Raw genomic sequence first — 226,860 nt, 5'->3', positions numbered from 1 at the left:
GGGTCGCCGAGGCCGAGGAACGCGAGGCCCGCGGCGGAGAGCACGGCCCGGGACGCGGTGACCACGACCGAGACGACGATGACCGGTGTGACGGCCGGCACCACGTGGCGCACGATGATCCACAGCGGCGAGGAGGTCATCAGCCGGGCGGCGTCGACGTACGGCAGCCGCACCACGGTCAGCGCCTGCGAGCGCACCAGCCGGGTCACCTCCGGCCACGAGAACGCGGCGACGACGAGGATGATCGTGGTCGTGCTCGGCCCGACCAGCGCCGCGATGAGGATCATCAGCGGCAGCACCGGCAGCGACAGCGTCAGGTCGACGACGACGCTGATGAATCCGTCGAGCCGGCGGAAGTACGCGCCCGCGACCGCGACGACAGTGCCCACCACGATGGCGATGGCGGAGGCCGCGACGGCGACCAGGATGCTCTGCTGCGAGCCCCAGATCACCTCGCCGAACACATCCCTGCCGAGGCTGTCGGTGCCGAACCAGTGCGCACCGCTCGGCGGCGCGAGCACGGGGTCGCCGTAGCTCGGCGGGTACGGCGCGATGAGCGGGGCCGTGCACGCGACGACGGTGAGCAGGATGAGCACGGCGAGCGCCAGCATCCCGAGCGGCTCCCGCCGGAACGCGCGCCAGGTCTGGGCCGCGGCGCGCCCGTTCGAGAGCGCGACCGGCTCGACGCCGACGGCGGCTTCGGTGACGACTGCTGCCTGGGTCATGCCTTCTTCACTCTCGGGTCGAGGAAACCGTAGACGGTGTCGGTGAGCATGTTCGCGACCACGACGGTGATGGCGAGCATGAGGAACGCGCCCTGGAGGACGGGGAAGTCGAGCTGGGTGACGGCCTCGTAGATTCCGCGGCCGATGCCCGGGTAGGCGAACACGGTCTCGGTGAGCACCGCGCCGCCGACGAGGAAGCCGAGCTGCAGGCCGATCAGGGTCGTGGTGGGCAGCAGCGCGTTGCGGAGGGCGTGCTTCCACAGCACCCGGCGGTAGGGCAGGCCGTTGGCGCGGGCGAGGGTCGTGTAGTCCTCCCCCAGCGCATCGATGAGGGTCGAGCGCATCGTCAGCACGTACGAGCCGAGCTGCACGAGCATCAGCGAGACGGCGGGGAGGATGAGGTGGCTCGCGACCGAGCCGTACCAGGCGAGCCCGTAGGCGTCCTGGTCGTACGCTCCGCCGATGGGCAGCCAGTGCAGCATGAGCCCGAAGACGAACAGCAGCAGCACGCCGATGCTCGGCACGAAGATGGACTGGCCGGTCACCCCGACGATCTGCACGACCTTGTCGAGGAACCGGCCCCGGTGGGAGGCCGCCAGCACCCCGAGCGGGATGCCGACGGCCACCGTGAGCACCAGGGCGGTGCCGGTGAGCAGCAGGGTCCACGGGAGTCTCTGCATCAGCACGTCGAGCACAGGAATCGACTGCGTGAACGAGACCCCCAGGTTGCCCTGGACCAACTGCCACAGATAGATGCCGTACTGCACGATCAGCGGCTGATCGAGCCCGTACTGCTTGAGCAGGGCCGCCCTCGTGTCCTCGGTCATGTTCGGGCTGGCGACCGCCAGCGCGGGGTCTCCGGGGAGCAGGCGCAGGAGGAGGAACGTCACGGTCACGGCGAACCAGATCGTGAGCACTCCCCTCCCCAGCCGCGGGAGGAGGAACAGGAACCGGGACACGGGGGCGGCCTCGCTTTCGCTACTTGCCGGTCGGGTGCGCGCTGGCGACCGAGACCGGGTTGACGATGGACAGGAGCTCACTGGGCTTGGAGATGAACCCGGTCCACTTGGAGCTGGACGCGAAGTACAGGTTCTGCGTGTACATGATGTTGTCGTACACGTTGTCCCGCACGATCTTCGCGGCCTCCCGCATCAGCTTCACCTTCTCCTGCTTGTCGGTCGTCGCCGTGCCCTGAGCGATCAGGTCGTTCAGCTTCGGGTCGTCGACGTAGGAGTAGTTGATGGCGCCCTTCGGCAGGTAGGCGAGCGTCATGTTCGTCACCGGGTCGTCCATGATCGCGAAGTTGCCGGCGTAGATGTCGAAGTCGCCCTTGTTGGTCATGGCCAGGTAGGTGTTCCGCTCCGTGCCCTGCAGCTCGATCGGGATGCCGGCCTTCGCCGCGCTGTCCTTCACCAGCGTCGCCCACTGCGAGGTGACGCTGTCCTGCAGCGAGTAGATCAGCCGGAACTTGACCGGGAACATGCCGTCGGAGCCCGCGGTGTAGCCCGCCTTCTCCATCAGCGACCGCGCCTTGTCGGTGTCGAAGGAGTACTCCTTGATCGACTTGTCGTAGTAGTCCTTCAGCACGGGCATGAGCGGGCTGGAGCCGGTGGAGACCGCCTGCCCCTGCAGCACGACCTTCCGGATGGCGTCGTAGTCGACGGCCTGCGAGAGCGCCTGCCGCACCTCCAGCTTCGCCAGGTCCGGGTTGTTCATGTTGTAGGTCATGTGGGCGTAGCCGAGACCGACCGACTCGGTCACCGTGATGCCGCTCGTGCTCTTCAGCTTGGCGACCTGCGCGGGCGGGAGGGCGTTGGCGATCGCGTCCACCTCGCCGCTCTGAAGCGCCAGGATCTCGGTGTTGATGTCCGGGAAGACGCGGTACACGACCTTGGCCGAGAGCGGGGTGCCGCCCTTGACCAGCGGGTAGTCGTCCACCCGGTCCATCGTGTAGCTCTGACCGACCTGCACCTTGGTCAGCTTGTACGGACCGGCGCTCACCCAGCCGCCGTCCTTGCCGTCGTTCGGGAAGGTGGCGACCGAGTCGGCCTTCTCGAAGATGTGCTTCGGGACGATGTTGCCCCAGAAGCCGATCTCCTCGACGATCGAGGAGTCGGGCTTGGTGAGCGTGAACTCCACCCGGGTCTTGGAGACGGCCTTCGCCGTGTCCAGGTTGCCGAGCTGGCCGTAGAAGGTGCCGGAGGGCTTGTCCTTCTTGACCGCGTTCATGGTCCACGCGACGTCCTCGGCGGTGAGCGGCTCTCCGTCGCTCCACTTCATGTCGTCGCGGATCTCGTAGAACCCGGTGGTGTCGTTGACGTAGCCCCACTTGGTGGCGAGCTGCGGCTCCTTCGAGCCGTCGTTCGCGATCTCCAGCAGGTGCGGGTACATCAGGTTGGTGATCCAGTAGTCGCTGCGGCTGTTGCCGATCAGCGGGTTGTAGTTGACGACGTCGGTCGTCGTGGCGATGGTGAGCGTGGCCGAGCCGGCCGTCGCGGTGCTCGCCGCGGGCGGGGCGCTCGGAGCGCAGGCGCTCAGGGCCAGGGCCGCGACCGCCAGGGTGGCCGCCGCGACCGCGATCTTCCGTGGGCGCATCAGACCCACACCTCCTTCAGGACCCGAAGAGTGTTGCCACCCACGACGGCGCGGATCTCGTCGTCGGAGTAGTCGTGCTTCACCAGCCAGCCGATGATGTTGTAGAACTCCTCGGCCGGGTTCTCGAGACCGTCGACGTACTCGACCTTCTCGTAGTCGACGTGCCCGTGCGCCTGCCCGATGGAGAGGTTGGACGAGAACGCGTCGTGCAGTCCGACGTGGTCGCCGAACAGCGTGTCCGGGCCGAAGCTGACGTGCTCCAGGCCCACCAGGTCGACGCAGTACTGGAAGTGGTCCATGACCGACTCCAGCGAGTGCCGCGGGTGCTGCGGCGACAGCGTGGTGTGCGGGGCCGCCTCGATGCCGATGACGCCGCCGCGCTTCGCGCACTCGATGATCGTCTCGTCGGTCTTCATGCGGTTCGTCGGCCAGAGGCCGCGGGCGCCTGCGTGCGTGATGAACACCGGCATGGTGGAGGCCTTGATCGCGTCGACCGCTGTCCGGTCGCCCGAGTGCGAGACGTCGATGGCGATGCCGAGCTTGTTCATCCGCTCGATCGCCCGCTCGCCGAAGTAGGTGAGCCCGCCGTCGCCGCGCTCCTTGAGCCCGGAGCCGAGGTAGTTGGCCTCGGAGTACGCGATGCCCATCTGGCGCACGCCGAACCCGTACAGCACGTCGAGCCGGTCGACCTCGTTCTCGATCGGCGTCGCGGCCTCGAGCGCGAAGATGTGCGCGATGCGGCCGGTCTCGGCGGCGTACTCGATGTCCTTGATCGTCTCGCCCTTGATGACGAAGTCCTGGTGGGCGAGGTCGGCCATCCGGACGCCGAGGTCGAAGAGAACGTCCTGGTACTTCCAGCCGGCGTCGCTGGAGATGCAGCAGGTGCCGTCCATCCCGTTGTCGAACACGGCGGTGATGCCGGAGCGGGACAGCCCCTGGTAGCCGGTTGGTTCGCGGCCCTGCCGGATGTGGTCGCGGAGCTGGGTCATGTCCTCCGGGAAGACCTGCACGTGGTCGTGCAGCGAGATGACCGTCGACTCGGAGAGCAGCGTCGTCGTCCGCTCCTTCTGGGCGTCGCTGAGGTCGAGGCCGGCGTACTCGGGCACCCGGCCGATCTGCTTCGCGTAGCGGAACTCGCGGTAGTCCTTGCCGGGTTCCAGGTAGTCGTAGGCCGTGTAGCCGGTGTAGCGCGGTGCTGGGTCGAGCACGCTGTCTCCTTCGTCCTGGTGAGGGGTGGGGGTGCTGCGCAATCAGGCGCAACAGGAGCCAATCTCGCGGATATCCGGCGGCTGTGTCAACATTGATTAAGAAATTCGGCACGGATGTTTCCTGATTGAAACATTCCGGAAACGACTCACATGCGAGGATGTCGACGTGGACACAGTGAATGCGCACAGCACGGACGTGCTGCAGGTACGCAACCTCTCGGTCTCCTTCACGGGCGCGGGCCCCGACATCCCCGCCGTACGGGAGGTGGACCTCCGCGTGGGACGCGGCGAGTTCGTCGCGCTGCTCGGGGAGTCCGGCTCGGGCAAGTCGGTGACCGCCCGGGCGATCATGGGCCTCGGCGAGGAGGACACCCGCGTCACGGCCGACGTGCTCCGGCTCGGCGACATCGACCTGCTCGGCCTCGGCGAGGAGGCCCGCCGCCGCCTCCGCGGCGAGCGCATCGCCCTCGTGCTGCAGGACGCCCTCTCGGCTCTCAACCCCGTCATGTCGATCGGCGACCAGATCGGCGAGCTGTTCCGGGTGCACCGCGGCGCCTCCCGCAAGGAGGCGAAGGCCCGGGCGACCGAGCTGCTCGCGCTGGTCGGCATCCCGGCCCCGGAGCGCCGGGTCGACGACTACCCGCACCAGTTCTCCGGCGGGATGCGGCAGCGCATCCTGATCGCCATGGCCATCGCCCTGGAGCCGGAGCTGCTCATCGCCGACGAGCCGACGACCGCGCTCGACGTGACCGTGCAGGCGCAGATCCTCGACCTGCTGGGTTCGCTGCGCGACCGGCTCGGGATGGGCGTGCTGCTGATCACGCACGACCTCGGCGTCGTGATGGAGGTGGCCGACCGGGTGGCCGTCATGTACGCCGGGCGGATCGTCGAGTCCGGCGACGCGGACACCGTCTTCGCCCGGCCGGCGCACCCGTACACGGAAGCCCTGCTGCGGTCGGTGCCGCAGGCGGCGCAGCGCGGGTCCGACCTGCTCACCATCCCGGGTTCGCCGCCGAGTCCGGCCCGGGTGCCCTCCGGCTGCTCGTTCCACCCGCGCTGCCACCTGGCCGTCGAGGCCTGCCGCAGCGTCCGTCCCCCGCTCGAGGAGGTGGCCCCCGGTCGGCGGGCCGCCTGCATCCGATCCGAGGAGCTCATCGGTGAACTCGTCCCCTGAAACCCTGTCCGGGTCTGACACCCTGTCCGCCGAGGCTCCGGCCGCCGAGGTCGTCCTCAGTGCGCGCAACCTCGCGCGCCGGTTCTCGACCGGGTCCGCCCTGCGCTCGGCGAAGGTCTCGGCCGTCGACGGCATCTCGCTCGACCTGCACGCCGGGGAGATCCTCGGCATCGTCGGCGAGTCCGGCTGCGGCAAGTCGACCCTCGCGCGGATGCTCGTGGGACTCGAGCGCCCGGACGACGGCACCCTCTCCTACCGCGGCACCGACGTGAGCCGCGGACGCGCGCGCGACAGGAAGCGGTTGCGGGAGGGCGTGCAGATGATCTTCCAGGATCCGTACGCCTCCCTCGACCCGCGCATGACCGTGCTCGACATCGTCACCGAGCCGATCGCGGCCGCCCGGGCGATGAACCGTGCCGCCCGGCGCGCCCGCGCGGTCGAGCTGCTGGAGCTGGTCGGCCTCGGCGAGGACATGCTGACCCGGTTCCCGCACCAGTTCTCCGGCGGTCAGCGTCAGCGCATCGGCATCGCCCGGGCGCTCGCGCTCGACCCGGACGTGCTCGTCTGCGACGAGCCGGTGTCGGCCCTGGATGTTTCGGTGCAGGCGCAGGTCATCAACCTGCTCGGCGACATCCGCCGTCGGCTCGGGGTCTCGATCGTGTTCATCGCCCACGACCTGTCGGTGGTGCGCCACATCGCCGACCGGGTCGCCGTCATGTACCTGGGCAGGATCGCGGAGCTCGGCGACACGGACGTGCTGTACGAGAGCCCGTCGCACCCGTACACGCAGGCGCTGCTCTCGGCGACGCCGACCGCGACGCGCGAGGGCCGCGGACGGCTGGCGCAGCGGCGCATCCTCGCCGGGGAGCCGCCGTCGCCGGTCGACCCGCCGTCGGGCTGCCGGTTCAACCCGCGCTGCTGGATGGCGACGGAGGAGTGCCGTACGGTCGTCCCGCCGCTGCGTCCCTTCGACGCACCGGGCATCCCCCTGCGCGACGTGTCGTGCCACCACGCGGAGGAGGCCGTCGGCCTCCCGATCGGCTGATTGCGGCGTGGCCTCGATCGAAACGGAGGAGATTCGCCCCCCTAGCCATCGGATCTCCTCCGTTTCTTGTTCCGGCGGTGCCTCCGGCGCCGGATCTCCTCCGTTCTTCACTCGAACGAAAAGGGAGGAGGTTGCGCGGGCGGGTCGGCGGTCGGCGGACCGCCTCCGGCGCGTCGGTACGATGACCGCATGACGACCTCCTCGCCCGCTTGGGGCATCCTCGGCACGGGCGGCATCGCCGCCGCCATGACCCGCGACCTGCAGCTCGACGGCCACACCGTCGCCGCCGTCGGCTCCCGCACCTCCGAGTCCGCGGCGCGGTTCGCGGCCGAGCACGCCATCCCGCGCTCGCACGGCAGCTACGAAGAGCTGGTCGCCGACCCCGATGTCGACGTCGTCTACATCGCGACGCCGCACCCGCAGCATGCGCCGAACGCGCTGCTGGCGCTGGCAGCGGGCAAGCACGTGCTGGTCGAGAAGCCGTTCACGATGAACGAGCGGGAGGCGCAGCAGATCGCCGACGCCGCGAACGCCGCAGAGCTCGTCGCCCTGGAGGCGATGTGGACGCGGTGGCTGCCGCACATGGAGCGGCTGCAGGAGATCCTCAGCGACGGGAGCCTCGGCGAGGTGCGCTCGGTCGTCGCCCACCACAATCAGCGGACGAACCCGGACCCAGCGGCCCGCATGCTGAACCCTGCGCTCGGCGGCGGCGCCCTGCTCGACCTGGGGATCTATCCCGTCTCCTTCGCCTGGGACGTGCTCGGGGCGCCGGAGAAGGTGCTCGCCCTCTCGGCGCCCACCGACACCGGCGTGGACCGGCAGACGTCGATCCTGCTCGGCTACCCCTCCGGAGCCCAGGCCGCGCTGACCACGGAGCTCGACGCCGCCGGCGACAACAGCGCGACGATCGTCGGCACCGACGCCCGCGTCGAGCTCGACGCCACCTTCTACGCCCCGACGAGCTTCCGCGTCGTCGCACCGGACGGCCGCGTCATCGAGACGTACGAGTCGCGCATCGACGGGCGCGGGATGCAGTACCAGGCGCGCGCGATCGAGCGGCTCATCGCCGCGGGCGGCGGGGAGGACTCCCGCCTGCCGCTGTCGCAGTCGGTCGCCATCATGGGAACGCTCGACACCATCCGGGAGCGCATCGGCCTCACCTACTGACCTCCCGATTCGTGCCGAATGTGCGTATTCGCCGCGCTATAACGAGGATTCGGCACGAATCTCCGAGGCTGGCATGCGGGGCGCGCGCGGGGTTAGAGTCGCGGCGTGGGCATCCGCGTCGGCGCGGGGCCGGCCGGAAGGAGTGTCGAGGATGACCGATCTCACCGGGAGGCGCGCGCTGGTCACCGGCGGAGCGAGCGGCATCGGGCTCGCGTGCGCCGAGGCGTTCGCCGCCGCGGGAGCCCGCGTCACGATCGCCGACCTCGACGGCGAGGCCGCCCGCGCGGTGGCCGAGCGGATCGGCGGCGAGGCGTGGGAGGTCGACCTCTCGAAGACGCGCGAGCTCGCCGAGGCATCGGTCGAGACCGACATCCTGGTCAACAACGCGGGCATCCAGCACGTGCGGCCGATCCCCGAGTTCGAGCCGGAGACCTTCGCGCTGATGCTGCGGATCATGGTGGAGGCGCCGTTCCTGCTCATCCGCGCCGCGCTTCCCGGCATGTACGACCGCGGGTTCGGGCGCGTCGTCAACATCTCCAGCGTCCACGGGCTGCGGGCCTCCGAGTTCAAGTCCGCGTACGTGACCGCGAAGCACGCACTGGAGGGGCTGTCGAAGACGACCGCGCTGGAGGGCGGCCCGCACGGCGTCACCTCCAACTGCATCAACCCGGGCTACGTGCGCACGCCGCTGGTGGAGAAGCAGATCGCCGACCAGGCGCGGCTGCACGGCATCCCCGAGGACGAGGTGGTCGAGAAGGTGATGCTCACCGAGGCGGCGATCAAGCGCCTGGTGGAACCCACGGAGGTCGCGAGCCTCGCGCTGTGGCTGGCGGGCGGCGACTCCGGGATGGTCACCGGAGCGAGCTACACGATGGACGGCGGCTGGAGCGCCCGGTGACGGCGCCCGCGCGCGTCTCGGCGCCGGTCCCGGGCGGCGCCCTGGCGGCTGGAGTGTGGCATCCGGACGCCGTCGGGATGCCGCTGCTCGCCATCCACGGCATCACCGCGAACCACCTGGCCTGGCAGCTCGTCGCCGACGCGCTGCCGGATACTCGCGTGATCGCGCCCGACCTGCGCGGCCGCGGCCGCAGCGGCGACCTGCCCGGACCGTACACGCTGAACGACCACGCCGACGACCTGGCCCGGCTGCTGGACGCGGCGGGCGTCGAGCGCGCGGCCGTCGCCGGGCACTCGATGGGCGCGTTCGTGGCGGTGCGTCTCGCGGAGCGCCACCCCGACCGCACCGACCGGCTCGTGCTGATCGACGGCGGGCTCCCCCTCGCCTGGCCGGCCGGCATCCCGCGCGAGCAGGTCGCCGAGGCCGTGCTCGGTCCCGCGCTCGCGCGCCTGCGCCGCACGTTCGCGTCGCCCGCGGAGTACGAGGAGTTCTGGCGGCAGCATCCCGCGATCGGCCCGTGGTGGAACGACGCGTTCACGGCGTACGTCGCCTACGACCTCGTCGGCGAGGCGCCACGGCTGCGGTCGAGCGCGAGCGAGGACGCCGTGGCGGTCAACTCGCTGGAGCTCTACGGCGACGACGGCTACACGGAGGCGCTCGAAGCACTGCGGCTGCCGATCGAGTTCTTCCGGGCACCACGCGGCCTGCTCGACGGGCCGCCGCTGTACGCGCCGGAGGTCGTCGCCGAGTGGCGGACGCGGCTGCCCGCCACGGGCTTCCACGAGACCGACGACGTGAACCACTACACGATCCTGATGACCGAGCGCGGGGTGGAGCAAATCCTGCCCGCGCTTCGCACCCCCGCATCCGACCCGAAGGAGACACCAGCATGACCGGTACGCTGCTACCCGGCATCGACGCCCGCACCGTGCGCACTCCCCGCTACACCGCCAACGTCCTCGAACGGCCGGCCGACGGCGAGCCGACCCGGACCGTGCTGCTCGTGCACGGCAACGTGTCGTCATCGCTGTTCTGGCAGCCGCTGATGCTCTCGCTTCCGGCCGGCGTGCGGGCGCTCGCGGTCGACCTCCGCGGCTTCGGCCACAGCGAGACCCTCCCGGTGGATGCCACCCGCGGCGTGCGCGACTTCTCGGACGACGTCGCCGCGGTCGCCGACGAGCTCGGCCTCGGCCCCGTCCACATCGTCGGCTGGAGCCTCGGCGGCGGCGTGGTCATGCAACTGCTGCTCGACCGGCCCGATCTGGTCGCCTCGCTGACCCTGGTCTCCACCGTCTCCCCGTACGGCTTCGGCGGCACGGCGGCGGACGGTTCGCTGCTGAACCCCGACGCGTCCGGCACGGGCGGAGGGGGCGCGAACCCCGACTTCGTCGCCCGCCTCGCCGCGGGCGACACCGGCGAGGAGTCGCCGACCTCCCCGCGCGCGGTGTACCGCTCCTCGTACGTCGCCCCCGGCTTCGTCTCCGAGCACGAGGACCTCTGGGTGGAGTCGATGCTGTCCACCGCGACCGGCCCCGACAACTACCCCGGCGACGCGGGACCCTCCGAGCACTGGCCCGGATTCGCACCCGGCACCCGCGGCGTGCTCAACACCCTCGCGCCGACCCACTTCGACACCACCGGCATCGTCGACGCGCCCGCGAAGCCGCCCATCCTGTGGATCCACGGGGCGGTGGATGCGATCGTCGGCGACGCCTCCTTCTTCGACCTCAACCAGCTGGGCGCCGCCGGTGTCATCCCGGGCTGGCCGGGCGATGAGGTCGCGCCGCCGCAGCCGATGCTCGCGCAGACCCGCGCCGTGCTCGACCGCTACGCCGCGGCCGGCGGCACGACCCGCGAGGTCGTCTTCGACGACTGCGGCCACTCCCCGCACATCGAGAAGCCGGACGAGTTCCGCGCCGAGCTGCTCGGCTGGATCAGCTGAGGGACGCCGCGGTCGCTTCGACGTCCGCGACCCGCAGGTACAGGACGCGCTCGTTCCCGGGGAAGCGGACGAAGCCGAACCGCTCGTAGAACCGTGCGGCGCCGTCGTCCTTCGCGTGCACGACGATCGCACGCATCCCGATCGCCTGTCCCACCCGCGCCGACTGCAGGACGGCGTGCTGCAAGAGGGACGCTCCGAGTCCCCTTCCGGCGTAACGGTGGTCTACGGCGAGCCGGCCGAGGAGGACGACGGGAATCGGATCCGGCATGTTGCGCGAGAGCCGGCCCGGCGCCTCGCTGCGCGTGAGGGCGCCGGCGGCGAGGCAATAGAACCCCGCGACCCGATCGGACTCCGGGTCGACCGAGACGTAGGTGCGCGATGCCCCGTTCGCGTCGTTGTGCCTCGCCCATGCCCGGAGCCACCGGTCGAGATCGTCGGAGCCGCAGTCGAACTCGGAGACGATGTCACCGGCCTTCAACGGCCTGGGAGTGCAGACGTCAGTCACGGAAGACGGTGGGCCGACGGAACAGGTCGGCCAGTCCGGGCAGCACCTCTGCGGGCCGGTCGAGCTCGGCGCGGAACGCGTCGAAGAGCTCGGCATCCAGGGTCAGCTGGTGCTCGCGCCGGATCACCTCGTGCGCGTGCTCGGTCAGTGCGTGGGTGGAGAAGTCCGTGACCGACCGGCCTTCCAGGGCGGCAGCCTGCTCGATGAGCTCCTTCTGCTCACCGGTGACCCGGAGTTCGAGCCTCTTGTCCTTGACGGTCATACGTCACAGTGTACGGCAATCCGCCGTACACTCACGCGAGGGCGCCGGGAGAGACGCCGAGCATCCCCTCGACCGCGCGGGCGAGAGCGGGCGCGCGGTCGCCGCCCGCGCCCCAGCGGACCAGGGCCTGCGCATTGAGGCCGTCGATCATCCCGAGCAGCTGCCAGGCTGTCTGCGCCGGGTCCGCCACCGTGAATTCGCCGGCCGAGACGCCCTCCTCCACGATGCCGAGGATGAGCTCCTGCCAGGCGTCCATCTGCTCACGCACGGCTGCGGCGAGCGCCTCGTTGCGACGGCCGAGCGCCCAGGCCTCCACCCAGACCAACGTGACGTCGTCGCGGCTGCCGTCGAGCAGGGTGCCCACCAGCGCGGCCAGTTGCGCGGTCGCTCCCTCGGATGCGGCGAGCAGGGCGCGCACCTCCGCAAGCTCGGCGCCGACGACGGCCGTGAACGCGGAGGCGACCAGCTCATCCATCGCCGGGTGGTAGTGCGCCACGAGCGCGGAGGCCACGCCCGCCCGCGCCGCGACGCCGCGCAGCGTGACCGCGGCGAGGCCGTCGGCGAGCGCCACGTCGCGCGCGGCGGCCGACAGCTCTGCGCGGCGTTCGGCCGGAGGGCGGCGGGCGGCTCTTGACATGGTCCGCTCAGTATAGGTACGTTCGGCTCGTTATTGATCAATTGATCAACAACTCGCCGAACCGCGGAGGACACCGATGACCTGGCGCATGCCTGCAGAGACCGCACCGCACGAGCGGACGTGGATGGCGTTCCCCCGCGCCGGCATCACCCTCGGCGACGACGCGGCGTCGGCCGAGGAGGCGTACGCGTCCTGGACGGCCGTCGCCCACGCGATCGCCGAGTACGAGCCGGTCACGATGGTGGTCGACCCGAGCGAGCGCGAGCGCGCGGCACGCATGCTCGGCTCGCACGTGGAGCAGGTGGAGGCCCCGCTCGACGAGTTCTGGATGCGCGACTTCGGCCCCACCTTCGTGGTGGACGACGAGCGGCCGGGCGTGCTCGGCGCCGTCGACTGGACCTTCAACGGCTGGGGCGACCCCGAGTGGGCCGAGTGGCGGAAGTCGGCCGAGATCGCGCGCTTCGTCGCCGAGCGCACCGGTGCCGAGCCGATCAGCTCGCTGCTCGTGAACGAGGGCGGCGGCATCCACGTGGACGGCGAGGGGACGGTGCTGCTCACCGAGACCGTGCAGCTCGACCCGCGCCGCAACCGCTACGCCGACAAGGCCAGGGTGGAGGCGGAGCTCGCGCGCACAATCGGCGCGACGCATGCGATCTGGCTGCCGCGCGGCCTCACCCGCGACTACGACGACTTCGGCACCAACGGGCACGTCGACATCGTGGCGACCATCCCCTCCCCCGGCCGGCTGCTGCTGCACACCCAGCGGGACGCCGAGCACCCGGACTTCGCGGTGTCCCGCGAACTGCACGCACTGCTCTCCGCCACGACGGACGCCGCCGGCCGCCCCTGGGACATCGTCGAGCTTCCGGCCCCCGCGACGCTGCGCGACGAGGAGGGCTTCGTCGACTGGAGCTACGTCAACCACCTCGTCGTGAACGACGGGATCGTGGCGTGCGGCTTCGGCGAGGAGCGGGCCGACGCCGAGGCGACCGAGATCCTGGAGGCCGTGTATCCGGGCCGGACGGTGACGATGGTGGACTCGCGGCCGATCTTCGCGCGCGGGGGCGGCATCCACTGCATCACCCAGCAGCAGCCGGCGGTGGGCGCGTGAGCATCGACGTCGTCGAGACGCCGATCGCCGAGCTGCGGCGCGCGCTGGAGGCGGGCGAGACGACGAGCGTGGAGCTGGTCAGGGCGTACCTCGCACGCATCGACGCGTACGACACGGCAGGGCCGCGGCTGAACGCCGTGGTCGTGCGCAACCCCGATGCGCTGGCGGAGGCTCGCGCGTCGGATGAGCGCCGCGCACGCGGCGAGACGCTCGGGCCGCTCGACGGCATCCCGTACACCGCGAAAGACAGTTACCTCGCGCGCGGGCTGACGGCGGCGGCCGGCTCGCCCGCGTTCGAGCACCTCGTGGCGCAGCGCGACGCGTTCACCATCGAGCGGCTGCGCGCCGCCGGGGCCATCCTGCTCGGGCTGACGAACATGCCGCCGATGGCGAACGGCGGGATGCAGCGCGGCGTCTACGGCCGGGCGGAGTCGCCGTACAACGGGGAGTACCTCACGGCGGCGTTCGGCTCCGGCTCGTCCAACGGGTCGGGCACCGCGACGGCGGCGAGCTTCGCGGCGTTCGGGCTCGGGGAGGAGACGTGGTCCTCGGGCCGCGCGCCCGCGTCCAACAACGCGCTCTGCGCCTACACGCCGTCGCGCGGGGTCATCTCGGTGCGCGGCAACTGGCCGCTAGTGCCGACGATGGACGTCGTGGTGCCGCACACGCGCACGATGGCCGACCTGCTCGAGGTGCTCGAGGTGATCGTGGCCGACGACGAGGAGACGCGCGGCGACTTCTGGCGCGCCCAGCCGTGGATCCCGCTTCCTCGCGCGTCGGAGGTGCGGCCGGCGTCGTACCCGGCGCTCGCCGACGGCGCGTCGGTCGGGGGGCGGCGCGTCGGCGTCCCGCGGATGTACATCAACGCGGACCCGGAGGCGGGCACCTCCGAGCATCCCGGCATCGGCGGACCGACGGGTCAGCGGATCGAGACGCGCCCGTCGGTCATCGCGCTGTGGGACGCAGCGCGGCGCGACCTGGAGGCGGCGGGGGCCACCGTCGTCGAAGTCGATTTCCCCGCCGTGAGCAACTACGAGGGCGACCGGCCCGGCGCGCCGACGATCGCCACCCGGGGGCTGGTACGGCCGGAGTTCCTGCGCCGCGAGATCGTCGACCTGTCGGCCTGGGCGTGGGACGACTTCCTCGCCGCCAACGGCGATCCCGCGCTCAGCACCCTCGCCGACGTTGAGGGCGCGCGGATCTTCCCGCAGCCGGAAGGGGCGCTGCCCGACCGCTACGACGGGTTCGAGGACGACATCGCCGACTACCCCGCGTGGGTGCGCTCGCATCCGGGCACAACGCTGGAGGGCATCCCGGAGCTGGCGGACGGCCTGCGCGGCCTGGAGGAGACCCGCCGCGTCGACCTGGAGCAGTGGATGGACGCCCTCGGCCTCGACGCCGTCGTGTTCCCGGCCGTGGCCGATGTCGCGCCGGCCGACATGGACGTGAACCCGGCGTCGGCCGACCTCGGCTGGCGCAACGGCGTGTGGGTCGCGAACGGGAACCTCGTGCCGCGGCACCTCGGCATCCCGACCGTGACCGTGCCGATGGGCACCATGTCCGACACCGGGATGCCCGTCGGCCTCACCTTCGCCGGCCGCGCCCACGACGACAACGCGCTGCTCGCCCTCGCCGCCGCCTTCGAGCGCTTCGCGCCGCGTCGCACCGCGCCCCCGCGCACCCCGCCCCTCCCCTGACCTTCGTCTCCGTCCCAGCCATCAGCTCCTGAGTTCTTCGAGCGAATCGCCCGCCGAGACTCGAAAAACTCCGGAGCTGATGGCTGGGGCGGAGTCGGTCGCGAGGAGGAGGGGGATGGGTCGCGAGGGGGACGCGGCGCGGCGACGGCCGATGCGAGCGTGGACGGTATGCACGCATCCCGGTCGCGCCTCATCGGCGCCGCGCTGTCCCTCCTGCTCGCCGCGACTCTGGCGGGCTGCTCGACCGCGGAGTCCCGCGCGCTTGCCCAGCCGGCCGGCGCGCCGGGTCGCGTGCCCGCCACATCCGGCGACCACCGCGGCGCAGCCGCAGATGCCGGGCTGACCGACGACGACGGCTACATCCCCGAGGGCTCGTCCCTCCCGCTCGACAGCGACAAGCCCGCCGTCACCCGTCTCTCCCCCAACCTCCTCTCCGCGCTGCGTCACGCTCAGGCGGCGATGAAGCAGGACGGCGACGGCACCGACATCACGATCGCCGACGGCTGGCGGTCGGAGCGCTACCAGGAGCACCTCTTCGCCGAGGCCGTCCGCCAGTACGGCAGCGAGGACGAGGCCGAGAAGTGGGTGAAGCGGGGAGCCGACTCCGCCCATGTGCGGGGCGACGCGGTCGACATCGCCGACGCCGGCGCCATGGACTTCCTGAACCGCTTCGGCGACGAGTGGGGCCTCTGCCAGGTCTACGCCAACGAGGCGTGGCACTTCGAGCTGCGCACGACCCCGGGCGGCGGATGCCCGGCGCAGTCACCCGACGGCCGGGGCTAGCCTCCGCCGCTAAGCTGGATGCCGTGTCCAAGGTTCTGAGCAGTCTGCCCGTCGGTGAGCGAGTCGGCATCGCGTTCTCGGGGGGTCTCGACACCTCCTGCGCGGTCGCGTGGATGCGTGAGAAGGGTGCCATCCCCTGCACGTACACCGCCGACATCGGCCAGTACGACGAGCCCGACATCGACGCGGTCCCCGGCCGCGCGACCGAGTACGGCGCCGAGCTCGCTCGCCTGGTCGACGCGAAGCGCGCCCTGGTCGAGGAGGGGCTGATCGCGCTGCAGTGCGGCGCGTTCCACATCCGCTCGGCCGGCAAGACCTACTTCAACACCACCCCGCTCGGCCGCGCGGTCACCGGCGTGATGCTCGTGCGCGCGATGATGGACGACGGGGTCGAGATCTGGGGCGACGGCTCCACCTACAAGGGCAACGACATCGAGCGGTTCTACCGCTACGGCCTCATCGCCAACCCGCGCCTGCGCATCTACAAGCCGTGGCTCGACACCGCGTTCGTCGAGGAGCTGGGCGGCCGCACCGAGATGAGCGAGTGGCTCGTCGCCCGCGGCTTCCCCTACCGCGACCCGAGCGAGAAGGCGTACTCGACCGACGCCAACATCTGGGGCGCCACCCACGAGGCGAAGCGCCTGGAGGAGCTGGACGCCGGCCTCGACATCGTCGACCCGATCATGGGCGTCGCCGCCTGGCGCGACGACGTGCAGGTCGTCCCGGAGACGGTGTCGGTGCGCTTCGAGGCGGGCCGTCCGGTCGCGATCAACGGCGTCGAGTTCGACGACCCGGTGGCGCTGGTGCTGGAGGCCAATGCGATCGGCGGCCGCCACGGCCTCGGCGCGTCCGACCAGATCGAGAACCGCATCATCGAGGCGAAGAGCCGCGGCATCTACGAGGCCCCGGGCATGGCCCTGCTGCACATCGTCTACGAGCGGCTGCTGAACGCCATCCACAACGAGGACACGGTCGCCAACTACCACAACGAGGGTCGCCGCCTCGGCCGCCTGATGTACGAGGGCCGCTGGCTCGACCCGCAGTCGCTCATGCTGCGCGAGTCGCTGCAGCGCTGGGTCGGCTCGGCGATCACCGGCGAGGTCACGCTGCGCCTGCGCCGCGGCGACGACTACACGATCCTCGACACGACCGGTCCCGCCCTCAGCTACCACCCGGAGAAGCTGTCGATGGAGCGCGTGGGCAACTCCGCGTTCGGCCCGGCCGACCGCATCGGCCAGCTGACCATGCGCAACCTCGACATCGCCGACTCCCGCTCCCGCCTGGAGCAGTACGCCGCGGCCGGCCTCATCGGCGGCCCGACCGGCGAGCTGGTCGGCGAGCTGGAGGAGGGTCGCGCCCGCGCGATCCTGGAGGGCGTCGAGCCCGTCGACGAGGAGCTCTCGCGCGACATCGACCTCAGCTCCGAGGGCGCCGCCTTCGACTCCGGCACCGACTGACCCCGTCACGCCCCGACGGTCCGTACGATGGAGGGGTGGACAGGCGTGAGGCGGAGGCCGAGGAGCACCGGCCCGAGAACTGGCCGCTCGGCCGGCTGCTCGGGGCCGCATCCCGTGCCGTCGAGCGCGCCTGGGCGGAGGCGCTGGAACAGCGCGGGCTGACCCACGCCGGCCTGATCGTGCTGCACCTGCTGGAGCTCGGCTTCGACTCGCAGTCCGACCTCGCCCGCATGGCGCAGGTCGAGCCGCAGACGATGTCGCGCACGGTCGACCGGCTCGAGCGGGAGGGCCTGGTCACCCGGGCGCCCGATCCCGTGGACCGCCGCCGCCACGTGCTCGCGATCACCGAGGCCGGCCGCGCCGCGTTCGCGGCGGTGCGCGGGTTGGAGGACGAGGTGTTCCCCGAGGTCGACGACCCGTCCGCCCTGCGTGCGGCGCTGCTGCAGATCGTGTCCGCGCCGCGATGAGCGACCACCGCGTCGCCGTCCTGGTGCTGGAGGGCGCCAAGCCGCTCGATGTCGGCATCCCGGCGCAGGTGTTCTCGCACCGGCCGAGCATGCCGTACGAGGTGCGCGTCTGCGGCCCGTCGCCGGGGCTCGTCACGGGAGGCGACGGGCTCTCGTACCACGTCGCCGAGGGCCTGGAGGCGCTGGAGCACGCGGACACGGTGTTCGTGCCCGGATACCGCACGCCGGCGACCACGGAACCGCCCGCGGCCGTCGTCGACGCCCTGCTGGCCGCGCACGAACGCGGCGCCCGGCTCGCGGCGATCTCGACGGGGGCCTTCGCCCTCGCCGCGACCGGGCTGCTCGACGGTCGACGGGCGACGACGCACTGGCACTACACGCGGGCACTGGCGGAACGGCATCCGCTGGTGCGCGTGGACGAGAACGTGCTGTTCGTCGACGAGGGCGACATCCTCACCTCCGCCGGTGCCGCCTCCGGCATCGACCTCTGCCTGCACCTGGTGCGGCGCGACCACGGGGTCGGGCTGTCGAACCGCGTGGCCCGGCGGCTGGTGGCGGCGCCCTACCGCAGCGGCGGCCAGGCGCAGTACGTTCCGCGCAGCGTGCCGGAGCCGCTCGGCGACCTGTTCGCGGAGACGCGGGAGTGGGCGCTCGCCCACCTCGCGGAGCCGCTGAGCCTGGAGGTGCTCGCCAGGAACGCCAAGGTCTCGGCCCGCACCTTCTCCCGCCGGTTCGTCGAGGACACCGGGTACACGCCGATGCAGTGGGTGCTGCGCGCCCGGGTGGACCTCGCGAGGGAGCTGCTGGAGCGCTCCGACCTGGGCGTCGAGCAGATCGCGGCGCGGGTGGGGCTCGGCACGGGCGCGAACCTGCGCCTGCACTTCCAGCGCATCCTGGGCACCTCCCCGACGGAGTACCGGCACACCTTCTCCGCCTGATTCCGCCGCCTGGCGCGATGCTTGTGGAGGCTGGCGGGATGTGTGGCGGGATGCTTGCGCAAGGCGTCTTGCGCGCCACTGTCGCCCGGCGGGACACGCGCGCAGCATGGATGCGGTCCGAGAAAGGAAACCCATGACCCGCATCGCCATCAACGGATTCGGCCGCATCGGCCGGAACACCCTGCGCGCCCTCCTGGAGCGCGACTCCGCGCTGGAGGTCGTCGCGATCAACGATCTGACCGCGCCCGCCACGCTCGCCCACCTGCTGAAGTACGACAGCTCGCTCGGCCGCCTCGGCCGCACCGTCGAGGTCGACGGCGACACCCTGGTCGTCGACGGCACGCCCATCCGCGTGCTGGCCGAGCGCGATCCGGCCGACCTGCCCTGGGCGGAGCTCGGCGTGGATGTGGTGCTCGAGTCCACCGGCCGCTTCACCTCCGCGGAGGCCGCCCGCGCCCACCTGGCCGCCGGCGCGAAGCGCGTGCTGGTGAGCGCGCCCTCCGACGGCGCCGACGTCACCCTGGCGTACGGCGTGAACACCGAGGCCTTCGACGCCGAGAACCACGTCATCGTCTCCAACGCGTCGTGCACCACCAACGCACTGGCGCCGCTCGCGAAGGTGCTGGACGACCTCGCCGGGATCGAGCACGGCTTCATGACCACCGTGCACGCGTACACGCAGGAGCAGAACCTGCAGGACGGCCCGCACCGCGACCTGCGCCGCGCCCGCGCGGCCGGCGTCAACATCGTACCGACCACGACCGGCGCCGCGAAGGCGATCGGCCTGGTGCTGCCGCAGCTCGACGGCAAGCTCTCGGGCGACTCCATCCGGGTTCCCGTGCCCGTCGGCTCGATCGTGGAGCTGAACACGACCGTCACCCGCGACGTCACCCGCGACGAGGTGCTCGCCGCCTACCGCGCCGCCGCCGACGGGCCGCTGCGCGGCATCCTGGACTACGCCGACGACCCGCTGGTGTCGAGCGACATCACCGGGCAGCCGGCCTCGTCGATCTTCGACGCGGCGCTGACCCGAGTGGACGGCCGGCACGTCAAGGTCGTCGCCTGGTACGACAACGAGTGGGGCTTCTCCAACCGGGTCGTCGACACGCTGGAGCTGCTGGCGCGCTCCTGACGCACGTGAAGGTGCCGCGCATCAGCTGGTGCGGGGCACCTTCACGATCAGGCTCAACGGGTCCACCCACGTCCGCAGGGCCGACGCGCGGCCGAACAGGTCGCCGTCGAGGTCGACCTCCTGCGGCCGGTTCAGCCGCATCACGAACTCGCGGCCCTTCAGGTAGTTCATCGCGCGCACCTCGCGGTCAGCGCCCATGAGCCGGCGTCCGACGGTGGTGCGGCGGAGGATGCCGTTCTCCCAGAAGACCTTGACGGCGATCTGGACCCAGCCGATGAAGCCCTCCGGACGCAGCACGACGATGTCGAACTCGCCGTCGTCGACCGCCGCCTCCGGGAGCAGGAGGATGTTGGCCGGCAGCGACCCGCAGTTGCCGATCAGCACCGTGTGCGCCCGCACGGAGTGAACGCCCTTCTTGTCGAGCTCGTACCGGAGGCGAAGCTCGTTCTTGTCGCGCAGCACCGTCCCGATCGCCTTCACGTAGGCGAGCCAGCCGTGCCGGGCCTTCAGGTCGTCGTCGGTCGCGGCGATCATCTGCGCGTCGATGCCCACGCCCGCCATGACGAGGTACGAGTGCTTGCGGGTGCGGCCGTCGCCGTCGCGCAGCTCGACGACGCCGACGTCGATCGACCGGTCGTCGCCGCCGAAGGCGGAGTCGAGGGCGTTCTCCACGTCGTCGAGGGTGAGATTCAGATTGCGGGCGAGCAGGTTGCCCGTGCCGGAAGGGAGGAGCGCGAGCGGCACGCCCGTGCCCTGCAGCGCCTCGGCGACCGTGCGCACCGTCCCGTCGCCTCCCGCGGCGATCACGACGTCGGCGCCGCGGTCGAGCGCCTCGCGCGCCTGGCCGGCGCCGGGGTCGTCCTCCGTGGTCTCGATCCACATCGTCTCGCCCCAGCCGTGGCGCTGCTCGGCGGCGGCGAGCGCCTCACGGAGGGCCGGCTCATCCACCTTCACCGGGTTGACGATGATCGCGGCGGTCCTGGTCTGCTCGGGCACCCCCCGACAGTACCGGCGAAGAGGCGGGTCGGGAAGCGGTCAGCCCTTGCCTTTGCCGGGGCCTCCGCCGTGGCCCTTGCCCGGGCCGCCGCCCTTGTCCTTGCCCTTCCCCTTGTCGCCGCCGGCCGGCCCGCTCTGCTGCACCGGCTGATCCGACGTGTCCTCCTGCTGCGGCTGCTCCGTCGTCGTGTCGACCGGGGTCACCGTGGCGGGCGGCGCCTGCACCGTCGGCGTCGGGCGCGGCGTCGTCGGGACGCTCTGCGGCTCCTCGCTCGCCGGCGCCATCATGCTGCCGAGGGCCAGGGTCGCCGCCACCGCGAGGATGGAGCCCGCGACCACTCCCCCCGTGAGGATGCCGCGACGGCGACGCCGGGTGGCCGGCAGCAGTCGCGTCGCGCCGGTGCCGGTAGCGTCCGCCTCGCCGCCCGCGGCGAGCGCCGCTCCATCCGCGGCGGCAGTCCCCCGCGGGTGCACGACCGTCGGCGCGGTGTCGCCGAGCGGGACGGTGGCCGCCTCGGGCTCCCAGCCCTCCAGCTCGGGCGCGAGCTCGCGCGCCATGACCGCGACCTCCAGCGCGTTCGGCCGGAGCTCCGGGTCGCGCGCGGTCATCGCGCCGAGCAGTCCGCGCCAGTCCTCCGGCAGCGACGCCGGGATGCGCGGGTCGCGCGCCGCCCGCGCGGCCACGGCCTCCACCGGCGTCCCCGGATACTCCCGCACGCCCGTCAGCGCCTCCAGCACGACGAGCCCGAGCGAGTAGATGTCCGCCGACGGCCCCGGCTCACCGCCGTAGATCTGCTCCGGGCTGAGATAGCCTGCCGTGCCGATGACGGTGCCGATCGTGGTGATCCGCTCCGAGCCGACGAGGTGCGCGATGCCGAAGTCGGCGAGCTTCACGACCGGCCGGCCGCCCGGCACGCTGGGGTCGGCGAGCAGGATGTTGCCCGGCTTCAGATCCCGGTGCACCATCCCCGCCTCATGCACGACCACCAGCGCCTCCGCGATGCCGGCAAGCACCTCGACCGCATCCTCCGGGTGCAGCGGCCCGTCCTCCAGCCGCGTGCGCAGATCTTCCCCGTCGACGAGCTCCATCACCAGGAAGCTCGGGGTGCTGTCGCCGTCGGCGGCGAGGTGCGCGTCGTGCAGTCCGACGAGGTGCGGGTGGCTCAGCCGGGCGAGCATCGTCGCCTCGGTGCGCCGTCGGGCATCGTCCACGGCTGTTCCCTGAGCGAACAGCTTCACGGCGACGTCGCGCTCCAGGCGCCGGTCGAACGCGCGGAACACCGTCGCCATTCCGCCGCGGCCCAGCCGGTCCCGCAGTTCATAGCGGTCGAGAAGCACTCGTTCGTCCACCGGGCGAGCATACGCGCCGATCACGTCGCCGTGAATCCGCCGACAGTCGGGTCCACCCCCGTTGCGCCGACGGCCGGGGTGGGGATGACTGGGAGGAGTGAAGCACGAACCGGAGCAGCCGCGGCCCGACACGGGCGTTCTCGAGGCGCTGCAGGTCTACCGTGCCGCCGAGGCCGCCATGCGCCGCCGCACCGGGGCTGCCATGGGCATCGGGGAGAACGACCTGCTGGCCCTCCGCCTCATCCTCGACAACACTGCAGCAGGCCGGCCGACGTTTGCGAAGGACGTGAGCGCCTACCTCGGCGTGTCGAGTGCCTCCACCACCCTGCTGGTCGACCGCCTGGTGCGCGCCGGCTTCCTGGAGCGCCGGCCCAGCAGCACCGACAAGCGGTCGGTGGAGCTGGTCCCGACCGGCGCAGCGCTCGGGGACACGGGCCCCCTGCTGGCTGCGGCCCAGGAGCAGATCGACGCGGCGACCGCGGAGCTCAGCCCCGACGAGGCGGAGACGGTGACCCGCTTCCTCACGAAGATGCGCGAGACGGTCGATCGCATCGCCTCGGAGCGCACTGCTAGGCCGAAGCGGAGCTGAAGTCAAGGGGATTGCTAGGCAATTGAAGCAGTCGTTTGCTGGTTCCTGTCTAGGAAAGGACACTTCTCCATGAACATCCTGCTCATCATCATCGCCATCATCGCGATCATCCTGCTGCTCACCGGAGGCTTCGTGCAGTCGCTGAACTTCCTCCTGTGGGTGGGCATCATCCTGCTCGTCCTGGCCGTGATCGTCTGGCTGGTGCGACTGCTCACCGGGAGCCGACGGGTCTAGGCCCGGAGGGAGGCACGGATGAGTCTCGGCGCTGGCATCTTCCTGGTCGTCATCGGGGCGATCCTCGCGTTCGCCCTCAATCTCCAGGTCGGCTGGATCGACCTGCACCTGGTGGGCTACATCCTGATGGTCGCCGGAGTCATCGGCATCATCATCGGGATCGTGCTGCTCACCCGGCGTCGCTCCTCCGTCGCCACCACCCGCACGGCCGTCGATCCTGCGACGGGCGAGCGTGTGACGCGACGCTCGAGCGAGTCGGACGACATCGTCTGACACTCTCCCTCTCGAACGACGAAGGCCCCGTGCGCGAGCACGGGGCCTTCGTCGTTGCGGGCGTCACTCCATCGTGTCGAGGATGCCCACCAGATCCTCGAAGGTCGTCAGCGGGTTCAGCACCGCGAACCGTGTGTTCGGACGGCCGGCGTGCGAGCTCGGCGTGACGAACGCCCGTTGCTCCTCCAGCAGCCGGGCGGACCACACGGCATAGTCCTCCTTGCTCCAGCCCTCGCGCTCGAACACGACCACCGAGAGCTGCGGCCGGCGCACCAGACGGAAGCCCTCCCGCCCCTCGATCTCGTCGGCGATCCGCTCGGCCAGGCGGATGGACGCGGTGACCGCGTCCCGGTACGCGGCGGCGCCGTGGGAGGCGAGCGAGAACCAGAACGGCAGACCGCGCGCCCGCCGGGTGAGGTGCGCGGCGTAGTCGGACGGGCTCCACTCCACCGTCTCGGTGAGGGTGTCGAGGTACTCGGCGTGCTGGGTGTGGGCGCGCCGGCCGGCCTCCGGGTCGCGGTAGATCAGGGCGCAGGCGTCGAACGGTGCGAACAGCCACTTGTGCGGGTCGACGATCACGGAGTCCGCGTCCTCCACGCCGGCGAACCGGTGCCGGGCGAGGGGCGACAGCATCCCGGCGAGGCCGTAGGCGCCGTCGACGTGCAACCAGAAGGAGAACTCCGACTTCAGGGCCGCGATCGAGGCGATGTCGTCGACGATGCCGAAGTTGGTGGAGCCGCCGGTGGCGACGACCGCGAACACCGCGTCGCCGTACTCCTCCAACGCCGAGCGCACCGCGTCCCCGGTGAGCACGCCGGACTCGCCGGGGGAGACCGCGACGACGTCCACGTCCATCACCCGGGCCGCCGACGACACCGACGAGTGCGCCTCCGAGCTGCACACGATGACCCAGCGCCCGGCCGGGTTGCCCCGCTCGGTGCGGGCCGCGTCGCGTGCGGCGACGAGCGCGGACAGGTTGCCGAGCGTCCCGCCCTGCACGAACACGCCGCCCGAGGTGGGCGGGAGCCCGAACTCGGAGGCGAGCCAGGAGAGCACCTGATTCTCGGCGTAGACGGCGCCCGAACCCTCCAACCACGATCCGCCGTAGACGGCGCTGGCGGAGACGACCAGGTCGAACGCGGTCGCGGCCTTGGTCGGCGCGGTCGGGATGAACGAGAGGTAGCGGGGGTGATCGGTCGTGATGCACGCGGGCGCGAGCACGTGCTCGAACAGCGCGAGCGCACGCTCGGCGCCGATCCCCCGCTCGGAGACGGTCTGCCCGGCGAGGCGGCGCAGCTCGAACTCCGGCAGCGGCTTGTCGAGCGGTGTGTCCTCGCTCAGGATGCGGCGGCGCGAGTACTCGAGCACCAGGTCGACGAGTTCCCGGGTCTCCGGGGTGACGGCGTGCATGCGCTCGGCGGACACGGTGGACTTCTCGGTCATGGAACCTCCCCGACCATGCTCGCACACAGAAGTACGCATCCGTTTGCCTCTGAACGCACGCAATCAGCGGATTGTGGACCAGGGTGCAAGATCCGTGCGCGCAGCAGTATCTCCCGCGCCGCCCTGCTACGGTCGAGCGGTGAGCGACACCCCCGCAGCCGACATCCCCGTCGACGAGGCGCTCGTCGCGCGCCTGCTCGCCGAGCAGCATCCCGACCTCGCGGGGCCGCTGCGGCTGGTGTCGGACGGCTGGGACAACCGTCTCTTCCGTCTCGGCGACGCCCTCGCCGTGCGCATCCCGCGCCGTGAGGTGGCCGCTCACCTCATCGAGCACGAGCAGTGGATGCTGCCCGCGATCGCTGCGCGTGCGAGCGTGCCCGTGCCCGCTCCGGTGCGCGTCGGCGTCCCGTCGGAGACCTTCCCCTGGCCGTGGAGCGTCGTCGAGTGGATGGACGGCATCGACGGCGCCTCGGTCGGTGCGGCCGAGCGCTCCGGCCTGGCCGGGCCACTGGGCCGCTTCCTCGGTGAGCTCGCCGTCCCGGCGCCGGACGCGCCGCGCAACCCGGTGCGCGGCGTCCCACTCGCGGACAGGCAGGAGGCCGTGGGTCTGCGGCTGCGGTCCCTCTCCGGCCGGCTGCAGGTCGCCGGCCTCGAGCAGGCCTGGCGCGAGGCGCTCGACGCGCCGCGCTGGGAGGGCCCTCCGCTGCTCCTGCACGGCGACCTCCACCCCGGCAACCTGCTGCTCGACGCCGAGGGCGGCCTGCGCGCGGTGCTCGACTTCGGCGACGTCACGTCCGGCGACCCCGCCACCGACCTCGCGACGGCGTGGCTGACCTTCGACGGGGATGCACGGGAGCGGTTCCGCACGGCGCTTCCGACCCCGCCGGATGCGGCCACCTGGCTCCGAGCACGCGGGTGGGCCGTCGCGATGGCCTCCGCTCTCGCGACCGCGTCGGACGACAACCCGCGCATGGCCGGCCTCGCCCGCCACGCGCTGGACCAGCTCGGTACGACTGACGACTGACGGCCGGAGCGTCAGCCCGCGCTCTCGTCGTCGACCGTGAGACCGAGCATCCGCAGCTCCTCCTGCGATCTCCCCGCCAGCTTGCGACCGAGCAGCGGCCGTCGGTCCGGGTGCACCTTGAGCCCCTTGGGGCCCCGCGCGAGCGGCTCCTCCCACCCGCGGTAGAGCGCGAGGACGCGGAACACGAACCCCGCCAGGAACGCGACCGCCACGCTCAGCCAGTACGGCACGCCCACCGCGTCGAGCACGATCCAGATCAGGCCAGTGCCCACCGCGGTCGCGATGAACCACTCGCCGCGGACGAACTGCTTCGGCGTCACCCCGCTGGTGACATCGATCAGGAAGCGTCCGGCGGTCGGCGCGATGACCGCGATGGCGAGCGCGCCGAGAATCGGGTAGCCGGCCTCCACCGCCTTCTGCGCCCCGATGATCGCGTACCACGGCAGCGAGAACGACGTCATGAACTGGAACAGCCCCTCGCGGAACAGCTGGCCTCCCGCGTACGCCACGTAGTAGCCGACGACGCCCGCCACCAGGCAGAACGCGATGTAGGCGGGGTTCGTGAACGCCGACGGCGGCTGCTCCAGGATCACGTCGCGCGTGACCCCGCCCGCGATGCCGCCGATGACGGCCATCAGCACGATCCCGACGAACGTGTAGTCGCGGAAGTGATCGGGGCGCCGGGCCAGCAGCGCGCCGTTGAGCGCGTTGGTCGTCGCCGCGATCAGGTCGACGAAGGTGCCTCCGCCGAACACCGTCCAGGTGCCGAGAGTGAGCTCGGTCGGGTGCATGCCGTCCCCCTCGTCCGCGGCGGAGCAGAGCGCCGCAGGCACACGGTAGCGAAGGGGGTGCCGGTACCGAGAGACAGCGTCCCGGAGGCTACAGGCCGCGCTCGTGCGTCGAGCCGATCACCTGCTGGCCATCCTCGTCGATGGCGATCAGCCCGGTGGAGCTCGCGGCCGCGGCGGCCAGCTTCTCGATCCACTCGCGGTCGAGCGTCGGAGGACGCGACCCCGTGAAGCGGAAGCGGAGCGGGATGGAGGGGTCGACCCAGATGGTCGTCCGGCCGTCGCCGTTGTCCGCGGACTCGCGCCAGCTCAGCGCGAAGGACTCCTTGCGCCGGAGCTTGGACACGATGACGACCTCGAGGTGCGCCAGCACCCGGTCGTCGAAGTTGATGACGGTGCTGCTGTCGTAGACCAGGTATCCCATGGCGCCTCCTGCGCACACGGTACCCCTTGACGGCCGTTTCAGAGGTGCGGCGCGGGACCGGAGAGCCGGTCCCGCGCCGTCACGCGTCAGAGGGGGCGGATGTCGGACGCCTGCAGGCCCTTCGGCCCACGGGTCGTCTCGTACTCGACCTTCTGGTTCTCTTCCAGGTTGCGGAATCCGCCGTTCGACTGGATCTCGCTGTAGTGGGCGAAGACGTCGGCCGAGCCGTCATCCGGAGCGATGAAGCCGTACCCCTTCTCCGTGTTGAACCATTTGACGGTGCCTGTGGCCATCGTTTTCTTTCCTTCGTGTTTCCAAATAGAGGGGCCGTGTGACGGCCCCGGGTGACCGCGCGTGACGCGGACGTGTACAGCCGGATCGGGATGGGCGGTCCGCGTCGCTGGGGTGCGGCGGATGCTCGTCAGGAGAGAACGGCAGGTCAGGTTCCGGCCAGCCTACAGGAGATCGCTGCGAACGGCTCAGGCGAGCGGCGTGATCGCCCGCACCGCGAGCACGGCGACGGCGACGGACAGGGCGATCGAAAGGGCCGCGGCGGGGGCAGGGCGCACGCGTGCACGCCGCGCAAGGGCGACGACGGCCGCCCCGACCGCCGCGAGGATGAGCAGCACGACGATCACCGCGACGAGCACCAGCCCGCCGTCCCCGTCGTTCCAGGTCGGGTCGATGGAGCCGAGGCCGAGCCATGCGCGGACGTAGGCGGCCGTCATCCCGGCGATGAGGAGAGGAGGGGCGGCGAGCAGGCCGCCGGCGAGCGCGACGCCGAGGAGGGCGAGCGCCCTCGGGAGCATCGGAGCGGATGCGGGCGCGGGAACCGTCATCCTCCGATCCCAGCACGGAACACCGCCACGCGGATCAGCCGATCGGATGATGTCGCCGCTGGCCCAGCGGGTGGAATACGGGTTTACTGGTATTCTCTGAGAGTTTTCTTAGCGGCGTGTCCTCCTGGTGGACACCTTCTGCCGCACACACCGACGAGGGGGAATCGTGAGCGACCCGACTGTGCCCGAGAACGAGCGACCGGCGGAGGGCGGGACGCCCGCCGCAGAGCCGCAGGCGACGCCGGAGGCCGCATCCGCGGCGGCTGAGCCGACGCCTGCGCCCGCTAAGCCGGCGCCCGCTCCTACCGCGCCGGACGCCCAGCCTCAGCCTCAGCCTCAGGCCGCGCCGGAACAGCCGAACCCGTACGCTGCGGCGCAGCCCGGCCCGTACGGCCAGCCGGCGGCGGAGAAGAAGAAGCCGGTCGTCCCGCGCTGGGTGTGGTGGGTCATCGGCGGTGCGCTCGCCTTCGCGGCCGTCGTCATCGTGGCGATCGTGCTGCTCGTGAACCTGCTCGGCGGTTCCGGCGCCAAGTCGGTCGCGCAGGAGTACCTGAACGACATCGCCAAGGGCAACGCCTCCGCCGCGAACAAGCTGGCGCGGCTCGATGCCGGCGACGAGGACTTCCTCCTGACGGACAAGGTGCTCGGCCAGGCGAAGCGGATCACCGCCCCGACCGCCACCCGCGCCCTCAGCAGCCGCAACTCCGACCTGACCCAGGTGAGCGTCACCTACAAGCTGGCGGGCAAGTCGTACCGCGGAACGATCGAGCTCGACAAGGACGACAAGGGCTGGTACGTCAGCCGCGGCCTGACCTACCAGCTGCCGTACGTGTCCTCCACCATCCCGGGCTTCTCCGTGCCGGGGGCGGAGCACTCCATCACGTCCGCCGACTCGGACACGCAGGCGTACCCGGGCGTCTACACCATCGAGGCGCCGAACAAGTTCTACGAGCTCGACGGCTCGCCCGTGCTGACCGTCGCCGCCGACACCTACCAGCTGAAGAACCTGAAGCTGACCCCGTCGAAGGCGTACCTGGACGAGGTGCAGAAGCAGGTGGACGCCCACTACGCCGAGTGCGCCGCCAAGACGTCGTACTACGACGTCGAGGACTGCGGGATCGAGCTGAGCTACCCGAGCAACATCGCCGTGTCCTCGTCGACCGTCGCCGTGAAAGTGGACGAGTCGCCGAAGGTGGCCATCGACGACGCCGACTCCTACTACCAGTTCAAGATCGGCCCGGGGAAGTTCTCCGCGGTCATCACCGGCAAGGACTTCAGCGGTAACCCCGCCACGGAGAGCCTGACCGGCGCGGCCGGCTACATCAGCGCCGACATCAAGATCGACGGCGACAAGGTCGTGGTCACCTTCAACTGAGGCGGACCCGCCCTGCGGAAACGAAGAAGTCCCCGGCCGGATCGGCCGGGGACTTCCTCGTTCGGGGCGACTTACCAGTCGTTCCCCACGCGGATCAGCTTCTTGTTGACGAACTCGTCCGCGCCGAAGCGGCCGAGCTCACGGCCCGAGCCGGAGCGCTTAACGCCGCCGAACGGCAGCTCCGCCCCATCGGCGAGCACGACGTTCACGAAGACCATGCCGGCCTCGATCCTGTCGGCGACGCGCTGCGCCTGCTCCTTGTCGGTCGTGTAGAGGTACGAGCCGAGGCCGAACGGTGTGTCGTTGGCGATGCGCACCGCGTCGTCCTCGTCCTTCGCGCGGAACACCTGCGCTACGGGTCCGAAGAACTCCTCCTTCGACGCGGGGTTCTCCGGGCTGACGTCCGTGAGCACGGTCGTCTCGAAGAAGGCGCCGTTGCGGCCGCCGCCGCGGACGAGCGTCGCGCCGTTCTCGACCGCGCGCTTGACCTGCTCGTCGAGGTTCTCGGCCGCCTTCAGCGACGAGAGCGGGCCGAGGGCGGAGTCCTCGCTGGTCGGGTCGGAGGCCTCCACCTCGGCGAGCTTCTCGGTGAACTTCGAGAGGAAGGAGTCGTACAGGCCGTCGATCACCACGAACCGCTTGGCGGCGTTGCAGGACTGGCCGCTGTTGTCGAGGCGCGCGTCCACCGCGTTCTGCACCGCCGCATCCAGGTCGTCGGTGGAGAGCAGGATGAACGGGTCGGAGCCGCCCAGCTCGAGCACGACCTTCTTGAGGTTGCGGCCGGCGATCTCGGCGACCTTCGCACCGGCACGCTCGGAGCCGGTGAGCGAGACGCCCTGCACCCGCGGGTCGGCGATGACCGTCTCGATCTGCGGGTGGCTGGCGTAGATGTTGACGTAGGCGCCCTCCGGGAAGCCGGCGTCGAGGAAGATCTGCTGGATCGCGGCGGCCGACTCCGGGCACTGCTCGGCGTGCTTGAGCAGGATGGTGTTGCCGATGATGAGGTTCGGGCCTGCGAAGCGGGCCACCTGGTAATAGGGGAAGTTCCACGGCATGATCCCGAGCAGCACCCCGAGCGGCGAGCGGCGCACGACGGCGGAACCCTCGCCGTCGAGCAGTTGGATGGGCTCGTCCTTCAGGAACTCGTCCGCGTGGTCTGCGTAGTACTCGTAGATGGCTCCGGCGAAGTCGACCTCGCCGAGCGCCTGCTCGACCGGCTTGCCCATCTCGAGCACGATGATGTCGGCCAGCTCCTGGCGTCGCTCCACGTGCAGTTCGCCGACGCGGCGGACGAGCGCGGCCCGGTCCTGCACCGACGTGGATCGCGACCAGGTGCGGAACGCATCGTCGGCTGCGGCGATCGCGGCCTGCAGGTCGTCGTCGCTGATGGTGTCGAAGGTCTTGACCGTCTCGCCGGTGGCGGGGTTGGTCACGGCGTAGCTCATGTCGCTCCTCTTCTTCGCTGAAACGGGTCTGGCCCAGTGTCGAGAATACGAGGTCCGGCCCTGCCATGTCTCGACACGTCGTCTACGGGTTCCGGATGCGCTGGACACGGCGTACAGGCGTCAGGCGCATCCTGAGCCTCCCCTCAGAGCGGTTGCCTTAACGCACGCGCAGCGTTCAATGGGCGCTGACCGCGCGCCCCGGGCGGCGGACGAGGGAGATTCGAGAATGGCACAGACAGTCAGCGAGTTCGTGATCGGGCGGCTCCGCGAGTGGGGCGTGCGGCGCGTGTTCGGCTACCCGGGCGACGGCATCGGCGAGTTCGACGGGATGCTCGGCAAGGCGGAAGGCGCGGGCGAGGGCCTGGAGTACATCCGGCCGACGCACGAGGAGATCTGCGCGTTCATGGCGACCGCGCACGCCAAGTTCACGGGCGAGGTCGGTGTCTGCATCGCCACCTCCAGCCCCGGCGGGTTCCACCTGATGAACGGTCTCTACGACGCCAAGATGGACAACCAGCCGGTCGTCGCCATCGTCGGCCAGCAGGGACTCAACTCCTTCGGCACGTTCAACCAGCAGGAGAGCAACCTCGAGCAGGCGTTCTCGGACGTCGCCGAGTACGTCCAGACGATCGTGTCGCCCGAGCAGGCGCAGGCGGTCGTCGACACCGCGTTCCGCACGGCGATCACACGCAAGCAGCCCTGCGTCGTCATCCTGCCGCACGACGTGCAGGGTCTGAAGATGGCCGAGCCGGGCGCCGAGATGTGGGTGTCGCGGTCCAGCGCCGTCGCTCCGTCGACCGAGATCGCGCCGCCCGCCGCCCAGCTGCACGCGGCCGCCGAGGTCATCAACGCCGGCGAGCGCGTCACGTTCCTGGTCGGAGCCGGCGCGGACGGCGCAACGGAGGAGGTGCTGCAGGCCGCCCGGCTGGCCGGGGCCGGCATCGTGACCACCCTGCGCGGCAAGCAGGTCGTGCCGGGCGATGTCCCGTTCCACACGCAGCAGGTGGGCCTCCTCGGCTCGCGGGCCAGCTACGACCAGATGCAGGGGTGCGACACCCTGGTGCTCCTCGGCACCAACTACCCGTACGGGCAGTTCCTGCCCAAGACCGGCCAGGCGCGGGCCGTGCAGATCGATCTGCGCCCGGAGCAGCTGGGGCTGCGGTACCCGACCGAGGTGAGTATCTGGGCCGACGTGAAGACGGCGCTCGCGGGCCTGCTCCCCCTGCTCACGCAGAAGACGGACCTGTCGTGGCAGGAGAAGGTGGCGGGCGACATGCGGGACTGGGATGCCGAGCTGGCGGCGCAGGCCGACAACCACTTCGACGACGCAGTGAACCCGCGGAAGGTGTACGCAGAGCTCGACAAGCGCCTCCCGGCCGGGGCCATCGTCACCTGCGACGCCGGCACGACCGCCGACTGGTACGGCCAGTACATCCGGCTGCGCGACGGGATGCGCGGCGACCTCTCCGGTCGCCTCGCCAGCATGCTCGCAGCCATGCCCTACGCCGAGGCCGCGAAGTTCGCCTACCCCGACCGGACCGTCGTCTGCACGATCGGCGACGGGGCATTCCAGATGCTCGGGATGAACGAGCTGATCACGCTGAAGAAGTATCTGTCGCGCTTCGACGACCCGACCTTCGTCGTGCTCGTGCTGCACAACGACGACCTCAGCCAGGTGTCGTGGGAGATGCGCACCGAGGACGCCAACCCGGTCTGGCCGACCTCGCAGCAGGTCGAGTCGGTGGACTACGCCGGCTGGGCGCGGCTGCTCGGCTTCCAGGGAATCACGGTCACCTCGGACGACGAGGTCGAGGCCGCGTGGGACACCGCGTTCGCTCATCGCGGCGTCACCGTGATCGACGCGCACACCGGCAAGAACGTCCCGCCGCTGCCCCCGCACATCACCTACGAGTTCGCGAAGAACACCGGCCTCGCACTGCTGAAGGGCGACCCGGACGGCATCGGCGCGATCAAGGACTCCGCCACGTCGCTCATCACCGAGGGCGTCGAGAAGGTGAAGGACGCACTGCACATCGACCGCGACTGAGCCCGCAAGCGTTGCGCACCCGCAAGGGGTGTCGTTCACGGTAGAAAGGACCCGTGAGCGACGACGAATCGGTGGAGGCCGCCCTGCGCGCGGCGGACGTGCTGATGCGGGTGGCCGCGCGCTCGGTCATGGAGGTCGACCACATCGTCACCTCGCCGCAGCTGCGCATCCTGGTGCGCATCGCGACCCGCGGCCCGCAGAACCCGGGCGACATCGCCACCGAGCTCGGCGTGCACGCCTCGAACGCGACCCGGGCCGCCGAGAAGCTGGTGCGGGCCGGTCTGATCGAACGCCAGGCGAACCCGGACGACCGCCGCTACGTGCGCCTCACCCTCACCCCCGACGGCGAGCGCCTCGTCGAGCGCGTCATCGGCCACCGCCGAGACGCGATCGCCGCCGTCATCGCGGCCATGCCGCCGGAAGATCGCGACGCCGCCGCCCGCGCCTTCGACTCGTTCGCCCGCGCCGCCGGAGTCGAGCCGTCGGACGACGGGCGGTTCACGCTGGCGCTGCACGACGCGAAGAGCTCCTGAGTTCTTCGACCGAATCGCTGCGAAACGGTCGAAGAACTCAGGAGCTCTGAGCTTGGCGGGTCGGTTACTGCGCCAGGGTGAGGAGCAGGTCGTCGCCGGGGGCGGTGGGCACGAACTCCGCCTCGATCTCGGCGCGGCCGAGCAGCTCGTTCATGCGGCGCTGGCGGTGCTTCGGGATGAGGGTGACGACCGTGCCCTGCTTGCCGGCGCGGCCGGTGCGGCCGGAGCGGTGCAGGTAGGTCTTGTACTCGTCCGGAGCGTCGGCCTGGATGACCAGGTCGATGTCGTCGACGTGGATGCCGCGGGCGGCGACGTCGGTCGCCACCAGCACGTTCACCCGGCCGCTGGTGAGCTGCGCCAGGTTGCGCGTGCGGCGCGACTGGTTCAGGTCGCCGTGCAGGCTGACGGCGGGGATGCCGGCGTCCTCCAGCTGGTCGGCGAGCATCTCGGCGAAGGCGCGGGTGCGGGCGAAGACCAGGGTCTTGCCGTCGCGGTCGGCGAGCTGCTCGATGATCGCGCCCTTGTCGCGGTGCTCGATCACCAGCACGCGGTGGTCGATGGTCGAGGACGCCTGGTCCTCGCCCGCCACCTCGTGCACGGCCGGGTCGACGAGGAACTCGTCGACGAGCTGCGCGACACCGGAGTCGAGCGTGGCGGAGAAGAGCAGCTTCTGGCCGCCCTCCGCGGTGTGACGCAGGATGCGCTGCACCGGCTCCAGGAAGCCCAGGTCGCACATGTGGTCGGCCTCGTCGAGCACCGTGATGACGACCTCGCTGAGGTCGAGACGGCCCTGCTCCACGAGGTCCTCGATGCGGCCGGGGGTGCCGATCACGATGTCGACGCCGCGCTGCAGCGCGCCCACCTGGCGGCCCTGCGGGACACCGCCGTAGATCTGCGTGGTGAAGAGGCCGACGCTGCGCGCGATCGGCTGCACGGTGCGGTCGATCTGGAGCGCGAGCTCACGGGTCGGGGCGAGGATCAGCGCGCGCGGGGCACGGCCCAGCTGGCGCTTGCCGCCCGACTTGCCCGACTCCGCCCACAGCTGCATGAGCCGCTCGGCGAGCGGGGCGCCGAAGGCGATGGTCTTGCCGGAGCCGGTGCGGCCGCGGCCGAGCACGTCCTTGCCCGCGAGCACGTCGGGGGCGGTGGCGGCCTGGATCGGGAACGGCTTGTCGGCGCCGAGCTCGGCCAGCGCGCGGACGATGTTGCCGCCGAGGCCCAGGTCGGCGAAGGTCACGCCGTCGACGTCCTCGGCCTGGATGGCCTCCGCCTCGAGCCGCTCGAGCACGACGTCGTCGGTCGGCTGGAAGGCCGGCTTCTCGTCGCGCGACGGGTAGAAGGAGGAGTCACGGCGGGGACGGTCGGCGCGGTCGTCGAACGAACGGCGCGGACGGTCGGCACGGTCGTCGAACTGGCGACGCGGACGGTCGTCGTACTCGCGGCGCGGACGGTCGGCACGGTCGTCGAACTGGCGACGCGGACGGTCGTCGAACGAGCGACGCGGACGCTCGGCACGGTCGTCGAACTGACGACGCGGACGGTCGTCGTTGTCGCGACGCGGACGGTCGGCGCGGTCGTCGAACGAGCGACGCGGACGCTCGGCACGGTCGTCGAACCGGCGACGCGGTCGGTCGTCGTACTCGCGACGCGGACGCTCGGCACGGTCGCCGGCATCCCGGCGCGGACGCTCCGAGCGGTCCTCGAACCGGCGCTGCGGACGGTCGTCGTAGTCACGACGCGGACGCTCCGCGCGGTCGTCGAACTGGCGACGCGGACGGTCGTCGTACTCGCGACGCGGACGGTCGTCGCGGTCGCGGCGCGGCGCCCGCTCCTCCCACACACGCTCGGTGCGGCGCGCGTCCTTGCCGCGGGGCTCCCAGTTGGGTCGCTCGCCGCGGCCACGGCCGCCGGCACTGTCGTCGCGGGCGCCGTAGACGGCACGGCCGCGCGCGGCGCGGTCCTCCGCGTTCCAGCGCGCCTTCTTGGGCGCAGCCGTCTCCTCGGCGCGGTAGCCGCGGTGCTTCGGGCTCCGCTGGCCGCCCTTGGGGGCGCCGCCGCGGGAGGGCTGCGATCGTCGGTCTTTGTTGTATCCGGGCATGGATGTGCTTTCTGGGTTGGTCTTGAGTGCGCGGCGGCACGCCGAAACGCACCGAATGATTCCCGGGCGAACTGTGTCCGGGGCCGTTCACGATTGATGTGATCCACACCGCCGATCGGGTGCGGAACCGGCCCACTTGACTGACAAACCCATCCGCGCGGCAGGCGCGGTGTCAAGAGCCGACTGATCTACTGTACCGGATGGATGCTGGGAGCGGGCTGCCGGTCTCCCTCGGCCTCCGCCGTCCCCCGGGGTATACAGGGACGTATGAGCTCTGCATCCGCCGAACACGTGGACGCCGTCGTCGTCGGATCCGGCCCCAACGGGCTGTCCGCGGCGGTGACGCTCGCCCGCGCGGGCCTCTCCGTCCGCGTCTACGAGCGCAACGCGACCGTCGGCGGCGGGCTGCGGACCGAGGAGGTGACCCTCCCGGGTTTCCGGCACGACATCTGCTCCGCGGTCCACCCGCTGGCCTTCGCCTCCGGCTTCTTCCGCCGCTTCGGGCTGGCCCGGCGCGTCCCCTTCGTCGTACCGACGGCCTCCTACGGCACCCCCCTCGACGGCGGCAGGGTCGCCATGGCGTACCTGGACCTCGAGCGCACGGCAGAGGACCTCGGCGTGGACGGCCCTGCCTGGCGCGCCCTGCTCGGACCTCTGGTGGAGCACGCGGACGCCGTGGCGCAGTTCACCGGCTCGGCGCTGCTGCAGGTGCCGCGGCATCCACTCGTCGCCGCCCGCTTCGGGTTGACTGCGCTCGCCCAGGGCGGTCCGTGGTGGGGCCTCCCGTTCCGCACCGAGGCGCCCGGCGCCCTGCTCGCGGGCGTGTTGGCGCACACGACGCTGCCGCTCCCGAGCGTCGCGGGGGCAGCGGCCGGCCTCACGCTCGCCACGTACGCCCACGCGCGCGGCTGGCCCATCCCGGCCGGCGGAAGCCAGTCCATCGCGGACGCGATGGTCGCCGACATCGAGGCGCACGGCGGCCAGGTGGTGACAGGGACGCCGGTCGAGTCGCTGGCGGAGCTCCCGGAGTCGCGCGTCGTCGTCTTCGACACCCACGTGGCGGATGCGGCCCGCCTCGCCGGCGACCGCCTCGCGCCCGGCTACCTTCGCCGCGTCGGGCGGTTCCGCGACGGCAACGGCGTCTTCAAGGCCGACTTCGCGTTGGCCGGGCCCGTGCCGTGGACGAACCCCGAGCTGTTCGAGACCGCCACCGTTCACCTGGGCGGCAGCCGCCGCGACATCGCCGCCGCCGAGAACGCGGTCGCCGCCGGCCGCGAGAGCGACCCGCCCTACGTGCTGGTGTCGCAACCGTCCCTGTTCGACGGGACGCGTGCCCCCGCGGGCAAGCACGTGCTGTGGACGTACACGCACGTGCCGCGCGGTTCGGCCGAGGACCGCACCGAGGCGATCATCCGGCGCATCGAGCAGTTCGCGCCGGGCTTCCGCGACCTCATCCTGGGCACCTCCACGATGACGGCGGCGCAGATGGAGCAGCACAACCCGAACTACCACGGCGGCGACATCTCGGCCGGTTCGCCGGACTTCGGCCAGCTGGTCGCGCGTCCTGTGCTCTCCTCCGACCCGTGGCGGATGCCGGGCCACGGGCTGTACCTGGCCTCCGCGTCCGCCGCTCCCGGGCCGGGAGTGCACGGACTGGGCGGCTACTACGCGGCCCGCAGCGCGCTCCGGCACGCGTTCGGCGTCACGCGGATGCCCGACCTCTCCCCCGCACCGGACCAGGTCGCCGCGCCGCCCCCGCCGTTCCCCATCCCCGACTCCATCACGCCGCCGACCCTCCGGGAGCCCTGAATGTCCGTCAACGTCCGCCGCATGGCCTGCACCCCGGAGCAGGTCTTCTCCGCCCTCGCCGACCCGTGGGTGTATCCGACCTGGGTGGTGGGCGCGTCCCGGCTCCGCGCGGCCGACGACCGATACCCCTCGACCGGTTCGCGCCTGCACCATTCGGTCGGCGTCTGGCCGCTCGTGCTCAACGACGAGACCAGGGTCGATGTCTGGGAGCCGCCGCGGAAGATGGTGCTCGAGGCGAAGACGCGCCCGTTCGGCACCGAGCGGGTGATCATCGAGGTGCGGCCGCGGGGCAGCGGGTGCGTGGTCAGGATGGAGGAGTTCCCGAACTCCGGGCCGGTCGCGCTCATCCCGGAGGCGATCGCGGACGCGATCCTGCACATCCGCAACCGGGAGAGCCTGCGTCGCCTGGAGTGGGTGGCGCGGGGGCGCGCCGCCGTCTGACGACGCGCCCTCCGCGCTGCTGGCGCCGCGACGCTAGGCCGAGACCGCCTTGGCGTCCCTGCCGCGCGTCGACTCCACCGTGATCTTCCGCGGCTTCGCCCGCTCGGCGATCGGGATCATCACGCTCAGCACACCGTTGTCGTACGACGCGGTGATGCCCTCGGGATCGACGTCGTCGCCGATGGTGAACTGCCGCAGGTACGCGCCGTACGGCCGCTCCTGGGCGAGCCACCGGGCGCCGTCGCGGTCGGCGGCGCTGCGCACGGCGCGGATGGTCAGGAGGTGGCCGTCGACGTCGACGTCGACCGACGCCGGGTCGGCGCCGGGCAGGTCGGCGTTCAGGATGTAGCGGTCGCCCTCACGGAACAGGTCGACCGGCATGAGGCGCGGCTGGCGGCTCGTGTCGAAGACGCTCTGAGCGATCCGGTCCAACTGCGAGAAAGGATCGAACGACATGGCCATCGGATGTACCCCTTTCTTCGATTGAGCTGGTGAGGGGCTCTTTCGCCCCTCTTTTCGACCCAAGATTTTAGCACTCTCGATTGGAGAGTGCCAAGTGCTTTCCCTCTCTGTCAACCCGGTTCCCTCCCGGCTCGCCGAGGCCTACGGTGACCGGTGTCCATCGAGCAGAAGGGACCCACCGTGGCCGCAAGCCAGACCAAGACCGCGAGCAAGAGCACCGCGAAGAAGACCGCACCGAAGACCGCGGCCGTGCGCCGCACGAGCACCGTCGGCGTCGCGCCCACGCGGCGCGAGCACGCCGAGCACGGCTTCGTCGCCTCGGCCGAGCTCGCGCAGAACCTGCAGCGTGTGCACGTCGACCTGATCGAGCTCCACCTGCAGGGCAAGCAGGCGCACTGGAACGTCGTCGGCCGCAACTTCCGCGACCTGCACCTGCAGCTGGACGAGATCGTGGAGGCCGCCCGCGAGTTCAGCGACGACGTCGCCGAGCGCCTGCGCGCGCTGCACGCCACCCCCGACGGCCGCAGCGCGACCGTGGCCGAGCAGACGAGCCTCCCCGAGTTCCCGAACGGCGAGGTCGACACGACCGAGACGGTCGACCTGATCACCGAGCGGCTTGAGGCGGTCGTCCGGACCATGCGCGACGTGCACGACGACGTCGACGAGGAGGACCCGACCTCGGCCGACCTGCTGCACGCGATCATCGAGCGGCTCGAGCAGTTCGCCTGGATGGTCAGCGCAGAGAACCGCACGCCCAGCCGGGCCTGAGCCGGCGCGGGGGTGCGGCCGACGCCTTCCCGGTCGCACCCCCACGCTGCACGAAACGCCGCCGTCACACGCCGCGGCTACCATCGAGGCGTGCCGACCGTGATCCGCCCAGAGCCTCCTCGCCAGCCCGACCTCGAGGAGCTGCTGCGGCTGAGCGACGAGTTCGCGTTCTCGCTCTACCCCGCCGAGAGCTGCTATCTGCTGGATGTCGCGGAGCTGGAGAGGCCGGGCGTCACGGTGTTCGCGGCGCGGGTCGACGGCCGTGCGCTGGGGATCGCAGCGCTCGTTCTCGGTGCGTCGGGAGAGGCCGAGCTGAAGCGGATGTTCGTGCACGAGGACGCACGGGGCCAGGGCCTTGCCCGGCAGCTGCTCGGCGCGGTCGAGGAGGTCGCCACGGCCGCCGGGGTCGCCGAGCTGCGGCTCGAGACCGGCCCGTTGCAGCACGCGGCGATCGCGCTGTACGAGCGGGCGGGTTACGTCCGCATCCCCAACTTCGGCCCCTACGCGGGCGACCCGTACTCGGTCTGCTACGCGAAGCCGCTGCCGCAGGCCGCGCCCACGTCCTGAGCGGCGCGCCAGGCCGCGCGGGCCGGGTCAGCTGCCCCGGATGCGGCGGGAGAGCTCCGCGGCCGCCGCGCGGACCCGGTCGGCCAGGGCGTCCCATTCGTCGGGCGGCAGGTTCTCGCGCGGGAAGGTGACGGCGATGCCCGCGGCCGGCCAGCCGGCGTGGTCGCGCACCGACACCGCGACCGAGGCGAAGCCCGGGGTCACGTCGCCGTCCTCGGTCGCGTAGCCGCGCTCCCGCGCCTCCGCGACGAGGCGGCGCAGCTCCGGATACGAGTGCGGACCGGAGCCGGTGCGATCCTCGAAGGCGGCGGCATCCGGGTACAGCGCCCGCAGCTGCTCGGCGGGCAGCGTGGCCAGCAGCGCGCGTCCGCTCGCCGTCAGGTGGGCGGGCAGCCGCACGCCCACGTCCGTGACCAGGCGCGGCCGGCGGCGCGCCCGCTCCTCCACGATGTAGACGACGTCGCGCCCGTGCAGCACCGCGACGTGACCGGACTCGCCGATCGCGTCGACGAGGGCGGCCACGATCGGCCGCCCGAGCCGGCTCAGGGGCTGCTGCCGCGAGAACCCGCTGGAGAGTTCGTACGCGGCGACCCCCAGCCCGTAGCGGCGCGCCTCAGGGAAGTGCAGCACATAGCCGTGCTCGGACAGCACCGCGAGCAGATGGTAGACCGTGGACCGCGGCAGCCCGAGCGCGGACGCGATGGCGGCGGCGGGGACCGGCCCGCGCTGGGCACCGAGGAAGCCGAGGATGCGCAGCGTGTTCTCGGCCGCCGGGACCTTGCTCATCCCACCTCCGCTTCGTCTGGGATACCGGACACCGAGCAGCCTAGCCCCGGTCCGCCTCCGGTCGCCCGGCGCGATGATCGGTGCATGCTCCAGACCCAGACCATCACCGTGACCGTGGGCGCGGGCCCGCTGACCATCGACGAGGTCGTCGCCGTCGCGCGCCACGGCGCGCGCGTCGAGCTCGACCCCGCCGCGCTCGACGGCGTCGCCGCCTCCCGGGCGATCGTCGAGGCGCTGGCCGACGACGCCGAGCCGCACTACGGCATCTCCACCGGCTTCGGCGCTCTCGCCACCACGTTCATCCCCGGCGACCGCCGGGCGCAGCTGCAGGCGAGCCTCGTCCGTTCGCACGCGGCCGGCTCCGGGCCGGAGGTCGAGGAGGAGGTGGTCCGCGCGCTCATGCTGCTCCGGCTCTCCACCCTGATGACCGGCCGCACCGGCGCCCGGCCGCAGACCGTCGAGACGTACGCCGCGCTGCTCAACGCCGGGATCACGCCCGTCGTCCACGAGTACGGCTCGCTCGGCTGCTCGGGCGACCTCGCGCCGCTCGCCCACTGCGCCCTCGCGGCGATGGGCGAGGGCAGCGTCCGCGTCGGCGGCGAACTGCGCGACGCCGGCGACGCGCTGGCCGAGGCCGGCATACCGCCGGTCGTGCTCGCCGAGAAGGAGGGCCTCGCGCTCATCAACGGAACCGACGGGATGCTCGGCATGCTCGCCCTCGCCATCCACGACCTCCACGGGCTCCTCACCGACGCCGACATCGCTGCGGCGATGAGCGTCGAGGCGCTGCTCGGAACGGACGCGGTGTTCGCCGACGACCTGCAGCGGCTGCGCCCTCAGGCCGGGCAGGCCGTCTCGGCCGCGAACCTTCGGGCCATGCTCGCCGGCTCCCCGATCGTCGCGAGCCACAAGGGACCCGAGTGCACGCGCGTGCAGGACGCGTACTCGCTGCGCTGCTCCCCGCAGGTGCACGGCGCGGCGCGCGACACCCTCGCGCACGCCGAGCTGGTCGCCGGGCGCGAGCTCGCCTCCGCGGTCGACAACCCGGTCCTGACCCTCGACGGGCGGGTGGAGTCGAACGGCAACTTCCACGGCGCCCCGGTCGGGTACGTGCTCGACTTCCTCGCCATCGCGGTGGCGGATGTCGCGAGCATGTCCGAGCGGCGCACCGACCGCTTCCTCGACCCTGCGCGCAACCAGGGGCTCCCGCCGTTCCTGGCGCACGAGGTCGGCGTCGACTCCGGGCTGATGATCGCGCAGTACACGGCGGCCGGCATCGTCTCCGAGTTGAAGCGGCTGGCGGCGCCGGCGTCGGTGGACAGCATCCCGTCGTCGGCCATGCAGGAGGACCACGTGTCGATGGGCTGGGCAGCCGCCCGCAAGCTGCGCCGCGCGCTCGACGGACTCGCCCGCGTGATCGCGATCGAGGCGATGACCGCGGCCCGCGCCGCCGACCTGCGCGCCCCGCTCCGCCCCGGCCCGCGCACCGGAGCCGTCATCGCCGCCCTGCGCACCGTCGTGCCGGGCGCCGGGCCCGACCGCCACCTCTCCCCCGAGATCGAGGCCGCGCACGCCCTGGTCGCCTCCGGCGCCCTCCGCGCCGCCGCCGCCCTCCCCCTCTCCTGACTCCCCACCCCCAGACCCCAGCCATCAGCTCCTGACTTTTTCGACCAAGACGCCGGCGTGTCGGTCGAAGAACTCAGGAGCTGATGGCGACGAACGAAAGGAAACGCGAACGATGGATGGAGCACGACCGGTGCGCGCACCGCGCGGCACGGAGCTCAACGCGAAGAGCTGGCAGACCGAGGCCCCCCTGCGGATGCTGATGAACAACCTCGACCCCGAGGTCGCCGAGCGGCCCGACGACCTCGTCGTGTACGGCGGGACGGGACGCGCGGCCCGCAGCTGGGAGGCGTTCGACGCGATCGTCGCGACCCTCCGCGACCTCGAGGCCGACGAGACCCTGCTCGTGCAGTCGGGCAAGCCGGTCGGCGTGTTCCGCACGCACGAGTGGGCGCCCCGCGTGCTCATCGCCAACTCGAACCTCGTCGGCGACTGGGCGACGTGGCCCGAGTTCCGCCGCCTCGAGGCGCTCGGGCTCACCATGTACGGCCAGATGACCGCCGGCTCCTGGATCTACATCGGCTCGCAGGGCATCCTGCAGGGCACGTACGAGACGTTCGGCGCGGCGGCGCGCAAGAGGTTCGGCGGCTCCCTGGCCGGCACGCTCACCCTGACCGGCGGCTGCGGCGGCATGGGCGGAGCGCAGCCGCTCGCCGTGACCCTCAACGGCGGCGCCGTGCTGATCGCGGATGTGGACCGCTCCCGCCTGCAGCGCCGCGTCGAGCATGGCTACCTGGACGTGCTGGCCGACGACCTCGACGACGCCATCGCCCGCGCCCTCGCGGCCAAGGACGCGGGCCAGGCGCTCTCGGTCGGCGTCGTCGGCAATGCGGCGGAGGTCTTCCCCGAGCTGCTCCGCCGCGGCGTCCCGATCGACATCGTCACCGACCAGACCAGCGCGCACGACCCCCTCTCGTACCTGCCCATCGGCTACACCGTCGAGGAGTGGCGCGAGCGCGCGGCCGCCGATCCCGAGCGGTTCACCGAGGACGCGCGCCGGTCGATGGCCGCCCAGGTGGAGGCCATGGTCGGCTTCCAGGATGCCGGCGCCGAGGTCTTCGACTACGGCAACTCGATCCGCACCGAGGCCCGGCTGGGCGGCTACGAGCGGGCGTTCGACTTCCCCGGCTTCGTGCCCGCCTACATCCGCCCCCTCTTCGCGGAGGGCAAGGGACCGTTCCGCTGGGCGGCGCTCTCCGGCGACCCGGCCGACATCGCCGCGACCGACCGGGCCGTGCTGGAGCTGTTCCCGGAGGACGAGCACCTGCGCCGCTGGATCACCCAGGCGGGCGAGAAGGTGCACTTCGAGGGCCTTCCCGCACGCATCTGCTGGCTGGGCTACAAGGAGCGGCACCTGGCGGGGCTCCGCTTCAACGAGATGGTGGCCTCCGGCGAGCTGTCGGCACCCGTCGTGATCGGGCGGGACCACCTCGACTCCGGCTCGGTCGCGTCGCCGTACCGGGAGACCGAGTCCATGGCGGACGGCTCGGACGCGATCGCCGACTGGCCGCTGCTCAACGCGCTGCTCAACACCGCATCCGGCGCCACCTGGGTGTCGCTGCACCACGGCGGCGGCGTCGGGATCGGGCGCAGCATCCACGCGGGCCAGGTCGTGGTCGCCGACGGGACTCCGCTTGCCGCGGAGAAGATCGAGCGCGTGCTGGTCAACGACCCCGGCACGGGCGTGATGCGTCACGTCGACGCAGGCTACGACCGTGCGGTGGAGGTCGCGGAGGAGCGCGGGCTGCGCATCCCGATGCGCGAACAGGGGGCCGGCCGGCCATGAGCGCTCTCCTCGTCACCGGGATCGGCGAGCTGGTCACCTTCGATCCGGCGCATCCTGGCCCGGACGGCGTGCTGCACGATGCGGCGCTGCTCGCGGTCGACGGCCGCGTGGTGTGGACGGGACCGGCCGCCGCCGCGCCGAACGAGGACGCGGACGAGGTGCTCGACGTCGACGGCGCCGCCGTGATCCCTGGTTTCGTGGACGCGCACACGCACCTCGTCTTCGCCGGCGACCGGGCAGAGGAGTTCGAGGCCCGGATGGCGGGACGGCCGTATACGGCGGGCGGCATACGGTCGACGGTGGCGGCGACGCGGGCCGCGACCGACGAGGAACTTCGCCGCGGCCTCGCCCGGTTCGTGTCGGAGCTGCACGCCCAGGGGACCACGACGTTCGAGGTCAAGAGCGGCTACGGGCTCACTGTCCAGGACGAGGCGCGGCTGCTGCGGCTGGCTCGCGAGGTGACCGCCGAGACCACCTTCCTCGGCGCGCATGTGGTGCCGCCGGAGTTCGCGCACGACCCCGAGGCGTACGTCGACCTCGTCGTGGGTCCCATGCTGGACGAGTGCGCGCCGCACGCGCGCTGGATCGACGTGTTCTGCGAGACCGGGGCGTTCAGCGTCGAGCAGTCGCGCCGCATCCTGACCGCCGGAGCCGCTCGGGGGCTCGGAGTGCGCGTGCATGCCTCGCAGCTGGGACGGGGCGAGGGCGTGGCCCTGGCGGTCGAGCTGGATGCGGCGAGCGTCGACCACTGCACGTACCTGACCGACGACGACATCGAACGGCTGGCGGCCTCGAACACGGTGGCCGGCCTCCTCCCGGGCGTCGAGTTCTCCACCCGGCACCCGTACCCGTCGGGTCGGAGGCTGCTGGACGCGGGCGCGACGATCGCGCTCGCCAGCGACTGCAACCCCGGGTCGTCGTTCACGTCGTCGATGCCGTTCTGCATCGCCCTCGCCGTGCGCGAGCTGGGGCTCACTCCTGCGGAGGCGCTGCGCGCCGCGACGCTCGGGGGAGCGGCGGCGCTCCGGCGCGACGACGTCGGCCACCTGCGTCCGGGTGCGCGGGCCGACCTGGTCGTGCTCGACGCGCCCAGCCACCTCCACCTCGCCTACCGCCCCGGCGTCCCGCTCGTCGCGCGCACCCTCCGGTCCCCCGCCTGACCCCCTCCATCGAGTCCTCACAGACTGCACGCCGCGACGGCGTGTCGCGTGCAGTTTTTGCGGACTGGACGGTGGGTGCGGTCAGCGCTGGGCGAGGCCGGCGGCGGACTCGAGGACGAGGAGGGCGGCCAGGCGGACCGTGCGCTGGTCGGGGGTGTCGGCGGTGGCATCCACCTCGGCGATGTCGATCGAGCGCACCAGAGGGGACGCGGCGGCGAGGCGCGCGAAGCGGCGCAGCTCCCAGGCCGCCAGGCCGCCGGGCACGGACGCCGGGCAGCCGGGCGCGACGGAGCGGTCGCACACGTCGACGTCGAGGTCGACGTGCACAGGCCCTCCGCCCGCCCCGGCGATCTCCAGCGCCTCCGCCATCACGTCGTCGATCGGACGCGTGTGCAGCTCGTCGCGCGTCACGACCGTGATCCCGTGGTCGGCCGCGCGGCGCGCGTAGGCGGCCGAGTTGGCGAAGTCGGCGATCCCGATCTGCACCACCCTGCGCCCGTCGAGCCCGGCCTCCAGCAGCTCGCGCACCGGCGAGCCGTTCGACGTGCCGTCGCGAAGGTCGTGGTGAGCGTCGAGGGTGATCAGCCCGGCCTGCGGCAGCGTGTCGCCCGCCGCCCCGAGCGCGGCGGGCACGGTAAGGCTGTTGTCGCCGCCGATCGCGACGGTCAGGCGCGAGCCCGCGACCGCCGCGGCGACGGCGGCCCTTGCGCGCTCGCGTCCCTCCGGAGCGTCGGGAGCGTCGATGTCGCCGGCGTCGGCGAAGCGCAGTGCCTCGACGTCCAGCCCGGGCGCGAACGTCGCGTAGCGCCGCAGCGCCGCACGCACCGCGGCCGGTGTGGCGTGCGCGCCGGTCGGGGACAGCGAGGTCTCGTGCGTCGGGATGCCGAGGATGGTGAGGTCGGCGCCGTCCGGCCCGAGCGGCGGCCAGTCGCCGGCCCGATGCCACAGTGGATCGACGGACAGGCCCAGCTCGCTCATACCCGCGACCCTAGCCGGGCGGCGTCCCGCGGCGGACCGGCACGGGCCTGTCCGCCGTCTGGGATCCCGGACGTCAGACCTGAGACCCGCCCGCCGGCCGCGGGAACAGCGGCGGCTCGGGCGCGCGCCTGACGGTGCCGGCGGTGCCGACGGACTCCGGTTCGGCGGCAGCCCCGGGCGCCGGCGTCTCGCCCTGCGGGCCCTCGCCCTCGCCGTCGCCGTCGCCGTCGGGCCCTGGCCGGCCACCGGATCCGTCGCCCTCTCCGCCGGCCCGCGCCGCCTTCTTCGCGGCCTTCCGCTCCTTGCGTCCGATGACCAGGTTGTACAGCGTCGGCAGGACCACCAGCGTCAGCACGGTCGAGGAGATCAGACCGCCGATCACGACGATCGCGAGCGGCTGCGAGATGAAACCACCATGGCCGGTCAGTCCGATCGCCATCGGCGTCAGCGCGGCGATCGTCGCCAGCGCCGTCATCAGGATCGGCCGCAGACGGCGGGAGGCTCCGTGCGCCACCGCCTCCGACACCGTCAGCCCGCGGCGCCGGTACTGGTTGACGAGGTCGATGAGCACGATGGCGTTGGTGACGACGATGCCGACGAGCATCAGCAGACCGATCATCGAGGCGACGCCGAGCGGGATGCCGGAGGCGATCTGCAGCAGGATCGCGCCGGTCGCCGCGAACGGCACCGACACCAGCAGCAGGATCGGCTGCAGCAGCGACCGGAAGGTCGCAACCATCACGATGTAGACGATCAGGATGGCCGCGAGCAGCGCGAGCAGCAGCTGGCTGAACGCATCCGACTGGCTCGCCGTGACACCGCCGACCTTCGCGGTCGCCCCGCTGGGCAGCTCTGCCGCCTTCAGGCCCGCAGCGACGTCCGCGTTCGCCGTCGACAGGTTGTCGGTCGCCGGGGTCGCCGTCACGCTCGCCGTGCGCAGCCCGCGCTCGGTCGTCACCGTCGCCGGCCCCTTGACCTCCTGCACCGAGGCGAGGGTGTCGAGCGGCACCACGCCGCGGGCCGTCGGGATGGCGAGCTGCGACAGCCCGGCGACGGTCGTCGGCGGGTTCTCCGACTGGAGGTAGATCTTCAGCGTCGTGTTGTCGATCGCGACGGACCCTGCCTGCGTCGGCTGCATCGCCTGCGAGACGAGCGTGCCGACCGCGACCTCGCTCAGCCCCGCCTCCGCCGCCTTCTCGCGGTCGACCTCCACCGCGACGTAGGGCAGGGACGCACTGAGGTTGTCGGTGACCTGCTTGAGCGAGGACTTCTTCTGCAGCTGTGCGACGACCGCGTCGGTCGCCTTCTGCAGGTCCGCGTCGTTGCTCGCGCTCACATCCACCTGGATGTCCGTCGAGCCGCCGAACCCGGACGACGCCGAGAGGGTGATCTCGCCCTGGTCCTTGATGCCGGCCAGCTCGTCCTGGATGGTGTTCTGCAGCTTCTCCTGGTCGGCGTTCGGGTCCGTCGTGATGGAGAAGGTGGTGCCTCCTCCGCCGCCGGTGAACGCGTCCCGCAGCGACGAGCCGCTGGAGCCGATGGAGACCTGCACGGTCTTGACCCCGTCCGTGGCGAGCAGCTTCTTCTCGACGACCTTGGCCGCGTCGTCCTTCGACTGCAGGCTCGCGCCGGGGTCCAGCGTCTGCGTCACGGTGAGGGAGTTCTGGCCGCTGGAGCCGAGGAAGTTGGTCTTCACGAACGGCAGCGCGGCGAACGTGAGCACGAGCACGAAGACCGCGGCGAGGATGGTCACCCAGGAGTGCCGGAGCGTCCACCGGATGATCGGCAGATACCCCTTCTGCAGCCGCGACGGGTGCTCGAGCTCGTCGATGCCCGATGCCGTGGCCTCGTCGACCGAGAGCGCCGACGCGTCCGCCTGCTCGACGTCCTCGTGCTTGTGCGCCTTCGGCGCGCGAAGGAACCAGTAGGCCAGCACCGGCACGATCGTCAGCGCCACGAGCAGCGACGACAGCAGGGCGATCGTCACCGTCAGCGCGAACGGACGGAACAGCTCGCCGGTCACGTCGCCGACGAACGCGAGCGGCAGGAACACCGCGACGGTCGTGATCGTGGAGGCGGTGATGGCGCCCGCCACCTCGCGCACCGCGCGCACGATGGTGACGGCGCGGTCGGCGCCGGGCACGAGCTGCCGTTTGATGTTCTCGATGACGACGATCGAGTCGTCGACCACGCGTCCGATCGCGATGGTCAGCGCGCCGAGCGTGATGATGTTGAGCGTGTAGCCGGTCGCCCACATCACGATGAACGTGATGAGCACGCTGGTCGGGATGGAGATGGCCGTCACCAGGGTGGACCGGATCGACAGCAGGAACACCAGGATGACGATGACCGCGAAGAGGAGGCCGAGCAGACCCTCCTCGGCGAGCGAGTCGATCGACTGGGTGATGAACGGAGCCTGGTCGAACACAACCGTGATCTTGGCGTCGGACCCGAGCTTCTTCTCCAGGTCCGGGATGAGGCCGGTCACGGCGTGCGAGACGGCGACGGTGTTGGCCGAGGGGAGCTTGGTGACGGCGATCGTGAGCGCCGGCTTGCCGTCGACACGGGAGAGCGAGGTGATCGGATCGTCGGTCTCGGCGACGGTCGCGACCGCGCCGATGGTGGTCGGCGTCGCGGGGGCGGCGACGACGGTGCCGCCCCGCGTGCCGGACGCGCCGGCGGCCGAGCCGGCGCCGGTCGCGCCGGCGGCCGCGCCGCCTGCGGCCGCACCGCCTCCCGACGCCGCGCCGCTCGCCACCAGCGGCAGCGACGCGATGTCCTCCACAGACCCGAGCTGCTTGCCCGACTGGATGGACAGGGTCGAGCCGTTCTCCGTGATGTCGCCACCCGGGATGAGCACGCCGTTCTGCTGCAGCGCATCCTTGATCGCGGACGACGAGACGCCCGCCGCCGCCAGCTTGGCCGGATCCGGGGTGATGGTGATGCGGCGGCCCACCTCGCCGACGAGCTGCGCGTCGTTGACGCCCGTGAGGTCCTTGATGTCCGGCAGCGCCAGCTTGGTGATGTCGTCGCCGAGGGTGCGCTGATCCGTGCCGCCGGTGACGGCGAGCTGGATCACGGGCAGGTCGTCGATGCTGCCGGAGAGCACCTGCGGCTCGACCCCCGACGGAAGGGTCGACTTGATGCGGTTGATCGCCTGGTCGATCTTCTGCTCGGCGGTGGCCAGATCCGTCCCGTAGGTGAACTTCGCGGTGATGATCGACTGGTTCGTGCTGCTGACCGCCGACGTGCTGTCGAGGTCCGGGACGCCCTGGATCGCCGCCTCGACCGGCGTGCTCACGTCGTGGTTGACGACCTCCGGCGACGCGCCGGGGTAGCTGGAGAGCACGACCAGCTGCGGGAAGGAGATCGACGGCGCGAGCTCCTGCTTGAGGTTGGTGAGCGCGAGGCCGCCGAAGAACGCGGCGACGATCGTGATGAGCGCGATCAGGGCGCGGTTCTTCATGCTCAGGACGGCGAGGTTGTGCACGGGAATTCCCCTCGAGGGCGGGTTGCAGGGCGCGCGGCGACGGTGGCGCACGGAAAGTATGTCAGGGCGCGGTGGGCGGTTTCTTCATGCCCTGGTACGACTTCCCGCTACTCCCGCGGGAGTGCCCCAGCGTCAGACGACGCTCGGCAGGGCCCCGGCGTCGAAGTAGGGCGCCGGCTCGTTCGCCGCCACCGCCCACGCGCGTTCGAGGGCGGAGAAGGCGCGCTCGTACTCCTCCGGCGTGTAGGTGATCGGGATGCGGAGGAAGCGCTCGAAGGCGCCGTCGAGCCCGAACCGCGGCCCGGCCGCGATGAGCAGGCCGTGGCTCCGCGCGGCGAGCGCGAGCGCCGAGCTGACGGGGGCGCCGAGTCCGACCCAGGCGGTGAGCCCGCCGTGCTGGAGCGGGACGGACCACTCGGGGAATCTCTCGCTCACCAGCGTCCGCACGGTCTCGCGGCCGAGGCGCAGCTGCTCCCTGCGCTCCTCGACGATGGTCTCCAGCTGCGGCATGAGCTTGGCGACGACGAGCTGCTCGAGGATCGGGGTGCCGAGGTCGGTCGAGGGCTTCGCGCCGATCAGACGCTGGATGTGCGACCGCTCGGCCCGGATCCAGCCGATGCGGAGGCCGCCCCAGAGCGTCTTGCTGGCGGAGCCGATCATGATGATCTGCGCGCCGGCCGCATCCGTGTCGGCGTAGCAGGGCAGCGGAAGGTACTCGCCGGGACGGTCGATGTCGAGCTCGGCGCAGGTCTCGTCGGCGACGAGGATCGTGCCGTGAGCGGCGGCCGCGGCGAGCACCCGGCGGCGGGTGGCCGGCGACATGGTGGCGCCGGTCGGGTTGTGGAAGTCGGGGAGGATGTACGCCAGCGCGGGGTTGGCGCGGCGGAAGGTCTGCTCGATCGCGTCGGCATCCCAGCCGTCCGGCGCGTCGTCGCCGACCGGGTGCGGTCCCTCCTCCTGTGCCGTGACCGTCATCGGCACCAGCCGCGCGCCGGCGAGGCGCATGGCCTCGATGGCGTGCGGGTAGGTGGGCACCTCGATCGCGACCCGGTCGCCTCGGCCGAGGAACGTGCGGGCGATGAGCGCGATGGCCTGCTGGGCGCCGACGGTGACCAGGATCTGGTCGGCCGTCGTCGGCAGACCGCGCCGGGTGTAGCGGGCGGCGATCTCCTCGCGCAGGTGCGGCAGGCCGACCGGGTCGTAGCCGGGGTCGGGGAGGAAGCGCGGCAGCTCCTCCGCGGCGGCGCGGGCGGCGGCGGGGAGGGCCGAGGCCGCGGGCAGGGACGCTTTCGTGAAGTCGAGCATCCCCTCGCCGCCGACGGCAGGAAGCGGCAGGGTGCGGCCGGGGAGCCGGGTGACGCTGCCCGAACCGCGGACGCTGTCGATGAAGCCGCCCTCGCGCAGCTGACGGTAGGCGGCCGCGACGGTGGTGCGGCTGAGCTCCAGCCGGCCGGCGAGGTCCCGCTCGGCGGGCAGGCGGGTGCCGATCGGGACGCGGCCGTCGAGCACAAGCAGCCGGATGCGGTCGGCGAGCGCCTGATAACCGGCCGCCGAGGTCCGCCACGAGCCGAGAAGCTGTTCGAGCGAACGGGCGGTGAGCTGGGCATCCGACATGCAGGCCACTTTAGGCGAATTGGCATCTTGCCGCCAGTCCAATCGCTGCGATTGGATTGCAGCCATGACCACCCGACTCCTCCTCACCCGCCGCATCGTGCAGCTGCTGATCGGACTGTTCCTCTACGGGATCGCCATCTCGCTCATGGTCCGCGCCGGCATCGGGGTGTCGCCGTGGGACGTGCTCGCGCAGGGCCTGTCCCTCAAGACCGGCATCGAGTTCGGGTGGGTCACCAACCTGATCGGGCTCGTCGTGCTGGCGTTCTGGATCCCGCTGCGGCAGAAGCCGGGGCTCGGCACCATCCTGAACGTGCTGCTGGTCGGACCGAGCGCCCAGCTGGGGCTCGACCTGCTGCCGCAGCAGACGGAGTTGTGGGCGCAGGTGCTGTTCTTCGCCGCGGGCCTCGTGCTGCTCGCGGTCGCGACCGGCCTCTACATCGGCCCGCGCCTCGGGCCCGGCCCGCGCGACGGCCTGATGACGGGCCTGCACGCCCGCACCGGCCGGCCGATCTGGATGGTGCGCACCGCCATCGAGGTGACCGTGCTCATCGTCGGGTGGGCGCTCGGCGGGAACGTCGGCATCGGGACGCTCGCGTTCGCGCTGCTCGTCGGGCCGCTCTGCAGCATCACCCTCCCCTTCTTCGCGATCCGCCTTCCGCAGGACGCTGCAACGGCTGCGGCGGGACTGGAGAGCGAGCTCGAGGGAACGGCCGAGCAGTCGGCCGGCCTCGAGGGCGAGCAGGATGCCGTCCGTTTCGACGTGCGCGACGGCATCCTGCTCGAATCCGACCGCGCGGCGCACGACCGCTTCGCCCGTCCGGACTCCCCCTTCGTCCGCGCTCCGCAGCCCGACCGCGAGCCCCGGGCGCCGCGCGAGCCGTCCGCATCTCGTGCGTCCCGCCCGTCGCGCGTGATCGCCGCCCACTGGCTCGACGACCGCATCACCCGCCGCCCCCGCCACCCCTGACCGACGCCATCAGCTCCTGAGTTCTTCGACCTGCGCGCGGCGTGTTGCTCGAAAAAGTCAGGAGCTGATGGCTGGGGGCGGGTCAGGCGAGGTGCGCGGCGGCGTAGGCGTGGAGGGCGTCGCGCACGAAGGCGGCCCCGGAGGGGCCGCCGTAGTTCGCGGCGAAGCGCTCGTCGGCGACGTACATGTCGCCGAGCCCGGTCAGGTACGCCGCGAGCGGCGCGCCCGTGCCGTAGCCCGGGGTGCCCGGGATGTCGGCCAGCCAGTCGGCGTGACGCCGGGCGAGCGCCTGCGCCTCCTCCGAGTCGGGTGAGACGCCGGACGCGGCCGCCGCCTGCCAGTCCGCGGCGAGCCGCGCCTGGCGCGCCTGCCACTCGGCCCGCTCCTCCGGGGTCTTGCTGCGCCACCAGCGGTCCGACGCCGCGTAGGCGTCCTTCCCCCAGCGCTGCTCGACCTCCTCCTTGTACTGCGTGTGATCGAACCCGTCGAACATCTGCTCTGCCACGAGTTCCTCTCCTTCCTCCACGGCGTGGATCGTCGACTCGACCGACGCGATCTGCCGCGCCAGCCGCTCCCGCTCCGCACGCAGCCACTGGAGGTGGTCGCGCAGCGCGGGCACCGCATCCGTGCGGTCGTCGAGCACGCGGCCGACGGCGTCGAGGCCGAGACCGAGCTCGCGGAGCAGCAGGATGCGCTGCAGCCGCACGAGGGAGTCGCGGTCGTAGTACCGGTAGCCGTTGCCGCCGACGCGGCTCGGCTTCAGCAGCCCGATGGCGTCGTAGTGGCGCAGCGTACGGCTGGTGGTGCCGGCGATCCGTGCGATGTCCTGGATGGACCAGTCCATGTCCCCCTCCTCTCGTGCGGTGCGTCATCCACGCTAGGAGTTGACGTTACGTCAAGGTCAAGCGGTCCGGCTACAGTGACCTGGTGACCAGCATCCGCTCGACCACCCGCGTCGCCCCCGGCGTCCTCTTCGTCGAAGGCCCGCTCTCCAACTGGACCGTCTTCCACGGCGACGGCGCCGTCGAGCTGGTCGACTGCGGCTACCCCGCCGACCGGCCGCTGGTGGAGGAGTCGATCCGGATCGCGGGAGCGGACCCTGCCGGGCTGCGGCGCATCCTGATCACCCACGGCCACTCCGACCACCTCGGCGCGAGCGCATGGTTCGCCGCCGAACGCGGCGTCGTCGTGGCCGCCGCCCTGGACGAGTTGCCGAACGTGCGCCGCGACGTCACCGAGCAGGTGACCGTGCGCGACCTGCTGCCGTCGATCTTCGCCCGCGGCACGGTGCGCTGGGCGGTCGCCGCGGTCCGCGCCGGCGGCAAGGCCGACGTCGGGGTGCGGGACGCGGTGGCCCTCGACGGCGAGGAGGTGCGGCTGAACACCGGCCACACCCTCCGGATCGTGCCCGCCCCCGGCCATACGAGCGGAAGCGTGTGCTTCCTGGAGCCGGAGTCGCGCGCGCTGATCACCGGAGACGCGATCGTCAGCGGTCACCCGCTGCTGCGCGAGACCGGCGAGCTGCAGCAGCTGCCCGCGTTCTTCCAGTCGGATGCGGACGAGGCCGCCCGGAGCGCCCGCCGCCTGGTGCTGTGCGACGCCGACCTGGTCCTCCCCGGGCACGGCCCGCTGGTCGCCTTCCCCGCGAGCGCCCGGCCCTGACCGCAGCCCGCCCCTGCGTCAGGCCCGCAGGCGCGCGGGGTGCGCCCCGCCGCGTTCCGCCCGGTCGTCCGCGGCGGTGAGCTGGCGCTCGGCCGCGCGCCGCGAGCGGGCGAGCAGCCGGAGCGACCGGTAGGCGACCGTTCCGACCAGCAGCGTGATCGCGGCCGCACCGGCGACGGCCACGACCACCGACAGCACCGGGACGCCGGCGGACACCGCGACGAACAGCGTCGCGACCGCTGCGAAGGGGAACGTGAACGACCACGCGCCGAGGCTGAACGGCGTCCGCCGGTAGAGCGGGAGGAGCGCCGCCTGCACGAGCACGGACAGCACCGTGAGGCCGACGAGTCCGTCGACGACAGGGCCGTCGGCGCGCCCGGTCAGTGCGATCCAGGCGAGACCGGCGACCGCCGGCGGTGCGACGAGGATGGCCATGGTCGGCACGAGCGGGCCAGGGAGCGCGGCGAGCGCGCCGAAGCGCGCGACCAGGATGCCGAAGATGACGAACCAGAACAGCACCCCGACCGAGAACGCGGCCCAGCCGACCTCGGGCAGGCCCACCTCGGCGGCCGTGGTGCCGGCGATCAGCCCGGCCGCGACCGTGGGCAGCAGGTAGCCGCCGTGGACCGCTGCCGTCTCGGTGCCGCGCAGCCAGCGTGCGAGGATCCAGCCGGCGAACACCGTCGCGGTCGCGATCGAGAGGACCACGAGCACGGTGCCCGCGACCGGCAGGACACCGTGGAGCCGCGCCCCGAGCAGCATCCCGACCACGGGGACCAACGCGGCGATCGGGCCCTGCGCCGGGTGCCGGAGCTGCTCGGTGAGCGGGCGGTGCACGCGGATGCCGCGCACGACGTGTGCGGCGATCATGGCGAGCCACGCGGCGCCGGCGAGGAGCCAGAACGCGTCGGGCACGGCGTCGGGCAGGCCGAGGACGGCACTCGCGGCGGTCCACACCTCGGCCAGCCCGGCGAGGCCGAACGGGACGGCGAGGGTGTTGAGGGGGATGCGTTCGCGGGTCATGGCGATGATACTAACGCATTCGCGCCCACTTTATCCATTAGTTTGCTAGACTCGTCCCGTGGCCCACTTCACGCTCCTCGGCGAACCGCTCGCGATCGACCTCGTCAACACGCTCAAGACCGCGCACACGCCCGCCCTCGACCAGCTCGACGCAGACGACGCGACGGAGGAGTTCTGGGCGTTCCAGGCGGCGCGCTCACCCCGTCCACTCGCCGGGCTTGCGAAGGACGACACGATCGCGCTCCGCGCGCTCACCGCCGAGCTCCTGGCCTCCGCGCGGGAAGGGCGGGACGCGTCCGCTCCCCTGGTCGCGCGCGCGAACGCCGTGCTCGCCGCTGCGCCCGAGCACCCGAACCTGCAGCAGGGCGCCGACGGCCTCGAGGTGACCATCGCCTCCCCGGCCGACGGCACGGCCGAGGGCAGCCGGGCGGCCGTCATCCGGTCGCTTCTCGCCGTCCTCGACGCGCTCCGCGCCGGGCGGCTCCGCGAGTGCGCGGCCGAGGACTGCTCTCAGCTCTTCGTCGCCACCAACAGCAAGCGCCGCTGGTGCACGCCCGACGGCTGCGGCAACCGGGCACGCGTCGCACGGCACGCCGCCAAGGCGCGGGCCTCGCACTGACCCGCGGAGCCCGGACCTAGCGCTTCGCTCGCGCCGGCACCCGCTTCTGCTGCGCGCCGGACCCGGCGCCGGCCTCCTGCGGCTCGCGCGCGGGCTCCGGGATCGTCGCGGCGATGTCCTCCGCGGTCTGCGGCGGCTGATCGATCGTGATCGGCACCTCGTGGATGTGGATGCGCGCATGCGGTCGCGACGCCGGCACCAGCGGGCGCCGCGCCACGGGGCGCACCGGCTCGCCTCGGCGGTCCTGGCCGGGCAGCGGGCGGGACCGGCGGCCGTAGATCAACGACGAGGAGTCGAGCAGCCACGGCACGAGCGCGACGGTGACGCCGTGGCACAGCATGAGCTGCTTGCTGATCCGGCGGGCGCGGTGGTTGTGCAGCAGCGACTCCCACCAGTGGCCGACGATGTACTGCGGCAGGTAGACGGTCACGACCTCGGAGCCGTGCTGCTCGCGGCGGTGCTTGAGGTACTTCACCAGCGGGATGCCGAAGTCGCGGTACGGCGACTCGATGATCGTCAGCGGCACGTGGATGTTCTGCTCCACCCACTGGCGCTGCAGCTTCTGCGTCGCCTCCTCCTCGATGGAGACGTGGACGGCCTCGATCGAGTCGTGCCGCGCCGCGATGGCGTAGTCGAGCGCCTTGAGGGCCGGCTTCTGCATCTTGCCGACCAGCACGACGGCGTGGTCGCCGACGGCGCCGAAGGTGGTCACCGGGTCGACCTCGATCTCCTTCTCCACATCCCGGTAGTACCGGTTCACGCCGAGCATGAGGAACCAGAGGATCGGCATGAAGATGAAGACGAGGTACGCGCCGTGCGTGAACTTGGTGATCGTCACGACGATGAGCACGATGGCGGTCAGGCAGGCGCCGAACGCGTTGATGCACAGCGAGCGGACGATGCCGGTGCGCTCCCGGCCGGTCTGCCCGCCGGAGCGCAGCAGCGTGATCCAGTGCTTCACCATCCCGGACTGGCCGAGCGTGAACGAGACGAACACGCCGATGATGTACAGCTGGATGAGCTGGGTCAGGTTGGCCTGGTAGACGACCAGCAGCACCGTGGCCGCGAGGGCCAGGATGATCATGCCGTTCGAGTACACCAGGCGGTCGCCGCGCGTGTTGAGGGCCTTCGGCGCGTACGAGTCGCGGGCGAGCACCGAGCCGAGCAGCGGGAAGCCGTTGAACGCGGTGTTGGCCGCGAGCAGCAGGACGACGGCCGTCGCCGCCTGCACCAGGAAGAAGAAGAACGTGTTGTTGCCGAAGGTGGCCGCGGCGATCTGCGCGATGAGGCTCCGCTGCGGCGAGGTGGCGCACTGCGCCCAGCCCTGCAGATCGCACGGGTTCTCGGCGTAGTGGACGCCGCTGATGAGCGCGGTCGCGGTGAGGCCGGCGAACAGCGTGATCGCGATGCCGCCCATGAGGCCGAGCGTGACGCGGGCGTTGCGGATCTTGGGAGTGCGGAAGGCCGGGACACCGTTGGCGACCGCCTCCACACCGGTGAGGGCGGAGCAGCCGCTGGAGAACGCGCGCAGCAGCAGCAGCACGACCGCCGCCTGGGTGAGCGAGTCGGCGTGCACCTGGTACCCGGCGGACTCGGCGACAGGAGCGTTGCCGAGGGCCGTCCGCACCAGGGCGGTGACGATCATCAGGGCGATGCTGCCGATGAAGATGTAGGTCGGGAGGGCGAACGCCTTGGACGACTCCCGCACGCCGCGCAGGTTGACGGCCGCGATGAGGATGACGCAGAGGATGGCGAGCTCGACCCGCCAGGGCGCGAGGAACGGGAGCGCCGAGATGACGTTGTCGACACCCGACGCGACCGACACCGCCACGGTGAGGACGTAGTCCACCAGCAATGCGGAGGCGACGATCAGACCGGCCTTCTCGCCGAGGTTCTTGTGGGCGACCTCGTAGTCGCCGCCGCCGGAGGGGTACGCCTTGACCAGCTGGCGGTAGCTGAGCACGACGGTGACGAGGAGCACCACGACCGCCGCGGCGACCCACGGCGCGAAGGTCAGGAACGCGAGCCCACCGAGCAGCAGGATCATCAGGAGTTCCTGGGGCGCGTAGGCGACGCTCGACAGGGCGTCCGAGGCGAAGATGGGTAGGGCGAGGTGCTTCGGGAGCAGCTGTCCTTCGAGCTTTTCGCTCGGAAGCGGGTCGCCGATCAACCAGCGCTTCGGGGATCTCCCCTCATTTGTCACGAGGTGCGAGCATACTCGCTGGCAATGCACTGTCAAGCCGGCGCGTCGCGCCGCCCGATTCCCGGGGATCTGCAAACACTGAGGGCTGATCCGGCAGCGCGTCCTTCGCCGCGGATTCGCGCGGACGCGCCGCCAGAAGCGGCCTCACTGGGAGCGAGATGAGCATTCGCTGACTCTTCTCCGAAGCAGCGACGACGCCGTCAGCGCCGGCCGATGGCCTCGACGACGGCGCGCTGAACGCGGTCCAGCTCCGACTTCAGGAGCGGCACGACGGACTCGGGGAGCGTCCCGCGCGCGGCCTCCGAACGCAGGTCGGTGCGCAGCTGCTGACGGAACTCGTTGAGCGCCGCCTCCGCCTCGCGCACCGCCGCAGCGCCGGCCGCGCGGACGTCCCGGCCCGCCTCCCGCGCCTGCTGGCGCGGGTCGACCCGCGAGGCGTTGCGCTTGGCCTGCCGTGCGGCGGAGGCCAGCTCGGCGCGGAGGGTGCGCATGGCGTCATCGACGCCGGCCCGCACCTCGTCGGCGAGGCGGCGCACCGAATCGGTGACCTCCTCCTCGATCGCGTCGAGCTCGGGCCGGCGCGCCTCGAGCTCGGCCCGGCCGGCGTCCGTGATGGCGTACACGGTCTTGCGGCCCTCCGCGGTCTTGGTGACCAGGCCCTCCTCCTCCAGCTTCGCCAGCCGGGGGTAGATGGTGCCGGCGCTCGGGCTGTAGGTGCCGCCGAAGCGGTCGGTGAGCGCCTGGATCAGCTCGTAGCCGTGCCGGGGCGACTCCTCCAGCAGGCTCAGCAGGTAGAGGCGGAGGCTGCCGTGCGAGAACACGGGACTCACGCGGACGCCTCCTGCGAGCCTGCGCTCGTCGTGGCGGCGCTGCGCAGAACGGCGGCGTCGCCGGAGACCGAGTTCACGTTGATCTCGACCCAGGTGCCGTCGAGGGTTCCCGAGGTGCCGGTGTACCCCTTCCCCATGCCGCCGACGACCGTCATGTTGTCGAGCTGCACCTTGCCGGAGACGGTGTTCACGCGGTACCGGGCGCCGATGGCCTCCGGGATGCGGATGGTCGTGTCGCCGGACACCGTGTTGATCGCGATGTCGTCCGGGGTGCCGGTCACATCCAGCATCACGTCGGCGGAGACGCCGTCGGCCGAGAAGCGGCGGATGGCGCCGGTCGCGGTCACGTCTCCCGAGACCGTGTGCGCCGAGATGCGGCCGGTGTGGTCGCGCACCGAGAGCTCCCCGCTCACCGAATTGAGCTCGATGTCGCCGGTGAGGCCGTCGACGACGATGTCGCCGGAGACCGTGCTGAGGCGCGCATCCGTGGTGAGGCCCGAGACCAGGGCCGTGGCCGAGACGACGCCGAACTTCAGCTCCACGTCGCGCGGGACGAGCACGCTGACGTCGGCGCGGGCGCTCGACCGCATCGACTTGAAGACCTCGATGAAGTTGTCCCAGCGCAGCTGCGGGTGGTCGATCTCCAGCCGGTCGCCGTCGATCACGATCTTGAGGTCGCGCCCAGTGACCGAGTGGACCTCGATGCGCGCGCTCGGCTCGTCGTGCCCGACGATGTCGATCTGTCCCCCGATGAAGCCGACCTTGAGCGCGCGGACGACCTCGACGTCGATCGTGCGGCTCTCGCCGGGCTGGATCAGCCACTTCTCCTGTGCCATGTTCCTGCTCCTTGCTCTCCGGTCCGTGCCGGGACCGTCGGTGACTCGCGTTATATCGCGACTGTTGACGTAAATCACGATATATCGCGAGTTGCCGCGGCGCAACCCGTTTCGGCGGGAGAGCGCCGGATTCAGGGTGCGCTCAGGGGGAACCCCGAGCGATCAGCGGCGCAGCCAGGGCTGCAGCAGGCGGGTGACGAACGGCAGCAGCACGTAGGTCATGACCGGAGTGAGGCAGAGCGTCGTGAGAAGCACGGTTGCGAGCGGCCAGAGCGTGTGCCACCCGGGCACGAAGGTCGACGCCAGGTACGCGAAGGCCAGCGACAGCGGGAAGAAGCCGAGCCAGATCGTCACCGCCTGCTTCCAGCGCGGCGGCGCGGCCGGCACGCCGGGCTGCGGCTCGTCGAACCAGCCCTCGATGCCGGTGCGGCGCTCCACCCGGGACACCTCCACCAGCTCGCGCCCCTCGTACAGCCAGTCCGCGCGGTCGTCCGACACCTCCCAGGCCTCCAGGGTGTCCGCGTCGGCGAAGCGGTACAGCATGTGCCACTCGTCGGAGTCGGCGTGGGCGCGCACCCAGCCCGATCCGAGGAAGCCCTCGTACGTGTTGGCGAGGTTGACGCCCGACTGCACCCAGCGGGTCACCTCCGCCAGGCGGCTGCCGTCGACACGACGGGTGATGGACACGGTGACCGGGAGGCGACGCGCTCGTGACGCGTCCAGCAGAGGCTCTTGTGGAGACATGCCTCCATTGTCGCCGCGGCGCGTTACATGCGGATTTCGGGAGTGCGCGATCAGCGGGAGCCGATGAGCGGCGGTCCCTCGCGCACCACCAGGCGCGGCGTGATCAGCCGGTGGCGGGTGTCCGGCACGTCGCCAGGCGGCCGCACCCGCCCGCCCTGCTCGCCGGTCAGCAGCTCCAGCACACCGGCCGCGACCTCGTCGAGCGACTGCGCGACGCTGGAGAAGCCGAGGGACGCGGCCACCGGGGTGTCGTCGTAGCCGACGACCGGGAGCCGGCCGGCGGTCGCGGTGAGCGCGCCGAGGGCGAGCGAGTCGGAGGTGCAGACCAGGCCGTCGAGCGGACCCGCCGCAGCCTGCAGCCGCCGCACCGCGTCGGCGCCGAGGGTCACCGTGTCCTCCGACGCGACCTCGAGCGCCGCGAGCTCGTCGTCGGAGAGGCCGCTGCCCTCGCGCATGGCCTCCAGCCATCCGGTGCGGCGGTCGTCGCCGGTCCCGGACCCGCTGGGCCAGCCGAGGAAGCCGATACGGCTGCCCGCCGTCGACAGCAGATGGCGGGTGGCGTCGCGCAGGCCTGAGCGGCCGTCCACATCCACCCAAAGGTGCTCGGGGTCCGTCATGTCGTCGATGCCCCAGGGCCGGCCGAAGGTCACGAACGACCGGCCGTTCTCGATCAGCCACTCCGTGCGCGGGTCGCCGTGGAACGTGGAGGTGAGCACGAAGGCGTCGACGTCGGCCCCGTCGGAGAGACGGCGGAACTGCTCGATCTCGTCCTCCGGACCGGCCGCGGTGAACAGCAGCACTCGGAGGCCCTGCCGGTCGGCCTGCTCGGTCAGGGCGTGGAGGAAGCGGTCGAGGATGCTGCCGGAGATGCCGTCCTGGGTGATCGGGTCGAGCCGGATCCCGATCGTCGAGCTCCGCTGCGTGCGCAGCCGGCGCGCGGAGGCGTGGGGGCGGTAGCCGAGCGAGTGGATGGCGGCCTGGACGCGTTCCCGCGTCTCCGGGCGCACCAGCTCGGGAGCGTTGAGGACGTTGGAGACCGTCTGGCGCGAGACGCCCGCGACGTCGGCGACGTCGCTCACCGTGGGCTGGGCTCCCATCTCCGCTCCTTCCTCGCTCGCCGGATTCGACCCTACTGGTCTGCTTGACACCTCCGGAAGCGCATGGTTAGTGTGGCAAGCATCCCGGTTTGATCGTTCAAAGTCACCGTAGCAGGTGCCGATTTGATCGTTCAAACCTTCGGAGAGGAGCCACGAGAAGGCCGGACCAGAGGAGGTCGGATGCGCGCATCGCTGCGGAGCACCCCCGCCTCGACCCCGCGCGCCGCTCAGGTGCTCACAGCCGCACCGCCGGACGAGTTCTCCACATTCTCGCCGGCCCTTCACGCGTGCGCCCCACGCAGCGGGCACACTCACACCAAGGAGACACGAATGCGCAAGATCACACATCGCTGGCTCGCGGGCGGCGCCGTCGCCGCCGCGGCGGCCCTCACCCTGACCGCCTGCGGTTCCGGCTTCGGCGGCGGCAGCAGCGGCGGCGACACCGGCAAGCTGACCTCGTCCGACAAGGCCCTGACGGTCATGATCGGCTCCTCGGGCGACGCCGAGACGGCGGCGGTCAAGTCCGCGGTCTCCGACTGGTCCAAGAGCTCCGGCACCAAGGCGTCTGTCATCGCGGCGAGCAAGCTCAACGAGCAGCTCGCCCAGGGCTTCGCCGCCAAGAAGCCGGCCGACGTCTTCTACCTCTCGACCGACGCGCTCGCCGGCTACGCCTCCAACGGCTCGCTCCTCGCCTACGGCGACCAGCTGAGCAACAAGAGCGACTTCTACCCGAGCCTGGTCAAGTCGTTCACCTACGACGGCAAGTTCTACTGCGCGCCGAAGGACTTCTCCACGCTCCAGCTCGTCATCAACACCGACGCCTGGAAGGCCGCGGGGCTGACCGACGCCGACATCCCGACGACCTGGGATCAGCTCGAGTCCGTCTCCAAGAAGCTCACCACCGGCAGCCAGGTCGGCCTCGGCATCTCCGGTGAGTACGCCCGCATCGGCTCCTTCATGGTCCAGGCCGGCGGCAACCTGATGAACGACGACAGCACCAAGGCCACCGCCAACAGCGACGCCAACGTGCAGGCGCTCGACTTCGTCAAGAAGATGCTGAACGGCGGCGAGCTCAAGTACGCGAAGGACCTCGGCGCCGGCTGGGGCGGCGAGGCGTTCGGCAAGGGTCTCGCGGCCATGACCATCGAGGGCAACTGGATCACGGGTGCCCTCAAGTCCGACTTCCCGAACATCAAGTACAAGATCGCCGAGCTCCCCAAGGGCCCGGCCGGCCAGGGCACCCTCCAGTTCACCAACTGCTGGGGCATCGCGGCCGACAGCCCCAACCAGGCCGCCGCGCTCAAGCTCGTCGAGAAGCTGACGAGCAAGGACGACCAGCTCGCCTTCTCGAAGGCGTTCGGCCCGATGCCGTCGATCAAGTCGGCCGCCGACGAGTGGAAGTCGGACAACCCCGACCTGGTGCCGTTCCTGAACGCCGCCGACTACGCGAAGGGCGTTCCGACCGCCAAGGGTTCCGCCGACGTGGTGACCGACCTCAACAGCAAGCTCGAGTCGCTCGCGACGGGCGACCCGAAGAGCATCCTCGACACCACGCAGAAGAACCTCGAAGCGCTCCTCAAGTAAGCGGCGCAGCGGAAGAGTAAGGACCAGCCATGTCTGCAACCACGAGTCGGTCTCGTCGCACCGGAATCCGGCGCGGCGAGACCGCCTCGGGGTGGTTGTTCACCGCCCCGGTCATCCTGCTGCTCGGGGTGTTCCTCGTGATCCCGGTGCTGATGGCGCTGTGGGTGAGCTTCTCCGACTGGGGCGGCCGGGGCAGCCCCTTCTCCTCCGACGTCCACTTCGTCGGCTTCGACAACTACACCACGCTGCTCGCCGGCGGCGGACTCGCGGAGCAGGACTTCGGCATGTCGCTGAAGAACAACGCCTGGTACGTGGTGCTCGTCGTCCCCATCCAGACGGCCGTGTCGCTCGGCCTTGCGGTGCTCGTCAACCGTGCGGTGCTGCGCGGTCGCGGCTTCTTCCGCACGGCGTTCTACTTCCCGTCGGTGACGAGCTCCGTCGCCATCACCGTGCTGTGGCTGTTCCTGTTCAGCACGAGCGGCGCCGTCAACAAGGTGCTCTCGTGGGTGGGCATCAACGGTCCGAACTGGTTCAACGACCCGAGCGGCATCATCCACGACCTGCTCGCCGCCTTCGGCGTGACCCAGGGCCCGGCCGCGCTCACCCAGAACACCGCGCTCGGCGTCTCCTGGTGGGACTGGCTGGGCGGCCCGTCCGTCGCCATGACGGCCTACATCATCATGGCCGTCTTCACGACGAGCGGAACGTTCATGCTGCTGTTCCTCGCCGCCCTGCAGAACCTCGGCGGCGACGTGACCGAGGCCGCGATGATGGACGGCGCGAACGGCTGGCAGCGCTTCTGGCGCATCACCCTCCCGCAGCTGCGGCCGACCCTGTTCACCGTGCTGACACTCGGCCTGATCGGCTGCTGGCAGGTGTTCGACCAGATCTACACCGGAACGCAGGGAGCGCCGGGCAAGACGACCCTGACGCCCGCCTTCCTCAGCTACCAGACCTCCTTCATGAACCAGGAGTGGGGTCAGGGCGCGGCGATCGCGTTCATCCTCTTCGTCATCATCGTCGTGTTCACGCTCTTCCAGCGCTGGGTGCTGCGGGAGCGGCCGGTGTCCAAGCGACGCATGCGGCTCTACCAGCCGGCTCTCGCGGCCGGCACCGCCGCGGGCGGCGCGCCGAGCAGCGTCCCGGCCCAGAAGGACGACTCCGACAGCAAAGGAGCGCTTCGATGAGCTCGACCGCCGTGCAGCGCGAGCAGAACGTCTCCGCGTCCCCCCGCACCGCTCCACCGCGGCCGGCGAGACGGCGCCATCGCTCCCGAGGGGCGATCGCCGCGACCTCCGTCACCTACGCGATCCTCGTGGTGCTGGCGGTCGTCTACATCATGCCGTTCCTCATCCAGCTCGCCACCTCGTTCAAGACCGACGCCGAGGCCACCGCGAACCCGGTCGCCCTCATCCCCCAGACGTTCACGACGGCCGCGTACGAACGGCTCTTCCTCAACTCCGATTTCCCGGTGTGGTTCGCCAACTCGGCCATCGTCACGATCGTCGTCACCCTCGGCCGGGTGTTCTTCGACTCGCTCGCCGGCTACGCGCTGGCGCGACTGCGCTTCCGCGGCCGCGGCGTGGTGTTCGCCGCCCTCGTCGCCGTCATGTCGGTGCCGCTGGTCGTGCTGCTCATCCCGAAGTTCCTCGTCATCAACCAGCTGGGCATCTACGACTCGTACACGGGCATGATCGTGCCGCTGCTCACCGACGCGGCCGGGGTCTTCATCATGAAGGGCTTCTTCGAGTCGATCCCCGCCAGCGTGGAGGAGCAGGCCCGCATCGACGGGGCAGGCACCTTCCGCGTGTTCTGGTCGATCGTGCTGCCGATGGCGCGGCCCGCTCTCATCACCATCATCATCTTGTCCTTCCAAGGGTCGTGGAACGAGCTCGCGCACTTCATCGTGTCGACGCAGAACCCGGCACTGACCACGCTGACGAAGGGCGTCGCCGGCCTGGCGAGCGGGCAGCTGAGCCAGGGCAGCCAGTACCCGCTGAAGCTGGCGGCCGCGGCCATCATGACGATCCCGGTCGCGGTCCTCTTCTTCGTCTTCCAGCGACGGATCATGAACTCGAGCGACGGGGCGGTGAAGGAGTGACCGCCGCAGAGCCGACCATCCTCGCGACCTGCGGCGGCCTGAACGCGGGCACCTGGACCGACTCGGTCTACGGGCCCCTGCTCCACCACGCGATCACGCTGGCGCGGGTCGAGGGGCGCGCGCCGCGCGTCACCCACATCAACACCGCAGGGGGCGATCAGCGCCACATCGAGGGCGCCGAGCTCGAAGCGGCCCGCGCGGCGGGCGTCGAAGCGACGCACCTCCGGTTCTTCCCGCGCCGCAACATCGAGGACGTGCGCGAGCACCTGCTCCGGCAGGACGTCATCTGGGTGAGCGGCGGCAGCGTCGTGAACCTGCTCGCCGTCTGGCGCGCTCACGGTCTCGACGCACTGCTGGCCGAAGCCTGGCGCGCGGGCGTCGTGCTCGCGGGAGGCTCCGCCGGGGCGCTGTGCTGGCACGAGGGCGGCACCACGGCCTCGTTCGGCCCGGACATCTCCGCCGTCGCCGACGGCCTCGGCTTCGTGCCGGGGTCGCTCGCCGTCCACTACGACTCCGACCCGGCCAGGCGCCCGGCGCACCAGCGCGCGGTCGCCGAGGGCGTCCTTCCCGAGGGCTACGCACTCGACGAGGGCGTCGGCCTGGTCTATCGCGGCACGCGGCTCGACGACATCGTCGCCGAACGGCCCGGAGTCTCCGCGTGGCGGGTCGTCCGCGGCGACGGGGGCGTCAGCGAGACACGCCTCGAACCGCGCCTCCTCGACACCGGCGGGGAAGCGGCATGAGCAGAACGGAGACCCCACACACCTCGTCCCCGCCGACCGCCGCGCCGACCGCCCCGCCCAGCGGCGAGCCCGGCATCCGCACCACCGATCCGCACCTCCCCGGCGACGCTCCCGCGACGCCGGACCGACACGAAGGCACGACCTCCACGATGACCCAGCCCCTCCAGCCGCTCCTCCACGACAGCGTCGTCGTGCTGACCGCCCCCTCCCAGGCCTGGTCCGCGCCCGACGGGAGGATCGACGGGCACGGCATCCACGGCTTCTACCACTCCGACCTGCGCGTCCTCGACCGCGTGCTGCTGACGGTCGGCGACGAGGTGCCGGAGCACATCGCCACGGCCGGGCCGGATGCGGCGACGAGCGTCTTCACCAGCCTCGCCCGCGGGCTGGACGACGCGACGGCGGACCCCCGCGTCCGCGTCGAGCGCACCCGGAGCGTGCAGGCCGGCTCGCTGACCGAGCGGATCGTGCTGCGCAACGCCCTCCGCACGGCCGTCGCCACGACCGTGGAGGTGGTGCTCGGCGCCGACTTCAGCCCGATGCAGAGCATCAAGGCCGGCCTGTCCGGGAGCGAGCATCCCGTGACGGTGGAGGCCGGTGCGGGCGGTGCGACCGCCGTGCTGCGCAGCGGACGGGTGGAGGCCCGCATCGTCGCGGAGGGCGCGACCGCGACCGTCGACGGCGACCGCGTGTCACTGCGGTGGAACGTCGAGGCGCCCGCGAACGGATCGGCGGAGCTGGCCTGGCGCATCGACGTCGATGACCCGACGGCGGTCGTCTCGGGCGCCGAGCCGTCGGCCGAGTGGAGCGCGTTCCGGGCGACTACCGGCGACTCCCGGATGCAGTCCTGGCTCGGCCGTGCCGTCGCCGACCTCCAGGCGCTCCGGATGTCGACCGTCGAGCGTCCGGACGACACCTTCCTCGCCGCGGGCGCCCCGTGGTTCTTCACCCTGTTCGGCCGCGACTCGCTGTGGGCGGCGCGGATGCTGCTGCCACTCGGCCACGAGATCGCCGCCTCGACCCTGCGGGTGCTCGCGCACTACCAGGGCACGAAGACCGTCGCAGAGACGGCGGAGCAGCCCGGCAAGATCATGCACGAGCTGCGGCCTGCGGCGCTCACGATCCCCGGTGAGGGCGTCGAGCTTCCTCCGCTCTACTACGGCACGGTCGACGCCACCGCTCTGTGGGTGTGCCTGCTGCACGACGCCTGGAAGTGGGGCATGCCGCGCGACGAGGTCGAGCCGCTGCTCCCCCACCTGGAGGCGGCCCTGGCGTGGATGCGCGACGTCGGCGACAGTGACGGCGACGGCTTCCTGGAGTACATCGACACCACCGGCCACGGCCTCGCCAACCAGGGCTGGAAGGACTCCGGCGATTCCATCCAGTGGCGCGACGGCACCCTCGCGGACGGCCCGATCGCGCTGTGCGAGGTGCAGGGCTACGCCTACGAGGCCGCCGTCGGCGGCGCCGAGCTGCTCGACGCGTTCGGGCGCGAGGGCGCGAACGAGTGGCGGGCGTGGGCCGCAGACCTCAAGGCCCGCTTCGCCTCAGCCTTCTGGATCGACGACCCGGCGGGCGCCTACCCCGCGGTCGCACTCGACGCCGCGAAGCGCAAGGTCGACACCGTGACGAGCAACATCGGCCACCTCCTCGGCACCGGCATCCTCGACCCCGAGGAGTCCGCCCTGGTGGCCCGCCGCCTGGTCTCGCCCGAACTGTCGTCGGGCTACGGGCTCCGCACGATGTCGACGGACTCCGCCGGCTACTGGCCGCTCAGCTACCACGGCGGCAGCGTCTGGGCGCACGATACCGCCATCGCGATCTCGGGCCTTGCGGCCGAGGGCTTCCGCGCCGAGGCCGGGCAGCTGGCCGACGGCCTGCTCGCCGCCGCGCTGGGCTTCGGCTACCGGATGCCCGAGCTGCACTCCGGCGACAGCACGGCGCAGACCGTCTCGCCCATCCCCTACCCCGCGGCCTGCCGCCCGCAGGCCTGGTCGGCTGCGGCCGCCGTCGCCGTGCTCTCGGCCCGCCTCGGCCTCCGCGCCGACGCCCCGGCCGGGCGCCTGGAGGTGGACCCGGATCCGGACGCCGGCAGCATCCACGTGGAGGGCCTGCGATTCGGAGGCGTACCCCGCAGGGTGACCGTCTGACGCGTCCTCCGCGCCCCGGTCCACGCGGCGCGGCTACGCGGCGATGACGATCGGCGTCCCGAGTGCCAGAGCGTCGACGGCCGCGATCGCCTGCGCCCCGAGACGGACGCAGCCGTGGGAGACGGCACCCGAGGACACCGCCTCATAGTGGATGCCGATGAGCCCGCCGTCCGCACCGCCGTATGGCTCGTCCGCGGCCGTAGCGTGCAGGGAGGTGAGCTGGATGCGGTGGACGCTCTGGCCCTGCGCCGGATCCAGATACTGTGCCTCGAGATACCCCGTCACCCCGATCGGCGTGGGCGTGCCCGCCGCGCCGACCCCCACCGAGAAGGTCTGTTCCGGTCGCCCGGCGGCGTCCGTGATCGTCAGCGACTGAGCGGACACCGAGATCACGATGCGGTTCTTCACGGCTCCGCGTGGGGTCAGAGCACTGGTGGGAAGCCAGCCCGCGCTCTGCGCCGGTGCCGGGTGAGTCGCACTCGACTGCGAGGGAAGCACTTGCCTGCTGGGGACGAGAACCAGTGACCACGGCCCGTCGACCGCGACGCGCACAACGACCGACGGCTCGCCCAGGAAGTCGCGCGCCTCGAATCGGGCGACCGGTACAGCACGGTCGGACCCGAAGAGCGGGGCGTCCGCCTGCAACTGGAAGACCGACGACCAGGGGGCGCTCGACGGTTCGGCGATGAGTCCCGGAATCACCGCGCGATAGTCGGCGGCCGGGAGGCGCGACATCTGGTCCGCCGTCACAGCCGGCGGGGCGGGGGCGACCGGCGTGTGAGACGGAGTCGGAACGGCCGGAGGCCTGCTCGGCGCGCTCGCAAGCGGTCGGACGGGTACTGCCGTGGACGACGACGGGCCCGAGAGCGCGACGGCGAGCACGCCGGCTCCCCCGATCAGGACGAGCGATGCGACGACGGCGGCAACAGCGCGCGCCTTCACCGGACGCGTCCGGTCACCCGCTGACGACGGGGAGGGCCCGCGGCGTCGCCTGAACCGGAGCACCCGGGTCCGAGGCTGCCGGAGCGCCCGAGCCGGCGCCGCCAGACCCGCCGGTGCCGGAGGCTCCGATCGTCGGCCCCGTGATGGGGACCGTGGTGTTCCAGCGCGAGTTCGCGCCGACCGCGCTGATGACGACGCTGCCGGCGGCGGTGCTGCCGGTGCGCACGTACTGCCACGACACGGAGCCGTACTTGTCCGCGATGATGGAGCTCGGTGCAGGCAGATTCGCTCCGTTGTAGACGGCCGAGAAGGCGACGATCTCGCCGGGCGTGAAACCGCTGGCCTGCACGATGAGGCCGATGGACGGATCCATGAACTGGGCCGTCGTGAGACTCGGTGCGTTGGTCTCGATTCCGGGTGGGTTGCGGACATCGAGCGGGACCGCGTTCGAGGTGTCTCCCGCGTCGCTCGTGGCCGATAGGGTGAGCGTGTAGTCGACCCAGATCCCCGGAGCCTGCGTAGGCACCCAGCCGGTCAACGAGACGATTCCGGTCGCGCTGACCGGAGTGGTGGTGTCCGCGAGGTGGACCTTGCTGCCATCGCTGTCCCGTACCCAGTCCAGCGAGACCGTCGCCGTGGAGCTCGGAGCGAACCCGTCGCCGATCACATCCAGTCCGCCGGACCAGCCGTCCGCGTAGACGATCGGGACGGTCACTCCGATCGAGGCCGTGGCCGCCTGCGCCGGGGCGGCGACGAAGAGGCCCCCCGTGACCAGAGCTGCGACAGCTGTGACGATGGCCCACCGCGAGCGTGCGGAACCAACCATATTCTCCCCCTTCGAGCGCAGGCGCCCGAGCAGGGCGAAGCAACACTATGCGAGGAAGATAATTTGCGTCAAGGAACGATCGAACTGCGCCCGAGCGCGTCCCGTGTCAGAGTTGCGCCATGATCTGCCGGGCGATGATCCGCCCGGCGCGGTTGGCGCCGATCGTCGACGCCTGCGGGCCATACCCGGCGAGGAATATGCGGGAGTCCTGCCAGGACGCCCCGGAGGCAACGGTCAGGCCGCCGGCCTTCTCGCGCAGCTTGAGCGGCGCGAGGTGGCGCAGCTCGGGCCGGAACCCGGTCGCCCAGATGATCGCGTCTGCTTGCGTGAACGACCCGTCCGGCCAGCGGACGCCGTGCTCCTCGACGCGGGTGAACATCGGCCGCTCCACCAGGAGGCCCCGCTCGATGCCCGCAGCGATGCGGCGCGTGCGCGGCACGCCGGTGCCGCTGACGATCGACGGGAGGGCCTCCCCGGCACGTGCCGCGGCATCCTGCATCGCGACCGCGGCGACACCGCCCTCGATCGTCAGCTCCGACTCGTCACGGAAGTCCACCGGCCGTCTGGTGGCCCAGGTGAGGGACGCGGCGACGCCCTCGAGTTCCAGGAGGAAGCCGATCGCGCTCGTCCCGCCGCCGACCACGACGACCGACTGGCCCTCGAACTCCTGGGCGGAAACGTAGGTCGACGTGTGCACATGCCGCCCGGCGAATGTGTTGACGCCGGGGTAGTACGGGACGAACGGCGAACCCCAGGTTCCGGAGGCGTTCACCACCACCCGGGTGGCGGTCTCGCCCGCGCTGTGTTGGACGATCAGGTCCGCACCGCGGTCGAAGACGTGCTCCACCGTCACCGGACGCTGCACCTGCAGCCCGAAATGCTCCTCGTAGCGGCGGTAGTAGCCTGCGACGATGTCCCGTGCGGGCAGTGACCGGTCGGCCGTGTCGAAGCTGAGACCGAGCTCGGACATCCCCGGAAGATCGTTCACGTGGTGGGCGCTGCCCAGCTTGAGCGCATCCCACCGGTGCTGCCACGCCCCGCCGGTGATCGGACCGCGGTCGTAGACGATGAAATCGACGCCCGGAGTGAGCTCGAACCGGCGCAGGTAATACGCGACGGCGAGGCCCGCCTGGCCCGCACCGATCACCACCACCTGGGTCTCGGTCCTCGTCGTGGTCACGCGCTCATCCCATCACTCCTCGCTGTGCGCGAACTCGGGGGCGGTGGAAGTCAGCATGCTAAACTCCATGCTAGTTTTCACTGTTTCTATTCGATCCCCGGGAAGCCTTTCCTACCCGGGCTGGGACCAAAAGGGGGTCACGCATGGGGCGCGGCCGTCAAAAGGCAAAGCACACGAAGATCGCTCGTCAGTTGAAGTCGTTCAGTCCGAACGTGAACTACGACGCGCTCGAGCGTGAGCTGACCTCTCACTCCCATGATGAAGACGACCAGTACGCGAAGTGGGCCGACTACGAGCCGGAGGACGCGAACGAGTCCGACGACGAGTACGACTACGCGGACGAAGACGAGGAGACGGGCACGCCGAAGCGCGCCTAGCGCTCCGCCGCTCAGAGCCAGCCCTGCCGCGTCGCGATCGCGACGGCGTCCGAACGGTTGCGAGCGCCCGTCTTCCCGATCGCGCTCGACAGGTGGTTGCGCACCGTCCCCTCGCTGAGGTGGATCCGGCGCGCGATGTCGCCGATCGTCCCTCCCCCGCCCGCCTCCGCGAGCACCTCCGCCTCGCGAGCGGTCAGCGGCGAGGCGCCGGAGGCGAGCGACTCGGCGGCCAGCGCAGGGTCGACGACGCGTAAGCCCGAGGCCACCCGGCGGACGGCGTCCGCCAGTTGGCCGGACGGGGTGTCCTTCACCACGAAGCCGGACGCGCCCGCCTCCATCGCGCGCCGCAGGTAGCCCGGCCGCCCGAACGTCGTCACGATGAGCGACCGGCAGGCCGGCAGCGCCGAACGCAGCTGCGCGGCGGCCTGGATGCCGTCCGCGCCCGGCATCTCCACGTCGAGCAGCGCGACGTCGGCCCGGGAGGAGCGCGCGGCCTCCACGACCTCGTCGCCGCGGCCGACCTGCGCGACCACGTCGAAGTCCGGCTCCAGGTCGAGCAGCGCCGCCAGGGCGCCGCGGACCAGTGCCTGGTCGTCGGCCAGCAGCAGGCGGATGGATGCGGTCATGCGGTCCTCCGAACGGTCAGCAGCGTGCCGCCGCGCGGGCCCGGCTCGACCGCGATGCTCGCGCCCGCCTGAGCTGCCCGTGCCCGCAGGCCGGCGAGGCCGGAGCCCGGCGTCTGCGCGGGGGCGACCAACGACCCGACCGGCGCAGGCGTGCCCTGGAGTCCCGTCCCCCGCCCGTCGTCCTCGATGTCGAGCCGGTCCGGCCCGACGGTCACCCAGCAGTTCCGCGAGCCGGAGTGGCGGATGACGTTGGTCACGCCCTCGCGCAGCACCCAGCCGAACAGCTCGCGCAGGTCGGGATCGACCTCCTCGCCGTTGCGCGGGAGGTGCGCCTCGATGTCGGCCGCGGCGAGGCTCGCCTGCGCGGACGCCAGCTCGGTCGACAGGCTCATCTCGCGGTAGCCGGCCACGGCCGCACGCAGGTCGGCGAGCGCGGACCGGCTGAGCCGCTCGATGTCGGCGATCTCCTCGGTCGCGCGGGCCGGGTCCACGGGGACGAGCCGGCGCGCCAGCTCCGACTTCACGGTGACCACCGTGAGCGAGTGGCCGAGCACGTCGTGCATGTCGCGCGAGAACCGCGCCCGCTCCTCGACCACGGCGAGCCGCGCGATCTCGCCCTGGGCGTTCCTCAGCCGGCGCAGGGCGTCGATCTGGCGGGCGAACGCGCTCATCATCACGCCGATGGAGACCGTGACGAGCGCGACGAACCAGTAGTCCTCGACCGTGCCGCCGACCGTGAAGATGACGAGTTGCAGTGCGCCCAGTGCTCCGATGATCCCGAACGCCAGCGCCGTCCGCGCCACGACCATCCCGGCGACGCATGCGACGTAGACCCAGGTCCAGCACGCGACCGTGCCGAGCAGCGGGAACAGCGGCAGGGTGAGCGCGAAGTAGAGGGCGAGGCCGATCAGCCGCGTCCGCTCCCGCTCCCACCACAGCAGCGGCGGGAGGATCAGGAAGCCGACGTACACGACGACGAGCAGTCCGGTGGCGAGCAGCTTCTGTGTGAGCGGGAGGTCGGAGGTCCACAGCCCGACCAGCACCGACACCTGGTAGAGCAGGCCGATCGCCGCGCCGGGGTACCAGCGGTACGCCGAGGGATGGACGAGGCGGGCGAGCGGTCCGGCCGGCCGGACCTCCTGCACCTCGCTCGAGAACACGTTGCCCACCTTAGATCAGCCGGGACCGTCGGATCAGCCAGGGCGGTCGGATCAGCCGCGGGCCGCGTCGCGCCGGTACCGCCACACGATCAGGCCGCCGAGGGCGAGCGTCCACACCGCCAGCACGATCGCCGGGGTGATCGCGTCGCCGCTCTGCAGCGCGCCCAGTTGCCCGACCCGGTTGAGCCAGTACGACGGCACCGCCTTCGCCACATCCGCCACCCAGGCCGGGAAGAGCTGCAGCGGGACCCACAGTCCGCCCAGCACCGCCATGCCCATGAACACCGCCATGAACAGCGGCTGCGCGAACTCCGGCTTGGCCAGTTGGCCGACCAGGATGCCGAGCAGCGCGAACGGGATGACGCCGCACCAGATCCCGAGCCCGGCGAGCACCCAGCTGCCCATCGACAGGTCCGGATGGTACAGCGCGATCGAGACGGCGACGATGACCAGGATGCTGAACAGCGCGAGCGCGAGGGCTGCGACGAGCTTCGAAACCAGGTAGCCGGTGCCGCTCAGCGGGGTGATGCGCAGCTGACGGTTCCAGCCGATCGAGCGCTCGGTGACGATCTGGAACGCCTGCGACAGTGCGGCCATCATGCCGCCGTACGCGGCGACCTGGATGGTGGTGACGACGATCCACGGCAGGCGCGTGGCCGCATCCACCTGACCGGCCCCTCCGAACGTGCCGCCGAACGCGAGCAGCATGACGAGAGGGACGGCGAGGGTGAAGATCATGGACCGCATGTTCTTCAGCTGGCGGAGCGACTCGCGCCCCAGGTAGGCGATGCTCATGAGAGGGCTCCTTCGGTGTCGCGCTGCTCGGTGAGGGCGAGGAAGGCCTCGTCCATGGTGTGCGCGGTCAGTTCGATGTCGTGCAGGTCTGGATGGGCGGTCAGCAGCGCGCGCAGGGTCGCGTCGGAGTCGTCGCTGACCAGGGTGATCCGGTCGCCGTGCCGCTCCGCGCTGCGCACGCCGGGGAGCTCGAGCAGCGCTGCGCGGGCCGACGGCGTCGCCGGGGAGTCGGACGTGGCCCGGATGCGGCGGCCGGAGACGACCGCCTTCACCTCGGCCGGGGTGCCGTCGGCGACGATGCGCCCTCGGGCCATCATCACGATCCGGTCGGCGTACTCGTCGGCCTCGTCGAGGTAGTGCGTGGCGAAGACGACGGTACGGCCGGCGTCGGTGAACTCCCGCATCGACTGCCAGAACGTGCGCCGCGCCTCCACATCCATCGCGGCGGTCGGCTCGTCGAGGAAGAGCAGGTCGGGGTCGGAGACGACGGCGACCGCGAAGCGGGCGCGCTGCAGCTGGCCGCCGGAGAGCTTCGAGACCCGCTGGCGGGCGATCTCGGTGCAGCGGGCGCGCTCCAGGGCCTCGGCGACCGTGAGCGGATGCCGGTGCGCCGACGCGACCAGGGCGACCGACTCGGCCACGGTGAGGGACGGCAGCAGCGCGCCGCCCTGCAGCATCGCGCCGACGCGGCCCTCGCGGATCGCGGCGATCGGCGGGGCCCCGAAGAGTTCCGCGTCGCCGGAGGTGGGCCGTGCGAGGCCCAGGGCGAGGTCGATGGTGGTGGACTTGCCGGCGCCGTTGGGCCCGAGCAGGGCGACGACCTCGCCCGGGCGGATGGTCAGGTCGACGCCGTCGACGGCCGTGAGCGCGCCGAAGGTCTTGCGCAGGCCGGTGAGGCGGATGGCGGGTGTCGTGTTCACCTCTTCAGCGTGGCGGCGGGAGGATGCGCCTGCGCAGAGCGGTTGTCAGGATCCGGGGGTGACGTTTGTCACGGGCGCGGGCCGCGCAGCGCTGCCGCCCGCACGAGGCCGAGGATGCCGGCGATGCCGCCGCCCGTGAGCAGCACGCCGCCGAGGAGGAAGGCGAGATCCTGCCCGGCGTTCGTGAGCGTGCCCGTGCCGGTCGCGGTCGGGTCGCCGGCCGGCAGGGCGGAGGACGCGCTCGGGCCGTCTGCACCGCCGCCGACGCGGGAAGTTGCGGCCGAGGCCGCGGTCGGCCCGTTCGCGGGCACGGCGGGCAGCGTGACCGTCGCGGACGCCGTCGCGACGGCGGCGGACGAACGCTGGAGCAGCACGAAGAAGGTCGCCGCGGGCGAGCCGGCCGGTCGGACTCCCAACGGCACGCGCACGGTGGCCGAGGCCTGCCCGTCGGCGAGAGTCAGGGTGGTCGCGACGGCGGTGTAGTCCGCGCCCGCGCGGGCGGAGCCGTCGGCCGTCATCACGTCGACCGTGGCCGTGCCCTGGGCCACAGCCCGGGAGACGGTGACCAGGACGCTGCTGCTCCCGGTGACGACCGAGTCGGCGGCGACCGCGAGCGGCGAGCTCGGCGTCGCGGCTGTGGCGGTGAAGGCCGCGGTGCCGGACGATGCGAGCAGGGACGACCCCTGGGCCGGCTGGTAGGTCGCGGTCACGGTGTGCGCCCCTGCGGCGGCGACGGGGAGCTCGGCGCGTGCGACGCCGCTCGGCGACACGGGCGCAGTCAGCGGAGCGGCGCCGTCCAGCGAGAAGGCGACGGTCCCGGTGTCCGGGGCGGCGAGCAGCATGCGGGCGACCGTCGCGCAGACGGGCACCGTGCCGCCGGCGGAGACGCGGTCGGGAACGCTCAGCGTGACGGAGGTGGCCGCGGTGCAGGCGGGCGCGCCCGCGAAGGCGGCGACGCCGTCGCCGAGGCGCCAGGCGAGGTCGGGCTCGGCGGCGGCGTCCACGGTCAGCAGCCAGACGCCATGGTGCTCCCCCGGCCCGAACGAGGTCGGCTGGCCGCGGTCGGCGGCGCCGGAGGTGAGGTCGTTGCCGCCCGAGCCGGCCGGGATGGCGACGGGGGCGGAGGCGGTGGAGCGGTACCCGAGCACCACGGTGCGGGCGGTGACGGCGCCGAGTGGCGCATCCTGAACGCAGTCGACCAGCGGCACCAGGGTGCCGGCCGGCGGTGTCGCGGGCGTTGCGGCCGCGGGTGCGACGCCGAGCAGCGTCGCGATGCCCGCGAAGGTGAGCGCGCACGCCAGGCGGAGGCGGGCGTGCGGTCGGCTCACAGCGTCACTCTAGCGACGCCGGGCGCCCGCCGCCCCGCCCAGAAAGGGTGACGCGCCGAATCCGTGGGTCGCTGAGCGTCAGGCGGCGTACGCCCCCACGAGGCGGACGGCGCCGCCGTCGACGCCCTTCGCCCCCTGCTCGAAGCCCGTCAGGTCGCGTGCGGCGGTCGAGACGGTTCCCGCGCGCCAGGTCGGGATGCCGTCGGCGCTGATCGCGGCGGCCACGGCGTCCGCCGCCTCCGGGGAGACGACCGCGAACATCCCGATGCCGAGGTTCCAGGTGCCCTCGCTCGACTCCAGGCTCGTGCCGGCCAGGCCGCTCAGGATGCGGAAGACCGGGGTGGGCGACCACGTCGAGCGGTCCACTTCGACCCAGGAGCCGACCGGCAGGACGCGGGCGAGGTTCGCCGCGATGCCGCCGCCGGTCACGTGGCTGAGCGAGTGGACGGCGCCCGCGAGCGACGGCTCCTGCAGCACGCGCAGCAGGGGCGCGGTGTAGAGGCGGGTCGGCTCTAGCAGCGCCTCGCCGACGACGCCGCCGAAGTCGTCGGAGTGGTCGGTGAAGCCGATGCCGCGGGCGGCGAGGATGTGGCGCACCAGCGAGAAGCCGTTCGAGTGCAGGCCCGACGACGCGAGCGCGAGCACGACGTCCCCGTCCTTCACGCGGTCGGCGCCGAGCACTGCATCCGCCTCGACGGCGCCCACCGCGGCTCCCGCGACGTCGTAGTCGTCGGCCGCGAGGAGGCCGGGGTGCTCCGCCGTCTCGCCGCCGACCAGCGCCGTGCCGGTCTGCTGGCAGGCCCGCGCGATGCCCTCGACGATCGCTGCGATCCGCTCCGGGACGACCTTGCCGCAGGCGATGTAGTCGGTCATGAACAGCGGCCGGGCGCCCACCACGACGATGTCGTCGACGACCATGCCCACCAGGTCCTGGCCGATGGTGTCGTGCTTGTCGAGCGCCTGCGCGATGGCGACCTTGGTGCCGACGCCGTCGGTGGATGTGGCGAGCAGCGGGCGGCGGAAGTCGCGCAGGAAGGACACGTCGAACAGCCCGGCGAACCCGCCGACGCCGCCCAGGACCTCCGGGCCGTGCGTGCGGCCGACCGCGGCCTTCATCAGCTCGACGGCGCGGTCACCGGCCGCGGTGTCGACGCCGGCTGCGGCGTAGGAGGCGGAGGAGGAAGCGGTGGAGTCGGTCACGGCTCCATCGTATCGGGGGCGGCTACTCCTGGCGGCCGGGGTCGCCGTAGGAGAGCAGCGGCTCGAACTCGGCGTCCGGGCCCGGCTCGCAGCCGTCGGACGTGACGTCGGAGCCGTCGTCGGTGGGTGCCACGACCGGGCGCTCGAGCAGGTTCTTGCCGAGGTGGTGCGCGTCCGGCAGCTCGATCGGGTACTTGCCCGTGAAGCACGCTGTGCACAGGCGCTCGCGCGGCTGCTCGGTCGCGTCGATCATGCCGTCCTCGGAGAGGTAGCCGAGGCTGTCGGCGCCGATCGACTGGCGCACCTCCTCGACGCCCAGCCCGGTCGCGATCAGCTCGGCGCGGGAGGCGAAGTCGATGCCGTAGAAGCACGGCCAGGTGATGGGCGGGCTCGAGATGCGCACGTGCACCTCTGCGGCGCCGGCCTCCCGCAGCATGGACACCAGGGCGCGCTGCGTGTTGCCGCGGACGATCGAGTCGTCGACGACCACGAGGCGCTTGCCCTTGATGACCTCCTTCAGCGGGTTCAGCTTCAGCTTGATGCCGCGCTGGCGGATGGTCTGCGACGGCTGGATGAACGTACGGCCGACGTAGGAGTTCTTCACCAGGCCCTGCCCGAACGGGATGCCGGACGCCTGCGCGTACCCGATCGCCGCCGGCGTGCCCGACTCGGGGGTCGGGATGACGAGGTCGGCCTCGGCCTCGTGCTCGCGCGCCAGCTGGCGGCCCATCTCGACGCGGGCCTCGTACACGCCGCGTCCCGCGATGGTGGTGTCCGGACGGGCGAGGTAGACGTACTCGAAGACGCACCCGGCGCGCTTCTCGGTGGCGAAGCGCTGCGAGCGCAGGCCGTTCTCGTCGATGGCGATCAGCTCGCCGGGCTCGACCTCGCGCACGAAGCTCGCGCCGACGATGTCGAGCGCGGCCGTCTCGGATGCGACCACCCAGCCGCGCTCCAGGCGGCCGAGCACCAGCGGGCGGACGCCCTGCGGGTCGCGCGCGGCGTACAGGGTGTGCTCGTCCATGAAGACGAGGCAGAAGGCGCCGCGCAGCTTGGGCAGCACCTCCAGGGCGGTCGACTCGAGCGTGTGGTCGAGGTCGCCGGTGAGGAGCGCCGTGACGACCGCGGTGTCGGTCGTGTTGCCGCGGGAGAGCTCGCCGTCATGCTGCGGGTAGCGCTCGTGGACCAGCTGCATCAGCTCGGCGGTGTTGGTCAGGTTGCCGTTGTGGCCGAGGGCGACGGTGCCGCTGGCGGTCGAGCCGAGCGTCGGCTGCGCGTTCTGCCAGCTGGAGGCGCCGGTCGTCGAGTAGCGCGTGTGGCCGACGGCGATGTGGCCGGGCAGCGAGTTCAGCGCGTTCTCGTTGAAGACCTGCGAGACCAGGCCCATGTCCTTGTAGATGAGGATCTTGTCGCCGTCGCTCGTCGCGATGCCGGCCGACTCCTGCCCGCGGTGCTGCAGGGCGTAGAGGCCGAAGTAGCTGAGCTTCGCGACCTCCTCGCCCGGAGCCCAGACGCCGAAGACGCCGCAGGCGTCCTGCGGCCCCTTCTCGCCGGGAAGAAGATCGTGACTGAGAAGACCGTCGCCTCCGGCCACAGCGGACCCCTTTCAGGAATCGGGATGTTCAGCTCTGCGTGTCGCTCGGGGTGGTGCTGGTGCCGGGCTCCGGCTGCGAGCCGTCCTGCCGCGCGGGCGGCTCGGCGGTCTCGGGGATGCGCACGTCGATTCTATCCGCCTGCACGGTGCGCGCTCGACGGGCGGTGGCCCGGTCGACCAGCAGCGCGACCACGGAGCCGACCGCGACGCCGACGGCCACGCCGATCGCCAGCAGGAACCCGAAGACCGAACCGCGGTCGTACGTCGGGTTCTCCGGGAACGCGAACGTGAGGATGAGCGCCACGATCGCGAAGAGGACGGCCCCGGTGATCATGAAGCGGAAGTAGCGCGGAGAGCGCCGCACCCGCACCTCGGCGGGGGTGACCGTCTCCTCCGCGCGCGGGTCGTCCTCTTCTGCGCGCGGCGGTTCCGGAGTGTCGCTCATGCCTCTATTCTCCCAGACCGAACCTGAGTGGCAGACCGGCGGCGGGTCAGTAGCGCAGAGGCACCAGCCCGTCGAGCGACGCGCGCTGGCCCGACGCGTGGATGCTCCCGGAGGCGACCCCCTCGTCCCATGTCAGCGCACCCGACGCCAGGGCGAGGAACGTCGCGGCGTCGGTCTCGATGACGTTCGGCGGCGTCCCGCGCGTGTGCCGGGGACCGGGGATGCACTGCACGGCGCCGAACGGCGGCACGCGCACCTCGACGGTGTTGCCGGGGGCGCGCTCCGCCAGCAGCTGGAGGAGGTAGCGCACGGCGGTCGCGGTGGTGTTCCTGTCGGCTCCGCCCGCGACGGCGGCGCGCACGGCGGGCCCCCCGACCTCGTCCGCGATCTTCGCTCTCGCCATGTGGACCATCCTTCCACGCGCGAGTTCTCTACCATGGGGGTCGTGAAGATCCTCATCCTCGGTTCCGGTGCCCGTGAGCACGCCATCATCACCGCGCTGCTGGCCGAGGAGGAGCAGCACGACATCGTCGCGGCGCCCGGCAACGCCGGCATCGCGCAGGACGTGCGCGTGGAGGCGGGGCTCGACCCGCTCGACGGCCAGGCGGTCACCGAGTACGCGATCGAGAACGGCATCGAGCTTGTCGTGATCGGCCCGGAGGCCCCGCTGGTCGCCGGCGTCGCCGACCCGCTGCGCACGCGCGGCATCCCGGTCTTCGGTCCGGGCAAGGCGGCGGCGCAGCTGGAGGGCTCGAAGGCGTTCGCGAAGCGGATCATGGATGCCGCCGGCGTCCCCACGGGCCGTGCGGTGCGAGCGGAGACGCTGGCGGAGGCGGAGCGCGCGCTCGACGAGTTCGGCGCCCCGTACGTGGTCAAGGCCGACGGGCTGGCCGCCGGGAAGGGCGTGCTGGTCACCGAGGAGCGCGCCGCGGCGGTGGAGCACGCGACGCACTGGCTGCGGCACGGCGGCGTGCTGGTCGAGGAGTTCCTCGACGGCCAGGAGGTGTCGCTGTTCCTGGTCAGCGACGGGCACGACGTCCTCCCGCTCTCGCCCGCGCAAGACTACAAGCGGCTGCTCGACGGCGACGCCGGGCCCAACACCGGCGGGATGGGCGCCTACTCGCCGCTCCCCTGGCTGCCCGACACGTTCGTCGACGAGGTGATCGAGACCATCGCGCTGCCCACGGTCCGCACCCTGGCCAAGGAGCAGACGCCGTTCATCGGGCTGCTCTACTGCGGCCTCATCGTCACCGACCGCGGCATCCGCGTGATCGAGTTCAACGCGCGCTTCGGCGACCCGGAGACGCAGGTCGTCCTCCCGCGCCTGGTCACGCCGCTGTCGTCGCTGCTCTATGCGGCGGCGACCGGAGGGCTCGGCGGGATGCCGCGTCCGGAGTTCGCACTCGACACCGCGGTCACTGTGGTGCTGGCCAGCGAGGGCTACCCGGAGGCGCCGATCACCGGTCGGCCGATCACGGGCCTCGCCGAAGCGGCCGGCGTTCCGGAGGTCACGATCGCGCACGCCGCGACCGCGCGCGACGAGAGCGGCGCGCTCATCGCGACCGGCGGCCGCGTCCTGTCGGTCGTGGCCCGCGGCACCAGCTTCGCCGAGGCGCGTGCGCGCGCCTACGAGGCGCTGCACCACATCCACCTCGAGGGCGCGCACTACCGCACCGACATCGCCGCCCGCGTCTCCTGAGCCCTCTCCCGACGCCAACAGCTCCTGAGTTCTTCGAGCGAAACGCCGTGCGCGGCTCGAAGAACTCAGGAGCTGTTGGCGTGGAGGTCAGCCGAGGAGGCGGGTGAGGTACGGGTTGCGGAAGCGCCCGGCGGGGTCGAAGCGCTCGGCGAGCGCCGCGAAGTCGGCCAGGCGAGGGTAGAGGGTCGGGACCACACGGTCGCGGTCGACGAAGAGCTTGCCCCAGTGCGGCCGCGCGCCGAGCGGGAGGAGCTCGGCCTCCAGCTGCGGGAGCACCGCCTCCACGCCCTCCTGGTCGCGCACCCAGGTGAAGTGGAGGCCGACCACGTCGGTCTCGTACGCGCTCGACAGCCACAGCTCGTCCGCGGCCACGGTCCGGATCTCGGAGATCTGCAGCAGCGGCGCAACGACCGGCGCCAGCCGGCGCACCGCCTCGATCGCCTCCACCGCCCGCGGCCGCGGCACGAGGTACTCGGACTGGATCTCCTCGCCGTTCGACGGGGTGAACGCGAACCGGAAGTGCGCCAGACGCTCGCTCCACGGTCCGACGACACCCAGCTGCTCCGTGGTGTTGCGCACGTCCATGGTCGGGATCATGTGGCGCGGCTCGGTCAGGGCCGGCGCGCCGAAGAAGTCGTCGCCGATGAGGAGCTCGACGCCGTCGAGCTCCTTCAGCCAGGCGAGGGAGACGGCGGGCTCGTCCCAGGTCGTGAAAAGGCTCACGCTGTACGCGGCGGACGTGACCTCGTCGAAGCGGCCGAGGACGGCCTCCCACGGCACACCGCCGAACAACCGCTGCCGTGCGTCGTAGGTGGGCCGGATGTCGAGGGTCACCTCGGTCACGACGCCGAGCGCGCCGAGGCCGACCACCGCGCCGTCGAAGCCCTCGTCGCCGCGGCGCAGGTCGACCAGCTCGCCCGTACCGTCCAGGATGCGGAGGCCGGAGACCGCGGTCGCCAGGTTGCCGTTGCGGTCGCCCGACCCGTGCGTTGCCGTGGCGATCGCTCCGGCGACCGAGATGTGCGGGAGGGAGGCGAGGTTGTGCAGGGCCCAGCCGGCCTCCTGCAGCCCCTGGGCGAGGTCGCCGTAACGGACGCCGCCGCCGACGGTCACCGTGCGCGCGGTCTCGTCAATGCGGATCCCACCGGGCAGGTCGGCCGTGCTGACGAGCAGCCCCGGCGTGTCCGCCAGGTCGTTGAACGAGTGCCGGCTGCCGAGCGCGCGCACCGCGGGGGCGCCGAGGACGAGATCGCGCAGCTCCTCCACCGACCGCGGCCTTGCGAGGGACGCCGCCCGGTACTCGTAGTTGCCCGCCCAGTTCTTCTCCGCCATCGGTCCTCCTCGATCCGCCCGGGAAACGGCGATCCGCCTCCTGTCGACTCGTCCCAGTCTAGGGAGGAGGCGGGTGCGGCACGGGCTGTCCGGAGCGGCCGAAAGAGTGCGTAGCCAGGCCGACCGGGCCCGCAGTATGGTGCCCGTGAACAGCGGGGTGGGCCGCGGGAAAGGGGCTGAGATGGCCGAATTCGAGTACGGTCCGGCGGAGTTCATGGTCGCGCAGTTCGACACGGACAGACCGTCGGCAGGGGTCGTCGATGCGATCCTCGAACTGGTCGACAGCGGCACGGTCCGCCTGCTCGACCTGGTCTTCATCGAGCGGCACGCCGACGGCGGTGTCGACATCATCGAGCTGGATGAGATGGACGGCGACATCGGGCTGACCGACATCACCCTCGACGCGAGCGGCATCGCCGGCGACGAGGATGTGCAGGAGATCGCCGAACTGCTCCAGCCGGGCTCGACGGGCGCGATCCTCGTGATCGAGCACCTGTGGGCGAAGGAGCTGGCGAGCCGCTTCTTCGAGTCGGGCGGAGTCGTGCTGCACAGCGAGCGCATCCCGGCGCCCGTGCTGAACGCGGTCGCCGCGGAGGCGTACGACGAGCTCGAGACTGACGAGCTCGAGACCACGGAGAGCTGAGGAGGAGACCATGCCGTTGAGACGGATCGGACGCCCGGGATTGATCGGGATGGCGGCGCGCACAGCGGTCGTCGCGGGAACGGCCTCGGCCGTGGCCGGTGGTGTGCAGCACCACCAGCAGCAGAAGTACCAGGCGCAGGCCGACCAGCAGGCCGCCGAGCAGCAGCAGGCGTACGAGCAGCAGCAGGCCGCTTACCAGCAGCAGCAGTACGAGCAGCAACAGCAGCAGGCGCAGATGCAGCAGATGGCCCAGGAGGCCGCGGCGCAGCAGCTCGCCGCGCAGCAGCAGGCCGCGCCGGCGGCAGGCGGCGGCGACGACATGATGGCCCAGCTGCAGCAGCTCGCCACCCTGCACACGCAGGGCGTGCTCACCGACGACGAGTTCGCCGCCGCCAAGGCGAAGCTGCTCGGCTGACGCATGCGGCGCCCGCGCGCCCGACGGGCCCCTGCCCGGCGGGCGCCGCTCTGCGCCCCGGCCGCGCCCGGTCGCACCGTACGATGGTCGGGTGAGCGAACTTCCGGGATGGGTCCACGTCTACTCGGGCAAGGTGCGCGACCTGTATGTGCCCGAGGGCGCGACAGGCCTCGCCGACACCGACAGCGTCCTGGTCGTCGCCAGCGACCGGGTGAGCGCGTTCGACCACGTGCTGGAGCCGGGCATCCCGGGCAAGGGCGAGCTGCTGACCACGCTGAGCCTGTGGTGGTTCGACCAGCTCGACGACATCCCGAACCACCTCGTCCCCGACCACGTGCTGGACGGCGAGCGGGTCGTCGAGCGCATCCCTGCCGAGGTCGCGGGCCGCTCGATGCTGGTGAAGCCGCTCGACATGTTCCCCATCGAGTGCGTCGTGCGTGGGTACCTGACCGGCAGCGGCTGGGCGGAGTACCGGGCATCGCAGAGCGTGTGCGGCATCCCGCTGCCCGCCGGCCTGCAGAACGGCGACCGCCTCCCCGAGCCGATCTACACGCCCGCGTGGAAGGCCCCGCTCGGCGAGCACGACGAGAACATCAGCTTCGAGCGCACGGTCGAGCTGGTCGGGCCGGACATCGCCGAGGAGCTGCGCCGCCTCTCGCTGCACGTCTACGAGCGCGGCGCCGCCATCGCCGAGCAGCGCGGCGTCATCATCGCGGACACGAAGTTCGAGTTCGGCGCCGACCGCACCACGGGCGAGATCACCCTCGCCGACGAGGTGCTGACCAGCGACTCCAGCCGGTACTGGGACGCCGCCGCCTACGCCGCGGGCACCACTCCCGAGGAGCGCATGGCGAGCTTCGACAAGCAGATCGTCCGCGACTGGCTCGCCGCGAACTGGGACAAGACCGGCACCCCGCCGCAGCTGCCCGCGGAGGTCGTGGAGCGGACCGCCGCCCGCTACCGCGAACTCCTGGAGCGCCTGACCGGGGACTGATCCGGGCGCGAGCCGGGCGCGGCCGTCCGCATGCCGCACAGCGCATACCGGGCGGTATAGCGTCACGTCATGGCCGCCGAATCCGACACCGCGCCCGTCCCTATTCCCGCCACCGCCGCGATCGCCGACGCCGCCGTGCGACTCGGGATCGCCGTGCAGACCGCTCCCGTGAGCCTGGTCGCGCTGCTCCCGGGCCGCCCGTTCGCCGGACCCGCCGCCCCGGTCACGCACCTCGGCAGCGTGGACGTGCTGCTGGAGACGATCGACGACGCCCCGCCCGGCGCGGTGCTCGTCGTCGATAACGGCGGCCGCGACGACGAGGCGTGCGTCGGCGACCTCATGCTGCTGGAGGCGCGCGAGGCCGGGATGGCCGGCGCCGTCATCTGGGGCCGGCACCGCGACACGGCACAGCTGCGCGAGATCGGGCTGCCCGTGTTCAGCCGCGGGGCGCACCCGTTCGGCCCGCGACGGGTGCCGCCGGCCGGCACGGCGATGCGGTCCGCCTTCCTCGACGGGGTGACCGTGACCGCGGAGCACTGGGTGGTCGGGGACGACGACGGAGTGCTCGTGCTGGCCGCGGGCGACCGCGAGCAGCTGTTCGCGGAGGCCCTGCGCATCCAGACGGTGGAGGGTGCGCAGGCCGAGCGCATGCGCGGGGGTTCGTCCCTGCGCGACCAGCTCGACTTCGCCCGCTACCGCAGCCGTCAGGCCGAGGACCCGTCGCTCACTCTGCGCCGCTACCTCGCCGAGACCGGCGGCGCGATCGAGACGTGAAATAGTCCCGGTCGGGCGGATGTTCTCATCCATATGTCCGAACTCCTGCCCGCCGACTCCGCCATGGGCGCCGTCACCCTCCGCGTCGCCGACCTCGACGCCATGACCCGCTACTACCGCGACGCCGTCACGCTCAGCGTGCTCGCGGCGGAAGGCGACCGGGTCATCCTGGGCCGCGGCGCGACGCCGGCGGTGATCCTGGTGCACGCGCCGGAGCTGCGGCACGCGTCGCCCGGCGAGGCGGGGCTCTTCCACACCGCGATCCTGTTCGACACGCAGGAGGCGCTGGCGGCCGCGGTGTACTCGGTCGCCAGGCGGGCACCCGGCACCTTCACCGGAAGCGCCGACCACCTGGTGAGCACCGCGTTCTACTTCACCGACCCGGAGGGAAACGGCGTCGAGCTGTACTGGGACCGCGACCGCAGCCAGTGGAGCTGGACGCACGGCCAGGTCGAGATGGCGACGCTCTACCTCGACCCCAACGGCTTCCTCGAGGAGCACCTCACCGAGCGTGCTCTCGCCCTGGCCGAGCAGGACGGCGCCACCCCGTTCGGCGACGCCGGCGTCGGCCACGTGCACCTCTCGGTGGGCGACGTCGAGTCGGCCCGCGCCTTCTACGTCGACCGGCTCGGCTTCGAGACGACGGCCGCGCTCGGCGGCAGCGCCCTGTTCGTGAGCGCGGGCGGCTACCACCACCACATGGCGATGAACACGTGGAACAGCCGCGGCGCGGGGCGCAGGCAGCTGGCGCTCGGGCTCGGCGAGGTGGAGATCCGGGTGCCGTCTTCGGACGACGTCGGCGAGCTGAGCGAGCGGATGAGGCACTACGGCATCGCCGCGCGGGACGACGGGAGTTCGGTCACGTTCGACGATCCGTGGGCGAACGCGGTCCGGGTCGTCTCGGAAACGGGAGTATCAGCGGCCTGAGACGCGAAGGCCTGAGAAGGGAAGGAGGTCGCAGCCGGTTCGGCTGCGACCTCCTTCTCTCGTGAGCGGTCAGTCCGCGACGGGGGCGGCGTGGACGCCGTGCGGCGGCTCCTCGCCCGGGGCCGCGTCGGTCGCGGGCGCGACGTCGGCGGCGTGCGAGCCGTGCGCGACGGCGTCCACCGGCACCGGGGCGGCGTGCGCGCCGTGCGTCGGCTCGGCTGCGCCGGCTGCGGCATCCGCCGGCGCACCGGCACCGGCGGGCTTCGCCCACGCCGGCGGCTTCGGCCGCTCCCACCACACCACGACGAGGGCGCCGAGGAAGGCGACCGCGGCGGGCAGCAGCAGCGCCTCCGACATCGCCTGGGTGAAGCCGGCGTGCAGGATCTGCGGCAGCTCGGTTCCCGCCGCGGCCTCGCTGGCGTTGGCCGCGCCGCCCGGCACCTTCGGCAGATCGACGGCGAGGCGGCCCGAGATGAGCGCCGCGATGGAGGCGCTGCCCAGCACCGCGCCGATCTGGCGAGTGGTGTTGAACACGCCGGAGCCGGCTCCCGCCTGGCTGATCGGCAGGTTGCGGGTCGCGGTGGTGGAGATCGGTCCCCACACGCCCGACATCGCGATGCCGAGGAGCGCGCTCGGGATGAGCAGCAGGAAGATGTTCACATCCGGCGACAGCATCCGGGAGTAGAGGAACAGCGCGAAGGCGAACAGCACCAGCGCCGGGGTGGCGATGTTGCGCGGGTTCACCCGGTCGATCAGGCGGCCGACGAACGGCGCGAGCACGCCGGAGAGGACCGCCGTGGGGGCGAGCATCAGCGCGGACTCGGTCGGGGTCAGGCCGCGCACGGTCTGGAAGTAGAACACCAGCGGCAGCGCCATGCACGTGACGGCGAAGCCGACCGTGGTGATCGCGCCGTTCGACAGCGAGAAGTTGCGGTCGCGGAACAGCGGCAGCGGGAGCAGCGGCTCCTTCTTGTTGAACGCCTGCCAGACGACGAAGGCGGCGAGTACGACGATGCCGGCGATGATGAGCCCCCACACCGAGATCGGGCCCCAGATGGTGCCCCAGTCGTAGGTGCTGCCCTCCTGGATGCCGAACACCAGCAGGAACATGCCGACGGCCGAGAGGACCACACCGAGGACGTCGAAGCTGTGCGTGTGCGTCGGCAGTTTCGGCACCAGGCGCATCGCCAGGATGAACGCCACGATGCCGACGGGGACGTTGATGAAGAAGATCCACTCCCATCCCAGGCTGTCGACGAGCACGCCGCCGAGCAGCGGGCCGACCAGCGTGGCGACACCGGCGACGGCGCCCCAAAGGCCCATGGCCGCGCCGCGGCGCTCCGGCGGGAAGATGCGGGTGATGACGGCCATCGTCTGCGGCGTCATCAGCGCGGCGCCGAGACCCTGCACGACGCGGGCGGCGATCAGGATGCCGATGTGGCCGGCGAAACCGCACCAGGCGGAGGCCGCTGTGAAGATGACGAGGCCGATCAGGTAGAGGTTCTTCGGGCCGAACCGGTCGCCGAGCCTCCCGGTGATGAGCAGCGGGACGGCGTAGGCGAGCAGGTAGGCGCTCGTGACCCAGATGACGGAGTTGTAGTCGGTGCCGAGGTTCAGGCCTTTCATGATCGAGGGGTTCGCGACCGACACGATGGTCGTGTCGATCAGGATCATGAAGAACCCGATGACCAGGGCCCAGAGGGCCGGCCAGGGCTTCAGTTGACGTTCCATGGTTCTTCTCTCAGTGCTCGTCCTCGGACCAGGACACTACGCCCGATTCGAGGTCTGCGATCAGGGATTCCAGCACATCCGCGTCCGCCGTGGCGAGCGCCCGCTGGTAGCGGACGTCGATCCAGTACTTGGCGGGGACGCCGCGCTGGGTGAGGTGCTCGACGGCGTCATCCAGGACCGCCGTGTCGGCCCGGATGAGTGAGACCCGCTTGCGCAGCAGGGCGACGACGGTCTCCAGCGGGAGGTTGTGCGACTCGCCGAGGCCGAGCGGGAACTCGGGGTACTCGTTGACGGGAGTGCCGATGATCTCGGTGATCCGCTCACCGAGGGACCGCGTGCCCTCGTCCGTGATCTCGTAGGTGGTGCGCTCGGGGCGGTTGCCCTCGCGCTCTGTGCCGGTCGCCCGGACGAGGCCGTGGGCCTCCAGCCGATCGACCGTGTGATAGAGCGAGCCGGGGCGCACCTTGACCAGCCGGTCCTCCGAACGCTGCATGAGCGTCTGGTACATCTCGTACGGATGCGACGGACGCTCGGCCAGCAGCGCGAGCGCGGCGACGGCGAGGGGGGTGAGGGTGCGTGGTTCGGCCATCTCGACTTCCAGTTCGATTATTCCAAGAGGAATATACGGCACGGAACAGTGAACGGTCAAGGGCGGTAGCGTGACATCCAACCGACAGGAAGGAACGCCGATGCTGCTCTCACTCCCCGGGGACCGCGCGCCGCGCGTTGCGGACGACGCCTGGGTTGCGCCGAACGCGACCGTCGTCGGCGACGTCACGCTCGCACCGGGCGCGAGCGTCTGGTACGGCGCGGTCGTGCGGGCCGACAACGCGCCCATCGCCATCGGGCGCGACTCCAACCTCCAGGACAACGTGTCCGCCCACGTCGATCCGGCGTTCCCGCTGACGGTCGGCGAGCGGGTGTCGGTCGGTCACAACGCGGTGCTGCACGGCTGCACGATCGAGGACGACGTGCTCATCGGGATGAGCGCGACGATCCTCAACGGAGCCCGCATCGGCACGGGTTCACTGGTGGCCGCCGGCGCCGTTGTGACGCAGGGGGCCGACATCCCGCCGCGCTCGCTCGTCGCCGGGGTTCCGGCGAAGGTGCGCCGCGAGCTCACCGACGACGAGCTGCGCGGCATCGCCGAGAACGCCGCCGTCTACCTCGACAAGGTGACCCAGCACCGCCAGGCCACCCCCCTGGGCTGAGCTGCGGCTCGTCGAGTTGCACGTCGTGGTCGCTATTCGACGGGGATAGCCGCCACGACGTGCAACTCGTCGCCGGGTCAGGGGCGCGGCGGGCTCAGGATTCGAGCATCGCCCGGTTGAGGGATAGCAGCTGGTCGGTGAACATCCGCGCGCCGCCCTGGGCCGGGTGCCGGATCGCCGGCGCCTCGATGCCGGCCTCGGCGAGCGCGCCCTGCGCCTTGCGGCCGACGGCGACGACGGCCTCAATGCCGAGCGCCTCGATGAGCTCCAGAGCGACAGGGCCGCCCGCGCGCACCTCGGAGGAGCGCGGCGTGCGGTTCGTCTGCGGCTTCCCTGCCACGAAGGGGTGGTGCGGGTAGACCGGCCACGACAGCGGGAGCGGGCCCTGCCACTGCGCCATGGTCTGCCAGAAGACCCGGCTCGACGCCTCCCACGGCGCCTGCGGGTCCGCAGGCAGCTCGAGCCCCGGGAGCACCCCGGCCTCCACCTCGCGCACGGACGTGAACGGCACGCCGGTGACCGTCATCCCGCGCCAGCCGGGAGCCTCGCCGAGAAGCAAGACGGGCGCGTGCGGCAACTCCAGATAGCGCCGGAGGTTGCGCTCCCGCAGCCGCCCGAGCTCGTCGTCGCCGTACAGCAGCTCGGCGTCCGCGGGCTCCGGCACGGCCCGGATGAGGTCGAAGAAGCGGTCGAACACCACCCCAGGCTACGGCCGCACCGCCACCCGCGGGTGCGTCGTCGCGGCGAGCGCCCGATCCACCTCGGCCAGTGGGAAGGTCTCCCCCACCTGCTCGGCGAACGGGTAGCGCTGCCACGTCTCGGCGAGGAAGCGCACCGCCTGCTCAAGGTGACGCGGCGCGTAGTTGTGGACGCCGCGGATCGTGAGCAGGCGCCGCACGAGCTGCTCCGGCACGATCCCGAGCTCCGGACCGGGACACACCGACCCGACGAGCACGAGCACCCCGCCGACGTCGACCGCACCGAGCAGGGAGCGGACGGCGGACGGGTTGCCGGAGAGCTCCAGCGCGATCGTCGGCGCCGGCGCCCGGCCTCCCGCTTTCGCCAGCACGGAGGCGAGACCGGAGGGCGAGCCGGCGGCGGCGCGCGGGTCGGCCACGCCGACCGCGCCGAAGGCGAGCGCCGCCTCCCTGCGCTCGGGCAGCGGCTCGCTCACGACGACGCGGGCGCCGGCCTCCGTCGCCATCGCGGTGGCGGTGAGGCCGAGCATCCCGGCGCCGGCGACGAGCACGAGCGCGCCTTCCAGGGGGACGATGGCGGAGGCGGCCTCGAGGGCGGCGGCGACGGTCGCCGTCGAGCAGGAGGCCGGGGCGAGCACCTCGGCCGGCATGTCATCCGGGACGCGCACGAGCGGCGTCCCGTCGAGGATGTGGGTGTGCGTCGCGAACCCGCCGGACAGCTCCCAGCCGCGCCGCATCCGCTCGTGGCCGTACTTCTGCAGTCCGACGCACTTCTGCGGCAGGCCGCGCCGGCAGCGGGCGCAGCGTCCGCACGGCACGGCGACCGACCAGACGACGCGCTCGCCCAGCGAGACGCGGTGCCCGTCGGTCGTCTTCGCGCCGCCGCGGCCGAGGGCGACGACGCGGCCGACCTGCTCGTGGCCGAGCACCAGCGGGGCCTGCGCCTGCCGGTGGCCCAGCACGGTGTGCACGTCGGAGCCGCACACCGTCGCGAGCTCCACCTCCACCAGCACGTCCCCCGGCGCCAGGCGCACGCCGGGCACGGCGACCGCCTCATGGGCGTGCCCATCCCCCGGCCACACCATGGCCGTGGCGGACGGATACACGCTGACCCCCATCCCCAGGCGCGCCGGCGGCTCCACGACGCGCGGGGTCACCGCCTTGACCGTCACCGGGAGCCGAGCCCGGCGAGGTCGTGGTAGCCGAGGAGCTCGGGGAGGTCGGCGACGCTGGGCAGCACGGCGTCCGCGCCCGCGTCGAGCAGTGTGCGCTCGTCGTGCGCACCGGTGAGCACGCCGACGACGAGCCCGGCGCCCGCGGCGATGCCCGACGCGATGTCGGCCGGGGTGTCGCCGACGACGACCATCCCCTCGACGCTGGAGGCGCGGGTGCGCAGCAGGGCCGTCAGGGGCAGGTCGGGGAACGGGCGGGCGCGGCCGCCGTCGTCCGCGCTCAGCGTCACGTCGGCGAGGTCGCGCCAGCCCACGGCGTCGAGCACCGCGTCCTGGGCGGCCTGCGAGAGGCCGGTCACGAGGGCGACCTTGACGCCGGTGGCGCGGAGGAGACGGATGACGTCCTCGGCGCCCGGGACCGCGGCGAGCCCGCCGACGGCGGCGAGGTCGGCGTACGCGGACGAGAACACGGCGGCGGCGTGCTGCGCCTGGTCGTCGTCGCCCGTCAGAGTGCGGAACACCGCGAGAGGTGACCGCACGACGGCCTGACGCGCGAAGTCCAGGGCGTCCTGCCGGTCGGGCGCGGCCGGGGCGATGCCGGCGGCGTCGGCCGCGCGCTCGAAGGCCCGCTCCACCAGCCCGTCGTCCAGAAGGGTCGTTCCCGCGAGGGAGAGCACGACGAGCTCGAGGTCGGCGAGGTCGTCGTCCCGCCCGTCGTCGCCGCGGTCCTCCGCCCGCACGGCGGCGTCGTCGTCGAGGCCGTCGTCGAAGGCGTCCCAGTCCTCGTCGTCGGCGACGCCGGTCCCGAAGCCGGTCTTCTCGACGGTCAGGTCGTCGAACTCGCTGGTGATGCGGCCGTCAGGGGTCATGGTGGTGCCTTTCGTGCGGTGCGGCTAGCGGGCGCGGGCGGCAGAGCCCGCGGAGGTGAGGGAGCCGAGCGCGCCGGCGAACAGCTCGTCGACGACGCGGTCGGCGAGGCCGAGCCCGGTGGTCATGCCGATGCCGGCCGTCACCGAGACCACGCGGACGGCAGGGGCGGGCGAGGCGACGAGGAACTCGTCGGGCGCCGACGCGTACACGCCCTGCCAGCGCTCCCGGACGCGCAGCTCGGCGGTGCCGAACAGCTCACGCGCCTGCTCCAGCAGCAGCTCGAAAGCCCCCTCGAGCTGGAACGGCGATACGTCCTCGCTGCGGTGCTGCGTGCCCCCGGCGATCAGGGCGCCGTCGGCCCGCTGCGCGTACAGGTGATCTCCGTCGAGCGCGGCCAGCGCCGGCTGCTCGGCGGCGAGCCGGTCGCGCAGGGCGGAGGCGCTCGGCGTGCGGGCGAAGCCGGGGGAGCGGAGGAGCGACCAGCCGGTGAGCACGGGCGAGTCGAGCGGGCGGTCGAGGTCGGCCTCCAGCAGCAGCATGTCGACCGCGCAGCGCTGGATGCCGTGATCGTCGGCGAGGCCCGGGAACAGCTGGTCGAGGTCGTGATCGACGGCGACGACCACGGCGTCTCCAGCGAGCCGGCCGCGGGTGGTGTGGACGCGTCCCGTCTCCACGCCGACCGCCGCGGTCTGCCAGAAGAAGTCCACGCCGTGCGCATCGAGCCAGCGGGCGATCGCCGCGGCAGCCTCGCGCGGGTCCACCTGGAGGTCGGCGGGGAGGAAGGCGCCGCCGAGCGCGACGCCGTCGGCGACCGGCACCCGGTCGCGCACCTCGGCAGGCGTCAGGATGCGGGCGTCCTGCCCGCCGCGCCGCTCCCGGAACTCCTCGAGCACGGCCAGCTCGTCCTCCGCCCGGGCGACGACCACGGTGCCGGACTCCCGCAGCCAGAAGCCGGCCTCCGGCGCGAGCGTCAGCCACAGCTCGCGCGCGAGTTCCGCATACGCGCGGGCCTCGCCCTCCTGCCCGGTCACGCAGAGGTGCCCGGAATTTCGGACCGACGCCCCGGTGATCCCGGATGCGCGGTCCACCACGGCGACGGTCAGCCCACGGCGGAGGGCGGCCACGGCGTGCCCGAGACCGACGATGCCCGCGCCGACCACGACGAGGTCGTAGTGCCTGCCCATCCCGAGCCCCTCTCTCCGCTCCCTGCGACGCCGCAGCCGGCGCGCGCCTTCCGCGTCCACGCGGCCAGGGGCTGCCCGGGCGCACCGCCCGACCGGGGTCGACGGGCTCCGACGAGCACGCTACGCATCGCGCCCAACCCCCTGGTTACGCGCGGGTGAACGTTCGTCCAGCGACGGGTGTTGCACTTTTCGGGCGGTCGGCGCAGGATTGCAGCATGGTTGATGGCGACAACACCCGCGAGTTCGACCCCGACATCGTCACGGACTTCCGCGAGCGCATGTCGTACGGCTCCTATCTGGACCTCGGGACGCTGCTCAGCGCCCAGCGACCGGTGAGCCGTCCGCCGCATCACGACGAGCTGCTGTTCATCATCCAGCACCAGACCACCGAGCTCTGGCTGAAGCTCGTGCTGCACGAGCTGGAGTCGGCCCGCGACCTGCTGCGCGCGGACGACCTCTCGCCCGCCCTCAAACGCATCGCCCGCGTGAAGCACATCCAGCGCACCCTGACCGAGCAGTGGTCGGTGCTGGCGACGCTGACGCCCACCGAGTACGCGGAGTTCCGTGGGTTCCTCGGCAACTCGTCGGGCTTCCAGTCGTACCAGTACCGCGCGGTCGAGTTCGTGCTCGGCAACAAGAACCGCCGCATGCTGAGCGTCTTCGAGAGCGACCCCGCCGCTCACGCCCTGCTGGCCGAGCTGCTGGAGGCGCCCAGCATCTACGACGAGTTCCTGCGGTACCTCGCCCGCGCCGGCTTCGCGGTGCCGCCTGCGCTGCTGGAGCGGGACGTCACCCAGGCGCACGTCTTCGCCCCGGAGCTCGTCCCCGTCTTCCGCGAGATCTACGAGCACGCCGCGGACCACTGGCGCGAGTACGAGGCCTGCGAGGAGTTCGTCGACCTGGAGGACAACTTCCAGCTCTGGCGCTTCCGCCACCTGAAGACCGTTCAGCGCACGATCGGCATGAAGACCGGCACCGGCGGATCGACCGGGGCCGGCTTCCTGCAGAAAGCACTCGAGTTGACGTTCTTCCCCGAGCTGTACGCCGTGCGCACCGAGATCGGGACGCCCGCATGAGCGCGCCGGAGCCCGGCGCCGACACCTACGTCACGGTCGACGCCGTCTGGACCGGCCACCGCTTCCTCGGCGAGACCACCTTCCGCTGCGACGGCGAGCGCCTGCATCCGCTCGGCGACGACGACCCGGTCCCCGCGCGGGCGAACACGGACGGCCGCCACCTGCGCATCGACGGCACGCTGTTCCCGCGCCTGACCGACCACCACGTCCATCTCGGCCTGACCGACCAGCACGCGGTCTTCGCGGGCGGCGTCACGCACGCGATCGACCTCGGCTGGGTGCCGGCTGTGGCCGCGGGCTGGCTGACGGACGACCTCACCCGGCCCTCCGTCGCGATCGTCGGCTCGCTCCTCACCTGCAGGGGCGGCTACCCGGTCAACGCCGGGTGGGGGCCGCCGGGCTCCTCGACGGAGGTCGGCGGGGAGCGGGAGGCGCGGCTGGCGGTGCGGGCGAATGTCATGCTGGGAGCCTCCCGCATCAAGGTCACCCTCAACACCGAGGACGGTGAAACTGTGGATGACCGCGTCCTCCTCGGAATTGTGAGGGAGTCGCACGCCCAGGGCGTCCCGGTGACCGTTCACGTGCAGGGCGAGGGTCAGACCGCGCGCGCGATCGCGGCCGGCGCCGATCAGCTCGCGCACACACCGTTCACCGAGCGCGTCGACGACGACCTGATCGCCGAGTGCGTGCGCCGCGGCGTCACCTGGGTGAGCACGCTCGACATCCACGGCTGGGGCGAGCCGACCGAGCAGCACGGCATCGCCTCCGACAACCTCGGCCGGTTCGCGCGCGCGGGCGGCCATGTGCTCTACGGCACCGACCTCGGCAACGGCCCGCTCGCCGTCGGCGTCAACGCCCGGGAGCTGCGCGGGATGCTCGACGCCGGCGTTCCGGAGCACGCGCTGCTCCGCTCCATCGCCGGGCTGCGGCGCCCCGACGACGGCACTCCGCCGACCATCGGGGCCCGCCTGGCGCACATCCCGTCCGCGCCGCCGTCCGACCCGGACGCCCTGCCCGAGTGGCTGGCGACCGCCCGCGGCCTGACGGTCGCAGTTCTCGTCGCCGAGGCAGCACGTCCATGACCCGTCCGACCACCACCACCGGAGCACGAGCATGACCGACTTCGACCCCGCCCCGCCCGCCTCCCTCTCCCCCGACCCGCTCACCGCAGCGCGGGCGCTCGACGCGGCGGACCCGCTCGCCGCCTACCGCCGCCGCTTCGCCGGGATCGACGACGGCAGCAGCTCGGTCGTCGCCTACTTCGACGGCAACTCGCTCGGGCGCCCGACCCGCGCGAGCATCGAGCGCATCCACGACTTCCTGCTGAACGGCTGGGGCGGCCGCCTCATCCGCGGCTGGGACGAGGAGTGGATGGAGCTGCCCTTCACGATCGGCGACGACCTCGGCCGCGTCGCGCTCGGCGCGGCAGCCGGGCAGACGTTCGTCGGCGATTCGACGACCGTCCTGCTCTACAAGCTGGCGCGCGCGGCGGTCGACAGCCTCCCGGAGCGCAGCGAGATCGTGCTCGACACCGACAACTTCCCGACCGACCGCTACCTGCTCGACGGCATCGCGCGCGAGCGCGGACTGCGCCTGGTCTGGATCGAGGCGGACACCGAGGCCGGGGTCACCCCCGAGCAGGTCACCGCCGCGGTCGGCCCGCAGACTGCCCTGGTGGTGCTGAGCCACGTCGCCTACCGGTCCGGGTTCCTCGCCGATCTCGCAACGATCACCCGCATCGTCCACGACGCCGGCGCGCTCGTGCTGTGGGACCTCTGCCACTCCGCGGGCTCTGTGCCGGTCGAGCTGGACGCGGCCGAGGTCGACCTCGCCGTCGGCTGCACCTACAAGTACCTGAACGGCGGCCCCGGTTCGCCGGCGTTCGGCTATGTGAACGCGCGGCTGATCCCGCAGCTGACCCAGCCGATCCAGGGCTGGATGGGCGTGCGCGACGTCTTCCTGATGGGCCCGGAGTACCTCCCGGCCGACGGCGTCCGGCGCTTCCTCAGCGGCACGCCGCCGGTGGTCGGGATGCTCGCCATGCGCGACACCGTCGACATGATCGGCGAGGCGGGCATCGACGCGGTGCGCGCGAAGTCGGTCGCGCTGACCGAGTTCGCCGTCGCGCTGGCCGACGAGTGGCTGACGCCGCTCGGGGTGACGCTCGCCAGTCCACGCGACCCGGAGCGGCGTGGCGGCCACATCACCCTGAGCCACCCGGCCATGCGCCAGGTGACGGAGCTGCTCTGGCAGCAGGACGTCATCCCGGACTACCGCGACCCCGACGGTCTGCGTGTCGGCCTGTCGCCGCTCAGCACGAGCTTCGAGGAGGTCTGCGCCGGGATGGCGGCCGTGCGCGACACCCTGGGCGAGCTCCTCACGCATGACTGACGGTTCGGCCCGCGACGACCTGGAGGCGAGCAGCGGCAGCGCCGCGGCGCTCCTGCGGACCGTCGTCGGCAGCGTCCTGCGGCCCATCGGCGGGTGGATGAGCGCGGCCGGGGCGGTGCGGCTGATGGATGCGCTCGGCGTGCCCGCGCCGACCGCCCGCTCCGGCCTCGCCCGGCTGTGCTCGCGCGGGGTGCTCCGCCGCGAGCCGCGCGACGCCGTCGCCGGCTACGCGCTCGACCCTGCCGCCCTCCCGATGCTGGAGCGCGGGGACGCGCGCATCTTCGGCGAGCGCGTGGAGGCGTCCGCGTGGTGCCTGCTGTCGCTGTCGTTCCCGGAGCAGGGCCGCGGTGCTCGCGACCGGCTGCGTCGGAGGCTGGCCTCGCTGGGCTGCGGCACGGTGGCCGACGGGCTCTGGATCGCCCCCTCCGCGTTGGAGGAGGAGCTCGCGTCGGCGGTCGCCGGCCTCGGAGGCGCCACGCCTGCCGCAGGGGCCCCCGCCGTCGCTCTCTTCGCCGGCGCGCTCCCGCACGGCGACCTCGCCGCCGGGCTCGCCCGCTGGTACGACCTCGCCGCGATCCGGGCCGCGCACGACGGCTTCCTCGCCCGGTTCGGCCCGGCGGCGGCGACGCCGCCCGACGACGACGCCGACGCGTTCGCCCTCTGGATCCGCGTGCTCGACGAGTGGCGCGTCATCCCGTATCGCGACCCGGGCCTCCCCTCCGCCGCCCTCCCCGCCGACTGGCCCGGTGCCGCCTCCTCCGCCCTGTTCGGGAGGCTGAGAGCAGCGCTCGAGGAGCGCGCCGTCGCCCACGCGGCCGCGGTCGCCGCTCCGGAACCCGCGACCCTCTCCGCACGGTAGAATCGTGGGGAAACCCCACCCTTGTGGCCCGAGTGAGCGGAGTGTCCCCGTGCCCACCATCGTTGTTGAAGTGATGCCGAAGGCCGAGCTGCTCGACCCGCAGGGCAAGGCCGTCGCGGGCGCGCTCGCCCGCACCGGTCGTGGCCGGGTCACCGGCGTCCGCGTCGGCAAGCGCTTCGAGCTGAGCGTCGACGGTCCGATCGACGACGAGGTGCGCGCGACGGTGGAGGAGATCGCGGGCGAGATCCTGTCCAACTCCGTGATCGAAGACGTGGTGGGCATCCACTACCCCGCCGAGGTGGACGCCTGATGCGCATCGGCGTCATCACCTTCCCCGGTTCGCTCGACGACCGCGACGCGCTCCGCGCCGTGCGGCTCGCCGGCGCGGAGCCGGTCGCGCTCTGGCACGGCGAGCACGACCTGAAGGGCGTCGACGCCCTGGTGCTTCCGGGCGGCTTCTCCTACGGCGACTACCTGCGCTGCGGCGCCATCGCCTCCCTCTCGCCGATCATGACCGAGGTCGTGGACGCGGCGGGCAAGGGCATGCCGGTGCTCGGCATCTGCAACGGCTTCCAGATGCTCGCCGAGGCGCACCTCGTCGCCGGCGGCCTGATCCGCAACGACCACGGCAACTTCATCCGCCGCGACCAGCACCTGACCGTCGAGAACGCCGCCACCCCGTGGACGACCGGCTTCGAGCAGGGCCAGGAGATCGTCATCCCGCTGAAGAACGGCGAGGGCGGCTTCATCGCGTCGGCGGAGGAGCTGAACCGGCTCGAGGGCGAGGGGATGGTCGTCTTCCGCTACAAGGACGTCAACCCGAACGGCTCCCTCAACGACATCGCGGGCGTCCGCAACGAGCGCGGCAACGTGGTCGGCCTCATGCCGCACCCCGAGCACGCAGTCGAGCCCGGCTTCGGCCCCGACACCCACGAGGCGATGCGCTCCGGCACCGACGGCCTCACCTTCTTCACCTCCGTCATCCGCTCCGCCCTCGTCGAGGCCTGACGGCCCCAGCCAACAGCTCCTGAGTTCTTCGAGTCACGCCCGGCGTGTCGGTCGAAGAACTCAGGAGCTGTTGGCGTTGGGGCGGGGTCAGGCGCGGGACGGGACGGGGAGGCGCAGGCCGTGGCCGAGGGGGAAGAGCGCGTCGGCGGAGCCGCCCGGCTGGTCGGGAGCGTGCGCCTCGACGGCGGCCATCGAGGACGGGAGCTCGAGCGGCAGGCGTCCACGCGGCGGGATGCGGCCGGTGAGCGCGTCGAGCACGGCCGCGTCGCCCGCGCCGTAGACGCCGGCGAGCGCGACGACGCCCGGCATGTCCACGAACGGGGTCAGGATGGCGCCCCGGTCGAGGTTCACCACCAGGACCACCGGCGCCTGGGCGGCGATCGAGCGGATGCGCTCCACCTCGGCGGGCGGGAACTCCAGCGACCCCTGGTGGAACCACGCCTCCAGGAAGAGGTCGTCGCGGTGCTCCCACGGCGCGTTCACCCGCACCAGGGCGACATCCGCCTCGGCGGGTGAGCCGACGACCGTGCCGTAATCTGCGGCGATCTCGGGGTTCGCGCCGTCGACGTAGAGCCGCACGCCCTCGGCGATCGGCAGCGCCCCCTCGGCAACCTGCAGCAGCGTGAGCGACTCGGCTTGCGCGCGGCGCCCGGCCTCCTGGAAGTCGGCGCGCCCGACGATACGGGCCGCCTCCTCCTCGTCGACATAGGGGTCGTCGAACAGCCCGAGCCGGAACTTCACCGCGAGCAGCCGGCGCGCGGACTCGTCGATGCGCTCCTCCGAGACCCGGCCGGAGCGCACCAGCCCGAGCAGCAGGTCGACGCACTCCTCGCCGCCGAACTGGTCGGCGCCTGCCTGCAGGATGCGCAGCATGCGCTCCTCCGGGTCCAGCTCCTCCACGCCCCAGGCGCGCGCGGGGAGCACCTGGTCGCCGACGTGGTTGTCGTTCACCAGCTCCCAGTCGGTGACGACGACGCCGTCGTAGCCGAGCCTCTCCCGCAGCAGCCCGGTCACGATCTGCTTGTTGTAGCCGAAGCCGACCTCCTCGATCGGCTCGCCATCGAGCTCCAGCGCGACCGGCATCCCGTAGTACGGCATGATCGCGCTCGTGCCCTTGGCGATGGCGACGCGGAACGGCTCCAGGTGGTCTTCGAAGCGGCCCGCGGTGTAGGTCTGCTCGCGGCCGTAGGGGAAGTGCGCGTCCTCGCCGTCCTTCTGCGGGCCGCCGCCGGGGAAGTGCTTCGTCGTGCAGGCCACCGACTGCGGGCCGAGCTCCGGGCCGCCCTGCAGCCCGTCGAGGTACGCGCCGGCGAGCCGGGTGACGAGCTCCGGGTCGGCGCCGAGGGTTCCGGGCAGCCGGGCCCAGCGCGGCTCGGTCGCGAGGTCGACGGTGGGATGAAGCGCCGCGCGGATGCCGATGGCGCAGTACTCCTGGCGAACGATGTCCGCGAACCGGCGCGCGCCCTCCTCGTCGCCGATCGCGCCGAGGCCGAGCGGCTCGGGCCACTGCGACAGGTGCCCGGCGGAGAACGAGACGCCCGAGTTGTCGACGAACGCGTGGCGCGGGTCGGTGGAGACGGTGACCGGGATGCCGTGCGGCGTCTGCTCCGCCAGCTTCTGCAGCGCGTTGCTCCAGCGCGCAGAGAGCCGCGCATCCGGCAGCTGGTGGACGTTGAAGTGGTTCATCCGCTTGCCGACCACAACCGTGGAGGTGGGCGACTTGGAGATGTTGCCCGCGGTCTCGATGAGCGCGCCGTCCTGGCCCGCCTCGATCACGGTCTGGAACATCAGCCCGACCTTCTCCTCCAGGCTGAGCCGGGCGAGCAGATCGGCGACGCGGTCCTCGACCGGGAGGCGCGGATCCTCGTACGGATCCATCCGGCCGTTGCCGTTGAGGTCGCGGTAGAGCACTCCGTCGTCGGACGTGCGGTAGTCGGGGGTCACGCGTGGGTCTCCGTTCGGTGGGTGGTCGGTGCTGCGCCCGCTCCCGCGGGCAGGGTCAGGATGCGGTGGCCGCGCGGGCCGAGCACGGTCGGGCCGTCGCCGAGCGGCACGCCGTCGAACTCCGGCGCGACGGTCACGTCGTAGGGCGCGACGTTGACGGCGACGAGCGCCGCCTCGGTGTCGGCGGCGATCGGGACCGCGACGACCCCGGGCCGGTCGGCGTTCAGCTCGAGCCGGGGACGCGCGCCGGCGAGCGCCAGCAGGTCGCGCCAGAACCCCACGTGGACCGGGTAGTCGGCTCCGAGCAGCACGGCCACTCCGCCCCCGTCGAGCGAGACGCGGACCGCCGCCGGCAGGCCGCCGCCGCGCTCGCGGAGCAGCTCCTCACCCGCCCCGGCGAACAGCTGGGCTCCGCCGACGCGCACCTCGCGGGCGCCGTGCGCTGCGAGGGCGCCGACGGCACGGACGGTCGGGTGGTACTCCCCTGCGGCGTCGACCCGCTCGTCGGCGCGGCCGGCGTCGCGGACGCCCAGTGTGTCGGCGAGGACAGTGCACGGGCTGCCGTCGGCGTCGTGCTGCGGGAGGTCGCCGACGAGCAGCAGGCGCCCTCCCGTCTGGACGTGCCGGGCGAGGAACTCCTGCACCCCGCGCCCGAGCTCCGCCCCCGTGGCGAGCACGACGAGCTCGCGGTCGCGGCCCTCCCGCTCGTCGCGGGGCGCGGCCGCGCTCCAGGCGGGATCCGACCCTGCGGCCGCTTGAAGGTCGAGCGCGCCGAAGCTCCAGCCGCCGAGCACGAGCGCCCGGGCGAGCGTATGCCGGTCGCCGAAGCCGCGGTGCCGCTCGCGGTCGCGCACCTGCTCGGCGCGGCGACGGGCGGCGGGATGCGTGTACTCGGTCAGGTAGTGGTCGGCGACGAAGCCGAGCACGAGGTCGTCGGTCAGCTGCACGCCCTCGGCGAAGAGCCGTTCGTGGGCGAGCACGGCGGCGGTCGCCTCGGCGACTCCCGCGAGCGCGGGCGACGGCTCGCCTTCCGGCCCGATCGGCGCGGCGAACCCGTGCCGCTCCCCGGTGAAGCCGATGCGGTCGTCGCCGTCGCCGACCGGCCGCTCCAGCAGCGGGTTGATGCCGCCCGCGAACAGGTAGTAGTTGATCGCCCTGGTGCCCTGCGCGACGTCGAGCAGCGTCTTCAGCACCGTCGCGTCGGGGGAGGTGAGCGAGGCGAGGTCCTCGCCGTAGTCGCCGTCGCCCGCGTCGAACTCCAGCGCCGTGAGCGGCTGGTCGGGGCCGTGCACCGCGGAGGTGAAGGCGTTGCCGAGGTACAGGTCGGCGACGTTCTGGACGGTCAGCTCGCCCAGGTACATGTCCGTTCCGCCGGTCACGCCCTCCCTGCCGCGGTAGGCGGGCGCGAGCTGGCTGACGCCGATCGGGTAGGTGAGCCCGCGTCCCGCGCCCGTGCCGTGGATGTTGACCAGCAGCGGAGCGGTGACGCCGCGATCGCGCGCCCACCCCTCGAGGGTCTGGAGGTAGCGCGCGAACCGGTCGCGGGTGAACCGGGCGAGCTCGTGGTGGAGAGCGAGCTCGCCGTCGGTGCCGGCGGCGCCGCCGCGCGGGTCGACCTCCAGGCCCGACCACTCGGCGAACTCCCGCCGCGCCTGCTCGGTGAGGGTCGGCGTGTTCGAGACCCAGTCGAGCATGCCGACCTCGTTGTCCAGCTGCACCGCGATGACCGGGCCGCCGTACTCGCGCTGGCGGGAGACGAGCACGGGCAGCACGGCGTCGTACCAGCGCTCGGCCTCCGCCAGGAACGCGGGGGCGAGGTAGTCGACGGTGCGTGTGGTGGCGGGAGCGCCGTCCCAGCCCGTCGGGTGGATCTCGGGGTGCTCGCGCCGCAGCCGGTGCGGCAGCCCCTCGTTCTTGAGCTCCGCCATCTGGAACGGCCCCGGCCGGGCGATGAACCACAGCCCGTGCTCGGCGCACAGGTCGATGAAGGCGCCGAGGTCGCGCTCCGCACGCGTGTCGCCTGAGACATCCAGCGTTCCGTCGGGAAGCTCGTGCCAGATCCACGGGATGTAGCTCGCGACGGTGTTCAGACCGGCGTCGACGGCGGCCCGGATGCGGTCCTCCCAATCGCGCCGGGCCAGCCGGAAGTAGTGGATCTCGCCGGCGAGCACCACGCGCGGCTCGCCGTCGACCAGGATGCGGGAACGCTCCAGTCGGGTGGGGATGGGCATCGTCGGCCTTCCTCATCGGTGGGGGTTGTGATCGTGCGATCGGTGGCTTATGGTCGCTGTAACCGATTACTGCAACCGGTTACTGGCGAGACTACCAAAACGCCCGCAGAGGACAACCCCTCACCGCGTGCGCCGGTCTCCCGGCACACCGGCACCGACGAAGGAGTGGATGTGGGCAGCGGAAAGCGCGAAGGCGAGCGTCTCAACGTGCGCCAGATCGCGGAGCTGGCAGGCGTCTCGACCGCCACCGTCTCCCGCGTCTACCGCGGCATCGGGCAGGTCTCGCCCGAGATGCGCGAGCGCGTCTCCCGGGCGATCGCCGAGCACGGCTACCGTCCCAGCCACTTCGGGACGGCCCTCGCCAACCGCAGGAACGGCGCCCTCGGCATCGTCTTCCCCGGGCTCAGCGGCCCGTACTTCGGCGAACTGATCGAGGGCTTCGACCGCGCGGCCATCACCGCGGGCGTGAGCGTCAACATCCTCGGCACCCACGCCCTCCGCGACACCGCCGCCGACCTGACGGCGATGACAGAGCGCGTGGACGGCCTGGCCGTGCACGCGGGCGTGGTCGACGAGGAGACGATCCGCCGGCTGGCGGAGCTCGTGCCCGTCGTCATCATCGGGGGCGACCCCGACGGCTCCGGCATCCCGGAGGGCGCCCTGCAGGTGCGCAGCGACCACGAGCACATGCGCGACCTGGTCGACCACCTCATCCGCGACCACGGCCGCACGCGCCTGGTGTTCCTCGGGCGCCCGAGCGACTCGCCGGACATCCAGTCGCGCTTCGACCACTACGCCGAGGCGATGCGGGCGGCCGGCCTCGAACCGCCCGCGCCCGTGCACGCCTGGCTCACCCAGCCGGACGGCGTGCTCGCCGCCCCGCGCATCCTGCAGCAGTTCCGCGCGGGCGAGATCGACGGCGTCGTGTGCGCCAACGACGAGCTCGCGCTCGGCCTGATGTTCGCGCTGCTCGGCGAGGGCGTCGCGATCGGCAGCGAGCTCGCGATCACCGGCGTGGACGACGTGCCGATGGCCGGACTCGTCACGCCGGGGCTCACCACCCTCGCCAGGCCTCTCCGCGACCTTTCCGGCACGGCCGCCCGGCTGCTGCTCGACCTCATCGCCGGGCGGCCCGCCGAGAGCGAGGTCGTCCCCTCCCACGTCGTCCGCCGGAGCAGCTGCGGCTGCCCCTCGTAGCGGACGCGCATCCCACCGAATCCCCCACCTCAACACCGCACCACCAATCCCCCGACACAAGGAGGTGTCCACCATGGACCGACGACGCCCTCAAGCGAAGACCCGCAGGAGGCTCAGCGCGGTCGTGGCCGCAGCGGCGGTCGCCGCGCTGGCCATGACCGGTTGCTCCGGAACAGGCGAATCGAGCGCGGCAGGCGGCGACGGCCGCATCCCGATGCTCAACTTCGGCGGCTTCGGCGGAGGCTCCAACCCGAAGGAGAACTACAACCCCTACCTCGCCACCGCGCTGAGCGTCGGGAACTACCTCTACGAGCCGCTGATGATGCTCAACGAGTACTCCTGCAAGTACGAGCCGTGGCTCGCCACGAAGATGGACTGGAAGGACCCGTCGACGCTCGTCTACACGCTGCGCGACGGCGTGAAGTTCTCCGACGGCAAGCCGTTCACCGCCGACGACGTCGTCTTCACGTTCGACATGATCAAGAAGTACCCGGCGCTCGACACCCGCGGTGCGTGGGCGTCGCTGAAGTCGGTGGAGAAGACCGGCAGCGACAGCGTCACCTTCCACTTCGACGGGCCGGGCGCCAGCAGCCTGGTCGCGGTCAACAGCGTCCTGATCGTCCCCCAGCACCTGTGGTCGAAGGTCAAGGACCCGACGACGTACACGAACACGAAGCCGGTGGGCACCGGTCCGATGATGACCAGCACGTTCAGCCCGACCAAGCTCGTGCTGACGCGGAACCCCGGCTACTGGCAGGCCGACAAGATCAAGGTCGACAAGATCCAGTTCAACAACTCCGACCAGGGCCAGGTCGAGCAGCTGAAGCTCGCCCGCGGCGACTACGACTCCAACGCGATGTACATCCCCGACATCGACAAGTCGTACGTCGCGAAGGACCCGAAGCACAACAAGTACTGGTTCCCGGCCGGATCGCCGATCAGCCTGTACATGAACCTCGACAAGAAGCCGTTCGACGACCAGTCGTTCCGCGACGCGATCGCGAAGGCGATGGACAAGGACTCCATCGTCGAGGACGCCCAGCAGGGCTACGTGGAGAAGGCCAGCCAGACCAGCCTCGTGCTGCCGAACGCGAAGGACTGGCTGCCCTCCTCCATCCCGGATGACGGCTACATCTCCTACGACGTGAAGGCCGCGAAGGCCGAGCTCGACAAGGCCGGCTACAAGCTCGGCTCCGACGGGAAGCGCCTGGACAAGGAGGGCAAGCCGATGAGCTTCTCCATCCAGATCCCCGGAGGCTGGAACGACTGGATCCAGGCCGCGAAGATCGTGCAGAAGGACTTCTCGGCACTCGGCATCACCGTCGACATGCAGAACCCGACCTACGAGGTGCAGAACCAGAACCGCCTCACCGGCCAGTACGACCTCACCTTCGGCGTGCGCGGCGGCAGCTGCGACATGTACCGCAACTTCCTGGAGCCGCTGGCCAGCAGCGAGACCGCGCCGATCGGCGAGGCCGCGAAGACCAACGAGGTGCGCTGGCGCGACGACACCACCGACCAGCTGATCGACCAGCTGCGGCAGGAGCCCGACCCGGCGGCGCAGAAGAAGACCGTCGGCGAGCTCGCGACCATCATGTACGAGAAGAAGCCCTACATCCCGCTCTGGTACGGCGCCAGCTGGTTCGAGTACTCGACCAAGCGGGCGGTCGGCTGGCCGAGCGCGAGCGATCCGTACGCGAAGCCGAGCAACATGCCGATCATCCTCACCCACCTGACGCCGGCGAAGTAGGAGCCCGCCATGCGTTACTTCCTCCGGAGAGCGGGGTTCTTCGTCGCGACGCTGTGGGCGGCGGTCACCCTCAACTTCCTGATCCCCCGGCTGCAGCCGGGAGATCCGGCGGAGGCCATCGTGCGCAAGCTGGTCGGCCGGAACGCGTCCGTCGATCCGGCGCAGCTGCAGTCGGTGCGTCTCATGCTCGGGGTGAGCGACAAGAACCTCTTCCAGCAGTACCTCGACTACCTTGGCGCGATCGTCCGGGGCGACTTCGGGGTCTCGTTCACGTACTTCCCCTACAAGGTGACGGACGTGATCGCGCAGGCCATGCCGTGGACGATCGTGCTGGTGGGCGTGACGACCATCGTGTCGTTCGTGGTCGGCACTCTGCTCGGGTCGTGGGCGGCGTACCGCCGCGGCTCGCGCGTCGACTCCGTGCTGACCCTCGGCTCGACGTTCCTCGGAACGCTGCCGTTCTTCTGGATCGCCCTGATGCTGATCTTCCTGTTCTGCTTCACCTGGCAGGTGTTCCCGGAGTCCGGCGGCTACGGCGACACGACGCCGGGCTGGAACTGGCCGTTCATCGGCGACGCGATCTCCCACGCCGCACTCCCGATGATCGCGCTGCTCATCACCGGCCCGCTGGGCTGGATCCTGGCGATGCGCAACAACATGGTGCAGACGCTCGGCGAGGACTACTCGCGCCTGGCGAAGGCCAAGGGCCTCGGCGAGCGCACCATCGCGCTCACCTACGGGGCCAGGATCGCCATCCTGCCGTCGGTCACCGGCTTCGCGCTGGCGCTCGGCGGGCTGCTGGGCGGCACCATCCTGGTCGAGACGATCTTCAACTACCCCGGCCTCGGCCGGCTGCTCTTCGAGGCGGTCGGCAACAGCGACTACCCGCTGCTGCAGGCCATCTTCCTGCTGACGACCGTCGGCGTCCTGGTCGCGAACCTCGCGGCGGACGTGCTGTACGGCGTCCTGGACCCCCGAGTGCGAAAGGCGGCCACGGCATGAGCTCGGCGACCTCGATCCAGAACGAGCCGCTGGGCGTCGAGACCTCCGCAGTCCCGGCCCAGCGTTCCAACAACGCCGGCCGCGGCCCGCGCTGGTACGTCCTCCTGTGGCGCGACCCCAAGTGCCGCGTCGGGCTGGTGCTGCTCGCCGTGTTCGTGCTCGCGGCCATCCTTGCGCCGTGGATCGCGCCGTACGACCCGCGGGCGGCCGTCGGCGGCCCCAGCGAGGGCCCGAGCGGCGCGCACTGGCTCGGCACGACCGACAGCGGGGAGGACGTCTTCAGTCAGCTGATCTGGGGCGCCCGCACCTCGCTGCTCGTGGGCCTCGTCGCCGGTCTCATCTCCACCGCGATCGGCCTCATCATCGGCCTGGTCGCCGGGTACAGCCAGGGCATCGTGGATGAGATCCTCTCGTTCCTGACGAACCTCGCGCTGGTGGTCCCCGTGCTCCCATTGATCGTGACCCTGGCGTCGTATTCGCCGGTGCGCGGCATCGGGATGATCATCTTCGTCATCAGCATCACCGGCTGGGCGTACGGCGCGCGCATCAAGCGCTCGCAGGTCATCTCGCTCCGCACCCGCGACTACATCTCGGCGGCCAGGCTCGCCGGCGACAGCACTCCGCGCATCATCCTGCGCGAGATCATGCCCAACATGACCTCGCTCATCGTGGTCGGCTTCATGGGCGCGGCGCTCGGCGCGATCGGCGGGGAGGCGGGACTGTCGTTCCTCGGCCTCGGCGACCCGCAGACGGTCAGCTGGGGCGCGATGCTCAACCAGGCCAACATCGGCGGCGCGCTGCTCACCGGGCAGTTCGCCTGGCTGGTGGCCCCCGGCCTCGCGCTGGCGCTGCTCATCACCAGCTTCACCCTGATCAACTTCGGCATCGACACGCTGAGCAACCCCCAGCTGAGGGAGGGATGACCGTGGCACTCCTCGAGGTCACCGACCTGTCCGTCGTCTACCGTCCGCGCGACCACGCGCCGCACCACGCGGTCAAGGACGTCTCGTTCGCCATCGACGACGGCGAGTTCGTCGGGCTGGTCGGCGAGTCCGGTTCCGGCAAATCGACACTCGGCAACGCCGTGCTGCAGCTGCTGAGCCGCCCCGCGCACCAGGAGGGTGGGAGCGTCGTCTTCGACGGCCGCCGCCTCGACGGGCTGAACGACGACCAGCTGCGCGGCATCCGCTGGGTGTCGCTGTCGACGGTCTTCCAGTCGTCGATGAACTCGCTCAACCCGGTGCTGACCGTCGCGGCGCAGTTCAAGGACACCTTCACCGCGCACAAGCTCCCCGCCTCCCGCGACCGCGCCGCCGAGCTGCTGCGCATGGTCGACCTCGACCCGGAGGTGCTCGACAGCTACCCGCACGAGCTCTCCGGCGGGATGAAGCAGCGCGTCGCCCTCGCCCTGGCGCTCGCCCTCGGGCCGAAGCTGGTGGTGCTCGACGAGCCGACCACCGGGCTCGACGTGCTGGTGCAGCGTCGCATCCTGGACCGCCTGCGCGAGCTGCAGGCGCAGCTCGGGTTCGCGGTGCTGTTCATCAGCCACGACATGGGAACGGTGCTCGAGCTGAGCGACCGCGTGATGGTCATGCTCGACGGCGAGCTGGTCGAGCAGGGGACGCCGGCGGAGCTGCTGGCCGGCGCCCGGCACCCGTACACCGAGATGCTGCTGGATGCGTACCGTGTCAGCTCGGGCGGTGTCGCGAAGGCGCGGGCCGAGACGACCGAGGCGCCCATCCTGAGCATGGAATCGGTCGGCAAGACCTACCGGGTCGGCCGCGGCCGCACCAAGCGCAGCGTCACAGCGCTGCAGGACGTGTCGCTCACCCTGAGGCAGCGCACGGTCTCCGCGCTGGTCGGCCAGTCGGGCTCGGGCAAGTCGACGATCGCGCGACTGCTGCTCGGGATGGAGCGGCCCGACACCGGCTCGATCACTCTGACCGCGCCCGGGGCCTCACCGGTGTCGGTCGACTCGCTGCGCGGCGCCCGGCTGCGCGCCTACCGGGCGACGACGCAGCTGGTGTTCCAGGACCCGTTCTCCTCCCTCAACCCCGCCAGCACGGTCGCCTACACGCTGTCGCGGCCGCTGCGGAACTACGGCGGCGTCGCGCGCGGCGAGGTGAGGGAGCGGACGCTCGCCCTGCTCGAACAGGTCGGGCTCACGCCGGCCGAGCGCTTCATCGACAAGCTGCCGCACCAGCTCTCCGGCGGCCAGCGGCAGCGCGTGGTCATCGCGCGGGCCCTCGCCGCGGACCCGGTGGTGCTGATCGCCGACGAGCCTGTGTCGATGCTGGACGTGTCCATCCGCGCCGAGATCCTCGAACTGCTGAAGCGCCTGGTCGCCGACCGCGGCATCGCCATGCTCTACATCACCCACGACCTGCTCTCGGCCCGCGCGCTGGCCGACGACGTCACGGTGCTGGAGGGCGGCCGCGTGATGGAACAGGGCCCGGCCTCGCAGGTGATCGACAACGCCACCCACCCCTACACGCAGGAGCTCCTCGCAGCGATCCCCGACCCGTTCTCGCGCGTCCCCTGACGCCCTCCGCTGACCCCGCTCGCCGAGTTGCGCGTTGTGGCGGCTATTCGCCCGGAATAGCCGCCACAACGCGCAGTTCGGCATTTGGGAACCGCTGGGCCGGCCCGGGACACTACAGAGTGTGAGGGGAATCCAACTCGACGAGCCGGCAGTGCTCGAACGCGTGCGCGATGGTGACGCGGACGCGTTCGGCGCACTGTTCGATCTGCACCACGACCGCGTGTTCCGGCAGGCGATGCGGCTGACCGCGTCGCTGCACGACGCCGAGGACATCGTCGCCGTCGTCTTCCTGGAGGCCTGGCGGCGACGGGATGCGATGCGCATCGTCGACGGGTCGGTGGTCGCCTGGCTGCTGGTCACGACGAACTTCGTGTTCCGCAACTACGTGCGGGCGTCGCGGCGCTACCGGGAGGGGCTGCAGCAGCTGCCACCACCGGAGCATGCGCCGGACCACGCGGATTTCGTGGACGACCGCATCGACCGGGACACACGCCGCACCTCGCTGCGCGCCGCGCTCGCGCAGCTGCCCAAGCGCGACCAGGACATCCTCACCCTCTGCGTGCTGGAGGAGCTCAGCACCACCGAGGCCGCCGCCGCGCTCGGTGTCGCCCCCGGAACCGTGAAATCGCGCCTCTCCCGCGCCAAGGCACGCCTGACAGAACTCATGAACGGAGGGGAGCGATGAACGAGCCCACCTTCGACCCGCGCCGCAAAGCGGCGATCCGCGACCTCGTGGTCGCCAACGCCGACGCGCACCCCGGACGCGCCGGCGGACGCAAGCGCACCGCGCTCATCGCCACGCTCGTGGTGCTGGCGCTGTCGATCTCGGGAGGAACGGTCGCCTACGCCTTGGGCACCGGCCTGCTCGACCTGACTCCGGCCGCCGCGCCGACGGCGACGCCGACACCGACCCTCACCCCGACGCCGACGCCCGCACCGACACTCACACCGTCGGCGACGACCCCGCCGACGCAGGACCCCTCCGATCCGTCGACCTGGATCATCGGCTTCGACGGCATCGGGCCGGTCGGCGTAGGTGTCGACATCTCGACAGTGCCAGCACTTGTCCCCGGTTGGAGCGATCAGACCTACGATGTGTGTCGCGATCATCAGCGCGACCTCGTCGCTCCCGATGGGCTGGCTCTATCGGCGTTCAGGGGGGCGGACTCGACGCTCACCGATCAGCTCTACCTCGGGTACAACTTCACCGCCAACGGTGACCGCGAGCTTGCCACGCCAAGGACCGCAGAGGGCATCGGCGTGGGGTCCACTCCCGACGAGCTCCTGGCGGCGTACCCGGGCATCGAGAAGACCGGCGAGTACGGCGATGTCGTGAGCTACTACGGCATCGGCAATGGCAGCGGCACCTGGATCGTCTTCGCGGTTCTCGAGGGGAAGGTGGGAGGTATCCAGGTCGGGCCGTCGAAGACCATCCCCTCGGAGTTCTGCCCCGCGTGACCCCACCGGCACGCCCGGTAGACTGGAGCCCATCCCCCGCCTGCCCCGCCCAGCCAGGAGTGCCCGCGTGACCGACACCACCACCACGCACGTCGTCGACACCGTCGCGAACGCGATCGAGACCCCGGAGCGGGAGCAGCCGTTCGCGGCGCTCGGGCTCAAGGAGGACGAGTACGCCCGCATCCGCGAGATCCTCGGCCGCCGCCCCACCAGCGGCGAGCTGGCGATGTACTCGGTGATGTGGTCGGAGCACTGCTCCTACAAGTCGTCGAAGATCTACCTGCGCCAGTTCGGCCAGAAGGTCAGCCCGGCGATGAAGAAGAACCTCATGGTCGGCATGGGCGAGAACGCCGGCGTGGTCGACGTCGGCGAGGGCTGGGCGGTCACCTTCAAGGTGGAGTCGCACAACCACCCCTCGTACATCGAGCCGTTCCAGGGCGCCGCCACCGGCGTCGGCGGCATCGTGCGCGACATCATCTCGATGGGCGCGCGTCCCGTCGCGGTGATGGACCAGCTGCGCTTCGGCGCCATCGACAACCCGGACACCGCTCGCGTCGTGCACGGCGTCGTCTCCGGCATCTCGTTCTACGGCAACTGCCTGGGCCTTCCGAACATCGGCGGCGAGACCTACTTCGACCCGGTGTACCAGGGCAACCCGCTGGTCAACGCGCTCTCGGTCGGCGTGCTCCGCCACGAGGACCTGCACCTGGCCAACGCGTCCGGCGAGGGCAACAAGGTCGTGCTGTTCGGCGCGCGCACCGGCGGCGACGGGATCGGCGGGGCCAGCATCCTCGCGTCCGACACGTTCTCCGCGGGCGGCCCGACCAAGCGCCCGGCCGTGCAGGTGGGCGACCCGTTCGCCGAGAAGGTGCTCATCGAGTGCTGCCTCGAGCTGTTCCGCGACAAGCTGGTCGAGGGCATCCAGGACCTGGGCGCCGCCGGCATCTCGTGCGCGACCAGCGAGCTGGCGTCCAACGGCGACGGCGGGATGTTCATCGAGCTCGACAAGGTGCTGCTGCGCGACCCGAGCCTCACGGCGGAGGAGATCCTCATGTCGGAGAGCCAGGAGCGCATGATGGCGGTCGTCAAGCCCGAGCTGCTCGACGCCTTCCTCGCCGTGACCGCCAAGTGGGACGTCGAGACGAGCGTGCTCGGCGAGGTCACCGAGACCGGGCGTCTCGTCATCAACTGGAAGGGCGAGGAGATCGTCAACGTCGACCCCCGCACGGTCGCGGTCGACGGCCCGGTGTACGAGCGGCCCGTGGCCTACCCGACGTGGATCGACGCCCTCCAGGACGACTCGGCCTCCGTGTTCGCCCGGCCCACGACCGGCGACCAGCTGCGCGAGCAGACGCTCGCCCTCCTGGGCAGCGCCAACCTGGCCGACAAGGGCTGGGTCACCGACCAGTACGACTACTTCGTCGGCGGCAACACGGCGCTCGCCTTCCCCGACGACGCGGGCATGATCCGGGTCGACGAGGAATCCGGCCTCGGCTTCGCCATCGCGACGGACGCCAACGGCCGCTACTGCCAGCTCGACCCGAAGCAGGGCGCACAGCTCGCCCTCGCCGAGGCGTACCGCAACGTCGCCGCCTCCGGCGCCGTCCCGGTCGCGGTCACCGACTGCCTCAACTTCGGCAGCCCGGAGAACCCCGAGGTCATGTGGCAGTTCTCGCAGGCGGTCGAGGGCCTCTCCGACGCCTGCCTGGAGCTCGAGATCCCGGTCACCGGCGGCAACGTGTCGTTCTACAACCAGACCGGCGACACCCCCATCTTCCCGACGCCCGTCGTCGGCGTGCTCGGCGTGATCGACGACGTCGCGCGCCGCATCCCGAGCGGCTGGCAGGACGAGGGCGAGAACATCTACCTCCTCGGCATCACCCGCGAGGAGCTGGACGGCTCGGCGTGGGCGGGCACCATCCACGGCCACCTGGGCGGTCACCCGCCGGCGGTCGACCTCGCCGCCGAGCGCTCGCTCGCCGAGGCGCTGCACGCGGCCGCGCAGGAGGGGCTCATCTCGTCGGCGCACGACCTCGCCGACGGCGGCCTCGCGCAGGCCCTGGCCGAGAGCGTCATGCGGTTCGGCGTCGGCGCCCGCGTCTGGCTGACCGAGATCGAGGAGCGGGACGGTGTGGACGCGGCGACCGCGCTCTTCTCCGAGTCGACCGCCCGCGTGATCGTGAGCGTGCCGCGCGAGGACGACGTGAAGTTCCGCGGTCTGTGCGAGGGACGCGGCATCCCGGTTCTCCGCATCGGCGTGACGGACGCCGAGGTCGGCGCCCAGCCGGTGCTCGAGGTGCAGGACCTCTTCACGATCGGCGTCGAGGAGCTGCGCGGCGTGCACCGCTCCACCCTCCCCGAGCACTTCGGCCCGACGGTCGCCTGACCACCCGTCAGCTCCTGAGTTCTTCGACCGCGCACCGGCGTGCCGGGTCGAAGAACTCAGGAGCGGACGGCGCGATACGGTGAGGGCATGACACGGGCGCGCCGGACGGCGGGGATCATCGGAGGAGTGGTCGCCGCTGCGGGCGTCGCGGCCGGGATCGCGCGGGCCACGCCGTGGCCGTCGGCGCTCGTGATCCGCAGCGTGTTCGAGAAGGGCGCCGCCGAGACGGTCGCCGAGATGGAGCCGTTCGTCCCGACCAGCGGCGTGACCGCGCAGACCGGGCTGCGGTACGCGCCCGGCTCGCCCGACACGACGTTCGACCTGTTCCGGCCGGAGGGCGAGAAGGGGCCGCTGCCGGCCGTCGTGTGGATCCACGGCGGCGCGTGGATCTCGGGCGCCAGCAAGGACGTCGACCCGTACCTGCGCATCCTCGCCTCGCACGGCTACGCGACGGTCGGGCTCGACTACACGCTCGGGCCGGAGGCGTCGTACCCGACCGCGGTCGAGCAGCTGAACACGGCCCTCGCCTACCTCGACGCCCACGCGGACGAGCTCGGGATCGACCGGGAGCGCATCGTCCTCGCCGGCGACTCGGCCGGGTCGCAGCTCGCCAGCCAGCTGGCCGTGCTGACGACGAGCCCGGAGTACGCGCACCTGCTCGGCATCCGGCCGTCGCTGCGGCGCGAGCAGTTGTCCGCCATCCTGCTCAACTGCGGCGTGTACGACCTGGGGGCGCTGTCGACGCTGAACGGCATCCTCGCCTGGGGCTTCAAGACGGCGCTCTGGTCGTACAGCGGCGACAAGGACTGGTCGCAGACCTACGTCGGCTCCACGATGTCCACCCTCCGGCACGTCACCGGCGACTTCCCGCCCACCTACATCTCCGGCGGCAACGGCGACGGCCTCACCTGGTCGCAGTCGGTGCCGATGGCGACGACGCTGCGCGGCAAGGGGGTGGAGGTGACGGAGCTGTTCTGGCCGGCCAACCACGAACCGCAGCTGCCGCACGAGTACCAGTTCCACCTGAAGTTCGCCGAGGCGCACGAGGCGCTGGACGCGACCCTCGCGTTCCTGAAGCGGCACGCCTAACGCGCGGCGGCCTCCCGCGCGGCGAGCTCGGCCTGCCGGCGGGTGAACAGGCGCACGCGCTGCTGGGTCAGCAGGATGCCGGCCAGCACGATCGCCGCGCCGACGGGCTCGTTCCAGGTGAGGTGCTCGCCGAGCACGAGGATGCCCAGCGCCACGCCCACCACCGGCGTGACGTACGTGACGCCCGACGTGGCGGTCGGGCCCCACGCGCGCAGCACGTTCATGTTCCAGATGTAGACGACGCCCGTGCCGAGCGCGCCGAGCGCCAGCAGCGACAGCAGCACCGGCCAGCTGAACGAGATCGGATGCCACGCGACCACCGGCGTGAGCAGCACCATGATGACGGCGGCGAGCCCGATGTTCAGGAAGGCGCTCGCGGTCGCGGACACCTCGCGCGGGCTGATGAACCGGCGGATGTAGCCGAAGCTGAACCCGTAGCACGTCACCGCGCCGAGGCACGCGAGCTGGCCCCAGAGGCTGCCGGCGAGCGCATCCACCGCCCACGGGCCGACCACGACGATGACGCCGACGACCCCGACCAGCACGCCGAGCACCTGGTCTCGGTTGAGCTTCTCGACCCGGAACGCGGCAGTGGCCAGGATCGCGGTGGTGATCGGCGTCACGGCGTTGTAGATGCTCGCGAGGCTGGAGGAGACGTACTGCTCCGCCCAGGCGAACAGCAGGAACGGGATGACGCAGTAGGTGACCGCGACGACGGTGAAGTGCAGCCAGACGATCGGCTCGCGCGGAAGCCGCACCCGCGTCACGAGCGCGATCACGCCGAGCGTCGCCGCCCCGAAGACCAGCCGCGCCCACGCCACCTGGCCGAACGAGACGCCCTCGAGCGCCACCTTCATGAACAGGAAGCTGGCGCCCCAGATGAGCCCCATGGCGGCGAACTGCACGGCGATCTTCACGTTTCGACGCTAGCGGGAGCCACCGACGGGGCGCGTGCGGAAATCGGACACGAATGGATGAGATCCGGCCACCGCGGATTTGGTAGCGTTCCCGGAGGGCTACACGGACTGCGCCGACAACCTCTACGTTGACCCCATGAGTGAACGAACCATCGAGTTTGGAGTGGACATCTCCACCACTCCGTTGGAGAGGCTCGCGCGTGCAAAAGAACGCGCCAGGGAGACGCTCGAGATCGCCCAGAGGTGGAACCGTGGCGATCACGTCTCTCCTGCATGGACGCAGCTAGACCCACAGACGTTCGTTCTATATCTAGATATTGACGAACCTGCGCCCGTGCGGCAGCTTTCCCTCACGATGAGTGAGGCCCTCCATCACGCTCGCGGAGCCCTTTCTAGTTTCGCGTGGGAGCTTTCGTCACTATCGGGCGCTGGACTCTCGAGGCGAAACAAGGTCTCTTTTCCGGCTGCCCTGTCGGTTGACTCTTGGGACAAGGTCGCGCCCGCCTTGTCTGCAATCCCACCCGAATTGGTTGCTCGAATCCGCCAAGTCCAGCCGTTCCAGTATGTCGAGCAGCCAGCCGCAGATGCCCTCGCGGTGCTGGCACGCCTGAACAACCTCGATAAGCATGCCGACCTGGTATCTGCCGCACCAATCCACACGGGCTCGGACTATCAGGTCGCACTGAGGCGAGCTGGCGCAGGCGACTTTGGTATCGAATTCGAGCAGCACGAACTCGATCTCGAATCCGGAGGCACTTATGTCACAGCTCGCACCGCTATCCCGATGGCTATTCAGGACCCTCTCAGCGGAGCCGAGGTGCGCTGGGACTGGGGTGTGACCGGGCACGCGCCAGATGGGGCCTACACCCCCCTCGGCCAGGTTGAAGCAGCGATCCACTCCCTAGAGGACGTAATGCAGCACGTCTGCACTGGAACGACAAGAGGCCTTGAGTCGTACCCGCTCTAGGCATGGATGAGATCCGGCCACCGCGGATTTGGTAGCGTTCCCGGAGGGGGGAACATGGTTCGAACGATCAGGCGTGCCCGCAGCGCGGCCGCCGCAGGGATGCTCGTCGCGCTCGTCGTCGCGCTGTCGGGGTGCGCGCTCTTCGACGGAGGGGCGCAGGCGAAGCCCGTCGCGCGGCACACGACCGCGAAGCCCAAGCCCACGCACTCCGCGCCGGTGACGCCGACGCCCAGCGCGACACCGACGCCGACGACTCCGCCGGGTCCGCCGCCGACGCTCGCGCCCGTCCCGTCGGGCACCGCCGTCGCCGAGGCGAGCGTGGCGTCGCCGAAGGGCAGCATCCACTTCCACTACCGGATCGTGTCGAACGGCGACAACACCTACTCGATCCAGTACTCCGGCTTCACGTCGACCGTCCCGATCCCCGTCTCGGTCACGCTGATCGACGTCCCGCCGCAGGTCGGAGACGGCCTCACCTGGCACGGCGTCGCCGACCACAGCCTCGGCGGTCCCACGACCGGCACGGCCGCCGCCTCGACTGCCGAGCTCGGCTACGTCGGCAACCCGTCGTACCTCGGCACGCTCGTCACCTACTCCTCCGCCGCGTCCGCCGACGGAGTCCCGGTGGAGCTGGGCCCGGACAAGGTGCTCGCGGTGAACACCGTGCGCTGGTCGATCCCGGAGCGCGCGACCAACGTCCACCCGGTCGACGGCGGTGCGCGCGCGGGAGCGACGGGGCGCGTGCCGGACACGACCGCGTCCGGTGCTCCGGCGCGGTACGTCGTCGCGGCCGGGGACACGTTCGACGGCGTCGCGCAGCGGTTCGGCATCACCTCGCAGGATCTTCTGTGGCTGAACCCCAGCGGTCGCGCCTACGACGGCGCCCTCAACCTGCTCCAGGACCAGTCGCTGAATCTCGACCCGCAGGCCCTCTGACCTGCTCCTCCATCTGCGACTGCGGTCGTTCGGAACAACTGCGGGCCGGCGCGCAGCCGCAATCGTTCCGGACGACCGCAGTCGCGGGCCGCCCTACCCGATACGGGAAGGCAGGACCAGGATGGGAATACATCGGCCCGCCTCGCGTTATATGCGTTTGCATAGAAACGGCGAGAACAATCAGAGGAGCCAGACATGCAGTACGGAATCTTTTCCGTCAGCGACATCACCCGGGACCCGGTCTCCGGTGAGACGCCGAGCGAGGCGGAGCGCATCGACGCGATCGTGAAGATCGCGAAGCACGCGGAGGAGGTCGGACTCGACGTCTTCGCGATCGGCGAGCACCACAACCCGCCCTTCTTCTCGTCGTCCCCCACGACCCTGCTCGCGCACATCGCGGCGCTCACCGAGAAGCTCACGGTGACCACCTCGACCACGCTGATCACCACGAACGACCCGGTGCGCATCGCCGAGGAGTACGCGATGCTGCAGCACCTGTCGAAGGGCCGCATGGACCTGATGATCGGCCGCGGCAACACGGGACCTGTGTACCCGTGGTTCGGCCAGGACATCCGCCAGAGCCTGCCGCTCGCCCTCGAGAACTACAACCTGCTGCATCGGCTGTGGCACGAGGACGTGGTGGACTGGGAGGGACGCTTCCGCACCCCGCTGCAGGGCTTCACCTCCACCCCGCGACCGCTCGACGACGTTCCCCCGTTCGTCTGGCACGGCAGCATCCGCACCCCGGAGATCGCCGAGCAGGCCGCGTTCTACGGCAACGGCTTCTTCGCCAACAACATCTTCTGGCCGAAGGAGCACTACCAGCGGCTGATCGCCTTCTACCGCGAGCGCTTCGAGCACTACGGCCACGGCACCGCCAAGCAGGCGATCGTCGGCCTCGGCGGCCAGGCGTTCATCGCGAAGAACTCGCAGGACGCGAAGGACCAGTTCCGCCCGTACTTCAACGAGGCCCCCGTCTACGGCAACGGCCCGACGATGGAGGAGTTCACGGACGCGACCCCGCTGACCGTCGGCAGCCCGCAGGAGGTCATCGACAAGACGCTGACCTTCCGCGAGTGGGCGGGCGACTACCAGCGCCAGCTGTTCCTGATGGATCACGCCGGCCTGCCGCTGAAGACGGTGCTCGAGCAGCTCGACCTGCTCGGCGAGCACGTCATCCCCGTGCTGCGCAAGGAGACCGAGGCCCGCAAGGACCCGGAGACCCCGGACGCGCCCACCCACGAGTCGCTCGTGAAGGCAAAGTACGGCGACAGCGCACCGCGCCAGCCGCGACCGAACGCCAACCGCGGCGACAACGTCACCGGCGCGTCCCCCTACCAGGACACCGAGGAGCAGTTCCAGGCCAGCTACCCGGCGCTCTGACGCCGGCAGCCTGGGACTCGAGAGAAGGTAAGACCATGACCACATCCGACCCGCGCCCGTTCCGCGTCGTCGTCGTCAACGCGGGCGTCAGCGACCCGTCGTCGACGAAGATGCTCGCCGACCGCCTCGCCCTGCGCGTGGAGGCCGCGGCCCAGCGCGACGGCCGCACGGTCCAGACGCTCAACCTGGACCTGCGGGAGCTGCTGCCGGAGCTCGGCGCGGCCCTCGCGTCCGGGCACCTCGGCCCGAAGTTCACCAAGGCGGTCGAGGCGCTGAAGGAGGCCGACGGCATCATCGCGACGGCCCCGGTCTACAAGGCCGGCCCGAGCGGGCTGTTCACCTCGTTCTTCCAGGTGCTCGACAACGACCTGCTGATCGCGAAGCCCGTCGTGCTCGGCGCCACCGCCGGCACGGCCCGCCACGCGCTGGTGGTCGACGGGGAGATGCGGTCGCTGTTCGCCTTCCTCCGCACCATGACCGCGCCGACCTCGGTCTTCGCGTCCACCGAGGATTGGCAGGACAAGTCCCTCGGCAAGCGCATCGACCGGGCCGCGCGTGAGCTGGTCGTGCTCATGGAGTCGGAGGTCGAGGCGAAGATCACCGACACCTCGTGGGACAGCTACCAGCACGAGTTCGGCTCCGCCGGCGGCGACGAGCTGGGCATCGACCTCGGCTCCGACCTGATGCGGCTGGCCGCGGGCGGGAGTCTCCCCACCCAGCGGCGGTAGCGGGCAGCCTTCCGCCCGCGAACAGGCCCCGGCGTCGCCGGGGCCTGTTGCCGTCTACGGCGTCGGCCCGCACGGTAGGGTGCAGGGTAGAACAGGAGGTCTCGGGTGGACGTTCTCACCGTGCTGCACTGGATCGGCGTGATCGTGTGCCTGATCCTCGCGCTCTCCGGCCTCATCCCGGTGATCGCGGCGGCGGCGACGTTCGTGGTCATCCCCTTCCACGCCTGGATCAACCACTACAAGAAGGCCGCGCCCTACCTCCCCCGGGTCGCCATCATCGTGCCGGCCTGGAACGAGGGCGCCGTGATCGGCGCCTCCATCGACCGGCTGATGAAGCTGGACTACCCGCGCGAGGCGCTGCGCATCTACGTCGTCGACGACGCCAGCACCGACGACACCCCGGTCGTCGTGCGCGACCGCGCCGAGCAGTATCCGGGCAACGTGTTCCTGCTGCGCCGCGAGCAGGGCGGCCAGGGCAAGGCGCACACCCTCAACCACGGCATCGCCCGGGTGCTGGAGGACGATTGGATGGAGGCGCTCCTGATCATGGACGCCGACGTCATCTACCTGCCGGACTCGCTCCGCCGCATGACCCGGCACCTGGCCGACCCCGACGTCGGCGCCGTGTCCGCCTACATCCGCGAGGGCAGCACCGAGCGCAACTACCTCACCAAGTTCGTCGGTGTGGAGTACGTGCTCTCGCAGCCTGCCGCGCGCCGTGCGCAGAACGTGCTGGGCGCGCAGGCATGCCTCGCCGGCGGAGCGCAGCTGCACACCCGCGAGAACCTGATCGCGATCGGCGGGCGCATCGACACGTCGTCGCTCGCGGAGGACACGATCACCACTTTCGAGACGCAGCTGCTCGGCAAGAAGGTCGTCTTCGAGCCGCACGCCCACGTGCTCGCGGAGGAGCCGAACCGCGTCGACGCCCTGTGGAAGCAGCGGCTGCGCTGGGCACGCGGCAACGTCACCGTCACCGCCCGCTACGCGAAGGTGTGGTTCCGGCCGTCGCGCAAGCACCACCTGGGCGGCATCAGCTTCGGGATCGTGTGGTTCAGCCTGTGGCTGCTCCCACTCATCATGATCCTGTCGTCGGTGGGACTGGCCGGGCTGCTGTTCCTGCAGGACGAGCTCGCCACCAATGTCTTCCGGGTGCTGTGGATCTCGGCGGCGCTGGCGTACTTGTTCGTGCTGATCCTGGGCTCGCAGACCGACGGGGCGACGACGAAGCACACCATCGGTCACGTGCTGCTGTTCCCCGGGATCATCAACATGCTGGTCATGGTGACGGCGCTGTTCCCGCCGGTGATGCTCGTCTGGCTGCCCGGCCTCTTCGGGGTCACCCTCGACGGTCCCGCCCTGTTCGCGATCACGCTCGCGATCTACATCTGGATCCCGTTCTCGATGGTGGTCGCGTGGCTCGCCCGCAAGGCGGAGAAGACGCGCGCCGGCCGCTGGCTCGCGCCCGCGCTCATCTACCTCGCCGGCTACGGCTCGCTGCTGTGCGCGATCACGTTCGACTCCTACCTCAAGGAGCTGGCCGGCACCGAGGCCAAGTGGGACAAGACCGAGAAGGTCGGGCGCGTCGCCACGAGCTGAGCGGTCGAAGCCGAGCCGGTCATACCTGGGGACGACCTCCCGAGGATGACGGTCCGGCGCGAGGATGAGCCTCCCGCCCGATGCCGCCCGATGCACCCGGCCGCCAGGCTGGAGGCATGACCTCAGCACCCGCCACAGCGCCCGCCCTCTCCGCGGCCGCGCTCACCAAGTCCTACGGCAGCTCCGTCGCGCTCGCCGGCGTCGACTTCCGCATCGCCCCCGGGGAGTCGGTGGCGATCATGGGAGCCTCCGGCTCCGGCAAGACCACCCTGCTTCACTGCCTGGCCGGCATCGTCGCACCCGACAGCGGCTCGGTCGTGCTCGCGACCCCGCACGGCCCCGTGGAGGTCACCGGCCTCGACGAGCGCGGACGCTCCCGGCTGCGCCGCGAGGCGTTCGGCTTCGTGTTCCAGCAGGGGCTGCTGCTGCCCGAGCTGACGGCGCTCGAGAACGTCGCCCTCCCGCTCATGCTGAACGGCGTCGACCGCAGGGCCGCCGAGCAGACTGCGGCCATGTGGCTCGCGGCCCTCGGCCTCGCCGGCTTCGAGGCACGGCGCATCGGGCAGCTCTCCGGCGGCCAGGCGCAGCGCGTGGCGATCGCCCGGGCGCAGACCACGGGCGCCGCGGTAGTGTTCGCCGACGAGCCGACCGGCGCGCTCGACTCGCAGACCTCGGCGGAGGTGATGGACGCGCTCATCCGCTCCACCACCGACCGCGGCCGCTCGCTGGTGGTGGTCACCCACGACGAGACCGTCGCCTCCCGCTGCTCCCGCGTGCTGCGCCTCGCGGACGGGCGGATCGTCGACGAGGTGGTGTCGCGATGACCACGCTCCGCCTGGCCTGGCTGTTCGCACGGCGCAGCGCCTCCGCCCGCTCCACCGTCGCGCTTCCGGTCGTCGCGTTCGCCGTCGTGACCGCGCTGCTGCTCATCGTCGCAGGCGGCGCGCAGGCGTTCTTCAGCTGGACCGACGACATGGCGGGGCTGTACCAGGTGCTCGCCGTCATCGCGCTCTCGCTGCTGATCGTCCCGCTCGTGGCCCTCGGCGGCTCGGCTGCACGACTCTCCGCCCGCCGCCGCGACGACCGGCTGGCCAGCCTGCGCCTGCTCGGGGCGACGCCCGGAATGGTGACCGCGCTCACCGTGATCGAGTCGACCGTGCTCGCGGTCGTGGGCGCGCTGGCCGGAGCGTTCGTCGCGCTGGTCGCGTCCCCGCTGGTGGCGCTGATCCCGTTCCGCGGCGAACCGCTCGGCTTCTCGGTGCTGCTCGCTCCCGCCTGGGTCGCGCTCGCGGTGGTCGGCGTCGGCGTGCTGGCCGCGGTGAGCGCGGTCGTCGGACTCCGCGGCGTCATCCTGTCGCCGCTCGGCGTGCGCACCCGGCAGCAGGCGCCGAGGGTGCACTGGGTGCGCGTGGTCGTCACGGTCGCGGTCGTCGCGCTCGTCGCCGGCGCCATGTCGACGCTGTCGGCGGTGCCCGGCATCGGCGTCCTCGTGACCGTGCTCGCCGTCGGCTTCGGCGGGACGGTCGCGGTGCTCAACCTGATCGGCCCGTGGGTGCTGAGGCTGGTCGCCTCGGGGCAGGCGCGCCGCGCCAGGACCGCGCGGCGCCTGCTCGCCGCGCGCAGCATCCTGGAGTCCCCCAAGGCCGCGTGGCGGCAGGTCTCCGGCGTGGCGATGACCAGCTTCGTCGCGGTCGTGGCGGGGGTCGGCGTCGCGGTGCTGGATGCGGCGGGCGACGGCGCGGACGCGCAGTCCCGGATGCTCGTCGCCGACATCCGCACCGGCGTGCTGATCACGATCGTCGCCTCCTTCCTGATGGTGGCGTGCTCGGCCGGAGTGAACCAGGCCGCCGCGATCCTCGACCGCCGCGACCTCTACGTGAGCCTCGACCGCATCGGGATGCCCGTCGCCGAAATGAACGCGGCCCGCGGCCGCGCGGTGCTCTCGCCGCTGCGCATCACCTCGGTCGGCTCCGCCGTGACGGCTGCGGTCGTGCTGTTCCCGCTCACCGGCCTCAGCCTCCTGACCTCGCCGCTGACCCTGGCGACCGTCGCCGGGTGCCTCGCGGCCGGCATCCTGCTGGTCTGGGCTGCCCTCCGCGCGACGCGGCCGGTGCTGACCCGGGTGCTCGCGGAGCCGTCGCCCAGCCTGTGACGGTGCGGGCATGCTCCGCCCGGTAGGGTCGGAGCATGCCCGACATCAGCGACACGGAGGCCGCACTCCAACAGCTCCACAGCATCCGCCAGAGCATCGACAACATCGACGCGGCGGTCATCCACATGCTCGCCGAACGGTTCAAGTTCACGCAGCAGGTGGGGGCGCTGAAGGCGGAGCACGGGCTCCCGCCGGCCGACCCCGAGCGTGAGCGCGAGCAGATCCAGCGACTGCGGGGCCTGGCCGAGGAGAGCCACCTCGACCCGGCGTTCGCGGAGAAGTTCCTCAACTTCATCATCGCCGAGGTCATCCACCACCACGAGCGCATCGCCGGCGAGAACGGCCGCTGACGGTGGGCTGGAACCCGGCCGAGCTGCCGGACGCCCACGGCCGCACCGTGGCGATCACGGGCGCGAACGCGGGCGTCGGCTACTTCACCGCCGAGCAGCTGGCCCGCGCGGGCGCACGGGTGGTGCTCGCCTGCCGCGACCCGGAGCGGGCCGAGTCGGCCGTCGCGGCGATCCGCCGCCGGGTGCCCGGGGCGCGCGTGCAGGCGATGCCGCTGGATGTGGCCGACCGGCGCTCGGTCGACGCGGCGGCGGAGTCGCTGCTGGCCCTCGACCGGCTGGACGCGCTCGTGCTCAACGCGGGCATCGTCCACCCGCCGCGGACGCGCCGGACCGACGCGTACGGCAATGAGCTCGTGCTCTCGACCAACGTGCTCGGGCACTTCCGGCTGACCGCCCGCGTCCTCCCCGCGCTGGAGCGCACAGGGGATGCACGGATCGTCGTCCTGGGCTCGCTGGCATCCCGGATGGGACGGCTGCGCCTCGACGACCTGCAGCTGGAGCAGTCGTACACCGGCTGGCGCGCCTACTCGGGGTCGAAGATCGCGGCACAGGCGTTCGGCTTCGAGCTGGACCGGCGGCTGCGGGCCTCCGGGTCCTCGGTTCGCAGCATCGTCGTGCATCCCGGGTACTCGACCTCCGGGCGCACGCCCGGCATCCGCGGGGTCAACCAGCCCAGCCGGCTGAAGCGCTTCGCGGACAACCTGCAGGCGGCGTGGACGCAGGGCAAGGACGCGGGAGCCCACATCCCGGTGCGGGCCGTGCTCGACCCGGACGTGTCCGGCGGCGACTACCTCGGCCCTGCGCTGCTGACGAAGGGCGCGCCCGTGCACGCCGCCGCGACCCGCGCCTCCCGCTCCCCACGCCTCGGCGCCCGCCTCTGGCCGCTGCTCGAGTCCGCCGCCGCCGAGCCCTTCCCCCTCCCCTGAAACCCCCCACCATCGAGTACACGAAGACTGCACGCTTTTCGGCGCAAAACGTGAAGTCTTCGTGTACTCGACGGTGCGCGGAGGGTCAGGCGTCGACGACGATGGTGAGGAGGCGGTGGTCCGGCGGGACCTGCGCGCGGAGGGCGGCGCTGGCGGCCGCATAGTCGGCGCCCTCGGCCTCGACCTCGCGCACGGCGGACTCCCGGATGACACCGGTCGCGATCACGCGCCCGCCGCGCGGCATCGCGTTGTGCACCTGCAGCAGGTCGAACCCTTCCGGCACCTGCTCCTCGATCAGGGCGCGCGCCGCCTGCGCGTCGTCGGCCTCCGCCGTCAGCTCCCGTGTACCGCTGCTCTGGATGAGACCACGCACCTTCATGCCCTCAACGCTAGCTGACATGCGACCGGCGCCGCCGATACGGTGAAGGGATGGACTACCTCACCGCACCCCTCGACGAGACCTCCCGGGCGGCCCTCGCCGCGACCGGACTCCGGTACGCCGTGCTCGACAACGACGACGCCGCCGCGCTGGAGGGCTGGATCCGCGCCGACTTCCGCGGCTTCCACGGCAAGCGCCCCTCAGCGGAGGTGCTGGAGGAGGCCCGCGGCAGCTTCGCGGGCCGGCGCAACACGGGCGTCTACGACGACGAGGGCGCAACCTCCGACCCGGTCGGCACCGTCAACACCTGGCCGGCACCGCTCACCGTGCCGGGCGGCGCGCGCGTCGACTCCTGGGCCATCAGCTCCGTGACGGTCGCGCCGACCCACCGCCGCCGCGGCATCGCGACCGCACTGCTCGGCGGCGAGCTGCGCACCGCGCACGCGCTGGGGCTGCCGCTCGCCATCCTCACCGTCTCCGAGTCGGTCATCTACGGTCGCTGGGGCTTCGGCCCGGCGACCTGGGCCACCGCGTGGAGCGTCGATACCAAGCGCGTGGGCTGGGCCGGCGGCGAGACCCCCGGGCGTCTGTCGTTCGCCGAGCCCGCCGAGTACGAGGAGACCGGTGCGCGCGTCCTCGACCGGGTCATGGCGTCCCGTGCGGGCGAGATCGGCCTCGAGCCGTACCTCGCGAAGCGCCTGATCGGCCCGATGAAGGGCGACCCGGACGCCGACAAGCTGCGCCTGGTGCGCTACGACTCGGCCGAGGGCGAGCCGGAGGGCTTCGTCACCTACGTCCTCAAGGACGACCCGGAGGACGACTTCACCCGCCACACCGTCGTCGTGAACCACCTCGCCGCGGCGACCCCTGAGGCGCTCCGCACCCTGTGGCGGTTCCTCATCGAGCTCGACCTCGTCGCCGAGGTGAAGGTGTGGACGCGCGGCGTCGACGAGCCGTACCAGTCGCTCGTGAACGACATCCGCGGTGCCCGGGTGACCGAACTGCAGGACCACCTGTGGGTGCGCATCCTCGACGTCCCGGCCGCCCTGCAGGCGCGAACCTACGAGCGGGACGGCTCGCTCGTGATCGACGTCGCCGACGACCTGGGGCTGGCCGGCGACCGATTCCGCCTGACCGTCCGCGACGGACGCGCCGAGGTGCAGGCGACCGAGGACACGGCGGACGTGTCACTGCCCGTCGCCGCGCTCGGCAGCGCCTACCTCGGCCACGACGTGGTGCGCGGGCTCTCGCTCGCCGGCCGCATCCAGGGCGACGCGGAGGCGCTCGACCGGCTGTTCCGCACGACCGTGCCCCCGCGCCTCAGCACCTGGTTCTAGCGGCGGTCACCGCCCGGGCAACCGACCCGGCCGAGTGGCGACAAGATGTCGCCACTCGGCCGGGATAGCCGCAACCACTCGCACCTCGCCGAGGGCGACCGCCGGGCGCGGGTCAGTCGATCAGGTCGTGGCGCACCACGATCTGGTCGCGGGCGGGGCCCACGCCGATCGCGGAGATGCGGGCGCCGGAGAGGCGCTCCAGGGCGAGGACGTAGTCCTGCGCGTTCTTCGGCAGGTCCTCGAAGCTGCGGGCGCCCGAGATGTCCTCGGTCCACCCGGGGAACTCCTCGTAGATCGGCTTCGCGTGGTGGAAGTCGCTCTGCGAGGCGGGCACCTCGTCGTGGCGCACGCCGTCGACGTCGTAGGCGACGGCCACCGGGATGCGCTCGATGCCGGTCAGGGTGTCGAGCTTGGTGAGCACGAAGTCGGTGACGCCGTTGATGCGTGCGGTGTAGCGCGCGACGGGGGCGTCGTACCAGCCGGTGCGGCGGGGGCGGCCGGTCGTCGTGCCGAACTCGAAGCCGCGCTCGCGGAGGAACTCGCCCCACTCGTCGAACAGCTCGGTCGGGAAGGGGCCCGCGCCGACGCGCGTGGTGTACGCCTTCACGATGCCGATCACGCGGTCGATGCGGTTCGGGCCGATGCCCGAGCCGGTCGCGGCGCCGCCGGCGGTGGAGTTGGACGACGTCACGAACGGGTAGGTGCCGTGGTCCACATCCAGCATCGTCGCCTGGCCGCCCTCGAACAGGACGTACTTGCCCTCCTCGAGCGCCTGGTTGAGCAGCAGGGAGCTGTCGACGACCATCGGGCGCAGGCGCTCAGCGTAGGCGAGCAGCTGGTCCACGACCTCGTCGACGCCGATCGCGCGGCGGTTGTAGACCTTCACCAGCAGGTGGTTCTTCTGGTCGAGGGCGCCCTCCACCTTCTGGCGGAGGATGTTCTCGTCGAACAGGTCCTGGATGCGGATGCCGACCCGGTTGATCTTGTCGGCGTAGGTCGGGCCGATGCCGCGGCCGGTGGTGCCGATCTGGCGCTTGCCGAGGAAGCGCTCTGTGACCTTGTCGATCGTGCGGTGGTACGAGGTGATGACGTGCGCGTTGGAGCTGACCTTGAGGCGCGTGACGTCGACGCCGCGGGCGATCAGCGCGTCGAGCTCCTCGAAGAGCACCTCGATGTCGACGACGACGCCGTTCGCGATGACCGGGGTGACGCCTTCGGTCAGGATGCCGGAGGGCAACAGGTGCAGGGCGTACTTCTCATCGCCGACGACGACGGTGTGGCCCGCGTTGTTGCCGCCGTTGAACTTGACGACGTAGTCGATGCGGCTGCCGAGGACGTCGGTCGCCTTGCCTTTGCCTTCGTCGCCCCACTGGGCGCCGATGATCACGATCGCGGGCACGTTTGAGTCCTCTCGATGGGTGGAACGCGTCGGCGCCACGCGGACGACCGTCGCACTCGATCCTATCGCGAGCCACGAAGTTGCACACAAGTGTGCACGAATGGCGTACACTGGACGCATGCCCACCGAATCCACCCGCGCGCCGCGCCGCGACGCCGCGGCGAACCGCGAGGCCCTCCTCGGCGCCGCGGCGGCCTCGCTCAACGAGGACATCGACGCGTCGCTCGAGAGCATCGCGGCCCGCGCCGGCCTCAGCCGGCGTGCCGTCTACGGCCACTTCGCCACGCGCGACGAGCTGCTGGTCGAGGTGTTCACCCGCGGCGCCCGCCGGCTGGCGGCCCTGCTCGACCCGGTGTCGCATCCCGACCCCCTGGTCGAGATCGCGCTGTTCGGCGCGACCCTCTGGGCCGAGGTCGAGCACGTGCGCGTCAGCGCGGCGCTGGCCGTCCGCGGTCCGCACCGCGACCTGGTCGGCACCGCCCTCGACCCGGCGCGCGAGCGGCTGCGCGAGACCGTGCGCCGCGGCATGGAGTCCGGGCGCATCCGCACCGACCTCGACCGCGAGACTGTCACCCGGCTGATCGAGAACGCCGCCGTCTCCGTGCTCGACGAGGCCACCCGCGCGCGGTTGACGCCGGAGGCGGGCCACCGGCTCGTCATGCTCGCCGGCCTCGGAGCCGCGGGGCTCGGCTGGCGGGAGGCGGGCGAGCTGATCGCCTCCACCCCCGAGCTGGCGTTCGGCGCCGCGACCGGCGCGTCCACGGGAGGCGACGCCCGATGAAGATCGTCCTCGACCACGTCGGCAAGGGGGCTGCGCTCCCGGAGACCTCGGCGGCCTTCGAGACCGGTCGCGCCACCCTCGCCCGCGCCGAGACGGAGCAGCGCCCGACCGTGCTCGGGCTCATCGCCTCCGGGAGGATGCGGCCGGACACCGGCAGCGTCACCATCGACGGCGCCACCGACTACTCGGCGATGCGCCGCCGGATCGCCCTCATCGACGCGCCCGACGTGTCCGAGCCCGCGGCGGACGTCACGGTCTCGGGCATCGTCGCGGAGGAGCTGATGTTCGCGGGCCGGCCGTCGCATCCCGTCGCCGTCGGCCGCACCCTGCGCGAGCTGGGCGCGTCGGAGTGGTCGCGCGCGGCGATCGGCACGGTTCCGCCGACGGTCCGCATCCGCCTGCTCGCCGAGCTGGCCCTTCTGCGGAAGGGCGTCGACGCGCTCGTGATCGTGTCGCCCGACCGCCACGGCGGCGACCCGGTCGAGTGGTGGCGCTTCGCCCGCGAGCTCGCGGGCCGCGACAAGGCGGTGCTCGTCGTCGCCGGCGACGCCTCCGCCGCGGCCATCGCCGCGGCCTCCCTCGTCTCCCGCATGGATGAGACAGGCCCCGGTGAGACGGGCCCGGACGGCACCAGACCAGACACTTTCGACGAAGACCCCGGCCGGGACGACACCGACGATCTCCCGGACCAGATCGTGGAGACAGCATGAAGATCCCGCAGATGATCGCGGCGGAGTTCCGCCGCCTCACGGCCAGCCCGATGTCCATCGTGGCGCTCATCGCCCTGATGTGCGTCCCGGTGCTGTACGGCGGCCTGTACCTGTGGGCGAACCAGAACCCGTACGCGAACCTGAACCGCATCCCCGCCGCCATCGTGGTGGATGACACGGGCGCTACGGTCGACGGCAAGACGGTCAACTACGGCGACGACGTCGCCCAGCAGCTGATCGACGACGGCTCGTTCCAGTGGCACCGGGTCGCCTCCGGCTCGGCGGCGAGCGGCGTGGACGACTCCAAGTACGACTTCAGCATCACCTTCCCGAAGGACTTCTCGTCGGCGCTCGCGTCGGCCTCCGGCACCGACCCGCACCGGGCGGTCGTCACGCTGACCACCAACGACACCAACAGCTACCTGGCCTCGACCATCGGCACCCAGGCCGCGGAGAAGATCCGAACCTCCATCGTCAAGCAGGTCAACGAGCAGGCGGCGAAGCAGTTCCTGCTCGGGCTCGCCGACATCCGCTCGAACCTCGTCACCGCCGCCGACGGCGCGAGCAAGCTGGTCGACGGCAGCGCGACCGCGCAGTCCGGCGCCTCGCAGCTGGCCGACGGCACCTCGCAGCTGGCCTCCGGGTCGCAGGAGCTGGCGAGCAAGCTCGGCCAGCTCGCCTCCGGCGCCCAGCAGGTCAGCGACGGCGCAGCGCAAGTGGCCGCAGGCAACCAGCAGCTGGCCACCAAGGCGAACGAGGCCAGCGCCGCCGCCGCCCAGATCGCGGCGGCAGCGCCCGCCGCGCAGCAGGACCTGCTCGACCGGCTGCAGGCCGCCGGTGCCACGCAGGCACAACTCGACCAGGTGAAGGCGGTGCTCGGCGACCTCGACACGAAGGTGCAGTCGGGCAACAGCCAGATCCAGGGAGCGGTCGGCCAGATCAACCAGCTCGCGTCCGGCGCCGGGCAGGTCGCCGACGGAGCCTCCCAGGTCGCGTCGGGGTCGCAGCAGGCCGCGGCCGGAGCCGGCCAGCTGGCGTCCGGAGCGTCGACCGCGGCGACCGGGGCGGCCCAGCTCCGCGACGGGCTGACGACCCTACACGACGGCACCGTGCAGCTGAGCGACGGGCTCACGTCCGGCGTCGACCGCATCCCGGACAACTCCCCCGCCCTGCAGAAGAAGCAGGCGTCGACCATCGCCGACCCGGTGAACCTGAAGAACGACTCCATCACGTCCGCCGGGACCTACGGCGCCGGCCTTGCGCCGTTCTTCGTGGCGCTGGCCGGGTGGATCGGCATCTACGCGCTGTTCCTCATCGTCAAGCCGGTCTCGCGCCGCGCCATCACGGCACTGCACTCGCCGATCAAGATCACGCTGGCGGGCTGGCTCACCCCCGGGCTGCTCGGCGCCATCCAGATGGTCGGCCTGTTCGCCATCGTCGCGGGCGCCCTCGGCTTCCGCATCGACAACCCGCTCGGGATGTACGGGCTCATGGGGCTCGCGTCGGTCACCTTCGCCGCGATCATCCTGGCGCTCAACGTCTGGCTCGGCAGCGTCGGGCAGTTCCTCGGGCTCGTGCTCATGGTGCTGCAGCTGGTGACCGCGGGCGGGACGTTCCCCTGGCAGACGCTGCCCGGTCCCCTCGCCGCACTGCACCACGTGCTGCCCATGTCGTACGCGGTCGACGGCATCCGGCAGCTGATGTACGGCGGCAATCCGGCGACGGCCTGGGCGGACGCCGGAGTTCTCGCGCTGTGGATGCTGATCGCCCTGCTCGTCTCGGCCATCGGCGTCACCCGGATGACGCACTTCCGCACCCTGCGCGACCTGCGGCCCTCGCTCATCGGCTAGGTCGCGCACCCCTGGTGGGCGCCCCTCCGCGGGCGATAGGGTGGCGCCCACCAGCATCCGAACGCAGGGAGGACCACCATGGCCGATCTCGAAGTGCAGGCGGCGCTCTCGCAGGCGCGACAGGCGGCCAGCGCCGCCACCTACGACATCCAGAAGCTGCCGGAGGACTCGATCGAGCGGCAGGCGCTGCACAACCTCCTCACCGCGGTCGACGCGATCATCGAGGCGCTCGACACCGAGTGAGCCGGGCTCCGCTCGGCGTGCCGGTGGTCGCCGGTAGGGTGGCCGCGTGACCGACGACGCCCTCCGCATCCTGCACCTCTCCGACACGCACCTGTACGGCGACGGCCGCCTGCACTACGGGATCGTCGACACCCTGGCAGGGCTCGACCGGGTCCTGGCGCGCGCCGGCTCGCTCGCCGAGGTGGATGTGGTGGTCGCGTCGGGCGACCTCTCCGACGACGGCAGCGCCGACTCGTACCGGCGGCTGAAGGGCACGCTCGAACCGTGGGCGGCCGAGCGCGGGGCGGCCATCGTCTACGCCATGGGCAACCACGACCTGCGCGACGGGTTCGAGGAGGTGCTGGGCGCGCGCGAGACGGTGACGGCGGTGCGCGGCTTCCGGATCGTCACGGTCGACACCAGCGTGCCGGGCGCAGGGTACGGCAGCGTCGACTCCGCACAACTCGACCGGCTGCGCCAGGTGCTCGCCACCCCGGCGGAGAACGGCACGGTCGTGGTGCTGCACCATCCCCCGGTCGCGCCGACGACCCTGCTCTTCGAGACGCTGCGGTTCGTGGACCCGGAGCCGCTGGTCGACGTGTGCGCGGCAGGAGACGTGCGCGCCATCCTCGCCGGGCACTACCACCACGGGCTGGTCACCGAGGCGGGCCCCTCCGGCATCCCCGTGGTCGTCGCCCCGGCGGTCGCGAACACGACCGACGTGCTGTGGCCGCCGCCGCGCGAGCGCGCGGTGCGCGGGGCCGGGTTCGCCTGGGTGCAGGTGCCGGTCGACGGCCCGGTGCGGGCGCACGTCGTCACGGCGCCGGCGCCCGACGACGGCGCGACGGTGTACGACCTCGATGCGGAGGCGGTCCGGCGGATCGCGGACGACGCGGGATGGCGCGGATGACCGCGGCCGCCGCCGGCTACTCCGGCACGCCGCTGTGGAAGAAGCTCGGCCTCAAGCCCGGCATGCGTGTCTCGGTGCTGCACGCCGACGACGGCTGGAGCATCCCGCTCGACGGGGCTCCGGAGGTGACCTGGGTCGGCGACGAGCCGGCCGGGCTGATCCTCGCCTTCTTCCGCTCGACCGCAGAGCTCCTCGCGGAACTGGACGGCCTCGGCAAGCGCATCCGGCCCGACGGGATGATCTGGGCGGCCTGGCCGCGGAAGGCCGGCGGCCACGTCAGCGACCTGAGCGACAGCGTCGTGCGCGAGGCCGCACTGGCCCGCGGCCTGGTCGACGTTAAAGTCGCCGCGATCGACACCGACTGGTCGGGCCTGAAGCTCGTCTGGCGCCTCGCCAACCGCTGACCCGCCGAGTTGCACGTCGTGGTCGTTATTCGGGCCGGATAGCCGCCACGACGTGCAACTCGATCGCTAGCGCGGCGGGAAGGGGACGTGCTGGGTGACCCACGCGTGCATCGCGATCGCGGCGGCGGCGGAGGCGTTGATCGAGCGGGTGGAGCCGAACTGCGTGATCTCGACCACGGCGTCCGCCGCATCCAGCGCCGCAGCCGAGAGCCCGGGGCCCTCCTGGCCGAACAGCAGCACGCACTCCCGTGGCAGGGCGAAGGTCTCGATCGGCACGGAACCCGGGACATTGTCGATCGCGATCACCGGGAGCCCGGCCTCCCGCGCCCAGCCGACGAACCCGGTCACGTCGTCGTGGTGCGTCACGTGCTGGTAGCGATCGGTCACCATCGCGCCGCGCTTGTTCCAGCGGCGGCGGCCGATGATGTGGACGGTGTCCGCGGTGAACGCGTTGGCGCTGCGGACGATGGAGCCGATGTTCATGTCGTGCTGCCAGTTCTCGATGGCCACGTGGAACGGGTGCCTGTGCTGGTCGAGGTCGGCGACGATCGCCTCCATGCTCCAGTAGCGGTACCGGTCGATGACGTTGCGGGTGTCGCCGTGGCGGAGCAGCTCGGGGTCGTAGCGCGGGTCGTCCGGCCAGTCCCCCGGCCACGGTCCGACGCCGTTCGTGCTCAGCTCGTGCGCCGGGTGAGGGGTGTCGTCCACTCGCTCAGCGTATCCGGGGTGCGGCCGGCCTCACCGCGGCGGGGATGCGGCCTCTAAGCTGGTCGCATCCGAATCCCGGCGAAAGGGGCCCGTGTGACGAGTCGCGACGAGATCGAATGCTGGCTGACCGACATGGACGGCGTGCTGGTGCACGAGAACCAGGCGCTCCCGGGCGCCTCCGATCTCATCCAGCAGTGGCGCGACCAGGGCACCCCGTTCCTGGTCCTCACCAACAACTCGATCTTCACGCCGCGCGACCTCGCCGCCCGGCTGAGGACCTCGGGCCTGGATGTGCCGGAGGAGTCGATCTGGACGTCCGCCCTCGCCACCGCCGACTTCCTCAAGTCGCAGATGCCCGGCGGCAGCGCGTACGTCATCGGCGAGGCCGGCCTCACGACCGCTCTGCACGAGGCGGGCTTCATCATGACCGACACGAACCCGGACTACGTGGTCGTCGGCGAGACCCGCAGCTACTCGTTCGACGCGATCACGAAGGCGATCCGCCTGATCGGCAAGGGCGCGCGGTTCATCACCACGAACCCGGACGCGACCGGTCCGAGCGCTGAGGGGCCGCTGCCCGCGACGGGCGCGGTGACGGCCATGATCACCAAGGCGACCGGCCGCGACCCCTACGTGGTCGGCAAGCCGAACCCGATGATGTTCCGCTCGGCCATGAACCGCATCGGAGCGCACTCGGAGAACACGGCGATGATCGGCGACCGGATGGACACCGACGTCGTCGCCGGGATCGAGGCCGGGCTGCACACCATCCTGGTGCTCACCGGCATCAGCGACCGCACCGAGATCGAGCGCTACCCGTTCCGCCCGGACGAGGTGCTGAACGGCGTGTACGAGCTGGTGTCGGCCGCTCCGCTCGAGACGGAGCTCTGAGCCCGGCTCAGCCCGTCGGGCCGGGCCCCGCGACGGACGTCGTGAGCGGCTCGCCGCCCGAGCGGTTCACGAAGCAGTAGTAGGAGCGCTGTCCGTCCTTCCACTGCTGCTCGGTCGCGGGGAACGACCCGATGACCTGCAGGTCGGGGTAGGCGCCGGCCGCGTTCAGGTCGACCACGCCGGAGGCGGTGCACAGTCCGGGGACCTGCCCGGCGAGCGCGTCGGCGCCGGGGTACGGAGCAGCCGGATCGGCGGACAGCAGGTTCGTGTAGACGAGTTGGGCGGTGTGCGGCGTCGCGCAGTCGACCACCGTGAACTCCTGCGCCCAGACGGTGGTGAACGGCTGGATGCACTCGCCGCCGCCGAGGGCATCCCACGGGTGCGTGCCCGCGCCGACGGGAGCCGGCTTGGGCGTCACCGTGGGCACCGGGGTGGGGGTCGGCGTCGGCTTCGGGGTGGCGGAGGCCGCCGAGGCGGTCGGCGCGGGGACCGGCTTCGCCGCGCCGAACAGCGACGGGATGCGGGTGCCGAGCGCGAACAGCCCGATGAGCACCAGCAGGACGGCGAGGCCGCCGGCCACGGAGAACAGGATGCGGTTGTTGCGCGAGCCCCACAGGCCGGGGCCGGCCGGTGCCGCTGTCGGACCGGCGGCGGCCGACGGTGAGGTGGAGGCCGTGACCGGGGTAGACGTCTGCGCGGCGGCGGGGGCCGGGCTCGCGGCGGCGCCGGCGGCCGGTCCGCCCGTGGCGGCGGCGTCGTCGATGCCGTCGGCCTCCTCGGTGGGGCCGAGAGTGTCCGGCGACGGAAGGAAGAACGGCACGGTCGCCGTGAGCTGTGGTCCCTCGAGGGCAGCGGCGGGCTCCTGCTCGGCCTCGTCGAGAGCCTCGTCGCGGGCGGGGGCCGCCGGCTCGTCGTCGGTGCCCGCGGAGTCGGTCTCGATCGGGGCGTGGTCGGTCGGGGCGTCGTCGGTCTCGGCGTCGTAGGTCGGGGCGTCGTAGGTCGGGGCGTCGTCGATCGTCGCCACGTCGCCGAACAGCTCGGCGAGACCGTCCGACTCGTCGCCGTCGGGGGTCTCCTCCGCGGCGGCGGGCGACTCGAACGCGGCGGTCTCCGCGGCGGCTGCGATGCTCGCCGCGTCGATCGGACTGGTCGCGGGCGACGGCACTCCTCCCAGGGCGATCTCGGCCTCCGCCGCCGGGATCTCCGGCTCCGAGGGCAGCACCGCCGGGAACGCCGCGGTCGGCGCGAACGGCTCCGGCTCGGTCCCCGCGGTCGGCGGGAGGACCGTCTCCGGCTCCGACGGCAGCGAGTGCTCGGCCGGCAGCGTAGGGGGTTCGGGACGGCTCTCCGAGCGGAGGAGCGCATCCAGCTCCGGCGCGGCCGCCCGGTGCGCCGCCGTGTCGGTCGCGGGCTCGAACAGGGCGGCGGCGTCGATCGGCGGGAGCACCGGGTTCGTCGGCGGCGCGGGATCGGCGTGGCCCGGCCGGTCCAGCCACGGGTCGGGCTGGTGCGAACCCGCCCACTCGGTCGACGGCGGCTCCGTGGCCGCGGGGCCGGACGCCGGCGGCGTCGCCGGAGTCGCGGGGGCGGGCGGCACGGCGCCGGGGACCAACGGAATGATGCTCGTGGTGTCGCCGATGACGGAGCGCGCGGACTGCTCGCCCTCCTCCGGCGCACCGAAGCCGAGCAGGGCCGCCAGCCCATGCCCGCGCTCGTCGGCGTCGGCGTCGGTCGGGGGCGTGGATGCGGCCGCCGGCGGGTCGAAGATCGTTCGCGGCGGTACGGGCTCGGCAGGCTGAGGCGGCTCCGCGGGCGGGATCACCCACGAGCCGGCGGCGACCGGGGTCTCGGCGGTGGGCGGTTCCGGCTCTTCCGCGGGCGTCGGCTCGAACAGCGGCGAACGGTACTCCGGCGCAGCGGCGGGCTCCGGCTCCGGCTCCGGTTCCGGAGCCACCGGCGAGGCAGGCGCGACGGGTTCCTCCGGCGCCTCCGCTCCCTGCGCCGGTCCCTCGGCCACAAGCGCGTCGAACAGCGACCAGGCGGGCTGCTCCGCCTCCTGGTCAGCGCGCGGCTGCTCCGCCTCCGGCTTCGCGGTCGGCTCCGCCGCCGCCTCCGAACTCTGGAACGACGCCCACGCGGCTGCCTGAGCCTCCGCGGCGTCGTCGTGCACGGGCTCCGGGTTCGGTGCCGCGGGCACGTCGACCGAGGACGCGACCTCCGGCTCCGGACCGGGTTCGGGCTCCACAAGCGGGTCGACGCCCTCGCCGGGAGTCAGGTTCCAGTTGAAGGCGACCGGGAACTCCGTCTGCGGCTCGGGGCCGGGCTCGGCCGCCGCCGCGGGCGGCGCCTCCGGCGCGACGGCGCTGCCGAGCAGCTCGTCGAACGCGGCCGGCTCGTTCGCCGCCGCGTCGCCGGACGCCACGGGCGGGATCTCCTCCGAAGCGGGCGCGGCATCCTGCACCGCGGTCGGCTCCTCAGCCGACTCGGCCCGGCCTGCCTCGTCGTCACGCTCCGCCGACCGCCGACCGACGCGGCGGCCGCCGGTCAGCTGCTGCAGCAGCCACTCGGAGCTGCCGAACTCGGGTTCCTGCGCGTCGGATGCCGGCTCGCCGGCGTCGCCCGGACGCCCGTCGTCCGCCGCGCCCCTCCCGCGCTCGTCGGACACTAGGCCAGCCCCAGGTCCTTCAGGCCGATCGCGGCGTAGTAGGGGTAGCCCGCGGCCTCGATGGCCTCACGAGCGCCGGTGTCGCGGTCGACGACCACCGCGACGGCGGCGATCTCGGCGCCGACCTTCTTGAGCGCCTCCGCCGCCTTGAGCGGCGAGCCGCCGGTGGTGGAGGTGTCCTCGAGCACGATGACGCGCTTGCCCTCGAGGTCGGGACCCTCGACCTGCTTGCCGCGGCCGTGGTCCTTGGGCTCCTTGCGCACCACGAAGGCGTCGTACTCGAGACCCTGGGCGGCGCCCTGGTGCAGGATCGCCGCGGCGACCGGGTCGGCCCCCATCGTCATGCCGCCGACCGCGAAGACGTCGGGGATGTCGCGGATGAGGTCGATCATCACGCGCCCGATGAGCGGCGCGACACGGTGATCGAGGCTGACCTTGCGCAGATCGACGTAGTAGCTCGCCTTCTTGCCGCTGGTGAGCGTGAAGTCGCCGTGGAAGACGGCCTCGGCGGCGATGTAGTCGATGAGCTGCTGTCGTGTGTCGGTCACATCCACGATTCTAGAGGGGAACCCCGCGGTGACCGGGAGTTGTCCACAGGCGATGAGCCGTCCACGAACCCGTCGCCGGCTCGGAGGACGTCGGCGGCGGCCGATACGATCGGGGCATGCGCGTCGCCACCTGGAATGTGAACTCCATCCGCACCCGCGTGGTCCGGGTGGTCGATTGGATGGTCCGCGAAGACGTCGACGTCCTGGCGATGCAGGAGATCAAGTGCAAGCCGGAGCAGTTCCCTTACGCCGCGTTCGAGGAGGCGGGCTACGAGGTCGTGCTGCACGGCCTGAACCAGTGGAACGGCGTCGCGATCGCCAGCCGCCTGCCCCTCGAAGACGTCGAGATCGGCTTCCCCGACATGCCCGGCTTCCTGAAGGACCACGACGGTCCCGACCTGCCGAAGGAGGCGCGGGCGATCGGCGCGACCGTCGAGGGCGTGCGGCTCTGGAGCCTGTACGTGCCGAACGGCCGCGCCCTCGCCGACCCGCACTACGTCTACAAGCTCGACTGGCTCGCCGCGCTCGCCGCCGACACCCAGCGGTGGCTCGCCGACGACCCCGGCCTCCAGCTCGCCCTGATGGGCGACTGGAACGTCGCCCCGCTCGACTCCGACGTGGGCGACCCGAGCCTCGTCCCCGGCATCTCGACCCACATCTCGCCGCCGGAGCGCACCGCCTTCGCCGCGTTCGAGAAGGCCGGGCTCACCGACGTCGTGCGCCCGATCGTCCCGGACGGCTACACGTACTGGGACTACAAGCAGCTGCGCTTCCCGCGCAACGAGGGACTGCGCATCGACTTCATCCTCGGCTCGCGCGCCTTCGCCGACCGGGTCGTGGATGCGAGCATCCACCGCAACGAGCGCAAGGGCGACGCCCCCAGCGACCACGTCCCCGTGCTCGTCGAGCTCGCGCCGCCGGCCGGCGACGAGGACGACGACGACCGCCCGATGATCTTCGGCTGAGACCCACGACAGGAGGAGACGCCACGATGACGACGCCGCCACCCGCCTACGGCCCTCCCGCGCCCGGCTACGCCCCGCCGCCCGTCCCGCGCCGGCCCGTCGTCGTGTGGGACCTCGTGACCACGATCGTCCTGCTCGTGATCGGCGGGGCCATCGCCATCGGCCTCACGTTCTTCGCGTTCTTCCTGGTCTTCGCGAGCGACCCGTGCGGCGCGTCCACCGTGTGCGACACCGACCGGATGAGCGCCGGGTTCTTCACCGCGCTCCTCGGCCCCGGCGCGGTCACCGTCGCTGCCGTCATCGTCGCGGTCGTGCTGCTGATCCGGCGGCGCATCGCCTTCTGGGTGCCGCTCGTGGGCATCGTGCTCGCCATCGGCGTGTGGATCGGCGGCGCCGCGCTCGTGATCTCCGGCGTCCCCGGCGCCTCCCTCTGACGCGCCCCCGGCACCGCCGGACAACTTTCATTACGTAGCGTTTCAGCGGCCCAGCGGGCGAGCGCCGCCCCTCGGTAGCGTCGGAACACCATGACCGCCGCCCTGTCCTCCGCCTTCCCCGTCGCCTTCGACGGTGTCGGGCGCGCCTTCGAGGTGCGAGACAAGCGCGACAAGCGGTCGTCCGACCGGCACCGCGTGGTGCTGCGCGACGTGTCCCTCCGCATCGCGCCGGGCGAGGTCGTCGCGATCCTCGGCCCGAGCGGCTGCGGCAAGTCGACGCTGCTGCGCATCGCGGGCGGCCTCGACGCCCCCACGGCGGGTGCCGCCCTGATCGACGGCACCCCGGTCGCCGGTGTGGATGCACGGTGCGCCGTCGGCTTCCAGGAGCCGCGTCTACTCCCGTGGCGTTCCCTCGCCGACAACGTCGCGCTCGGACTCCCCCGCGGCCTCGACCGCGCCGCCGGCCGCGAGCGCGTCGCCCGGCTGCTCGACCTCGTCGGGCTCACCGCCGCCGCCACCCTCCGGCCGCGCGAGGTCTCCGGCGGCATGGCGCAGCGCGCATCCCTCGCCCGGGCGCTCGCCCGCAACCCCGGCGTCCTGCTGCTCGACGAGCCGTTCGGCGCCCTCGACGCGCTCACCCGGCTCCGCATGCAGGACCTGCTGCTGGACGTCCACGCGGCCGCCCCCACCACGATCCTGCTCGTCACCCACGACGTAGACGAGGCCCTGCAGCTCGCCGACCGCGTCGTCCTGCTCGGCACCGAGCCGGAGCACGCCGGCTCCACGATCCGCAGCGTGACCACCGTTCCCGGCGCCCGTCCGCGCGATCGCGGCTCCGCAGAGCTCGCCGCCCTGCGCGCGGAGCTGCTCGACGGCCTGGGCATCGACCGCCACGGACGCGCCCACGGCGAGCAGCGCACCACCGCAGTCCCCGTCTTCCCGTACTGAAACCCCCACGCACAGCGACCCGAGAGGCATCATGCGCCGCACATCCACCATCCTGACCGCCGCCGCGGCCATCGCCGCCGCCACGAGCCTTCTGCTGACCGGCTGCGTCGCCGGGGAGGGCGCCGCAGCCGGGTCGGAGAGCACCGCCGGCGTCACCAAGGGCGGAACGCTCAACATCGACTTCGCCACCTACAACCCGCTGAGCCTCGTCATCAAGAAGGAGGGCTGGCTGGAGAAGGCGCTGAAGAAGCAGGACATCACCGTCAACTGGGTGCAGTCCGCCGGCTCGAACAAGGCCAACGAGGCGCTGCGCTCCGGCGCCATCGACGTCGGGTCGACCGCCGGCTCGGCCGCGCTGCTCGCCCGGTCCAACGGCTCCGCGATCAAGACGATCGACATCTACTCGCAGCCGGAGTGGTCGGCGATCGTCGTCGGCCCGAACTCCCCGATCACCTCGGTGAAGAAGCTCAAGGGCAAGCAGGTCGCCGCCACCAAGGGCACAGACCCGTACTTCTTCCTGCTGCAGTCGCTGGAGGCCAACGGCCTGTCGGCGAGCGATGTCACCATCCAGAACCTGCAGCACGCGGACGGCTGGGCGGCTCTCCAGAACGGCTCCGTGGACGCCTGGAGCGGCCTCGACCCGATCATGGCCAACGCCGAGAAGTCGGGCGCGAAGCTCATCTACCGCAACGTGAAGTTCAACACCTACGGCTTCCTGAACGCGACCGAGTCGTTCCTGTCGTCGAAGCCGGATGTGGCGCAGACCGTCGTGAACACCTACGAGTACGCGCGGGCCTGGGCGCAGAAGCACCCCGACGAGACGGCGAAGATCCTCTCCGACGTCGCCGGCATCGACCCGGCGGTCGCCACCACGGTCATCACCGAGCGCACCAACCTGGACGTCTCCAACGTGCCGGGCAAGGCGCAGCTGGCCGTGCTGAAGAAGGTCGGGCCGATCTTCGTCCAGTCGGGCGACGTCCGCTCGCAGGCCGACATCGACAAGGCGCTCGACACGCTGCTCGACCCGACCTTCGCCAAGAAGGCCGACCCGGGCGCCATCGGGGGCTGACGGACACCATGACGACGAGCAACGCGCCGGGAGGCGAGGGCCCGCTGATCTACGCGGGCGGCGCCGGGCTGGCCGGCGCGGGCGGCATCTCGGTCGCCCGCGAGCGGCCGCGACCGGATCCGGGGCCGGGGCCGGCGGGCTCCCGCGTCCCGCTGGCCTCCCGCCGCTGGGTGCGGATCACCGCCGGGTTCCTCATCCCGGTGATCCTGCTCGTGGTCTGGCAGGTCGCCGCGACCTCCGGCGCGTTCACGTCGTCGCAGTTGCCGACGCCCGCGATGGTGTGGGAGGCGGCGGTCGACCTCGCGCAGCGCGGCCTGCTCGGGCAGTACGTCGCTATCTCGACCCAGCGCGTACTGATCGGCTTCGCGATCGGCGCGGCGCTCGGCCTGCTGCTGGGGGCGCTGGTCGGGCTGTCGCGCTGGTCGGACATCCTGTTCAGCCCGACCCTCGCCGCCATCCGGGCGGTCCCGTCGCTCGCCTGGGTGCCGCTGCTGATCCTGTGGTTCAAGATCGGCGAGGACTCCAAGATCATCCTGATCGCGATCGGCGCGTTCTTCCCCGTCTACACGACCGTCGCCGCGGCCCTCAAGCACGTCGACCGCCACCTGGTGGAGGCGGGACGCGCGTTCGGCCTGAACGGCGTCCGCCTGTTCACCACGGTCCAGCTGCCCGCAGTGCTGCCGTCGGTCATCTCCGGCCTCCGGCTCGCTCTCGCCCAGGCGTGGCTGTTCCTCGTCGCCGCCGAGCTGATCGCGTCGTCGATGGGACTCGGCTTCCTGCTGAGCGACTCGCAGAACAACGGCCGCACCGACCGCCTCTTCCTCGCGATCATCCTGCTGGCCGTGCTCGGCAAGATCACCGACTCGCTGCTCGGCCTGTTCGAGCGCTGGGCGGCCCGGCGCTGGGCCTGAGGCCGCGGCGCCGGACTTTTCGGCGGCTCAGCTGCCGCCGATGCCCTCCGTGACCTGCACCGGACTGTCGAACTCGCGGTCCGGCAGGCCTTCGAGCGCGTCGACGACCTCCTTCGGAGCGCCCTGACCCTGCGCGGTGCCGACCAGGTCGGCTTTGCTCGCCGGGTAGTCCACCCCGCTCAGGTACTTCTGCACGTCGATCTGGATGGGGCGATCGGCCATGTCGTTCTCCTTCCGTTCGTGTGAACGCCTCCACGCCTACCCCCATCTCGTCCGCTGGCAAGAGGTTGCAGCCTCCTCGGGCCGGTGGTTCGTTCGGTCGCGTTCGGGCCCACACGGGCCTTCACACGTGGAAGGAGAACGACATGGCCGAACGAGGCAACACGAAGCACGGACCGGCCCAGGACGAGCAGCTGGCCCACGAGGCGCAGCCCTTCGTGCAGGGTCACGGTCCCAGCCACGTCGAGGAGTGGCGGCAGACCGAGCCGATGCCCGACGACACGGACGACCAGGAGGTGGTGGCCGCCTCCGGGATCGACGGAGAGGAGCGGGCCGCGGACGACGACGTGACCGGCGCCGAGGACCCCGGCGACCCGGGCGCGACCGGCCCGGATCCCGTGGTGTTCAGCACCGAGACCGGCGAGGAGGACTCCCGATGACCGCGCGCGACATCCTGGGCCCCCTGCTCGCCGAGCCGGGGCCGTGGACGACGGTGCTGGCGGACATCTCCCGAGACCTCCCCGACCCCAAGCGCACGGTCGATCTGCGTCACCGCTCGCTGCTGGACTCGCTGGAGGAGCAGGGCGCGCCGCAGCCCGACCGCGACGCGGTGGAGGCCGCCCTCACCGCCGAGCACGACACCCCGAGCCCGAGTGCCCGGTTCCTCGCGGTCCGCGACGGCAGGGTCGAGGTGAACCAGGTCATGCTCGGCGCCATCCCGCGCGACGGATGGGCGTGGCATGCTCCCGTGATCGACCCTCTCCCCCTGCTCGCCCGGGACGCGTTCGACTTCCACGCCCTGCTGGTGGAGGCGTCCCGCGAGGGCGCGACCATCTGGCACCGCGGTCCGGACCTGGACCCGTCCGCCGGCGGTGAGACGGCGCCCTCGGCGGGCGACGCCGAACGCGTGCAGGGCGACCCGGACGGGATCGTGCACAAGGTCCCCTCCGGCGGCTGGGCGCAGCTCCGCTACCAGCACTACGTCGAGGACACCTGGAAGCACAACGAGGCGATGGTCGCAGAGCGGGTCGGGGAGCTGGTCGAGCGCTTCCATCCTCGACTTGTCCTGGTCGCGGGGGATGTGCGCGCCGTCGAACTCCTCACCGAGGAGCTGCCTGCGGCGGCGAAGGCCGTGCTCGTCTCCGAGCAGCTGGAGGCGACGCCGGGCGACGACCAGGCCGAGCTGTTCCGGCACTTCGAGGAGGCCGTCGCGCGTGTCGCCGCGGAGGACGAGCGGGCGGCGCTTGAGCGCATCTTCACCCGCTCGGAGGGCGAGGGCCGGAGCGAGGCGCTCGGCGTCGGCGAGGTCGTGGCCGCGCTCGAGCAGAGCCAGGCCGACACCGTGCTGGTGTGCGTGCCGCGCGAGGCCGAGCGCACCCACGACGGGCAGCGCCGCGCGATCGCGCTCGACGCGCAGCCGTGGATCGCCACCGCCCCGGAGCAGGACTTCGGCGCGGGCGAGCTGGGGGTGGTCCCCGCGTCGGTGGCGATCGCGCGCGCCGCGGTCCTGACCGACGCCCGCGTGATCGTGGTCTCCCACGGCGAGCTGCCGGACGACGCGCCCGCCGCAGCGCTGCTGCGCTGGCCGGTCGGGCCGCCGCAGTCCGTGTGAGCGCCGGCCTTTCCACGATCAACCTGGGAAATCCATCCCCTACCTCGCTCGCGGCGCCCGGCCTAGCGTCGGGGCCGATCGCCACAACAAGAAGCGTTACGAAAGGAGCCGACATGGCTGCAGTGACCGAGTCCATCGACGTGAACGTGCCCGTCACGACGGCGTACAACCAGTGGACCCAGTTCGAGTCCTTCCCCCACTTCCTCGACGAGGTGGAGGAGATCACCCAGGTGGACGACACCACCAACCACTGGCGGGTCAAGATCGGCGGCGTGGAGCGCCAGTTCGACACCGTCATCGCCGAGCAGATCCCCGACGAGCGCGTGGCGTGGAAGTCGGTCGCCGGCGACACCGAGCACGCCGGTGTCGTCACCTTCCACCGCCTCTCCGACACGGAGACCAAGGTGACGGTCCAGCTGGAGTGGGCGCCGTCGGACGCGCTGGAGAAGGTCGGCCAGGTCTTCGGCCTCGACGACCACGCGGTGAAGAAGGACCTCAAGAACTTCAAGGAGTTCATCGAGTCGCAGGGCGGCGAGACCGGCGCCTGGCGCGGTGAGGTCGACCGCGGCGAGACGGTCTGACCGCTCAGCCTCGAACACGCGAACGGCGCCGGCGGCCTGACCACCGGCGCCGTTCTCGTGCGTGGGCTACAGGACGGGACGGCCGCCCGTGACCGCCACCCGCGCACCCGAGATGTACGAGCCCTCGTCGGAGGCGAGCAGCACGTACACCGGCGCGAGCTCGGCCGGCTGGCCCGCACGCCCGAGAGGGGTGTCGCTCCCGAACTGGGTGACCTTCTCGACGGGCATGGTCGACGGGATCAGCGGCGTCCAGATCGGTCCGGGCGCGACGCTGTTGGCGCGGATGCCCTTCTCCCCGAGCAGCTGCGCCAGTGACGCCGTCATGTTCGCGATCGCCGCCTTCGTCGCCGCGTAGGGAAGCAGCGTCGGAGACGGCATGTCGGAGTTCACCGACGACGAGCCGATGATGCTCGACCCTGGCTTCAGGTGCGGGACGGCCGCCTTCGTCAGGTGGAAGAACGCGGACACGTTGGTCGCGATCGTGTGGTCCCACTCCTCGTCCGGGATCTCCTCCAGCGACTCGTGCGTCATCTGGTAGGCCGCGTTGCTGACCAGGATGTCGAGCCCGCCGAGCTCCTCGACCGTGCGGGCCACCAGGTCGCGGCAGTGCTGCGGGTCGGACACGTCCCCGCGCAGCAGGAGCGCCCTCCGGCCGGCCTCCCGCACCCAGGTCGCGGTGTCCTCCGCGTCGTCGTCCTCCTCCAGGTAGGAGATGGCGACGTCGGCGCCCTCGCGCGCGTAGGCGATGGCGACCGCCTTGCCGATGCCGCTGTCGGCCCCGGTGATGAGGGCGACCTTTCCGGTCAGCTTCCCGCTCCCGCGGTAGCTCTCCTCGCCGTGGTCCGGGCGCGGATCCATCTCGTCCGTGCGGCCGGGCGGTTGCTGCTGCTGTTCAGGGAAAGACATCCATGACCTCCATTCGTCGTCCCACCAGGCAACACCGCGCACGGGAGCCCGTCAGGGGCTTGGGCCACCCGGGATGTGCGCGTACCGTCCCTCCAATGAACGCCTCCCCCGACCAGCGCGACGCAGCCGACCAGGACGTCGCCCCCGACCAGCACCAGATCGACGCGGACCAGACAGCCAAGGACCGCTCCTACAGCCCGTCGAGCGAGCGCGAGACCGAGGTGAAGCAGTCGGAGTCCACCGGCGACACCGTCCGCCCGGGAACCGGCGGACCGGACGACGTCGGCGACGTGCCCGTGCCGCCGGAGGACGACCTCGACCCGGCGACCATCGTCGAGCGCGGCGAGCCCCGCCACCGGGCGGGGGACGCGTAGCGGGACGCTGCAAGGCGATTCAGGAGCGCTGCCGGAGAACGAAGGCTGCCATACCGGGAACCGTGAAGGCGATCACCCCGTATTCGGGCGCATAGACCACAGATCTGTCATCCACTCTCGGAGAGCGAGGTCGCGGCCGACAAGCGCCGCGGGCTTTCTACCCGCGCCCGGAGCGTAGGGATTTCTGACCGGATCCATTCAGCCGTTCTAGCAACTTATGGGAAGTTATAGCAAGAAGCTATAGGTCGCTATAAATGCATATCATCGACGGGAAGCCTCCTCTTCCTCCTCGGTCCCGCCTCTCGTGTGCTCCCCGGACCGCCGCTTCGCGGCCGCCGCGTAGATGCGCTCCGCCACCCAGAGCAGCACGCCGATCGCGAGCAGCCCGAGCGCGATCGTGTACTGGCCGCCCGGGCGGCCGGAAGTCCAGGGGAAGACCAGGTACAGGCAGGTGATCGCGCCCACGATCGGGAGGACGGTCGGCGCACGGAAGTGCTTGTGGTCGACCGGCTGCTTCCGCAGCACGAGCACCGCAACGTTCACCACCGCGAACACCGCGAGCAGGAGCAGGGACGTCGTGCCGCCGAGGAGCGCCACGATCGAGCCCTTCGGGTCGAGCGACACGTAGCCGATCAGGCCGACCGCGAGGGCCGTGGTGAACAGGATGGCCGTCCACGGCGTCCTGCGCTTCGGCGACACCTTCGCCAGGAACGGCGGCAGCACCTTCTGCTTGCTCATGCCGTAGAGCAGACGGCTCGCCATCATCATGTTGATGAGGGCCGTGTTGGCGACGGCGAACATCGAGATGAACGGCAGCAGGTCGTTGATCGGGAAGCCGGGAGCCGCCGCCTCGACGGCCGTGACGAGCGGGGTCTCGCTGCCGGCGAGCTGCCCGATCGGCACGAGCGCCACCACGGTGATCGAGACCAGCACGTAGATGACGGCTGCAATGCCGAGGCCGCTGAGCATCATCTTCGGGAAGATGCGGCTCGGCTCCTTGGTCTCCTCGGCCATGTTGACCGAGTCCTCGAAGCCGACCATCGCGAAGAACGCGAGCGAGGTGGCCGTGCTGACCGCCAGCAGCACGCCCTTGTCCTCAGGGGTCTCGAACGCGACCACCCGCGACCAGTCGGCGTTGCCGCCGGCGATCGCCCACATCCCGATGAAGATGACGAGCAGCAGGCCGGACAGCTCGACCAGCGTGAGCACCACGTTCAGCCAGACGCTCTCGGACACGCCGCGGAGATTGACCAGCATGATCAGCACGATGAACGCGAGCGCGATCAGAAGAGTCGTGAGATTGTCGTTCGGCAGGCCGAACCCGATCGTCAGGTTCACCGCGAACGCACGGGAGGCCGTCGACGCCGACGTGATGCCCGAGGTCATCACGATGAAGCACACGATGAACGTGAAGAAGTGGATGCCGAACGCCTTGTGCGTGTACAGCGCCGCCCCCGCCGCCTGCGGGTACTTGGTGACGAGCTCGAGGTAGGAGAACGCCGTCACCGTCGCCACGGCGAACGCGAGCAGGAACGGCAGCCACGCCGCTCCGCCCACCTCGGCGGCCACCTGCCCAGTGAGCGCGTAGACCCCGGTGCCGAGGATGTCGCCGACGATGAACAGGAGCAGCAGGCCGGGCCCGAGCGCGCGTTTCAGCTCGGGCTGCTCCGGTTCGACGGTCTTGACCACCTGGGTCCACGAAGGATCGCTCACGCTCGGCTCCCTTGTTCGAATCGTGAACGCCACTGTATGTGAGTTCTCACAGAATCGGGAGTCCCGGTGGCCGTAATCCGAACCGGGCGGACAGGAGGGCCGCCCGTCGGGGGGCCCTCCTGTCGTCGCGTCAGGCTTCGGCGCCGTCGCCCGGCGCCGACCGGCGGCGCCGCACCAGGAGGAGCACACCGCCGAGCACCAGCAGCGCCACAGCGCCGGCGATGCCTGTGCCGATCGCCACCGTGGAGCCGGTCGACGCGAGCGCCGGATCGGCGCTGGCGGTGACCGTGACCGTGACGATCGACGTGGACGAGGCGAACGACGCGTCGCCGCTGTACGTCGCGGTGATCGAGTGCGTTCCGACGGCGAGGCCCTCTGCCCGGCACGACGTGGCAGGGAGGGTGACCGTGCACAGCTGGCGACCGTCCGCGTCGCGGAAGACGACCGTCCCGGTCGCACCCGCGGGCAGACCGCTCACGGTCAGCGTCGCACCGGACCCGGTCACCGACGAACGCGCCGCGAGTGCGGTCTTCTGCGCGGTGACGCGCAGCGTGAACGTCGGCCCCGTGACGCTCTCGTAGTTGTCGTCGCCGCTGTAGACCGAGTGGACGGTGTACTCGCCGCCCGGCAGGTCGTCCGGCAGGGCACAGGTGGTCGCCGGCAGGGTGGCGGTGCAGAGCACGGTGCCGTCGTCGGTGACGAAGGAGATCGTCCCCGTCGCGTCGGTGGGGAGCCCATCGACCGTGAGGTCGGTGGTGCCGCCGTGCGTCACGGTCACGGTGTCGCCGCCGTTACCGCCGTTTCCGCCGTTTCCGCCGTTACCGCCGTTGCCGCCGCCGGTGGTGCCCGGTCCTCCGATCGTCGCCGTCGCCTTCCGGACGGTCAGCGGCGCGGTGCCGGAGGTCGCTGCGCTGTACGTCGCATCGCCCGAGTAGGCGACGCTGACGGCGTAGGTGCCCGCGGCCAGCGAGGACGGGGTCGGGCAGCTGGTGACCGGCAGGGTGGTCGTGCACAGCTCGCCCGCCGCGCTCGAGAACGTGAGCGTCCCCTGCGCGTCGGACGGGATCCCGAGCGCCGACAGCGTCGCCGCGGTCCCGTACGGCACCTCCGACGGGGCGACCGAGAGGTCCAACGTCACGGAGACCTTGGTGACCGTGAGCCTCAGGGTCGGGCGGTCCGCGCCCGTCACCGCTGCGTGATCCCCGTCACCCGAGTAGCCGACCAGGACCGTGTGGGCGCCGATCGCCCCGGCGACCGTCGTGCACGTCGCCACGCCCTGGGACAGGGGCGCCGTGCAGAGCACCTGGTTCGTCGCCTCATCGGTGAAGGTCACCGTCCCGGTCGGCGTCGTGGCCGCGCTGCTCGCCGTGGAGGCGACGGTCGCCGTGAGGGCGGCGGTCGCACCGTGCTGCGCCGTCACGTCGCCGGCGGTCACGAGGACCTGCTGCGGCTGGATCGCGACGTCACGGGACACCGTGACGGCCTCCGCGTCGGTCGACGCGATCACCGTCGAGACAGTGACGGTGCGTGCGGCGCCCGAGACCGTGTACGGCAGCGACAGCGCGGGCAGAGCGGTGCCCGGCTGGATCGGGGCGGACGCGTCCACCGCGTAGTCGCAGGTCTCGACCTGGCCGGCGATCGAGCACGACCAGCCCGCGGCGGCCGTGGGGAGCGCCGGCTGGACCCCGGCGGGGAAGGTGGTCGTGGTCCGGATGAGCTGCGACTCCGTCCCGCCGTCGCTCGTGACCGTCGGGGTGACGGTGTACGTGCCGTTGCCCGCGTGTGCGACGCCGGCGTCGCCGGACGCGGTGGCGGAGAGCACCGGGACCGGGCCCGCCACCGTCGTGGCCTCGAGGTAGTTCACCTCGTGCACGTCGGACGCGCCACCCGTCCCGGCCACCCAGCCGTAGGTGAGCTTGTACGGGTACTTGGTCGCGGGGTCGATCCACGAGCCGGGGACACCGGCCTGGTTGCCGGCGGGGTCGAGCTGCGGCAGAGGTCCGGTGAGCACCTGACGCGTGCCGCCGATCGGCGTGAAGATGACGGCGAAGGTGCCGGCGGGCACCGTGACGTCGGTCGCCTTCTGCGCGGGGAGCGACGATCCGGTCGGATTGATGACGATCTCCACCGGGACCTTGGCCTGCGACCTGTCCGTCACGCCGCTCTTGCTGAGCGAGCCCACCATCGTGGTCGGCGCGGTCGACCTCACGACGCAGTACCCCGTGGTGCCGTTGCCCGGGCCGCGGACGGTGACGCTGTTCGGGAACCTGCCGCGTCCGGCGTCGCCCGGGCAGCCGTTGCCGCCGAAGGCGACATTGTTGAAGTTGCCGTACCGGTCGAGGCCGATGCCGAGGTAGGCGTGGGCGAGGCCGCTCTGGCTGGTCGTGCTGCTGTAGCCCAGCGACCCTCCGAGCTGCCCGATCTGGGTCGGAACCGCAGGGTTGTACGGGTCGGTCGCCGCCAGGTAGAAGACGATGCCGTCGGCGGTGGTGCCGGTTCCGTCGGCCGTGCCGTTGTACTGGTAGCTGTCGAAGACCGCGTCGATGCCCTTCGTGATCGGCACGGACTGGCGGGCGCCGACACCGCCGGTCTGGTTGAGGCTGGCCGAGGTGAGCCGGAGCGCACCATTGCCGTCGGCGTCCACCGTCCCGCCGCACCCGGGGATCGTGTCCGTGGCCGTCGGCACGGTGCTGCTGCGCGCGGTCAGGCACGCCTGGTTGACACCGGAGGGAGCCCCGGGAAGCGTGTAGCCGCTCCCGGCGGTCGTGCCGGTGAAGCCCTCATCGACGAAGGTCGTCTGCGTCGGCGCGGCGCCGTACGAGGCGGAGCCGGTCACGAGGGCGGTCGCGACGACGGCGAGCGCGGCGATGCCGGTCAGCGCGGTGCGAAGGGAGGAACGGAATACGGGACGGTCGGCATGTTTCGGGCGCAAGAAAACTCTCGTTCGGGAGGGCGGCGGCGCACAGGCGCCGCTCACGGGAAACGTTTCGGGGTCGGGTCTGTCCTACCCCGCCCTCCCTGTGAAGTCGTTCATGGAGTCGTATACACCGAACATTCGGCCGGCGATCGCATCCCAGGCCCGCACGGGCAGGATGCCGCGCAGCGTCTTCGCCAGCCCGACCGTCCACGGCAGCATCAGCATCGGCCTACCGGCGAGCATCGCCGTCCATACCCGGTCGACCACGTACTCCGGTGTCATCACCGGGGTCAGCAGCGGCCCGCGCGCACCCTCGAACATCCCGGTGTCGATGTAGCTGGGGGCGACCGTCGTCACCTTGACGTGCCCGAAGCCCTGCCGCTTCAGCTCCAGCCGGACGCTGTCGCTCCAGCCGATCACCGCCCACTTGCTCGCGGCGTAGACGCTCATGCGGGGGTTCGCGATGGTGCCGGCGGCGGAGGCGATGTTGACGATACGGGCCTCGCGGGCGCTCTGCAGCATCCCGGGCAGGAACTCCCGCGTCACGTACATGGGCGCGAGCGCGTTGACCTGCATGGTCGGGCGGGTGTCCTCGCCGTTGTCGTGCTCCCAGAAGAACTTGCCGCGGACGATCCCCGCGTTGTTGATGAGGACGTCGATGCCGCCCAGCTCCTTGCGCACCGCCTGCGCGCTCTGCGCGATCGCGCCGAGCTCCGACAGGTCGACGACGTACGGCAGCACCGTCGTCGCCGGGCGCCCGGCCGACGAGCTGGGCGAGCCCTCCGGCGCGCCCCACGCGGCGGCGGTGCGTCCTGCGAGGATCTCCCGGCGCAGCCGGTGCGTCAGCTCGGTCAGCGCGGCCTCGTCGCGGTCCCACAGCACGACCGCGCGTGCCCCCTCGAGCACCGCGCGCTCGGCGTACAGCCGCCCCATCCCCGAAGCGGCGCCGGTGATCAGCACGCGCGCGCCACGAACCGTCCTCGCCATGCCCCCATCATCGCAGGCCTGCGACTGCCGCGCCTCGTACCGTATGCGCCTGCGCGCGCGGGTGTGGGCACCCCCCGACGATCCATGGGACGCAACACGCCGCGTCGGCACCTGCCGTTGCGGCGTGTTGCGTCCCACAGATCGAGAGGGCCGCGGGGGCGGCGAATAGCTGCGCTTGCGCGGCTGATCGCGCACTTTTCCGCCGGAATGGGCAACAAAACGCTTGCGATCCCCGGATAGGCTCGATTCATCCACATCACTGCCGCGTGCGAGCGGCCGACCAGCGACGGGAGGTTCGTCATGTCTCAATTCGTCCAGAACTACACTGCTGACGCGATTGTCGGAGAGCCCGAGGTCGTCGAGGACGGCCGCCCGGTCCGCGAGGTCGCGAACGATCCCGCATGGCTGCGCCTCAAGGACGCCGCCGTCGCACTGCAGGCGCTCCAGGTCAAGGACGGCTCGGTCGAGCAGGAGTCCGATCGGCCGGCCGCAGCCGAGCACGTCCGCACCATCGTCGACTCGATCGCCGCACTCGCACCGGCGTTCCCGCACGACGCGTTCTACCTCGCCGCCCTGCAGCGCGACTTCGCCCGCTGGGCGGACGAGGGCTTCGGCGTGCCCGACTTCCTCGACTCGCTGAACGAGTTCCAGCCGCAGCAGCACCGCGTGGACGGGCTCGGCCACCTGGTCGTGTTCCCGATGTACACGCAGAACGGCAGCCCCGACCGTCACGTCGAGGCGCTGCTGGTCGAGGTGATCTGGCCGGAGTTCGTGGCGGAGCTCGAGGCGGGCGACTACGGCAACAAGCTGTTCGTCGCGCTGCGGTTCGTCGACTTCACGCCCGGCTACGACACCAACTCCGCGGTGCTGTTCCCGGAGACCGTCGCGATGCGCGAGATCCCGCAGTTCACCTGGGGCGCGATCTTCCAGGACCGCGAGGCCGCGCGCTACCGCCGCGTGGTGCGCGCCGCCGCCGAGATCACCAAGCTGGAGCTGCCGGACGACGCGGCCGCGATGCTGGACGACCAGCACCTCACGGAGGAGACCTTCGTGATGTGGGACATCATCCACGACCGCAGCCACATGCGCGGCGACCTGCCGTTCGACCCGTTCATGATCAAGCAGCGGATGCCGTTCTTCCTCTACTCGCTGGAGGAGCTGCGCTGCGACCTGACGGCGTTCCGCGAGTCGGTGAAGCTCGAGCGCGAGCTCAGCGCGCTGCCCGAGTCGGAGCTCTCGGACGCTCAGCGCGCGATCCGCGACCACGCCCACCTGGTGCAGTACGCGGTGATCTTCGACCGCATCTTCCGCTTCGCGATCACCGGCAGCCGTGTGCGCAACTACGACGGGCTCGGCGGCCAGCTGCTGTTCGCGTGGATGCACCAGCACGACGTGCTGCACTGGACGGACACGCAGCTCACCATCGACTGGGAGAACGTGCCCGACGTGGTCGTCGCCCTCAGCGACCGGATCAACGACCTCTACTGGCGGTCGATCGACCGGCCGAAGGTGGCGCACTGGCTGGCGGCGTACGAGATGCTCACCGAGACGCTGACCCCGCACCCGGCCTCCAACTGGGCGCGCGGGCTCTCGGACGAGGTGCTCGCCGGTCCGCCGAAGGGCTACACCGACCAGGTGCTGGACGACGAGTTCCCGCTCTCGATGTTCTACGAGGCCCTCAACAAGAAGATGGCGGCGGTCATCGAGTCCACCGCAGGGATCACCGGCACGACGGACGCCGTATGACCGACGCGCAGACGGCGCACCCGGCGGCCCGGCCCTCTTCGGAGGCCGGGCCGTCCGGCGCGGCGGGCCGCCTCGTCCTCATCGCCGGGGCGACCAGCTCCTCCGGCGAGGCCGTCGCCCGGGCCCTCGTCGCCGCGGGCGCCCGCGTCCTCGCGGTCGGCACCCGGCAGGAGGCGCTGGACGCCCTGGAGGCCGCGGTGCCCGGCGTGGACACACGCGCGTGCGACCTCGCCGACCGGGACGCCGTCGCCGAGCTGGCAATGCGCATCCACCTGAAGTTCGGCCGCCTCGACGGCCTCATCCACCTCGTCGGCGGCTGGCGCGGCGGCGGCGGGATCGCCGGGCAGAGCGACGAGGACTGGGACTTCCTGGAGCGCGCCTTCCGCACCCTCCGCAACACCACGCGCGTCTTCTTCGATGACCTCGCCGCCTCCCCCGCCGGGCGCCTGGCGATCGTGTCGTCGACCGCGGTCGACAAGCCCTACCCGGGCGGCGCCAACTACGCTGCGGCGAAGGCCGCGGCCGACGCCTGGGTCCGCGCGATCGCGCAGGGCTTCGCCAAGCAGGCGCCGCAGTCGGCGGCGACCGTCTTCGTCGTGAAGACGCTCGAAGGCCTGGAGGCGCGGCTCGGCGAGGAGGTCGTGGGGCTGTGGGATGCGGAGGCGGCCGAGGTCAACGGCCAGCGGATCGCCCTCACGCCTGGAAAGATGGAACCGTGACGCTTCAACTCCACGACCTCTCCCTCCGCGGTTTCGCCTCCGACAACTACGCGGGCGTGCATCCCGAGATCCTCGACGCCATCTCCGCCGCCAACAGCGGTCACCAGATCGCCTACGGCGAGGACGTCTACACCGCACGGCTGCACGAGGTGTTCGCCGAGCACTTCGGCGAGGGCGTCGAGGTCTATCCGGTCTTCAACGGCACCGGCGCCAACGTCGTCGGACTGCAGTCGATGCTGCCGCGCTGGGGCGCCGTGGTCTGCGCCAAGACCGCGCACATCAACACCGACGAGGCCGGGGCGCCCGAGAAGGTCGCCGGCATCAAGCTGCTGACCGTGGAGACACCGGACGGCAAGCTCACGCCCGAGCTCATCGACCGTGAGGCGTGGGGATGGGGCGACGAGCACCGCGCGCAGCCGCTCGTCGTGTCCATCACCCAGACGACCGAGCTCGGCACGGCCTACACGGTGGAGGAGATCCGCGCGATCGCCGACCACGTGCACGCCAAGGGCATGAAGCTGCACATGGACGGCTCCCGCATCTCGAACGCGGCGGCAACGCTCGGTGTGCCGCTGCGGGCGTTCACCACCGACGCCGGCGTCGACGTGCTCAGCTTCGGCGGCACGAAGAACGGGATGCTGTACGGCGAGGCGGTCGTCGTGCTCAACCCGGCGGCGTCCGAGGGGCTGATCTACCTCCGCAAGCTGAACATGCAGCTCGCCTCGAAGATGCGGTTCATCTCGGCGCAGCTGATCGCGCTGCTCACCGACGACCTGTACCTGCGGTCGGCCGGGCACGCCAACGCCATGGCGACGCGGCTGCGGAACGCGCTGGAGGCAGGCATCGCCGACGGCAGCATCCAGGGCGTCGGCTTCAGCCAGGAGACGCAGGCGAACGGGGTGTTCGCCACGCTGCCGAGCGGCGTGGCCGACCGGCTGCGCGAGCACTTCCGGTTCTACGACTGGGATGCCGCCAACAACGAGGTGCGCTGGATGTGCTCCTTCGACACCACCGAGGACGACATCGACGCCTTCGTCGCCGCCCTCAAGCAGGAGCTCGGCGCCTGACCCGAGGCGTGCCCCTCAAACTGGGGACGGACCGGGGTACAAAATTGTCCTCCATTTGGCCCACACGAAGTCGCATTGTCGTGTATCCTCGAAGAACGCCGGGGGAACCCGAATAATCCACCGGCGCAACCCCGAACGCATGCCGGGCCGTGTGAAGAAACCCTAGTCTTCCCACAGCCCGGCATCGTGGTTTAACGGCGGACGCTCGGCTTCAGGCGTCGACCACCTCGAGCGTGCCGAGATGCAGCTGCCGCGCCGACGCGTCCGCGTTCCAGGAGTGGAAGGCGATGACGTCCGAACCGTCCGGCGCGACGGTCAGCGAGTTGTGCCCGGGGCCGCGCAGGCCGCCGCCGCTGCGCAGGAGCGGCGGCTGGTCGACGTGCTCCCACGGGCCGAGGGGATGGTCGGCGACGGCCACCCCGACGGCGTAGCGCTCCCCGGTCCATGCGCCGCCGGAGTAGGTCAGCCAGTAGCGTCCCTCGCGGTGCAGCACCGCAGGACCCTCCAGCGTGTGCCAGTCGAAGCGGCGGCCATGGATGAGGCGATCGCGCTCATACAGCTGCCAGTCGGCGTTCGGCGCGAGCACCGGCACGATGGGGCCGTCAAGCGCGGTCATCCCGTCGGCCAGACGAGCGACCGCGAGGTGCGTGCCCGGCCGCTCGTGGTCGAGCACGTCCCGTGCGAAGAAGAGGTACCAGCGGCCGTCGACGTCGCGGAACGGGTGCGCGTCGATCGCGAAGACCTCGCCCGGGGTGAGGTCCGCGCCCACGTCGTGGAACGGACCGGTGGCGGAGTCCGCGCGCGCCACCCGCAGGTGGTGGCCGTCGATGCCGCGGCCGACCGAGTAGTACATCCAGAACGCGCCGCCGGCCTCCGCCACCTCGGGCGCCCAGTAGTCGTCGCCGAAGTCTGCGGGCAGGCGCTCGAGCACGGCGCCCGCGCTCTCCCATCCGGCCAGGTCGGGCGAGACGAGCGCCTCGAAGACACGGTCGCCGTCGCTGCCGGGATGCGTGCCGTAGGCGACGTAGCCCCCGTCCGACAGACGCAGGACGAACGGGTCGGCGAAGTAGCCGCTCCAGACCGGACCCCGGTGCCGGCCGACGCGGAGGACACGACCGGTCACGACGACGGCTCCGGGAGTCCGTCACGCCAGGTGACAGGGGCGGCGTCCATCCCGCGGTAGGCGAACGCCTCGTCCCAGGAGTGGAACAGCAGCCAGTCCTTGCCGTGGAAGGTGACCAGGTCCTCGCCGCCGGGCCCGAGGTAGCGTCCCTTCGAGCCCGCGGTCGAGAGCAGCGGCTTCTTCGCCTTGGTGTACGGGCCCAGGAGACTCGTGGCCGTCGCGGCCCCCGTCGCGTACGACGAGTTTCCGTAGTCGTTCGCCGAGTACAGGAGCACGTACGCGCCGTCGTGACGCACGATCACCGGCGCCTCGACGAGGTGACCCTCCCACGCCTCGGTCTGCTTGATCAGGCGCGTGGGCTGACCGGTCAGGGAGGCGCCGTCGGCGGCGAGGGGCTGCGCCGAGATCCAGGTGTCGAGGCCGCAGCAGTTGCCGTCGTTCTTCCACACGAGGTAGCGCTGACCGTCGGCGTCGGCGGTCACACTGGCGTCGATCGCCCCGCCCTCGTCGACCGGGCAGACCAACGGCTTGTCGGCGGTCGACGTGAACGGCCCCTCCGGCTTGTCGGCGAACGCGACGCCGATGCACTGGTGCCGGCTGGCGGCGTCCGACGCGGTGAAGTACAGGGCGAACCGGCCGTCGGCTAGCTCGGCCGGGCCGGGCGCCCACGTCTTGCCGGGGAGCGCCCATGAGGGCAGGTCGGGCATCGCATCACGGTCGCTCAGCGTCCACGTCTTCATGTCGTCGCTGGTGGCGACCTGGACGTTCACGGCGGGCGTGTTCGTCGCGTAGGCGTAGACCCGGTCGCCGACGACCAGGGCGCCGGGGTCGGGGAAGTCGCTGTCGACCTGGAACGGCGCGACCGCGGGCGACGACTCCGCGCTCGGCGCCGGGCCCGGGGAGCACCCTGCGAGCCCGGCGACGAGCGCGGACGCCGCGGCGGCCGCGACCGCGAGGCGGCGCACCCTCACCCCTTGACCCCGCTGGTGGCCACGCTCTCGACGATCTGCTTCTGGGCGAAGAAGAACAGGATGAGCACCGGCACCGACGCGATCACGGCACCCGCCATGACGATGGCGTAGTGGGTGGAGTACGCGCCCTGGAGCTGCGACAGCCCGGGCTGCAGCGTGAGGTTCTCGGGGCTGAGGAGCACGTACACCGGCCACAGGAAGTCGTTCCAGTTCGCCAGGAAGCTCAGCACCGCGAGGGTCGCCAGCGCCGGCCGGGCGAGCGGGAGGACGATCTGCAGGAAGATCCGGAAGTCGCCGGCACCGTCGATGCGCGCCGCCTCCTCGATCTCCGCAGGCAGCCCGACGAAGAACTGACGGAGGAAGAACACGCCGAACGCGCTCGCGGCGCCCGGGATCGTGATGGCCCAGATGGTGTCCAGCCAGCCCAGGTTCTGCACGATCAGGTAGTTCGGGATGAGGAAGATCACCGGCGGCACCAGCAGCGTCGCGACGATCAGGCCGAACACGATCCGCTTGCCCCAGAACTCCAGGCGCGCGAGGGCGTAGGCGGCCATGGACGCAGTGACCAGGATGATCACGGTCTGCAGCGCCGCCGCGGCCAGGCTGTTGAGGAACCAGCGGAACACCGGCTGCTGCCCGCTCGACAACGTGGCGTACGCGTCGGTCGAGAACGGGTTCGGGAACGCCGCGTACGGGTTCCGGATGGCGTCGCCGTCGGTCTTGAACGACGTCAGCAGGATCCAGACCAGCGGCAGGATGACGATCAGCGCGAGCACGATCAGCACGGCGTACAGGACGCTCTTCCGCAGCGCCCGCTGCGGGCTCTGCCTGCGGCGGGCCGGCACCGGGCGCGGTGCGGCGGTCTCCTCGCGGACGGGGGTGGTGGTCGTCGTCATGAGGCGCTCTTCTCTGCCCGCTCGCGCTGGAGCCGGAAGTTGATGATGCTGATGATCGCCAGGAACGCGAACAGCACGTAGCTCATCGCCGAGGCGGCGGCCATGTTGTTCTGCGAGAGGCCCTGGTCGGCGATGTACATGATCGCCGTGCGCGTCTGGTTGCCCGGGCCGCCCTTGGTGATCAGGAACGACTGGCCGAACATGTTGGCGCTCGCGAGGATCGTGATCGTGACCACGAAGGTCATCACCGACCGCAGGCCCGGCAGCGTGACGCTGAAGAACTGGCGCACGGCGCCGGCGCCGTCGAGCGCGGCGGCCTCGTACAGGTCGGGGCTGATGCCCTTGAGCCCGGCGAGGATGATGACGGTGTTGAACCCCATCGTCCACCACACGGTCACGCCGGCGAGGGTCACCCAGACCCAGGGGGTGTCGACGGTCCACGGCAGGTTGTCCGGCAGCCCGAGCATCCCGAGCAGGTGGTTGACGATGCCGGACTGGGTGTCGAGCAGGTACTTCCAGATCACGCCGATGACGGCGACGCCCAGCACGTACGGGGCGAAGAAGATGCCGCGGAAGAACGAGCCCGCCCGGATCCTCTGGTTCAGCAGCACGGCGACCAGCAGCGGGATGATCAGCAGGAACGGGACGCTGGCGAGCGTGAAGATGCCGGTCGCCGACATCGACTGCCAGAAGTCGCCGGAGGTCGCCGACCCCGGCGTGAAGAGGTCGAGGTAGTTCTTCAGCCCGACGAACGACTGGTTCACCCGGAACGGGCTCCAGTTGGTGAGGCTGATCCACAGGCCGAACACCGCGGGCCCGAGCACGAAAACGATGAACAGCACCAGGAACGGCGCGAGGAAGAGGTACGCGACGCCGGTGCGCCGCGGCGCGCCGGGCCGCCGGGAGCGGCCCGAGCGAAGCGGGCGTGGCGCCCCGGTCTCCCGGGGCGCCACGATCGAAGCGGTGGTCTCAGTCACCGTACTTCTCTTTGTTCTGCTTCAGCAGGGTGTTCGCCTTCGCGACCGCGTCGTCCAGCGCCTGCTTGGGGTCCTTCTTGCCGGTGACCGCCTCGTTCACCGCGGTGGTGATGGTGGCCTCCACCGTGGTGATGCCCGGGGCGATCGGCTCGTAGTGCGCGTACGGCAGCTGGTCGAGGAACGGCTTCAGGTGCGGGTAGGTCTGCACCAGCTTCGGATCGTTGCGGACCGAGTTCTTCGCGGGGAGCTCACCGGTCTTGGGCCAGTCGGCGGAGTTGTCGTTCATCCACTTGACGAACGTCGCGGCCGCCGCGGTCTTGTTCTTGTCCTGGCCCTTGTTGTTCATGAACATCCAGTGGGTGGACGAGGACCACACGGCCTTCTGGTCGCCGATCTGCGGGACGGCGGTGGCCTCCCACTGCAGCTTGTCGAACGCCGTGTTCGTGGTCTGCCAGACGCCGTTCCAGTTGAAGGCGGTCTTGCCTGCGATGAGGGCGTTGATGTTGCCGTCCTGCGCGACGTCGGCCGGGCTGTAGCCCTTCTTGATGAGGTCGGTCATCCAGGTGAGGGCCTTGACGCCCGCGTCGGAGTTGAAGGTGGCCTTCGTGACGTCCTTGTCGAACAGGTCCCCGCCGAACTGCCAGAGCAGGCTCTCGAACTCGAAGGTGCCGGTGAAGACGTAGCCGTCGACCCACTCGCCCTGCACGCCCGCGGCCTTCAGCTTGTCGAGCGCCGCAAGGTAGCCGGCCTTGTCGGTGGGGATGCTGTCCACGCCCGCCGACTTCAGCACGTCCTTGTTGACGTAGAGGCCGAGCGGCGTGACCGACCACGGCACGGCGTACTGGCCGCCGTTGTACTTGCCGGCGTCGAGCAGGCCCTCCGGGAAGTCGCTCGCCTTGTAGCCGAGGCCCTTCACGATGTCGTCCGCCTTCAGCACGAGGCCCTGGGCCGCGTACGTCGCGATGTCGTCGCCATGGCCGACCGCGACGTCCGGTCCCTTGCCCGCCTTGACCGCGAGCGGCATCTTGCGGGCGATGTCGGCCCACTCCATCGGGACGTCCTTGACGACGATGTTCTTGTGCTCCGAGTTGAACTTGTCGACGAGCTTGGGGACGAGCACGGGTGCAGCGCCGCCCGTCCAGCCGTTCCAGAAGCTGATGGTGACCTTCGGTCCGGTGTAGTCGCCGGAGGAGACTTCCGCGCCTCCTGCGCCGGCGCTGCTTCCGCAGGCGGTCAGGGCCAGGCCGAGGCCCGCCGTGACCGCGAGTGCGATCGCGCGTGCGGCGAATCGCTTCTTCATGTGATCTCTCCCTTGAGTGAGCCGTTCGCGCGGCCCCGGTTGCCGGGTGGGCGCGTGGACGGTGGTGCTTGAGCCGGTACACTCGGCATGTGGGCCGAATTTACAGCGCTGCATAGGGCATGTCAACCCGGATATGCCTGCATTAGAGCCATCGCTGTAGAGTGACCCCGCGAACACCTCGACGATGACGCGGAACGGAGCGGCGATGGCGGTCAGACTTCAGGACGTGGCGGATCACGCCGGCGTCTCCATGAAGACGGTGTCCAACGTCGTGCGGAACTACGCGCACGTCAGCCCGCAGATGCGCGAGCGCGTGCAGCGGGCGATCGACGAGCTCGGCTACCGCCCGAACATCATGGGCCGCCGCCTGGCGACGGGGCGCACGGGCCTCCTGGCGCTCGCCTTCGCCGACGTGACGCTGCCGTACTTCGCCGAGCTGGCACGCGTGGTCGCCGACGAGGCGGAGCGCCGCGGTTACCGCGTGCTGCTGGAGCAGACCGAGGGCACCATCGAGGGCGAGCGCGCGGTCGTCTCCGCCGGCGAGTCCGGACTGGTCGACGGCATGATCTTCCAGCCGAGCGTGATGAACTCCGCCGAGCTCGCGCAGTCGCGCATCGACATCCCGCTCGTCGTGCTCGGCGAGAACGCGGCGCCGCTCACCGTCGACCGCATCATGATCGACAACGTGGAGGCGGCCCGTGCGGCCACAGAGCACCTGATCTCGCTCGGCCGCCGCAGGATCGCGTTCGCCGGCCACGAGGCCCCGCGCCCGACGCGCACCTCGACGCTGCGCATGGCCGGCTACCAGCAGGCGCTCGAGGACGCGGGCCTCACCCCGGACCCGGAGCTGCTGATCTCGACGCTCTCGGTGTCGGCGGGCAATGCGGTGCGTGCCGTCGGCGCAGCACTGGACGCCGGTGTGCGCTTCGACGGACTGGTGTGCCGCGACGACCTGGCCGCGATCGGCGCGCTGCGCGCCCTGCAGGAGCGCGGCATCCGGGTGCCGGAGGACGTGGCGATCACCGGCTGGGACAACACGCCCATGACGGCGGTCACCTACCCGTCGCTCAGCACGGTCGCGCCGGACATGCGGGCTCTCGCCGCCCGCGCCGTCGAGATGCTGCTGGAGCGCGTCGGCGGATTCGACGGGATGGGCCGCCACGAGCTCGCCCCGTTCTCCCTCGTCACCCGCGAGAGCGCCCCCGCCCTCGCCCTCTAGCCCCGAGTTGCACGTTGTGGCGGCTATTCCGCCCGGATGGCCGCCACAACGTGCAACTCACCGGCGGATTTCCGACTTTACAGCGCTGCACGATTCGTGCATGCTGGGGGGATGCTCACCGAGGAACGCCGCGTCGCCGCGGCCACCGCGCAGGACGGGCGCTACCCGCGCCCCCAGCTCGTCCGGCCCGACTGGCTCGACCTCTCCGGTCCGTGGACGTTCGCATTCGACGACGACGACCGCGGCCGCCGGGAGCACTGGGAGTCGTCCGGCTCGCTGAGCGGTGTCATCCAGGTCCCGTTCCCGTTCGAGTCGGCGGCCTCCGGCGTCGGCGACACCGGGTTCCATCCCGTCGTCTGGTATCAGCGCACGGTGCTGCGCGACGAGCTGCCGTCGGGCGAGCGCCTGCTGCTGAACCTCGGGGCGGTCGACCATGCCTGCGAGGTGTGGGTGGACGGCCGCTCGGCCGGCACGCACGAGGGCGGCTCCACGCCGTTCACTCTCGACATCACCGATCTCGCCGACCTCGGCGGCGACGGCGACCTCTCGCTGACGATCCGGGCCGAGGACGACCCCGCCGACGTCGCCCAGCCCCGCGGCAAGCAGGACTGGCGCCACCACCCGCACTCCATCTGGTACCACCGGACGACCGGCATCTGGCAGCCGGTCTGGCTGGAGGCCGCCCCCGCGGTGCGCGTGGAGCAGCTGCACTGGGTGACCGACGTGCCCGCGGGCGAGGTCACCGCGCAGCTGCGGCTGAGCCGCCCCGCGCCCGCAGGCACCACCGTGCGCATCGAGATCGCGCTCGGCGCAGAGCCGCTCGCGAGTGTCGAGGCCGCGGTGGCGGGTCGCGAGGTGGAGGTGCCGCTCCGCATCCACCGGCAGAGCAACGGTCAGGCGTACGAGGAGCTGCTCTGGTCGCCCGCTCACCCCACGCTGCTGGATGCGACGGTCCGGCTGCAGGTGCCCGACGCGCCGGCCGACGTCGTCGCGTCGTATCTCGGCCTGCGCTCGGCGGCGGTCGAGGGCGGCCGCTTCCTGCTCAACGACCGTCCGCTGTACCTGCGGTCGGTGCTCAACCAGGGCTACTGGCCGGAGTCGCACTCCGCCGCGCCGAGCGCCGACGCCCTCCGCGCCGAGGCGCAACTCATCCTCGACCTCGGCTTCAACGCCACGCGTCTACACCAGAAGTACGAGGACCCGCGCTTCCTGTTCTGGGCGGACAAGCTCGGTCTGCTGGTCTGGGGCGAGGCGCCGGCCGCGTACGCCTTCACTCCGGAGGCCGTCCGCCGCAGCATCGCGGAGTGGTCGGCCGTGCTCGACCGCGACCGGTCGCATCCCTCGATCGTCACCTGGGTGCCGCTCAACGAGAGCTGGGGCGTGCAGCACCTCGCCCACGACCCGCGGATGGTGTCGTACGCGAAGGCGCTCGTGCAGCTGACCAGGACGGTCGACCCGTCGCGCCCGGTCATCTCGAACGACGGCTGGGAGCACGCCGACTCCGACATCCTCTCCATCCACGACTACGACCACGACGCGGCACGCATCGCCGAGCGCTACGCGACGCGCGAGGCCATCCTCGGCGCGGAGTTCACCTTCCCCGGCCGGCGCCTCATCGTCGACCCTGCTCAGCGCACCGACGCGCCGCTCATGCTCACCGAGTTCGGCGGCGTCTCGTATACCGACGACGGCCCGGCCGATGCCTGGGGCTACTCCACCGCGACCAGTCCGGAGGACCTGGTGGAGCGGCTGCGCGCGCTGGTCGGCGCGGTCCGTGCCTCCGCGCCGCTCGCCGGCTACTGCTACACCCAGCTGGCCGACACCGGCCAGGAGACCAACGGCCTGGTGTTCGAGGACCGCAGCCCGAAGGCGCCGATCGAGGAGCTGCGCGCGATCTTCGGAGCGTGATGGAGGGGACGCGACACGCCGTTATCGCTCGCGCGTCACGGCGTGTTGCGACCCAGGGATGACGGCGACCAGTAGGCGTACCCGGAGGCGCGGCGGAAGCCGAGCGACGCGTAGAGCGCGTGGGCGGCGGCGTTGCCGGCGAGCACCTGCAGCCACAACCGGTCCACGCCGTGCCCGGCCGCGGCCGTCGCGAGCGCCCCGGCGAGCGCCCGCGCGAGTCCGCGCCGCCGAGCCTCCGGCCGGGTCGCCACCGCGTACAGCCCGCCCCACCCGCCCACGAGGGCGAGGCGGGCGACGGCGTCCGGCGCCGCGGGGTCGCCGGCCGACGCGTAGAGCGCCGGGCCGCCGGTGAGGATGCGCGCGGCCACCGCGCGCTCGGCCTCGCCGCCCCGGCCGTCGACCGACCACCAGGTGTCGATCCAGCCCTCGCCGGGCTCGTCGTCGATCCGGATGCCGTGGGCATCCACTGGCGGCAGCTCGGCGCGGTCCGCCACCAGGACGTCGGTCTGCGAGTGCTGGCGGTACCCACGCGCGGCGAGCAGGGCGCCGAGTCCGGCCGGGGACGCCGGGCTCACCTGGAACACCGCGGGGAGCGACCGGTCCGCGTACCAGCGCTCCGCCGCATCCACCGCCGCGCCAGGATCGGCGACCGGACCAGCGGTCAGCACCGAGTTCGCGCGGTTCGTGACACCCGACGCGGCCCGGAGCGTCCAGGCGCCGAGCGGCTCCCGCTCCAGCGCGGGCCAGCCGCGGTCGGCGAGGCGGTCGAGGGTCGCGGCGTCGGGCTGGGGCACCTGTCGACGCTAGCGCAGGCGGCGTACCGTGCGTGCCATGAGCGACACCCACACCCGAGACGCCGATGCGGACGTCCTTCCCGAAGCCGAGGTGGCCGGCCTCAGCGCCAAGACGGTCGCGCACGTCATCCACTACCGCCGCAAGACCTACGTGACGAAGCCCTCCGAAGGGTACGCCCTGCTCAAGCGGGTGCGGACGCTGCTGCGCGACGGGACGACGGACCTCGTGCCCCTGGTGCACCGCGACGGCTTCGTCTGGCTGGCGGTCGGGCCGAGCATCCCGATCGCGATCGACGAGATCGAGACCGACCCGGGCCACAGCGAGAAGCACACCCTCAAGCGGCTCGGTCTCGACTGACGGACCCCGACTGACGAACAAGAGGACGCAACACGCCGCCATCCGCGTGGGATGACGGCGTGTCGCGTCCTGCTCTTGCGGTGGTCAGGCCCCGGCGACGGGCACCAGGTCGCGCTCCGGGGCATGAGGAGCTGCGGCCGGTTTCGCGGCGGCGGGCTTCGGCTTGACCACGACCGGCTTGGCGGGCGCCGCGGGAGACGCGGCCGGCGTGAGCGCGGGCAGCGTGGGGATGGGCGCGGTCTCAGCGGGACCCGCGGTCGTCGCGAACTCCTTCAGCCACGGCAGCAGCTCCGGGCCCAGGTCCTCGCGGGCCACGGCCATCTGCACGATCGCCTTCAGGTAGTCCAGCCGGTCGCCCGTGTCGTAGCGGCGCCCCTTGAAGATGACGCCGTGCACGCCGCCGGTCCACGCCGGAGCGGTGGCCAGGCCCTCGAGGGCGTCGGTCAGCTGGATCTCGCCGCCCTTGCCCGGCTCCGTCTTCTCCAGGATGTCGAAGATCTCCGGGCGCAGCACGTAGCGGCCGATGACCGCGTAGTTCGACGGCGCGTTCTCGCGGCTCGGCTTCTCGACGAGTCCGGTGATGCGCACCACGTCGTCGTCGTCCGTCTCGACCACCGCTGCGGCGCCGTACAGGTGGATGGACTCCGGCGGCACCTCCATCAGGGCGACGACGGTCGTGTTGAGCGCGTGCTGCACCTCCAGCATCCTGGCGAGCAGCGGATCGCGGGCGTCGATGATGTCGTCGCCGAGCAGCACCGCGAACGGCTCGTGCCCGATGTGCATCTTCGCCCGGAGGACCGCGTGACCGAGGCCCTTCGGGTCGCCCTGCCGCACGTAGTGCATGTCGGCGAGGGAGGTGGAGTAGCTGACCTTGAGGAGCTTGTCGCGGTCGCCCTTCTTCTCGAGGGCGTCCTCCAGCTCCGCGTTGCGGTCGAAGTGGTTCTCGAGCGCGTTCTTGTTGCGGCCGGTCACCAGCAGCACGTCGTGGAGGCCCGAGGTGACGGCCTCCTCGACCACGTACTGGATGGCGGGCTTGTCCACCACAGGCAGCATCTCCTTGGGCATCGCCTTGGTCGCAGGCAGGAACCGTGTCCCCAGGCCCGCTGCCGGGATCACCGCTTTCGTCACGTAACTGGTCATGATGGTCTCCTTGCGGTCGTTGTGATCCGGCGGTTCAGCGGACGGGGGTGAGGGCGGCCAGGTCGTCCGCGAGCGGCGCGACCTCCGGGACCGTGCCCATGGCGTAGACGCTCCAGCCTGCGCGGCTCCAGGCGGAGGCGTCGAGGCAGTTGCGGCCGTCGATGACGCTGCGGCCGCTGACGATCGCACGCAATTCGGCCGGGTCGGCGGTGGTGAACTCGTCCCACTCGGTGAGCACGACCGTCAGGTCGGCGCCGGTCAGCGCCTCCTCCATCGAGTCGGCGTAGCCGAGGGTCGGGTACAGCCGCTGTGCGGTGGAGCGGGCCTGCGGGTCGTAGACGACGACCTGCGCGCCGCGCAGGTGCAGCGCCGCGGCCACGTTGAGGGCGGGCGAGTCGCGCACGTCGTCGGTGTGCGGCTTGAAGGCCGCGCCCAGCACGCCGATGCGGCGGTTGAGCACCGAGCCGCCCAGCGCCTTCAGCGCCAGGTCGATCACTCGCTGGCGGCGGCCCATGTTGATCTCGTCCACCTGCTGCAGGAGACCGACCGCGGCGTGCGCGCCCAGCTCGTTGGAGCGGTACATCAGCGCGCGGATGTCCTTCGGCAGGCAGCCGCCGCCGAAGCCGAGGCCGGCGTTGAGGAACTGCCGCCCGATCCGCTTGTCGTGCCCGAGCGCGTCGGCGAGGAGCGAGACGTCCGCGCCGGCCGCGTCGCACACCTCGGCGATCGCGTTGATGAAGGAGATCTTGGTGGCGAGGAAGGCGTTCGCGCTCACCTTCACCAGCTCGGCCGTCGGCAGGTCGGCGACGAGCACGGGCGAGCCCTCGGCGATCGGCTTCTCGTAGATGCGGCGAAGGGTGGCCTCCGACTTGGCCGAGGTGCCGCCGAAGACGAGGCGGTCCGGCGACAGGGTGTCCTCCACGGCCTTGCCCTCGCGCAGGAACTCGGGGTTCCAGACGAGCTCCACGTCGATCCCGGAGGGGACCGCGTCGGCGATGATCGCCCGCAGCCGCGCGCCGGTGCCGACCGGGACGGTCGACTTGCCGACGATGAGGCCGTCGTGCGTGAGGTTCTCGGCGATGCCGCGGGCGGCGCCCTCCACATAGGAGAGGTTCGCGGCGAACGAGCCCGACTGCTGCGGCGTGCCGACGCAGATGAAGTGGACGTCGGACACGGCGACCGCTTCGGCCAGGTCGGTGGTGAAGCTGAGGCGGCCGGCGGCGACGTTCCGGCGGATGAGTTCCGGAAGGCCGGGCTCGAAGAACGGCGCACGGCCCTCCTTGAGCTCCTCGACCTTGTGCGGGTCGGTGTCGACGCCGACGACGTCGAAGCCGAGCTCGGCCATGGCGGCCGCGTGGGTGGCGCCGAGGTAGCCGGTGCCGATGACGCTGATGCGCGGGGCCGGCTGGTCCTTGATCTTCTTTGGAGCGGTCATGGCGATCGTCCTTTCCTGTGGTCGGGGTCAGGGGGCCGGCGTGAGGGCGAAGTCGTCCTCTGGCCGGGTGAGTCCGGTGATGAAGGCCGACAGCGAGTCGGCACGGGAGTCGATGCGCCAGTCGTTGGTGGCGCGCACGCCCTCCACGTAGCTGGTGACGGCGAGGTTGAACCAGGAGAACCCGATGATGTCCTTGTTCTCCGGTTTGGCGAGGGCGTTGAAGAAGGAGGTGATCCAGGCCGCCTTGTGCCCCTCCGTTTCCGATGCGCCGACCTCGGCGAGCATGATGGGCTTGCTCGTGATCGAGCGGAGCTTGTCCAGGCTGGCCTTGAATGTGTAATCGAAGCTGAAGTCGTTGTCCGACTTGTACGGCGGGCGGAGGTAGCCGGAGAGACCGACCCAGTCGACGTAGGCGTCACCCGGGTAGAGCGACTCCAGGTAGCCCGGGGCCTTGTGCGTGGCGGGCAGGTTGTTGACGATGTTCGGCGCCCAGATCCACATCACGAGGTTGTTGGCGCCCTCCTGCTGGAAGATGTCGTGGACGTGCCGCCACATCTTCACGTAGTCGCCGACGTTGTTGCCGTTGATCGAGTTGCCCTGCCCGTCGGTCTCCGACCACGGGTACCAGATGCCGTTCATCTCGTGGTCGAGGCGGATGCCGAGCGGCAGGCCGGTCGCGACGATGTCCTTCGCGTACTGGTGCAGGTAGGCGTCGAAGTCGCCGGCGATGATCTTCGGAAGGGAGTACGCCGGCGCGTCCACCGTGTCGTTGCCCGCGCTGATCGGGCGCGACTCCCAGGTCATCATCGGCAGCCGGCCCTGCTGCCAGGCGCGGGTGACCGCGTTGGCACGGAAGTTCTCGTCCCAGCCGCTGAAGTAGCCGACGACGTTCGGCGAGACGCCGACCTTCGCGCTGGTGGCGTCGAAGGTGGCCCAGTTGAAGGGGGCCTGCTCGGTGTACATGCCGTAGTAGCGCTTGGCGGGGCTGAGCAGCTGAGCGCGCGACGGCGCGGTGATCGGGGCCGCGGCGCTTCCGCCGGACGAGCCCTTCCCGCCGGAGCCGGACGCGGTGGAGCCGGACGCGGTGGACCCGCTGCCGGACTTGCCCTGCGCCGCCGCCAGCTGCGCCTGCACGCTGGCCAGCTGGCCCTCTGCCGCTGCGGCCTTCTGCTGGGCTGCGGCGAGCTGCTTCGCCGCCGACGCCTGGGCGGCGAGGGTCGACTTCTGCAGCGCGGTGAGCTTGCCCTTCTGCGACGCGATGGTCTCGGTCGCCTTGTCGAGGTTGCGCTTCAGCTCGGCGTTCTGCGCGGCGAACGGGGTCACGACCTCCGCGGCCTGGTCGACGGCCTTGCGCAGCGGGGCGCCGGTCGGCGACACCCACACGTAGGCGGAGATGCCGACGAGCACCGCGGTGAGCACGAGCGCAGCGACGGTGGTCGCCTGCGAACGGGACTTGGACTGGGACCACCAGGCGGCGGCCCGCGAGGGGGCGGTCTGGTCAGACAAGGAAGAGAGCCTCCAGGGTCAGGATCGCGATTCCGATCAGGTACGGGATGGCGGCGAGGGGGTTCAGGCGGCGCCGCGCGGGCTTGGGCGCGGGTGCCGACGCCGCTGCCTCGGCGGCGCGGGCCTCGGCGGCCTTGGCCTCTGCGCGGGTGGCGACCTGCGTGCGGGTGGCGAGCGCGGTCGCGGTGGTCATGCCGCCGACCGCATCGGGCAGGGCCGGACCTGCGGGGGCGGAGGCGGCCGCGGTGTGCCGCGCGATCTCCTCCTCGGAGCTCACCTCGCCAGGACCGCCGGAGTAGGCGCCGGCGCGGGTGCCCCATCCACTGGCGTGCGCCATGCGGAAGAACCCGATGAGCCGGATCGGCATGAGGAAGAACGTCGAGACGATGATGAACACCGGCAGGCGGAAGAAGTCGCTCGGCTTCTCGGAGAGGTGCCGGATCTGCCGGATCGACATGCTGATCACGGACGACGCGACCATCAGAGCGACGACGGTGAGGATGCCGCCCTCGATCCCGTAGGACTTCAGGAAGCCCTCGTAGAAGTTGTAGCCGCCGCCGGTGATCGACCGGTAGATCCAGCCGCCGATGACGCCCGCGAGCATGAACGGCAGGATGATGTCCATCACGAAGAAGAACGCCAGCACCGGGGCGTGGCCGAGCATCCACGGGAGCATCCGCATCGTGTTGTACTGGCTGCCGCGCGCCCAGCGGAGCTGCTGCTTGAACAGCTTCTTCACCTTCAGCGGGGCATCGGTGTAGACCAGGCTGGTGTGCTGGTACACCGTGCGGTAGCCCTCCTTGAGGGTGAGGTTGGTGAGCGTGCGGTCGTCGGAGACCTCGAGGAAGACGCCGAGGAACTTCTCGGTCATGAACTTGTCCATGACCCGCATCAGGATCGAGCGGCGGAAGGCGATCGTGCGGCCGGGCAGGCAGCCGATCTGGCCGACGACGCTCTGCGCGGGCATCGAGTAGAGGGCGCGAGAGTTCTCCAGCCAGTCCGCCCAGCGGGTGATCCAGCTGCGGGTCGGCTCCAGGATGCGCTGCTTCGTGGTCACGCCCCCGACGCGCTCGTCGGCGAACGGCTTGACGAGCTCGGCGAGGGTGCCCTCGGTCCAGATGGTGTCGGAGTCGACGAGCACGGTGATCTCGCCGGTCGACATCTTGGTGCCGATCATCACGGCGTTGCGCTTGCCCGGGATGGGCGTGTGCACCCAGCGGACGAGCGGGGCGAACTCCTCGCAGACCTCGGCCAGCTCGGGGTTGGGCGCGCCGTTGATGACGACGATGATCTCGCCCGGCTTCTGCTCGACCATGCGGCCGAGCACGTCGCGGAACAGGTCGAGCGGCTCGTCCACCACCGGGACGACGACGCTGGTGCTGCCGGTGAACTCACCGGTGTAGGCGCGGTAACGGCGGGACATGAGCACCTTGACGATCCAGATGACCCAGATCAGTGCCGAGTAGATCGCGAAGAGGTAGAACTCGGGATGCCCGCCCAGCATGTGGCGGAGCTGAAGAATGAAGATGAACACGGACGGGACCTCTCACGGTGGTGGTGGGGGTGGCATCCACAGCACTGGGGATCTGGTCGGGTTCGGGTGTTGACAGTTCTACGGGGGTGACGGGCTGGCCCGCAAGTGGGGGTCGAACGGGTCGCTTCGGCGTGTTGCGTCGCCCCTCGGAGGGCCGTGTCCGTCGACACGCGGACACGGCGCGACGGGCGCGCGCGGCGGCGCGACGGATTCTTCGAAAGCTCGAAACATCCCGATCAAGAGCCAAATCCGGGTCTGAAGCCGCGCCGATCCGCCGCTTTCGCCGACGCGCCCGGGATGCGCCGGATCTGTACCCCGGAGGTGGGGCATGGGAGCCCTCTGTGAATGTTACGAACTTTTACACTTGCGACACATGGCGTTCACACACGGAGCCCGTCGGCGCTGCTCGCGCCGACGGGCTCCGTGGTCCCCCGGGTTCCCCCGCCGTCCGTGAGGACGGACGATCTCAGTCCCTCCGCAACTCCCGGCCGTGCACCGTGACCGCGTAGATGACGAGGATGTCGATGGTCACCATGGCGATCGACCACCACGGCTGCGACGGGAAGGCGATCAGCTGCCCGAGCGCGTGGAGGCCGGCCACGATGACCGCGAAGATCCTGGCCCACATCCGCCCGCTCGCCAGCGAGATGCCCGCGAGGAGCAGCAGGACGCCGAGGATGATCGACCACCACCCCCACGCCGTCAGGCTGAACGTCTGCACGCCGGACGAGGAGACGAAGTAGCCGGTGTCCGGCCCGAGGAGGGCCATGAAACCGTAGAAGATGTCGAGGACGGCGGAGATGATCAGCAGCACCGCTGCGAACAGCACCCACCCCGTCCAACCGCTCTGTGCTCGTACTTCTGACATCGCATCCACCCTTCGTGATGGACCGCCTCGCGCGGTCAGCGCCAGGATGACGCGCGGACCCTGCTCTCGGCTAGACAGGGAATTCCTCACAGGATTCATGTGTTCACATGGATATAGCCAGGCAATGGAGCCGGTCGTTTTCCTGAGAACAATCCCCGGAGGAGTCCCCATGTCCATCGCCGAAGCCGCACCGCGCACCGCCGACGTCTCTGCGCCGCTGCTCCCCGCCCTCGTCGAGCGCTGGAGCCCGCGCTCGTTCGACCCGACCGTCGGCATCGACGACGTCGCGCTCCGCTCGGCCCTGGAGGCCGCGCGCTGGAGCCCGTCCGCCAACAACTCGCAGCCCTGGCGCTTCATCGTCGCCCGCCGCGGCACGGAGGCGTTCACCACGATCGTCGAGAACCTGGCCGGCTTCAACAAGGCCTGGGCGTCCTCCGCCGCGGTGCTCGTCGTCGCCGCCGCCGAGGTGGTCGACGAGGACGGCAACGAGCGCCGCTGGGCCGTCTACGACCTCGGCCAGGCGGTCGCGCACCTCACCGTCCAGGCGCACCACGACGGCCTGCACGCCCACCAGATGGGCGGCTTCGACGCGGAGGGCCTGCGCACGGCGTTCGGCCTCGAGGAGCGCTTCGTGCCCACCTCGGTGACCGCGCTCGGCGTGCTCGGCGACCCGGAGGCCCTGCCGGAGCCGCTGCGCAGTCGCGAGAGCGCCCCGCGCACGCGCCGCGCGCTCGAGGAGATCGCGGTCGTCCACTGAGCCTCGCGGCTTGCGGAAATCACTCGGCGCCCGCCGGGATGCGTTCATCCCCCGGCGGGCGCCGTCGTGTCTGCGGGTACTACGGCCGGACGAGCGTCTTGATGGCGCGGCGCTCATCCATCGCGGCGTACGCCTCGGCGATGTCGTCGAGCGGCACCTCCAGGTCGAACACCTTGCCGGGCTCGATGGCGCCCGACCAGACGTCCTGCAGCAGGTCCTCGACGTAGTTGCGGACCGGCGCGACGCCACCGTTCACGCCGATGTTGCTCTGGAAGAGCGGGCGCACCGGGAGCTCCGGGCCGCCGTTCGGCACGCCGACGTAGCCGACCATGCCGCCCGGGCGGACGGAACGGATCGCCTGGTCCATCGACTCCTTCGTGCCGACGGCCTCCAGCACGCAGTCCGCGCCGATGCCGTCGAACAGCTCCTTCACCGCGGCCACGCCGGCGTCGCCGCGCTCGGCGACGATGTCGGTCGCCCCGAACTCGCGCGCGAGCGCCTGCCGGGACTCGTGCCGCGACATGGCGACGATGCGCGAGGCGCCGAGCCGCGCGGAGGCGAGCACCGCGCACAGCCCGACCGCGCCGTCGCCGACCACGACGACCGTGCTGCCCTGGGTGACCCCGGCGGAGACGGCGGCGTGGTGGCCGGTGCCCATCACGTCCGACAGCGTCAGCAGGCTCGGGATGAGCTCCGCGCGCGGGTACTCGGGCGTCGCGACGAGCGAGCCGTCGGCGTGCGGCACGCGGACGTACTCGCCCTGGCCGCCGTCGGCGAACCCGCCGATGCGGTCGTCCGCGCCCCACCATCCGCCGTGCAGGCACGAGGTGCTGACGCCGTTGCGGCAGTTCACGCAGGTCATGTCGCAGTCGTAGAAGGGCGCGATCACGAAGTCGCCCGGCTTGATGGTGCGGACGTTGTCGCCGACCTGCTCGACCACGCCGACGAACTCGTGGCCGATGCGGTGGGGTTCCTTGGTCGGCGTCACGCCGCGGTAGGGCCAGAGGTCGCTGCCGCAGACGCAGGCGGCGACCACGCGGACGACGGCGTCGAGGCCGTCGGCTCCCTGGCCGGTGTACAGGGTGGGGGTGGGGACCTCTTCGAGGCGCACATCGCGCTCCCCGTGGATGACAGTTGCACGCATGCTTCGAGCCTACGCGCACGGAGGGCGCCGTCCCATCCAGGACGGCGCCCTCCGATCGTGTGCGGCTACTCGCGCACGGGCACCACCGTGAGGTGGTCGGCCTCGCGGTCGAGGTCCACCCGCACCAGGTCGCCGTCGCGGATCTCGCCGGCGAGCAGGGCCGTGGCCAGACGGTCCTCGATCTCGCGCTGCATGAGCCGCCGTAGCGGCCGGGCGCCGTAGATCGGGTCGTAGCCGCGCTCGGCGAGCCAGGCCCTGGCGTCCGGCGTGACCGCCAGCTCCAGGCGCCGCTCGGTGAGGCGCTGCATTAGCCGGTCGATGCCCAGCTCGACGATCTCGCCCAGTTCCTCCTGGCTCAGCGCGGAGAAGACGACGATGTCGTCGAGACGGTTCACGAACTCCGGCTTGAACGCCTGGCGGACCTGCTGCAGCACCGCCTCCTCGCGCTCCGTCGGGCTCAGGGTCGGGTCGACGAGGAAGTTGCTCCCGAGGTTCGAGGTGAGGATCAGGATGGTGTTCCGGAAGTCGACCGTGCGGCCCTGGCCATCGGTCAGCCTGCCGTCGTCGAGCACCTGGAGCAGCACGTCGAACACCTCGGGGTGCGCCTTCTCGACCTCGTCGAGGAGGATCACCGAGTACGGGCGACGTCGGACAGCCTCGGTCAGCTGGCCGCCCTGCTCGTAGCCGACGTAGCCGGGGGGCGCGCCGACCAGCCGCGAGACGGAGAACTTCTCGCCGTACTCGCTCATGTCGATGCGGACCATGGCCTTCTCGTCGTCGAACAGGAACGCGGCGAGCGCCTTGGCCAGCTCCGTCTTGCCGACGCCGGTCGGGCCGAGGAACAGGAACGATCCGGTCGGGCGGCCCGGGTCGGAGATGCCCGCACGGGTGCGGCGGACGGCATCCGCCACCGCCTGCACGGCCTTCTTCTGGCCGATGATGCGGCGGCCGAGCTCGTACTCCAGGTTCAGCAGCTTCTCGGTCTCGCCCTGGGTGAGGCGGTCGACCGGGATGCCGGTCCACGCGGCCACCACCGCGGCGATGTCGTCGGCCGTCACCTGCTCGTTCACCATGCGCGGGTGGTCCGTCTCGGCCTGCTCGGCCTCGGCGAGCTCGCGCTCGATGTTCGGGATGGTCTCGTACTCGATGCGGGACGCCTCCTGGTACCGGCCGTCGCGCAGCGCGAGGTCGCGCTTGGTCTTGGCCTCCTCCAGCTGGGACCGCAGCTCGCCGACCCGGTTCAGCGACGCCTTCTCGGCGCGCCAGCGGGCCTGCAGCTCCTCCAGCTGGGACTCCTGCTCGCGCAGCCGCTGGCGCAGCTGCTCCAGGCGCTCCTTGCTGGCGTCGTCCTTCTCCTTCTTGAGGGCGAACTCCTCCAGCTTCATCCGCTCCACCTGCCGCTGCAGCGTGTCGATCTCGACCGGCGCGGAGTCGATCTCCATCTTGAGCCGGGACGCGGCCTCGTCGATGAGGTCGATGGCCTTGTCCGGAAGCTGGCGCGCGGTGATGTACCGGTTGGACAGGGAGGCCGCGGCGACCAGCGCCGAGTCTTCGATCGTGACGCCGTGGTGCGCCTCGTACCGGCCCTTGAGGCCGCGAAGGATCGCGACCGTGTCCTCCACCGAAGGCTCGCCGACGTAGACCTGCTGGAAGCGGCGCTCGAGGGCCGCGTCCTTCTCGATGAACTCGCGGTACTCGTTGAGCGTGGTCGCGCCGATCAGGCGCAGTTCACCGCGGGCGAGCATCGGCTTCAGCATGTTGGAGGCCGCCACGGACCCCTCGCCGCCGCCGGCGCCCATCAGGATGTGGAGCTCGTCCACGAACGTGATGATCTGCCCCTCGGCGTCGTTGATCTCCTTGAGGACGGCCTTCAGCCGCTCCTCGAACTGCCCCCGGTACATTGCGCCGGCGACGAGGGCGGACAGGTCGAGGGCGACCAGCTGCTTCCCCTTCAGGGAGTCGGCCACGTCCCCCGCGACGATGCGCTGGGCGAGGCCTTCGACGACCGCCGTCTTGCCGACGCCGGGCTCGCCGATGAGCACCGGGTTGTTCTTGGTGCGACGGGTCAGCACCTGGCTGACGCGCCGGATCTCGGCATCCCGCCCGATCACCGGGTCGAGCTTGCCGCTCTTCGCGATCTCCGTGAGGTTCACGCCGTACTGTTCGAGTGCGCTCTTCGCCTCCTGCGTGGAGGGCGCACCCTGCATGTTCGCCATCTGGTCCCCTTCCCATGGTGTTCTGGGCAAACTTGAGTCTACTAAGCTCAACTTTGTTCGGCCAGGGCGAATTCCCGAAATGCTCGACGGATTTCGGACGACTTCACGTCCGAGTGCGAACGCCGACGCGGCGGTACCCTGTCGTCATGATCGACCCCGCCGATGTGCGCGTCGTGCTGATGGACGGCGCGACGGCGGCCACCCTGTCGCAGGTGCTGCCGCTGCTCCTGCTCACCCTGATGGTGGAGCTGCGCCGGGTGGAGCTGCACCGCCGCGGCCGGAACGTGCGCATGACGAGACTGCTGCTCGGGCTGTTCTTCATCGCGTTCGGGGTGGTGGAGACGGTGTTCGTGCTGTCGATCGACGGCGAGTTCATCCCGTTCACCTGGAGCGACCTGATCGCGGCGCTCAGCATCTTCGTCCTGATCGCCCTGCTGTTCATGCTCTCGCTCCTCGACTCGCCGGAGCACCGGAAGCAGCACGAGCACCCCCGAGACGCCGACAGCTCCTGAGTTCTTCGACTCGCCACGCGGGTGGGGGTCGAAGAACTCAGGAGCTGATGGTTGGGGAACGATCTAGGCGCCCCCGGTCAGCGCGCCGCGGGGTCGCGGTCGTCGATGTTCGGCGGCGCGGCAACGTCCAGCTCCTCCGGCAGCTCCAGCGGGCGGCGCGTGTAGTACTCCCGCGCCTTCCGGTAGAAGAGGAGGATCGGCACGATTCCGACCACGATCAGGCCGAGGCCCAGCACGTTGACCACGATCGCGTCGTTCTGGAAGTTCTGCACGATCCCGAGCACGAAGATGACGCCCATGAAGATCGCGCCGACCGCCGGCCACAGGCCGATCAGGATGAAGTTCTTCGCCGACTTCAGCAGCACCCTGCGGTAGGCGACCACCACGGCCACGCCCGCGAGCGTGTAGTAGAACGCGATCTGGATGCCGATGGACGCGATGGCGTTCGTCATGATGTCGCCGACGGTCTTGCCGATCAGGTTGGCGCCGAGGAACAGCACGATCGACACCCCGACCACGATCAGCGTCGCGAAGGCCGGGGTCTTCCAGCGGCGGTGGATGGTGCCGAACACCTTCGGGATGGTGTGGTCGCGTCCCATCGAGAACAGCGTCCTGGTGACCTGGATCAGGGTCGTCTCCAGCGTCGCGATGGTCGACAGCGCGACCGCGATGACGAGGATCTTGCCGCCGATCCCCGGCCAGACGGCGTCACCCAGCACAGACAGCACGTTGGCGCTGTTGTTCTCGATGGTCTTCGCCGGGAGGATGACCATCGTCGCGATGGTGAAGATCTCGAACAGCAGGAAGACGATGATGACGCCGATGATGCCCGCGGAGCCGGCGTTCTTGTGGCCGTCCTTGGTCTCCTCGTTGAGGTTGGCGGCGACATCCCAGCCCCAGAAGTAGAAGGCCGCGATCAGCGCGGCGGAGACGAACACGCCCTGCCCGGTGAGGTGCTGGAAGCCGAGCCAGTCCCACGAGAACGAGGGTCCGGCGTGCGCCGAGGTGGACGCGCGCACGATCATCAGCACCGCGAACAGGATCAGGATGCCGACCTCGATGACCGACATGATCCACTGCGCGCGGGCGGTCACGTGGACGCCGAACAGCACGCACGCGGCCATCACCAGGAACCAGAGCGCGCCGACGCCGGTGATGAGCGGGACGTTGCCCGCCTGGTCCGGCGCGAACAGCGTCACGGTCATCGCGCCGGCGGGGAGCGCTCCGGCGACCATGAAGATCGTCGCCGAGATGACGAGGGCCCAGCCGGAGAGGAACCCGAGGATCGGGTGCAGCGCCCGCGCGACCCACGAGTACGCCGCGCCCGCGTTGACGTCGAGGCGACCGAGGTAGAGGAACGCCCATGCGATGCCGAGCATCGGGATGCCGCACCAGAGCAGAGCGGCGGGGGCACCGAGGGCGGCGGCGCCGACCAGGGTGGCGGTGGTGGCGGCGATCGAGTACGCGGGCGCGCTGCCCGCGACGGCCATGACGATCGAGCCGGCGGCGCTCACGCCGTCGGCCTTCAGCGCATGCTGCTGCTCTCCCGGGGTCTGCTGCTGGGCGCCGTGCGGGGCGTCCGGCCGGGAACTGGTCTGCGTCATTGCTCTCCCTGGCTTCGGGGTCGCCGACGCCGGCGCGGTCTCGCGACGGCGGTGTGCGACAGGGGGACGTTAGCAACATCCGTCGATCAAGACAAGTGGATTTCGACTGATTCCGTTGCCGTTTCGCTGATCGAACCCTGAAAACGTTGTGAGATTGCATATCGGCGGCGGATTCGGTGTGCCTACACCAAGGGACTTGATCCCGGGCGGGCCGGATGCCTAGGGTTGCCCATGCCCGAGGACCAGCAGCCTTCCCCGCCGGACGACAAGCGGCCGACCCGGCGCACGCTCGTCGCGTTCGTCGTCGGCGCCGGCGTCGTCGCGGGGGCGGGCGCGCTCGCGACGCAGCTGCTGGGCGGCGGACCGCAGAAGACGCCGCCGAGCAGGACGCTCACGCCGCACGCCACCGCGACGGCCGCCACCGGCCAGCGCACCGACGGCCTGCTGGTCGACCGGCTGCTGCAGCGTCCCGGGTTCACGGTGGCCCACCGCGGCGGTTCGCTCGACTGGCCCGAGATGTCGATGGAGGCGTACCGGCAGTCCGTACTGCTCGGCGTCAACGCCCTGGAGATCTCGCTGGCGCGGACGTCCGACGGGGTCTGGTTCGGGCTCCACGACGCCACCCTGGACCGCACCTCCGGAACCACCGGCTTCGTCGCTGCACAGCACTCCTGGGCCAAGGTGCAGGCGCACAGGATCACGGCCGCCGAGACGAACGCTCCGCAGCAGCCGCCGCAGCCGTACCTGCGCTTCGAAGACCTGGTGTCGGCGTACGGCCGCACGCACACGATCTTCGTCGACCCGAAGGTGGTGCCGACCGACCACCTCGGCGAGCTGTTCGCGCTCATGTCGGCTCTGCCCGACCCGACCGGCACCTTCGTGGCGAAGGGCTACTGCACCGCGCAGGCCTGGCCGGTGGATGCGGCGGCCCGCGGCTACCGAACCTGGGGCTACTACTACGGGTCGGAGCTGGCGGCGGATCCCTCGATGCTCACCACGACGCAGGCCCGCTGGTCCTGGCTCGGCCTCGACTACGAGGCGACCGCCGACGCCTGGCGGACGCTCAACGCGACGGGGAAGCCGGTGCTCGCCCACATCGTCCCGTCGCGGGCGAAGGCCGACCGGGCGCTGTCGCTCGGCGCGGCGGGCCTCGTCGTCTCGGGCGTGCGCGAGGTGCTCGCCCGCTGATCGTCCGTCAGCTGACGTGCCGTCAGGCCGGCCTGCGTGAGGCCGTGACCGTGAACTTGGGGTTGCGCGCGATCTGGCGGGTCGGTCCGACCGCGCGCTCGAGGGCCGGCCGGTAGCCGAGGTGCGAGTTCCACACCGCCCACAGCTCGCCGCCGGGGGCGAGCACCCGCCCGGCGTCCGCGAACAGCCGGTGGGCGATGCCGGTGTGCACCGCGCTGCCGATGTGGAACGGCGGGTTGAGCACGATCAGGTCGGCCGACGCGTCCGGCTGCGACGCCAGGCCGTCGTCGCGCACCACGGCGACCCGGCCGGCGACGCCGTTCGCGGACGCGGTCGCGGCGGCGGAGGCGACGGCGGCCGCGGACTGGTCGGTCGCGACGACCCGGAGCTCCGGCCGGGAGACGGCGAGCGCGGAGGCGAGGACCCCGGTGCCGCAGCCGAGGTCGATCGCCGTGCGCGCATCCGGCACCGCCTCGTCGAGCACCGTGAGAAGGAAGCGGGTGCCGATGTCGACGGAGGTCCCGGCGAACGCCGCGCCGTGCGCGCACACCCAGAGCCCGGTCTCGGAGTCGAACGCGCGCTCGGGCCAGCGGTCGAGCACGGTGGCTGCGGCCGGATGCGGCTCGCGCACGGTCAGCACGCGCGCCTTCTGCCGGGCCAGCGACGCGGACACCTCGCCGAACACCTCCGCGAGCACGGCGTTCATGGCGGTGGTCATGTGCTTGAGCATGCCGCCGGCGTAGACGGTGACGTCGGCGCGCGCGTGCTCGGCGATCAGGGTCGCGATCTCGGCGAGCGCGTCCAGGCTCCGGGGAAGGCGCAGCAGCACGGTGCGGGCGCCGCGGACGAGGGAGTCGTCCAGCGGCCGGTGCTCGAACGTCCCGGCGAGCCCGAGGGTCTCGGCGTTGGCGTCGAGCGCGCGCTCGCCGGTCAGCGCATCCTGGTGCACCCGGATGCCGCGGGCGCCGCGCGCCGCGGCCGCGAGGGTGAGTGCGCCGTAGCCGTCGCCGATCACGACCAGCCCGGGCTCGGTGACCGCGTCGCCCGCCAGGTCGGCGATCAGGCGATCGGCGGCGTCGGACGCGAACAGGTTCGGCGCCTCGACCTCCGGCCACCGCCGCAACCGCTCGTACTCGAACTCCACCTCCCCATCCAACCAGCACCCCCGAGTCCCCCCTCCATCGAGTACACGAAGACTGCACGGATTCGGGCTGAAAACGTGCAGTCTTCGTGTACTCGACGGTGGATGGGAAGGGGTCAGGCGGGCTGGTCGGCGAGCTCCTCCTTCTCGGAGAAGTCCATCATCGGGGGCTTGCGACGGAAGCCGCGGGTGAGGGCGGCGAGGTAGATCACGCCCACCAGCATCCAGGAGAGGCCGACGATGAACGTCGTGACGGTCAACGACGTCCACAGCCACACCGTCAGCACGAAGCCGATCGCCGGGCGCACGCCGTAGCGCACCCACTCGCCGGCCGACGGCGCGGTGCGGCCGCCCTTGGGGAACAGGTGGTGCTTGATCACCGACAGATTGACCATCGAGAACGCCGCGAGCGCACCGAACGAGATCATGGTCGCCGCCTGGTCGAGCGTCAGCACCAGCGCCAGCAGCGACACCACCGACACGGCGAGCGCGGCGACCCACGGCGTGCGGAAGCGCGAGTGCAGCCGGCCGAACACCCGCGGCAGCACGCCGTCCCGGCCCATCGAGTAGATGATGCGCGAGACGCTGACCTGGGTCGTCATCCCGGAGCCGAATGCGCCGACCACGTAGACCGCGACGAAGAAGGAGGTGAGGAACGTGCCGCCGACCTTCGCCATGAGGTCGACGCCGGCGGAGTCGACATTCGCGAAATCGCGCCAGTCCGGGTAGACCAGGGCGCCCAGCCACGACACGACGATGAAGATCGCACCGCCGATGAGCGTGGTGAGCACGATGGCGCGCGGGATGTCGCGCTTCGGGTTCTTCGCCTCCTCCGACAGCGTCGACACCGCGTCGAAGCCGAGGAACGACAGGGCGAGCACCGCGGCGCCGGCGAAGATCGGCCCGAGGCCGCCCTTGCCGGGCAGGAACGGCTCGATCAGGCTCGGCGTCTCCGACGACGGGTTCGTCGCCAGCTCCTTGATCGCGAGCACGGCGAACACGACCACGAGCAGCACGGACAGGGCCACGATGGCCGCGTTCAGCCGGTTCACCAGGGTGATGCCGAGCACGTTGAACAGCAGCGTGAGAAGCAGCGCGGCGAGCGCGAACACCCACTGCGGCACGTCGGGGAACTGCGTGTTCAGGTACAGCCCGATCAGCAGGAAGTTGATCATCGGCAGGAACAGGTAGTCGAGCATCAGCGTCCACCCGGTGAGGAAGCCGACGTGGCCGCCGAACGTCTGCTGCGTGTACGTGTACGCGGATCCGGAGACCGGGAACGCGCGCGACATGGCGCCGTAGCTGAGCGCCGTGAACAGCATCGCGACGAGCGCGACGACGTACGCGGAGGGGAGGTGGTTGTCCGTGGTCTCGGTCACGATGCCGTAGGTCGTGAAGACCGTCACGGGCGCGAGGTAGGTGAGCCCGAACAGCACGAGTGCGGTGGGGCCGAGCGCGCGCTTCAGGCTGGGCTGCTGCGGCGGCAGGTCGGTCGTGGTCATGTGGTGCTGCCTCTCTGATGAGTGGTGCAGTGCGATGGGGTGGGGTGTATCAGCTCCGTACGGTGGCCGCGCGGCGGACGCCGGCGACCCAGGTTCCGAGCACGCGGACGGACCGCAGGTCGTGCGGCTCCACGTGACGCGGGTCGGTGTCGAGCCAGACCAGGTCCGGGGCGGACCCCGGACGCAGCTCGCCGCGCTCTGTGCGGGCGAAGGCCTGGCGGGCGACGCCGGAGGAGTAGGCCTCCAGCGCGTCGGTGAGCGGGATGCGCTCGGCGGGGGTCCATCCACCCGCAGGCACCCGGTCGTCGGTCTGGCGGGTGACCGCCGTCGCGACGCCCGGCCGCCAGTCGGCGCTGCTGACCGGCCAGTCGCTCCCGAAGGAGATCGCGGCAGAGCCGAGCAGCGTGCGGATGGGGTACTGCAGTCGTTCGCGCTCGGGGCCGAGACGCGGGATGGTCAGGGCGACCATCATCGGGTCCAGCTGCGCCCAGAGCGGTTCGAAGTTGGCGATGACGCCGAGGGCGGCGAAGCGCGGCAGGTCGACCGGGTCGACCACCTGCACGTGCGCAATCACGGGGCGGCGGTCGCGGGCGCCGTTGCTGCGCTCCACCTCCTCGAAGACGTCGAGGGCGGTGCGGGTGGCGGCGTCCCCGATGGCGTGCAGGTGCAACTGGAAGCCGAGCTTGTCGAAGGTGACGGCCGCGGCGGCGAGCTCGCGCGCATCCCAATTCGGGAGGCCACGGTCGCCGGGGGTGTCGGTGTAGTCGGCGAGCATGGCGGCGGTGTGGTTCTCGATGACGCCGTCGACGAAGACCTTGACCGTCCCGGCGGTGAGCAGCGGGTCGCCGAGCTCCTCGACGCGGCGGCGCGACTCGACGAACTCGGGCACCTGGTCGCGCCAGCGCAGCGGGTCGGCGCGGAGGGCCAGGTTGACGCGGGTGGACAGCAGACCGCGGGAGGACGCCTCCAGGTACGCCTCCACCTCGGGCTGCTCGACCCAGGCGTCCTGCACCCACGCGATCCCGAGCCCGGCGTACTCGGCGGTCGCGAGCCGCAGCGCCTCGACGCGCTCGTCGTGCGTGCGGCCCGGCTCGACCGGGACCAGCAGGTCGACGGCGCCCGGCTCCTGCAGGATGCCGAGCGGTTCCCCGTCGGGACGGCGCGGGATGCGGCCGAGCGCCGGCTCCGGCGTCGTCGCGTCGATCCCGGCGCGGCGCAGCGCCTCCGAGTTCACCCAGACCGTGTGATAGTCCCACGCGCGCAGCACGACGGGGCGGTCGGGCACGGCGGCGTCGAGCCAGCGCGCGTCGAAGAGTCCCTCTGCGGCGAGGGTCGCGTCGTAGCTGGCGCCGTAGATCCACTCCTGCTCGGGATGGGCGTCCGCCCACTCCTTCACGCAGGCGACGATCTCGTCGACCGAGCCGCAGCCGCGCACCTGCGGTCCGAGCTTCTCCAGGCCGCCCTGCAGCGGGTGCGCGTGGCCGTCGCCGAACGCGGGGGCGAGTATGCCGCCGAGCAGGTCGACGGTCTCCTCGGCGGTCCCGCGCAGCGCGAGGGCGTCGGCGCCGACCGCGACGATGCGGCCGTCCTCGACCGCGGCCGCAGTGTGCTCGTCGGCGTCCGCGCGGTAGCTCGAGAGGATCGTCCCGTTGGTGAAGACGGTCGTGGGCATGCAACCTCCGTGTTACGAATAAATGAACGGCGTTCTTTTATTACGTCGGATACTAGGGTGTGATCGAGCCGGAGGGGAAGAGCAATGGCCGAAGTCGATCGCCCGGCCCGCCGCGCGGGCCGCCCCCGGACGACCGTCCTCACCCGCGACCTCATCGCCCACGCGGCCCTCCGCCTGCTCGACGAATCGGGCGCGGACGGCTTCACGATGGCCCGCCTGGCGCAGGCGCTGCGTGTGCGGCCCAGCGCCCTCTACAACCATGTCGACGGCAAGGAGGACGTGATCGCGGCGGTCCGCGAGCTCGTCTCCGACCGCATCGACGTCGGCGTGTTCGCGACCGAACCGTGGGATGCGGCGATGCTCGCGTGGGCGCGCTCGTACCGCGTGGCGTTCGCCGCGCATCCGCCGACCATCGCGCTGCTCGCGACGCTCCCGCTGACCGGCGCGCTGCGCACGATGCACATGTACGACACCGTGGTCGCCGCACTCGTGCGCGCGGGATGGCCGGAGCCGGAGGTGCTGCCCACCATCGTCGCGGTGGAGTCGTTCATCCTCGGATCGGCGCTCGACGCGATCGCCCCGGCCGACATGTTCGACCCTGCCGGAGCCGACGACGCCGTGCCCGCGTTCGCGTCCGCCTACCGCGCCCGCTCAACCGCTCTCGGCGACACACCGCCGGCCGACGCCGCCTTCGAGATCGGCCTGCGCGCGCTGCTCGACGGCCTCCGCGACGGCTACGCGCGCCTCCACACCGGCGCCACCTCCGCCTCCCAGGCCCCCAGCTCCTGAGTTCTTCGACCTCCGCGCGGCGTGTCGCTCGAAGAACTCAGGAGCTGACGGCTGGGGGCGGGTCAGATCCAGTGCTTGCGCTTGAAGATGACGTAGAGGCCGACGCCCATCGCGAGCATCAGGAGGAGCGCGTAGGGATAGCCGAACGCCCAGTGCAGCTCGGGCATGATGCGGAAGTTCATGCCGTACACGGTTCCCACGAGCGTCGGGGTGAACAGGATGGCGGCCCAGCCGGAGATCTTCTTGACCTCGTCGTTCTGCTGCTGGCCGACCAGGGCGGTGTGGACGGTGAGGGCGTTCTGCAGGATCTGGCGGAACCCGTCGGCGCGCTCGGTCACCCGGATGACGTGATCCTCGACATCGCGGAACGCATCCCGCAGGTCCTCATCCTCCTGCCGCGCGAGCAGACCCTGGCGCAGACTGCCCATCACGTCGCGCAGCGGGTCGACCGCGCGCTGGAAGTGCATGACCTCCGTCGAGAGCTCGAAGATGCGGCGCGAGACGCCGCGATCGCCGGAGAACAGCTGGTCCTCGATCTCGTCGATGTCGTCCTCGAGACCCGCGACGACCGGCGCGTACTCGTCGACGATCTCGTCGAGCACGCCGTACAGCGCCGCGACCGGACCGTGCCGAAGGAGCGCGGGGTCGCCCTCCAGCCGGCGGCGGACCCGGGCGAGGTCGGGGCTGTCGAAGTGCCGCACAGTGATGACGAAGTCGTCGCCCAGGAACAGGTGCACCTCGCCGAACTCGACCTTCTCGGTCTCATCGACGTACTCGGCCGGGCGAAGCACCACGAACAGCATCGAGCCGTACTTCTCGACCTTCGCGCGCTGATGGCCCGAGAGCGCGTCCTCCACCGCGAGGGGCGGGAGCCCGAACTCCTTCGCGACCGCGCCGAGCTCGTCCTCGGTGGGGCGGTAGAGGCCGATCCATGCGAACCCTCCGCGGTCGCGGACCGTCTCGCAGGTCTCCTCCAGCGACGGCGGCTCGGTGCGCAGCCCGTCCACGTACACGGCGTTGTCGACGATCACCTCGCCACCGTACCTCGCATCCAGGAGACCGCCCCTAGACTGACCGCTATGTCCCCCGTCGCCTGGCTCGCAGCCGCCCTCGTGCTCGTCGGCGCGTACCCGGCGTACCGGTTCGCGCGCAGGGCGTGGCGACTCCGTGCGACCGGCACGGTCGTCGCCGTCGTGGCCGGCCAGGTCGTGGGCCTCGTGCTCGTGGTCCTCGGCGTCCTGCTCCTCCCCCGCCCCGACCTGGTGGGCGCGGGATGGTTCGTGCTGCTGCTCGCCGCCACCGTCGTGCCGCTCGCCATCGGCGACCTGGTGCAGTCGGCGGACCGGCGGGCGCTGCGGGCGACGATCGCCGGGCTCGCGGCCGCGTCGGCCGTCGCCGTGCTGTGCGCCGCCGCGGTGCCCGGGTTCGCGAGCGCGACCGTGGCGGGGCACGCGGTGCCGGTGAACGAGAAGACCCTCGCCGACGGGTACCAGCTGTCGGTGCGCATCCCGCCGACGGCGTCCGGCTTCTCCGCTCGCGAGGCGCACCTGTTCGTGCCCTCCGGCTGGCTGCGCGACCCGTCCGGCACCCGCCCGGTGGTGGAGATGATGATGGGCCAGCCGGGCAACCCGACCCTCGGGGCGACGCTCGACGCGCTGCACGGCCTCGGCGACGACCGGCTCGCGCAGGCGCCGTTCGTGCTCGTGGTCGACCAGCTCGGCGCCATCGACAAGAACCCGCCGTGCGCCGACACCTCCGCCGGAAAGCTCGACACGTACCTGTCGAAGGACGTCCCGGCCTGGATCGACGCCAACCTCCCCGTCTCGCGCGACCGCACCCAGCGGGTCATCGCCGGGTTCTCCCACGGTGGAGAGTGCGCGGTGTACCTGGCGGCGAAGTATCCCGAGAAGTGGGGCGCCGTCATCGACGTCTCCGGACCCGACAAGCCGGGCGAGCACCGGCCGGTCTTCACGCGCAACACGTACTTCGGCGGCGACCAGGCGGCGTTCGAGGCGACCTGGCCGGCGAACGTCCTCGCCTCGCGCGACTATCCGCAGCCGACCGTCGGCATCTTCGTGACCGGCCAGGAGGACGACCACTTCCGGCCCCAGGTCGAGGCGACGGCGACCGCCGCCGAGAACGCCGGCTGGAAGGTCACCTATTGGGCCGTCCCGGGTGAGGGCCATTCCGGCCCCACCCTCACGAAGGGGCTCGAGACCGGGTACAACCAGCTGATCGGGTCGTGGCTGAAGGCCGGTGCGACGGGTGCAGGCGACCGGCTGCTGTGCCCCGCCGACCAGACCGCGCGGCCCTGTGCCGTGACGCAGGCGGCCGCGGTCGCCGGCACGGTCGCGATGGTCGACCTGTCGGTGCTCGCGCTCTTCCTGATCGTGACGCTCGCGCTGTTCTTCGCGCGACGCGGCGTCGTGCTGCGCCGCACGCCGCTCGACGACTGAGTCGCCCGCCACTCGTCACGAATCGCGGCGATTCGTGACGAAAGCGCGCGATTCGTGACGAGCCACGGCCCGGCTAGGCCTCGACGGCGGCGCGGGACGCGACGAACGCGTCGACGCAGCGGCGGATCTCCTCCTCGGTGTGGGCCGCCGACAGCTGTACCCGGATGCGGGCGCGGCCCTTCGGCACCACCGGGTACGAGAACGCGGTGACGTAGACGCCCTGGCGCTGCATCTCGTCCGCGATCCGCGCCGTGAGCGCCGCATCCCCGAACATGACGGGGACGATGGGATGCGACCCCGGCAGCAGGTCGAAGCCCGCCTCCGACATCAGCCGCCGGAACAGCTCCGCATTGGCCACGAGCTGCGCCCGGAGGTGGTCGGACTGCTCCAGCAGGTCGAGCGCGGCCAGCGTCCCGGCGACGATCGACGGCGCGAGCGTGTTCGAGAACAGGTACGGGCGCGAGCGCTGGCGCAGCAGGTCCACGACCTCGCGGCGGCTGGAGACGTAGCCGCCCGAGGCGCCGCCGAGCGCCTTGCCGAACGTGCCGGTGTAGATGTCGACCCGGTCGGCGACGCCGCAGAACTCCGGCGTGCCGCGGCCGTGCTCGCCGACGAACCCGACGGCGTGCGAGTCGTCGACGAACACCAGCGCGCCGAACTCATCGGCCAGGTCGCAGATCTCGGCGAGCGGGGCGATGTAGCCGTCCATCGAGAAGACGCCGTCGGTGACGATGACCGTGAACCGTGCGCCTGCGTCGCGGGCGGCCTCCAGCTGCGCCCGCAGGTCCGCCAGGTCGCGGTTCTTGTAGCGGTAGCGCTGGGCCTTCGACAGGCGGATGCCGTCGATGATCGAGGCGTGGTTGAGCTCGTCCGAGACGATCGCATCCTCCGCAGAGAACAGCGTCTCGAACACGCCGCCGTTGGCGTCGAAGCAGGAGGAGAACAGGATGGTCGCCTCGGTGCCCAGGAACCGCGACACCCGCCGCTCCAGCTCCAGGTGCTGCTCCTGCGTGCCGCAGATGAACCGTACCGACGCCATCCCGTAGCCCCACTCGTCGAGGGCCGTCTTGGCCGCGTCGCGCAGGGCGGGGTGGTCGGCGAGGCCGAGGTAGTTGTTGGCGCAGAAGTTGAGCACCTGCTGGCCGTCCGCGGTGATGAGCGCCGACTGGGGGCCGTGGATGCTGCGCTCCCGTTTGGTGAGCCCCGCCTCCTCGATCTCCGCCAGCTGCGTCGCGATGTGCTCCTTGAAGCCGCCGTACATGTCTAGACCTCCGTCCAGTCGAGGATGACCTTGCCGCCGCCCGCCGCGGCCGCCGCGGCGAAGCCCTTCTCCCAGTCACGTGCGGGGAAGCGGTCCGAGACGATCGACGCGATGGCGTCGTGCAGCTCCGCGGAGGTCTGCAGCATCGCGCCCATGGCGTTCCAGGTCTCGAACATCTCGCGGCCGTAGATTCCCTTCAGCGTCAGCATGTGCGTGACGACGATCCCCCAGTCGACCGCGATCTTCTCGGACGGGAGCCCCAGCATGGCGATGCGGCCGCCGTGGTTCATGTTCCCGATCATCGACGGCAGCGCGGTCGGCGCCCCGCTCATCTCGAACCCGACGTCGAAGCCCTCCCGCATGCCGAGCGCCTTCTGCGCCTCGCGGATGTCGTGCTTCGAGACGTCCACGGTGAAGTCGGCGCCCATCCCGCGGGCGAGCTCCAGGCGCTGCGCGCTGACGTCGGTGCCGACGATGAACCGTGCGCCGACGTGGCGGGCGACGGCGATCGCCATGAGTCCGATCGGGCCGCATCCGGTGACCAGCACGTCCTCGCCGACGACCGGGAAGGCGAGCGCCGTGTGCACGGCGTTGCCGAGCGGGTCGAACAGCGCGCCGACCTCCGGCTCGATGGCGCTGTGGTGCACCCAGACGTTCGTGGCCGGGAGCACCAGCTGCTCCGCGAAGGCGCCGTCGCGCTGCACGCCAACGCCCTGCGTGCGGATGCACATCTGGCGGCGGCCGGCGCGGCAGTTGCGGCAGGTGCCGCAGACGATGTGGCCCTCGCCGGAGACCAGGTCGCCGACCTCGACGTCGTGCACGAGCGGACCGACCTCGACGACCTCGCCGAAGAACTCGTGGCCGGGGATGAGCGGCGCCTTCACGGCGGAGGCCGCCCAGTCGTCCCAGCGCTGGATGTGCAGGTCGGTTCCGCAGATGCCGGTGCGAAGGACGCGGATCCGGACATCCGCCGGACCCATCTCGGGCTCCGGGACGTCGACCAGCTGGAGACCGGGTGCGGCCTCGCTCTTGTACAGGGCTCTCATCGCAGGCTTCCTCGTGGGAGTGGTGTGCTTCGTCGCGCGGCCGCCGCGCCTTGTGGGCGGGATACGGCCGAGAGAGAGCCTACCTGCGCGACACGGGCCGTAGGGAGCTGCACGACGAACGCCGTCCGGACGCTAGATTCGGCGCAGGGTTTCCGGTGAGGGAACCCGTGACGACACAACGGACATATCAGGGTATGAAGACGACTCCGCTCGAGGCCCGCCGGTTCGGCGAGCTGTTCGACGAGCACCGCGACCGGGTCTTCCGGCACGCGTCGAGGCACGCGGCATCGCGCCAGGACGCGGAGGACATCACCGCCCTCGTGTTCCTGGAGGCCTGGCGCAGACGCGCCGCGATCCGGCTCGTCGACGGCTCGCCGCTCCCCTGGCTGCTGGTGACGACCAACCACGTCGCCAGCAACCACGACCGGGCGCTGCGGCGGCACCGCCGTGCTATGGCGCGGCTGTCGGCACTGGAGGAGGAAGCGGACTTCGCCCCGCAGGTCGACGAGCAGCTGGACGCCTGGCCGCGTCATGCGTCCATCCGGACGGCGTTCGAGCGGCTCTCGTCCCGCGATCGCGACGTCGTCTCGCTCTGCGTCGTCGAGGAGCTGCCGCTGGCGGCGGCCGCAGAGGCCCTCGGTGTTCCGCTCGGGACGGTGAAATCCCGGCTGTCGCGTGCGAAGGCGCGCCTGGCCGCCCTCATGAATGACACCCCCACCGAAGAACTCACCGCAGGAGGTGCGCGATGACCGAGCAGCCCACGTTCGACCCGCGCCGCGCGTCCCTGGTTCGCCGCATGCTCGTCGAGAATGCGGAGGGCACGATCCCGGGACCGCCCAGCGGCTTCCGCAGGGTCGCTCTCGTCGTCGCGCTGGTGATCGCAGCCCTCGGGCTCTCGACGGGCGGTGTCGCGCTGGCGATGTCCGGCGTGCTCCGGCTTCCCGAGTCGCAGCCGCCGGTCGCCGCCACGAGTGCACCGCCCTCGCTGTCGCCGTCGCCGACAGCGACAGCGACAGCGACGCCGACGCCGCCTCCCGCCCCGGCCATGACCGACGACCCGGCCACCTGGGTGATCGGGTTCGGTACGGTCGGCCCCCTGTCGGTCGGCATGGCGGCGGGTGACGCCGACTCGGTGATGGGCGGCTACGTCCTTGAGGACCAGGACGAATGTCCGGTCCGCTACTACACGCGCGACGGCGCACCCCTGGTGGCTCTCACGTACGGAACCGACGGGCGCACGGTGGACTCGATCCAGCTCGGGCTGGGCATCAAGGGGGTCCAGGGGCCGCCGCTCACGGCCGCCGGAATCGGTATCGGTTCGACGCGCGAGGAACTGCTGGCGGCCTACCCGGACATCGCGACGCACGGATCCTACTTCGGCGTGTTCGACAACTACGCGATCACTGACGGAAACGGGAACTGGATCGTGTTCGCGGCGTACAACGACACCGGGATCGTCCGCGGCATCCAGGTCGGCACGGAAGAGACCGTCCGCCCCGAGATCTGCGGCTGACGGCGGCGCTCGCTAGAGTGCTCGCATGAAGCGCGCGCTGATCGTGATCGACCTGCAGAACGAGTACGTCACCGGCAACCTGAAGATCTGCTTCCCTGACCTGATGACGTCCATCCCGAACGTCGAGGTCGCATGGGGTGCGGCCGACGACCACGGCGTGCCGGTGGTCGTGGTGCAGCACCTCGAGGACGAGGGCTCTCCCCTGTTCGCGCGCGGGTCGGCAGGCGCGGCGCTGCACGAGTCGATCGCCGACCGCACCCCCGCCCACGTGGTGACGAAGGGCAGCGTCTCGGCATTCCCCGGCACCGACCTGGAGTCGTGGCTGCGGTCGGAGGGCGTCGACACCGTGACGATCGCCGGGTACATGACGCAGCACTGCTGCGCAGGGACGGCACGGGATGCGGCGGAGCTCGGCTTCACCGTCGAGTTCCTGTCGGACGCCACCGGGACGCTCGACCTCGTCAACGAGGCCGGCGCGATCTCGGCGAACGCCCTCCACCGCTCGGTGCTCGTCACCATGCAGTCCGAGTTCGCCTCGGTCGCGACGACGGAGGAGTGGACGCTGGCCGTCGAGGCGGGCGATACCCTCCCGGCCTCGAACCTGTGGGCAAGCACCGGCCACGCCCGGCTGCCGGAGAAGCACGCCGAGCTGCACAAGCTGATGCGCGAGGTGCGCGCGGGCATCGACCACGACATCGCGGCCGAGGAGGCGCACAACCTCGAGAACACCCTGTACGTCGGCCAGGGCGTCTCCTCCCTCTAGGCCCACTCGCTCTCGCCGAGTTGCGCGTTGTGGCGGGGGAAACGGGGGGTTAGGCGCCCCCACCCGCCACACGGCGGGCGCGGCCGCGGGGGGGGCCGACGACGCGCGGGGGGCGGGGCGGCCCCCCCCCCCCCCCCCCCCCCCCCCCCCGCTGGGGGGGGGTGGGGGGGCAAAATCGGTTTTCCCCCCCCCCCCCCCCCGCAACTCGGCGTCAGCGGCCGAGGGGGCGCCAGACGACGAGCTGGGTGCTCCGGCGCGTGCGGGTGCCGGTCGGCAGCGGGGTGACCTCTCCGGCGGAGCCCGCGGCGAAGACGCGGCGGCCCGGGCGGTTCAGGAGCTCGTCGGCGAGGGCGCTTTCCAGCTCGCGCACGCGGCCGTGCAGCTCGCTCACCTGGTCCTCGAGCTCCAGGATGCGGCGGATGCCCTCCAGGCTGACGCCCTCCGAGCCGAGGCGGGAGATCTCCTGCAGCTTCTCGACGTCGCGCATCGAGTAACGGCGCGACTTGCCGGCGGTGCGGCTGGGGCTGACGAGGCCGAGCCGGTCGTACTGGCGGAGCGTTTGCGGGTGCATCCCCGCCAGCTCCGCCGCGATCGAGATCACGAAGACCGGGCTGTGCTCGTCCATCGTCAGCTCCGGGCCTTCGCCAGGAGGTCGTCGCGCGGGTTCTCCGCGGGGAGCGCCGCGGCGAACTCCTCCAGCTTCTCCTTGGCCTCGGCGGAGAGGTGCGACGGGACGGCCACCTGGACGACGGCGAGCAGGTCGCCCGTGCCCTTGCTCGTCTCCACGCCCCGGCCCTTGACCCGCAGCACGCGGCCGCTCGGGGTTCCGGGCGCGACGCGCAGCTTCACCGGGTCGCCGCCGAGGGTCGGGACCTCGATGGTCGCGCCGAGCGCGGCCTCCGCGAACGTGACCGGCACGTTCACCCGGAGGTTGAGGCCCTCGCGCTCGAACACCGGGTGCTTGCGCACGGTGACGGTGAGCACGATGTCGCCCGCCTCGCCGCCGTCGGGGCTCGGCTGGCCCTTGCCGCGCAGCTTGATCTTCTGGCCGTCCGCCACGCCTGCAGGGATCTTCACCTTGATCGGCTTGCCGTCCGCGGCCTGCAGCGTGATGGTCTCGCCCTTGGTGGCGGTCACGAAGTCGATGGTGGTGTGGGCGGTCACGTCGCGGCCGCGGGTGGGGCCGCCGTAACCGCGGAAGCCACCGGAGGACGAGCCGAACCGTCCGTTGCCGAACAGTCCGCCGAACACGTCGTCGAACTGCCCGCCCTGCTGGAAGGTGTATCGCTGGTTGCCGCCCTGGCCGAACATCCCGCCGAAGACGTCGTCGAAGCCGCCCGCACCTGCGCCGCCGCCGGGCGCAGTGAACCGGGCGCCGGAGCCCATCGCGCGGATCTGGTCGTACTCCTTGCGCTCCTCGGGGTCGCTGAGCACCGAGTAGGCCTCGCTGATCTCCTTGAACTTCGCCTCCGCGGCAGCGTCGCCGGGGTTCGAGTCGGGGTGGTACTTGCGCGCGAGCTTGCGGTACGTCTTCTTGAGGTCCGCCTCGCTGACGTCCTTGGAGACGCCAAGCACCTTGTAGAAGTCCTTGTCGAACCAGTCCTGGCTAGCCACGGGCGCCTCCTCTCAGTCGTTGTGGGTCGTGGATGAAGTCTGCATGAGTCGTGCAGGCACGGCGACCGGAGCGGCGGGGATCGCGTCCCCGCCGCTCCGCCGTGCGCTGCTGCCGGGTCAGGCCGGCACCGCGACGACGACCTTCGCCACCCGGACGGTGGTGGAGCCCAGCCGGTAGCCGGTCTCGACCACCTCGGCGACGGTGTCGGCCGTCACGCCGGGGGTGGGCTGCTGGAAGATCGCCTCATGGATCTGCGGGTCGAAGGGCTCGCCCTTCTCGCCGTACGGGGTGAGGCCGAGGCGCTCGACCGCTGCGCGCAGCTTGCCCGCGATGGCCGAGAACGCGGTGCCCTCGCCCAGATCGCCGTGCTTCTCCGCGCGCTCGAGGTCGTCGAGCACCGGGATGAGCCCCTTCACCGCGTCACCGACCGCTCGCTCGCGCTCGATCTCGCGGTTGGCCTCGGTGCGCTTGCGGTAGTTCGCGTACTCCGCGGTCACCCGCTGGAGGTCGGCGAGACGTTCCGCCGCGAGCTGCTCGCCCGTGGTCTGGCCGGAGAGGATGTCGAGGTCGTCGTCGCTCAGGACGCCGCCCTCCTCCTCCGTGCCTTCGCCCTCGGCCGGACCGACGTCGACGAGCTCCTCGTGGGAGAGGTCGTGCTCGCCGCCGTCGGCCGGCTCACCCTCGGGCTGCCGGACCTTCCCGGTCTCGGGGTCGATCCTCCGCTTGTCGCGGATGATCGGCTCCTCGTGTTCCGGCTCCTGCGAGCCGCCGTTCTGGTCCGACATGCTTACTTCTTCTCCTCGTCGTCGACGACCTCGGCGTCGATGACGTCCTCGTCGTCGGAGGACGACTCGCCCTGCGGCGCGTCACCCGCGTCGCCGGCCGGCGCCTCGGAGGGCTGGGCGGACGAGTAGATCGCCTCGCCGAGCTTCTGCTGGCTCGCGCTCAGCTTCTCGTACGCGGTCTTCACGGCCTCGTCGTCGTCGCCGGCGAGAGCCGTCTTCAGACCGTCGACGTCGCCCTGGACCTCGTTCTTGACGTCCTCCGGGAGCTTGTCCTCGTTGTCCTTGATCAGCTTCTCGATCGAGTAGACGAGCTGCTCGGCCTGGTTGCGGGTCTCGGCGGACTCGCGGCGCTTCTTGTCCTCCGCCGCGTGCTCCTCGGCCTCGCGCACCATGCGGTCGATGTCCTCCTTCGGCAGGCTGGACCCGCCGGTGATGGTCATCGACTGCTCCTTGCCGGTGCCCTTGTCCTTGGCGGACACGTGCACGATGCCGTTGGCGTCGATGTCGAAGGTGACCTCGATCTGCGGGATACCGCGGGGGGCCGGGGCGATGCCGGTCAGCTCGAAGGTGCCGAGCGGCTTGTTGTCGCGGGTGAACTCGCGCTCGCCCTGGAAGACCTGGATCGCGACGGACGGCTGGTTGTCGTCGGCCGTGGTGAAGGTCTCGCTGCGCTTGGTCGGGATGGCCGTGTTGCGCTCGATGAGCTTGGTCATGATCCCGCCCTTGGTCTCGATGCCGAGGGACAGCGGGGTGACGTCGATGAGGAGGACGTCCTTGCGCTCGCCCTTCAGGACACCGGCCTGCAGGGCGGCGCCGACGGCGACGACCTCGTCCGGGTTGACGCCCTTGTTGGGCTCCTTGCCGGTCTCCTGCTTCACGAGCTCGGAGACGGCCGGCATACGGGTCGAGCCGCCGACCAGCACGACGTGGGCGATGTCGGACACCTTGATGCCGGCCTCGCGGATGACGTCCTGGAACGGCTTCTTGGTGCGGTCGAGGAGGTCGCTGGTCATCTGCTCGAACTGGGCGCGGGTGAGCGTCTCGTCGAGGTTGGCCGGGCCGTTCTCGGTCAGCGAGAGGTAGGGCAGCTGGATGCTGGTCGACATGCTCGACGAAAGCTCCTTCTTGGCCTGCTCCGCCGCCTCCTTCAGGCGCTGCAGGGCGATCTTGTCGTTGCTGACGTCGACGCCCGTGGTCTCCTTGAACTTCTTGATCAGCCAGTCGACGATGCGCTGGTCCCAGTCGTCGCCGCCGAGGCGGTTGTCACCGGCCGTCGAACGCACCTGGATGGTCGAGAAGTCGTCGTCCTTGCCCACCTCGAGCAGGGAGACGTCGAAGGTGCCGCCACCGAGGTCGAAGACGAGGATGAGCTCGTCCTCCTTGCCCTTGTCGAGGCCGTACGCGAGCGCGGCCGCGGTCGGCTCGTTGATGATGCGGAGGACGTTGAGGCCCGCGATCTCGCCGGCCTCCTTGGTGGCCTGGCGCTCGGCGTCGTTGAAGTACGCCGGCACGGTGATGACCGCGTCGGTGACGGTGTCGCCGAGGTACTGCTCCGCATCCCGCTTGAGCTTCTGCAGGATGCGCGCGGAGATCTCCTGCGGCGTGTACTTCTTGCCGTCGATCTCCTTGGTCCAGTTCGTGCCCATGTGGCGCTTGACGGACGCGATGGTGCGGTCGACGTTGGTGACCGCCTGACGCTTCGCGGTCTCGCCGACGAGGACCTCGCCGTCCTTGGTGAAGGCGACCACCGACGGGGTGGTGCGGAAACCCTCCGCGTTCGCGATGACCGTGGGCTCGCCGCCCTCGAGCACCGAGACGACGGAGTTGGTCGTTCCGAGGTCGATACCTACTGCACGTGACATGTGTGCTTCTCTCCTTTGTTGCTGGCTCGTGGCCGTGAAAGTCCGGGGTCAAGACTTGAGCCTCGACGACTCAAGACTGTCACCCGCGGTCGGATGCTGTCAAGACGTCGATCCTCAAACTTGAGTACACCTGACTCAACTTTCAGGAGGTTCGAAGTATTCCGGTGGAACGGCACCGTCTTTCGACGGTCGCGCTCCTCCCGTAGCCTGACGCCACGTTCGACCCGTGGCCCGCGACGGCCGGGGGTCTTCATCGCAGCAGGGACGAGGGTTGAGGACGCTGGCAGCCGGAGGGGTTCGCATCGGCGTCGCGGTCGCCGTCGCGCTGACCGCCGCCGGTGCGATGGCGCCCGCCGTCCAGCCGGTCCACGAGGTCTCGTCCGCTGCCGCCGCCCGCTCGACCCAGCCGGCGTGTGCGCCCGACCCGGGTTACGCATCCTGCGTCGTGTTCCCCTCGTACGGGGTCGACCAGCGGTTCGATGTCCCGGACGGCGTGAGCACCGTCTTCGTGAAGGCGTGGGGTGCCGGGGGTGGCGGCAGGGCGCAAGCGGGCGGCGCCGATCACGGAGGAGGCGGCGGCTTCGCGCAGGGCGCCCTTGCCGTGTCGCCGGGCGAGAGCCTTCTCGTGATCGTCGGCTCCGGCGGCTCCGCGGGACGCAGCAACGCCGCTCCCGACCCGGCGTACGGCGGCGGGGGCGCGGGCGGGCGCGACACCTACAGCTCGTACCGCGGCGGGAGCGGCGGCGGCCGGTCGGCCGTGCAGCTCCAGGAGGGCACGGACGCCATCACGGCCGGAGGCGGGGGCGGGATGAGCGGTGCGACGGCGGTGAGCCCGCCGACGAGCAACGGCGGAGGGGGCGGAGGCCTCACCGGCGAGAGCGGTGGCGGCAACGGGCCGGGCGGGATCGGGGGGTGCCAGCCCGTTCCAGGCGCCGGCGGCGGGGGTGGGACGCAGACCGCGGGAGGCGTCCCCGGGGTCAGCAGCGCGAACTGGCCCGGCGGCCCGGGCACGCAGTACCAGGGCGGTGTCGGCGGTCCGTCCTCCCGGTCGAACGCGGGCGCGGGAGGCGGCGGTGGCGGCGGCTACTTCGGCGGGGGCGGCGGCGCGGGCAACGGCTACGGGTGCGCGCAGGAGGGCGCCGGCGGCGGCGGTTCCGGGTTCGTGGGCGGCGCCGGCGGCGGGCTCACGGTCGCAGCCGTGGGCGCCGCACCCGCCAGGGCGGACGACCCGCATTACGTCGCGGGCATCGGCACGGGAGGCGGCGGCCTTCAAGCGGGCGGCGACGGCCTGGTCGTACTGCAGTTCTCGTCCGCGCCCACGGTCGCCAAGAGCTTCACGCCGGAGCGGATCGTCGCCGGCGGCACCTCCACCCTGACCATCGTGCTGACGAATCCGAACAACGCCGCTCTCACCGGAGCCGCGCTGACGGACGCGCTCCCACCCAGCGCGCTCGTGGCGGCCGGGCCGGCGGCGGCCAGCACGTGCGGCGGCGTCCTCTCGGCGGTGCCCGGCCAGGCCGCCGTCGGGCTGAGCGACGGGGTCATCCCGGCCGCCGGCTCCTGCACGATCGAGGTACCGGTGACCGCCGACGCCGCGGGCGGCTACGTCAACACCATCCCGGCAGGGGCGGTGAGCACGGCCGACGGCGTCGGCAATGCGGCGCCGGCCTCCGCGACCCTCGACGTGGATGCAGCGGAGCCGGCGCTCACGCTGGTCAAGTCGTCGAGCGTGACCCGGGACGACCAGTACGTCGCCGGAGACCCGATGACCTTCGTCTTCGTGGTGACCAACACGGGCAACGTGACGCTGTCATCGCTCGCACTCACCGAGGTCGCCTTCAGCGGGCACGGCGCCGTCGCGCTCGACTGCTCCTCGATCGGCACGCAGTCGCTCGGCCCAGGCGAGTCGACCTCCTGCACAGGGACCTACGCGGTGGACCAGGCCGACATCGACTCGGGCGCGACGACGATCTCGAACACCGCCGAGGCCACGGCCGTCGGCCCGCAGGGCGTACCGGCCCCGCCGAGCAGCTCGACGAGCGTCGCGGTGCTCGCCCCGGTCTCCGCCCTCAGCCTCGTGAAGACCGGCGCGCCGTCCCCGACCGACGGGGACGGGCGGGTCGCGGTGGGCGGCAGCATCGCCTGGTCGTTCGCCGTCGCCAACATCGGGGTCACCACGATCGCGGGAGTCGCCGTCACCGATCCGCTCGGCGGTGCGGTCGAGTGCGACGCCTCCGACCTCGCGCCCGGCGCCTCCACCGTGTGCCGCGCTCAGCGTCCGCACCTCGTCTCGGAGCGGGACGCCGCCGCCGGCTCGGTCGACAACATCGCGCGGGCGGCCGGCAACACGCTCTTCGGGCTGCACGTGGCGTCCGAGTTCGCCGGGGTGAGCGTCCCGGTCGCCCCGGCCGTCGTCGTCCCTCCCGTGTCTCCGGGCGGGGTTCCGGGGCTCCCGGAGGGGCCCGGCGGCGGGCAGCCGGGCGCACCGCCCGGCTCGTCCGCGCTCGCGGCGACCGGGAGCGCCCCGGCCGGCGCGTGGTCCGCGGTGGCGATGACGCTGCTCGGCGCCGCCTTCGTGGTGCGCAGCATCCGGAGGCGTAAGGGCGCCCGCTGACCCGATTCACACCCACCGCACAAGCGCCCTCGCTAGCGTCGATCGCATGGACCCGGACCCCGTAGCCCCGCTCCTCTCGACCCGCGCGATCGAGGCGTTGCAGAGCATCGACCCCGCGACACTCAGCGAAGTGCAGGCGTTCAGGGACGATTTCGCGCGGTTCATCATGCCGTACAAGTTCGGCATCGACGAGATCTCCACCAAGGTCGGCATCCTGCGCGAGGAGTTCGCCGAGCTGCACGACTACAACCCAATTGAGCACATCTCCTCCCGGCTCAAGTCGCCGGAGAGCATCGAGCAGAAGGTCGTCCGCAAGAACTGCGAGCCCAGCTTCGACGCCATCCGGGAGGCCATCACCGACATTGCGGGCATCCGGATCGTCTGCAGCTTCCAGTCGGACGTCTACCGCGTGTTCGACCTGCTGACGGCGCAGGCGGACGTGCGCGTGCTGCGGGTGAAGGACTACATCGCGCACCCCAAGCCGAACGGGTACAAGAGCCTGCACGTGATCGTCGAGGTGCCCGTCTTCCTCAGCGAGGGCCCGGTGATGGTGCCGGTCGAGATCCAACTGCGGACGGTCGCGATGGACTTCTGGGCGAGCCTGGAGCACAAGATCTACTACAAGTACGACGGCGAGGTGCCGGAGGGCCTGCTCCGCGACCTCACCGACGCGGCGGGCACGGCGAACCAGCTGGACGTCACGATGGAGAACCTGCACCGGCAGGTCCGCGGCGACGACCGCGGCACCGTCTACAGCCTCCCCGCCTCGAACTGACCGCGGTCGCGTCGTTCACCGCCCGTTCCCGGGGCGGCGCTACGGTGGGCGCATGACCACCGATGTTCCGCGGGGCGCGGGCGACGACGCCCTGGTGACCACGACGAGCCCGCTCTTCGCCGACAGCGCGACCGACCGCCGCATCCCGCGCCGCTGGGTGGTGTCGTGGGCCGCGTGGGACTGGGGCGGAGCGGCGTTCAACGCCGTCATCACGACGTTCGTGTTCACGGTGTACCTCACCAGCAGCCTGTTCGTCGACCCGGCGGTCGTCGCGGCGCGCGACGCCGAGGCGGGCGGGTCGGGACCGGCGCACACCGCCTACGACGCGGCCGTCGCGGTGCTGTCGAGCGGCCTCGCCTGGGGCGTCGGCATCGCCGGGGCGGTCGTCGCCCTGATCGCGCCCGTGCTCGGGCAGCGCACGGACGGGTCTGGACGGCGCAAGCTGTGGCTCGGGATCAACACCGGCGTGGTCGTCGTGGTCACGGCTCTGATGTTCTTCGTCGTCGGCGAGCCGTCGTACTTCCTGTTCGGGGTCGCGCTCGTCGCGATCGGCACGGTCTTCTACGAGATCGCGACGGTCAACTACAACGCCATGCTGGTGCAGGTGTCCACGCCGAAGACGGTCGGGCGCGTGAGCGGATTCGGCTGGGGCGCCGGGTACCTCGGCGGCATCGTGCTGCTGCTCATCGTGTACTTCGGGATGGTCGTCGGCGACGGCGGGCTGCTGCATGTGCCGACGGAGGCCGGGCTCAACATCCGGATCATCGCGCTCATCGCGGCGGCCTGGACGCTGATCTTCTCCCTCCCCGTGCTGTTCGTCGTGCCGGAGATCCCGCCGAACGCCCGCACCCCGCGGGTCGGCTTCTTCCGCTCCTACGCCGTGCTGGTGCGCGACATCGGGAGGCTGTGGAAGGAGAGCAAGAACACCGTGCTGTTCCTCATCGCCTCGGCGCTGTTCCGCGACGGCCTGGTCGGCGTGTTCACGTTCGGCGGCATCCTCGCGCAGGGCACGTTCGGCTTCACCAGCGGCCAGGTGATCATCTTCGCGATCGCGGCGAACGTCGTCGCGGGGGTGAGCACGCTGCTCTCCGGCCGCCTGGACGACCGGTTCGGGCCGAAGGCGGTGATCGTGACCTCGCTGGTCGGGCTGATCGTCGCCGGCCTCGCGGTGTTCTTCACCCACGGCCTCGGGGCGGCGGCGTTCTGGGTCGGCGGGCTGGTGCTGTGCCTGTTCGTCGGGCCGGCGCAGTCGGCGAGCCGGACCTTCCTCGCCCGCGTGACGCCGAGCGGACGCGAGGGCGAGGTCTTCGGGCTGTACGCGACGACGGGGCGTGCGGTGTCGTTCCTCGCGCCGGTGCTGTTCGCGGTGTTCGTCGCGGTCGGAGGCGCACAGTTCTGGGGCATCCTCGCGATCGTGCTCGTGCTGGCCATGGGGCTCGCGCTGCTCCTCCCCGTGAAGGCGCCGCCCCGAGCATCCTGACCCGGCGCGTTTCGTGACGAACGGGCGCCGTTCGTGACGAATCGGGGCGATTCGTCACCAATCGCGCGGCGGGGTTGGCGCCGTTCGTGACGAATGGGCGCCGTTCGTCACGAAACGGGGCGGTTCGTGACGAATCGCGCAGTCAGTCGGGGCGGGGCCAGGCGCGGACGAAGCGGTCGAAGAGCTCGGCGAAGGTCCGCGCCTCCTCCGGGGTGAAGCCCGAGAGCGCGGTCTCGACAGCCGAACGGCGGTGCGTGCGCAGCTCGGTCAGCTGCTCGCGGCCGGACGCGGTGAGCTGGATGAGCGCGCGCCGCGCATCCGACGGGTCCGGGACGCGGCGCACCAGCCCGCGCTCGACCCCCTCCTGCACGAGCCGGCTGGCGCGCGGCTGGTCGACGCCGATCGCGGCGGCGACGCCGCTGACCGACAGGCTGCTGCCCTCGGCGTCGGCCGCTTCGAGCGCCTCGAGCATGCGCACGCGCGCGATCCGGCCGAGCGATCCGTCGCGGGAGCGGCGGCCAGGCCCCTGCAGGGCGGAATCCCCGAACGGCGCCCCGCCGGGGCCGAACGGCGCGTGCGCCCCGGGGTCATGCGAGCCCGAGTCGTGGGAGCCCTGGCCGTGGCCCGCCCCGCCCGGCCCGAAAGGACCTGCGCCGTACGGACCGGCGCCCCAGTGGCTGCCGCGCCGGCCGTGCCCGTGCTGGTGCCCCATGCCGTCGGCCCATGGCGGCCGCCGCCGGGACTGGTCGCGCCGCACGGCGAGCAACGCGTGCTCGATCATCGCCACCGTGTCCGCTCCTGGCGGACGGGACTCGTCTTGACCTTCACCGCTCATGCATGTAACTATACATTTACTTGTAACAGTACATGCAATCGAAAGGAGAGTTACCGATGACATCCATCGACGACTCCACTCAGACGCCGCCCGGATACTGGTTCGGCGTGATCGAAGGCCGGCTGCACCAGCGCATGCGCGACACGCTCGCCGACCTCGGACTGCGCCGCGGAAGCTGGCGCATCCTGCACACCCTCGCCGACGACCCTGCGACCGCCGACGAGCTGGCCGCGCGGCTCCCCCACGGCGACCGCAGGCCTGGACGCGCCCCCTTCGGCGACTTCGGCGGCGGACGCGGGCGCGCCCACGGCTACGGACGCCACCCGGGGTGGCGCTCGCAGGAGCCGCGCGACGAGCGCGACGTCGCCGCTCAGGCCGAGCGACAGCACCACGAGCACCACGAGCACCACGACGGACACGAGCACGCCTTCGAGCGCGGCTACGAGCGCGGCTTCGACCGCGGCTTCGCCCTGGGCGCCCTGCGCGGCCCGTACGCGCACTCCCCGTGGATGGGCGCCCCCTGGGCTCCCGGCCACCCCGGTGCGCCCTGGTCGCACGGGTACGGCCGCGGCGGGCAGCCGGGACCCGGTGCGCACGGCCGCCCGCACCACCACGAGGGCCGACGCGGGCACCGCATCCAGCGCGTCCTCGCCGACTTCGTCGAGCGCGGCTGGGTCTGGTTCGACGGCGACCGCGCCACCCTGACCGACGAGGGCCGTGCCGCCCACGACGCCGCCTTCGAGCGGGTCGAGACGGTGCGCGCGGAGCTCGTGAACGGCATCCCGGAGGCCGACTACGCCACCACGATGGCGACCCTGGAGGCCATGGCACGCAACCTCGGCTGGCGCCCAGCGGGCAGCGACCTCCCGGAGGACGGCCAGGCGGGCGCGCCTAGTATGGACGCATGACGCCACCGCGCGAAGAGGTCGTGCTGCTCGCCGAGGACGGAACGCCCATCGGCACAGCCGATAAGGCGACGGTGCACACGACGGAGACGCCCCTGCACCTGGCCTTCTCGTGCCACCTCTTCGACGGCGAGGGCCGCATCCTGGTCACGCGCCGGGCGCTCGGCAAGGCGACCTGGCCGGGCGTCTGGACCAACTCGTTCTGCGGCCACCCCGGCCCGGGCGAGGGATTCGAGGATGCGGTCCGCCGCCGCGCGTCCGACGAGCTCGGCGCGCGGATCGACAACCTCGCGCCGGTGCTGCCCGACTTCCGCTACCGCGCGGTCGACGCGGCCGGCATCGTCGAGTACGAGGTGTGCCCGGTCTTCACGGCGACGGTCGTGGGCGAGCTCGACCCGTCGCCGGCAGAGGTGGCCGAGTGGACGTGGGCGGACCCACGCTCGCTGCTGGCCGCCATCGAGGCGACACCATGGGCGTTCAGCCCCTGGCTGACCCTCCAGCTGCCCGCCCTCTACGCCGACCGGAGCGTCGAAGCTTCGGGTCAGCTGTGAGTACCACTCACTATTTTCCACCTGTGCAATGAACTGTGGATAACTCAGGTCGTCGTATGCCTGCGGCCGAATCCCTGAGCGCGCTCATCAGGTCGCCCAGACCCGGTCGACCGAGAGCGTCGGCACGAACGCGTGCCCGGCTCCGACCGCATCCGGAGCCTCGGGGAAGTCGAACACCGCCAGCATGAGCTGAAGCGGGTACTGCGGCGGAGCATCGAGGATGCGGACCACCCGGCCGTCCACTCGGAATGTCGCCTCGTCCCCGTCCAGATGCACCTCGTACGCGTGCGGCTCGCGCACGTCGATCTGCAGTGGGACGCGCTCGAAATCCTCCGCCAGCCGCGGATCGCGGAACGCGTGGAACCCCATGCCGACGAGGGCATCGTCCTCGCCCACGTCGCGCCCGAAGACCTCCATGACGCACACCTCGCCGCTCCGCTCCGGCCGGTCTTCGAAGCCGACCAGCCACAGCGACGCCATCGATCGCCGGTCGAGGTAGAGCGAGGCGCGCATCCCGACGGTCCCGCGCTCGATCAGGCAGCCGCGGAACTCCTGCTGCTCCTCGCGCACGCGCAGTCCGTCGCGGTACGGCTGCTGCCCGATCGTCGACCCGACCGGCCCCGAGAAGTTGCCGGTCTGCAGTCCGGAGACCCGCAGCGGCGGCTCGTGGTCGCCCTCGCACCACAGCCCCTGCTCTGGCGGGATGCTCAGCTCGAGGTGCGAGTCGTGGATGAGGTGGCTCGCCCGCGTCGCGGCGAGCGAACTCCACGCGGGCAGGTAGTGCGGGAGCCAGACGCTGCGGTCGAGCCCCGGCTCGTCGAAGTCGTCGAACACCGCGGACCCCTCACGCCGTCCTGACCGCGTCGATGTGCTGCTCCAGCCACCAGGTGCGACCCTCGTCGTCGGAGACCCAGCCGTCCCACTCGAAGGACTCGTCGGTGATGTTGGAGAAGTTCCAGCGGATCGGGCGCCCGTCGGTCTGCGTGCCGTCCTGCCGGATGCCGTCGCGCCGGTGCGGCGTCGCGACCAGGGTGCAGAAGTCGCCGCTCGCCGCGCCGAACCAGTTCACCCGCCACGCGCCGAGGGCGGTGTCGTACACCCGGATAGTCGAGCCACGGCCGCGGATCCCCTCCGGGTCGCTCTCGTCGCGGATGACGAGCACGTCCTGCACAGCGCGGCCGCCGAGCGTGTAGGCGAAGAGCCACTCGTTGACCGACTCGCCCCACACCCCGGTGGCCTCGTCGAGCAGGCGGACGTCGGCCCGCCAGCTGCCGACCAGGCGGCCGAACAACTGCATCCGCTGCGGGTTCTCCGGCATGGGACCTGGACTGATCAGGGCCCGTGCGAACGCCGCGTCGGTGGTCTCGCTCATGGTGCCCCTTTCGGTCGGGTTCAGGTCAGGACGGTCGCCCCGCCTCGGTGGTGGAGACGTCGGTGCGGTGGAAGTTCAGGTACGAGCGGGATGCCGTCGGCCCGCGCTGGCCCTGGTACCGCGAGGAGTACTCCGCCGACCCGTACGGCCGCTCGGCCGCGGAGGAGAGGCGGAAGAAGCACATCTGGCCGATCTTCATGCCGGGCCAGAGCTTGATCGGCAGCGTGGCGACGTTGCTCAGCTCGAGCGTGACGTGACCCGAGAATCCGGGGTCGATGAAACCGGCGGTGGAGTGCGTGAGGAGGCCGAGGCGGCCGAGCGAGCTCTTGCCCTCGAGGCGCGCTGCGACGTCGTCGGGGAGGCTGACGAGCTCGAACGTGGAGCCGAGGACGAACTCGCCCGGGTGCAAGATGAACGGCTGGTCGGCGTCCACTTCGACGAACCGGGTCAGCTCGGGCTGGTCGACCGCCGGGTCGATGAAGGGGTACTTGTGGTTGTCGAACAGCCGGAAGAACCGGTCGAGGCGCACGTCGATGCTCGACGGCTGGACCATCTCGGGCTGGTACGGCTCCAAGGCGATCCGCCCGGCATCCAGCTCGGCCTTGATATCGCGATCGGAGAGAAGCACGGGGCCAGCCTACCGGGTGGGTGCACGGCGTCCGATCGCGGCCAGTCCTTTCAGTCCCAGCGATGATCCCGTCAGGAGAGACTTTGGAGTGCATGCAGAGCGGACGCCTCCAAAGTGAGTTCCGCCGACTGGATAGTTGCGGAGCGGGGTCCGGCAGTGGCTGGCCGCGTTGTGCGGCGATGTGGCGGCAAAGAAGGGTATGGAGGTAGTGGGCCCCTGAAACGGGTGGTCAGCTGGCCATCGCCAGATCACGGGAACGAATGCTCGATGCAGCCAAGGGAACCAGGACTGCCAAGGCAATTCCGCAGGCGGAAAGGATTGCTACACGCTCGTTCCCCAGCAGTGCCGCAATTGGCCCCACTGCCACCTGCGCGGCAGGGATCGCCGCGAACGCAATGAGATCGTCCCACGACGACACTCTTGACATCGCTTCGGTTGGAACTTTGGCTTGAAGTGTTGAATCGTAGGTGACATTCAGGACTCCGGAACCAACTCCTCCGGCGAAGAACATTGCGAGAAGCAACCAGAACTCATGGATCAGTCCGACCCCAAGTAGGGGGAGCACGATCAGCGAACCCATCAGCCTCCCAGTGACCAACGGCCTGGAGATCTGAAACCTGACAAGTGCTGCACTTGATAGGAGCGTGCCCAGAACTCGGCCTGAGAGCAGCGCTCCCCAGCTGGCCGCCCCCATGACCGGCGCCACGATGGCCGCGCCAAGGATCTGTACCGGTGCGACGTTGAGGGCATTGATGATTGCGAAGCTTATGCTCGAGATCCAGATCCACCGGGCACCCGAGAATGCTCTCCAACCTTGCTTGAGGCTCACCCAGACTGCGGTCGGTGCGCTAGGTCGATTTCCCCGCGGTATGAGAAGAAAACACGCGGCCGCCACAACCGACGAGATGGCATCCACTATGAGCGCCCAACCCCCTCCGACTGACGCAACCAGGATGCCCCCGATCATCGGACCCGCCACGCGGACGGCGCTTCTGGTTGTCGCCAGGGCCGCGTTCGCGCGTTGCAAATCGGCGTTCCCAACAAGCTCTGGGACGATTCCTCTAAGCGATGGGCCGCTGAAGGCAGAGGAGACCCCGATCACGACGCCGAACAGCGCCATCCACAGCAGTGAATAGTGCCCGCTGAGCAGCAGAGCGCCCATTCCCACCTGCATACCGGCGCTGACTAAGCATGTGGTGACAAGCAAGGAACGTCTCGTAAGCCGATCGGCGGCGACTCCCCCGAGGAGCATGAAAGCGAGGGTTGGAAGCAGGGTAGCTGTGGCCACGATGCCAGCATCCGTTATGGAATGCGACGCACCCAGAACGGCCAGCGGCACCACGATTGCTGTCATCGCACCGCCGGCAAGGTCAACGGTTCTTCCAATGAAGAATGGCACGAACGGACCGCGCAATAGCTGTTGGCGCTTCGTCGAATCGCTCTTAGCGAGAAAAGGCACGTCAGCCCCTTTCTGGTGATGCCTCGGTTCACTCGCCTACTGCGACCGGCTGTTGGACGCCATCAGGCTCTCAGCGACTTTGTTGAGCACTTCTTGGACGTCGTGTCCTGGAGGGTGGATGACCGCAAGGATCAGCACTCCCTTTTCTCCGATAGGAGGAGTGATCGGAACTACCGCTGTCGTGGCGTCGCTCCAGTACGTGACGTTCGCCGTTTCCAGTGCCTCACGAAGGGCGGCGACGGTGCGCACTCCCCAAGCGGATGGAGACGTCAGCTGCGTAACCGAGAGGTCTCCTTCTTTGACCTTCGGCAGCTTTCGTAGGACGGTGTAGAGGTGCGTCGACCCTGTGAACCGGTGGTTCACTTCCGTGAACGCGAAGTAGCCGTTCTGTTTGGCTATCGCGTCGGCGCTCAGATAGCCGCGACAGCCTAGTCGGTGATAGACCGTCGCTAGACGCCCCGCCGCCGCGAGCAGCTCGCTTGAGGGGTCGACTGCGCGGGTGGGTACTACTTCGCGTGCGAGACTGCCGTCTACAAAATGCAGCTCTCCCGAGGCACCTGCGCCTATCCCTGTCTCGTCGAGGAAGTATTCGACATACAGGGTGTCGGCTTGATCAATGTATCGCTCCACCACAACCGGGTACCGCCCGTTAGAAGATGCCCAATCCCACTGGTCCACCCAAAAGTCGGCCAGATCTTCCTGGCTGTGCACCACGGCTCGTCTTGAGTTTCCCGACCGCGTCCCTTGGACGCTCGGCTGACTTGTGAGAAGCAGGTTTCCTGAGCCACCACCCCCATGCGCCCGCTTCACCATCAGCGCCGGGTACCGCGCGAAGAGCCTGCGACTGTGAAACAGCGCTTCGTCCACCGTTCGGCAGGTGAACCCGTCCGGTATCGGCACTCCCGCCGCAGAAGCGAAGATACGAAATTGTCCCTTGTTGTTGAAGCTCTCAACCGCGTCCTGGGCGTATACCCGGTGGCTTTCCCATAGATGCGACAGACCCAATTCGCATAGGAATTGAACGACGAAGGGCGAGTTCCAAAGAGCCACAACGTCGTCTACGTGTCCGAGCTCTCGAACAGTCGAAATGAATCCCGCGTCGAGGAGAAGCTCGTGATCGAACATTCTGCGATTGAAGCGCCCGGCTCCAGGCAGAACAAGGAAACGTAAGGTCGATCGGTCAATCCCTTTAACGTCGGCGACGTAGCGAACAAAATCTTCGTCAGGCTCATCCATCAAGATGACAGCATCGCCATCTTGAACAAGCCACATCACGCGCTGCGCCCAGGATCGGACATCGACCTTGTGGACAATCGCGTCGTCCATGTCGTTCGCGATGAGCAGTCTCATGAGTAGTCTTCCAGCGCTCCCTCGCGCACGGTGTCGAGGGTAAAGCAGTGAAACCCCCCACCGAACAGCCGGCGATGCCGGTGCCGTACTGGGATGGGGGTGAAGCCGTGCGATTCGAGTTCTCGGATCAACCCTCCACACGCTTCGTTCACAAGCACTTCGTGCGGGGAGATCGAGAGCACGTTCAGGTCTATGTACGGGCTGGTCAAGACAAGGTCATCGTCCGTGTACCGAGGGAAGCTACTCGCATCAGGCTCGGGGGGAACGATGAATTTCCACTTCTGGAACTTCTCGGGCATCAGGTACTTGATGCCTGGGTGCCGGGCCAAAAAGACACCCGGTTTGAGGGCCAGAATCATCGAGTCGATATGGTTGTCGCTCATACGGTGAACGACGTGGATCCGGTATCGAGGTTCAAGATGTCGCTGCAGCCAACTCACGGCTAAGGCATGGTTCTCATTTGCAACGTTGATGATGATGTCACGCCCGAGCCGCAGACATTGCGCGCCGTCGAGAATCATCTCGAGGCCGACGTCGAAGGGGGTCGGCTGCGGTTCCTCGATGGGCTCTGTCGGACCGCCCAGAGTCGACTCGGTGTCTCGAGCGTAGGACAGGTCGAATGACGTGTCCGTCAGTACCGGGCGCGGCATGGTCGTCCAATCCGCACCGGCCCGAAAGTAGTCGGCGAAGACAGGCGCGAGTAGTCGCGTTTCAAGATAACGAGATCGGATGGCCGGAGGGGTCTCGATGATCTCAGACCCGACGATGAGAGTGTTGTCGCGGATGTTTAGCGCTGGTACAGGTGGGGCTTCCCACCCGAATCCTGAGATGCATGCGGCATTCGGAGGAAGAGTCTTGGGGCGCCGTACCGTCACCCCCAGCGCTGAGAGCGTTACAGCCAAGCTCTCCACGTCCTCGGAAAGCTCTTCGACGTACCGCTGCTTGATGGCCCAAGAGCGTCGCCCCGTGTCCAGTCGAGTAGCTTGCGTCAGGCGGGGGTAAGCCCAGTCAGACCGAAACAGATTCTCATGGAAGAACACATCGAAGGACAGTTCGCGGTCATGAGATGTGTAGTTTTCTGCGGAGCCAACGATGATTTCCTTTAGCGGGTCCCAGTCATTGTGCGTATTTACGGTTGTCAAAGCGGATTCCTCAATCGTGATGCTTCCATCGTCCTGACTGGCGTTTCGTCGATGTGCGGAGGCTCCATTGGATGGGAGCCTCCGCACACAGGTCAGGTGATGTGGTTGTACTCCATTGCAAAGCCTCCTTTCGAATGCTCCATTTGATGACCGAGCCTCGTTTTTCGACGCTCGGTGTCTATCGGCTCGCGACCAGCCGCCGCGGCGATTGGGTCGACAGCCGAAGACTCGTACCAGTCCTGGATCTGGCAGACGCCGGCTAGACGCTGTCGAATGCCTGCGCCGACTGTTGTCCGCACGCTATGACTCCCGCCTGACCGGAAGCGACACCATCGACCTCACTGTCGCGCTGTCGAGATGGGCGGCGCGGCCAGTGGTGAGGGTGCCCAAGAGTTCTGTCTCGACCAGTCGGCGAATCAGTTCTGCTCCCCACTGCTCTGCAAGCCTTCTCCCGAGACACAGATGCGGGCCAGCCGCGAAGGAGAGGTGACGGTTGGGAGAACGAAAGAGGTCAAGTTCATCGGGATCTTTGAAGTAGTCCGGGTCACGATTGGCGGAGGCCATGAGGGTCACAACGGTGTCACCGGGTTCAAGGTCGGTTCCCTCCACCTCGCAGGCTTGAACGACGAATCGACTGGTTGCCTGAGCCGGTGCCAGGAACCTCAGGAATTCGTTGGCAGCGATTAGTCCGGCTCCCGATCGCATGGCCTCACGAGCTTGGATCACCAAGTTCTGGTCACTCACCAAGAGACTGAATATCCCCGACGTAAGCGATGCGGCGGTACTGAAGCTCGCGTTCACCATTCCCGCAAACGTGTTGATCACGTAGTCCTTCGGGAACTTCTGCGCAAAGGCTTTCGCTGGAGCGAGCAGTGCTTCGACCCCGTCTTGCTCGATCCATTCGGCAGCGTACTTTTGCAACAGCGCACCGGCACGACGTCCTTCTGTGCGACGGGTCGGATCGAGTCCGCCGTCGGTCGCTCGCTGTAACGCCCGGTGACAACTCACATAGTCTTCAGCCTGAACTTGGTTGAGCCCGAACACTGTCGCCGTCAAGTCGAGAGCCGCCGGGTTGGCGACGTCGCGTACGAAATCGAAGTCGCCACCCGCGTTGGACAGCCGCTGGTCCAAGCGCTCCCCAACCTCCGCGCAGATCTGGTCTAGATCCATCTGACGCAGTGTCTGTCTGAATTTCTGCCGAAGTCCAAGCCTGTTAGGAGGGTCCTCGGTCTGGACGCTCCGGGGGATGTCCGGCGACGACAGCGAGGCGATCCGCTTCCGGTCCTTCGCGAAGCGAGAGTTGTCGCTTAGTACGACCTTGCAAGCGTGATACCGCGAGGCGACATAGCTCCTCATGCCCTCGTGCCAGTAGAGGCCAGGAACTGCCCTCAGCGCGGAATACGCGGGATATGGATCAGCGAGCGTATCCACGTCGAGTGGTTCGTAACGAGTAATTGTCGGTCCGAGTCGTCGAACTGCCACATTCTGCCAATCTGCAAAGACTGCCTTGCGTCGTGTGAGGGACACACTGGGGTGGTCGAACCCCACGTGGGGGCGCCGGTGACCTTCTACCGTTAATGACGCACTAACCGATCCGCTATGACGCGGTACCGCAGAGAATTCGCGAGCCTGATGACGGGGGGCAGCCCGCGGTTGCCGGTCTATGCGTGCGCATTGGGCGCTTCACTGCGGGCCGAATAGAGCGGGGATGCCGCGGGCATCCCTTCGCGCGCGAGAGACGGTTTCACCGGGTGCGATTGCTATTCGAATCGACCTCGATGAACAACAGGCCGCCGGCGTACCGATGATCATGGGCCGCCGCTTGCACCGATACCGGGTAGGGGTATATTGGTTGGCATGCAGACGATCGAGTACCAGGTGACCGGGATGACGTGCGAGCACTGCGAGCGGGCGGTGACCGAGGAGGTGACCCGCGTCGCCGGCGTGCGCGAGGTGACGGTCTCCTCGACCGACGGTTTGCTCGCGGTGTCGGCGGACGGTCCGGTCGACGACGCCGCCGTGCTGGCGGCCGTCGACGAGGCGGGCTACAGCGCAGAGCGTCGGTAGCGCGTCCCGTGACCACCCCGGCGACCGGCGTGACCGACCTCGAACTGGAGGTTGGCGGGATGACGTGCGCGTCCTGCGCGATGCGGATCGAGAAGAAGCTCAACCGCCTCGACGGCGTCACCGCGACGGTCAACTACGCGACGGAGAAGGCGCGCGTGTCGGTGCCAGCCGGCATGGATGCGCAGACCCTGATCGCCGAAGTGGAGAAGGCCGGCTACACGGCCGCCCTCCCGGCGCGGGAGCCCGAGCGGCCCGAGCGGGACGCCGACCCCGAGCTGTCCTCCCTCCGCACCCGCCTGGTCGGCAGCGCCGTGCTCGCCGCTCCGGTGGTCGTGCTCGCGATGGTGCCCGCCTTCCAGTTCACCTACTGGCAGTGGCTCTCGCTCACCCTCGCGGCGCCGGTCGTGGTGTGGGGCGGCTGGCCGTTCCACCGTGCCGCGCTGGTCAACGCCCGCCACGGGGCGGCGACGATGGACACGCTGGTGTCGATCGGCACGATCGCCGCGTTCGCCTGGTCGCTGTACGCGCTGTTCTTCGGGACGGCGGGGATGCCCGGGATGACGCATCCCTTCACCTTCGTCGCGAGCCCTTCGGATGCCGCGGGCGACATCTACCTCGAGGTCGCCTCCGGCGTGACGGTGTTCGTGCTGGCCGGCCGGTACGCCGAGAAGCGCGCGAAGCGCCGGGCCGGAGCCGCGCTGCGGGCGCTGCTCGACCTGGGCGCGAAGGATGTCGCCGTGCTGCGGGAGGGACGCGAGGAGCGCATCCCGGTCGACCGCCTCGCCGTCGGCGACCTGTTCGTGGTGCGCCCGGGCGAGAAGATCGCGACCGACGGCGTGGTCGCCGAGGGGGCGAGCGCGGTCGACCTCTCGCTGCTCACCGGCGAGTCCGCGCCCGTCGAGGTGACCGCCGGCGACGACGTGACCGGTGCCACCGTCAACGCGGGCGGCCGGCTCGTGGTGCGCGCGACCCGGGTCGGCGCCGACACCCGGCTGGCGCAGATGGCGAAGCTGGTGGGGGACGCGCAGTCGGGCAAGGCGCAGGTCCAGCGGCTCGCCGACCGCATCTCCGCGGTGTTCGTGCCCGTCGTGCTCGTGATCGCCGTCGCCACGCTCGCGGTCTGGCTGCTCTCCGGCTCCTCCCCCGCCGTCGCGTTCACCGCGGCCGTCGCGGTGCTCATCATCGCCTGCCCGTGCGCGCTCGGCCTGGCGACACCGACCGCGCTGCTGGTCGGCACCGGCCGGGGCGCGCAGCTCGGCGTGCTGATCAAGGGCCCGGAGGTGCTGGAGTCGACGAAGACGGTCGACACGATCGTGCTCGACAAGACCGGCACGGTCACCGAGGGCCGCATGACGCTCACCGCGGTCGTCCCGGCAGACGGCGTCGACGAGGGGCTGCTGCTGCGGCTCGCGGGCGCCGTGGAGCACGCGTCCGAGCATCCTGTCGCGCGTGCCGTCGCCCAGGCCGCCGGTGAGCGGACCGGGGACCTGCCGGCGCCGGAGTCGTTCGCGAACGAGGCGGGGCGCGGCGTCCGCGGCGTCGTCGACGGCCACCTCGTGCTGGTCGGCCGCGCATCCCTGCTGTCCGAGTGGTCGATGGAGCTGGATGCGGACCTCGCCGCACGCCGGGACGCCGAGGAGGCGGCGGGCCGCACGGTGGTCTGCGTCGCCTGGGACGGCGAGGCGCGCGGGCTGCTCGTCGTCGCCGACGCGGTGAAGCCGACGAGCGCGGAGGCCGTCGCCGGCCTGCGCGCGCTCGGCCTGACGCCCATCCTCCTCACCGGCGACAACGCGGCGGTCGCCCGCCGGGTGGCCGACGAGGTCGGCATCCACGAGGTGATCGCCGAGGTCCTGCCGGAAGACAAGGTGGACGCGGTGGCCCGGCTCCAGGCGCAGGGCCGCGTGGTCGCCATGGTCGGCGACGGGGTCAACGACGCGGCCGCGCTGGCGGCGGCCGACCTGGGGCTGGCGATGGGGACCGGCACGGATGTCGCGATCGAGGCGGCCGACATCACGCTGGTCCGCGGTGACCTGCGCGCGGCCGTGGACGCCATCCGCCTGGCCCGCCGCACGCTGGGCACCATCAAGGGCAACCTGTTCTGGGCCTTCGCCTACAACGTTGCCGCGCTGCCGCTGGCGGCGCTCGGGCTGCTCAACCCGATGATCGCGGGCGCGGCGATGGCCTTCTCGAGCGTCTTCGTCGTGGGCAACAGCCTGCGTCTGAGGCGGTTCCGGGCGCGCTGACCTCGAACGGGATCGGCGAACCGGCGTCATAATCGACCGCTTCGCCGATCTCTCAGGTGGACGCAACCCGAATGCGCACTCCCACGCGGTCCCCGAAACCGCGCGCGGCATCCGCCGGACCCGAAGACCGCCGGATCGCCGGGCGATTCGTTGCGCCCTGAACCCGAAACCAGACGCAACGGAAGACAGCTGCCCTATGAACTCCACCGTCCTGCGGACGGCGGCCCGGCCGATCGCCGCGCTCGTCGCCGCTCTGCTCATCCTCGCCGGCGTCCTCGCCGGAACGACCGCCGCGCGCGCCGCCGAGATCCCCGGCGCCGTCACCTCGGTGACCACCGACAAGTCCTCGTACGGCTACAGCGAGCGCCTGCGGCTCGCTTTCACCTGGGCCGTTCCCGACGGGAGCCGCCCCGGCGACACCTTCCAGCTCGCCCTGCCCGATGAGCTCGCGGCGGTCAGCCTGGCCCGGTTCCCGCTGACCGCGCCCGACGGAACGACGGTCGCCGACGCGGTGTGGAACGGCAAGACCGTCGTCTTCACGCTGACCGACTACGTCGCGAGCCACGACGCGGTCTCCGGCTCCGGCTACCTGACCGTGCAGTGGGACCACAGCGTCGTGACGGAGACCGGCGGTCCCGTGATCCTGCGGTTCGGCACCTCCGTCAGCACGGTCACGATCGCGCCCAAGCCTCAGCCGACGCCGTGCACGACGAACTGCGGGCCTGCGCCCGTCCGCACCGAACGCGGCCTCTGGAAGGGCGCGAGCTGGGCCGACGGCGCCTACGAGGGCACCCGCGACCCGAAGGACAACATCAATTGGACGGTTGAAGTGCCCGGCGACCAGACCGGGCTCGGCGGACCGGTGGATGTCGTGGACGCGCTCGGCGCCGGGAGCGTCGTGGACTGCGCCAGCATCCGGATCACCACCCGGAACAGCCTCGCGGGCGGGGCGCCGACCAGCCAGCTCTCGCCGTACCGCTACACCCTGACCTGCTCGGACACCGGGTTCCACCTCGTGATCGACACGGTCGGCGCGAGCGAGTTCATCGACATCACCTACAAGGGCACGATCACCGATCAGAGCGCCGGCAACTACGGCAACGAGGTGACGATCACCGCGCCAGGCAAGACGTGGACCAAGACGACGACCATCAAGCGCACCGCCGCCGGAGGCGTGGGCGGCGGCGTCCAGAGCGTCTCCGTCGGCGACTACGTGTGGCTGGACACCGACAGGGACGGACTGCAGGGAGCGGACGAGAAGGGCATCGCGGGCGTCGTGCTGCGGCTGACCGGCCCGGACGGCGGACCGGTAACCGACGTGAACGGCACGCCGGTCGGCCCGGCCACCACCGACGCGAACGGCCACTACCTCTTCACCGGGCTGCCGGTGCTCGGCGCGGGACAGCACTACACGGTGAGCATCGACCGCGACGCTTCCTCCGCGGCACTCAGCGGGCTGCTCCCGACGGTCGCCGGCGCCGGCGCCGACCGCGCGAAGGACAGCTCGACCTGGTCGGCCGTGTCGGCGTCGCTGACGACGAACAACGCCTCCGACCTGACGCTCGACTTCGGCTTCGTCGCCGCGGTCGACCCTACGGCGCCGAACGGGACGAACGGCGACCCGGCGGGTCCCGCGGCCCCAGCCACTCCGACGGTCCCGGGCTCCCCGGCACCGTCGCCCGCTGCCGTGCCGGCTGGATCGACGGAGACGCTCGCGCACACCGGATCGGATGTCACGCTCCCGCTGACCGCCGGCCTGGTGCTGCTCGTGCTCGGCGCGGCGGGCGCCGTCATCGGCGCAGTCACGGGTGCGCGCCGGCGCCGCGCGGGCTGAGCGCGCGCGACCAGCGCAGGTCCGACTCGGGCGTCGCCTCCACCCACTCGCCGTAGGTGTGGTCGCGGCCCAGCGGGCAGTCGCAGCGGACGGTGATGCGGTCACCGGTCAGCCGTGACCGGTAGACCTCGGTGTGCGCGGCGATCAGCGGGAGTCCGGAGTAGGTGAGGTCCATGCCCAGCCGCCCTTCGTCTCGACCGCGTGCCGCGCTGCCTTCCTATCAACATCCCGCCGGCCCGGCGCGGGACTTCACCCTCGGATTCACCCTGACGGCGAGGGAACACGGGGAGACCGTTCGGATAGTGAACGCCGACGGGCGCCGAGAAACAATTTCCGGCAAGTCGCGTCATAATCCGTATAACAGACGATCTCTTCTATGGGTGCGTGACCCGAACGCGCACCACCGGCGGTGCCCGAATCGCCGCCGGAACCGTCGACGCAGACCCGAAGCGCCGACAACGGGAAACCCGAACCCCGCTCGACGCCGAGAGCGCCCTGCCGTCCGACGGCGGGCGCTCTCGGCGTGCACGAGAAAGACCTGTGATGCCCGACACCGTCTTACCCGCCGCTCCGCCCGACAGCGCGGCGCTTGTCGCCCTGCTCGACCGGCTGCGACCCGGCGACTGGCTGGCGTTCGCCTCCGACGACACGCCGCTGGCCCACGGCACCCCGACTCTCCGCGTCGATGCGCCGCTGGAGCATGTCGCCGGCGCGGTCCTGCCCCTGCTCCCGATCAGCCGGCACACGCACGACCCGCTGCTGCGGTGGACCGCGGCGGAGGCCGACCCCGACATCGCCGACCTCACCTACGCCATGCAGGGTCTGGCGAGCGACGGCTCCGGTCGCCGGATGACCGCGGCCGCGATCGACGACACCCTGCTGCGCGGCGGAGTGGACGCGGTCGACGCCGCGATCCGGGTGCCGTGGCACGGTGTCCCGTTCCACTTCCTGGTGTGCGTCGGCGGAGGCGCCCACCGGCCGACCGACCTGACGGCGCCGCAGCCGGCGCTCGCCGAGGCCGGCTGAGTGGAGAGGCCGCGGCGCGTGCGCGAGGAGGACACCATGGATGCGGTGCCGGAGGAGTCCGACACCGCCCTCGTCGCGTCCGCTCGCGACGGCGACGAGGAGGCGTTCGCCGAGCTCTGGCGCCGGCACGCCGCCGCCGGGCGCACGGTCGCGCGCTCGTTCAGCACGGAGGACCCGGACGACGTCGTCGCCGAGGCGTACCTCCGCATCCTCGCAGCGGTCCGCAACGGGAAGGGGCCGACCACCGGTTTCCGCCCGTACCTCTTCACCACGATCCGCAGCGTCGCCGCGGGCTGGGGGCAGCGCCGGCGCGAACATCCGCTCGAGGACGCCGAGGCCATCCCGGACCCTTCCAGCACCGAGGCGGCGAGCATGGAGGCGCTGGACCGCTCGCTCACGGTGACCGCGTTCCGCTCCCTGCCCGAGCGCTGGCAGGAGGTGCTCTGGTACACCGAGGTCGAGCAGATGACCGCGGCCGCCGTCGCGCCGCTGCTCGGCCTCACGGCCAACGGCACCGCTGCGCTGGCCTACCGGGCGCGCGAGGGGCTGCGGCAGGCGTGGATCCAGGCGCACATCGCGGCGAGCCCCGAGGGCTCGGAGCACCGCTGGACGACCGAGCGCGTCGGCGCCTACAGCCGGGGTGGACTCGGCAAGCGCGACACCGCGCGCATCGAGCGTCACCTGGCCGAGTGCGCCAAGTGCAGCATCGTCGCGGCGGAGGCCCGCAACGTGGGCTCCCGCCTCACTCTCGTGCTGCTCCCCCTGCTGCTCGGCGTCGGCGGCGCCGCGGCGTACGCGGCGACCGTTCGCGAGGGCGCGGCGGCGACCGCGGCGGCGGCGACGTTCGCCAAGGTGAACGCTCCAGCGGCCCCCGCCGCAGCGCGCGGAGTCCGGAGGCTGGCGACGCGTGCCGGACGCGCGGGAACAGTGACCGGGACCGCCGTCGCGGGCGTCGCCGTGGCGGCGGGGATCGTCGGGGCCGTCGTGCTCGGGCCGCAGCTCTTCGCGTCGTCCCGCCCCAGCGGAAGCGACACGACGTCGGCGGCGGCGCCGGCCGCGGAGGCCCCGGAGCGGCCGGCCGCCACGCAGCCTTCGGCGCCCGCGCCCACGGTCGTGCCGGCCCCGGTCGTCCCTTCCGTCCCGTCGGTCCCCTTCGTCCCGGAGCAGCCGGAGACCGCGGCGCCGCCAGCGTCCGAGTCTCCGAAGGCGTCCACAGCGCCCGTCGCGACGACCCCCGCGAGCCCGCCGAAGACGACCCCCGTGCCGCCCGCAGCGCCTGTCGTGCTGTCGACCTTCCCCGTGGATTGGGTGACGGCGGCCGCGACCGTCCCGCTCGCCGGCACCGGCATCCCCGGCGCGACCGTCTCCGCCCTGGCCGCGGGCCGCTCGACGCCGCTCGCGACCGGGACCGTCGCGCCGGACGGCAGCTGGTCCCTCACCCTGGACATCTCCGGCCTCGCCGACGGCAGCTGGACGCTGGACGCCGTCCAGACGACAGCGGACGGCACGTCGACCCCGGCGGCATTCAGCATCGCGATCGACCGAACGGCCCTCGCCCCCGTCATCCTGACCGTCGACACCGGATCCGGCGCCGAGGCGAACCGGCTCGCCCCCGTCATCACGGGCACGGCCGAGGCCGGTGCGACCGTCGAGCTCGCCGATGACGGCAACGTCGTCGCCACCGTCACCGCCGACGACACCGGTCGCTGGAGCTCGCCGGAACTCGTCAGCATCCCGGTCGACTACGCCATCACCGCACGCCAGACAGACCGGCTGGGCAACGTCTCGCCCGACAGCGCGCCCGTCACCGGCAGCGCGCTCGTGCCCCAGGTGACGGCCTCCGGCGCGCCGGGGACGGTGTCCATCAGCGTGCAGGGAGAGCCGGGCACGCTCGTCGAGGTGTGGGCCGACGGCACCGCCTCCCGCTTCACCCTCACCCTGGATGCGAGCGGACGGGCGGACGCGATCTACGGCTGGACGTCGGGCGGCCACCGCATCGGAGTCGTCGCGGTGTACGGAGACCGGCACGGCGTGCTCAGCGACGTGCCGGTCACCCTCCCCTGAGGCTCTGCGACCTCACTCGCGCTCCACCATGAGGTTCCGGTCCAGGGCCACGGCGATCGCCTCGTCGCGGGTGGAGGCGCCGAGCTTGCGGTACACGCTGCGCAGCTGCGACTTCACGGTGTTGACCGAGACACCGAGCTCGGCCGCGATCGCCGCGTGCGAGGGATGCTCCAGCAGGGCGTTCAGCACCGCCGTCTCACGTCTGGTGAGCGTCTCCTCGGCGACCTCGGGCAAGAGCGGCGCGAGGCGGTCGAGCGCGAGCGACTCGGCGTAGCCCGCAGCCGCCAGCGCCTCGGACACCCGCGCGAAGTCGGACGCGGCCAGCAGGCGCAGCGGCAGGCGCAGGCCGGTCGCCGTGAGCAGGGCACCGAGGTGGTCGACGATCGCCTCCGCGCGAGGGCCGGTCGAGAAGCGGAGCAGGGCGGCCGCCTCCAGCGCCGCGGCCTCCGCCAGCTCGCGCGTCGACAGCTCCGCCGTCGACGCCGCCCGGAGTTCGGCCAGCGCGGCGCCATGCCGACCGAGCACGAGCTCGATCCTGGCGTGGCCCAGCTGCCGCGCGACCGCCCGGGTGGCGTCGCGCTCCAGGACCGCGACCGCCGCATCCGGATGCCCGAGAGCGAGCTGCAGGGACGCTCGGAGGGGCGCGAAGGCGCTGCGGACGGCGATAGTCCGCGCCTCGCGGCCGTGCGCCGCCGCCGCGTGGTCCAGTGCGGCGAGCGCCCGACCCGGATAGCCGGAGACCCAGTGCAGCATGGCCGTCGCCGCGGCGGCAGCGACCCAGATGGGACCGGAAGCCCCGCCCGCATCGGGCTCGGGCTCCGCCGCACGGCGTGCCGCCTCCCTCCGGTCGGCCGATTCCAGGGCGAGGACCGTCTGCGCGGTGTCCAGCAGCACGGCATCCGCCCCCGCGAGAACCGGGGACAGCTCGCGCGCCTGCACCGCGTAGGCGCGGGCGTTCGGCAGGTCGCCGTCCACCGCATCCAGCAGGGCGAGTGCCGCCAGCAGCCCCGGCGTCGCGGCCCTGCCGGCCAGCTCGCTCACCAGCACGCCCTCCTCCAGGGCCTCCTGGGCCAGCTGCGTCGCGCCCGACGAGAGCAGGGACATGCCGAGGTGCGCGTACACGTCCTCCAGCTCGCGGGCCTCCGACGGGTCCGACGGGGCCGAACCGTCGAGCGCGGTGAGCGCCGCGCGTGCCGCCCCGACCGCGCCCTCCATCCGGCCGAGTCGCCGCTGCACGTCGGCCTGGGCGCCCAGGATGAGCGCGCGGTCGAGCGGCGGGAGCGGGCCGCCCGGCGAGGACGCGGCGGACTCCGCCTGCGCCAGGCGCCGCAGCGCGTGCGCCCGGCGGGCCGGGATCGACACCTGCGCGTGTCCCAGCAGGGCCGACAGGAGCGGGCGCCGGTCGAGCTCCGGCGGCGGCACCGGCTCCAGCAGCGGCGCGACCTCGTGCGCGGGCCCCGAGAGCAGCGTGAACCAGCCGCTCCTGGCCGCCGAGACGGCGTCCTCGTAGGCCCGCGCACGGACCGCCCGGTGCAGTTGCGACCAGGCGCGCGCGAACGGCTGCGCCTGATCCGTTGTGTTGTCCGCTCGTTCCACGAGCTCGTCCTCCGAAACCTCCGGACGCGCGACGGCGCGACGAAGCGCGCGTCGGCGCGTCGGCTCCTCGCCCCGATCGGGGCATGATCGAGCCGGCGCGGCACAGGGCCGACGCCGAGGGAGGGACTATCCGGGGCTGACCTCGTGGTCGCCCGGCGGAGCGGAGCGGGGGATGACGGAGGGCGGCGACGGCCTCAGCGCGGCTGGGGCAGAGGCAGGCGTCCAGGCGCCGTCGACGTCGGCGGTCGGACCGGAGCCCGACGAACCGGACGAGCCGAGCGAGCCGCCCGTGGAGGCCGGCGTATCGCTGATCGGGCCCGGCGCGGGCGCGGTCGGCGCGGGGTCCGCGGTGGCGGTGGGCGAGACCAGCGGTGGGGTGGCCGCCGGGTGGAGGGTGACGGCTTTGCCCGCGCTGCCCGATGCCGCGACCGGCGCGGTCGGCGCAGGGGCGGCCGCGGGCTGCGCAGGTACGACCGCGGCCGTGTCGAGTGTGCCGACCGCCGCCGCGTCGCCGCCGCCATCGATGCCGGAACCGGAGGCGTTGCTCGGGATGCTCGGGGCCGAGCCGTCCCCGTCACCCGGCGACGTCGGCGGCGTACCGGTGCCGCCGCCTCCCGAGACGATGCCGGTCACGCCCCCGACCACCTGGTCGACGGCGCCGACGACGGGCGCGGTGACCGAGCCGGTCGGGGTCGCGCCGAGCAGCCCGGAGGTCACGGAGCCGACCACCGGGAGCGAGGTCACCGTCGAATCCACAGCGCCGGTCACCGGCGTCACGATGGAGCCGACGAGTCCGCCCGAGTCCGATCCGCCGCCGAGCAGCGAGCCGACGCCCTGCGTCACCGACCCGAGGAGGGACGGCGGCGTCGGCCGCTCGTCGGCCTGCGCGGCCGAGGTCTGGGTGAGGAGCCCGATCGCCGTGAGCACGGCCGCGCCGGCCAGGCCCAGCAGGGCGACCCGCAGCACGCGCGCGGCGGAGGACGGCGCCTCGCGCTCGTCGACGTCGCGCACCTGGTCCCCTCCGGTCTCCGCTGCCGACGAATATACCGGGGTTACCCAGCAAGCGCGCCTACGCTTGGGGCATCTTGGGCGAACCGCCCGCATCCTCGGCTGGGAAGTCGTCACACTCAGCGGAGGAACAGCATCACTGCATCCACTCTCGGTCCCGTCCTGCGGACGCGGCCCCGCACCGAGGGCCGCAAGCCGGTCACCAGCACCTACAACGAGCTGCTCGCCCGCGTCCGCGGCGAGGGCCTGCTGGAGCGGCGCCGCGGCTTCTACATCGCCATGTTCGCGGTGCTCGTCACAGGGCTGCTCGGCGCCGTCGCCGGCTTCATCCTGCTGGGCGACTCCTGGTTCCAGCTGCTCATCGCCGCCGCGCTCGGCCTCATCTTCACCCAGTTCGCGTTCCTCGGCCATGAGGCGTCGCACCGCCAGGTGTTCGCCTCCGGCCCCACGAACGACCGGGCCGGCCGCCTGATCGCGACCTGGCTCGTCGGCATGAGCTACCAGTGGTGGATGACGAAGCACACCCGCCACCACGCCAACCCGAACACCGAGGGCAAGGACCCGGACATCGCGTTCGACACCATCTCGTTCACCGAGACGGACGCGGCACGGCAGCGCGGCCTGCTCGCGGTCATCACGCGCCGGCAGGGCTACCTCTTCTTCCCGCTCCTGCTGCTGGAGGGCGTCAACCTGCACGTCACGTCGATCCGCTCGCTCCTCTCCCGCGGACCGGTCGAGCGCCGCAGCACCGAGCTCGTCGCCATCGGGCTCCGCCTGTCGATCTACGTCACGATCGTCTTCCTGATGCTCCCGGTCGGGATGGCGTTCGCCTTCCTCGGCGTCCAGCTCGCCGTCTTCGGCGTCTACATGGGGGCATCGTTCGCGCCGAACCACAAGGGCATGCCGCTGCTGCCGGCCGGCACCCGGGTCGACTTCCTGAACAAGCAGGTGCTCACCTCCCGCAACATCCGCGGCGGCTGGTCGATGAGCCTCCTCATGGGCGGCCTCAACCACCAGATCGAGCACCACCTCTTCCCGAGCATGGCCCGCCCGCACCTGCGCCGCGCGCGCCAGCTGGTGCGCGAGCACTGCGCAATCCACGACATCCCGTACACCGAGACCGGCCTGGTGAACTCGTACCGGATCGTGATCCGCTACCTCAATCGCGTCGGGCTCGCGGCGCGCGACCCGTTCGACTGCCCGGCGGCGGCGCAGCTGCGGCGGGTGTAGCTTCCGCCCTCCGGTGATTTTGCTAACTTCAAGCTAGTAAAGTCATCGAGGGCGCCCTGGGCGCCGAGCGGGAAGGACATCATCCATGGCAGCGGTCATCACTGGCGCATCGTCCGGGATCGGGAAGGCGTTCGCGGAGCGCTACGCCCACGACGGCCACGATGTCGTCCTCATCGCACGACGGCGCGACAGGCTGGACGCTGTGGCCGACGAACTCCGCGAGCGCCACGGCGTGCGGGTGGACGTCATCGCAGCCGACCTGTCCGACGACAGCGCAGCCGACCGGATCGCGGCTGCCCTCGAGGCCGCTGGGACACGGGTGGATGTCCTGGTCAACAACGCCGGATTCGGCGTGCACGCCGATGTGGCGGAGTCGGACGCCGCAGCCCTCAGCCGGCAGGTGCAGGTCAATTGCGGCGCGGTCGTCGCCATGACGACGCGGATCCTGCCGGGGATGCTCGCCCGTCGCGCGGGGACCATCGTGAACGTGGGCTCGACCGCGTCGTTCCAGCCCGTGCCGCACATGGCCGTCTACGGCGCTTCGAAAGCGTTCGTGCTCTCGTTCACCGAAGCGCTATGGGAGGAGCTCCGCGGGACCGGCGTCCGCGTGATCGCCCTGTGCCCGGGGGCCACCGAGACCGAGTTCTTCGAGACCGCGGGCGAGGCCGCCAAGACCGGGCGGGCACGCGGCGCGGACGACCTCGTCGACCACTGCCTGCGCAGCCTGGCGACGAGCAAGTCGAGCACCGTCCACGGTTTCGAGAACGCGCTGGTCGCCCGTGTGCTGCCCCGGCTGATTCCCCGCAAACTCATGACCGCGATCGCAGGACGTGCGACGGGGCTCCCCGCTCAGCGCCCGGCGGACGCCGTCGCCGGCTGACGGCGACGAGCACGCCGGAGGAGGCGCGCTCCCTGCGAGATCACGACAACTCCGGCGATCACGATGAGGCCGCCGACCAGCTCGGCGGGCAGCGGGATCTCGCCCAGCCAGACCCAGGCGATGAAGACGGCGATCGGCGGAACGAGGTAGAGCAGGGAGGTCGAGATCGCCACCGGGAGGCGGCCGACCGCGTAGCCCCAGAGCACGAACCCGAGCGCGGACGGCAGTAGGCCGAGGTAGACCGCGGCGATCCATTCCGTCGGCGATGCCTCGACCAGCCGCCCCCACCCGAACGGGACGAGGGGCAGCGTCATCGCTGTACCGGCGACCATCGTGTACGTCGCGACCTCGAGGCCGCTGTACGTCTTCAGCAGCGGCCGCTGCAGGGGATGGTAGATACCCTGCACGACCATCGCCGCGACGACGATCCAGACGGAGGCGGACAGGGACACGCCCGCGCGCGCGAGGCACACGACCGCCACCCCCGCCAGGGCGATCAGGCTGCCGACGACGGTGAATCGCGTGACGGGTTCGCGGAAGAGCAGGAAGGCGACCGCCACAGAGACGAGCGGTGCTGCCGCGACGATGATGCTGGCAGTACCCGCCGGAACGTGCAGCTCGCTCTCATTGAGGAGCAGCTGGTAGGCGGTCATCCCGAAGAATCCCGCGGCGACGATCCAGCCGAGGTCGCGCGGCCTCGGGAGGCGGACCCGCTTCACCGCGGCGAAAGCCAGAAGCGCGATCATGGCCACCGCGAGTCTGACGAACGAGAGCCCGATGACACCGAAGGCCGGCGCGGCCACCTGGATGGCGGGGAAGGCACTGGCCCACAGCACGACGACGGCCAGACCGGCGAGCACTCCGCGATTTGCTTTCACTCTCCAAGGGTGATGGGCTTATGAGTACAGCACAAGTGAATAAATATGACCCAATAACTCAGTCTGCTTTAGCTTTTCGGAACGAAGGCCCCGATGACAGCTCGCGCGCTTCTGATTCGAGCCGAGACTGCTAAAGTCCATAGATGATCGACGTACGCAAGCTCCGGATGCTCGCCGAGCTGGATCGACTGGGGACCATCGCGGCCGTCGCCGAGGAGCTCCAGCTGACGGCGCCCGGCATCTCGATGCAGCTCTCCGCCCTCGAGAAGGAACTCGGTGTCACCCTCACCGAGCGCCAGGGGCGGCGCCTGGCGCTCACCCCGGCCGGGAAGCTGCTCGCCGAGCACGGGCGGGATGTTCTCGACCGGCTCTCGCTCGCCGAGCTCGAGGTGGAATCCCTCCGGCTCGGCACGGCGGGCACCTACCGGCTGGCCGCCTTCCCCTCGGCCGCCCGCACTTTCGTCGCCGACACCTGGAGGCGCCTGTCCGAGGACTCCGGCGTCCAGCTGACCCTGAGCACGCCCGAGCCGGCGGAAGCCCTCGCGAATCTGCTCAGCGGGCTCTCCGATGTGGCCGTCGTCCACTCGTACTCCAATGTCCCGCGCCGCCTCCCGGACGGCCTGGTGGGCCGCCGGCTCGAGAGCGAGCGGGTCTGGCTGGCGATCCGCGCCGACGACGCAGCCGCGGCTCCCATGGTCGACATCGCCGATCTCTCCGAGCACGCGTGGGTGGCGCCGCAGGCCGACCTGACCTGCTACGAGATGGTGGATCGCGCCTGTGGCCTGGCCGGCTTCCGGCCGAAGGTCGTGGCCGAGAGCGTCGATTTCGCCGCGCAGCTCGAACTCGTCGCCGCGGGAGCCGGTGTCGCGCTCGTGCCGGGCCTCACCGTATCGTCCGTCCCCGACGGTGTGACGCTGTGCACGCCGACACTCCCGCTCCAGCGCCACATCGACGTCGCCTACCGCTCGTCCCTCCGCGGCGACGCGGGAGTGGAGCGCATCGTCGAAGTGCTGGCGGCGACCGCGAAGGATCACGTGCGGCGCACCCCGACGGCGCACGCCTGAGTCAGCCTGCCGACGACTCCAGCTCCGCGATGTCCGCAGCGGTCGACGTGCGGCCGCCCATGCACAGCGCCGCCAGCAGCGCCAGGGCGCCCGCCGCGGTCATCACCGCCCAGGCGGGCGCGAACACGGCCGCGGTGTGCGCGCCGACGGCGGTGACGGCCACGAAGCCGGCCACCCCGAGGGCGGAGCCGATCTGGCGCCCTGTGTTCAGGATGCCCGCGCCGGCGGAGTACTCCGCGGCAGGGAGGCCGGCCGTCCCTCCCGCGATGAAGGACGTCTGCGCGACACCCGCGCCGAGCCCGGTCAGCACGATGCCCGGAACATAGCCCCACCACAACGACCCCGTCGGCACCAGGACCGCCAGCCACCACGCGCCTCCGGCCGCGAACAGCGCTCCTCCCACGACGCCGAGCGTCCGTGGCGTCAGGGGCAACCGCCCCGCCACCAGAGTGGACGCGACGGCCGCAGCCGGTCCGGCGCCGAACGCGAGCCCCGCGAGCGCGGGAGGAAGGCCGAGAGCGCCGGTCAGCACGAGCGGCGCACTGACCAGCATGATGCCGAACGCAGCGTAGAAGAACAGCATCCCCACCGAGGCGAAGCGGAAGCCGCGCGCCGCGAAGACCCGGAGGTCGACCGCCGGCACGCGCGCCCGGCGGCTCCTCCAGACGAAGACGACGGCGAGGATCGCTGCAGACCCGGCGGCGATGCTCAGCCCGAGGACGGTCGTGCCCGGATCGGAGCTGTACGAGACGACCCATACGAGGAGTCCGGCCGACAGCGCGAGCGCCGCAGATCCCAGGAGGTCCGGGAGACGTCCGCCTCGGCCGGGTTGCGCGCGCACCCTCCCGACGAGGGCGAGAGCGGGGGCCGCGAGCACCACCGTGACCAGGAAGATCCACCTCCAGCCGAACTGGACCAGCAGCCCACCGGCCGTCGGACCCAGGGCGGCGGCGATCGAGCCTGTCGCCGCCCAGATGCTGACCAGCCGCTTGTGGTCGGCGGGTGGGGCTGACGAGAGCAGCAGTCCGAGGCTGGTGGGGATGACGGCGGCCGCACCCGCACCCTGCACAGCCCGGGCCGTGACAAGGATCCAGAGCGACGGCGCCGCAGCGCAGACCGCGCTGGCCACGGCGAACACGACGAGCCCAGCTGTGAAGACCCGCTTGCGGCCGATCGTGTCCGCGACGCGTCCGAACGGAACGAGGAGAGACGCGAAGGCGATCCCGTACGCGTTCAGGACCCACGCCAGCTCCCGCGCGCCCGAGCCCGGGAACGACGCGCCGATGGAACCGAATGCGATGTTCACGATGAACAGGTCGAGGGACGCCAGCACGCTGCCCGTGACCACCACGAAGAACGTCAAACGCCTGCTGCGCTGCGCGGGGGCGGTGGCGGGACCGCTCACGAGACACCCCGACCGCCGGACGCCCGCGCCAGGGCGAGCGCGAGCACGGCGAGCGCGAACCCGCACGCCGCCGCGACCGCCCACGCGATGTCGAAGCCGAGGATCGACTGCCCGGTCGCGGCGAGCGACGTCACGATGACCGCGACGCCCACGCTGGCGCCGATCTGGCGGGCGGTGTTCAGCACTCCGCTCCCCGCGCCGGAGTGCTCGTCGGGGAGGAGCGCCGACCCGGTCGCCAGCAGGTTCCCGATGGCGAGTCCGATCCCGACCCCACCGGCGATGAGCTGGGGAAGCAGGACCGTGGCGTACTCGACTTCGGCGCTGCGCATCACGATGCCCCAGACCATACCTGCGCCGAAGACGAGTCCCCCGGCCGCGACGAAGACGATCGGGCGCACCCTCCGCCCGAACCGTCGCAGGATCGCCGTCGTGACCGGGACCATCAGCGGGCCCGGCGCCATGGCGAGACCGGTGAGGACCGGCCCGAAGTGCCAGACGTTCTGCAGCCAGAGGGAGTTGGAGAGCAGCATGATGCCGAAGCCGGCCGAGAAGATCAGCATGGCGGCGTTGACCGTCGGGAATCCGCGGAGCCGGAACAGCACAGGGGCGATCAGGGGGTTCGCGTGCTTGCGGGAACGGAGGACGAACAGCCCCGTTGCGAGGACGAGCACCAGAACGACGATGGCCGTCGTGAGGGTCAGACCCTGGTCCGGGAGCTGCACGATCGATGCCACCAGAGCAGCGACCGCGATGGAGAGCAGGAGGGCGCTGAGCAGATCCGGATGAGGTACCCCCGCCCTGCCGGGGAACTTCGGCGCGCGTACGGCCGTCAGAACGATCGCGACGATCCCGATCGGCAGGTTGATGAGGAACACCCATCGCCAGTCCAGGGTCACCAGCAGGCCGCCGATCGTGGGACCTGTCGCGGCGGCGAGAGCGCCGACCGCCGCCCAGTCGCGCACCGCGTGGGCGCGGCGCTCCGGTTCCGTGACCCTCAGCAGGAGGCTCAGCGAGGCGGTTGTGACCATCGCCCCGCCGATCCCCTGGAGGACGCGGAAGACGACGAGGACGACGAGGTCCGGGGCGACCGCGCACAACGCGGAGGCCAGGGTGAAGACGATGAGTCCCGCCTGAAAGATCCGCGTGACGCCGTAGCGGTCCGCGGCACGCCCCGCGACGATGAGCAGTGCGGCGAGGGCGATGGAGTAGCCGTTGATGACCCAGGACAGGCCGCCGAGCGAGCTGCCGGGCAGGTCGCGGCCGATCGCGGTGATCGCGACGTTGACGACCCACAGGTCGAGGTTGCTCATGAAGACCGCGATGAGGACGACGGCGACCGCCGCGCGCCTCCGCCCCGTCGAGCGGTCAGGGGCGACGAGAGAGGCTTCGGCACTCACCAAGCACCCCGTCCTGTCGATGCGACGCGCAGGCGGACGGCCGCGGCCGAGAGCAGAGGCACTGTGACCCCATGCTGCTCAGCGAGGCCGACGAAGTCTCCGATCACCGCCTCCCCCTCGGTGGGTCGCCCCGCCCGGAAGTCGCGGAACAGCGAGGTCGTGAACGGCGAGTCTTCCGCCGTGAGGACCGATCGGACCCGCGCGGCCGCATCGGCGCGAGCGGCGTGACCGGCCGCCTCCAGCACGGCCAGCGCCTCGTCGACGATCCTTCCTTCCGCGTCGGGACCGCCGCGGACCGCCGCGATGTCGCCGACGGAGCCGCCGAGGAGGACGCCCACCGCTCCTCCCGACGCCATGAACAGCCACTTCTCCCACATGTCCTGCACGATGGTCTCGGACGTGCGGCTCGCGAATCGTGCGGGGGCGAACGCCTGCTGGATCCCGGAGACGCGGGTCGAGGACGAGCCGTCGAGCTCGCCGAACCGGACCATCCCCCCGGGGACGAGCTGCCGGATCGCACCGTCGGGCGCCGGCTCGGTCGCGACTTCGCACACTCCCCCGAGGACGCGCCCTGCCCCGAAACGGTCGACGAGCCGGGCGACGTGGCTCATGCCGTTGAGCAAGGGCAACACGACCGTGCCGTCACCGACGGCGGGCGCGATGTCGTCCATCGCCCCCTCGAGCGACGAGCCTTTCACCGCGACGAGGACCACGTCCCATGGCTCGGCGAGTTGCGTCGCCGTCAGGGCGCGGACGGGGACCGTCTCGCGGGAGCCGTCCGGCTCCACCAGGGCGAGCCCCGCTCCCGCGAGACTGTCCGCCCGTGCCGGCCGCACCAGGAAAGCCGCATCGACTCCCGCCTGAGTCAGCCGCGCCCCGAAATATCCACCGACAGCGCCGGCGCCCACCACAAGGATCCGCACTCGTTCCACCTCTCTCGACTCGACCCCGATGCGTCGAGTTTAGCTTTCTTCGAGAAAGCTTGGTGGAGGTGCGACTTCTAGGGCTGCTGCACACCGAGCAAGTCGACCTGGGCGCCATCCCACTCGCCGGGTCGCGTCCAACGCGTGTTCTCGGCGGTCAGCCGGTTGCCGCACGACAGACACACGTCCGCGCTCGTCGCCCGCGCACCGCACGTGCGGCAGTTGATGCCGAGCGCTCCCCGCTCGGAGTGGGGCGCATGCTTGTCGGCCCACAGGGCGAAGGCGTGCAAGATGGGCAGCGCGTCGGCGCCCGATTCGGTGAGCCGGTACTCGGCGCGCGGCCGGGGGCCGTCCGTGATCTCGACCCGCTCGATGAGGCCGGCCGACACCGCATCCTTCAGGCGGGCGCTGAGGGCCTTGTCGCTGATCCCGGTGCGGGCGGCGAACTCGTCGAAGCGGAGGGCGCCCGCGAACGCCTCCCGCAAGATCAGGAGCGTCCACGGGTCGCCCACCACGTCGATCCCTCGCGCGATGGTGCACGCGCGCGTCGACCAATCAGACCTGAGCGGCACGACAGCCTCCTTCCGCAAACCCGTCGCCGGTCCGGGATCCGGAAGCCACCTGGTGCGATTAGCTTGCTTCAGACCAGTTTACGCGTCGTGCCCTACTCGTTCCCGCTCGGGTCGAGCTCGGCGAGCGCGATGTTCAGCTGGAGGACGTTGACCGTCGCCTCTCCGAGGTAGCCGAGGTCGCGCTGCTGGATATGGCTCTGCACGAGCGCGCGCACCTTGTCGGCGTCGATGCCGCGGGCCTTGGCCACCGCATCCACCTGCAGCAGTGCGAACTCCGGCGAGATGTGCGGGTCGAGTCCCGAACCGGACGCGGTGACGGCGTCGGCGGGGATGCTGCCGGCGGCCACACCATCCACCATCTCGATCGTCTTCTTGCGCTGCTCGATGGACTTCAGCAGGTCGGGGTTGTTCGGCCCGAGGTTGCTTCCGCTGGAGGCGCCGGCATCCCAGCCGTTTCCTGCGGCCGAGGGACGCGACTGGAACCACTGCGGCAGCGGGTTGCCCTTCTTGTCGACGAAGCCCTGACCGATCAGTGCGGAGCCGACGACCTTCCCGCC

The 226,860-nt window shown here is 71.3% G+C and carries 212 protein-coding genes (2 of these 212 running past the window's edge); 111 read left to right on the top strand and 101 right to left on the bottom strand.

The genetic code is table 11. The annotated features are described in order from the left end of the window. The 4 genes in view from P5G59_RS07885 to P5G59_RS07870 are tightly spaced (at most 19 nt apart) and all read right to left on the bottom strand, a layout consistent with a single transcriptional unit that may run on beyond the window. On the bottom strand, positions 1 to 725 hold the 5' portion of the coding sequence (locus P5G59_RS07885) for an ABC transporter permease (RefSeq protein ID WP_301217665.1). Its footprint begins 175 nt before the window's first position; the window shows 725 of its 900 coding nt (coding positions 1-725); it begins with the start codon at positions 723 to 725; its stop codon lies beyond the left edge, outside the window. Then, a complete protein-coding gene (locus tag P5G59_RS07880; RefSeq protein WP_175338827.1) occupies positions 722 to 1,684 on the bottom strand; it encodes an ABC transporter permease in 963 nt (320 codons plus the stop codon). The genes P5G59_RS07885 and P5G59_RS07880 overlap by 4 nt, the downstream gene beginning before the upstream one ends. Positions 1,685 to 1,703: 19 nt before the next feature. Further along, positions 1,704 to 3,320 (bottom strand): ABC transporter substrate-binding protein, encoded by a 1,617-nt coding sequence (locus tag P5G59_RS07875; protein WP_301217661.1) that lies wholly within the window; start codon positions 3,318 to 3,320, stop codon positions 1,704 to 1,706. Further along, positions 3,320 to 4,528: a dipeptidase gene (locus tag P5G59_RS07870; RefSeq protein ID WP_301217659.1), complete on the bottom strand. Its 1,209-nt coding sequence runs from the start codon at positions 4,526 to 4,528 to the stop codon at positions 3,320 to 3,322. Before P5G59_RS07870 ends, P5G59_RS07875 begins: the two co-directional genes overlap by 1 nt. A gap of 166 nt (positions 4,529 to 4,694) precedes the next feature. Here P5G59_RS07870 and P5G59_RS07865 point away from each other — a divergent pair, with 166 nt between their 5' ends. The 6 genes from P5G59_RS07865 (at position 4,695) to P5G59_RS07840 (ending at position 10,754) form a co-directional block, all read left to right on the top strand. Next, positions 4,695 to 5,702: an ABC transporter ATP-binding protein gene (locus P5G59_RS07865; protein WP_301217658.1), complete on the top strand. Its 1,008-nt coding sequence runs from the start codon at positions 4,695 to 4,697 to the stop codon at positions 5,700 to 5,702. Then, positions 5,686 to 6,747 (top strand): ABC transporter ATP-binding protein, encoded by a 1,062-nt coding sequence (locus tag P5G59_RS07860; protein WP_301217656.1) that lies wholly within the window; start codon positions 5,686 to 5,688, stop codon positions 6,745 to 6,747. Before P5G59_RS07865 ends, P5G59_RS07860 begins: the two co-directional genes overlap by 17 nt. Before the next feature lie 189 nt (positions 6,748 to 6,936). After that, positions 6,937 to 7,914 (top strand): Gfo/Idh/MocA family protein, encoded by a 978-nt coding sequence (locus P5G59_RS07855; RefSeq protein WP_301217654.1) that lies wholly within the window; start codon positions 6,937 to 6,939, stop codon positions 7,912 to 7,914. 151 nt (positions 7,915 to 8,065) lie between these two features. After that, a complete protein-coding gene (locus P5G59_RS07850; protein ID WP_301217651.1) occupies positions 8,066 to 8,812 on the top strand; it encodes a 3-hydroxybutyrate dehydrogenase in 747 nt (248 codons plus the stop codon). Next, complete coding sequence (locus P5G59_RS07845) at positions 8,809 to 9,705, top strand: alpha/beta hydrolase (protein WP_301217649.1); 897 nt, start codon at positions 8,809 to 8,811, stop codon at positions 9,703 to 9,705. The genes P5G59_RS07850 and P5G59_RS07845 overlap by 4 nt, the downstream gene beginning before the upstream one ends. Then, a complete protein-coding gene (locus tag P5G59_RS07840; protein WP_301217647.1) occupies positions 9,702 to 10,754 on the top strand; it encodes an alpha/beta hydrolase in 1,053 nt (350 codons plus the stop codon). The genes P5G59_RS07845 and P5G59_RS07840 overlap by 4 nt, the downstream gene beginning before the upstream one ends. Here the strand turns inward: P5G59_RS07840 and P5G59_RS07835 are convergent. The 3 genes from P5G59_RS07835 to P5G59_RS07825 are packed head-to-tail and all read right to left on the bottom strand — an operon-like array spanning position 10,747 to position 12,158. Further along, a complete protein-coding gene (locus P5G59_RS07835) occupies positions 10,747 to 11,232 on the bottom strand; it encodes a GNAT family N-acetyltransferase (protein ID WP_301217645.1) in 486 nt (161 codons plus the stop codon). The two genes, P5G59_RS07840 and P5G59_RS07835, sit on opposite strands and share 8 nt — an antisense overlap. 19 nt (positions 11,233 to 11,251) lie before the next feature. Then, positions 11,252 to 11,521 (bottom strand): type II toxin-antitoxin system TacA family antitoxin, encoded by a 270-nt coding sequence (locus P5G59_RS07830; protein ID WP_301217643.1) that lies wholly within the window; start codon positions 11,519 to 11,521, stop codon positions 11,252 to 11,254. A gap of 31 nt (positions 11,522 to 11,552) precedes the next feature. Next, positions 11,553 to 12,158, bottom strand: a complete 606-nt coding sequence (locus P5G59_RS07825; protein WP_301217640.1) for a TetR/AcrR family transcriptional regulator — start codon at positions 12,156 to 12,158, stop codon at positions 11,553 to 11,555. 76 nt (positions 12,159 to 12,234) lie between these two features. On the opposite strand from P5G59_RS07825, the gene P5G59_RS07820 reads away from it, so the two are divergent. The 7 genes from P5G59_RS07820 to gap all read left to right on the top strand — a co-directional run bounded on the left by P5G59_RS07820 (position 12,235) and on the right by gap (position 19,743). Next, positions 12,235 to 13,269 carry an agmatine deiminase family protein gene (locus P5G59_RS07820; RefSeq protein ID WP_301217638.1) on the top strand — a complete coding sequence of 345 codons (1,035 nt, stop codon included), beginning with the start codon at positions 12,235 to 12,237 and terminating at the stop codon, positions 13,267 to 13,269. Then, positions 13,266 to 14,966 carry an amidase gene (locus P5G59_RS07815; protein ID WP_301217636.1) on the top strand — a complete coding sequence of 567 codons (1,701 nt, stop codon included), beginning with the start codon at positions 13,266 to 13,268 and terminating at the stop codon, positions 14,964 to 14,966. The genes P5G59_RS07820 and P5G59_RS07815 overlap by 4 nt, the downstream gene beginning before the upstream one ends. Before the next feature lie 168 nt (positions 14,967 to 15,134). Beyond that, positions 15,135 to 15,749 (top strand): M15 family metallopeptidase, encoded by a 615-nt coding sequence (locus tag P5G59_RS07810; protein WP_301217634.1) that lies wholly within the window; start codon positions 15,135 to 15,137, stop codon positions 15,747 to 15,749. Positions 15,750 to 15,772: 23 nt separating this feature from the next. Next, on the top strand, positions 15,773 to 17,206 hold the full coding sequence (gene argG, locus P5G59_RS07805; RefSeq protein WP_301217632.1) for an argininosuccinate synthase: 1,434 nt from the start codon (positions 15,773 to 15,775) through the stop codon (positions 17,204 to 17,206). 35 nt (positions 17,207 to 17,241) lie between these two features. After that, positions 17,242 to 17,673: a MarR family winged helix-turn-helix transcriptional regulator gene (locus tag P5G59_RS07800; protein ID WP_301217630.1), complete on the top strand. Its 432-nt coding sequence runs from the start codon at positions 17,242 to 17,244 to the stop codon at positions 17,671 to 17,673. Further along, entirely contained in the window at positions 17,670 to 18,611 is a 942-nt protein-coding gene (locus P5G59_RS07795; RefSeq protein ID WP_301217628.1) for a GlxA family transcriptional regulator, read from the top strand. The genes P5G59_RS07800 and P5G59_RS07795 overlap by 4 nt, the downstream gene beginning before the upstream one ends. Before the next feature lie 133 nt (positions 18,612 to 18,744). Then, positions 18,745 to 19,743 carry a type I glyceraldehyde-3-phosphate dehydrogenase gene (gap, locus tag P5G59_RS07790; protein ID WP_301217626.1) on the top strand — a complete coding sequence of 333 codons (999 nt, stop codon included), beginning with the start codon at positions 18,745 to 18,747 and terminating at the stop codon, positions 19,741 to 19,743. A gap of 21 nt (positions 19,744 to 19,764) precedes the next feature. Here gap and P5G59_RS07785 read toward each other — a convergent pair whose 3' ends face one another. Next, on the bottom strand, positions 19,765 to 20,739 hold the full coding sequence (locus tag P5G59_RS07785) for a diacylglycerol/lipid kinase family protein (protein ID WP_301217624.1): 975 nt from the start codon (positions 20,737 to 20,739) through the stop codon (positions 19,765 to 19,767). Between the two features lie 39 nt (positions 20,740 to 20,778). Then, the gene (locus P5G59_RS07780) at positions 20,779 to 22,089 is read right to left on the bottom strand and encodes a serine/threonine-protein kinase (protein ID WP_301217622.1); all 1,311 of its coding nucleotides are present in this window, start codon (positions 22,087 to 22,089) and stop codon (positions 20,779 to 20,781) included. 97 nt (positions 22,090 to 22,186) lie between these two features. Between P5G59_RS07780 and P5G59_RS07775 the strand changes: the two genes are divergently transcribed. The 3 genes from P5G59_RS07775 (at position 22,187) to P5G59_RS07765 (ending at position 23,185) form a co-directional block, all read left to right on the top strand. After that, the gene (locus P5G59_RS07775) at positions 22,187 to 22,678 is read left to right on the top strand and encodes a MarR family winged helix-turn-helix transcriptional regulator (RefSeq protein WP_301217621.1); all 492 of its coding nucleotides are present in this window, start codon (positions 22,187 to 22,189) and stop codon (positions 22,676 to 22,678) included. A 69-nt stretch (positions 22,679 to 22,747) separates the two neighbouring features. Continuing rightward, the gene (locus tag P5G59_RS07770) at positions 22,748 to 22,912 is read left to right on the top strand and encodes a hypothetical protein (RefSeq protein ID WP_167552371.1); all 165 of its coding nucleotides are present in this window, start codon (positions 22,748 to 22,750) and stop codon (positions 22,910 to 22,912) included. A gap of 18 nt (positions 22,913 to 22,930) precedes the next feature. Beyond that, positions 22,931 to 23,185 carry a DUF6458 family protein gene (locus tag P5G59_RS07765; protein WP_301217616.1) on the top strand — a complete coding sequence of 85 codons (255 nt, stop codon included), beginning with the start codon at positions 22,931 to 22,933 and terminating at the stop codon, positions 23,183 to 23,185. A gap of 63 nt (positions 23,186 to 23,248) precedes the next feature. Here the strand turns inward: P5G59_RS07765 and P5G59_RS07760 are convergent, their stop codons facing one another. Then, positions 23,249 to 24,628, bottom strand: a complete 1,380-nt coding sequence (locus P5G59_RS07760) for a pyridoxal phosphate-dependent decarboxylase family protein (protein ID WP_301217613.1) — start codon at positions 24,626 to 24,628, stop codon at positions 23,249 to 23,251. A gap of 139 nt (positions 24,629 to 24,767) precedes the next feature. Here P5G59_RS07760 and P5G59_RS07755 point away from each other — a divergent pair, with 139 nt between their 5' ends. Continuing rightward, entirely contained in the window at positions 24,768 to 25,652 is an 885-nt protein-coding gene (locus tag P5G59_RS07755) for an aminoglycoside phosphotransferase family protein (RefSeq protein ID WP_301217611.1), read from the top strand. An 11-nt stretch (positions 25,653 to 25,663) separates the two neighbouring features. Here P5G59_RS07755 and P5G59_RS07750 read toward each other — a convergent pair whose 3' ends face one another. The 4 genes from P5G59_RS07750 to P5G59_RS07735 form a co-directional block, all read right to left on the bottom strand. Next, complete coding sequence (locus tag P5G59_RS07750; RefSeq protein WP_301217609.1) at positions 25,664 to 26,443, bottom strand: TRIC cation channel family protein; 780 nt, start codon at positions 26,441 to 26,443, stop codon at positions 25,664 to 25,666. A gap of 88 nt (positions 26,444 to 26,531) precedes the next feature. Then, positions 26,532 to 26,864 carry a DUF7882 family protein gene (locus tag P5G59_RS07745; RefSeq protein ID WP_301217607.1) on the bottom strand — a complete coding sequence of 111 codons (333 nt, stop codon included), beginning with the start codon at positions 26,862 to 26,864 and terminating at the stop codon, positions 26,532 to 26,534. Between the two features lie 86 nt (positions 26,865 to 26,950). Beyond that, entirely contained in the window at positions 26,951 to 27,157 is a 207-nt protein-coding gene (locus tag P5G59_RS07740) for a cold-shock protein (protein WP_301217605.1), read from the bottom strand. Between the two features lie 186 nt (positions 27,158 to 27,343). Next, a complete protein-coding gene (locus P5G59_RS07735) occupies positions 27,344 to 27,703 on the bottom strand; it encodes a hypothetical protein (RefSeq protein ID WP_301217603.1) in 360 nt (119 codons plus the stop codon). 166 nt (positions 27,704 to 27,869) lie between these two features. Here P5G59_RS07735 and P5G59_RS07730 point away from each other — a divergent pair, with 166 nt between their 5' ends. Continuing rightward, a complete protein-coding gene (locus tag P5G59_RS07730) occupies positions 27,870 to 29,078 on the top strand; it encodes a nuclear transport factor 2 family protein (RefSeq protein ID WP_301217601.1) in 1,209 nt (402 codons plus the stop codon). Between the two features lie 71 nt (positions 29,079 to 29,149). Here P5G59_RS07730 and P5G59_RS07725 read toward each other — a convergent pair whose 3' ends face one another. Beyond that, positions 29,150 to 30,523: an NAD-dependent succinate-semialdehyde dehydrogenase gene (locus tag P5G59_RS07725; protein ID WP_301217599.1), complete on the bottom strand. Its 1,374-nt coding sequence runs from the start codon at positions 30,521 to 30,523 to the stop codon at positions 29,150 to 29,152. A gap of 226 nt (positions 30,524 to 30,749) precedes the next feature. Here P5G59_RS07725 and P5G59_RS07720 point away from each other — a divergent pair, with 226 nt between their 5' ends. Together P5G59_RS07720 and P5G59_RS07715 are read left to right on the top strand one after the other, a co-directional pair. Beyond that, positions 30,750 to 32,570 (top strand): thiamine pyrophosphate-requiring protein, encoded by a 1,821-nt coding sequence (locus tag P5G59_RS07720; RefSeq protein ID WP_301217597.1) that lies wholly within the window; start codon positions 30,750 to 30,752, stop codon positions 32,568 to 32,570. 53 nt (positions 32,571 to 32,623) lie between these two features. Then, positions 32,624 to 33,103, top strand: coding sequence for a MarR family winged helix-turn-helix transcriptional regulator (locus P5G59_RS07715; protein ID WP_301217595.1), 480 nt, complete (start codon positions 32,624 to 32,626; stop codon positions 33,101 to 33,103). 64 nt (positions 33,104 to 33,167) lie between these two features. Here P5G59_RS07715 and P5G59_RS07710 read toward each other — a convergent pair whose 3' ends face one another. Continuing rightward, positions 33,168 to 35,201, bottom strand: a complete 2,034-nt coding sequence (locus P5G59_RS07710) for a DEAD/DEAH box helicase (protein ID WP_301217593.1) — start codon at positions 35,199 to 35,201, stop codon at positions 33,168 to 33,170. Positions 35,202 to 35,468: 267 nt separating this feature from the next. Between P5G59_RS07710 and P5G59_RS07705 the strand changes: the two genes are divergently transcribed. Continuing rightward, positions 35,469 to 37,010, top strand: coding sequence for a phytoene desaturase family protein (locus P5G59_RS07705; protein ID WP_301217591.1), 1,542 nt, complete (start codon positions 35,469 to 35,471; stop codon positions 37,008 to 37,010). Further along, complete coding sequence (locus P5G59_RS07700; RefSeq protein WP_301217589.1) at positions 37,011 to 37,451, top strand: SRPBCC family protein; 441 nt, start codon at positions 37,011 to 37,013, stop codon at positions 37,449 to 37,451. A 33-nt stretch (positions 37,452 to 37,484) separates the two neighbouring features. Here P5G59_RS07700 and P5G59_RS07695 read toward each other — a convergent pair whose 3' ends face one another. Then, positions 37,485 to 37,913: an Hsp20/alpha crystallin family protein gene (locus P5G59_RS07695; RefSeq protein ID WP_435871248.1), complete on the bottom strand. Its 429-nt coding sequence runs from the start codon at positions 37,911 to 37,913 to the stop codon at positions 37,485 to 37,487. Between the two features lie 249 nt (positions 37,914 to 38,162). Here P5G59_RS07695 and P5G59_RS07690 point away from each other — a divergent pair, with 249 nt between their 5' ends. Further along, the gene (locus P5G59_RS07690) at positions 38,163 to 38,681 is read left to right on the top strand and encodes a Dps family protein (RefSeq protein ID WP_301218798.1); all 519 of its coding nucleotides are present in this window, start codon (positions 38,163 to 38,165) and stop codon (positions 38,679 to 38,681) included. 90 nt (positions 38,682 to 38,771) lie between these two features. After that, positions 38,772 to 39,248 carry a GNAT family N-acetyltransferase gene (locus P5G59_RS07685; RefSeq protein WP_301217585.1) on the top strand — a complete coding sequence of 159 codons (477 nt, stop codon included), beginning with the start codon at positions 38,772 to 38,774 and terminating at the stop codon, positions 39,246 to 39,248. 27 nt (positions 39,249 to 39,275) lie between these two features. Here the strand turns inward: P5G59_RS07685 and P5G59_RS07680 are convergent, their stop codons facing one another. Continuing rightward, on the bottom strand, positions 39,276 to 40,034 hold the full coding sequence (locus P5G59_RS07680; RefSeq protein ID WP_301217583.1) for an IclR family transcriptional regulator: 759 nt from the start codon (positions 40,032 to 40,034) through the stop codon (positions 39,276 to 39,278). Between the two features lie 84 nt (positions 40,035 to 40,118). On the opposite strand from P5G59_RS07680, the gene hutH reads away from it, so the two are divergent. From hutH to hutI, 3 genes are all read left to right on the top strand, one after another. Continuing rightward, on the top strand, positions 40,119 to 41,660 hold the full coding sequence (gene hutH, locus P5G59_RS07675) for a histidine ammonia-lyase (protein ID WP_301217581.1): 1,542 nt from the start codon (positions 40,119 to 40,121) through the stop codon (positions 41,658 to 41,660). 112 nt (positions 41,661 to 41,772) lie between these two features. Further along, entirely contained in the window at positions 41,773 to 43,443 is a 1,671-nt protein-coding gene (hutU, locus tag P5G59_RS07670; protein WP_363324679.1) for a urocanate hydratase, read from the top strand. After that, positions 43,440 to 44,603, top strand: a complete 1,164-nt coding sequence (gene hutI / locus P5G59_RS07665; protein ID WP_301217580.1) for an imidazolonepropionase — start codon at positions 43,440 to 43,442, stop codon at positions 44,601 to 44,603. Before hutU ends, hutI begins: the two co-directional genes overlap by 4 nt. 81 nt (positions 44,604 to 44,684) lie before the next feature. On the opposite strand, the gene P5G59_RS07660 is transcribed toward hutI, so the two are convergent. The 3 genes from P5G59_RS07660 to yczR all read right to left on the bottom strand — a co-directional run bounded on the left by P5G59_RS07660 (position 44,685) and on the right by yczR (position 50,685). Beyond that, positions 44,685 to 45,581, bottom strand: coding sequence for an arginase family protein (locus P5G59_RS07660; RefSeq protein ID WP_301217578.1), 897 nt, complete (start codon positions 45,579 to 45,581; stop codon positions 44,685 to 44,687). Positions 45,582 to 45,654: 73 nt separating this feature from the next. After that, complete coding sequence (locus tag P5G59_RS07655) at positions 45,655 to 49,071, bottom strand: efflux RND transporter permease subunit (protein WP_301217576.1); 3,417 nt, start codon at positions 49,069 to 49,071, stop codon at positions 45,655 to 45,657. A gap of 132 nt (positions 49,072 to 49,203) precedes the next feature. After that, positions 49,204 to 50,685, bottom strand: a complete 1,482-nt coding sequence (yczR, locus tag P5G59_RS07650) for a MocR-like transcription factor YczR (protein WP_301217574.1) — start codon at positions 50,683 to 50,685, stop codon at positions 49,204 to 49,206. A 64-nt stretch (positions 50,686 to 50,749) separates the two neighbouring features. On the opposite strand from yczR, the gene yczE reads away from it, so the two are divergent. Continuing rightward, positions 50,750 to 51,652 carry a membrane protein YczE gene (yczE, locus tag P5G59_RS07645; protein ID WP_301217572.1) on the top strand — a complete coding sequence of 301 codons (903 nt, stop codon included), beginning with the start codon at positions 50,750 to 50,752 and terminating at the stop codon, positions 51,650 to 51,652. Between the two features lie 82 nt (positions 51,653 to 51,734). Here yczE and P5G59_RS07640 read toward each other — a convergent pair whose 3' ends face one another. Beyond that, positions 51,735 to 52,496, bottom strand: coding sequence for a MerR family transcriptional regulator (locus tag P5G59_RS07640; protein ID WP_301217570.1), 762 nt, complete (start codon positions 52,494 to 52,496; stop codon positions 51,735 to 51,737). Between the two features lie 83 nt (positions 52,497 to 52,579). On the opposite strand from P5G59_RS07640, the gene P5G59_RS07635 reads away from it, so the two are divergent. Then, complete coding sequence (locus P5G59_RS07635) at positions 52,580 to 53,314, top strand: MBL fold metallo-hydrolase (protein WP_301217569.1); 735 nt, start codon at positions 52,580 to 52,582, stop codon at positions 53,312 to 53,314. Between the two features lie 18 nt (positions 53,315 to 53,332). On the opposite strand, the gene P5G59_RS07630 is transcribed toward P5G59_RS07635, so the two are convergent. Beyond that, complete coding sequence (locus tag P5G59_RS07630; protein ID WP_301217568.1) at positions 53,333 to 54,337, bottom strand: SLAC1 family transporter; 1,005 nt, start codon at positions 54,335 to 54,337, stop codon at positions 53,333 to 53,335. A 58-nt stretch (positions 54,338 to 54,395) separates the two neighbouring features. On the opposite strand from P5G59_RS07630, the gene P5G59_RS07625 reads away from it, so the two are divergent. Then, complete coding sequence (locus tag P5G59_RS07625) at positions 54,396 to 54,956, top strand: CGNR zinc finger domain-containing protein (RefSeq protein WP_301217566.1); 561 nt, start codon at positions 54,396 to 54,398, stop codon at positions 54,954 to 54,956. A gap of 16 nt (positions 54,957 to 54,972) precedes the next feature. Here P5G59_RS07625 and P5G59_RS07620 read toward each other — a convergent pair whose 3' ends face one another. The 5 genes from P5G59_RS07620 to P5G59_RS07600 form a co-directional block, all read right to left on the bottom strand. Then, on the bottom strand, positions 54,973 to 57,126 hold the full coding sequence (locus P5G59_RS07620) for an APC family permease (protein WP_301218794.1): 2,154 nt from the start codon (positions 57,124 to 57,126) through the stop codon (positions 54,973 to 54,975). Positions 57,127 to 57,359: 233 nt separating this feature from the next. Continuing rightward, a complete protein-coding gene (locus P5G59_RS07615) occupies positions 57,360 to 57,989 on the bottom strand; it encodes a PadR family transcriptional regulator (protein WP_301217564.1) in 630 nt (209 codons plus the stop codon). After that, positions 57,986 to 58,825, bottom strand: coding sequence for a DUF4097 family beta strand repeat-containing protein (locus tag P5G59_RS07610; protein WP_301217562.1), 840 nt, complete (start codon positions 58,823 to 58,825; stop codon positions 57,986 to 57,988). The genes P5G59_RS07615 and P5G59_RS07610 overlap by 4 nt, the downstream gene beginning before the upstream one ends. 162 nt (positions 58,826 to 58,987) lie before the next feature. Beyond that, positions 58,988 to 59,569, bottom strand: coding sequence for an antibiotic biosynthesis monooxygenase (locus tag P5G59_RS07605; protein WP_301217560.1), 582 nt, complete (start codon positions 59,567 to 59,569; stop codon positions 58,988 to 58,990). Between the two features lie 50 nt (positions 59,570 to 59,619). Further along, the gene (locus P5G59_RS07600; protein WP_301217558.1) at positions 59,620 to 60,666 is read right to left on the bottom strand and encodes a LacI family DNA-binding transcriptional regulator; all 1,047 of its coding nucleotides are present in this window, start codon (positions 60,664 to 60,666) and stop codon (positions 59,620 to 59,622) included. Between the two features lie 330 nt (positions 60,667 to 60,996). On the opposite strand from P5G59_RS07600, the gene P5G59_RS07595 reads away from it, so the two are divergent. Genes P5G59_RS07595 through P5G59_RS07575 form a run of 5 tightly spaced genes read left to right on the top strand, consistent with a single transcriptional unit; the run spans position 60,997 to position 67,244 of the window. Further along, the gene (locus tag P5G59_RS07595) at positions 60,997 to 62,250 is read left to right on the top strand and encodes a sugar ABC transporter substrate-binding protein (RefSeq protein WP_301217556.1); all 1,254 of its coding nucleotides are present in this window, start codon (positions 60,997 to 60,999) and stop codon (positions 62,248 to 62,250) included. A 29-nt stretch (positions 62,251 to 62,279) separates the two neighbouring features. Then, positions 62,280 to 63,437 carry a carbohydrate ABC transporter permease gene (locus tag P5G59_RS07590; protein WP_301217554.1) on the top strand — a complete coding sequence of 386 codons (1,158 nt, stop codon included), beginning with the start codon at positions 62,280 to 62,282 and terminating at the stop codon, positions 63,435 to 63,437. Further along, positions 63,434 to 64,351, top strand: a complete 918-nt coding sequence (locus tag P5G59_RS07585; protein ID WP_301217552.1) for a carbohydrate ABC transporter permease — start codon at positions 63,434 to 63,436, stop codon at positions 64,349 to 64,351. Before P5G59_RS07590 ends, P5G59_RS07585 begins: the two co-directional genes overlap by 4 nt. After that, complete coding sequence (locus P5G59_RS07580; protein WP_301217550.1) at positions 64,348 to 65,094, top strand: Type 1 glutamine amidotransferase-like domain-containing protein; 747 nt, start codon at positions 64,348 to 64,350, stop codon at positions 65,092 to 65,094. Before P5G59_RS07585 ends, P5G59_RS07580 begins: the two co-directional genes overlap by 4 nt. Beyond that, complete coding sequence (locus P5G59_RS07575; protein WP_301217549.1) at positions 65,091 to 67,244, top strand: glycogen debranching N-terminal domain-containing protein; 2,154 nt, start codon at positions 65,091 to 65,093, stop codon at positions 67,242 to 67,244. The genes P5G59_RS07580 and P5G59_RS07575 overlap by 4 nt, the downstream gene beginning before the upstream one ends. Positions 67,245 to 67,277: 33 nt before the next feature. Here the strand turns inward: P5G59_RS07575 and P5G59_RS07570 are convergent, their stop codons facing one another. From P5G59_RS07570 to P5G59_RS07560, 3 genes are all read right to left on the bottom strand, one after another. Then, the gene (locus P5G59_RS07570) at positions 67,278 to 67,979 is read right to left on the bottom strand and encodes a L,D-transpeptidase (protein WP_301217547.1); all 702 of its coding nucleotides are present in this window, start codon (positions 67,977 to 67,979) and stop codon (positions 67,278 to 67,280) included. 220 nt (positions 67,980 to 68,199) lie between these two features. Beyond that, a complete protein-coding gene (locus P5G59_RS07565; RefSeq protein ID WP_301217545.1) occupies positions 68,200 to 69,012 on the bottom strand; it encodes a hypothetical protein in 813 nt (270 codons plus the stop codon). Between the two features lie 106 nt (positions 69,013 to 69,118). Further along, positions 69,119 to 70,192: an NAD(P)-binding domain-containing protein gene (locus tag P5G59_RS07560; protein ID WP_301217543.1), complete on the bottom strand. Its 1,074-nt coding sequence runs from the start codon at positions 70,190 to 70,192 to the stop codon at positions 69,119 to 69,121. 143 nt (positions 70,193 to 70,335) lie between these two features. Between P5G59_RS07560 and P5G59_RS07555 the strand changes: the two genes are divergently transcribed. Next, a complete protein-coding gene (locus P5G59_RS07555) occupies positions 70,336 to 70,569 on the top strand; it encodes a DUF3073 domain-containing protein (RefSeq protein WP_301217541.1) in 234 nt (77 codons plus the stop codon). Between the two features lie 11 nt (positions 70,570 to 70,580). Here P5G59_RS07555 and P5G59_RS07550 read toward each other — a convergent pair whose 3' ends face one another. The 9 genes from P5G59_RS07550 to P5G59_RS07510 form a co-directional block, all read right to left on the bottom strand. After that, positions 70,581 to 71,195 carry a response regulator transcription factor gene (locus P5G59_RS07550; protein ID WP_301217539.1) on the bottom strand — a complete coding sequence of 205 codons (615 nt, stop codon included), beginning with the start codon at positions 71,193 to 71,195 and terminating at the stop codon, positions 70,581 to 70,583. Then, positions 71,192 to 72,355 (bottom strand): sensor histidine kinase, encoded by a 1,164-nt coding sequence (locus tag P5G59_RS07545; RefSeq protein ID WP_301217537.1) that lies wholly within the window; start codon positions 72,353 to 72,355, stop codon positions 71,192 to 71,194. Before P5G59_RS07545 ends, P5G59_RS07550 begins: the two co-directional genes overlap by 4 nt. Before the next feature lie 51 nt (positions 72,356 to 72,406). Continuing rightward, a complete protein-coding gene (locus tag P5G59_RS07540) occupies positions 72,407 to 73,150 on the bottom strand; it encodes an ABC transporter permease (RefSeq protein ID WP_301217535.1) in 744 nt (247 codons plus the stop codon). Next, positions 73,147 to 74,070 carry an ABC transporter ATP-binding protein gene (locus tag P5G59_RS07535; protein WP_301217533.1) on the bottom strand — a complete coding sequence of 308 codons (924 nt, stop codon included), beginning with the start codon at positions 74,068 to 74,070 and terminating at the stop codon, positions 73,147 to 73,149. The genes P5G59_RS07540 and P5G59_RS07535 overlap by 4 nt, the downstream gene beginning before the upstream one ends. Positions 74,071 to 74,138: 68 nt before the next feature. Then, complete coding sequence (locus P5G59_RS07530; RefSeq protein WP_301217531.1) at positions 74,139 to 75,398, bottom strand: Calx-beta domain-containing protein; 1,260 nt, start codon at positions 75,396 to 75,398, stop codon at positions 74,139 to 74,141. A gap of 78 nt (positions 75,399 to 75,476) precedes the next feature. Beyond that, entirely contained in the window at positions 75,477 to 76,598 is a 1,122-nt protein-coding gene (gene purM / locus P5G59_RS07525) for a phosphoribosylformylglycinamidine cyclo-ligase (RefSeq protein ID WP_301217529.1), read from the bottom strand. Positions 76,599 to 76,620: 22 nt separating this feature from the next. After that, positions 76,621 to 78,192: an amidophosphoribosyltransferase gene (purF, locus tag P5G59_RS07520; RefSeq protein WP_301217528.1), complete on the bottom strand. Its 1,572-nt coding sequence runs from the start codon at positions 78,190 to 78,192 to the stop codon at positions 76,621 to 76,623. A gap of 28 nt (positions 78,193 to 78,220) precedes the next feature. Then, the gene (locus P5G59_RS07515) at positions 78,221 to 78,637 is read right to left on the bottom strand and encodes a hypothetical protein (protein ID WP_301217526.1); all 417 of its coding nucleotides are present in this window, start codon (positions 78,635 to 78,637) and stop codon (positions 78,221 to 78,223) included. 46 nt (positions 78,638 to 78,683) lie between these two features. Next, the gene (locus tag P5G59_RS07510; RefSeq protein ID WP_301217524.1) at positions 78,684 to 79,040 is read right to left on the bottom strand and encodes a sterol carrier family protein; all 357 of its coding nucleotides are present in this window, start codon (positions 79,038 to 79,040) and stop codon (positions 78,684 to 78,686) included. A gap of 42 nt (positions 79,041 to 79,082) precedes the next feature. Here P5G59_RS07510 and purD point away from each other — a divergent pair, with 42 nt between their 5' ends. Further along, the gene (purD, locus tag P5G59_RS07505; protein ID WP_301217522.1) at positions 79,083 to 80,336 is read left to right on the top strand and encodes a phosphoribosylamine--glycine ligase; all 1,254 of its coding nucleotides are present in this window, start codon (positions 79,083 to 79,085) and stop codon (positions 80,334 to 80,336) included. 87 nt (positions 80,337 to 80,423) lie between these two features. Here purD and P5G59_RS07500 read toward each other — a convergent pair whose 3' ends face one another. Continuing rightward, positions 80,424 to 81,668 (bottom strand): FAD-binding protein, encoded by a 1,245-nt coding sequence (locus P5G59_RS07500; protein ID WP_301217521.1) that lies wholly within the window; start codon positions 81,666 to 81,668, stop codon positions 80,424 to 80,426. A gap of 181 nt (positions 81,669 to 81,849) precedes the next feature. Between P5G59_RS07500 and P5G59_RS07495 the strand changes: the two genes are divergently transcribed. The 5 genes from P5G59_RS07495 (at position 81,850) to P5G59_RS07475 (ending at position 85,421) form a co-directional block, all read left to right on the top strand. Then, positions 81,850 to 82,311, top strand: a complete 462-nt coding sequence (locus P5G59_RS07495; protein WP_301217520.1) for a DUF6325 family protein — start codon at positions 81,850 to 81,852, stop codon at positions 82,309 to 82,311. Positions 82,312 to 82,321: 10 nt separating this feature from the next. Further along, positions 82,322 to 82,726: an SHOCT domain-containing protein gene (locus P5G59_RS07490; protein WP_301217518.1), complete on the top strand. Its 405-nt coding sequence runs from the start codon at positions 82,322 to 82,324 to the stop codon at positions 82,724 to 82,726. 91 nt (positions 82,727 to 82,817) lie between these two features. Further along, complete coding sequence (locus tag P5G59_RS07485; RefSeq protein WP_301217516.1) at positions 82,818 to 83,720, top strand: phosphoribosylaminoimidazolesuccinocarboxamide synthase; 903 nt, start codon at positions 82,818 to 82,820, stop codon at positions 83,718 to 83,720. A 69-nt stretch (positions 83,721 to 83,789) separates the two neighbouring features. Continuing rightward, positions 83,790 to 84,494 (top strand): RraA family protein, encoded by a 705-nt coding sequence (locus P5G59_RS07480; protein ID WP_301217514.1) that lies wholly within the window; start codon positions 83,790 to 83,792, stop codon positions 84,492 to 84,494. 33 nt (positions 84,495 to 84,527) lie between these two features. Beyond that, complete coding sequence (locus P5G59_RS07475) at positions 84,528 to 85,421, top strand: VOC family protein (protein WP_301217512.1); 894 nt, start codon at positions 84,528 to 84,530, stop codon at positions 85,419 to 85,421. 69 nt (positions 85,422 to 85,490) lie between these two features. On the opposite strand, the gene P5G59_RS07470 is transcribed toward P5G59_RS07475, so the two are convergent. Continuing rightward, the gene (locus P5G59_RS07470; protein WP_301217510.1) at positions 85,491 to 87,152 is read right to left on the bottom strand and encodes a DHA2 family efflux MFS transporter permease subunit; all 1,662 of its coding nucleotides are present in this window, start codon (positions 87,150 to 87,152) and stop codon (positions 85,491 to 85,493) included. Positions 87,153 to 87,162: 10 nt separating this feature from the next. Beyond that, positions 87,163 to 87,741: a PadR family transcriptional regulator gene (locus P5G59_RS07465; protein WP_301217508.1), complete on the bottom strand. Its 579-nt coding sequence runs from the start codon at positions 87,739 to 87,741 to the stop codon at positions 87,163 to 87,165. Positions 87,742 to 87,841: 100 nt separating this feature from the next. Between P5G59_RS07465 and P5G59_RS07460 the strand changes: the two genes are divergently transcribed. Next, complete coding sequence (locus P5G59_RS07460; protein WP_301217506.1) at positions 87,842 to 88,363, top strand: gamma carbonic anhydrase family protein; 522 nt, start codon at positions 87,842 to 87,844, stop codon at positions 88,361 to 88,363. A 94-nt stretch (positions 88,364 to 88,457) separates the two neighbouring features. Here P5G59_RS07460 and P5G59_RS07455 read toward each other — a convergent pair whose 3' ends face one another. The 4 genes from P5G59_RS07455 to P5G59_RS07440 are packed head-to-tail and all read right to left on the bottom strand — an operon-like array spanning position 88,458 to position 92,287. Continuing rightward, positions 88,458 to 89,060, bottom strand: coding sequence for a uracil-DNA glycosylase (locus tag P5G59_RS07455; RefSeq protein ID WP_301217504.1), 603 nt, complete (start codon positions 89,058 to 89,060; stop codon positions 88,458 to 88,460). Positions 89,061 to 89,069: 9 nt separating this feature from the next. Beyond that, complete coding sequence (locus P5G59_RS07450) at positions 89,070 to 90,218, bottom strand: zinc-binding dehydrogenase (protein ID WP_301217502.1); 1,149 nt, start codon at positions 90,216 to 90,218, stop codon at positions 89,070 to 89,072. 11 nt (positions 90,219 to 90,229) lie between these two features. Further along, on the bottom strand, positions 90,230 to 91,102 hold the full coding sequence (locus P5G59_RS07445; protein WP_301217500.1) for an HAD family hydrolase: 873 nt from the start codon (positions 91,100 to 91,102) through the stop codon (positions 90,230 to 90,232). A 24-nt stretch (positions 91,103 to 91,126) separates the two neighbouring features. Further along, positions 91,127 to 92,287 (bottom strand): TIGR03364 family FAD-dependent oxidoreductase, encoded by a 1,161-nt coding sequence (locus P5G59_RS07440; protein ID WP_301217498.1) that lies wholly within the window; start codon positions 92,285 to 92,287, stop codon positions 91,127 to 91,129. 215 nt (positions 92,288 to 92,502) lie between these two features. Between P5G59_RS07440 and kynA the strand changes: the two genes are divergently transcribed. From kynA to purQ, 6 genes are read left to right on the top strand one after another with little or no spacing between them, the layout of a single operon-like run. Next, positions 92,503 to 93,363 (top strand): tryptophan 2,3-dioxygenase, encoded by an 861-nt coding sequence (kynA, locus tag P5G59_RS07435; RefSeq protein WP_301217497.1) that lies wholly within the window; start codon positions 92,503 to 92,505, stop codon positions 93,361 to 93,363. Then, positions 93,360 to 94,445, top strand: coding sequence for an amidohydrolase family protein (locus tag P5G59_RS07430; RefSeq protein ID WP_301217495.1), 1,086 nt, complete (start codon positions 93,360 to 93,362; stop codon positions 94,443 to 94,445). Before kynA ends, P5G59_RS07430 begins: the two co-directional genes overlap by 4 nt. 31 nt (positions 94,446 to 94,476) lie before the next feature. Then, positions 94,477 to 95,754 carry a kynureninase gene (locus tag P5G59_RS07425; protein WP_301217493.1) on the top strand — a complete coding sequence of 426 codons (1,278 nt, stop codon included), beginning with the start codon at positions 94,477 to 94,479 and terminating at the stop codon, positions 95,752 to 95,754. Next, complete coding sequence (locus P5G59_RS07420) at positions 95,747 to 96,613, top strand: PaaX family transcriptional regulator (RefSeq protein ID WP_301217491.1); 867 nt, start codon at positions 95,747 to 95,749, stop codon at positions 96,611 to 96,613. Before P5G59_RS07425 ends, P5G59_RS07420 begins: the two co-directional genes overlap by 8 nt. A 49-nt stretch (positions 96,614 to 96,662) precedes the next feature. Further along, positions 96,663 to 96,923, top strand: coding sequence for a phosphoribosylformylglycinamidine synthase subunit PurS (gene purS / locus P5G59_RS07415; protein ID WP_301217489.1), 261 nt, complete (start codon positions 96,663 to 96,665; stop codon positions 96,921 to 96,923). Further along, positions 96,923 to 97,621: a phosphoribosylformylglycinamidine synthase subunit PurQ gene (gene purQ / locus P5G59_RS07410; protein WP_301217487.1), complete on the top strand. Its 699-nt coding sequence runs from the start codon at positions 96,923 to 96,925 to the stop codon at positions 97,619 to 97,621. Before purS ends, purQ begins: the two co-directional genes overlap by 1 nt. A gap of 87 nt (positions 97,622 to 97,708) precedes the next feature. Here the strand turns inward: purQ and P5G59_RS07405 are convergent, their stop codons facing one another. After that, positions 97,709 to 99,565, bottom strand: coding sequence for a glycoside hydrolase family 3 protein (locus P5G59_RS07405; RefSeq protein ID WP_301217485.1), 1,857 nt, complete (start codon positions 99,563 to 99,565; stop codon positions 97,709 to 97,711). Next, on the bottom strand, positions 99,562 to 101,796 hold the full coding sequence (locus tag P5G59_RS07400) for a beta-galactosidase (protein WP_301217483.1): 2,235 nt from the start codon (positions 101,794 to 101,796) through the stop codon (positions 99,562 to 99,564). The genes P5G59_RS07405 and P5G59_RS07400 overlap by 4 nt, the downstream gene beginning before the upstream one ends. A gap of 171 nt (positions 101,797 to 101,967) precedes the next feature. On the opposite strand from P5G59_RS07400, the gene P5G59_RS07395 reads away from it, so the two are divergent. The 9 genes from P5G59_RS07395 (at position 101,968) to P5G59_RS07355 (ending at position 113,220) form a co-directional block, all read left to right on the top strand. Next, a complete protein-coding gene (locus P5G59_RS07395; protein WP_301217481.1) occupies positions 101,968 to 102,993 on the top strand; it encodes a LacI family DNA-binding transcriptional regulator in 1,026 nt (341 codons plus the stop codon). Between the two features lie 73 nt (positions 102,994 to 103,066). Continuing rightward, positions 103,067 to 104,743: an ABC transporter substrate-binding protein gene (locus P5G59_RS07390; RefSeq protein ID WP_301217479.1), complete on the top strand. Its 1,677-nt coding sequence runs from the start codon at positions 103,067 to 103,069 to the stop codon at positions 104,741 to 104,743. Between the two features lie 9 nt (positions 104,744 to 104,752). Further along, positions 104,753 to 105,745, top strand: a complete 993-nt coding sequence (locus P5G59_RS07385; protein ID WP_301217477.1) for an ABC transporter permease — start codon at positions 104,753 to 104,755, stop codon at positions 105,743 to 105,745. Then, positions 105,742 to 106,668: an ABC transporter permease gene (locus P5G59_RS07380; protein ID WP_301217475.1), complete on the top strand. Its 927-nt coding sequence runs from the start codon at positions 105,742 to 105,744 to the stop codon at positions 106,666 to 106,668. Before P5G59_RS07385 ends, P5G59_RS07380 begins: the two co-directional genes overlap by 4 nt. Continuing rightward, positions 106,665 to 108,287 (top strand): ABC transporter ATP-binding protein, encoded by a 1,623-nt coding sequence (locus P5G59_RS07375; protein WP_301217473.1) that lies wholly within the window; start codon positions 106,665 to 106,667, stop codon positions 108,285 to 108,287. Before P5G59_RS07380 ends, P5G59_RS07375 begins: the two co-directional genes overlap by 4 nt. Before the next feature lie 121 nt (positions 108,288 to 108,408). After that, entirely contained in the window at positions 108,409 to 108,972 is a 564-nt protein-coding gene (locus P5G59_RS07370; RefSeq protein ID WP_301217471.1) for an RNA polymerase sigma factor, read from the top strand. After that, positions 108,969 to 109,745 carry a hypothetical protein gene (locus P5G59_RS07365; protein ID WP_301217469.1) on the top strand — a complete coding sequence of 259 codons (777 nt, stop codon included), beginning with the start codon at positions 108,969 to 108,971 and terminating at the stop codon, positions 109,743 to 109,745. Before P5G59_RS07370 ends, P5G59_RS07365 begins: the two co-directional genes overlap by 4 nt. 67 nt (positions 109,746 to 109,812) lie before the next feature. Continuing rightward, on the top strand, positions 109,813 to 112,131 hold the full coding sequence (purL, locus tag P5G59_RS07360) for a phosphoribosylformylglycinamidine synthase subunit PurL (protein WP_301217467.1): 2,319 nt from the start codon (positions 109,813 to 109,815) through the stop codon (positions 112,129 to 112,131). A gap of 87 nt (positions 112,132 to 112,218) precedes the next feature. After that, positions 112,219 to 113,220, top strand: a complete 1,002-nt coding sequence (locus P5G59_RS07355) for an alpha/beta hydrolase (RefSeq protein WP_301217465.1) — start codon at positions 112,219 to 112,221, stop codon at positions 113,218 to 113,220. Here the strand turns inward: P5G59_RS07355 and P5G59_RS07350 are convergent. Then, positions 113,217 to 114,137 carry a DMT family transporter gene (locus P5G59_RS07350; protein WP_301217463.1) on the bottom strand — a complete coding sequence of 307 codons (921 nt, stop codon included), beginning with the start codon at positions 114,135 to 114,137 and terminating at the stop codon, positions 113,217 to 113,219. The two genes, P5G59_RS07355 and P5G59_RS07350, sit on opposite strands and share 4 nt — an antisense overlap. A 136-nt stretch (positions 114,138 to 114,273) precedes the next feature. Here P5G59_RS07350 and P5G59_RS07345 point away from each other — a divergent pair, with 136 nt between their 5' ends. The 9 genes from P5G59_RS07345 to P5G59_RS07305 all read left to right on the top strand — a co-directional run bounded on the left by P5G59_RS07345 (position 114,274) and on the right by P5G59_RS07305 (position 123,178). Next, positions 114,274 to 115,104 (top strand): hypothetical protein, encoded by an 831-nt coding sequence (locus P5G59_RS07345; RefSeq protein ID WP_301217461.1) that lies wholly within the window; start codon positions 114,274 to 114,276, stop codon positions 115,102 to 115,104. A gap of 54 nt (positions 115,105 to 115,158) precedes the next feature. Then, positions 115,159 to 116,040, top strand: coding sequence for a LysM peptidoglycan-binding domain-containing protein (locus P5G59_RS07340; protein WP_301217459.1), 882 nt, complete (start codon positions 115,159 to 115,161; stop codon positions 116,038 to 116,040). Between the two features lie 195 nt (positions 116,041 to 116,235). After that, the gene (locus P5G59_RS07335) at positions 116,236 to 117,423 is read left to right on the top strand and encodes an LLM class flavin-dependent oxidoreductase (RefSeq protein WP_301217457.1); all 1,188 of its coding nucleotides are present in this window, start codon (positions 116,236 to 116,238) and stop codon (positions 117,421 to 117,423) included. A gap of 35 nt (positions 117,424 to 117,458) precedes the next feature. Beyond that, positions 117,459 to 118,151 (top strand): CE1759 family FMN reductase, encoded by a 693-nt coding sequence (locus P5G59_RS07330; protein WP_301217455.1) that lies wholly within the window; start codon positions 117,459 to 117,461, stop codon positions 118,149 to 118,151. A gap of 120 nt (positions 118,152 to 118,271) precedes the next feature. Then, on the top strand, positions 118,272 to 119,750 hold the full coding sequence (locus P5G59_RS07325; RefSeq protein WP_301218792.1) for a glycosyltransferase family 2 protein: 1,479 nt from the start codon (positions 118,272 to 118,274) through the stop codon (positions 119,748 to 119,750). A gap of 116 nt (positions 119,751 to 119,866) precedes the next feature. Then, positions 119,867 to 120,574, top strand: a complete 708-nt coding sequence (locus tag P5G59_RS07320) for an ABC transporter ATP-binding protein (protein ID WP_301217453.1) — start codon at positions 119,867 to 119,869, stop codon at positions 120,572 to 120,574. Then, positions 120,571 to 121,902 (top strand): FtsX-like permease family protein, encoded by a 1,332-nt coding sequence (locus tag P5G59_RS07315; protein ID WP_301217451.1) that lies wholly within the window; start codon positions 120,571 to 120,573, stop codon positions 121,900 to 121,902. The genes P5G59_RS07320 and P5G59_RS07315 overlap by 4 nt, the downstream gene beginning before the upstream one ends. A 35-nt stretch (positions 121,903 to 121,937) precedes the next feature. Continuing rightward, the gene (locus P5G59_RS07310; protein ID WP_115696683.1) at positions 121,938 to 122,252 is read left to right on the top strand and encodes a chorismate mutase; all 315 of its coding nucleotides are present in this window, start codon (positions 121,938 to 121,940) and stop codon (positions 122,250 to 122,252) included. A gap of 2 nt (positions 122,253 to 122,254) precedes the next feature. After that, on the top strand, positions 122,255 to 123,178 hold the full coding sequence (locus tag P5G59_RS07305) for an SDR family NAD(P)-dependent oxidoreductase (protein WP_301217450.1): 924 nt from the start codon (positions 122,255 to 122,257) through the stop codon (positions 123,176 to 123,178). Between the two features lie 85 nt (positions 123,179 to 123,263). On the opposite strand, the gene P5G59_RS07300 is transcribed toward P5G59_RS07305, so the two are convergent. After that, positions 123,264 to 123,557: a hypothetical protein gene (locus P5G59_RS07300; RefSeq protein ID WP_301217448.1), complete on the bottom strand. Its 294-nt coding sequence runs from the start codon at positions 123,555 to 123,557 to the stop codon at positions 123,264 to 123,266. A 50-nt stretch (positions 123,558 to 123,607) separates the two neighbouring features. On the opposite strand from P5G59_RS07300, the gene P5G59_RS07295 reads away from it, so the two are divergent. After that, entirely contained in the window at positions 123,608 to 124,894 is a 1,287-nt protein-coding gene (locus P5G59_RS07295) for a GNAT family N-acetyltransferase (RefSeq protein ID WP_301217446.1), read from the top strand. A 112-nt stretch (positions 124,895 to 125,006) separates the two neighbouring features. Here the strand turns inward: P5G59_RS07295 and P5G59_RS07290 are convergent, their stop codons facing one another. Next, positions 125,007 to 126,293: an adenylosuccinate synthase gene (locus P5G59_RS07290; protein WP_301217444.1), complete on the bottom strand. Its 1,287-nt coding sequence runs from the start codon at positions 126,291 to 126,293 to the stop codon at positions 125,007 to 125,009. Between the two features lie 118 nt (positions 126,294 to 126,411). Between P5G59_RS07290 and P5G59_RS07285 the strand changes: the two genes are divergently transcribed. The 6 genes from P5G59_RS07285 to P5G59_RS07260 all read left to right on the top strand — a co-directional run bounded on the left by P5G59_RS07285 (position 126,412) and on the right by P5G59_RS07260 (position 131,170). Next, positions 126,412 to 127,074, top strand: a complete 663-nt coding sequence (locus tag P5G59_RS07285; RefSeq protein WP_301217442.1) for a TetR/AcrR family transcriptional regulator — start codon at positions 126,412 to 126,414, stop codon at positions 127,072 to 127,074. Next, on the top strand, positions 127,071 to 127,784 hold the full coding sequence (locus P5G59_RS07280; RefSeq protein WP_301217440.1) for a hypothetical protein: 714 nt from the start codon (positions 127,071 to 127,073) through the stop codon (positions 127,782 to 127,784). The genes P5G59_RS07285 and P5G59_RS07280 overlap by 4 nt, the downstream gene beginning before the upstream one ends. Beyond that, a complete protein-coding gene (locus P5G59_RS07275; protein ID WP_301217438.1) occupies positions 127,781 to 129,634 on the top strand; it encodes a YhgE/Pip family protein in 1,854 nt (617 codons plus the stop codon). The genes P5G59_RS07280 and P5G59_RS07275 overlap by 4 nt, the downstream gene beginning before the upstream one ends. Positions 129,635 to 129,712: 78 nt before the next feature. Then, positions 129,713 to 129,877, top strand: a complete 165-nt coding sequence (locus P5G59_RS07270) for a hypothetical protein (protein WP_301217437.1) — start codon at positions 129,713 to 129,715, stop codon at positions 129,875 to 129,877. A gap of 46 nt (positions 129,878 to 129,923) precedes the next feature. Further along, complete coding sequence (locus tag P5G59_RS07265; protein ID WP_301217435.1) at positions 129,924 to 130,766, top strand: metallophosphoesterase; 843 nt, start codon at positions 129,924 to 129,926, stop codon at positions 130,764 to 130,766. Next, on the top strand, positions 130,754 to 131,170 hold the full coding sequence (locus P5G59_RS07260; RefSeq protein WP_301217433.1) for a DUF3052 domain-containing protein: 417 nt from the start codon (positions 130,754 to 130,756) through the stop codon (positions 131,168 to 131,170). Before P5G59_RS07265 ends, P5G59_RS07260 begins: the two co-directional genes overlap by 13 nt. A gap of 66 nt (positions 131,171 to 131,236) precedes the next feature. Here P5G59_RS07260 and P5G59_RS07255 read toward each other — a convergent pair whose 3' ends face one another. Beyond that, entirely contained in the window at positions 131,237 to 131,878 is a 642-nt protein-coding gene (locus tag P5G59_RS07255) for a TrmH family RNA methyltransferase (RefSeq protein ID WP_301217431.1), read from the bottom strand. A 93-nt stretch (positions 131,879 to 131,971) separates the two neighbouring features. On the opposite strand from P5G59_RS07255, the gene P5G59_RS07250 reads away from it, so the two are divergent. Further along, positions 131,972 to 132,769, top strand: a complete 798-nt coding sequence (locus P5G59_RS07250; protein ID WP_301217429.1) for an HAD-IIA family hydrolase — start codon at positions 131,972 to 131,974, stop codon at positions 132,767 to 132,769. A 7-nt stretch (positions 132,770 to 132,776) separates the two neighbouring features. Here the strand turns inward: P5G59_RS07250 and P5G59_RS07245 are convergent, their stop codons facing one another. Further along, positions 132,777 to 135,434 (bottom strand): hypothetical protein, encoded by a 2,658-nt coding sequence (locus P5G59_RS07245; protein ID WP_301217427.1) that lies wholly within the window; start codon positions 135,432 to 135,434, stop codon positions 132,777 to 132,779. Continuing rightward, positions 135,434 to 135,982 (bottom strand): orotate phosphoribosyltransferase, encoded by a 549-nt coding sequence (pyrE, locus tag P5G59_RS07240; RefSeq protein ID WP_301217425.1) that lies wholly within the window; start codon positions 135,980 to 135,982, stop codon positions 135,434 to 135,436. The genes P5G59_RS07245 and pyrE overlap by 1 nt, the downstream gene beginning before the upstream one ends. Positions 135,983 to 136,098: 116 nt before the next feature. Here pyrE and P5G59_RS07235 point away from each other — a divergent pair, with 116 nt between their 5' ends. The 5 genes from P5G59_RS07235 (at position 136,099) to P5G59_RS07215 (ending at position 140,309) form a co-directional block, all read left to right on the top strand. Beyond that, complete coding sequence (locus P5G59_RS07235; protein ID WP_301217423.1) at positions 136,099 to 136,947, top strand: exodeoxyribonuclease III; 849 nt, start codon at positions 136,099 to 136,101, stop codon at positions 136,945 to 136,947. Positions 136,948 to 136,973: 26 nt separating this feature from the next. Continuing rightward, positions 136,974 to 137,381 (top strand): DUF6264 family protein, encoded by a 408-nt coding sequence (locus P5G59_RS07230; protein WP_301217421.1) that lies wholly within the window; start codon positions 136,974 to 136,976, stop codon positions 137,379 to 137,381. Between the two features lie 90 nt (positions 137,382 to 137,471). Further along, entirely contained in the window at positions 137,472 to 138,329 is an 858-nt protein-coding gene (locus P5G59_RS07225) for an ABC transporter ATP-binding protein (protein ID WP_301217419.1), read from the top strand. 31 nt (positions 138,330 to 138,360) lie between these two features. Beyond that, positions 138,361 to 139,398: an aliphatic sulfonate ABC transporter substrate-binding protein gene (locus P5G59_RS07220; protein WP_301217417.1), complete on the top strand. Its 1,038-nt coding sequence runs from the start codon at positions 138,361 to 138,363 to the stop codon at positions 139,396 to 139,398. A gap of 8 nt (positions 139,399 to 139,406) precedes the next feature. Continuing rightward, positions 139,407 to 140,309: an ABC transporter permease gene (locus P5G59_RS07215; protein ID WP_301217415.1), complete on the top strand. Its 903-nt coding sequence runs from the start codon at positions 139,407 to 139,409 to the stop codon at positions 140,307 to 140,309. A 27-nt stretch (positions 140,310 to 140,336) separates the two neighbouring features. Here P5G59_RS07215 and P5G59_RS07210 read toward each other — a convergent pair whose 3' ends face one another. Beyond that, positions 140,337 to 140,531 carry a DUF2795 domain-containing protein gene (locus P5G59_RS07210; RefSeq protein WP_301217413.1) on the bottom strand — a complete coding sequence of 65 codons (195 nt, stop codon included), beginning with the start codon at positions 140,529 to 140,531 and terminating at the stop codon, positions 140,337 to 140,339. Between the two features lie 143 nt (positions 140,532 to 140,674). On the opposite strand from P5G59_RS07210, the gene P5G59_RS07205 reads away from it, so the two are divergent. From P5G59_RS07205 to P5G59_RS07195, 3 genes are all read left to right on the top strand, one after another. Continuing rightward, positions 140,675 to 140,968, top strand: coding sequence for a hypothetical protein (locus P5G59_RS07205; protein WP_301217411.1), 294 nt, complete (start codon positions 140,675 to 140,677; stop codon positions 140,966 to 140,968). Continuing rightward, positions 140,965 to 142,140: a baeRF2 domain-containing protein gene (locus P5G59_RS07200; protein WP_301217409.1), complete on the top strand. Its 1,176-nt coding sequence runs from the start codon at positions 140,965 to 140,967 to the stop codon at positions 142,138 to 142,140. Before P5G59_RS07205 ends, P5G59_RS07200 begins: the two co-directional genes overlap by 4 nt. Before the next feature lie 113 nt (positions 142,141 to 142,253). Beyond that, positions 142,254 to 142,721: an SRPBCC family protein gene (locus P5G59_RS07195; protein WP_301217407.1), complete on the top strand. Its 468-nt coding sequence runs from the start codon at positions 142,254 to 142,256 to the stop codon at positions 142,719 to 142,721. Between the two features lie 66 nt (positions 142,722 to 142,787). Here P5G59_RS07195 and P5G59_RS07190 read toward each other — a convergent pair whose 3' ends face one another. Beyond that, positions 142,788 to 143,627, bottom strand: coding sequence for an SDR family oxidoreductase (locus tag P5G59_RS07190; RefSeq protein WP_301217405.1), 840 nt, complete (start codon positions 143,625 to 143,627; stop codon positions 142,788 to 142,790). A 95-nt stretch (positions 143,628 to 143,722) separates the two neighbouring features. Here P5G59_RS07190 and P5G59_RS07185 point away from each other — a divergent pair, with 95 nt between their 5' ends. Continuing rightward, the gene (locus tag P5G59_RS07185) at positions 143,723 to 144,001 is read left to right on the top strand and encodes a hypothetical protein (protein ID WP_301217403.1); all 279 of its coding nucleotides are present in this window, start codon (positions 143,723 to 143,725) and stop codon (positions 143,999 to 144,001) included. A 261-nt stretch (positions 144,002 to 144,262) separates the two neighbouring features. Here the strand turns inward: P5G59_RS07185 and P5G59_RS07180 are convergent, their stop codons facing one another. From P5G59_RS07180 to P5G59_RS07170, 3 genes are all read right to left on the bottom strand, one after another. Continuing rightward, on the bottom strand, positions 144,263 to 145,714 hold the full coding sequence (locus P5G59_RS07180) for an APC family permease (protein WP_301217401.1): 1,452 nt from the start codon (positions 145,712 to 145,714) through the stop codon (positions 144,263 to 144,265). 130 nt (positions 145,715 to 145,844) lie between these two features. Next, on the bottom strand, positions 145,845 to 148,646 hold the full coding sequence (locus P5G59_RS07175; RefSeq protein ID WP_301217399.1) for an Ig-like domain repeat protein: 2,802 nt from the start codon (positions 148,644 to 148,646) through the stop codon (positions 145,845 to 145,847). A gap of 72 nt (positions 148,647 to 148,718) precedes the next feature. Next, entirely contained in the window at positions 148,719 to 149,618 is a 900-nt protein-coding gene (locus tag P5G59_RS07170) for an SDR family NAD(P)-dependent oxidoreductase (protein ID WP_301217397.1), read from the bottom strand. Between the two features lie 300 nt (positions 149,619 to 149,918). Here P5G59_RS07170 and P5G59_RS07165 point away from each other — a divergent pair, with 300 nt between their 5' ends. The 3 genes from P5G59_RS07165 to P5G59_RS07155 are packed head-to-tail and all read left to right on the top strand — an operon-like array spanning position 149,919 to position 153,150. Further along, a complete protein-coding gene (locus tag P5G59_RS07165; RefSeq protein WP_301217395.1) occupies positions 149,919 to 151,364 on the top strand; it encodes a DUF6421 family protein in 1,446 nt (481 codons plus the stop codon). Next, positions 151,361 to 152,083: an SDR family oxidoreductase gene (locus tag P5G59_RS07160; protein ID WP_301217393.1), complete on the top strand. Its 723-nt coding sequence runs from the start codon at positions 151,361 to 151,363 to the stop codon at positions 152,081 to 152,083. The genes P5G59_RS07165 and P5G59_RS07160 overlap by 4 nt, the downstream gene beginning before the upstream one ends. Beyond that, positions 152,080 to 153,150, top strand: coding sequence for a threonine aldolase family protein (locus tag P5G59_RS07155; RefSeq protein WP_301217391.1), 1,071 nt, complete (start codon positions 152,080 to 152,082; stop codon positions 153,148 to 153,150). Before P5G59_RS07160 ends, P5G59_RS07155 begins: the two co-directional genes overlap by 4 nt. A gap of 211 nt (positions 153,151 to 153,361) precedes the next feature. On the opposite strand, the gene P5G59_RS07150 is transcribed toward P5G59_RS07155, so the two are convergent. Genes P5G59_RS07150 through P5G59_RS07130 form a run of 5 tightly spaced genes read right to left on the bottom strand, consistent with a single transcriptional unit; the run spans position 153,362 to position 158,417 of the window. Beyond that, a complete protein-coding gene (locus P5G59_RS07150) occupies positions 153,362 to 154,273 on the bottom strand; it encodes a glycoside hydrolase family 43 protein (RefSeq protein ID WP_301217389.1) in 912 nt (303 codons plus the stop codon). Beyond that, positions 154,270 to 155,238 (bottom strand): glycoside hydrolase family 43 protein, encoded by a 969-nt coding sequence (locus tag P5G59_RS07145; protein WP_301217387.1) that lies wholly within the window; start codon positions 155,236 to 155,238, stop codon positions 154,270 to 154,272. The genes P5G59_RS07150 and P5G59_RS07145 overlap by 4 nt, the downstream gene beginning before the upstream one ends. Positions 155,239 to 155,240: 2 nt before the next feature. Continuing rightward, positions 155,241 to 156,140, bottom strand: coding sequence for a carbohydrate ABC transporter permease (locus tag P5G59_RS07140; protein WP_301217385.1), 900 nt, complete (start codon positions 156,138 to 156,140; stop codon positions 155,241 to 155,243). Continuing rightward, a complete protein-coding gene (locus P5G59_RS07135; protein WP_301217383.1) occupies positions 156,137 to 157,117 on the bottom strand; it encodes a carbohydrate ABC transporter permease in 981 nt (326 codons plus the stop codon). The genes P5G59_RS07140 and P5G59_RS07135 overlap by 4 nt, the downstream gene beginning before the upstream one ends. Beyond that, positions 157,110 to 158,417, bottom strand: coding sequence for an ABC transporter substrate-binding protein (locus P5G59_RS07130; protein ID WP_301217381.1), 1,308 nt, complete (start codon positions 158,415 to 158,417; stop codon positions 157,110 to 157,112). The genes P5G59_RS07135 and P5G59_RS07130 overlap by 8 nt, the downstream gene beginning before the upstream one ends. Positions 158,418 to 158,622: 205 nt before the next feature. Here P5G59_RS07130 and P5G59_RS07125 point away from each other — a divergent pair, with 205 nt between their 5' ends. Together P5G59_RS07125 and P5G59_RS07120 are read left to right on the top strand one after the other, a co-directional pair. Further along, positions 158,623 to 159,636, top strand: coding sequence for a LacI family DNA-binding transcriptional regulator (locus P5G59_RS07125; RefSeq protein ID WP_435871247.1), 1,014 nt, complete (start codon positions 158,623 to 158,625; stop codon positions 159,634 to 159,636). 111 nt (positions 159,637 to 159,747) lie between these two features. Beyond that, positions 159,748 to 161,544 carry a glycoside hydrolase family 2 protein gene (locus tag P5G59_RS07120; RefSeq protein WP_301217377.1) on the top strand — a complete coding sequence of 599 codons (1,797 nt, stop codon included), beginning with the start codon at positions 159,748 to 159,750 and terminating at the stop codon, positions 161,542 to 161,544. 35 nt (positions 161,545 to 161,579) lie between these two features. On the opposite strand, the gene P5G59_RS07115 is transcribed toward P5G59_RS07120, so the two are convergent. After that, positions 161,580 to 162,338, bottom strand: coding sequence for a GNAT family N-acetyltransferase (locus P5G59_RS07115; RefSeq protein ID WP_301217375.1), 759 nt, complete (start codon positions 162,336 to 162,338; stop codon positions 161,580 to 161,582). A 37-nt stretch (positions 162,339 to 162,375) separates the two neighbouring features. Between P5G59_RS07115 and P5G59_RS07110 the strand changes: the two genes are divergently transcribed. Continuing rightward, positions 162,376 to 162,696: a hypothetical protein gene (locus tag P5G59_RS07110; RefSeq protein ID WP_301217373.1), complete on the top strand. Its 321-nt coding sequence runs from the start codon at positions 162,376 to 162,378 to the stop codon at positions 162,694 to 162,696. An 84-nt stretch (positions 162,697 to 162,780) separates the two neighbouring features. Here P5G59_RS07110 and galU read toward each other — a convergent pair whose 3' ends face one another. From galU to P5G59_RS07085, 5 genes are all read right to left on the bottom strand, one after another. Next, the gene (galU, locus tag P5G59_RS07105; protein WP_301217372.1) at positions 162,781 to 163,836 is read right to left on the bottom strand and encodes a UTP--glucose-1-phosphate uridylyltransferase GalU; all 1,056 of its coding nucleotides are present in this window, start codon (positions 163,834 to 163,836) and stop codon (positions 162,781 to 162,783) included. A gap of 34 nt (positions 163,837 to 163,870) precedes the next feature. Continuing rightward, positions 163,871 to 165,271 carry a UDP-glucose dehydrogenase family protein gene (locus tag P5G59_RS07100; RefSeq protein ID WP_301217370.1) on the bottom strand — a complete coding sequence of 467 codons (1,401 nt, stop codon included), beginning with the start codon at positions 165,269 to 165,271 and terminating at the stop codon, positions 163,871 to 163,873. Between the two features lie 27 nt (positions 165,272 to 165,298). Further along, positions 165,299 to 166,777, bottom strand: a complete 1,479-nt coding sequence (locus tag P5G59_RS07095) for a glycoside hydrolase family 26 protein (protein WP_301217368.1) — start codon at positions 166,775 to 166,777, stop codon at positions 165,299 to 165,301. Then, the gene (locus P5G59_RS07090) at positions 166,770 to 168,311 is read right to left on the bottom strand and encodes a glycosyltransferase family 2 protein (protein WP_301217366.1); all 1,542 of its coding nucleotides are present in this window, start codon (positions 168,309 to 168,311) and stop codon (positions 166,770 to 166,772) included. Before P5G59_RS07090 ends, P5G59_RS07095 begins: the two co-directional genes overlap by 8 nt. Positions 168,312 to 168,777: 466 nt before the next feature. Then, positions 168,778 to 169,179, bottom strand: a complete 402-nt coding sequence (locus P5G59_RS07085; protein WP_301217364.1) for a DUF7144 family membrane protein — start codon at positions 169,177 to 169,179, stop codon at positions 168,778 to 168,780. A 169-nt stretch (positions 169,180 to 169,348) separates the two neighbouring features. Between P5G59_RS07085 and P5G59_RS07080 the strand changes: the two genes are divergently transcribed. Further along, a complete protein-coding gene (locus tag P5G59_RS07080; protein ID WP_301217362.1) occupies positions 169,349 to 169,936 on the top strand; it encodes a nitroreductase family protein in 588 nt (195 codons plus the stop codon). Between the two features lie 79 nt (positions 169,937 to 170,015). On the opposite strand, the gene P5G59_RS07075 is transcribed toward P5G59_RS07080, so the two are convergent. Both P5G59_RS07075 and P5G59_RS07070 read right to left on the bottom strand, forming a co-directional pair. Further along, positions 170,016 to 171,080 carry a zinc-dependent alcohol dehydrogenase family protein gene (locus tag P5G59_RS07075; RefSeq protein ID WP_301217361.1) on the bottom strand — a complete coding sequence of 355 codons (1,065 nt, stop codon included), beginning with the start codon at positions 171,078 to 171,080 and terminating at the stop codon, positions 170,016 to 170,018. Between the two features lie 65 nt (positions 171,081 to 171,145). Further along, a complete protein-coding gene (locus tag P5G59_RS07070) occupies positions 171,146 to 173,296 on the bottom strand; it encodes an ATP-dependent Clp protease ATP-binding subunit (protein WP_301217335.1) in 2,151 nt (716 codons plus the stop codon). 146 nt (positions 173,297 to 173,442) lie between these two features. On the opposite strand from P5G59_RS07070, the gene P5G59_RS07065 reads away from it, so the two are divergent. Continuing rightward, entirely contained in the window at positions 173,443 to 173,808 is a 366-nt protein-coding gene (locus tag P5G59_RS07065; protein ID WP_301217333.1) for a hypothetical protein, read from the top strand. A 77-nt stretch (positions 173,809 to 173,885) separates the two neighbouring features. Here the strand turns inward: P5G59_RS07065 and P5G59_RS07060 are convergent, their stop codons facing one another. Next, complete coding sequence (locus tag P5G59_RS07060; protein ID WP_301217331.1) at positions 173,886 to 175,412, bottom strand: APC family permease; 1,527 nt, start codon at positions 175,410 to 175,412, stop codon at positions 173,886 to 173,888. 231 nt (positions 175,413 to 175,643) lie between these two features. On the opposite strand from P5G59_RS07060, the gene P5G59_RS07055 reads away from it, so the two are divergent. Next, positions 175,644 to 176,600, top strand: coding sequence for a glycerophosphodiester phosphodiesterase (locus P5G59_RS07055; protein WP_301217329.1), 957 nt, complete (start codon positions 175,644 to 175,646; stop codon positions 176,598 to 176,600). A 22-nt stretch (positions 176,601 to 176,622) separates the two neighbouring features. Here the strand turns inward: P5G59_RS07055 and P5G59_RS07050 are convergent, their stop codons facing one another. The 3 genes from P5G59_RS07050 to P5G59_RS07040 all read right to left on the bottom strand — a co-directional run bounded on the left by P5G59_RS07050 (position 176,623) and on the right by P5G59_RS07040 (position 180,915). Further along, positions 176,623 to 177,744 (bottom strand): class I SAM-dependent methyltransferase, encoded by a 1,122-nt coding sequence (locus P5G59_RS07050; protein WP_301217327.1) that lies wholly within the window; start codon positions 177,742 to 177,744, stop codon positions 176,623 to 176,625. 113 nt (positions 177,745 to 177,857) lie between these two features. Further along, on the bottom strand, positions 177,858 to 179,243 hold the full coding sequence (locus P5G59_RS07045) for an APC family permease (RefSeq protein WP_301217325.1): 1,386 nt from the start codon (positions 179,241 to 179,243) through the stop codon (positions 177,858 to 177,860). A gap of 49 nt (positions 179,244 to 179,292) precedes the next feature. Next, positions 179,293 to 180,915 (bottom strand): amidohydrolase, encoded by a 1,623-nt coding sequence (locus tag P5G59_RS07040; protein WP_301217323.1) that lies wholly within the window; start codon positions 180,913 to 180,915, stop codon positions 179,293 to 179,295. Positions 180,916 to 180,999: 84 nt separating this feature from the next. Between P5G59_RS07040 and P5G59_RS07035 the strand changes: the two genes are divergently transcribed. Further along, complete coding sequence (locus tag P5G59_RS07035) at positions 181,000 to 181,704, top strand: TetR/AcrR family transcriptional regulator C-terminal domain-containing protein (RefSeq protein ID WP_301217321.1); 705 nt, start codon at positions 181,000 to 181,002, stop codon at positions 181,702 to 181,704. Positions 181,705 to 181,766: 62 nt separating this feature from the next. Here P5G59_RS07035 and corA read toward each other — a convergent pair whose 3' ends face one another. Continuing rightward, the gene (gene corA, locus P5G59_RS07030; protein WP_301217319.1) at positions 181,767 to 182,735 is read right to left on the bottom strand and encodes a magnesium/cobalt transporter CorA; all 969 of its coding nucleotides are present in this window, start codon (positions 182,733 to 182,735) and stop codon (positions 181,767 to 181,769) included. A gap of 48 nt (positions 182,736 to 182,783) precedes the next feature. On the opposite strand from corA, the gene P5G59_RS07025 reads away from it, so the two are divergent. Next, entirely contained in the window at positions 182,784 to 184,160 is a 1,377-nt protein-coding gene (locus P5G59_RS07025) for an alpha/beta hydrolase-fold protein (RefSeq protein ID WP_301217317.1), read from the top strand. A gap of 73 nt (positions 184,161 to 184,233) precedes the next feature. Here P5G59_RS07025 and P5G59_RS07020 read toward each other — a convergent pair whose 3' ends face one another. Then, positions 184,234 to 185,421, bottom strand: a complete 1,188-nt coding sequence (locus P5G59_RS07020; protein ID WP_301217315.1) for a glycine C-acetyltransferase — start codon at positions 185,419 to 185,421, stop codon at positions 184,234 to 184,236. 2 nt (positions 185,422 to 185,423) lie between these two features. Then, positions 185,424 to 186,467 (bottom strand): L-threonine 3-dehydrogenase, encoded by a 1,044-nt coding sequence (gene tdh, locus P5G59_RS07015; protein ID WP_301217313.1) that lies wholly within the window; start codon positions 186,465 to 186,467, stop codon positions 185,424 to 185,426. A gap of 194 nt (positions 186,468 to 186,661) precedes the next feature. On the opposite strand from tdh, the gene P5G59_RS07010 reads away from it, so the two are divergent. Genes P5G59_RS07010 through P5G59_RS07000 form a run of 3 tightly spaced genes read left to right on the top strand, consistent with a single transcriptional unit; the run spans position 186,662 to position 188,743 of the window. Further along, positions 186,662 to 187,216 carry an RNA polymerase sigma factor gene (locus P5G59_RS07010; RefSeq protein WP_301217311.1) on the top strand — a complete coding sequence of 185 codons (555 nt, stop codon included), beginning with the start codon at positions 186,662 to 186,664 and terminating at the stop codon, positions 187,214 to 187,216. After that, positions 187,213 to 187,980 carry a hypothetical protein gene (locus P5G59_RS07005; RefSeq protein WP_301217309.1) on the top strand — a complete coding sequence of 256 codons (768 nt, stop codon included), beginning with the start codon at positions 187,213 to 187,215 and terminating at the stop codon, positions 187,978 to 187,980. The genes P5G59_RS07010 and P5G59_RS07005 overlap by 4 nt, the downstream gene beginning before the upstream one ends. A 25-nt stretch (positions 187,981 to 188,005) precedes the next feature. Continuing rightward, positions 188,006 to 188,743, top strand: coding sequence for a cysteine hydrolase family protein (locus P5G59_RS07000; RefSeq protein ID WP_301217307.1), 738 nt, complete (start codon positions 188,006 to 188,008; stop codon positions 188,741 to 188,743). Between the two features lie 211 nt (positions 188,744 to 188,954). Here the strand turns inward: P5G59_RS07000 and P5G59_RS06995 are convergent, their stop codons facing one another. The 4 genes from P5G59_RS06995 to dnaK form a co-directional block, all read right to left on the bottom strand. Continuing rightward, on the bottom strand, positions 188,955 to 189,368 hold the full coding sequence (locus P5G59_RS06995; RefSeq protein WP_301217305.1) for a heat shock protein transcriptional repressor HspR: 414 nt from the start codon (positions 189,366 to 189,368) through the stop codon (positions 188,955 to 188,957). Positions 189,369 to 189,370: 2 nt separating this feature from the next. Next, entirely contained in the window at positions 189,371 to 190,357 is a 987-nt protein-coding gene (locus P5G59_RS06990; RefSeq protein WP_301217303.1) for a DnaJ C-terminal domain-containing protein, read from the bottom strand. A 117-nt stretch (positions 190,358 to 190,474) separates the two neighbouring features. Beyond that, on the bottom strand, positions 190,475 to 191,143 hold the full coding sequence (locus P5G59_RS06985) for a nucleotide exchange factor GrpE (RefSeq protein ID WP_301217301.1): 669 nt from the start codon (positions 191,141 to 191,143) through the stop codon (positions 190,475 to 190,477). Between the two features lie 2 nt (positions 191,144 to 191,145). Further along, positions 191,146 to 193,005, bottom strand: coding sequence for a molecular chaperone DnaK (dnaK, locus tag P5G59_RS06980; RefSeq protein ID WP_301217299.1), 1,860 nt, complete (start codon positions 193,003 to 193,005; stop codon positions 191,146 to 191,148). Between the two features lie 271 nt (positions 193,006 to 193,276). Here dnaK and P5G59_RS06975 point away from each other — a divergent pair, with 271 nt between their 5' ends. The 3 genes from P5G59_RS06975 to P5G59_RS06965 are packed head-to-tail and all read left to right on the top strand — an operon-like array spanning position 193,277 to position 197,874. Further along, positions 193,277 to 195,619, top strand: coding sequence for a DUF7507 domain-containing protein (locus tag P5G59_RS06975; RefSeq protein WP_301217297.1), 2,343 nt, complete (start codon positions 193,277 to 193,279; stop codon positions 195,617 to 195,619). A 46-nt stretch (positions 195,620 to 195,665) separates the two neighbouring features. Continuing rightward, positions 195,666 to 196,394 carry a GTP pyrophosphokinase gene (locus tag P5G59_RS06970; RefSeq protein ID WP_301217296.1) on the top strand — a complete coding sequence of 243 codons (729 nt, stop codon included), beginning with the start codon at positions 195,666 to 195,668 and terminating at the stop codon, positions 196,392 to 196,394. 52 nt (positions 196,395 to 196,446) lie between these two features. Next, positions 196,447 to 197,874 carry an MFS transporter gene (locus P5G59_RS06965; protein WP_301217294.1) on the top strand — a complete coding sequence of 476 codons (1,428 nt, stop codon included), beginning with the start codon at positions 196,447 to 196,449 and terminating at the stop codon, positions 197,872 to 197,874. 142 nt (positions 197,875 to 198,016) lie between these two features. Here the strand turns inward: P5G59_RS06965 and P5G59_RS06960 are convergent, their stop codons facing one another. Next, complete coding sequence (locus P5G59_RS06960; RefSeq protein WP_301217292.1) at positions 198,017 to 198,709, bottom strand: MarR family winged helix-turn-helix transcriptional regulator; 693 nt, start codon at positions 198,707 to 198,709, stop codon at positions 198,017 to 198,019. 56 nt (positions 198,710 to 198,765) lie between these two features. Here P5G59_RS06960 and P5G59_RS06955 point away from each other — a divergent pair, with 56 nt between their 5' ends. Next, a complete protein-coding gene (locus P5G59_RS06955) occupies positions 198,766 to 199,617 on the top strand; it encodes a hypothetical protein (RefSeq protein ID WP_301217290.1) in 852 nt (283 codons plus the stop codon). Continuing rightward, on the top strand, positions 199,614 to 200,165 hold the full coding sequence (gene idi / locus P5G59_RS06950; RefSeq protein ID WP_301217288.1) for an isopentenyl-diphosphate Delta-isomerase: 552 nt from the start codon (positions 199,614 to 199,616) through the stop codon (positions 200,163 to 200,165). The genes P5G59_RS06955 and idi overlap by 4 nt, the downstream gene beginning before the upstream one ends. Positions 200,166 to 200,252: 87 nt before the next feature. Here the strand turns inward: idi and P5G59_RS06945 are convergent, their stop codons facing one another. From P5G59_RS06945 to P5G59_RS06915, 7 genes are all read right to left on the bottom strand, one after another. Next, complete coding sequence (locus P5G59_RS06945; protein WP_301217286.1) at positions 200,253 to 200,999, bottom strand: glycoside hydrolase family 16 protein; 747 nt, start codon at positions 200,997 to 200,999, stop codon at positions 200,253 to 200,255. A gap of 10 nt (positions 201,000 to 201,009) precedes the next feature. After that, complete coding sequence (locus P5G59_RS06940) at positions 201,010 to 201,537, bottom strand: hypothetical protein (RefSeq protein WP_301217284.1); 528 nt, start codon at positions 201,535 to 201,537, stop codon at positions 201,010 to 201,012. A gap of 25 nt (positions 201,538 to 201,562) precedes the next feature. Beyond that, positions 201,563 to 202,165 carry a dCTP deaminase gene (gene dcd, locus P5G59_RS06935; protein WP_175336849.1) on the bottom strand — a complete coding sequence of 201 codons (603 nt, stop codon included), beginning with the start codon at positions 202,163 to 202,165 and terminating at the stop codon, positions 201,563 to 201,565. 229 nt (positions 202,166 to 202,394) lie between these two features. Continuing rightward, entirely contained in the window at positions 202,395 to 203,624 is a 1,230-nt protein-coding gene (locus P5G59_RS06930; protein ID WP_301217280.1) for an MFS transporter, read from the bottom strand. 36 nt (positions 203,625 to 203,660) lie between these two features. Next, positions 203,661 to 204,974: a preATP grasp domain-containing protein gene (locus P5G59_RS06925; protein ID WP_301217278.1), complete on the bottom strand. Its 1,314-nt coding sequence runs from the start codon at positions 204,972 to 204,974 to the stop codon at positions 203,661 to 203,663. Continuing rightward, positions 204,971 to 206,116 carry a hypothetical protein gene (locus tag P5G59_RS06920; protein WP_301217276.1) on the bottom strand — a complete coding sequence of 382 codons (1,146 nt, stop codon included), beginning with the start codon at positions 206,114 to 206,116 and terminating at the stop codon, positions 204,971 to 204,973. Before P5G59_RS06920 ends, P5G59_RS06925 begins: the two co-directional genes overlap by 4 nt. 300 nt (positions 206,117 to 206,416) lie before the next feature. Further along, positions 206,417 to 207,286: a cytochrome P450 gene (locus tag P5G59_RS06915; protein WP_301217274.1), complete on the bottom strand. Its 870-nt coding sequence runs from the start codon at positions 207,284 to 207,286 to the stop codon at positions 206,417 to 206,419. Between the two features lie 687 nt (positions 207,287 to 207,973). On the opposite strand from P5G59_RS06915, the gene P5G59_RS06910 reads away from it, so the two are divergent. The 3 genes from P5G59_RS06910 to P5G59_RS06900 all read left to right on the top strand — a co-directional run bounded on the left by P5G59_RS06910 (position 207,974) and on the right by P5G59_RS06900 (position 212,260). After that, a complete protein-coding gene (locus tag P5G59_RS06910) occupies positions 207,974 to 208,183 on the top strand; it encodes a heavy-metal-associated domain-containing protein (protein WP_301217272.1) in 210 nt (69 codons plus the stop codon). 8 nt (positions 208,184 to 208,191) lie between these two features. Beyond that, positions 208,192 to 210,426: a heavy metal translocating P-type ATPase gene (locus tag P5G59_RS06905; RefSeq protein ID WP_363324678.1), complete on the top strand. Its 2,235-nt coding sequence runs from the start codon at positions 208,192 to 208,194 to the stop codon at positions 210,424 to 210,426. 196 nt (positions 210,427 to 210,622) lie between these two features. Then, positions 210,623 to 212,260 (top strand): SdrD B-like domain-containing protein, encoded by a 1,638-nt coding sequence (locus P5G59_RS06900; protein ID WP_301217270.1) that lies wholly within the window; start codon positions 210,623 to 210,625, stop codon positions 212,258 to 212,260. Here P5G59_RS06900 and P5G59_RS06895 read toward each other — a convergent pair. Then, positions 212,229 to 212,435: a hypothetical protein gene (locus P5G59_RS06895; RefSeq protein ID WP_301217268.1), complete on the bottom strand. Its 207-nt coding sequence runs from the start codon at positions 212,433 to 212,435 to the stop codon at positions 212,229 to 212,231. The two genes, P5G59_RS06900 and P5G59_RS06895, sit on opposite strands and share 32 nt — an antisense overlap. 368 nt (positions 212,436 to 212,803) lie before the next feature. Here P5G59_RS06895 and P5G59_RS06890 point away from each other — a divergent pair, with 368 nt between their 5' ends. Both P5G59_RS06890 and P5G59_RS06885 read left to right on the top strand, forming a co-directional pair. Next, on the top strand, positions 212,804 to 213,286 hold the full coding sequence (locus P5G59_RS06890) for a hypothetical protein (protein WP_301217266.1): 483 nt from the start codon (positions 212,804 to 212,806) through the stop codon (positions 213,284 to 213,286). A gap of 18 nt (positions 213,287 to 213,304) precedes the next feature. Beyond that, positions 213,305 to 215,350 carry a sigma-70 family RNA polymerase sigma factor gene (locus tag P5G59_RS06885; RefSeq protein ID WP_301217264.1) on the top strand — a complete coding sequence of 682 codons (2,046 nt, stop codon included), beginning with the start codon at positions 213,305 to 213,307 and terminating at the stop codon, positions 215,348 to 215,350. Between the two features lie 12 nt (positions 215,351 to 215,362). On the opposite strand, the gene P5G59_RS06880 is transcribed toward P5G59_RS06885, so the two are convergent. Further along, the gene (locus tag P5G59_RS06880; RefSeq protein WP_301217262.1) at positions 215,363 to 216,946 is read right to left on the bottom strand and encodes a helix-turn-helix transcriptional regulator; all 1,584 of its coding nucleotides are present in this window, start codon (positions 216,944 to 216,946) and stop codon (positions 215,363 to 215,365) included. Positions 216,947 to 217,072: 126 nt separating this feature from the next. After that, entirely contained in the window at positions 217,073 to 217,957 is an 885-nt protein-coding gene (locus P5G59_RS06875) for a hypothetical protein (RefSeq protein ID WP_301218832.1), read from the bottom strand. A 132-nt stretch (positions 217,958 to 218,089) separates the two neighbouring features. Between P5G59_RS06875 and P5G59_RS06870 the strand changes: the two genes are divergently transcribed. Together P5G59_RS06870 and P5G59_RS06865 are read left to right on the top strand one after the other, a co-directional pair. Beyond that, positions 218,090 to 219,184 (top strand): fatty acid desaturase family protein, encoded by a 1,095-nt coding sequence (locus P5G59_RS06870; protein WP_301218788.1) that lies wholly within the window; start codon positions 218,090 to 218,092, stop codon positions 219,182 to 219,184. Between the two features lie 85 nt (positions 219,185 to 219,269). Next, a complete protein-coding gene (locus P5G59_RS06865) occupies positions 219,270 to 220,064 on the top strand; it encodes an SDR family NAD(P)-dependent oxidoreductase (protein WP_301217260.1) in 795 nt (264 codons plus the stop codon). Here P5G59_RS06865 and P5G59_RS06860 read toward each other — a convergent pair. Then, a complete protein-coding gene (locus P5G59_RS06860; RefSeq protein WP_301217258.1) occupies positions 220,034 to 220,942 on the bottom strand; it encodes a DMT family transporter in 909 nt (302 codons plus the stop codon). The genes P5G59_RS06865 and P5G59_RS06860 overlap by 31 nt on opposite strands. 143 nt (positions 220,943 to 221,085) lie before the next feature. Between P5G59_RS06860 and P5G59_RS06855 the strand changes: the two genes are divergently transcribed. Then, on the top strand, positions 221,086 to 222,006 hold the full coding sequence (locus P5G59_RS06855) for a LysR family transcriptional regulator (RefSeq protein ID WP_301217256.1): 921 nt from the start codon (positions 221,086 to 221,088) through the stop codon (positions 222,004 to 222,006). 1 nt (position 222,007) lies between these two features. Here P5G59_RS06855 and P5G59_RS06850 read toward each other — a convergent pair whose 3' ends face one another. The 5 genes from P5G59_RS06850 to kdpC all read right to left on the bottom strand — a co-directional run. Then, on the bottom strand, positions 222,008 to 223,411 hold the full coding sequence (locus tag P5G59_RS06850) for an MFS transporter (protein WP_301217254.1): 1,404 nt from the start codon (positions 223,409 to 223,411) through the stop codon (positions 222,008 to 222,010). Next, positions 223,408 to 224,808, bottom strand: a complete 1,401-nt coding sequence (locus P5G59_RS06845; protein WP_301217252.1) for an MFS transporter — start codon at positions 224,806 to 224,808, stop codon at positions 223,408 to 223,410. The genes P5G59_RS06850 and P5G59_RS06845 overlap by 4 nt, the downstream gene beginning before the upstream one ends. Further along, a complete protein-coding gene (locus P5G59_RS06840; RefSeq protein ID WP_301218786.1) occupies positions 224,805 to 225,716 on the bottom strand; it encodes a 2-dehydropantoate 2-reductase in 912 nt (303 codons plus the stop codon). Before P5G59_RS06840 ends, P5G59_RS06845 begins: the two co-directional genes overlap by 4 nt. 92 nt (positions 225,717 to 225,808) lie before the next feature. Next, positions 225,809 to 226,303: a winged helix-turn-helix transcriptional regulator gene (locus tag P5G59_RS06835; protein ID WP_301217250.1), complete on the bottom strand. Its 495-nt coding sequence runs from the start codon at positions 226,301 to 226,303 to the stop codon at positions 225,809 to 225,811. A 92-nt stretch (positions 226,304 to 226,395) separates the two neighbouring features. After that, a protein-coding gene (gene kdpC / locus P5G59_RS06830) for a K(+)-transporting ATPase subunit C (protein ID WP_301217248.1) crosses the window boundary here: on the bottom strand, positions 226,396 to 226,860 show its 3' portion. The gene runs 159 nt beyond the window's last position; 465 of the gene's 624 nt are visible here — the last part of the coding sequence; its start codon lies off the right edge, out of view — the gene reads right to left on this strand; it ends in the stop codon at positions 226,396 to 226,398.

Origin of the sequence: Leifsonia virtsii, assembly GCF_030433675.1 — a bacterium.
Lineage (GTDB): Bacteria > Actinomycetota > Actinomycetes > Actinomycetales > Microbacteriaceae > Leifsonia > Leifsonia virtsii.
The sequence above is the reverse complement of the archived record's forward strand: the minus strand, read 5'-3'. Positions and strand labels throughout refer to the sequence as shown.

Coding starts and splice junctions, on each gene's coding strand:
- P5G59_RS07475 (WP_301217512.1), top strand. CDS start 84,528: ATGTCCGAACTCCTGCCCGCCGACTCCGCCATGGGCGCCGTCACCCTC.
- P5G59_RS07565 (WP_301217545.1), bottom strand. CDS start 69,012: ATGGTTGGTTCCGCACGCTCGCGGTGGGCCATCGTCACAGCTGTCGCA.
- P5G59_RS07765 (WP_301217616.1), top strand. CDS start 22,931: ATGAGTCTCGGCGCTGGCATCTTCCTGGTCGTCATCGGGGCGATCCTC.
- P5G59_RS07080 (WP_301217362.1), top strand. CDS start 169,349: ATGTCCATCGCCGAAGCCGCACCGCGCACCGCCGACGTCTCTGCGCCG.
- P5G59_RS07065 (WP_301217333.1), top strand. CDS start 173,443: ATGATCGACCCCGCCGATGTGCGCGTCGTGCTGATGGACGGCGCGACG.
- P5G59_RS07515 (WP_301217526.1), bottom strand. CDS start 78,637: ATGAGCGACACTCCGGAACCGCCGCGCGCAGAAGAGGACGACCCGCGC.
- P5G59_RS07205 (WP_301217411.1), top strand. CDS start 140,675: ATGGCCGAACGAGGCAACACGAAGCACGGACCGGCCCAGGACGAGCAG.
- P5G59_RS07045 (WP_301217325.1), bottom strand. CDS start 179,243: ATGACCACGACCGACCTGCCGCCGCAGCAGCCCAGCCTGAAGCGCGCG.
- purQ (WP_301217487.1), top strand. CDS start 96,923: ATGCGCATCGGCGTCATCACCTTCCCCGGTTCGCTCGACGACCGCGAC.
- P5G59_RS07140 (WP_301217385.1), bottom strand. CDS start 156,140: ATGACGACGACCACCACCCCCGTCCGCGAGGAGACCGCCGCACCGCGC.
- P5G59_RS07495 (WP_301217520.1), top strand. CDS start 81,850: ATGGCCGAATTCGAGTACGGTCCGGCGGAGTTCATGGTCGCGCAGTTC.
- P5G59_RS07025 (WP_301217317.1), top strand. CDS start 182,784: ATGTCCCCCGTCGCCTGGCTCGCAGCCGCCCTCGTGCTCGTCGGCGCG.
- P5G59_RS07310 (WP_115696683.1), top strand. CDS start 121,938: ATGCCCGACATCAGCGACACGGAGGCCGCACTCCAACAGCTCCACAGC.
- P5G59_RS07225 (WP_301217419.1), top strand. CDS start 137,472: ATGACCGCCGCCCTGTCCTCCGCCTTCCCCGTCGCCTTCGACGGTGTC.
- P5G59_RS07270 (WP_301217437.1), top strand. CDS start 129,713: ATGGCCGATCTCGAAGTGCAGGCGGCGCTCTCGCAGGCGCGACAGGCG.
- P5G59_RS07055 (WP_301217329.1), top strand. CDS start 175,644: ATGCCCGAGGACCAGCAGCCTTCCCCGCCGGACGACAAGCGGCCGACC.
- P5G59_RS07480 (WP_301217514.1), top strand. CDS start 83,790: ATGGCCGCCGAATCCGACACCGCGCCCGTCCCTATTCCCGCCACCGCC.
- P5G59_RS07585 (WP_301217552.1), top strand. CDS start 63,434: ATGAGCTCGACCGCCGTGCAGCGCGAGCAGAACGTCTCCGCGTCCCCC.
- P5G59_RS07110 (WP_301217373.1), top strand. CDS start 162,376: ATGAGCGACACCCACACCCGAGACGCCGATGCGGACGTCCTTCCCGAA.
- yczR (WP_301217574.1), bottom strand. CDS start 50,685: ATGTCGGATGCCCAGCTCACCGCCCGTTCGCTCGAACAGCTTCTCGGC.
- P5G59_RS07335 (WP_301217457.1), top strand. CDS start 116,236: ATGCAGTACGGAATCTTTTCCGTCAGCGACATCACCCGGGACCCGGTC.
- P5G59_RS07630 (WP_301217568.1), bottom strand. CDS start 54,337: ATGACCCGCGAACGCATCCCCCTCAACACCCTCGCCGTCCCGTTCGGC.
- P5G59_RS07750 (WP_301217609.1), bottom strand. CDS start 26,443: ATGCACCCGACCGAGCTCACTCTCGGCACCTGGACGGTGTTCGGCGGA.
- P5G59_RS07640 (WP_301217570.1), bottom strand. CDS start 52,496: ATGGACTGGTCCATCCAGGACATCGCACGGATCGCCGGCACCACCAGC.
- P5G59_RS07540 (WP_301217535.1), bottom strand. CDS start 73,150: ATGAGCATCGCCTACCTGGGGCGCGAGTCGCTCCGCCAGCTGAAGAAC.
- P5G59_RS07300 (WP_301217448.1), bottom strand. CDS start 123,557: ATGAAGGTGCGTGGTCTCATCCAGAGCAGCGGTACACGGGAGCTGACG.
- P5G59_RS07375 (WP_301217473.1), top strand. CDS start 106,665: ATGACCGTGGCACTCCTCGAGGTCACCGACCTGTCCGTCGTCTACCGT.
- P5G59_RS06960 (WP_301217292.1), bottom strand. CDS start 198,709: ATGAGCGGTGAAGGTCAAGACGAGTCCCGTCCGCCAGGAGCGGACACG.
- P5G59_RS07185 (WP_301217403.1), top strand. CDS start 143,723: ATGAACGCCTCCCCCGACCAGCGCGACGCAGCCGACCAGGACGTCGCC.
- P5G59_RS07555 (WP_301217541.1), top strand. CDS start 70,336: ATGGGGCGCGGCCGTCAAAAGGCAAAGCACACGAAGATCGCTCGTCAG.
- P5G59_RS07570 (WP_301217547.1), bottom strand. CDS start 67,979: ATGTCGCGCCTCCCGGCCGCCGACTATCGCGCGGTGATTCCGGGACTC.
- P5G59_RS07235 (WP_301217423.1), top strand. CDS start 136,099: ATGCGCGTCGCCACCTGGAATGTGAACTCCATCCGCACCCGCGTGGTC.
- P5G59_RS07465 (WP_301217508.1), bottom strand. CDS start 87,741: ATGGCCGAACCACGCACCCTCACCCCCCTCGCCGTCGCCGCGCTCGCG.
- P5G59_RS07700 (WP_301217589.1), top strand. CDS start 37,011: ATGTCCGTCAACGTCCGCCGCATGGCCTGCACCCCGGAGCAGGTCTTC.
- P5G59_RS07460 (WP_301217506.1), top strand. CDS start 87,842: ATGCTGCTCTCACTCCCCGGGGACCGCGCGCCGCGCGTTGCGGACGAC.
- P5G59_RS07125 (WP_435871247.1), top strand. CDS start 158,623: ATGGCGGTCAGACTTCAGGACGTGGCGGATCACGCCGGCGTCTCCATG.
- P5G59_RS07595 (WP_301217556.1), top strand. CDS start 60,997: ATGCGCAAGATCACACATCGCTGGCTCGCGGGCGGCGCCGTCGCCGCC.
- P5G59_RS07160 (WP_301217393.1), top strand. CDS start 151,361: ATGACCGACGCGCAGACGGCGCACCCGGCGGCCCGGCCCTCTTCGGAG.
- P5G59_RS07195 (WP_301217407.1), top strand. CDS start 142,254: ATGGCTGCAGTGACCGAGTCCATCGACGTGAACGTGCCCGTCACGACG.
- P5G59_RS07825 (WP_301217640.1), bottom strand. CDS start 12,158: ATGTCAAGAGCCGCCCGCCGCCCTCCGGCCGAACGCCGCGCAGAGCTG.
- P5G59_RS07820 (WP_301217638.1), top strand. CDS start 12,235: ATGACCTGGCGCATGCCTGCAGAGACCGCACCGCACGAGCGGACGTGG.
- P5G59_RS07340 (WP_301217459.1), top strand. CDS start 115,159: ATGGTTCGAACGATCAGGCGTGCCCGCAGCGCGGCCGCCGCAGGGATG.
- P5G59_RS06970 (WP_301217296.1), top strand. CDS start 195,666: ATGGACCCGGACCCCGTAGCCCCGCTCCTCTCGACCCGCGCGATCGAG.
- P5G59_RS07745 (WP_301217607.1), bottom strand. CDS start 26,864: ATGGGATACCTGGTCTACGACAGCAGCACCGTCATCAACTTCGACGAC.
- P5G59_RS07605 (WP_301217560.1), bottom strand. CDS start 59,569: ATGTCTCCACAAGAGCCTCTGCTGGACGCGTCACGAGCGCGTCGCCTC.
- P5G59_RS07355 (WP_301217465.1), top strand. CDS start 112,219: ATGACACGGGCGCGCCGGACGGCGGGGATCATCGGAGGAGTGGTCGCC.
- P5G59_RS07680 (WP_301217583.1), bottom strand. CDS start 40,034: ATGAGCAAGGTCCCGGCGGCCGAGAACACGCTGCGCATCCTCGGCTTC.
- P5G59_RS07190 (WP_301217405.1), bottom strand. CDS start 143,627: ATGTCTTTCCCTGAACAGCAGCAGCAACCGCCCGGCCGCACGGACGAG.
- P5G59_RS07705 (WP_301217591.1), top strand. CDS start 35,469: ATGAGCTCTGCATCCGCCGAACACGTGGACGCCGTCGTCGTCGGATCC.
- hutH (WP_301217581.1), top strand. CDS start 40,119: ATGCTCCAGACCCAGACCATCACCGTGACCGTGGGCGCGGGCCCGCTG.
- P5G59_RS06995 (WP_301217305.1), bottom strand. CDS start 189,368: ATGGACGAGCACAGCCCGGTCTTCGTGATCTCGATCGCGGCGGAGCTG.
- P5G59_RS07725 (WP_301217599.1), bottom strand. CDS start 30,523: ATGAGCTACGCCGTGACCAACCCCGCCACCGGCGAGACGGTCAAGACC.
- galU (WP_301217372.1), bottom strand. CDS start 163,836: ATGACCAGTTACGTGACGAAAGCGGTGATCCCGGCAGCGGGCCTGGGG.
- P5G59_RS07020 (WP_301217315.1), bottom strand. CDS start 185,421: ATGTACGGCGGCTTCAAGGAGCACATCGCGACGCAGCTGGCGGAGATC.
- P5G59_RS07320 (WP_301217453.1), top strand. CDS start 119,867: ATGACCTCAGCACCCGCCACAGCGCCCGCCCTCTCCGCGGCCGCGCTC.
- P5G59_RS07215 (WP_301217415.1), top strand. CDS start 139,407: ATGACGACGAGCAACGCGCCGGGAGGCGAGGGCCCGCTGATCTACGCG.
- P5G59_RS07365 (WP_301217469.1), top strand. CDS start 108,969: ATGAACGAGCCCACCTTCGACCCGCGCCGCAAAGCGGCGATCCGCGAC.
- tdh (WP_301217313.1), bottom strand. CDS start 186,467: ATGAGAGCCCTGTACAAGAGCGAGGCCGCACCCGGTCTCCAGCTGGTC.
- idi (WP_301217288.1), top strand. CDS start 199,614: ATGACGCCACCGCGCGAAGAGGTCGTGCTGCTCGCCGAGGACGGAACG.
- P5G59_RS07210 (WP_301217413.1), bottom strand. CDS start 140,531: ATGGCCGATCGCCCCATCCAGATCGACGTGCAGAAGTACCTGAGCGGG.
- P5G59_RS07085 (WP_301217364.1), bottom strand. CDS start 169,179: ATGTCAGAAGTACGAGCACAGAGCGGTTGGACGGGGTGGGTGCTGTTC.
- P5G59_RS07220 (WP_301217417.1), top strand. CDS start 138,361: ATGCGCCGCACATCCACCATCCTGACCGCCGCCGCGGCCATCGCCGCC.
- P5G59_RS07260 (WP_301217433.1), top strand. CDS start 130,754: ATGGCGCGGATGACCGCGGCCGCCGCCGGCTACTCCGGCACGCCGCTG.
- P5G59_RS07385 (WP_301217477.1), top strand. CDS start 104,753: ATGCGTTACTTCCTCCGGAGAGCGGGGTTCTTCGTCGCGACGCTGTGG.
- P5G59_RS07590 (WP_301217554.1), top strand. CDS start 62,280: ATGTCTGCAACCACGAGTCGGTCTCGTCGCACCGGAATCCGGCGCGGC.
- P5G59_RS07500 (WP_301217521.1), bottom strand. CDS start 81,668: ATGGCGGAGAAGAACTGGGCGGGCAACTACGAGTACCGGGCGGCGTCC.
- P5G59_RS07660 (WP_301217578.1), bottom strand. CDS start 45,581: ATGAGCGAGCTGGGCCTGTCCGTCGATCCACTGTGGCATCGGGCCGGC.
- P5G59_RS07810 (WP_301217634.1), top strand. CDS start 15,135: ATGCACGCATCCCGGTCGCGCCTCATCGGCGCCGCGCTGTCCCTCCTG.
- P5G59_RS07120 (WP_301217377.1), top strand. CDS start 159,748: ATGCTCACCGAGGAACGCCGCGTCGCCGCGGCCACCGCGCAGGACGGG.
- P5G59_RS07060 (WP_301217331.1), bottom strand. CDS start 175,412: ATGACGCAGACCAGTTCCCGGCCGGACGCCCCGCACGGCGCCCAGCAG.
- P5G59_RS07040 (WP_301217323.1), bottom strand. CDS start 180,915: ATGCCCACGACCGTCTTCACCAACGGGACGATCCTCTCGAGCTACCGC.
- P5G59_RS07345 (WP_301217461.1), top strand. CDS start 114,274: ATGAGTGAACGAACCATCGAGTTTGGAGTGGACATCTCCACCACTCCG.
- P5G59_RS07720 (WP_301217597.1), top strand. CDS start 30,750: ATGGCACAGACAGTCAGCGAGTTCGTGATCGGGCGGCTCCGCGAGTGG.
- P5G59_RS07070 (WP_301217335.1), bottom strand. CDS start 173,296: ATGGCGAACATGCAGGGTGCGCCCTCCACGCAGGAGGCGAAGAGCGCA.
- P5G59_RS07740 (WP_301217605.1), bottom strand. CDS start 27,157: ATGGCCACAGGCACCGTCAAATGGTTCAACACGGAGAAGGGGTACGGC.
- P5G59_RS07600 (WP_301217558.1), bottom strand. CDS start 60,666: ATGGGAGCCCAGCCCACGGTGAGCGACGTCGCCGACGTCGCGGGCGTC.
- P5G59_RS07550 (WP_301217539.1), bottom strand. CDS start 71,195: ATGACCGCATCCATCCGCCTGCTGCTGGCCGACGACCAGGCACTGGTC.
- dnaK (WP_301217299.1), bottom strand. CDS start 193,005: ATGTCACGTGCAGTAGGTATCGACCTCGGAACGACCAACTCCGTCGTC.
- hutI (WP_301217580.1), top strand. CDS start 43,440: ATGAGCGCTCTCCTCGTCACCGGGATCGGCGAGCTGGTCACCTTCGAT.
- P5G59_RS07075 (WP_301217361.1), bottom strand. CDS start 171,080: ATGCGTGCAACTGTCATCCACGGGGAGCGCGATGTGCGCCTCGAAGAG.
- P5G59_RS07035 (WP_301217321.1), top strand. CDS start 181,000: ATGGCCGAAGTCGATCGCCCGGCCCGCCGCGCGGGCCGCCCCCGGACG.
- P5G59_RS07695 (WP_435871248.1), bottom strand. CDS start 37,913: ATGGCCATGTCGTTCGATCCTTTCTCGCAGTTGGACCGGATCGCTCAG.
- P5G59_RS06865 (WP_301217260.1), top strand. CDS start 219,270: ATGGCAGCGGTCATCACTGGCGCATCGTCCGGGATCGGGAAGGCGTTC.
- P5G59_RS06965 (WP_301217294.1), top strand. CDS start 196,447: ATGACCACCGATGTTCCGCGGGGCGCGGGCGACGACGCCCTGGTGACC.
- P5G59_RS07400 (WP_301217483.1), bottom strand. CDS start 101,796: ATGCCCATCCCCACCCGACTGGAGCGTTCCCGCATCCTGGTCGACGGC.
- P5G59_RS07100 (WP_301217370.1), bottom strand. CDS start 165,271: ATGACCGCTCCAAAGAAGATCAAGGACCAGCCGGCCCCGCGCATCAGC.
- P5G59_RS07230 (WP_301217421.1), top strand. CDS start 136,974: ATGACGACGCCGCCACCCGCCTACGGCCCTCCCGCGCCCGGCTACGCC.
- P5G59_RS06955 (WP_301217290.1), top strand. CDS start 198,766: ATGACATCCATCGACGACTCCACTCAGACGCCGCCCGGATACTGGTTC.
- P5G59_RS07005 (WP_301217309.1), top strand. CDS start 187,213: ATGACCGAGCAGCCCACGTTCGACCCGCGCCGCGCGTCCCTGGTTCGC.
- P5G59_RS06940 (WP_301217284.1), bottom strand. CDS start 201,537: ATGAGCGAGACCACCGACGCGGCGTTCGCACGGGCCCTGATCAGTCCA.
- P5G59_RS07735 (WP_301217603.1), bottom strand. CDS start 27,703: ATGACGGTTCCCGCGCCCGCATCCGCTCCGATGCTCCCGAGGGCGCTC.
- gap (WP_301217626.1), top strand. CDS start 18,745: ATGACCCGCATCGCCATCAACGGATTCGGCCGCATCGGCCGGAACACC.
- P5G59_RS07840 (WP_301217647.1), top strand. CDS start 9,702: ATGACCGGTACGCTGCTACCCGGCATCGACGCCCGCACCGTGCGCACT.
- P5G59_RS07770 (WP_167552371.1), top strand. CDS start 22,748: ATGAACATCCTGCTCATCATCATCGCCATCATCGCGATCATCCTGCTG.
- P5G59_RS07855 (WP_301217654.1), top strand. CDS start 6,937: ATGACGACCTCCTCGCCCGCTTGGGGCATCCTCGGCACGGGCGGCATC.
- P5G59_RS07425 (WP_301217493.1), top strand. CDS start 94,477: ATGACCGACTTCGACCCCGCCCCGCCCGCCTCCCTCTCCCCCGACCCG.
- P5G59_RS07165 (WP_301217395.1), top strand. CDS start 149,919: ATGTCTCAATTCGTCCAGAACTACACTGCTGACGCGATTGTCGGAGAG.
- P5G59_RS07710 (WP_301217593.1), bottom strand. CDS start 35,201: ATGCCCGGATACAACAAAGACCGACGATCGCAGCCCTCCCGCGGCGGC.
- yczE (WP_301217572.1), top strand. CDS start 50,750: ATGACCACCCGACTCCTCCTCACCCGCCGCATCGTGCAGCTGCTGATC.
- P5G59_RS07280 (WP_301217440.1), top strand. CDS start 127,071: ATGAAGATCGTCCTCGACCACGTCGGCAAGGGGGCTGCGCTCCCGGAG.
- P5G59_RS07490 (WP_301217518.1), top strand. CDS start 82,322: ATGCCGTTGAGACGGATCGGACGCCCGGGATTGATCGGGATGGCGGCG.
- P5G59_RS07430 (WP_301217495.1), top strand. CDS start 93,360: ATGAGCGCGCCGGAGCCCGGCGCCGACACCTACGTCACGGTCGACGCC.
- P5G59_RS07510 (WP_301217524.1), bottom strand. CDS start 79,040: ATGGCGAGAGCGAAGATCGCGGACGAGGTCGGGGGGCCCGCCGTGCGC.
- kynA (WP_301217497.1), top strand. CDS start 92,503: ATGGTTGATGGCGACAACACCCGCGAGTTCGACCCCGACATCGTCACG.
- P5G59_RS07830 (WP_301217643.1), bottom strand. CDS start 11,521: ATGACCGTCAAGGACAAGAGGCTCGAACTCCGGGTCACCGGTGAGCAG.
- P5G59_RS07875 (WP_301217661.1), bottom strand. CDS start 3,320: ATGCGCCCACGGAAGATCGCGGTCGCGGCGGCCACCCTGGCGGTCGCG.
- P5G59_RS07170 (WP_301217397.1), bottom strand. CDS start 149,618: ATGGCGAGGACGGTTCGTGGCGCGCGCGTGCTGATCACCGGCGCCGCT.
- P5G59_RS07850 (WP_301217651.1), top strand. CDS start 8,066: ATGACCGATCTCACCGGGAGGCGCGCGCTGGTCACCGGCGGAGCGAGC.
- P5G59_RS07420 (WP_301217491.1), top strand. CDS start 95,747: ATGACTGACGGTTCGGCCCGCGACGACCTGGAGGCGAGCAGCGGCAGC.
- P5G59_RS07440 (WP_301217498.1), bottom strand. CDS start 92,287: ATGGGCAGGCACTACGACCTCGTCGTGGTCGGCGCGGGCATCGTCGGT.
- P5G59_RS06890 (WP_301217266.1), top strand. CDS start 212,804: ATGCCCGACACCGTCTTACCCGCCGCTCCGCCCGACAGCGCGGCGCTT.
- P5G59_RS07445 (WP_301217500.1), bottom strand. CDS start 91,102: ATGACCCCTGACGGCCGCATCACCAGCGAGTTCGACGACCTGACCGTC.
- P5G59_RS06895 (WP_301217268.1), bottom strand. CDS start 212,435: ATGGACCTCACCTACTCCGGACTCCCGCTGATCGCCGCGCACACCGAG.
- P5G59_RS07010 (WP_301217311.1), top strand. CDS start 186,662: ATGAAGACGACTCCGCTCGAGGCCCGCCGGTTCGGCGAGCTGTTCGAC.
- P5G59_RS07200 (WP_301217409.1), top strand. CDS start 140,965: ATGACCGCGCGCGACATCCTGGGCCCCCTGCTCGCCGAGCCGGGGCCG.
- P5G59_RS07130 (WP_301217381.1), bottom strand. CDS start 158,417: ATGAAGAAGCGATTCGCCGCACGCGCGATCGCACTCGCGGTCACGGCG.
- P5G59_RS07760 (WP_301217613.1), bottom strand. CDS start 24,628: ATGACCGAGAAGTCCACCGTGTCCGCCGAGCGCATGCACGCCGTCACC.
- P5G59_RS06925 (WP_301217278.1), bottom strand. CDS start 204,974: ATGAGACTGCTCATCGCGAACGACATGGACGACGCGATTGTCCACAAG.
- P5G59_RS07285 (WP_301217442.1), top strand. CDS start 126,412: ATGCCCACCGAATCCACCCGCGCGCCGCGCCGCGACGCCGCGGCGAAC.
- P5G59_RS07380 (WP_301217475.1), top strand. CDS start 105,742: ATGAGCTCGGCGACCTCGATCCAGAACGAGCCGCTGGGCGTCGAGACC.
- P5G59_RS07275 (WP_301217438.1), top strand. CDS start 127,781: ATGAAGATCCCGCAGATGATCGCGGCGGAGTTCCGCCGCCTCACGGCC.
- P5G59_RS06915 (WP_301217274.1), bottom strand. CDS start 207,286: ATGGATCTAGACCAGATCTGCGCGGAGGTTGGGGAGCGCTTGGACCAG.
- P5G59_RS07575 (WP_301217549.1), top strand. CDS start 65,091: ATGAGCAGAACGGAGACCCCACACACCTCGTCCCCGCCGACCGCCGCG.
- P5G59_RS07330 (WP_301217455.1), top strand. CDS start 117,459: ATGACCACATCCGACCCGCGCCCGTTCCGCGTCGTCGTCGTCAACGCG.
- P5G59_RS07390 (WP_301217479.1), top strand. CDS start 103,067: ATGGACCGACGACGCCCTCAAGCGAAGACCCGCAGGAGGCTCAGCGCG.
- P5G59_RS06910 (WP_301217272.1), top strand. CDS start 207,974: ATGCAGACGATCGAGTACCAGGTGACCGGGATGACGTGCGAGCACTGC.
- P5G59_RS07610 (WP_301217562.1), bottom strand. CDS start 58,825: ATGGCACAGGAGAAGTGGCTGATCCAGCCCGGCGAGAGCCGCACGATC.
- P5G59_RS06855 (WP_301217256.1), top strand. CDS start 221,086: ATGATCGACGTACGCAAGCTCCGGATGCTCGCCGAGCTGGATCGACTG.
- P5G59_RS07315 (WP_301217451.1), top strand. CDS start 120,571: ATGACCACGCTCCGCCTGGCCTGGCTGTTCGCACGGCGCAGCGCCTCC.
- P5G59_RS07795 (WP_301217628.1), top strand. CDS start 17,670: ATGAGCGACCACCGCGTCGCCGTCCTGGTGCTGGAGGGCGCCAAGCCG.
- P5G59_RS06985 (WP_301217301.1), bottom strand. CDS start 191,143: ATGTCGGACCAGAACGGCGGCTCGCAGGAGCCGGAACACGAGGAGCCG.
- P5G59_RS07470 (WP_301217510.1), bottom strand. CDS start 87,152: ATGGAACGTCAACTGAAGCCCTGGCCGGCCCTCTGGGCCCTGGTCATC.
- P5G59_RS07295 (WP_301217446.1), top strand. CDS start 123,608: ATGGACTACCTCACCGCACCCCTCGACGAGACCTCCCGGGCGGCCCTC.
- P5G59_RS06900 (WP_301217270.1), top strand. CDS start 210,623: ATGAACTCCACCGTCCTGCGGACGGCGGCCCGGCCGATCGCCGCGCTC.
- P5G59_RS07000 (WP_301217307.1), top strand. CDS start 188,006: ATGAAGCGCGCGCTGATCGTGATCGACCTGCAGAACGAGTACGTCACC.
- hutU (WP_363324679.1), top strand. CDS start 41,773: ATGGATGGAGCACGACCGGTGCGCGCACCGCGCGGCACGGAGCTCAAC.